Source organism: Brevundimonas sp. CEF1 (genome assembly GCF_051353055.1).
GTDB lineage: Bacteria > Pseudomonadota > Alphaproteobacteria > Caulobacterales > Caulobacteraceae > Brevundimonas.
On the sequence record NZ_CP195593.1, the window covers coordinates 836,722 to 1,059,682 of the forward strand.

The 222,961-nt window shown below is 66.6% G+C and carries 213 protein-coding genes, 10 tRNA genes and 1 other RNA gene (1 of these 224 cut by a window edge); 146 read left to right on the plus strand and 78 right to left on the minus strand.

Features of this window, described 5'->3' with window-relative positions:
• Nucleotides 1–242: 242 nt before the first annotated feature.
• The gene (locus ACR9FL_RS04340) at nucleotides 243–737 is read left to right on the plus strand and encodes a helix-turn-helix domain-containing protein (protein WP_436357339.1); all 495 of its coding nucleotides are present in this window, start codon (nucleotides 243–245) and stop codon (nucleotides 735–737) included.
• Nucleotides 738–796: 59 nt separating this feature from the next.
• Here ACR9FL_RS04340 and ACR9FL_RS04345 read toward each other — a convergent pair whose 3' ends face one another.
• Together ACR9FL_RS04345 and ACR9FL_RS04350 are read right to left on the minus strand one after the other, a co-directional pair.
• A complete protein-coding gene (locus ACR9FL_RS04345; protein WP_436357340.1) occupies nucleotides 797–1,144 on the minus strand; it encodes a hypothetical protein in 348 nt (115 codons plus the stop codon).
• A 131-nt stretch (nucleotides 1,145–1,275) separates the two neighbouring features.
• Nucleotides 1,276–2,148: a hypothetical protein gene (locus ACR9FL_RS04350; protein WP_436357341.1), complete on the minus strand. Its 873-nt coding sequence runs from the start codon at nucleotides 2,146–2,148 to the stop codon at nucleotides 1,276–1,278.
• Between the two features lie 186 nt (nucleotides 2,149–2,334).
• Here ACR9FL_RS04350 and ACR9FL_RS04355 point away from each other — a divergent pair, with 186 nt between their 5' ends.
• The 28 genes from ACR9FL_RS04355 (at nucleotide 2,335) to ACR9FL_RS04490 (ending at nucleotide 16,146) form a co-directional block, all read left to right on the plus strand.
• Nucleotides 2,335–2,646: a hypothetical protein gene (locus ACR9FL_RS04355; RefSeq protein ID WP_436357342.1), complete on the plus strand. Its 312-nt coding sequence runs from the start codon at nucleotides 2,335–2,337 to the stop codon at nucleotides 2,644–2,646.
• Nucleotides 2,646–2,837, plus strand: a complete 192-nt coding sequence (locus tag ACR9FL_RS04360; protein WP_436357344.1) for a hypothetical protein — start codon at nucleotides 2,646–2,648, stop codon at nucleotides 2,835–2,837. Before ACR9FL_RS04355 ends, ACR9FL_RS04360 begins: the two co-directional genes overlap by 1 nt.
• Nucleotides 2,834–3,109 (plus strand): TetR/AcrR family transcriptional regulator, encoded by a 276-nt coding sequence (locus ACR9FL_RS04365; protein ID WP_436357345.1) that lies wholly within the window; start codon nucleotides 2,834–2,836, stop codon nucleotides 3,107–3,109. Before ACR9FL_RS04360 ends, ACR9FL_RS04365 begins: the two co-directional genes overlap by 4 nt.
• Nucleotides 3,109–3,336: a hypothetical protein gene (locus ACR9FL_RS04370; RefSeq protein WP_436357347.1), complete on the plus strand. Its 228-nt coding sequence runs from the start codon at nucleotides 3,109–3,111 to the stop codon at nucleotides 3,334–3,336. Before ACR9FL_RS04365 ends, ACR9FL_RS04370 begins: the two co-directional genes overlap by 1 nt.
• Before the next feature lie 86 nt (nucleotides 3,337–3,422).
• On the plus strand, nucleotides 3,423–4,154 hold the full coding sequence (locus ACR9FL_RS04375) for an ERF family protein (protein ID WP_436357348.1): 732 nt from the start codon (nucleotides 3,423–3,425) through the stop codon (nucleotides 4,152–4,154).
• Nucleotides 4,154–4,363 carry a hypothetical protein gene (locus ACR9FL_RS04380; protein WP_436357349.1) on the plus strand — a complete coding sequence of 70 codons (210 nt, stop codon included), beginning with the start codon at nucleotides 4,154–4,156 and terminating at the stop codon, nucleotides 4,361–4,363. The genes ACR9FL_RS04375 and ACR9FL_RS04380 overlap by 1 nt, the downstream gene beginning before the upstream one ends.
• A 41-nt stretch (nucleotides 4,364–4,404) precedes the next feature.
• Entirely contained in the window at nucleotides 4,405–4,671 is a 267-nt protein-coding gene (locus ACR9FL_RS04385; protein WP_436357350.1) for a hypothetical protein, read from the plus strand.
• Nucleotides 4,672–4,675: 4 nt separating this feature from the next.
• Nucleotides 4,676–5,416, plus strand: coding sequence for a hypothetical protein (locus ACR9FL_RS04390; protein ID WP_436357351.1), 741 nt, complete (start codon nucleotides 4,676–4,678; stop codon nucleotides 5,414–5,416).
• On the plus strand, nucleotides 5,416–5,862 hold the full coding sequence (locus ACR9FL_RS04395; RefSeq protein ID WP_436357352.1) for a recombination protein NinB: 447 nt from the start codon (nucleotides 5,416–5,418) through the stop codon (nucleotides 5,860–5,862). The genes ACR9FL_RS04390 and ACR9FL_RS04395 overlap by 1 nt, the downstream gene beginning before the upstream one ends.
• Nucleotides 5,859–6,302 (plus strand): hypothetical protein, encoded by a 444-nt coding sequence (locus tag ACR9FL_RS04400; RefSeq protein WP_436357353.1) that lies wholly within the window; start codon nucleotides 5,859–5,861, stop codon nucleotides 6,300–6,302. The genes ACR9FL_RS04395 and ACR9FL_RS04400 overlap by 4 nt, the downstream gene beginning before the upstream one ends.
• Nucleotides 6,302–7,756, plus strand: coding sequence for a helicase-related protein (locus tag ACR9FL_RS04405; RefSeq protein ID WP_436357354.1), 1,455 nt, complete (start codon nucleotides 6,302–6,304; stop codon nucleotides 7,754–7,756). Before ACR9FL_RS04400 ends, ACR9FL_RS04405 begins: the two co-directional genes overlap by 1 nt.
• Nucleotides 7,741–8,658 (plus strand): DNA-methyltransferase, encoded by a 918-nt coding sequence (locus ACR9FL_RS04410; RefSeq protein WP_436357356.1) that lies wholly within the window; start codon nucleotides 7,741–7,743, stop codon nucleotides 8,656–8,658. The genes ACR9FL_RS04405 and ACR9FL_RS04410 overlap by 16 nt, the downstream gene beginning before the upstream one ends.
• Nucleotides 8,655–9,059, plus strand: coding sequence for a hypothetical protein (locus tag ACR9FL_RS04415; RefSeq protein ID WP_436357357.1), 405 nt, complete (start codon nucleotides 8,655–8,657; stop codon nucleotides 9,057–9,059). Before ACR9FL_RS04410 ends, ACR9FL_RS04415 begins: the two co-directional genes overlap by 4 nt.
• The gene (locus ACR9FL_RS04420) at nucleotides 9,056–9,730 is read left to right on the plus strand and encodes a hypothetical protein (protein WP_436357359.1); all 675 of its coding nucleotides are present in this window, start codon (nucleotides 9,056–9,058) and stop codon (nucleotides 9,728–9,730) included. The genes ACR9FL_RS04415 and ACR9FL_RS04420 overlap by 4 nt, the downstream gene beginning before the upstream one ends.
• Nucleotides 9,727–10,608, plus strand: a complete 882-nt coding sequence (locus tag ACR9FL_RS04425; RefSeq protein WP_436357360.1) for a hypothetical protein — start codon at nucleotides 9,727–9,729, stop codon at nucleotides 10,606–10,608. Before ACR9FL_RS04420 ends, ACR9FL_RS04425 begins: the two co-directional genes overlap by 4 nt.
• A complete protein-coding gene (locus ACR9FL_RS04430; RefSeq protein WP_436357361.1) occupies nucleotides 10,608–11,093 on the plus strand; it encodes a hypothetical protein in 486 nt (161 codons plus the stop codon). The genes ACR9FL_RS04425 and ACR9FL_RS04430 overlap by 1 nt, the downstream gene beginning before the upstream one ends.
• A complete protein-coding gene (locus ACR9FL_RS04435) occupies nucleotides 11,090–11,587 on the plus strand; it encodes a hypothetical protein (protein ID WP_436357363.1) in 498 nt (165 codons plus the stop codon). Before ACR9FL_RS04430 ends, ACR9FL_RS04435 begins: the two co-directional genes overlap by 4 nt.
• Nucleotides 11,588–11,746: 159 nt before the next feature.
• A complete protein-coding gene (locus ACR9FL_RS04440) occupies nucleotides 11,747–11,896 on the plus strand; it encodes a hypothetical protein (RefSeq protein WP_436357364.1) in 150 nt (49 codons plus the stop codon).
• Nucleotides 11,897–12,206: 310 nt separating this feature from the next.
• Complete coding sequence (locus tag ACR9FL_RS04445) at nucleotides 12,207–12,392, plus strand: hypothetical protein (protein WP_436357366.1); 186 nt, start codon at nucleotides 12,207–12,209, stop codon at nucleotides 12,390–12,392.
• The gene (locus ACR9FL_RS04450) at nucleotides 12,389–12,862 is read left to right on the plus strand and encodes a hypothetical protein (RefSeq protein WP_436357368.1); all 474 of its coding nucleotides are present in this window, start codon (nucleotides 12,389–12,391) and stop codon (nucleotides 12,860–12,862) included. The genes ACR9FL_RS04445 and ACR9FL_RS04450 overlap by 4 nt, the downstream gene beginning before the upstream one ends.
• Nucleotides 12,859–13,122: a hypothetical protein gene (locus ACR9FL_RS04455; protein WP_436357370.1), complete on the plus strand. Its 264-nt coding sequence runs from the start codon at nucleotides 12,859–12,861 to the stop codon at nucleotides 13,120–13,122. The genes ACR9FL_RS04450 and ACR9FL_RS04455 overlap by 4 nt, the downstream gene beginning before the upstream one ends.
• A gap of 8 nt (nucleotides 13,123–13,130) precedes the next feature.
• Nucleotides 13,131–13,847 (plus strand): hypothetical protein, encoded by a 717-nt coding sequence (locus tag ACR9FL_RS04460; protein WP_436357371.1) that lies wholly within the window; start codon nucleotides 13,131–13,133, stop codon nucleotides 13,845–13,847.
• Nucleotides 13,848–13,854: 7 nt separating this feature from the next.
• Nucleotides 13,855–14,034 (plus strand): hypothetical protein, encoded by a 180-nt coding sequence (locus tag ACR9FL_RS04465; RefSeq protein ID WP_436357372.1) that lies wholly within the window; start codon nucleotides 13,855–13,857, stop codon nucleotides 14,032–14,034.
• Nucleotides 14,031–14,333, plus strand: a complete 303-nt coding sequence (locus ACR9FL_RS04470; RefSeq protein ID WP_436357374.1) for a hypothetical protein — start codon at nucleotides 14,031–14,033, stop codon at nucleotides 14,331–14,333. The genes ACR9FL_RS04465 and ACR9FL_RS04470 overlap by 4 nt, the downstream gene beginning before the upstream one ends.
• The gene (locus ACR9FL_RS04475) at nucleotides 14,326–14,625 is read left to right on the plus strand and encodes a hypothetical protein (RefSeq protein WP_436357375.1); all 300 of its coding nucleotides are present in this window, start codon (nucleotides 14,326–14,328) and stop codon (nucleotides 14,623–14,625) included. The genes ACR9FL_RS04470 and ACR9FL_RS04475 overlap by 8 nt, the downstream gene beginning before the upstream one ends.
• A 41-nt stretch (nucleotides 14,626–14,666) precedes the next feature.
• Nucleotides 14,667–14,903 carry a hypothetical protein gene (locus tag ACR9FL_RS04480; RefSeq protein ID WP_436357376.1) on the plus strand — a complete coding sequence of 79 codons (237 nt, stop codon included), beginning with the start codon at nucleotides 14,667–14,669 and terminating at the stop codon, nucleotides 14,901–14,903.
• Complete coding sequence (locus ACR9FL_RS04485) at nucleotides 14,900–15,100, plus strand: hypothetical protein (RefSeq protein WP_436357378.1); 201 nt, start codon at nucleotides 14,900–14,902, stop codon at nucleotides 15,098–15,100. The genes ACR9FL_RS04480 and ACR9FL_RS04485 overlap by 4 nt, the downstream gene beginning before the upstream one ends.
• Entirely contained in the window at nucleotides 15,097–16,146 is a 1,050-nt protein-coding gene (locus tag ACR9FL_RS04490; RefSeq protein ID WP_436357379.1) for a tyrosine-type recombinase/integrase, read from the plus strand. Before ACR9FL_RS04485 ends, ACR9FL_RS04490 begins: the two co-directional genes overlap by 4 nt.
• A gap of 55 nt (nucleotides 16,147–16,201) precedes the next feature.
• Here ACR9FL_RS04490 and ACR9FL_RS04495 read toward each other — a convergent pair.
• Nucleotides 16,202–16,277, minus strand: a tRNA-Ile gene (locus ACR9FL_RS04495).
• Between the two features lie 186 nt (nucleotides 16,278–16,463).
• Between ACR9FL_RS04495 and ACR9FL_RS04500 the strand changes: the two genes are divergently transcribed.
• The 16 genes from ACR9FL_RS04500 (at nucleotide 16,464) to ACR9FL_RS04575 (ending at nucleotide 33,775) form a co-directional block, all read left to right on the plus strand.
• Complete coding sequence (locus ACR9FL_RS04500) at nucleotides 16,464–17,216, plus strand: SIMPL domain-containing protein (protein ID WP_436357381.1); 753 nt, start codon at nucleotides 16,464–16,466, stop codon at nucleotides 17,214–17,216.
• 149 nt (nucleotides 17,217–17,365) lie between these two features.
• Nucleotides 17,366–19,153: a signal peptide peptidase SppA gene (gene sppA / locus ACR9FL_RS04505; protein WP_436357383.1), complete on the plus strand. Its 1,788-nt coding sequence runs from the start codon at nucleotides 17,366–17,368 to the stop codon at nucleotides 19,151–19,153.
• A gap of 112 nt (nucleotides 19,154–19,265) precedes the next feature.
• Nucleotides 19,266–19,589, plus strand: a complete 324-nt coding sequence (locus tag ACR9FL_RS04510; RefSeq protein ID WP_296176076.1) for a hypothetical protein — start codon at nucleotides 19,266–19,268, stop codon at nucleotides 19,587–19,589.
• 9 nt (nucleotides 19,590–19,598) lie between these two features.
• The gene (locus ACR9FL_RS04515) at nucleotides 19,599–20,360 is read left to right on the plus strand and encodes a peptidoglycan recognition protein family protein (protein ID WP_436357385.1); all 762 of its coding nucleotides are present in this window, start codon (nucleotides 19,599–19,601) and stop codon (nucleotides 20,358–20,360) included.
• 32 nt (nucleotides 20,361–20,392) lie between these two features.
• An RNA gene (gene rnpB, locus ACR9FL_RS04520) (RNase P RNA component class A) lies at nucleotides 20,393–20,771 on the plus strand.
• 415 nt (nucleotides 20,772–21,186) lie between these two features.
• Nucleotides 21,187–21,663: a division/cell wall cluster transcriptional repressor MraZ gene (locus tag ACR9FL_RS04525; protein ID WP_296176072.1), complete on the plus strand. Its 477-nt coding sequence runs from the start codon at nucleotides 21,187–21,189 to the stop codon at nucleotides 21,661–21,663.
• The gene (rsmH, locus tag ACR9FL_RS04530) at nucleotides 21,660–22,622 is read left to right on the plus strand and encodes a 16S rRNA (cytosine(1402)-N(4))-methyltransferase RsmH (protein ID WP_436357387.1); all 963 of its coding nucleotides are present in this window, start codon (nucleotides 21,660–21,662) and stop codon (nucleotides 22,620–22,622) included. Before ACR9FL_RS04525 ends, rsmH begins: the two co-directional genes overlap by 4 nt.
• Complete coding sequence (gene ftsL, locus ACR9FL_RS04535; RefSeq protein WP_296176068.1) at nucleotides 22,619–23,023, plus strand: cell division protein FtsL; 405 nt, start codon at nucleotides 22,619–22,621, stop codon at nucleotides 23,021–23,023. Before rsmH ends, ftsL begins: the two co-directional genes overlap by 4 nt.
• A 20-nt stretch (nucleotides 23,024–23,043) precedes the next feature.
• Nucleotides 23,044–24,825: a peptidoglycan D,D-transpeptidase FtsI family protein gene (locus ACR9FL_RS04540; protein WP_436358118.1), complete on the plus strand. Its 1,782-nt coding sequence runs from the start codon at nucleotides 23,044–23,046 to the stop codon at nucleotides 24,823–24,825.
• Nucleotides 24,822–26,282 (plus strand): UDP-N-acetylmuramoyl-L-alanyl-D-glutamate--2,6-diaminopimelate ligase, encoded by a 1,461-nt coding sequence (locus ACR9FL_RS04545; protein ID WP_296178407.1) that lies wholly within the window; start codon nucleotides 24,822–24,824, stop codon nucleotides 26,280–26,282. Before ACR9FL_RS04540 ends, ACR9FL_RS04545 begins: the two co-directional genes overlap by 4 nt.
• Nucleotides 26,275–27,690 (plus strand): UDP-N-acetylmuramoyl-tripeptide--D-alanyl-D-alanine ligase, encoded by a 1,416-nt coding sequence (locus ACR9FL_RS04550; RefSeq protein WP_436357389.1) that lies wholly within the window; start codon nucleotides 26,275–26,277, stop codon nucleotides 27,688–27,690. The genes ACR9FL_RS04545 and ACR9FL_RS04550 overlap by 8 nt, the downstream gene beginning before the upstream one ends.
• A 60-nt stretch (nucleotides 27,691–27,750) precedes the next feature.
• Nucleotides 27,751–28,860: a phospho-N-acetylmuramoyl-pentapeptide-transferase gene (mraY, locus tag ACR9FL_RS04555; RefSeq protein ID WP_436357391.1), complete on the plus strand. Its 1,110-nt coding sequence runs from the start codon at nucleotides 27,751–27,753 to the stop codon at nucleotides 28,858–28,860.
• A 4-nt stretch (nucleotides 28,861–28,864) separates the two neighbouring features.
• Nucleotides 28,865–30,322 (plus strand): UDP-N-acetylmuramoyl-L-alanine--D-glutamate ligase, encoded by a 1,458-nt coding sequence (murD, locus tag ACR9FL_RS04560; RefSeq protein ID WP_436357392.1) that lies wholly within the window; start codon nucleotides 28,865–28,867, stop codon nucleotides 30,320–30,322.
• On the plus strand, nucleotides 30,319–31,500 hold the full coding sequence (gene ftsW / locus ACR9FL_RS04565) for a putative lipid II flippase FtsW (RefSeq protein ID WP_296178471.1): 1,182 nt from the start codon (nucleotides 30,319–30,321) through the stop codon (nucleotides 31,498–31,500). The genes murD and ftsW overlap by 4 nt, the downstream gene beginning before the upstream one ends.
• A 12-nt stretch (nucleotides 31,501–31,512) precedes the next feature.
• A complete protein-coding gene (gene murG, locus ACR9FL_RS04570; protein WP_436357395.1) occupies nucleotides 31,513–32,598 on the plus strand; it encodes an undecaprenyldiphospho-muramoylpentapeptide beta-N-acetylglucosaminyltransferase in 1,086 nt (361 codons plus the stop codon).
• Nucleotides 32,599–32,647: 49 nt separating this feature from the next.
• A complete protein-coding gene (locus tag ACR9FL_RS04575) occupies nucleotides 32,648–33,775 on the plus strand; it encodes a mechanosensitive ion channel family protein (protein ID WP_296178467.1) in 1,128 nt (375 codons plus the stop codon).
• A 94-nt stretch (nucleotides 33,776–33,869) separates the two neighbouring features.
• Here the strand turns inward: ACR9FL_RS04575 and ACR9FL_RS04580 are convergent, their stop codons facing one another.
• The gene (locus ACR9FL_RS04580) at nucleotides 33,870–34,328 is read right to left on the minus strand and encodes a hypothetical protein (protein ID WP_436357397.1); all 459 of its coding nucleotides are present in this window, start codon (nucleotides 34,326–34,328) and stop codon (nucleotides 33,870–33,872) included.
• A gap of 37 nt (nucleotides 34,329–34,365) precedes the next feature.
• Between ACR9FL_RS04580 and ACR9FL_RS04585 the strand changes: the two genes are divergently transcribed.
• Complete coding sequence (locus ACR9FL_RS04585) at nucleotides 34,366–35,259, plus strand: WecB/TagA/CpsF family glycosyltransferase (RefSeq protein WP_436357399.1); 894 nt, start codon at nucleotides 34,366–34,368, stop codon at nucleotides 35,257–35,259.
• A gap of 171 nt (nucleotides 35,260–35,430) precedes the next feature.
• Here ACR9FL_RS04585 and smc read toward each other — a convergent pair whose 3' ends face one another.
• From smc to ACR9FL_RS04605, 4 genes are all read right to left on the minus strand, one after another.
• Nucleotides 35,431–38,871, minus strand: coding sequence for a chromosome segregation protein SMC (smc, locus tag ACR9FL_RS04590; RefSeq protein WP_436357400.1), 3,441 nt, complete (start codon nucleotides 38,869–38,871; stop codon nucleotides 35,431–35,433).
• Between the two features lie 10 nt (nucleotides 38,872–38,881).
• Nucleotides 38,882–39,523 carry a DsbA family protein gene (locus ACR9FL_RS04595; protein ID WP_436357401.1) on the minus strand — a complete coding sequence of 214 codons (642 nt, stop codon included), beginning with the start codon at nucleotides 39,521–39,523 and terminating at the stop codon, nucleotides 38,882–38,884.
• Nucleotides 39,524–39,545: 22 nt separating this feature from the next.
• The gene (locus ACR9FL_RS04600) at nucleotides 39,546–40,178 is read right to left on the minus strand and encodes a DsbA family protein (protein WP_436357403.1); all 633 of its coding nucleotides are present in this window, start codon (nucleotides 40,176–40,178) and stop codon (nucleotides 39,546–39,548) included.
• Nucleotides 40,179–40,278: 100 nt separating this feature from the next.
• Nucleotides 40,279–40,842: a DUF721 domain-containing protein gene (locus tag ACR9FL_RS04605; protein ID WP_296177362.1), complete on the minus strand. Its 564-nt coding sequence runs from the start codon at nucleotides 40,840–40,842 to the stop codon at nucleotides 40,279–40,281.
• A 21-nt stretch (nucleotides 40,843–40,863) separates the two neighbouring features.
• Here ACR9FL_RS04605 and mutY point away from each other — a divergent pair, with 21 nt between their 5' ends.
• Complete coding sequence (gene mutY / locus ACR9FL_RS04610) at nucleotides 40,864–41,883, plus strand: A/G-specific adenine glycosylase (RefSeq protein WP_436357405.1); 1,020 nt, start codon at nucleotides 40,864–40,866, stop codon at nucleotides 41,881–41,883.
• Here the strand turns inward: mutY and ACR9FL_RS04615 are convergent.
• The 3 genes from ACR9FL_RS04615 to ACR9FL_RS04625 form a co-directional block, all read right to left on the minus strand.
• Nucleotides 41,880–44,027 (minus strand): amylo-alpha-1,6-glucosidase, encoded by a 2,148-nt coding sequence (locus ACR9FL_RS04615; protein WP_436357406.1) that lies wholly within the window; start codon nucleotides 44,025–44,027, stop codon nucleotides 41,880–41,882. The genes mutY and ACR9FL_RS04615 overlap by 4 nt on opposite strands.
• A gap of 68 nt (nucleotides 44,028–44,095) precedes the next feature.
• Nucleotides 44,096–45,211, minus strand: a complete 1,116-nt coding sequence (locus ACR9FL_RS04620) for a glycosyltransferase family 4 protein (RefSeq protein WP_436357408.1) — start codon at nucleotides 45,209–45,211, stop codon at nucleotides 44,096–44,098.
• A gap of 243 nt (nucleotides 45,212–45,454) precedes the next feature.
• Nucleotides 45,455–46,534 carry a site-specific DNA-methyltransferase gene (locus tag ACR9FL_RS04625; protein WP_436357409.1) on the minus strand — a complete coding sequence of 360 codons (1,080 nt, stop codon included), beginning with the start codon at nucleotides 46,532–46,534 and terminating at the stop codon, nucleotides 45,455–45,457.
• 305 nt (nucleotides 46,535–46,839) lie between these two features.
• Between ACR9FL_RS04625 and catB the strand changes: the two genes are divergently transcribed.
• Together catB and murC are read left to right on the plus strand one after the other, a co-directional pair.
• A complete protein-coding gene (catB, locus tag ACR9FL_RS04630) occupies nucleotides 46,840–47,472 on the plus strand; it encodes a type B chloramphenicol O-acetyltransferase (RefSeq protein WP_296177236.1) in 633 nt (210 codons plus the stop codon).
• Nucleotides 47,473–47,537: 65 nt separating this feature from the next.
• The gene (murC, locus tag ACR9FL_RS04635) at nucleotides 47,538–48,983 is read left to right on the plus strand and encodes a UDP-N-acetylmuramate--L-alanine ligase (protein ID WP_296177237.1); all 1,446 of its coding nucleotides are present in this window, start codon (nucleotides 47,538–47,540) and stop codon (nucleotides 48,981–48,983) included.
• Between the two features lie 3 nt (nucleotides 48,984–48,986).
• Here the strand turns inward: murC and ACR9FL_RS04640 are convergent, their stop codons facing one another.
• On the minus strand, nucleotides 48,987–49,718 hold the full coding sequence (locus ACR9FL_RS04640) for a hypothetical protein (RefSeq protein WP_436357411.1): 732 nt from the start codon (nucleotides 49,716–49,718) through the stop codon (nucleotides 48,987–48,989).
• 40 nt (nucleotides 49,719–49,758) lie between these two features.
• On the opposite strand from ACR9FL_RS04640, the gene murB reads away from it, so the two are divergent.
• Entirely contained in the window at nucleotides 49,759–50,670 is a 912-nt protein-coding gene (gene murB / locus ACR9FL_RS04645; protein ID WP_296177240.1) for a UDP-N-acetylmuramate dehydrogenase, read from the plus strand.
• A 12-nt stretch (nucleotides 50,671–50,682) separates the two neighbouring features.
• Here the strand turns inward: murB and ACR9FL_RS04650 are convergent, their stop codons facing one another.
• The 3 genes from ACR9FL_RS04650 to ACR9FL_RS04660 form a co-directional block, all read right to left on the minus strand.
• The gene (locus tag ACR9FL_RS04650) at nucleotides 50,683–51,915 is read right to left on the minus strand and encodes an MFS transporter (protein ID WP_296177242.1); all 1,233 of its coding nucleotides are present in this window, start codon (nucleotides 51,913–51,915) and stop codon (nucleotides 50,683–50,685) included.
• Between the two features lie 110 nt (nucleotides 51,916–52,025).
• Nucleotides 52,026–52,454 (minus strand): hypothetical protein, encoded by a 429-nt coding sequence (locus ACR9FL_RS04655; RefSeq protein WP_296177245.1) that lies wholly within the window; start codon nucleotides 52,452–52,454, stop codon nucleotides 52,026–52,028.
• Entirely contained in the window at nucleotides 52,451–52,918 is a 468-nt protein-coding gene (locus ACR9FL_RS04660) for a YbhB/YbcL family Raf kinase inhibitor-like protein (RefSeq protein ID WP_296177248.1), read from the minus strand. The genes ACR9FL_RS04655 and ACR9FL_RS04660 overlap by 4 nt, the downstream gene beginning before the upstream one ends.
• A gap of 116 nt (nucleotides 52,919–53,034) precedes the next feature.
• Here ACR9FL_RS04660 and ACR9FL_RS04665 point away from each other — a divergent pair, with 116 nt between their 5' ends.
• Nucleotides 53,035–54,204, plus strand: coding sequence for an SAM-dependent methyltransferase (locus ACR9FL_RS04665; protein WP_296177250.1), 1,170 nt, complete (start codon nucleotides 53,035–53,037; stop codon nucleotides 54,202–54,204).
• A 97-nt stretch (nucleotides 54,205–54,301) separates the two neighbouring features.
• Here ACR9FL_RS04665 and sciP read toward each other — a convergent pair whose 3' ends face one another.
• From sciP to ACR9FL_RS04685, 4 genes are all read right to left on the minus strand, one after another.
• Nucleotides 54,302–54,586, minus strand: coding sequence for a CtrA inhibitor SciP (gene sciP / locus ACR9FL_RS04670; protein WP_105563033.1), 285 nt, complete (start codon nucleotides 54,584–54,586; stop codon nucleotides 54,302–54,304).
• 186 nt (nucleotides 54,587–54,772) lie between these two features.
• Entirely contained in the window at nucleotides 54,773–56,506 is a 1,734-nt protein-coding gene (gene flgE / locus ACR9FL_RS04675; protein WP_296177254.1) for a flagellar hook protein FlgE, read from the minus strand.
• Between the two features lie 47 nt (nucleotides 56,507–56,553).
• Nucleotides 56,554–57,264 (minus strand): flagellar hook assembly protein FlgD, encoded by a 711-nt coding sequence (locus tag ACR9FL_RS04680; protein WP_296177256.1) that lies wholly within the window; start codon nucleotides 57,262–57,264, stop codon nucleotides 56,554–56,556.
• A 3-nt stretch (nucleotides 57,265–57,267) separates the two neighbouring features.
• The gene (locus ACR9FL_RS04685) at nucleotides 57,268–59,277 is read right to left on the minus strand and encodes a flagellar hook-length control protein FliK (protein ID WP_436357414.1); all 2,010 of its coding nucleotides are present in this window, start codon (nucleotides 59,275–59,277) and stop codon (nucleotides 57,268–57,270) included.
• 399 nt (nucleotides 59,278–59,676) lie between these two features.
• On the opposite strand from ACR9FL_RS04685, the gene flgK reads away from it, so the two are divergent.
• The 6 genes from flgK to ACR9FL_RS04715 all read left to right on the plus strand — a co-directional run bounded on the left by flgK (nucleotide 59,677) and on the right by ACR9FL_RS04715 (nucleotide 66,394).
• Nucleotides 59,677–61,791: a flagellar hook-associated protein FlgK gene (gene flgK / locus ACR9FL_RS04690; RefSeq protein ID WP_296177990.1), complete on the plus strand. Its 2,115-nt coding sequence runs from the start codon at nucleotides 59,677–59,679 to the stop codon at nucleotides 61,789–61,791.
• On the plus strand, nucleotides 61,788–62,729 hold the full coding sequence (locus ACR9FL_RS04695) for a flagellin (RefSeq protein ID WP_436357417.1): 942 nt from the start codon (nucleotides 61,788–61,790) through the stop codon (nucleotides 62,727–62,729). The genes flgK and ACR9FL_RS04695 overlap by 4 nt, the downstream gene beginning before the upstream one ends.
• A gap of 184 nt (nucleotides 62,730–62,913) precedes the next feature.
• The gene (locus ACR9FL_RS04700; protein WP_436357418.1) at nucleotides 62,914–64,035 is read left to right on the plus strand and encodes an MlaE family lipid ABC transporter permease subunit; all 1,122 of its coding nucleotides are present in this window, start codon (nucleotides 62,914–62,916) and stop codon (nucleotides 64,033–64,035) included.
• A complete protein-coding gene (locus tag ACR9FL_RS04705; protein ID WP_296177985.1) occupies nucleotides 64,032–64,823 on the plus strand; it encodes an ABC transporter ATP-binding protein in 792 nt (263 codons plus the stop codon). Before ACR9FL_RS04700 ends, ACR9FL_RS04705 begins: the two co-directional genes overlap by 4 nt.
• A 15-nt stretch (nucleotides 64,824–64,838) precedes the next feature.
• Nucleotides 64,839–65,777: an MlaD family protein gene (locus ACR9FL_RS04710; RefSeq protein WP_296177984.1), complete on the plus strand. Its 939-nt coding sequence runs from the start codon at nucleotides 64,839–64,841 to the stop codon at nucleotides 65,775–65,777.
• Nucleotides 65,774–66,394, plus strand: a complete 621-nt coding sequence (locus ACR9FL_RS04715; RefSeq protein WP_296177982.1) for an ABC-type transport auxiliary lipoprotein family protein — start codon at nucleotides 65,774–65,776, stop codon at nucleotides 66,392–66,394. The genes ACR9FL_RS04710 and ACR9FL_RS04715 overlap by 4 nt, the downstream gene beginning before the upstream one ends.
• A gap of 167 nt (nucleotides 66,395–66,561) precedes the next feature.
• Here the strand turns inward: ACR9FL_RS04715 and ACR9FL_RS04720 are convergent, their stop codons facing one another.
• Both ACR9FL_RS04720 and ACR9FL_RS04725 read right to left on the minus strand, forming a co-directional pair.
• Nucleotides 66,562–67,212, minus strand: a complete 651-nt coding sequence (locus tag ACR9FL_RS04720; protein WP_436357420.1) for a 3-oxoacid CoA-transferase subunit B — start codon at nucleotides 67,210–67,212, stop codon at nucleotides 66,562–66,564.
• Nucleotides 67,212–67,916 (minus strand): CoA transferase subunit A, encoded by a 705-nt coding sequence (locus tag ACR9FL_RS04725; protein WP_436357421.1) that lies wholly within the window; start codon nucleotides 67,914–67,916, stop codon nucleotides 67,212–67,214. The genes ACR9FL_RS04720 and ACR9FL_RS04725 overlap by 1 nt, the downstream gene beginning before the upstream one ends.
• 167 nt (nucleotides 67,917–68,083) lie before the next feature.
• Between ACR9FL_RS04725 and ACR9FL_RS04730 the strand changes: the two genes are divergently transcribed.
• A complete protein-coding gene (locus tag ACR9FL_RS04730; RefSeq protein WP_436357423.1) occupies nucleotides 68,084–70,546 on the plus strand; it encodes a prolyl oligopeptidase family serine peptidase in 2,463 nt (820 codons plus the stop codon).
• A gap of 144 nt (nucleotides 70,547–70,690) precedes the next feature.
• Here ACR9FL_RS04730 and ACR9FL_RS04735 read toward each other — a convergent pair whose 3' ends face one another.
• A complete protein-coding gene (locus ACR9FL_RS04735) occupies nucleotides 70,691–71,581 on the minus strand; it encodes a LysR family transcriptional regulator (protein ID WP_436357425.1) in 891 nt (296 codons plus the stop codon).
• Nucleotides 71,582–71,683: 102 nt separating this feature from the next.
• Between ACR9FL_RS04735 and ACR9FL_RS04740 the strand changes: the two genes are divergently transcribed.
• The 8 genes from ACR9FL_RS04740 (at nucleotide 71,684) to ACR9FL_RS04775 (ending at nucleotide 81,144) form a co-directional block, all read left to right on the plus strand.
• Nucleotides 71,684–73,837: a malate synthase G gene (locus ACR9FL_RS04740; RefSeq protein ID WP_436357427.1), complete on the plus strand. Its 2,154-nt coding sequence runs from the start codon at nucleotides 71,684–71,686 to the stop codon at nucleotides 73,835–73,837.
• Between the two features lie 271 nt (nucleotides 73,838–74,108).
• Entirely contained in the window at nucleotides 74,109–74,636 is a 528-nt protein-coding gene (locus ACR9FL_RS04745) for a hypothetical protein (RefSeq protein ID WP_436357429.1), read from the plus strand.
• Between the two features lie 207 nt (nucleotides 74,637–74,843).
• Nucleotides 74,844–75,050, plus strand: a complete 207-nt coding sequence (locus ACR9FL_RS04750) for a hypothetical protein (protein ID WP_436357431.1) — start codon at nucleotides 74,844–74,846, stop codon at nucleotides 75,048–75,050.
• 61 nt (nucleotides 75,051–75,111) lie between these two features.
• Nucleotides 75,112–76,298 (plus strand): IS3 family transposase gene (locus ACR9FL_RS04755; protein WP_138141362.1). Its coding sequence is split into 2 segments (ribosomal slippage): nucleotides 75,112–75,373 and nucleotides 75,373–76,298, totalling 1,188 coding nucleotides; the frame shifts between segments, so codons are not numbered across the junction.
• Nucleotides 76,299–76,374: 76 nt separating this feature from the next.
• A complete protein-coding gene (locus tag ACR9FL_RS04760; protein WP_436357432.1) occupies nucleotides 76,375–76,776 on the plus strand; it encodes a hypothetical protein in 402 nt (133 codons plus the stop codon).
• Nucleotides 76,777–76,878: 102 nt separating this feature from the next.
• A complete protein-coding gene (locus tag ACR9FL_RS04765) occupies nucleotides 76,879–77,721 on the plus strand; it encodes a fimbria/pilus periplasmic chaperone (RefSeq protein WP_436357434.1) in 843 nt (280 codons plus the stop codon).
• Nucleotides 77,718–80,243: a hypothetical protein gene (locus tag ACR9FL_RS04770; RefSeq protein WP_436357436.1), complete on the plus strand. Its 2,526-nt coding sequence runs from the start codon at nucleotides 77,718–77,720 to the stop codon at nucleotides 80,241–80,243. The genes ACR9FL_RS04765 and ACR9FL_RS04770 overlap by 4 nt, the downstream gene beginning before the upstream one ends.
• Nucleotides 80,236–81,144, plus strand: coding sequence for a hypothetical protein (locus ACR9FL_RS04775; protein ID WP_436357438.1), 909 nt, complete (start codon nucleotides 80,236–80,238; stop codon nucleotides 81,142–81,144). Before ACR9FL_RS04770 ends, ACR9FL_RS04775 begins: the two co-directional genes overlap by 8 nt.
• A gap of 7 nt (nucleotides 81,145–81,151) precedes the next feature.
• Here ACR9FL_RS04775 and ACR9FL_RS04780 read toward each other — a convergent pair whose 3' ends face one another.
• Both ACR9FL_RS04780 and ACR9FL_RS04785 read right to left on the minus strand, forming a co-directional pair.
• On the minus strand, nucleotides 81,152–81,586 hold the full coding sequence (locus ACR9FL_RS04780; RefSeq protein WP_436357440.1) for a hypothetical protein: 435 nt from the start codon (nucleotides 81,584–81,586) through the stop codon (nucleotides 81,152–81,154).
• A 222-nt stretch (nucleotides 81,587–81,808) separates the two neighbouring features.
• On the minus strand, nucleotides 81,809–83,152 hold the full coding sequence (locus tag ACR9FL_RS04785; protein ID WP_436357441.1) for an MFS transporter: 1,344 nt from the start codon (nucleotides 83,150–83,152) through the stop codon (nucleotides 81,809–81,811).
• Nucleotides 83,153–83,342: 190 nt separating this feature from the next.
• Between ACR9FL_RS04785 and cyoA the strand changes: the two genes are divergently transcribed.
• From cyoA to ACR9FL_RS04820, 7 genes are all read left to right on the plus strand, one after another.
• Nucleotides 83,343–84,587, plus strand: coding sequence for a ubiquinol oxidase subunit II (gene cyoA / locus ACR9FL_RS04790; protein ID WP_436357443.1), 1,245 nt, complete (start codon nucleotides 83,343–83,345; stop codon nucleotides 84,585–84,587).
• A 13-nt stretch (nucleotides 84,588–84,600) separates the two neighbouring features.
• Nucleotides 84,601–86,610: a cytochrome o ubiquinol oxidase subunit I gene (cyoB, locus tag ACR9FL_RS04795; protein ID WP_436357445.1), complete on the plus strand. Its 2,010-nt coding sequence runs from the start codon at nucleotides 84,601–84,603 to the stop codon at nucleotides 86,608–86,610.
• A 4-nt stretch (nucleotides 86,611–86,614) separates the two neighbouring features.
• Complete coding sequence (cyoC, locus tag ACR9FL_RS04800) at nucleotides 86,615–87,259, plus strand: cytochrome o ubiquinol oxidase subunit III (protein ID WP_436357447.1); 645 nt, start codon at nucleotides 86,615–86,617, stop codon at nucleotides 87,257–87,259.
• Complete coding sequence (cyoD, locus tag ACR9FL_RS04805) at nucleotides 87,256–87,645, plus strand: cytochrome o ubiquinol oxidase subunit IV (RefSeq protein WP_436357449.1); 390 nt, start codon at nucleotides 87,256–87,258, stop codon at nucleotides 87,643–87,645. Before cyoC ends, cyoD begins: the two co-directional genes overlap by 4 nt.
• A 71-nt stretch (nucleotides 87,646–87,716) precedes the next feature.
• Nucleotides 87,717–88,430, plus strand: a complete 714-nt coding sequence (locus tag ACR9FL_RS04810; RefSeq protein WP_436357451.1) for an SURF1 family protein — start codon at nucleotides 87,717–87,719, stop codon at nucleotides 88,428–88,430.
• A complete protein-coding gene (locus ACR9FL_RS04815; protein ID WP_436357452.1) occupies nucleotides 88,427–89,749 on the plus strand; it encodes an ATP-binding protein in 1,323 nt (440 codons plus the stop codon). The genes ACR9FL_RS04810 and ACR9FL_RS04815 overlap by 4 nt, the downstream gene beginning before the upstream one ends.
• Nucleotides 89,746–90,291 carry a response regulator transcription factor gene (locus tag ACR9FL_RS04820; RefSeq protein WP_436357453.1) on the plus strand — a complete coding sequence of 182 codons (546 nt, stop codon included), beginning with the start codon at nucleotides 89,746–89,748 and terminating at the stop codon, nucleotides 90,289–90,291. The genes ACR9FL_RS04815 and ACR9FL_RS04820 overlap by 4 nt, the downstream gene beginning before the upstream one ends.
• Before the next feature lie 5 nt (nucleotides 90,292–90,296).
• Here the strand turns inward: ACR9FL_RS04820 and ACR9FL_RS04825 are convergent, their stop codons facing one another.
• Nucleotides 90,297–91,238: a DUF808 domain-containing protein gene (locus tag ACR9FL_RS04825; protein ID WP_436357454.1), complete on the minus strand. Its 942-nt coding sequence runs from the start codon at nucleotides 91,236–91,238 to the stop codon at nucleotides 90,297–90,299.
• Between the two features lie 367 nt (nucleotides 91,239–91,605).
• On the opposite strand from ACR9FL_RS04825, the gene ACR9FL_RS04830 reads away from it, so the two are divergent.
• Nucleotides 91,606–92,889, plus strand: coding sequence for a tyrosine-type recombinase/integrase (locus ACR9FL_RS04830; RefSeq protein WP_436357456.1), 1,284 nt, complete (start codon nucleotides 91,606–91,608; stop codon nucleotides 92,887–92,889).
• Between the two features lie 3 nt (nucleotides 92,890–92,892).
• Here the strand turns inward: ACR9FL_RS04830 and ACR9FL_RS04835 are convergent, their stop codons facing one another.
• Nucleotides 92,893–93,420 carry a HEPN domain-containing protein gene (locus ACR9FL_RS04835; RefSeq protein ID WP_436357458.1) on the minus strand — a complete coding sequence of 176 codons (528 nt, stop codon included), beginning with the start codon at nucleotides 93,418–93,420 and terminating at the stop codon, nucleotides 92,893–92,895.
• Nucleotides 93,421–93,752: 332 nt separating this feature from the next.
• Here ACR9FL_RS04835 and ACR9FL_RS04840 point away from each other — a divergent pair, with 332 nt between their 5' ends.
• The 6 genes from ACR9FL_RS04840 to ACR9FL_RS04865 all read left to right on the plus strand — a co-directional run bounded on the left by ACR9FL_RS04840 (nucleotide 93,753) and on the right by ACR9FL_RS04865 (nucleotide 98,546).
• Nucleotides 93,753–94,013 (plus strand): helix-turn-helix transcriptional regulator, encoded by a 261-nt coding sequence (locus ACR9FL_RS04840; protein ID WP_436357459.1) that lies wholly within the window; start codon nucleotides 93,753–93,755, stop codon nucleotides 94,011–94,013.
• 197 nt (nucleotides 94,014–94,210) lie between these two features.
• Nucleotides 94,211–96,274: an AAA family ATPase gene (locus tag ACR9FL_RS04845; RefSeq protein WP_436357460.1), complete on the plus strand. Its 2,064-nt coding sequence runs from the start codon at nucleotides 94,211–94,213 to the stop codon at nucleotides 96,272–96,274.
• 453 nt (nucleotides 96,275–96,727) lie between these two features.
• The gene (locus ACR9FL_RS04850) at nucleotides 96,728–97,438 is read left to right on the plus strand and encodes a hypothetical protein (RefSeq protein WP_436357461.1); all 711 of its coding nucleotides are present in this window, start codon (nucleotides 96,728–96,730) and stop codon (nucleotides 97,436–97,438) included.
• 29 nt (nucleotides 97,439–97,467) lie between these two features.
• Complete coding sequence (locus ACR9FL_RS04855; protein WP_436357462.1) at nucleotides 97,468–97,923, plus strand: DUF5681 domain-containing protein; 456 nt, start codon at nucleotides 97,468–97,470, stop codon at nucleotides 97,921–97,923.
• Entirely contained in the window at nucleotides 97,920–98,297 is a 378-nt protein-coding gene (locus ACR9FL_RS04860; protein WP_436357464.1) for a hypothetical protein, read from the plus strand. The genes ACR9FL_RS04855 and ACR9FL_RS04860 overlap by 4 nt, the downstream gene beginning before the upstream one ends.
• Nucleotides 98,298–98,342: 45 nt before the next feature.
• Nucleotides 98,343–98,546 carry a hypothetical protein gene (locus ACR9FL_RS04865; RefSeq protein WP_436357466.1) on the plus strand — a complete coding sequence of 68 codons (204 nt, stop codon included), beginning with the start codon at nucleotides 98,343–98,345 and terminating at the stop codon, nucleotides 98,544–98,546.
• Between the two features lie 5 nt (nucleotides 98,547–98,551).
• On the opposite strand, the gene ACR9FL_RS04870 is transcribed toward ACR9FL_RS04865, so the two are convergent.
• From ACR9FL_RS04870 to ACR9FL_RS04880, 3 genes are all read right to left on the minus strand, one after another.
• The gene (locus tag ACR9FL_RS04870; protein ID WP_436357467.1) at nucleotides 98,552–99,862 is read right to left on the minus strand and encodes a PDDEXK nuclease domain-containing protein; all 1,311 of its coding nucleotides are present in this window, start codon (nucleotides 99,860–99,862) and stop codon (nucleotides 98,552–98,554) included.
• Nucleotides 99,863–99,924: 62 nt separating this feature from the next.
• Complete coding sequence (locus ACR9FL_RS04875; RefSeq protein ID WP_436357469.1) at nucleotides 99,925–100,944, minus strand: DNA-methyltransferase; 1,020 nt, start codon at nucleotides 100,942–100,944, stop codon at nucleotides 99,925–99,927.
• 218 nt (nucleotides 100,945–101,162) lie between these two features.
• Nucleotides 101,163–101,238, minus strand: a tRNA-Lys gene (locus ACR9FL_RS04880).
• Between the two features lie 195 nt (nucleotides 101,239–101,433).
• Between ACR9FL_RS04880 and ACR9FL_RS04885 the strand changes: the two genes are divergently transcribed.
• Together ACR9FL_RS04885 and ACR9FL_RS04890 are read left to right on the plus strand one after the other, a co-directional pair.
• Nucleotides 101,434–102,849, plus strand: coding sequence for an amino acid permease (locus ACR9FL_RS04885; RefSeq protein WP_436357470.1), 1,416 nt, complete (start codon nucleotides 101,434–101,436; stop codon nucleotides 102,847–102,849).
• On the plus strand, nucleotides 102,849–103,202 hold the full coding sequence (locus tag ACR9FL_RS04890; RefSeq protein WP_296178280.1) for an Hpt domain-containing protein: 354 nt from the start codon (nucleotides 102,849–102,851) through the stop codon (nucleotides 103,200–103,202). Before ACR9FL_RS04885 ends, ACR9FL_RS04890 begins: the two co-directional genes overlap by 1 nt.
• 38 nt (nucleotides 103,203–103,240) lie before the next feature.
• On the opposite strand, the gene ACR9FL_RS04895 is transcribed toward ACR9FL_RS04890, so the two are convergent.
• Together ACR9FL_RS04895 and ACR9FL_RS04900 are read right to left on the minus strand one after the other, a co-directional pair.
• The gene (locus ACR9FL_RS04895; protein ID WP_436357472.1) at nucleotides 103,241–103,573 is read right to left on the minus strand and encodes a chorismate mutase; all 333 of its coding nucleotides are present in this window, start codon (nucleotides 103,571–103,573) and stop codon (nucleotides 103,241–103,243) included.
• A 4-nt stretch (nucleotides 103,574–103,577) separates the two neighbouring features.
• Entirely contained in the window at nucleotides 103,578–104,393 is an 816-nt protein-coding gene (locus ACR9FL_RS04900) for a ferredoxin--NADP reductase (protein ID WP_436357473.1), read from the minus strand.
• Nucleotides 104,394–104,748: 355 nt separating this feature from the next.
• Between ACR9FL_RS04900 and ACR9FL_RS04905 the strand changes: the two genes are divergently transcribed.
• Nucleotides 104,749–106,998, plus strand: coding sequence for a S9 family peptidase (locus tag ACR9FL_RS04905; protein WP_436357475.1), 2,250 nt, complete (start codon nucleotides 104,749–104,751; stop codon nucleotides 106,996–106,998).
• A gap of 50 nt (nucleotides 106,999–107,048) precedes the next feature.
• Nucleotides 107,049–107,492: a low affinity iron permease family protein gene (locus ACR9FL_RS04910; protein ID WP_297933750.1), complete on the plus strand. Its 444-nt coding sequence runs from the start codon at nucleotides 107,049–107,051 to the stop codon at nucleotides 107,490–107,492.
• Between the two features lie 238 nt (nucleotides 107,493–107,730).
• Here ACR9FL_RS04910 and ACR9FL_RS04915 read toward each other — a convergent pair whose 3' ends face one another.
• Both ACR9FL_RS04915 and ACR9FL_RS04920 read right to left on the minus strand, forming a co-directional pair.
• The gene (locus ACR9FL_RS04915; RefSeq protein ID WP_436357476.1) at nucleotides 107,731–109,182 is read right to left on the minus strand and encodes an amidohydrolase; all 1,452 of its coding nucleotides are present in this window, start codon (nucleotides 109,180–109,182) and stop codon (nucleotides 107,731–107,733) included.
• An 81-nt stretch (nucleotides 109,183–109,263) separates the two neighbouring features.
• The gene (locus tag ACR9FL_RS04920; RefSeq protein ID WP_436357478.1) at nucleotides 109,264–112,284 is read right to left on the minus strand and encodes a TonB-dependent receptor domain-containing protein; all 3,021 of its coding nucleotides are present in this window, start codon (nucleotides 112,282–112,284) and stop codon (nucleotides 109,264–109,266) included.
• Between the two features lie 333 nt (nucleotides 112,285–112,617).
• Between ACR9FL_RS04920 and ggt the strand changes: the two genes are divergently transcribed.
• Together ggt and ACR9FL_RS04930 are read left to right on the plus strand one after the other, a co-directional pair.
• Complete coding sequence (gene ggt / locus ACR9FL_RS04925; protein WP_436357480.1) at nucleotides 112,618–114,357, plus strand: gamma-glutamyltransferase; 1,740 nt, start codon at nucleotides 112,618–112,620, stop codon at nucleotides 114,355–114,357.
• Nucleotides 114,358–114,392: 35 nt separating this feature from the next.
• Nucleotides 114,393–116,864 carry a zinc-dependent metalloprotease gene (locus ACR9FL_RS04930; protein WP_436357482.1) on the plus strand — a complete coding sequence of 824 codons (2,472 nt, stop codon included), beginning with the start codon at nucleotides 114,393–114,395 and terminating at the stop codon, nucleotides 116,862–116,864.
• A gap of 34 nt (nucleotides 116,865–116,898) precedes the next feature.
• Here the strand turns inward: ACR9FL_RS04930 and ACR9FL_RS04935 are convergent, their stop codons facing one another.
• The 21 genes from ACR9FL_RS04935 to ACR9FL_RS05035 form a co-directional block, all read right to left on the minus strand.
• Nucleotides 116,899–118,023, minus strand: coding sequence for a P1 family peptidase (locus ACR9FL_RS04935; RefSeq protein ID WP_436357483.1), 1,125 nt, complete (start codon nucleotides 118,021–118,023; stop codon nucleotides 116,899–116,901).
• Nucleotides 118,020–119,636: an ABC transporter ATP-binding protein gene (locus tag ACR9FL_RS04940; RefSeq protein WP_436357485.1), complete on the minus strand. Its 1,617-nt coding sequence runs from the start codon at nucleotides 119,634–119,636 to the stop codon at nucleotides 118,020–118,022. The genes ACR9FL_RS04935 and ACR9FL_RS04940 overlap by 4 nt, the downstream gene beginning before the upstream one ends.
• Nucleotides 119,637–119,638: 2 nt before the next feature.
• A complete protein-coding gene (locus ACR9FL_RS04945; protein WP_436357487.1) occupies nucleotides 119,639–120,496 on the minus strand; it encodes an ABC transporter permease in 858 nt (285 codons plus the stop codon).
• Complete coding sequence (locus ACR9FL_RS04950) at nucleotides 120,493–123,102, minus strand: ABC transporter substrate-binding protein (RefSeq protein ID WP_436357489.1); 2,610 nt, start codon at nucleotides 123,100–123,102, stop codon at nucleotides 120,493–120,495. The genes ACR9FL_RS04945 and ACR9FL_RS04950 overlap by 4 nt, the downstream gene beginning before the upstream one ends.
• Nucleotides 123,103–123,189: 87 nt before the next feature.
• Nucleotides 123,190–124,041, minus strand: coding sequence for an acid phosphatase (locus ACR9FL_RS04955; protein WP_436357490.1), 852 nt, complete (start codon nucleotides 124,039–124,041; stop codon nucleotides 123,190–123,192).
• Nucleotides 124,042–124,058: 17 nt separating this feature from the next.
• Nucleotides 124,059–125,639: an alkaline phosphatase D family protein gene (locus tag ACR9FL_RS04960; protein ID WP_436357491.1), complete on the minus strand. Its 1,581-nt coding sequence runs from the start codon at nucleotides 125,637–125,639 to the stop codon at nucleotides 124,059–124,061.
• An 83-nt stretch (nucleotides 125,640–125,722) separates the two neighbouring features.
• Entirely contained in the window at nucleotides 125,723–127,942 is a 2,220-nt protein-coding gene (locus ACR9FL_RS04965) for a TonB-dependent receptor (RefSeq protein WP_436357493.1), read from the minus strand.
• A 28-nt stretch (nucleotides 127,943–127,970) separates the two neighbouring features.
• Nucleotides 127,971–129,290, minus strand: coding sequence for an aspartate aminotransferase family protein (locus tag ACR9FL_RS04970; RefSeq protein WP_436357495.1), 1,320 nt, complete (start codon nucleotides 129,288–129,290; stop codon nucleotides 127,971–127,973).
• A 181-nt stretch (nucleotides 129,291–129,471) separates the two neighbouring features.
• The gene (locus ACR9FL_RS04975) at nucleotides 129,472–131,667 is read right to left on the minus strand and encodes a TonB-dependent receptor (protein WP_436357496.1); all 2,196 of its coding nucleotides are present in this window, start codon (nucleotides 131,665–131,667) and stop codon (nucleotides 129,472–129,474) included.
• A gap of 291 nt (nucleotides 131,668–131,958) precedes the next feature.
• A complete protein-coding gene (locus tag ACR9FL_RS04980) occupies nucleotides 131,959–132,525 on the minus strand; it encodes a cupin domain-containing protein (protein WP_436357497.1) in 567 nt (188 codons plus the stop codon).
• Between the two features lie 5 nt (nucleotides 132,526–132,530).
• Complete coding sequence (locus ACR9FL_RS04985) at nucleotides 132,531–133,817, minus strand: acetylornithine deacetylase/succinyl-diaminopimelate desuccinylase family protein (protein WP_436357499.1); 1,287 nt, start codon at nucleotides 133,815–133,817, stop codon at nucleotides 132,531–132,533.
• Nucleotides 133,818–133,827: 10 nt separating this feature from the next.
• The gene (leuB, locus tag ACR9FL_RS04990) at nucleotides 133,828–134,946 is read right to left on the minus strand and encodes a 3-isopropylmalate dehydrogenase (protein WP_436357501.1); all 1,119 of its coding nucleotides are present in this window, start codon (nucleotides 134,944–134,946) and stop codon (nucleotides 133,828–133,830) included.
• Nucleotides 134,930–135,694 (minus strand): glucose 1-dehydrogenase, encoded by a 765-nt coding sequence (locus ACR9FL_RS04995; protein ID WP_436357502.1) that lies wholly within the window; start codon nucleotides 135,692–135,694, stop codon nucleotides 134,930–134,932. The genes leuB and ACR9FL_RS04995 overlap by 17 nt, the downstream gene beginning before the upstream one ends.
• Nucleotides 135,695–135,711: 17 nt before the next feature.
• Nucleotides 135,712–137,160: an aldehyde dehydrogenase family protein gene (locus tag ACR9FL_RS05000; protein WP_436357504.1), complete on the minus strand. Its 1,449-nt coding sequence runs from the start codon at nucleotides 137,158–137,160 to the stop codon at nucleotides 135,712–135,714.
• Nucleotides 137,161–137,405: 245 nt separating this feature from the next.
• A tRNA-Ser gene (locus tag ACR9FL_RS05005) sits at nucleotides 137,406–137,495 on the minus strand.
• Between the two features lie 95 nt (nucleotides 137,496–137,590).
• Nucleotides 137,591–138,547, minus strand: coding sequence for an NUDIX hydrolase (locus ACR9FL_RS05010; protein ID WP_436357506.1), 957 nt, complete (start codon nucleotides 138,545–138,547; stop codon nucleotides 137,591–137,593).
• 7 nt (nucleotides 138,548–138,554) lie between these two features.
• Nucleotides 138,555–139,148: a YfbR-like 5'-deoxynucleotidase gene (locus ACR9FL_RS05015; RefSeq protein ID WP_114817816.1), complete on the minus strand. Its 594-nt coding sequence runs from the start codon at nucleotides 139,146–139,148 to the stop codon at nucleotides 138,555–138,557.
• A 156-nt stretch (nucleotides 139,149–139,304) separates the two neighbouring features.
• The gene (locus tag ACR9FL_RS05020) at nucleotides 139,305–140,225 is read right to left on the minus strand and encodes a methyltransferase type 11 (RefSeq protein WP_296177657.1); all 921 of its coding nucleotides are present in this window, start codon (nucleotides 140,223–140,225) and stop codon (nucleotides 139,305–139,307) included.
• Between the two features lie 91 nt (nucleotides 140,226–140,316).
• Entirely contained in the window at nucleotides 140,317–141,177 is an 861-nt protein-coding gene (locus ACR9FL_RS05025; protein ID WP_436357508.1) for an AAA family ATPase, read from the minus strand.
• A gap of 79 nt (nucleotides 141,178–141,256) precedes the next feature.
• On the minus strand, nucleotides 141,257–141,463 hold the full coding sequence (locus ACR9FL_RS05030) for a hypothetical protein (protein WP_296177660.1): 207 nt from the start codon (nucleotides 141,461–141,463) through the stop codon (nucleotides 141,257–141,259).
• Entirely contained in the window at nucleotides 141,460–141,894 is a 435-nt protein-coding gene (locus tag ACR9FL_RS05035; RefSeq protein WP_296177662.1) for a hypothetical protein, read from the minus strand. The genes ACR9FL_RS05030 and ACR9FL_RS05035 overlap by 4 nt, the downstream gene beginning before the upstream one ends.
• Nucleotides 141,895–142,070: 176 nt before the next feature.
• Here ACR9FL_RS05035 and flbT point away from each other — a divergent pair, with 176 nt between their 5' ends.
• Nucleotides 142,071–142,496: a flagellar biosynthesis repressor FlbT gene (flbT, locus tag ACR9FL_RS05040; protein WP_296177663.1), complete on the plus strand. Its 426-nt coding sequence runs from the start codon at nucleotides 142,071–142,073 to the stop codon at nucleotides 142,494–142,496.
• Complete coding sequence (gene flaF, locus ACR9FL_RS05045; protein ID WP_296177664.1) at nucleotides 142,456–142,818, plus strand: flagellar biosynthesis regulator FlaF; 363 nt, start codon at nucleotides 142,456–142,458, stop codon at nucleotides 142,816–142,818. Before flbT ends, flaF begins: the two co-directional genes overlap by 41 nt.
• Nucleotides 142,819–143,147: 329 nt before the next feature.
• Here the strand turns inward: flaF and ACR9FL_RS05050 are convergent, their stop codons facing one another.
• The 7 genes from ACR9FL_RS05050 to ACR9FL_RS05080 form a co-directional block, all read right to left on the minus strand.
• A complete protein-coding gene (locus ACR9FL_RS05050; protein ID WP_436357511.1) occupies nucleotides 143,148–143,789 on the minus strand; it encodes an exopolysaccharide biosynthesis protein in 642 nt (213 codons plus the stop codon).
• 81 nt (nucleotides 143,790–143,870) lie between these two features.
• Nucleotides 143,871–144,059 (minus strand): DUF3008 family protein, encoded by a 189-nt coding sequence (locus tag ACR9FL_RS05055; protein WP_436357513.1) that lies wholly within the window; start codon nucleotides 144,057–144,059, stop codon nucleotides 143,871–143,873.
• Nucleotides 144,060–144,111: 52 nt separating this feature from the next.
• Nucleotides 144,112–145,278, minus strand: coding sequence for an isovaleryl-CoA dehydrogenase (locus ACR9FL_RS05060; RefSeq protein WP_105564466.1), 1,167 nt, complete (start codon nucleotides 145,276–145,278; stop codon nucleotides 144,112–144,114).
• A gap of 42 nt (nucleotides 145,279–145,320) precedes the next feature.
• Nucleotides 145,321–146,175, minus strand: coding sequence for a lysozyme (locus tag ACR9FL_RS05065; protein ID WP_436357515.1), 855 nt, complete (start codon nucleotides 146,173–146,175; stop codon nucleotides 145,321–145,323).
• A gap of 28 nt (nucleotides 146,176–146,203) precedes the next feature.
• A complete protein-coding gene (gene mgtE, locus ACR9FL_RS05070) occupies nucleotides 146,204–147,619 on the minus strand; it encodes a magnesium transporter (protein ID WP_296177674.1) in 1,416 nt (471 codons plus the stop codon).
• Between the two features lie 63 nt (nucleotides 147,620–147,682).
• Nucleotides 147,683–147,767: transfer RNA gene (locus ACR9FL_RS05075), tRNA-Leu, on the minus strand.
• A gap of 277 nt (nucleotides 147,768–148,044) precedes the next feature.
• On the minus strand, nucleotides 148,045–148,350 hold the full coding sequence (locus ACR9FL_RS05080) for a FliM/FliN family flagellar motor switch protein (protein WP_105564463.1): 306 nt from the start codon (nucleotides 148,348–148,350) through the stop codon (nucleotides 148,045–148,047).
• 9 nt (nucleotides 148,351–148,359) lie between these two features.
• Between ACR9FL_RS05080 and lipB the strand changes: the two genes are divergently transcribed.
• Nucleotides 148,360–149,076, plus strand: coding sequence for a lipoyl(octanoyl) transferase LipB (gene lipB, locus ACR9FL_RS05085; RefSeq protein WP_436357517.1), 717 nt, complete (start codon nucleotides 148,360–148,362; stop codon nucleotides 149,074–149,076).
• Here the strand turns inward: lipB and ACR9FL_RS05090 are convergent.
• Nucleotides 149,052–149,456, minus strand: coding sequence for a DUF805 domain-containing protein (locus ACR9FL_RS05090; RefSeq protein ID WP_436357519.1), 405 nt, complete (start codon nucleotides 149,454–149,456; stop codon nucleotides 149,052–149,054). The genes lipB and ACR9FL_RS05090 overlap by 25 nt on opposite strands.
• 176 nt (nucleotides 149,457–149,632) lie before the next feature.
• Here ACR9FL_RS05090 and ACR9FL_RS05095 point away from each other — a divergent pair, with 176 nt between their 5' ends.
• The 4 genes from ACR9FL_RS05095 to ACR9FL_RS05110 all read left to right on the plus strand — a co-directional run bounded on the left by ACR9FL_RS05095 (nucleotide 149,633) and on the right by ACR9FL_RS05110 (nucleotide 153,179).
• Complete coding sequence (locus ACR9FL_RS05095) at nucleotides 149,633–151,111, plus strand: hypothetical protein (protein WP_436357520.1); 1,479 nt, start codon at nucleotides 149,633–149,635, stop codon at nucleotides 151,109–151,111.
• Between the two features lie 131 nt (nucleotides 151,112–151,242).
• Nucleotides 151,243–151,734 (plus strand): peptide-methionine (R)-S-oxide reductase MsrB, encoded by a 492-nt coding sequence (gene msrB, locus ACR9FL_RS05100; RefSeq protein WP_296177803.1) that lies wholly within the window; start codon nucleotides 151,243–151,245, stop codon nucleotides 151,732–151,734.
• A 62-nt stretch (nucleotides 151,735–151,796) separates the two neighbouring features.
• A complete protein-coding gene (locus tag ACR9FL_RS05105) occupies nucleotides 151,797–152,393 on the plus strand; it encodes a hypothetical protein (protein ID WP_436357522.1) in 597 nt (198 codons plus the stop codon).
• A 129-nt stretch (nucleotides 152,394–152,522) separates the two neighbouring features.
• A complete protein-coding gene (locus ACR9FL_RS05110) occupies nucleotides 152,523–153,179 on the plus strand; it encodes a DedA family protein (protein WP_296177806.1) in 657 nt (218 codons plus the stop codon).
• A gap of 207 nt (nucleotides 153,180–153,386) precedes the next feature.
• On the opposite strand, the gene ACR9FL_RS05115 is transcribed toward ACR9FL_RS05110, so the two are convergent.
• From ACR9FL_RS05115 to ACR9FL_RS05125, 3 genes are all read right to left on the minus strand, one after another.
• Complete coding sequence (locus ACR9FL_RS05115) at nucleotides 153,387–155,624, minus strand: amidohydrolase family protein (RefSeq protein ID WP_436357524.1); 2,238 nt, start codon at nucleotides 155,622–155,624, stop codon at nucleotides 153,387–153,389.
• 42 nt (nucleotides 155,625–155,666) lie between these two features.
• Entirely contained in the window at nucleotides 155,667–156,671 is a 1,005-nt protein-coding gene (locus tag ACR9FL_RS05120) for a TolB family protein (protein WP_436357526.1), read from the minus strand.
• Between the two features lie 183 nt (nucleotides 156,672–156,854).
• A tRNA-Thr gene (locus ACR9FL_RS05125) sits at nucleotides 156,855–156,929 on the minus strand.
• A 64-nt stretch (nucleotides 156,930–156,993) separates the two neighbouring features.
• Between ACR9FL_RS05125 and ACR9FL_RS05130 the strand changes: the two genes are divergently transcribed.
• The 15 genes from ACR9FL_RS05130 to ACR9FL_RS05200 all read left to right on the plus strand — a co-directional run bounded on the left by ACR9FL_RS05130 (nucleotide 156,994) and on the right by ACR9FL_RS05200 (nucleotide 166,235).
• Nucleotides 156,994–157,200, plus strand: coding sequence for a hypothetical protein (locus tag ACR9FL_RS05130; RefSeq protein ID WP_296177810.1), 207 nt, complete (start codon nucleotides 156,994–156,996; stop codon nucleotides 157,198–157,200).
• A 102-nt stretch (nucleotides 157,201–157,302) separates the two neighbouring features.
• A complete protein-coding gene (gene murA, locus ACR9FL_RS05135) occupies nucleotides 157,303–158,592 on the plus strand; it encodes a UDP-N-acetylglucosamine 1-carboxyvinyltransferase (protein WP_297933343.1) in 1,290 nt (429 codons plus the stop codon).
• Entirely contained in the window at nucleotides 158,582–159,079 is a 498-nt protein-coding gene (locus ACR9FL_RS05140; protein WP_297933340.1) for a DUF2948 family protein, read from the plus strand. The genes murA and ACR9FL_RS05140 overlap by 11 nt, the downstream gene beginning before the upstream one ends.
• Nucleotides 159,076–159,543 (plus strand): UPF0262 family protein, encoded by a 468-nt coding sequence (locus ACR9FL_RS05145; RefSeq protein ID WP_297933337.1) that lies wholly within the window; start codon nucleotides 159,076–159,078, stop codon nucleotides 159,541–159,543. The genes ACR9FL_RS05140 and ACR9FL_RS05145 overlap by 4 nt, the downstream gene beginning before the upstream one ends.
• A 101-nt stretch (nucleotides 159,544–159,644) precedes the next feature.
• Entirely contained in the window at nucleotides 159,645–159,863 is a 219-nt protein-coding gene (infA, locus tag ACR9FL_RS05150) for a translation initiation factor IF-1 (RefSeq protein ID WP_003164348.1), read from the plus strand.
• An 8-nt stretch (nucleotides 159,864–159,871) separates the two neighbouring features.
• Entirely contained in the window at nucleotides 159,872–160,471 is a 600-nt protein-coding gene (locus ACR9FL_RS05155; RefSeq protein ID WP_296178586.1) for a Maf family protein, read from the plus strand.
• Nucleotide 160,472: 1 nt separating this feature from the next.
• The gene (locus ACR9FL_RS05160) at nucleotides 160,473–161,507 is read left to right on the plus strand and encodes a ribonuclease E/G (RefSeq protein ID WP_436357530.1); all 1,035 of its coding nucleotides are present in this window, start codon (nucleotides 160,473–160,475) and stop codon (nucleotides 161,505–161,507) included.
• Nucleotides 161,507–161,665: a DNA gyrase inhibitor YacG gene (locus tag ACR9FL_RS05165; RefSeq protein ID WP_436358119.1), complete on the plus strand. Its 159-nt coding sequence runs from the start codon at nucleotides 161,507–161,509 to the stop codon at nucleotides 161,663–161,665. The genes ACR9FL_RS05160 and ACR9FL_RS05165 overlap by 1 nt, the downstream gene beginning before the upstream one ends.
• Before the next feature lie 72 nt (nucleotides 161,666–161,737).
• A tRNA-Phe gene (locus ACR9FL_RS05170) sits at nucleotides 161,738–161,813 on the plus strand.
• 440 nt (nucleotides 161,814–162,253) lie between these two features.
• A complete protein-coding gene (locus tag ACR9FL_RS05175; protein WP_296178579.1) occupies nucleotides 162,254–163,168 on the plus strand; it encodes a MotA/TolQ/ExbB proton channel family protein in 915 nt (304 codons plus the stop codon).
• A 5-nt stretch (nucleotides 163,169–163,173) separates the two neighbouring features.
• The gene (locus tag ACR9FL_RS05180) at nucleotides 163,174–163,605 is read left to right on the plus strand and encodes an ExbD/TolR family protein (RefSeq protein ID WP_296178576.1); all 432 of its coding nucleotides are present in this window, start codon (nucleotides 163,174–163,176) and stop codon (nucleotides 163,603–163,605) included.
• An 18-nt stretch (nucleotides 163,606–163,623) separates the two neighbouring features.
• Nucleotides 163,624–164,337 (plus strand): energy transducer TonB, encoded by a 714-nt coding sequence (locus ACR9FL_RS05185; protein WP_436357532.1) that lies wholly within the window; start codon nucleotides 163,624–163,626, stop codon nucleotides 164,335–164,337.
• 141 nt (nucleotides 164,338–164,478) lie between these two features.
• Nucleotides 164,479–165,231: a M48 family metallopeptidase gene (locus tag ACR9FL_RS05190; protein ID WP_297934363.1), complete on the plus strand. Its 753-nt coding sequence runs from the start codon at nucleotides 164,479–164,481 to the stop codon at nucleotides 165,229–165,231.
• Between the two features lie 93 nt (nucleotides 165,232–165,324).
• A tRNA-His gene (locus tag ACR9FL_RS05195) sits at nucleotides 165,325–165,401 on the plus strand.
• Nucleotides 165,402–165,443: 42 nt separating this feature from the next.
• Nucleotides 165,444–166,235 (plus strand): methyltransferase domain-containing protein, encoded by a 792-nt coding sequence (locus ACR9FL_RS05200; RefSeq protein ID WP_436357533.1) that lies wholly within the window; start codon nucleotides 165,444–165,446, stop codon nucleotides 166,233–166,235.
• Here ACR9FL_RS05200 and ACR9FL_RS05205 read toward each other — a convergent pair.
• Nucleotides 166,168–167,967: a patatin-like phospholipase family protein gene (locus ACR9FL_RS05205; protein ID WP_436357535.1), complete on the minus strand. Its 1,800-nt coding sequence runs from the start codon at nucleotides 167,965–167,967 to the stop codon at nucleotides 166,168–166,170. The genes ACR9FL_RS05200 and ACR9FL_RS05205 overlap by 68 nt on opposite strands.
• Nucleotides 167,968–168,047: 80 nt before the next feature.
• Between ACR9FL_RS05205 and ACR9FL_RS05210 the strand changes: the two genes are divergently transcribed.
• From ACR9FL_RS05210 to ACR9FL_RS05250, 9 genes are all read left to right on the plus strand, one after another.
• On the plus strand, nucleotides 168,048–169,640 hold the full coding sequence (locus ACR9FL_RS05210) for a carboxyl transferase domain-containing protein (protein WP_436357536.1): 1,593 nt from the start codon (nucleotides 168,048–168,050) through the stop codon (nucleotides 169,638–169,640).
• Nucleotides 169,641–169,751: 111 nt separating this feature from the next.
• On the plus strand, nucleotides 169,752–170,231 hold the full coding sequence (locus ACR9FL_RS05215; protein WP_436357538.1) for a hypothetical protein: 480 nt from the start codon (nucleotides 169,752–169,754) through the stop codon (nucleotides 170,229–170,231).
• Nucleotides 170,232–170,297: 66 nt separating this feature from the next.
• Nucleotides 170,298–171,200, plus strand: a complete 903-nt coding sequence (locus ACR9FL_RS05220; RefSeq protein ID WP_436357540.1) for an enoyl-CoA hydratase-related protein — start codon at nucleotides 170,298–170,300, stop codon at nucleotides 171,198–171,200.
• Nucleotides 171,201–171,372: 172 nt separating this feature from the next.
• Nucleotides 171,373–173,373: a biotin carboxylase N-terminal domain-containing protein gene (locus ACR9FL_RS05225; RefSeq protein WP_436357541.1), complete on the plus strand. Its 2,001-nt coding sequence runs from the start codon at nucleotides 171,373–171,375 to the stop codon at nucleotides 173,371–173,373.
• On the plus strand, nucleotides 173,370–173,702 hold the full coding sequence (locus ACR9FL_RS05230) for a hypothetical protein (RefSeq protein ID WP_296178061.1): 333 nt from the start codon (nucleotides 173,370–173,372) through the stop codon (nucleotides 173,700–173,702). Before ACR9FL_RS05225 ends, ACR9FL_RS05230 begins: the two co-directional genes overlap by 4 nt.
• A gap of 49 nt (nucleotides 173,703–173,751) precedes the next feature.
• Nucleotides 173,752–174,150 carry a DUF1489 family protein gene (locus tag ACR9FL_RS05235; protein ID WP_436357543.1) on the plus strand — a complete coding sequence of 133 codons (399 nt, stop codon included), beginning with the start codon at nucleotides 173,752–173,754 and terminating at the stop codon, nucleotides 174,148–174,150.
• Between the two features lie 65 nt (nucleotides 174,151–174,215).
• On the plus strand, nucleotides 174,216–175,562 hold the full coding sequence (locus tag ACR9FL_RS05240; protein ID WP_436357545.1) for an MATE family efflux transporter: 1,347 nt from the start codon (nucleotides 174,216–174,218) through the stop codon (nucleotides 175,560–175,562).
• A gap of 90 nt (nucleotides 175,563–175,652) precedes the next feature.
• Nucleotides 175,653–177,359 (plus strand): methionine--tRNA ligase, encoded by a 1,707-nt coding sequence (metG, locus tag ACR9FL_RS05245; protein ID WP_436357546.1) that lies wholly within the window; start codon nucleotides 175,653–175,655, stop codon nucleotides 177,357–177,359.
• The gene (locus ACR9FL_RS05250; protein WP_436357548.1) at nucleotides 177,356–178,069 is read left to right on the plus strand and encodes a 2OG-Fe(II) oxygenase; all 714 of its coding nucleotides are present in this window, start codon (nucleotides 177,356–177,358) and stop codon (nucleotides 178,067–178,069) included. The genes metG and ACR9FL_RS05250 overlap by 4 nt, the downstream gene beginning before the upstream one ends.
• A gap of 71 nt (nucleotides 178,070–178,140) precedes the next feature.
• Here the strand turns inward: ACR9FL_RS05250 and ACR9FL_RS05255 are convergent, their stop codons facing one another.
• The 3 genes from ACR9FL_RS05255 to rlmB all read right to left on the minus strand — a co-directional run bounded on the left by ACR9FL_RS05255 (nucleotide 178,141) and on the right by rlmB (nucleotide 181,086).
• Nucleotides 178,141–179,139 (minus strand): SprB repeat-containing protein, encoded by a 999-nt coding sequence (locus tag ACR9FL_RS05255; protein ID WP_436357550.1) that lies wholly within the window; start codon nucleotides 179,137–179,139, stop codon nucleotides 178,141–178,143.
• Nucleotides 179,140–179,265: 126 nt separating this feature from the next.
• The gene (locus ACR9FL_RS05260) at nucleotides 179,266–180,117 is read right to left on the minus strand and encodes a TerC family protein (protein ID WP_436357552.1); all 852 of its coding nucleotides are present in this window, start codon (nucleotides 180,115–180,117) and stop codon (nucleotides 179,266–179,268) included.
• A gap of 93 nt (nucleotides 180,118–180,210) precedes the next feature.
• The gene (gene rlmB / locus ACR9FL_RS05265; protein ID WP_436357554.1) at nucleotides 180,211–181,086 is read right to left on the minus strand and encodes a 23S rRNA (guanosine(2251)-2'-O)-methyltransferase RlmB; all 876 of its coding nucleotides are present in this window, start codon (nucleotides 181,084–181,086) and stop codon (nucleotides 180,211–180,213) included.
• 147 nt (nucleotides 181,087–181,233) lie between these two features.
• Between rlmB and ACR9FL_RS05270 the strand changes: the two genes are divergently transcribed.
• The 5 genes from ACR9FL_RS05270 to ACR9FL_RS05290 all read left to right on the plus strand — a co-directional run bounded on the left by ACR9FL_RS05270 (nucleotide 181,234) and on the right by ACR9FL_RS05290 (nucleotide 186,352).
• Nucleotides 181,234–181,317 (plus strand) — tRNA-Tyr (locus tag ACR9FL_RS05270).
• Nucleotides 181,318–181,411: 94 nt separating this feature from the next.
• Nucleotides 181,412–181,485: transfer RNA gene (locus ACR9FL_RS05275), tRNA-Gly, on the plus strand.
• Nucleotides 181,486–181,546: 61 nt separating this feature from the next.
• Nucleotides 181,547–182,737, plus strand: a complete 1,191-nt coding sequence (tuf, locus tag ACR9FL_RS05280; RefSeq protein ID WP_436357555.1) for an elongation factor Tu — start codon at nucleotides 181,547–181,549, stop codon at nucleotides 182,735–182,737.
• Nucleotides 182,738–183,144: 407 nt separating this feature from the next.
• Nucleotides 183,145–184,713, plus strand: coding sequence for an ATP-binding protein (locus ACR9FL_RS05285; RefSeq protein WP_436357556.1), 1,569 nt, complete (start codon nucleotides 183,145–183,147; stop codon nucleotides 184,711–184,713).
• 316 nt (nucleotides 184,714–185,029) lie between these two features.
• On the plus strand, nucleotides 185,030–186,352 hold the full coding sequence (locus ACR9FL_RS05290; RefSeq protein ID WP_297933582.1) for a hemolysin family protein: 1,323 nt from the start codon (nucleotides 185,030–185,032) through the stop codon (nucleotides 186,350–186,352).
• 258 nt (nucleotides 186,353–186,610) lie between these two features.
• On the opposite strand, the gene ACR9FL_RS05295 is transcribed toward ACR9FL_RS05290, so the two are convergent.
• Both ACR9FL_RS05295 and cydD read right to left on the minus strand, forming a co-directional pair.
• The gene (locus tag ACR9FL_RS05295; protein ID WP_436357558.1) at nucleotides 186,611–188,257 is read right to left on the minus strand and encodes an amino acid ABC transporter ATP-binding/permease protein; all 1,647 of its coding nucleotides are present in this window, start codon (nucleotides 188,255–188,257) and stop codon (nucleotides 186,611–186,613) included.
• A gap of 11 nt (nucleotides 188,258–188,268) precedes the next feature.
• Nucleotides 188,269–189,897: a thiol reductant ABC exporter subunit CydD gene (gene cydD, locus ACR9FL_RS05300; protein ID WP_436357560.1), complete on the minus strand. Its 1,629-nt coding sequence runs from the start codon at nucleotides 189,895–189,897 to the stop codon at nucleotides 188,269–188,271.
• Between the two features lie 217 nt (nucleotides 189,898–190,114).
• Between cydD and ACR9FL_RS05305 the strand changes: the two genes are divergently transcribed.
• The 4 genes from ACR9FL_RS05305 to ACR9FL_RS05320 all read left to right on the plus strand — a co-directional run bounded on the left by ACR9FL_RS05305 (nucleotide 190,115) and on the right by ACR9FL_RS05320 (nucleotide 193,984).
• Entirely contained in the window at nucleotides 190,115–191,680 is a 1,566-nt protein-coding gene (locus ACR9FL_RS05305; RefSeq protein WP_436358120.1) for a cytochrome ubiquinol oxidase subunit I, read from the plus strand.
• A gap of 25 nt (nucleotides 191,681–191,705) precedes the next feature.
• Complete coding sequence (gene cydB, locus ACR9FL_RS05310) at nucleotides 191,706–192,854, plus strand: cytochrome d ubiquinol oxidase subunit II (protein ID WP_436357562.1); 1,149 nt, start codon at nucleotides 191,706–191,708, stop codon at nucleotides 192,852–192,854.
• 22 nt (nucleotides 192,855–192,876) lie between these two features.
• On the plus strand, nucleotides 192,877–192,996 hold the full coding sequence (gene cydX / locus ACR9FL_RS05315) for a cytochrome bd-I oxidase subunit CydX (protein WP_105563602.1): 120 nt from the start codon (nucleotides 192,877–192,879) through the stop codon (nucleotides 192,994–192,996).
• Nucleotides 192,997–193,330: 334 nt separating this feature from the next.
• Nucleotides 193,331–193,984 carry an OmpW/AlkL family protein gene (locus ACR9FL_RS05320; RefSeq protein ID WP_436357564.1) on the plus strand — a complete coding sequence of 218 codons (654 nt, stop codon included), beginning with the start codon at nucleotides 193,331–193,333 and terminating at the stop codon, nucleotides 193,982–193,984.
• An 89-nt stretch (nucleotides 193,985–194,073) separates the two neighbouring features.
• On the opposite strand, the gene ACR9FL_RS05325 is transcribed toward ACR9FL_RS05320, so the two are convergent.
• Both ACR9FL_RS05325 and ACR9FL_RS05330 read right to left on the minus strand, forming a co-directional pair.
• Nucleotides 194,074–194,817: a Crp/Fnr family transcriptional regulator gene (locus tag ACR9FL_RS05325; RefSeq protein WP_436357566.1), complete on the minus strand. Its 744-nt coding sequence runs from the start codon at nucleotides 194,815–194,817 to the stop codon at nucleotides 194,074–194,076.
• A gap of 66 nt (nucleotides 194,818–194,883) precedes the next feature.
• Nucleotides 194,884–195,264: a hypothetical protein gene (locus ACR9FL_RS05330; protein WP_436357568.1), complete on the minus strand. Its 381-nt coding sequence runs from the start codon at nucleotides 195,262–195,264 to the stop codon at nucleotides 194,884–194,886.
• 95 nt (nucleotides 195,265–195,359) lie between these two features.
• Here ACR9FL_RS05330 and ACR9FL_RS05335 point away from each other — a divergent pair, with 95 nt between their 5' ends.
• The 7 genes from ACR9FL_RS05335 (at nucleotide 195,360) to ACR9FL_RS05365 (ending at nucleotide 199,276) form a co-directional block, all read left to right on the plus strand.
• Nucleotides 195,360–195,896 carry a pyridoxamine 5'-phosphate oxidase family protein gene (locus ACR9FL_RS05335; protein ID WP_436357569.1) on the plus strand — a complete coding sequence of 179 codons (537 nt, stop codon included), beginning with the start codon at nucleotides 195,360–195,362 and terminating at the stop codon, nucleotides 195,894–195,896.
• Nucleotides 195,897–196,032: 136 nt separating this feature from the next.
• Nucleotides 196,033–196,108, plus strand: a tRNA-Trp gene (locus tag ACR9FL_RS05340).
• A gap of 70 nt (nucleotides 196,109–196,178) precedes the next feature.
• The gene (gene secE, locus ACR9FL_RS05345) at nucleotides 196,179–196,478 is read left to right on the plus strand and encodes a preprotein translocase subunit SecE (RefSeq protein WP_296175384.1); all 300 of its coding nucleotides are present in this window, start codon (nucleotides 196,179–196,181) and stop codon (nucleotides 196,476–196,478) included.
• Nucleotides 196,479–196,491: 13 nt separating this feature from the next.
• Nucleotides 196,492–197,067: a transcription termination/antitermination protein NusG gene (nusG, locus tag ACR9FL_RS05350; RefSeq protein WP_296175386.1), complete on the plus strand. Its 576-nt coding sequence runs from the start codon at nucleotides 196,492–196,494 to the stop codon at nucleotides 197,065–197,067.
• Nucleotides 197,068–197,505: 438 nt separating this feature from the next.
• Nucleotides 197,506–197,937, plus strand: a complete 432-nt coding sequence (gene rplK, locus ACR9FL_RS05355) for a 50S ribosomal protein L11 (protein ID WP_296175388.1) — start codon at nucleotides 197,506–197,508, stop codon at nucleotides 197,935–197,937.
• Between the two features lie 3 nt (nucleotides 197,938–197,940).
• Nucleotides 197,941–198,627, plus strand: a complete 687-nt coding sequence (rplA, locus tag ACR9FL_RS05360) for a 50S ribosomal protein L1 (RefSeq protein ID WP_296175391.1) — start codon at nucleotides 197,941–197,943, stop codon at nucleotides 198,625–198,627.
• A 112-nt stretch (nucleotides 198,628–198,739) separates the two neighbouring features.
• A complete protein-coding gene (locus ACR9FL_RS05365) occupies nucleotides 198,740–199,276 on the plus strand; it encodes a DUF2059 domain-containing protein (protein ID WP_296175394.1) in 537 nt (178 codons plus the stop codon).
• A gap of 19 nt (nucleotides 199,277–199,295) precedes the next feature.
• Here ACR9FL_RS05365 and ACR9FL_RS05370 read toward each other — a convergent pair whose 3' ends face one another.
• A complete protein-coding gene (locus ACR9FL_RS05370) occupies nucleotides 199,296–199,907 on the minus strand; it encodes an NAD(P)-dependent oxidoreductase (protein ID WP_436357573.1) in 612 nt (203 codons plus the stop codon).
• A 55-nt stretch (nucleotides 199,908–199,962) separates the two neighbouring features.
• Between ACR9FL_RS05370 and ACR9FL_RS05375 the strand changes: the two genes are divergently transcribed.
• The 7 genes from ACR9FL_RS05375 to ACR9FL_RS05405 all read left to right on the plus strand — a co-directional run bounded on the left by ACR9FL_RS05375 (nucleotide 199,963) and on the right by ACR9FL_RS05405 (nucleotide 204,682).
• Entirely contained in the window at nucleotides 199,963–200,382 is a 420-nt protein-coding gene (locus tag ACR9FL_RS05375; protein WP_296175404.1) for a winged helix-turn-helix transcriptional regulator, read from the plus strand.
• Nucleotides 200,383–200,491: 109 nt separating this feature from the next.
• The gene (locus tag ACR9FL_RS05380; RefSeq protein WP_296175407.1) at nucleotides 200,492–201,148 is read left to right on the plus strand and encodes a DUF47 domain-containing protein; all 657 of its coding nucleotides are present in this window, start codon (nucleotides 200,492–200,494) and stop codon (nucleotides 201,146–201,148) included.
• A 6-nt stretch (nucleotides 201,149–201,154) separates the two neighbouring features.
• The gene (locus ACR9FL_RS05385) at nucleotides 201,155–202,156 is read left to right on the plus strand and encodes an inorganic phosphate transporter (protein WP_296175409.1); all 1,002 of its coding nucleotides are present in this window, start codon (nucleotides 201,155–201,157) and stop codon (nucleotides 202,154–202,156) included.
• Complete coding sequence (locus ACR9FL_RS05390; RefSeq protein WP_436357576.1) at nucleotides 202,156–202,587, plus strand: NUDIX hydrolase; 432 nt, start codon at nucleotides 202,156–202,158, stop codon at nucleotides 202,585–202,587. Before ACR9FL_RS05385 ends, ACR9FL_RS05390 begins: the two co-directional genes overlap by 1 nt.
• A gap of 314 nt (nucleotides 202,588–202,901) precedes the next feature.
• Nucleotides 202,902–203,417, plus strand: a complete 516-nt coding sequence (rplJ, locus tag ACR9FL_RS05395; protein ID WP_105563614.1) for a 50S ribosomal protein L10 — start codon at nucleotides 202,902–202,904, stop codon at nucleotides 203,415–203,417.
• 55 nt (nucleotides 203,418–203,472) lie between these two features.
• Entirely contained in the window at nucleotides 203,473–203,853 is a 381-nt protein-coding gene (gene rplL / locus ACR9FL_RS05400; RefSeq protein WP_105563615.1) for a 50S ribosomal protein L7/L12, read from the plus strand.
• Between the two features lie 148 nt (nucleotides 203,854–204,001).
• The gene (locus ACR9FL_RS05405; RefSeq protein WP_436357578.1) at nucleotides 204,002–204,682 is read left to right on the plus strand and encodes a type 1 glutamine amidotransferase domain-containing protein; all 681 of its coding nucleotides are present in this window, start codon (nucleotides 204,002–204,004) and stop codon (nucleotides 204,680–204,682) included.
• Nucleotides 204,683–204,742: 60 nt separating this feature from the next.
• Here the strand turns inward: ACR9FL_RS05405 and ACR9FL_RS05410 are convergent, their stop codons facing one another.
• Both ACR9FL_RS05410 and ACR9FL_RS05415 read right to left on the minus strand, forming a co-directional pair.
• Nucleotides 204,743–206,731, minus strand: a complete 1,989-nt coding sequence (locus ACR9FL_RS05410) for a M61 family metallopeptidase (RefSeq protein ID WP_436357579.1) — start codon at nucleotides 206,729–206,731, stop codon at nucleotides 204,743–204,745.
• 51 nt (nucleotides 206,732–206,782) lie between these two features.
• Nucleotides 206,783–208,732 carry a M61 family metallopeptidase gene (locus ACR9FL_RS05415; protein ID WP_436358121.1) on the minus strand — a complete coding sequence of 650 codons (1,950 nt, stop codon included), beginning with the start codon at nucleotides 208,730–208,732 and terminating at the stop codon, nucleotides 206,783–206,785.
• A gap of 185 nt (nucleotides 208,733–208,917) precedes the next feature.
• Between ACR9FL_RS05415 and ACR9FL_RS05420 the strand changes: the two genes are divergently transcribed.
• Nucleotides 208,918–209,859 (plus strand): DUF2268 domain-containing putative Zn-dependent protease, encoded by a 942-nt coding sequence (locus ACR9FL_RS05420; protein WP_296175418.1) that lies wholly within the window; start codon nucleotides 208,918–208,920, stop codon nucleotides 209,857–209,859.
• On the opposite strand, the gene ACR9FL_RS05425 is transcribed toward ACR9FL_RS05420, so the two are convergent.
• Nucleotides 209,856–210,377, minus strand: a complete 522-nt coding sequence (locus ACR9FL_RS05425; RefSeq protein WP_436357581.1) for an FKBP-type peptidyl-prolyl cis-trans isomerase — start codon at nucleotides 210,375–210,377, stop codon at nucleotides 209,856–209,858. The two genes, ACR9FL_RS05420 and ACR9FL_RS05425, sit on opposite strands and share 4 nt — an antisense overlap.
• 454 nt (nucleotides 210,378–210,831) lie before the next feature.
• Between ACR9FL_RS05425 and rpoB the strand changes: the two genes are divergently transcribed.
• Both rpoB and rpoC read left to right on the plus strand, forming a co-directional pair.
• Complete coding sequence (gene rpoB / locus ACR9FL_RS05430) at nucleotides 210,832–214,947, plus strand: DNA-directed RNA polymerase subunit beta (protein ID WP_296175422.1); 4,116 nt, start codon at nucleotides 210,832–210,834, stop codon at nucleotides 214,945–214,947.
• A 100-nt stretch (nucleotides 214,948–215,047) separates the two neighbouring features.
• Complete coding sequence (gene rpoC, locus ACR9FL_RS05435) at nucleotides 215,048–219,244, plus strand: DNA-directed RNA polymerase subunit beta' (RefSeq protein WP_297933564.1); 4,197 nt, start codon at nucleotides 215,048–215,050, stop codon at nucleotides 219,242–219,244.
• 150 nt (nucleotides 219,245–219,394) lie between these two features.
• Here rpoC and ACR9FL_RS05440 read toward each other — a convergent pair whose 3' ends face one another.
• Nucleotides 219,395–220,498, minus strand: a complete 1,104-nt coding sequence (locus ACR9FL_RS05440) for a hypothetical protein (protein WP_436357583.1) — start codon at nucleotides 220,496–220,498, stop codon at nucleotides 219,395–219,397.
• A gap of 449 nt (nucleotides 220,499–220,947) precedes the next feature.
• On the opposite strand from ACR9FL_RS05440, the gene rpsL reads away from it, so the two are divergent.
• The 3 genes from rpsL to fusA all read left to right on the plus strand — a co-directional run.
• The gene (gene rpsL / locus ACR9FL_RS05445) at nucleotides 220,948–221,322 is read left to right on the plus strand and encodes a 30S ribosomal protein S12 (RefSeq protein ID WP_008260482.1); all 375 of its coding nucleotides are present in this window, start codon (nucleotides 220,948–220,950) and stop codon (nucleotides 221,320–221,322) included.
• A 78-nt stretch (nucleotides 221,323–221,400) separates the two neighbouring features.
• Entirely contained in the window at nucleotides 221,401–221,874 is a 474-nt protein-coding gene (rpsG, locus tag ACR9FL_RS05450; protein ID WP_297933561.1) for a 30S ribosomal protein S7, read from the plus strand.
• 150 nt (nucleotides 221,875–222,024) lie between these two features.
• On the plus strand, nucleotides 222,025–222,961 hold the beginning of the coding sequence (gene fusA / locus ACR9FL_RS05455) for an elongation factor G (protein WP_436357586.1). 1,142 nt of this gene lie beyond the right edge of the window; 937 of the gene's 2,079 nt are visible here — the first part of the coding sequence; the start codon lies at nucleotides 222,025–222,027; its stop codon lies beyond the right edge, outside the window.

The following is a 222,961-nucleotide window of genomic DNA, read 5'->3' on the forward strand; positions in this document are numbered from 1 at the left end:
ACCGTCTTCTTTTCTCCGCACGCGCAGAGTCAGATGGCTCTCAGGGGCCTTACGGACCTGGAGGCCTTAAACGTCCTCCGGCTTGGCGAGATGAAGGGCCTGCCATGGCATGAGCCCGACATCGGCGGCCGTGCCTGCAAAGTGGTCTTCCGACCACGCGGAAGCAGGGTGATTGGAGTAGTAACAGTGATTTTGGATGCGTCTGGGCTTTTGGTGAAAACGGTTGAGTGGGAGGACGAGCGATGACCGATGTTGTGGAGTTTAAGCATGCGAACTCCCCGGCCGCTCCGGGGAAGCCGCTGCATTACACACAGTGCGGCTTGGACAATATTTATCTGGTGAACGGCTTCCAACAGCGTGAGGTCGCGGGTGAAGTCTACACGGCAGTGAAGGATGTTGAAGATCTGCATGCTTCCATCGCCCTGTGCCTTGCGCGCAAGAAGGTGTTGTCGGGACAAGAAATCCGCTTCTTGCGGAAGCACTTAGAATACACCCAGAAGGACTTGGGCGATCATCTCGGAGTTTCGGACCAATCGATTGCGCGCTACGAGAAGGATCGGGGCGCCATGGACGCGTCTGCTGACGGCCTTTTCCGCCTTTTGGTCATTGGGAAGGCGCTAGGATGCGTTGATGTGCATGCCGAGCTTGAGAAGCTCAGGCTTGAGGACGACGAGGCCAGCGACACCCTGTTGATGGGTCGCGACCACGACGAATGGCGTCCAGCCGCTGCGGCCTAACTAAGGACTGACCTGCTATGACCTGATGCCCCGCCCCTCACCGGGCGGGGTTTTTGCTGTCAGACCAGCGCCAATTGCTGCTTCAGCGCCGCCACAGCTTCTGCCGTCAGATGGAAAGGGAGCTGATGCGAGACGCCCTCGATCAGGAACGAAATAACGGCGCCGCCCATGTCGTCGGCCAGCAGATCAAAGCCGTCGATCTCTAGGGCGGTGACGTTCCGCTCGGCCGAGATGCCGGGCGTCTGCTTCGTCGCGTAGGCAATGGCGAGGCCTGCGAGACCAGGCAGCTTTTCGCGCGGGATGGCGAGGGCAATCCGCCCCGCCTCCTCGGTCTCGAACCTGAACAGCCCGTGGCTTTCGTCCACGGTCGGGGCAGCGGCGAGGGACTTCACGGTCAGCGCATCCATAGGGCGACGCTACCACAGGCGCCGCCGCTGTCACGCCGCCTCTTCGCCAGCCTCATCCTCCCCGGCCAGCGGATCGATCTGGGTCCAGGTGTCGCCGGCGGCGCTGCAGTCGAGCTTGGAGAGGTGTTATCCTAATCCAAGAGACTAGGTGGCTTTGAAATCCGGCGATGCTCGTTGACTTTCAGGATGGTGTAGTCGGTGGCCAACTTGCCGCCTGCATCGCGGCTCGTGGTCCGAACAGTGCAGATCAGAATGTCGCCCTTGGCGAAAGCGACCTCGCTTCGCTGGACCTGGCCGATAAAGTCTTCATCCGCGACCGTTACCGATATCGGCGCGCCCTTGCCGGTCGAAAGACGCCATTTGTTCCCGGGCTGGAACGACAGGGACACAATGGAGAAGACCATGGGCGCCGTCGTCTCCAGGATTTCATCGCCCGCGTGCACGACCGCCTTGAAGGCATCTAGATCAACCTCTGAGACGGTGATGGTCTCGCGAGGCATCTTGAAGGCCACCGTGTCGATGCCGTCTTTCTCCAGGGGCTCGACCACCTTTTCGAGCGCCGCGCGTGCCGGAGGATCTAACGCCACACGGGCTTCGGCCTCTGGAACCTCCACTTCAGCACCGTCTTCAAGCTCGATCACCGTGTAGCCAGGGCGAGAAGGCCGCAACCGCCGCACATGACGTCCCTTGATCCAGGCGATCAGCCCGATTGTGCCGCCGGCAATGCCGAGCAGGTTGGCGATGGCCGTCGAAGTGCGCCCCGCCATCAGGTCGATGACCTGAGAAACGAATGTGCCGCTGACATCCAGCACGATCTGGAAGCAACCCGTTTCCAGGGCCTTGGCGCGGACGACGACTTCAAAGTCGTCACCTTGGGTCAGACGTGCAGCCGATTTCATGAACTGCGACAGCGCGACGAGCGCCGGGGCCAGGTCGGCTACGTCCATCGTGTGGTCCGCCAGGGACGGGCCATCATACGTCAGGGTGAAAGTCGTTTCGCTCATGCGGCCGAACATAGTGTTCTGAGGATTAACCCTCTCCTACGTCAGAAACGGGGCTGACCCGGCGTTCGGTTGGGTCATGGGAGTGGTGTAGCAGATTATCGGCGTTGATCCGATAATATCGCAAAATCCGATTGACGAATATCGGAATGGCCGATACGTTCTCTCCACACCCAAGGAGAGACGCACATGGCTTCTCACGACCCCAAAACCCAGGCCCGCGAAGTCGCGCTGGCCCACGGCTCTGCCGCTCAGGCGCTGAACGTCCTCGGCCCGATCTGCGGACCTGACGAAGGCGAAATGCGCCAACAGCTCTACTCGTTGCTGTCGCTCGAGAACGGCTCGGCTGTCTCCGACTGCCAGAAGATCGTCGATGTCGCGAAGGGCGAGGCCCTGACGGCCTGGACGAAGCGCCGGGACGACACCCAGCGCGCCGCCGACCTGTGGAAGCGCGACCTTCTCATCTGCAAAGCCGCCAAGTTCATGCAGGCGGCCGCGTGATGGAACTGCGCATCACCCCCGGCTTCAACAAGCTCTACCGTCTGGCCCTGATCGGCCCCGGCGACTGCTTCCAGTCCCTGTCTGAGCACGACACCTCCACCGACGCCATCGCCGCCAAGCTGCTGGCTCAAGCCGCGATGGACGACGCCACCCTCCAACTGAACCGCCTGCTGAAGGAACGCGCGCAATGAACCGCCGCCAACTCGCCAAGGCGCAGACCCGCGCCCGCATCATCGCCGCTGCTCAGAAGCTCTGGGCCAAGCCCGGCTCCTATGAAGACGGCACGATCCGCGTGATCGCTACCGCTGCTGGTATGTCCACCGGCGCCATCTTCGCCAATTTCGAGGGCAAGGAAGACCTCTGGCGCGCGGCCATGGGCTACGAGCCGCCGATCGACAGCGCCGAGGTGCGGGCCGCCCTCAAGGCCGCTGCGCCCCGGCCTGTTCTCGCCGAGGCCGCGTGATGGGCACGGTGATCCCCTTCCGTCGCCCGGCGCAGGCTCAGTCGCTGATCAAGCACACGGCGACGCTGTCATGGCTGGATCGCCAAGGCGGGCAGCACCGCGAGCGCCACGCCGCCTGGACGTCAGTTGAGGCCGTTCAGATGGCGTGGAAGCGCGCCAGCTCCATGCGCCGCGCTGGCGAGGCCCTGACATTCCGCATCGACCATCGCTCGCAGGTGGTCCTGTGACCGACGCATCCCCTTCCTCCGCAGCCCAGAGCCCTCGCGTCGCCAATAACGGCGCGGGGGAGGGCGCGGCATCCTCTGAGGACACCATGAACGCAGTGAAAGCCACCGGACCCGCCATCTACCGCGCCATTGCCTCCGTCATGGCTGATATGGCCGTCGAGGGTATAGGCAAGGACAAGCGCAACACCCAGCAGGGCTACAACTTCCGTGGGATTGACGACGTGTACAACGCGCTCGCCCCCATCCTGGCAAGGCGCGGATTGATCATTCTGCCCCGCGTCGTCAGCCGGGAATGCGTCGAGCGCACAACATCCAAGGGCGGCGCGATCTTCTACACGACCGTCCAGGTCGAGTTCACTCTGGTCGCAGCCGAGGATGGTTCGTCGCACGTCGTCACCACCTACGGCGAGGCGATGGATAGCGCCGACAAGTCCACCAACAAGGCTATGAGCGCCGCGTTCAAGTACGCCGCCATGCAGGCCTTCTGCATCCCGACCGAAGGCGACAATGACGCCGACGCCACCACGCATGAAGTTCGCGGACGCCAAGCCGACACCGGGCCGAGCGCGGCGGCGCAGTTCGCTGCTGACCAACTCCGCAATGCCAAGACAGGCGAGGAGTTCAAGCACTTCTGGAACAGCCAGAAGGAGGGCCTGCGCCAGAGCCTGAACGACGGCGACTACGCCCACGTCGTGAAGGTCATGCAGACCGAAGCCAAGCGCTTCGCCGACAAATCCGACGCGAAGCCTGCCGAGAAGACGACCGCCAACGATTTCCCCGGCGACACGCCCTTCGACGATCAGAAGGACGCCGCCTGATGACGACCTTCTACGTCAACTCGAAGGGCCAGGACGTCGAGATCGCCTCGATGGCCTATCCGCACCTCTGCTCTGCTCACGCCAAGCTGATCCGCGATCAACGCGACGGTCTGCGCCAGGTTGAGATCGACGCCATGGCCGCTGAGATCGCCGCCCGCGACGAGGCTCACGCTGCCGCGCTAGCCGCCCAGGCGGAGGACGCGGCTTAGGCCGCTCGCTCCGTCACACCCCGCTTTTGAAGGTCAACATCATGTTCATCACGTCCATCAACATCACCCGCGACGGCTACTACGGCTACGGCAAACATGACCCGTCCAAGCCTCTTCGCGCGACCGTCGCCGTCGAGGGGCAGCACGGCAAGGTCGAGCTTAACCTGACCCCCGAAGCGTCTGACCGCATGGTTGCCCTCATCGCAGAGGAGATCGTCGCGGCAACCAAAGAGACCGCGAACCTGATGACGTCAGGGCTGATCGCGGCGACCACTTCTGCCGGCCTCCTCGCCTCGAAAGGGGCGTAGAGCAATGAGCGCTCAAGTGATCCACCTCAGCAATGAGCCGCCGACGCCTTTCGACGCTCACCGCATCAACCTGGATGACCTTCTGGTCGAGGCTCGCAACTGGGCCGACGGCGAGCCCGCCGCCACTCAGGCTCAAGTCGACGAGATCGCCCGCCTGATTGACGATCTGAACGCTGGCGCCAAGGCCATGGAAGCCGAGCGTCTCGTTGAGAAGCGTCCGCTGGACGATCAGATCCAGGCCATTCAGGACCGCTACAACGTCTATCTGGCCCCGCTGTCGAACAAGACGGTCAAGGGTAAGGTGCCGCTGGCGATCGACGCGCTGAACGCCGCCAAGCGTCCCTTCCTGATCGCCGAAGAGGCGAGGCTGGAGGCCGCCCGCAAAGCCGCCCGCGAGGAGGCGGAGGCGGCCGCTAAGGCTGCTGCTGAGGCTTCGCGTCAGGCTGACGCCGCGGACCTGGAAGCGCGCGAGGCCGTCGACGCCAAGATCAAGGCCGCGGAGGACGCGCAGCGCGCCGCCAAGATCGCCGACAACGCCAAGGCTCACGCCCATGGCGGCGGCCGGGCCCAAGGTCTGCGCACCCGCGTCCTGGCGGAAGTCACCGATCTGGACGCCGCCGTCCGCCACTACTGGTCCGAGAACCGCGGGGCTTTCGCTGAGCTGATCCAGCGCCTGGCCGATGACGACGCCCGCCAGAACCGTCGCGCCGCCAAAGGCGTGACCTTCCGCGAGGAGCGCTACTGATGGCGCGCCACCTACTCAAGCTGACGCCGGGCCAGCGCGACAACGCGCACGGCTGGGTCGAGAAGGCTCTGCACATGTGGCAGCCCGGCGCCGCCTTCGTCATGGAGATCAGGGAGCCGACCCGGTCTGACGAACAGAATCGCGCGCTCTGGTCCCTTCTGGGCCAGATCCAGAAGGCTCGCCCCGTCCACAACGGCGTCCAGATGGACACCGAGACGTGGAAGTGCCTGTTCATGCATGCGCTGGGCCGCGAGGTCCGCTTCGTGCCCACGCTGGACGGCTCTTCGATGCTGCCGCTGGGCCTTCGCTCCTCCCGCCTGACCAAGCGTGAGTTCTCCGACCTGATCGAACTGATCCTCGCTTGGTGCGCGGCGAACGAGGTCGAAATTCAGCATTTCGACGCGGCGAACGACGACCACGCCCCGGCTCGAGGGGCAGCGGCATGACGACCGCACAGGAACGCGTGATCCTCGCCAAGGCCGCGCTGATCAAGCGCCAGCAGAACCGCGAGCGCCGGCAGGCCATCAAGGCGCAGCGGAAGCCAGGCGGAAAGGCTGACCGAGGCAGGGAGCGCGACAATGGCTTCTTGGCTTACCTGCGGCGCCAGCCGTGCGAAGCGGCCGCCCTGGGCGGATGCGGCGGCCCCATCGACCCGGCGCACATTCGGTACAACGACGGCCCCGAACGGCTGAACCCAGGCGGCGCCCGGAAGAACCACGACCGGCACGCCAACCCGCTCTGCCGGACGCACCACGACGAGCAGCACTCGATGGCCGAGCGCTACTTCTGGGATCGCCTCGGCAAGGACGCCTACGACACCGCCGCCGCTCATTACGCGACCTACACCGCCAACGACTCCACCCCTAACAAGCAGCGAGAAGCGTGATGGTCGATAGGGTTCATTCCGGCCTGACGGCCTCCATACCGGGCGGCATGGTAGCTGGCGGCGCGGCTTATCACGATCTGATCGCGGCAAAGCGCATCGCCTTCGAGCCGCGCGGCCTGGCGAACGTCCCGACGCTCAACTCAGCCATGAACCCGCATCAGGCGCATGTGGTGGACTTCGCTCTGCGCGCTGGCTGCTCGGCCATGTTCCTTGACACCGGCCTCGGCAAGACGCTCTGCGCCCTAGAATGGGGCCGTGTGGTAGTCGAGTTCACCAATCGTCCGGTCCTGATGCTTACCCCTCTCGCCGTGGCCGCGCAGCACGAGCGCGAAGCCATCAAGTTCGGGATCGACGCCAAGGCCATTCGCGAGCCAGAAGAGATCACCGGCGCCCGCGTCTACATCACCAACTATGAGCGCCTCGCCAAGTTTGATCTGTCGATCTTCGCCGGCGTCGTGCTGGACGAAAGCAGCATCCTCAAGAGCTTCAACGGCAAGACGACGCGGGCGCTGATCGACGGGTTCGCCAAGACGCCCTTCCGTCTGGCCTGCACCGCGACGCCGGCACCGAACGATCACGCCGAACTAGGGCAGCACTCCGAGTTCCTCGGCGCCATGTCGCAGAGCCAAATGCTCACGCGCTGGTTCCTGCATGACAGCATGGATACCGGCAACTGGCGCATGAAAGGCCACGCTGTTCAGGACTTCTGGAACTGGGTGGCTTCGTGGGCGCGGTGCGTCTCGAAACCCTCGGATCTAGGGTTCTCGGACGACGGGTTCATCCTGCCGGGCCTGAACATGCATCGCCATCTGGTGAAAGCCGATCGCTCCACCGACACCGGAGCAGAGAAGGACGGCCAGGCGCGGTTGTTCCGCATCCCCGACACGTCCGCCACCGCCATTCATGGCGAGAAGCGCCGCACCATCGAAGCCCGCGCGGATTTGCTGGCCGAGAAGGTCGCCGCCGAGCCGGGCGAGCCGTGGGTGGTCTGGTGCGACACCGACTATGAAGCAGACGCCCTGACGGCGCGCATGCCCCATGCCGTCGAGGTTCGCGGATCGATGACGCCCGACCAGAAAGAGGAACGTCTGACGGCGTTCTCCACCGGCGCCGAGCGGGTCATCATCACCAAGCCCTCAGTCGCCGGTTTCGGCCTGAACTGGCAGCACTGCGCCCGCGTCGGGTTCGTCGGCTTGAGCTTCTCCTATGAGAGTTTCTACCAGGCCGTGCGCCGCTGCCACCGCTTCGGACAGCAACGCCCTGTCGATGTTCACATCGCCTGCGCCGACACCGAGGAGTCGATCTGGAACGTCGTGAGCCGCAAGGCCGGCGACCACGAAGCCATGAAGCGCGAAATGACCGACGCCATGGGTCGGGCCTCACGGATCGTCCACGAGCAAGCGCCTTACACGCCAACAATCCCCATGAACCTCCCACAATGGATCGCCGCATGACTACCGTTCTCGATGCCGCGCAGGGTGAGCGCTTCTATGCGGTCAACGCCGACTGCGTAGAGTTCGCTGCTGGCCTGCCCGACAACTCCATCGGCTTCTCGGTCTACTCGCCGCCGTTCGCTAACCTGTTTGTCTATTCGGACAGCGAGCGGGACATGGGCAACGTAGCGGACGAGGCCGAGTTCAAGGCGCTCTATGCTCACATGGTGCGCGAGAAGTTCAGAGCCACCAAGCCCGGCAGGCTGACGGCGGTTCACTGCTCCGACATTCCCCGCACGAAAGGCAAGCACGGGTCGGTCGGCCTCTATGATTTCCCGGCCGATATTCGCGAAGTCCACGAGGCTGCGGGCTGGACCTATCACAGCCGCATCACGGTCTGGAAAGACCCGGTTGTCGAGATGCAGCGCACGAAGGCTCTGGGCCTGCTCTACAAGCAGATCCAGACCGACAGCACCCGCAGCCGCCAGGGCATGCCGGATTACGTGCTGGTGTTCCGCAAGACGCCCGAGGACGAGGCGCAAGCCGATAAGGTCGGGCAGGACAAGGCGCTGTTCCCGGTCTCGATGTGGCAGCAATGGGCGTCACCGGTCTGGATGGATATTGACCAGACCGACGTCCTGAACGTGAAGGTCGCCCGCGAGGACAAGGACGAGCGCCACCTTTGCCCGCTGCAACTTGACCTGATCGAGCGCTGCGTTCGCCTCTGGACCAACCCGGAAGACACCGTCTTCTCGCCATTCATGGGGATCGGCTCTGAGGGATGGGCCTCGCTCAAGGCCGGACGCCGGTTTGTCGGGTCGGAGTTGAAGCCGGCCTACTTCCGCCAGGCCGTGAAGAACCTTTCCCAAATGGAGGCTGAAAGCAGCGCTCCCAACCTTCTAGCGCTCGCAGGTGTCGCATGACCTCCGTTCCTCACTCCGGCGCAAAGAGCGTGACCCCCGGCGGTTCTGTTGCTGGGGGGCATACGAAGGGGCCTTGGGTCGTTACGTCCGATGGACACTATGTATCGCCCGCAGCAGACCTAACCAAGATCGTCGCTCTGGTCTTTAGACCGGACACGGACAGCGAGACCGAGCGGCACGACAACGCCTACCTAATGGCCGCCGCGCCTGATCTGCTGGAGGCTCTGCGCGAAGCCCGCGACGCGCTCCACCAGCACTACGTCGATTGGGATGGGGAGCCGGAAGACGCGGTTCCGCTCCAACTGGCCCGCGCGAAATGTGAAGCCGCCATCGCCAAGGCTACGGCAGGCGAGACCCGCAACGCCGAACCCATCCACCGCCGGGACGGAGACGAGGGGTGAGGGTGCTGATCGGATGCGAGTTCTCCGGCGTGGTTCGCCGGGCCTTCGCCGCGCGCGGGCATGACGCATGGTCGTGCGACCTGCTGCCGGCCGCGGACGGATCGAACCGCCACTTCGTCGGGGACGTGCGCGACTACCTAAACGAGGGCTGGGACCTGCTCGCCGTCTTCCATCCGCCCTGCACGCGGCTTTGCAACTCGGGCGTTCGCTGGCTCAACGTCCCGCCGCCCGGCAAGACGCTGGAGCAGATGTGGGCCGATCTGGACGAGGGCGCCGCGCTGTTCTCGGACCTCTGGAACGCGCCGATCGATCGGGTGGCCGTCGAGAACCCGGTCATGCACAAGCACGCCCGCGAGCGGATCCGCAACTATCAGCGGCCGGCGCAGACCGTGCAGCCGTGGTGGTTCGGCGATCCGGCGTTCAAGGGGACGGGCCTCTATCTGCGCGGTCTGCCGCCGCTGAACCCCACCAATCGCCTGACGCCGCCGAAACCTGGGACCGACGAACACAAGGCGTGGTCGGCCATCCACCGCGCCCCGCCGTCCGCCGACCGCTGGGCTTTCAGGTCCAAGACCTTCGCCGGCATCGCCAACGCCATGGCTGACCAATGGGGAGACCTCGACGGTCTGACCCCGGATCAGCGTGCCCTTTTCGAGGACGCAGCCGCATGACCGACCAAACCCCATCCCCCCAGAGCGTCGTCGTGCCGGTTCGCGGCCCCGGCCATTGCGATGATGACGCCGCATGGGCCGAGTTCGTCCGCCAGTATGACGGACAGCCCCGTTCGCGGCCCGACCTGACCGACTTCGCACTGGCGAACCGCGTCTTCATGGCGGATCGGAACGACCTCGACCTGATCGTCTGGCAGACCGCTGCCAAGGAGCGCATCCGCTGGCTGTCGATCGAACTGGCGAAGGCTCAAGCCGCCCCCGCCCCGTCATCGCTGGCGGGTGGGGAGGATGATGATGATGATGCGCGGCGTGAAAAGGTGGCTCGGATTGTTGATCCGTTGGCATTCAGCGAGAAATACGTTCGCTGGACCGACCCTGCGTGGGCCGAAAAGAAGGCCAAGCGCCTTTCAGATGCGGTCAGCAAAGCCGACGCCATCCTCGCCGCCCTATCCCCGGAAGCCCCAGCGCAGGTGGGGGTGGACGCTCGCGCGGTTGCGAAGGCGCTGAACCCGGCGCTTTTTTCGCACGACAAGGTCGAGGCTCACCGTGCCGCCTCGCCTATGGCCGTAACCGTTGCGCGTACTGAGGCAGTCGAGGCCGTTCGCAAGGTTCTTGACGCAGCCGCCCTCACCCCCCGCCATGAAGCCCCAGCCTCGGAAGGGGAACGCGAGCCTCTGTGTATGGCCTACAAGACTGGCTATGCGGATGGTGTCGAGGACAGTAACGGCATGTTTGACCGGGAGTCCTGCGAAGAAGGATGGGGCCAATATGCGGAGAAGCTTTCCGCCCAGCCCGCGCTTCCGGCTCGACTGCCGCTTCCGACCGTTGACGACGGACGTGGCGGTCGCCGCCCCATCAATCCGCAGGATGACCGCTGATGACCGACGCCAAGCATGAAGCCCCAGCCGAGGGGGCGGGGGAGCGTGAGAGACTGGCCGACGCGTATATTGCTGGCGCGATGTCGGTGCACGAATACTGGACCGAGAACCCCGGCGAAGCGCCGCGCGGCGACCCTGAGTTTGATGAAGCGGCGGGCGACTACGCCTATTCCATCCTCTCGGACCTCCGCGCCCGTTCGTCTGCGCCGGAAGCCCGCGAGGGGGAGGCGGTGGCTTGGATTGAGGCGGGCGACCTAGAGCACGTTTCTGAAGGCCACCCCCTAACGACCACCCTGTTCCCCTACGCCAAGGGTGAGGCCGCTCTCGCTCTCTACACCCACCCCGCCGCCCCGAGCGCCGACAAGCTGCGGATCGCGGTCGAGGCGTTGGAATACATAGACGGACGCAAGAGCATTGCTCCTGTGTGGGTCCAGCAGCGCGTCAGGTCTGCCCTAGCCGCCCTGAAAGCGGAGGGCGCGAAGTGAGCTACGTCACGATGGATCATGCTGGGTGGGTCGAGAGCAACAACGCCGCACACAACCGCATGCACTGCAAGCGCAAAGGGTTCAAGGCGGCCCCTGAGAAGCTGAACCCGCTCCAGACGAAGGTCATGGACATCTTGGGGATCACACTCGGCGGCATCTACAATGCGCCCATCTCATGGGAGAAGGTGGACTGGGACTACGGATGGGGCGCGGTGTCCGTCATCGTTCGCGATGATCGGTTCGCCACCTTCGACTTTCACCCCCTGACCGCCTTGGTCTTCCTCTGCCATGAGGCGCGCATCCGGTGCCAGTTCGAGGCGCACACGCACGGCTATCTTCGCCTGTCGTTCTCCCAGCGGGGACATGAAGGCAGCATGAGCTGTCGTCACCCCTCACTGGACGAAGCGGTCACCGCATTCAGGGGCTACTTCCCGTCCGACCACCCTCTCAAATACCAATCCACCACCCCTGACGCCCTGAAGGGGGGTGCGTGATGGCTTGCTGTGATGGCTGGGACGACACCGAAGACGCAAACGGGTCCTGTCCCGAATGCGGCGAGCCGACAGTTGACGGGGAGGCCGCTGTCGGTTGCGCCTATTCCCCCGTCGCCTGTGAAAAGTGCGGATGGAAGCCCTGCGATGGATCGTGCTGACATGACCACCACCCGAGAGACAGCCGACCATATCGGTGAGGCCAACGAGAAGGTCGCGGATCATACCCAATGCGAGGATTGCGGCGGGACCAACTGCCAAATCCCCGAACCCTATCAGATGGACGACGAGTGCGAGGATGACGACCAATGACCGACCATAGCGCGCTCATCGAACGACTGGAGGAGCGATCTGAGGTTTTCTGCGGAGTCGGAAAGATGGCTCTTTCTCGCGACCTCGCAGAAGCCGCCGCAGCCCTCCGCGATCAACAGTCCAAAATGCAGATGATGCAGGCTCGACTAGATCGCTGGGAGCCGAAACCCTTCTGCGGCCCCTCGTTCAGCTCGTCATTTCTGACAGGTCAGGCGGAACAGCCGTCCGACGCCTCACGTATCTTTCGACCATCGGCGGGCTCTGCCGGCCCCCTCCCATCAGCCCCTAACCAAGCAAAGGAGGCTGAGTGATGGCGCTATGGATACAGAACATTACGACAGACGAGCGGCCCGATCACCTTCCGCATGACTACGCGGTTCGGATCAACAACAACCCGCCGCTCGCCATGTTTGAGCATATAAGGTCTGGTGGTGCCGCCGCCTGTCTGCGCGCAGCTGCTGATGCCATCGACCAAGCAAAGGAGGCTGGAGAGTGATGGTTCATTCCGGCCAAGAGGCCTCCATACCTGTCGCGGATATGTCCGCCCTCATCGCTCGACTGGAAGCGGGGGAGATCGGCAGCGTTCTAGACGAGGCCATCAGCGACGCCCTGTGCAAGCGCAAGTTCCGCACGTGCATCGCGGGGCTTCCCGACGAACAGGGCGGGATGTGGATGTATGAGTTCGACGGCCACGCTGCGTCGTCCGCTCTGCGCGTCACCGCCTCACTCGACGCCGCCCTTGCGCTGGCTGAGCGAGTGTTGCCGGGTTACGAGGTAAGCGTCGCCCAGCGGAAGCCGCGCCATCTAGATACGTGTGCCGAGTGGTGGCACGCGAGCCTCTTTAAGATCAGGACCGGCGTTGTCTTTGGCGCGGGGCCCGGCACCATCTCGATTAAGTCCGCGACCCCCGCCGTAGCCCTCTGCATCGCCATTCTCAAAGCCAAGGCACAGGGAGAGGGCGGATGAGCGACTTTCACGACAGGCTGTCCGCCATGCTCGCCAAGGAAGCCACCGCCGCCAGCAAAGCCCCCGACCGTCACGAGCGCATGGGCGACATGATCGAAGGTCTGGCGCGTGGGCTGGGCTTTACCGTCGCCATCGCAGCGAACGGGAACGCCGAGACCATCGACACAATGATCGCCGGCGCCGAGCGCTATGCCCTAGAGGAAGCGGCGGACAAGGCCCCGTTCGCGCAGTTCATGGCCGCTGTGAGAGAATCCCAATGACCCCTCCCATGACCCCGCGCGAGAAGGTGCGGCACGCCTTGGAGACGGCACACAGCGTTCTCGACAACATCGCCAAGCCGATGGTCAACGACGGATCGGCGGTCGTCTGGTCGGTGTCCGACGACGTGCCGGAAGACATCTACACGGCGAAGTCTTGGGTCAAGGAAGCCATCGACCAGTTCACCGCCCTCGCGTCCGGCTCTGGCGATCAGATTCCCGGCCCCGACGACGTGACCGCTCCGTCTCAAATGGGGTTTCTTAGCGCGCTAGGGGAGGCCGCGTGGGAACAGCCTCCCCACACCGGCTCCGGCGATCATGCGGAGCTGGCGAAAAGGCTGTGGGACCGGCTCGATGATGAAGATGCCTTTGCAGCAGCCTCTGCCCTAGAAGCCCTCCTCGCAGAGAACGCGGCGCTGCGGGCTGCGTGTTCCAAAAGCAATGACGAAATCAGTCAAACGCTCGGCAAGGCCCTTGGTTATCCTTGGTTCAAGGACGACCAGATCAACTTCCCCGGCGCGACCGCAGAGAATGGTGTCTGCGTTGGCGACCATGTTGCAGAAAGCCTAGCCGACGAAGCTGCACGTCGCATCACCGAAGCAGAGCGCAAGCTGGCTGAGGCGGACCAGGTGATCCGCGACATTGCCGAGACGCCATACACCGGAGCGGACTGGCCCCGCAGTCGAGCCGCTACCTACATCGCCAGCAAGGAGGCCGAACGTGGGTGAGAGGACCATGGTTCATTCCGCCGCAAGCGGCTCCATACCCCGCCAGTCTGACCTGGCTGTCATCGCTGAACTTCAGGCCTTGGCGCTGGCGATCCGCATCGTCGGCCTCGAAAATCTCGACAGCGTAATCACGCGCAAACGGGACGAAGCCGAAGGCGGAGTGAATCCAAAAGGAGCAGAAGCATGACCGCTGACCTGTCATATGAAGAGCGGTGCGCCTCTGTCGGGTTTCGCACCATCGACAGCGCCCCCCGGGACGGAACGGCCATCATCGTCACTGCAGAAGATGAACCGCTTTACGAGATGAGTTGGAACCAGTTTGGATCGAACGATCTGGTGCAAGCCGAGCGCGGCATCTGGTGGGGCAAGGACGGCGCGTTCACATGGTCTGAAAAGCACGGTCACGGCCCCACGCATTGGGCTCCGCTCAATCATCCGATGATCGCCATTCTCAAAGCCAAGGCACAGGGAGAGGGCAATGGGTGACGTGGTTCAGTTTCCGCAGGTCGTGCGCGAGGACGAGATAGTCACCGTCACGCTGGAAGACTTCTTCGCCATTGTCACGAAGCAAAAGACGCTGGAAGACATCAAGTGGGAGAAGTCTCACGAAGCCCGCATCAAAGAGCTGACGGACATGGGCGTCGAGCGCCTGCGTCACCTTTGGGATAATGTCAGCGACGAGACCTCCTTCTACGAAGGCGAGTTTGGGATGCACGACTGCGCCGACATTCACACTGCTCTGAACCGATTGGGGGATGGGTATTACTGTGCAGTCTGATCGCATGACCCCCACCACGCCCCCTGATGGAGAGGGACGACATGACTGATGCAACCATGCTTGAGCGGGCGGCTAGGGCAGCTAGGGATGATGCGGCTATCTATGGCGCTGATCTTACCGTCGACCAGGCTGCTCATGTCGCCCGCGCCGTCCTGATGGCTGTTAGGGACTTGGACGATGAAACACGGCAGCGCGGCTCTGAGATTTACTGCACAAAAGGGTCGGGGCTTTTCACCGCCATGATCGACGCCATCCTGGCTGATGGAGAGGGACGATGAGCGCCGCGAACGACAACCGCTTCACCGTCGCCGACGTCCGTCGCGCCATCAAAGCCGCCGAGGCTGTGGGTAAGTCGGTCGCTGCCGTGGACTTCCCCAAGGAGGGCGGCTTCCGCCTCTTGCTTGGAGAGCCGGTTGCGCTCGACCTGCCTGTCAGGAGCGGCGCGAACGAATGGGATGATGTTCTCGCCTCATGAACCAGATGGCGAAGGTCGATCTGCGCTACGTCAAGGTCTATAAGGACCGGCACGGACGGCTGCGCCATTACTACCGGAGGAAGGGCTTCTCCAGCGTCACGCTGCCGGGGGATCCGGGGTCTGCTGAGTTCATGGCGGCTTATGCGGACGCCGAGGGCAGGGCGCCGCGCGAGGCCCCCAGCAAGTCGCGCGCGCAGCCCCGGTCGATCTCTGCCCTCATAGTCGAGTATTATAAATCGGCCTCGTTCATCGCACTGCGCGACAGCACGAAGCGGGGCTATCGAAACATCCTCGACCGCTTCCGGGCCAAGTATGGCGACCGGGGCGCGGCGAGCATCGAGACGCACCACCTGGAGGCCATCTTCCACGGCATGGCCGAGCGGCCCGGAGCCGTGCGGAACCTGCGCAAGCGACTGCGCAAGGTGTTCGGTCTCGCCGTCCGCCTCGGCTGGCGGCAGGACAACCCCGTCACGGAGACCGAGGGCGTCAAGGTCAAGTCCGAGGGCTTCACGGCCTGGAGCGAAGACGACATCACCGCTTTCGAGAAGCACTGGCCGTCAGGCTCGCGCGAGCGGCTTGCGCTGGCGCTGCTGCTCTACACCGGCCAGAGGCGGTCGGACGTGGTCACGATGGGCGGCCAGCACGTCGCTCAGGGACGAATCAGCGTGCGCCAACTGAAGACCGACGCCCGGCTGAAGGTCAGGCTGCACCCGTCCCTGCGCAAAGAGATCGATGCCCACCCCGTCAGCATGACCTTCCTGACGACCCAATACGGGGCGCCGTTCAGCGCCGCCGGTTTCACGCAGTGGTTCAGAGAGCGGGCAGAGCTGGCGGGACTGGTTGGGCGAACGCCGCACGGCCTGCGCAAGGCGGCCGGGCGAAGGCTCGCAGAGGCGGGCTGCACGGCCAAGGAAATCGCCGCCGTTCTCGGTCACACCACCCTGTCAGAGGTCGAGCGTTACACGCGGTCGGCGGACCAGGAGAAGCTGTCCGACGCGGCCATGGATCGGCTCGAAAAGTCCGAAACGGGAACGGGTGCTGTCTAACCGGTTAGACAATCCAGCATTACTGCGTTGATCCATAACGACAAAATAGGGGAGGTGGTAGGCCCGGAGGGACTCGAACCCCCAACCAGACCGTTATGAGCGGTCGGCTCTAACCATTGAGCTACGGGCCCCCGAAGCAGGGAGGACGTGCCTAGCAGGGGATGGGCTCGCTGCAAAGACGCCGCTGACCTGTCGTGCTTTTCATGCCGATGAACGGAACCTGCACAGGGGGCTTTTGCGTTCGTTCAGCTTGAAACGGTCAAGGTAGGCCGTGGCTGGCGAACACGCCTGGCCGATGGATTTCGACGGAGACCAAGATGACCCGCACCGCACGCGCCCTGATGCTGGGCTCGGCCCTGATGACCCTGGCGGTTCCCGCCATCGCCTCCGCCCAGGCTACGGGCGCTTCTCCGATGCAGGTGCACGCCATGGCGCAACAACCCGCCCTCAACCTGTCCGCCTATGGCGAGGTCAAGGTCGCCCCCGATCAGGCGACGATCAACTTCGGCGTCGTCACCGAGGCCGCCACCGCCCAGGAGGCCATGACCCAGAACGCCCAGCAGATGACCCGCGTCGTCGCCGCCCTGCGCCGAGCCGGCATCGCCGAGCGCGATATCCAGACCTCGGGTTTGAACCTGTCGGCGCAATACGACTATCAGCAGAACGAGCCGCCCAAGCTGCGCGGCTATCAGGCCCAGAACCGCGTCACCGTGGTCATCAATGATCTGTCGAAGGTCGGCGCGACCGCCGATGCGGTGGTGACGGCCGGGGTCAATCAGATCGACGGCATCGCCTTCGGCCTGAAGGACGCCAAGGCGGCCGAGGATCAGGCCCGCCAACTGGCCGTGCGGGCCCTGCAGGACAAGGCGCGCCTCTATGCCCAGGCCTTGGGTGTTCAGTTGGGCGGGGTTCGTTCCCTGACCGAGGGCGGCGGCTTCACGCCCGAGCCGCCGCGTCCGATGTACGCCCGCGCCATGGCCATGGACGCCGGCGGCGCCTCGACCCCGGTCTCGGCGGGCGAACTGACGGTCCGCATCGACATCAGCGGGACCTACGACATCGGTCGCTGATCGGCTGGCAAGATCATGAGGGGAGGGCCTGCCGGCGACGGCGGGCCCTTTTCGCATTTCATTAACGCGCCTTCATTTGACGCTGTCCGTGCGCGCCCTATGCTCGCGGCAGGCCGCGCTTGGCCACTGACGGGACGGCCGCCTTTTTCATGAAACAGTTCTTCCTGACCATGCTCGGCGTCTTCGCCGGGCTCGTGGCCTTCTTCATCGTCCTGCCGATCGCGGCGCTTCTGTTCTTCGCCGCCGCAGCCGGCGCGTCCAAGCCGGCCACGCCCGCCAACTCGGTGCTGGAGCTGGACCTGCGCGAGGGGCTGACCGATCAGCAGCCGACCAATCCCTTCGCCGCCTTCAGCGGGTCGGGCCTGTCGGTGATCCACATCGTCGACACCCTGGCCCAGGCCGAGAAGGACGACAGCGTCAAGGTTCTGCTGGTTCGTGCGCCCGAGGGCGGCATGAACCCCGCCGCCGCCGACGAGGTGCGTCAGGCGATCCACCGCTTCCGCGCCTCGGGCAAGACCGTCATCGCTCATAGTCAGGGCTTCATGCCGATCGGGGCCGTGGTTTCCAGCTATATGGTTGCGTCCAGCGCCGACCAGCTGTGGATGCAGAACACCGCCAACTTCCAAGCCGTGGGTCTGTCCAGCGACAGCCTGTTCCTGGGTCGCGCCTTCCAGAAATACGGGGTGAAGCCCGAGTTCGAGCAGCGCTACGAGTACAAGAACGCCGTCAACGAATACACCCAGAGCGACTACACCGGTCCGCACCGCGAGGCGATGACGGCCTGGATGACTTCCATCTATGACGGCGCCCTGGCCAATGTCGCGCGCGACCGCAAGACCACGCCTGAGGCGCTGAAGGCGACCATCGAGGCCGGTCCCTATTCAGCCGAACAGGCCCTGTCGCTGAAGCTGATCGACAAGATCGGCCAGGTCGAGGAGGCCGAAGCCGCCGCCAAGACCAAGGCGGGCAAGGACGCCAAGATCATCAAGTTCGGCGACTATGCCTCCCTGCAGGGCGCGCGCAACGGCTCGGGCAAGTCGGCCATCGCCATTGTCGGCGGCGAGGGCGCGATCACCACGGGGCGCGGCCAGAGCGCCTCGCCCTTCGGCTCGGGTTCGGACATCCGTTCGGACGACACGGCCAAGGCCATCTATGACGCCATCGAGGACAAGGCCGTGAAGGCCATCGTCTTCCGCGTCTCCTCGCCGGGCGGCTCGCCTGAGGCGTCCGAGCAGATCCTGGCCGCCGTGCGCGCGGCCAAGGCGGCGGGCAAGCCGGTGGTGGTCTCCATGGGCGCCTATGCGGCTTCGGGCGGCTACTGGATCAGTTCGGAAGCTGACTGGATCGTGGCCCAGCCCTCGACCCTGACCGGCTCTATCGGCGTCTTCGGCGGCAAGTTCGTGCTGGCCGACGCCCTGGGTCGTTTCGGCCTGGACATGCGCGGCCTGTCGGTCGGCGGCGACTACGCCGACGCCTTCTCGCCGGTGCAGGGCTTCGATCAGGGCCAGCGCGCCGCCTTCGCCGCCTCGATGGACCGGGTTTATGAGGAGTTCGTCGCCCGCGTTTCGGCGGGGCGCAAGCTGCCGGTCGAGCGGGTGCGCGAGATCGCCAAGGGCCGGGTCTGGACCGGGGCCCAGGCCAAGACCCTGGGTCTGGTCGACGAACTTGGCGGCCTGAACGAGGCTGTCATCAAGGCCCGCAAGCTGGCCAATATCCCGACCAGCGAGTCTGTGCGGTTCAAGCGCTTCCCCACGCCGCAGTCGCCGTGGGAGGCCCTGGCCTCGGCCTTCGGCGCCTCGGGCCAGGCGGCGGAGGCCATGGTCTCGGTCGGCCGCGTCATGGGCGATCCGGCGGCCCAGGCCATGCTGAATCAGGTCGAGGCCGAGCGTCTGCGCAGCCGGGGCGCCGTGGTGCTGGCGGACCAGCCGGCTTTTTAAAGGCGATAATCCTGACTGATGCGTGATGTCGCAGTCCATTGACCGTTCAGGTCGATGGACCGACATTGGGTTTCAGGCGTTCCCTGCGCGGTGCGCCATGAGAGGCAGTTCCATGATCCAGTCCGACCCCTTCGCCCAGATCGGCTTCAACGCCCGGCGCCGCACCGGCGGCGGCCTGATGGCGCCCTTCGTCTGGCTCGGCGGTCTGATCGCCACGGCCTTGGCCGTGACCGTGGGCGCGGTCCTGGCCGTGCTGACCGCCGCCGCCGTGGCGGTGATCGCCCTGATCGCCGGGGTGGTGGTCTTCTTCGCCGGCTTCGCCTTCCGCGCCCGTCGTGCTCGCGCCGCCACGGCCCGTCGCGACGAGGGCGTGATCGACGCCCAGAAGGTCGGCGACACCTGGGTCGCCTACGGCTGGGAACGCGAAGGGCGCTGATCGGGCGCCATGCTGAGCTTCATCGACGCCCCATCCCCCAACTTCAACGCCCGGCGCGGCCCGCCAGACATGCTGGTGCTGCACTACACCGGGATGAAGACGGCGGACGAAGCCGTCGCCCGTCTGCGCGATCCGGCCGCCGAGGTCTCGGCCCACTATGTGGTGAATGAGAACGGCGTGATCCTGCGTCTGGCGCCGGAAGAGCGTCGCGCCTGGCACGCCGGCCGCGGCGTCTGGCAGGGCGAAACCGACGTCAACGCCGCCTCTATCGGCATCGAGATCGTCAATCCGGGGCATGAGTTCGGCTATCGTCCCTATCCCGAGGCGCAAGTTCAGGCGGTGATCGCCCTGATCGCGGACATCCGCTCGCGCTGGACCATCCCCGACGCCCGCATCATCGGCCATTCCGATGTCGCGCCCGACCGCAAGCAGGACCCCGGCGAACTCTTCCCGTGGAAGCGTCTGGCCGAGGCCGGGCATGGCCTGTGGTTCGACCCCGCGCCCGAGCGCGTCGCCGCCCTCGGCGCCGACCTGTCGCCAGGCGACGAGGGGCTGGGCGTCATCGTCCTGCGTTCGGGCCTGCACCGCCTGGGTTATGGGGTGAAGCCGGGCGGCGACTACGACGACGAGACCCGCCTGACCGTCGAGGCCTTCCAGCGCCACTGGCGGCCCGACCGCATCGACGGGATCGCCGACGGCGAGACCCGCGCCCGCCTGGTCGGCCTGCTGCAACTGGCCTCGGTCGAGAGCGTCACCGGCGTTCTGGATTGACGCGCGCCCCGTTCGCGCGCACTTAGCCCCCGCCAGACGGCCGGGCGGTCGCGGCGAGAGCTTGCTCTTGTCGAGGAAAGTCCGGGCTCCACGGTGAAGAGGCGGCGGGTAACTCCCGCCCGGGGTGACCCGAGGGATAGCGCCACAGAAAGCAAACCGCCTGGGCTCCGGCCCGGGGAAGGGTGAAAGGGTGGGGTAAGAGCCCACCGCGTCGGCGGCAACGTCGGCGGCATGGCAAGCCCCGCCTGGAGCAAGACCGAATAGGGACGTCGCGCGGGCTCGCTCGCAGGGTTCACCGCCCGAGGCGTCCGGGTAGGTCGCGAGAACCGCTCAGCAATGGGCGGTCCAGAGGAATGATCGTCGCCGCCTTTCGGGGCGGAACAGAACCCGGCTTACAGGCCGTCTGGCATTTTTGTTTGGGCCTATCGGCCTTCGGCCTACTTGAGGCCCATGTTGTTCGGTCTATCGCGCTTTGCGCTGCTTGAGGCCGTTTTCGCTCCATTATCCGCCGTCATCCTCGGGCTTGACCCGAGGATCGGGCTGTCCGGCTGCGCGATGGCGGCGCCATTAACGCCTGCGTTGAAAACATGGCGAAAATCGCCGTCCACAGGCTGTGAATACTCTTGATGTTGCTTGTATGTTCTCATTTTACACTTCATTTCACGTTCGGCGAACTGCAAATTTGGTTAAAGGGTGTCAACTAATCCCATTGAGGCCCATCTGATCCCATGCTATCCCACAACCTCATGAGTAGGGGCTGTCGCCCGACGCGTGGTGTCATCAACGGACTTTCAGGGGCGGGCCGAGGGGCTCGATTGGGCAGGGCGTGTTTCTCTCGACCTACGAGAAGCAGCTGGACGGCAAGCGCCGTCTCCTGATCCCTCAGGAATTCCGCACGGCTGAAAACGGCGCTGAGCATGGCGTCTTCTGCTTCCCTTCCATTGAAGCTGACTGCCTGGAAGCGGGTGGCGACAAGCTGTTCGCCGAATACCGCGCCGTCATCGAAAGCCTGCCCTTCGGCGATCCCTATCGCTCGGCGCTGGAAGCCTCGATCTTCGGCGAGCAGAAGCCCCTGTCCTATGACTCGGCCGGCCGTATCACCCTGCCGGAACACCTGTGCGCCGAGGTCGACCTGTCCGACACGGTCGTCATCTATGGTGTCGGTGAGCGCTTCCAGATCTGGAACAAGGACAAGTGGGCCGCGCACCGCGCCGAGCAGCGCCGCATGGCGCGCGAGGGCCTGAAGCAGTTCGGCGAGATGCGTCGCCAGGCTGCGGTCGCGAAGACTGGGGGCGCGGCATGACGTCTCCGCACGCCCCCGTCCTGCTGGCCGAAGTCCTTGAGGTCCTGAGCCCGCAACCTGGCGACGTCATCATCGACGCCACCTTCGGCGCCGGCGGCTACACCCGCGCCATTCTGGAGCGCGGCGCTCAGGTCATCGGTCTGGATCGGGACCCGACCGTTCAGCCGCACGCCGATGCGGTTGCCGCCGCCTACCCGGGTCAGTTCCAGCTGATCCGCACCCCCTTCTCGGGCCTGTCCGAAGCCTTCGCCGAGAGCGGCAAGGCCCAGCTGAACGGCGCCGTCTTCGACATCGGCGTCTCGTCGATGCAGCTGGATCAGGCCGAGCGGGGCTTCTCCTTCATGCGCGATGGGCCGCTGGACATGCGCATGGGCGATACGGGGCCGACCGCCGCCGACATCGTCAACGCCTGGGATCACGGGCCGCTGGCCCACATCTTCAAGCAGTACGGCGACGAACGTCAGTCGGGCCGCGTCGCCACCGCCATCCTGCGTCGCCGCGTCGAGCAGCCGTTCAGCCGCACCCTGGATCTGGCTGAGGTGGTCGAAAAGGCCTTGGGCGGTCGTCGCGGCGCGGCCATCCATCCCGCGACCCGCGTCTTTCAGGCCCTGCGCATCGCCGTCAACGACGAGCTGGGCCAGCTGGAGCGCGGTCTGGAAGCGGCCGAGGCGACCCTGGCGCCGGGCGGCCGTCTGGTCGTCGTCACCTTCCATTCGCTGGAAGACCGCATCGTCAAGGCCTTTCTGACCGAGCGCACCGGCAACTCGCCGGGCGGCTCGCGTCACGCTCCGGTCGCGGTGGAACTGCGCAAGCCTAGCTTCGACCTGATGTTCAAAGGCGCCAAGGAGGCCGGTGAGGCCGAGCTGGCCGCCAACCCGCGCGCCCGGTCGGCCCGCCTGCGCGCCGCGATCCGCACCGAGGCTCCGGCCTGGGGTGCTATCGGAGGGAAGCGCGCATGATCGCCGTTCCCGTTCCGGTGAAGCGCCTGTTCGACTGGAAGGTCCGTGGCGTGCGCTGCGTCGAGATCATCGGCGTGGTCTGCGTCGCCGCCCTGGTCTTCTCGGTCTATATCGCCAAGGCCGCCGCCGCCCGCGAAAGCGCCGAGATCAGCCGCATCGAGAGCGAGATCCGCGAGAACCGGCAGCGCGTCCGCCTGCTGCGCGCCGAGGCGACCCGGCTGGAGCAGCCCGCGCGGTTGGAGGCCCTGTCGCGCGAGATCGGCCTGGGTCCGGTCGATGTGAAGAAGCAGGCGGTCGAAGCCGGTCTGCCCGCCATCGCCCCGCCGCCGGCTGTCGTCGCGCCCCCGCCTGTGGCCGTCGCGTCCGTTGCTGAACCCGTCGCCGGGGAGACTCTGCATTGAGCGTGCATGATCACCACGGCATGGACTATCGTCGCCCGGCGCCGGGCCGCACGCAGCCGCGTCCGCAGGGTCCCTCGGTCGGCGGTCTGTTCGCCGCCTGGGGCCGCTGGGTCGCCAACTGCGTCTGGTGGATGGAGCATTCGTTCGAGCGCGCCCGCGCCGACGGCCGTCCCGAAGAAGACACCCGCGTCCGCATCTTCCTGATCCTGGCGGTCTTTTCCGCCGTCTTCGCCTGTCTGGCCCTGGGCGCGGCCCACGCCGCCCTGTTCGCGCCGCGCGGCGCGGCGGGCGCGGGCTTCAATCCGAACGCCCTGACGCGCGCCGATCTGGTCGACCGCAACGGCCAGCTTCTGGCCACCAACATCACCCACTACGGCCTCTATATCGACCCGCGGGAGATCTGGGACCCGGCCAGCGCCAAGGTCCAGTTGCGCCGCGCCCTGCCGCGCGTCTCGGCCAAGCGTCTGGATCGCGTGCTGAGCGGCGAGCGTCGCCTTCTGGTCCTGAACGGCCTGACCCCGTCCGAGCGCAGCGCGGTCCATGCCCTGGCTCTGGGCGGCGTCTCGTTCGAGCCCGAGGATCGCCGCGTCTATCCGCTGGGCACCTCGGCCGCGCACCTGATCGGCCGGGCCGACACGGGCGGCGAGGGCGTGTCCGGCACCGAACTGGCCTTCAATCAGGAAATCCGCGCGGCGGGCGCTGCCGGCGAGGACTTCCAGCTGTCCATCGATCTGCGGGTGCAGGGCGTGGTCGAGAACGAACTGGCCGCCGCCGCCGAGCAGGCGAAGGCCAAGGGGGCGGTCGCCGTGGTGGCCGACGCCCAGACGGGCGAGATTCTGGCGATGGCCTCGTGGCCGACCTATGACGCCAACCGCCGCAACAGCGCGCCGAGCGAGGCCCTGTTGAACCGCGTCACCTCGGCTCACTATGAAATGGGCTCGGTGTTCAAGAGCTTCACCGTCGCCGCCGGCATCGACACCGGCCGGGCCGACATGAACACCCTGTTCGACGCCTCCCAGGCCCTGCAGATCGGCCGCCGCCGCATCACCGACTTCCACGCCACCAACAAGGTCCTGACGCTGGAGGAGGTCTATCTGCACTCGTCCAACATCGGCACCTCGCGTCTGGCGGTCGAGATGGGCGGCGACGTGATGCGCGACTACTTCCGCCGCCTGGGCCTGCTGGACGCCGCCCCGATCGAGCTGAAGGAATCGGCCAGCCCGCCCAAGGTGCGCAAGTGGGACGACACCACCCTCGCTTCGCTGTCCTTCGGCTACGGCATCATGATCACGCCGATCCAGTATGTCGCCGCTTATGGCGCTCTGGTGAATGGCGGCCGCTATGTCCCGCCCACCCTGCGCAAGGGCGGCAACCCCCATGCGCAGACCCGTCAGGTCGTCTCGTCCGAGACCTCGGCCACCATGCTGGACCTGATGCGCCGCAACGTGACGCGCGGTTCGGGCCGTTTCGCCGATGCGCCGGGCCTGAGGGTCGGCGGCAAGACGGGCTCGGCCAACAAGCTGGTCAACGGCCGCTATAATCCCGCCGTCGCCGTTGGTTCCTTCGCCGGGGTCTTCCCAGCCGATGGACCGGTGACGGCCAAGCGTTATACCGTCTTCGTCCTGATGGACGAGCCGGGAACCTTCCCGCGCACCGGCGGCTATGTCGCCGCGCCCGCCGTGGGCGGCATCGCCGACCGCATCGCCCCCTTCCTGGATGTCCAGCGCAAGGCCGATCGCTGGTCCACCGCTCTGGGTGAGAAGATCCCCGAGTTCCAGGACGTCGAGGGCGACGGCCGATGAGCGCCCTTCGTCTTTCGGAAATCCTGCGCCGCGACGTGAGCTCGGACCCCGAGATCACCGCTGTCACCGCCGACAGCCGCAAGGTCGTCCCCGGCGCCCTGTTCGTGGCCCTGCCGGGCGCGTCCGCCGACGGCCGCGCCTTCATTCCGCAGGCCCTGGCGAAAGGCGCCGCCGCCATCCTGGCCCCCGCCGACACCCCGGCGGGCGCCGCGCCCCTGCTGGTCGCCTCGGGCGACGTACACCGCGCCTATGCGCTTGCCGCGCGCAGCTTCTACGGCGCCCAGCCCAAGACCTGCGTCGCCATCACCGGCACCAACGGCAAGACCTCGGTGGCCAACTTCTGCCGCCAGATCTGGGCCGGTCTGGGCCTCAAGTCGGCCAGCATGGGCACCCTGGGCGTGGTCGGCCAAAAGGGCGACAAGACCTACGCCCTGACCGGCCCCGGCCTGACCAGCCCCGACGCCGCCGACGCCGCCCGCCTGCTGGCCGAACTGGCCGCCAAGGAGGTGACCCACCTGGCGCTCGAGGCCTCGTCGCACGGCATCGAGCAGCGCCGTCTGGACGGGGTGGCCATCCGCGCCGCCGGCTTCACCAACCTGACCCAGGACCACCTCGACTATCACGGCACGATGGAAGCCTATCGCGCCGCCAAGCTGCGTCTGTTCGAGGCCCTGTTGCCGCGTGGCCGCACCGCCGTTCTGAACGCCGACTCCGACGCCTATTCGGCCTTCGCCTCGGCCTCGATCATGGCGGGTCTGGGCGTCATGGGCGTGGGAGAGCGCGGGCGCGACCTGTCGCTGCTGGCGCGTCGGGCCACGCCGGAAGGCCAGCGCCTGACCATCGACGCGCGCGGCCGCATCCACGACATCCTGCTGCCGCTGGCGGGCGCCTTTCAGGCTTCGAACGCCCTGGTCGCGGCGGGTCTGTGTATTGCGGGCGGTGAAGACCCCGACCGGGTCATCCCGGCGATGGAGTTCATCCAGGGCGCGCAAGGCCGTCTGCAACGTATCCCGGGCGAAGGTTCGCGCGGCGGCGAGGTCTATGTCGACTACGCCCACACGCCGGACGGTCTGGAGACAGTGCTCAACGCCCTGCGACCCCACGCGACCGGCAAGCTGATCGTCGTCTTCGGCGCCGGCGGCGACCGTGACCGCGCCAAGCGGCCGATGATGGGCGAGATCGCCGGACGTCTGGCCGACGTGGCCATCGTCACCGACGACAATCCGCGCTCGGAAGACCCCGCCGCCATCCGCGCCCAGGTCCGCGCCGGCTGCCCCGATGCGCTGGAAATCGGCGACCGCCGCGAAGCCATCCGTCACGCCGTATCGCTGATGCGCGAAGGAGATGTGGTGGTGATCGCCGGAAAAGGGCATGAACAGGGACAGATCGTCGCCGGGGTCGTGCATCCCTTCGACGACGCCACCGAAGCGACCGAAGCCCTGCGCGATCATGCCTGACACCCAAACGCCGCTCTGGACCGCCGATGCCATCGCCTCGGCGACCGGCGGCCAGCTCCACGGACCCGATGCTGATGTCTCGGGCCTGACCTACAACAGCCGTGAAATCCAGCCCGGCGATCTGTTCCTGGCCCTGCACGGCGCGCGCGACGGACATGAGTTCGTCGCCGCCGCCTTCGCCGCCGGGGCCACGGTGGCTCTGGTCGATCGTCCCGTCGAGGGCGGGCCCTATGTTCTGGTGCCCGACACCCTGAAGGGGCTGGAGGCCATGGGCGTCGCCGCCCGCGACCGCGCCCGTCTGCGCGGCGCCGTCACGGGCAGCGTCGGCAAGACCAGCGTGACCCAGGCGATCAAGGCCGGTCTGGACCTTGCCGGTTCCGCCCACGCCTCGATCAAGAGCTACAACAACCACATCGGCGTGCCGCTGACGCTGGCGCGGATGCCGCATGGCGCCGACCGCGCCGTGTTCGAGATCGGCATGAACCATCCGGGCGAGATCGGCCCGCTGTCGAGCTTCGTCCGCCCCCACGCCGCCTGCGTCACCACGGTCGGCCCGGTCCATATCGAAGCCTTCGCCGACGGCGAGGCGGGCGTGGCGCGCGAAAAGGCCGCCATCTTCCAGGGCCTGGTCCCCGGTGGGATCGCCGCGGTCAACGCCGCCGACGCCCATGCCGACATCGTACGTCAGGGCGCTCTGAACGCCGGGGCGACGTTGCGCACCTTCGGTCATGACGCGGGCTGCGACGCCCGTCTGCTGGGCTTCACGCCCGACAGCGAGGGCGCGACCGTCGTCGCCGAGCTGGACGGCCAGCGCATCGAGTATCGTCTGGCGCAGTCGGGCGTGCACTGGGGCCTGAACAGCCTGTGCGTCATCCTGATGCTGCGGGCGCTGGATGTCTCGCTGGAAACAGCCTTGCAGGCCCTCGCCGGCTTCCAGCCTCTGGCCGGACGCGGGCAGATGAAGACGGTCGCCATCCCCGGCGGCGCATTCACTCTGATCGACGAGAGCTACAACGCCAATCCCCTGTCGATGAAGGCGGGCTTCGTCAGCCTGAGCGCCAAGCCCGTGGGGCCGGGCGGTCGCCGCGTCGTCGTCCTGACCGACATGCTGGAGCTGGGCGAGCACAGCCGCGCCCTGCACGAGGGCCTGGCCCCGGCTATCGAAGCTGCGGGTCTGGATGTGGTTCATGCCGCCGGACCGCAGATGCGCCAGCTTTACGACATCCTTCCGCCGTCGCTGCGGGGCCAATGGCGCGAAACCGCCGCTGAACTGGCCGCCGAGGCCGCCGCCCTGGTCCAGCCGGGCGACGTGGTCATGGTCAAGGGATCGAACGGGTCGCGCGCCTCGCTGGTCGCGGCGGCCCTGGCCGGATTGCATGACGCCGCGCGCGGATCGATAGAGAAATGAGGAGAGACCCCCTCAAGCAGGACCGCGCCGCGCGCGGTCCGATAGGGGACTAAAAAGCCAATGTTTTACCTGCTCTATCTCTACTACGCTGATATCGCTCAGGAATATCCGCTGCTGCACCTGATCCAGTATCAGACGGTGCGCGTCGCCCTGGCCATGGCCACGGCCATGATCGTCGCGGTCGCCATGGGTAGCCGCTTCATCAACTGGATCCGCGCCAAGCAGGGACGCGGCCAGCCGATCCGCGAGGACGGCCCGGTGTCGCACCTGTCCAAGGTCGGGACCCCGACCATGGGCGGGCTGATGATCCTGGCGGGCATCGGCGTCGCGGTCTTCCTCTGGGGCGACCTGACCAACCCCTATATCTGGATCGTTTCCGGCGTCACGGCGGCCTTTGGCGTGCTGGGCTTCATCGACGACTACGCCAAGGTGACCAAGCAGACCTCGGCGGGCCTGACCTCGAAACAGAAGCTGGCGGCCCAGGCGGTCGTGGCCGTGATCGCGGGCGTGCTGACCGTGGTTTGGATGACCTATTCGCCGACCTCGCCGGGTCTGGAAACCTCGATCGCCTTCCCCTTCCTCAAGGCCATCCTGCTCAACATCGGCTGGTTCTATGTGGCCTTTGCGGCCTTCACCATCATCGGCTTCTCCAACGCGGTGAACCTGACCGACGGCCTGGACGGTCTGGCCATCGTGCCGGTGATGATGGCGGCGGGCGCCTTCGGCATCATCTCCTATCTGGTCGGCAACTTCCTGTTCGCCGACTATCTGCAGGTCCACCACGTGCCCGGCGCGGGTGAACTGGCCATCTTCTGCGCCGCCATGATCGGCGGGGGCATGGGCTTCCTCTGGTATAACGCCCCTCCGGCCAAGATCTTCATGGGCGACACTGGCTCGCTGGCCCTGGGCGGCGCGCTCGGCTCCATCGCCGTGGCCACCAAGCACGAACTGGTGCTGGGCATCGTCGGCGGCCTGTTCGTGGTCGAGGCCGCCTCGGTCATGATCCAGGTCGGCTACTTCAAGCTGACCGGCAAGCGCATCTTCCTGATGGCCCCCATCCACCACCATTTCGAGAAGATGGGCTGGCCGGAATCGACTGTCGTCATCCGCTTCTGGATCGTCGCCGCCATGCTGGCGCTGCTCGGTCTGGCCACGCTGAAGCTGCGCTGATCCCATGATCCCGGTTCCCGGTTTCGAGGGGCGTCGTGTCGCGGTCTTCGGCCTGGGCCGGTCCGGGATCACCGCCGCACGCGCGCTTCAGGCCGGCGGCGCCGTCCCTGTCCTTTGGGACGACGGCGTCTCGGGCCGGATGCAGGCCGAGGCGGAGGGCTTCATCGTCGAGGACCTGACCCGCGCCGACTGGTCCAGCTTCGCCGCCCTGGTCCTGTCGCCGGGCGCGCCCCTGACCCATCCCAAGCCCCACTGGACCGTCGAGCGGGCCCATGCGGCGGATGTCCCGGTCATCGGCGACGTCGAACTGTTCGCCCGCGCTCTGGACGCAATGCCGCAAGGCCAGCGCCCCCGCGTCGTCGCCATCACCGGCACCAACGGCAAGTCCACCACCACGGCCCTGATCGGCTGGGTGCTGAAGTCTGCGGGCCTGACCGTCCATATCGGCGGCAATATCGGCATCGGGGTTCTGGCCCTGCCGGCCCCGACGCCCGACGCCGTCTATGTCATCGAGGTCTCGTCCTACCAACTAGACCTGACCACCAGTTTCGCGCCCGACGTGGCCATCCTGACCAATATCAGCCCCGACCATCTGGACCGCCACGGCGGCATGGAAGGCTACGTCGCCGCCAAGGCGAGGCTGTTCTCCAATCTTCATTCTCGTTGGATCGAACCCGACCCCGAAGTTGGGCCGGAGTTTGACTCGCATGGGTCTCCGCTTGCTCTGGTCGGAATCGACGATCCCTTTGGGGCGGAGATACATCAGGAACTGATGGCAAGGGGGGAGGGACGTGTCATGGCGATAGCCCCACGTAAGCCAGGCCCGCCATTCGTCGGCTACGCGTATGACGTCGACGGTGTGTATCATGGAGCGACAGGCTCATCTGAGATGAACCTCCGTCTTGCCCGCTCGCTCCCCGGCCGCCACAACGCCCAGAACGCCGCCTTCGCCTACGCCGCCGCCCGCGCGCTCGGCGTGTCGCACGATGCGGCGGTCGAGGGCCTGCTGACCTTCCCCGGTCTGGCGCACCGCATGGAGGCCGTGGGCCGTCTCGGGGGCGTTCGTTTCATCAACGACTCCAAGGGCACCAACGCCGACGCCGCGCGTCAGGCCCTGGCTTCCTACCCGTCCGTCTTCTGGATCGCCGGCGGCAAGGCCAAGGAGGGCGGCATCGACAGTTTGCGCGACCTCTTCCCCCACGTCGCCAAGGCCTATCTGATCGGCGAGGCCGCCGACGCCTTTTCCGTCGCGCTGGCCGACACCCCCCACGTCGTGGCCCACACCATGGAGCGCGCGGTCGAACTGGCCGCCGCCGATGCCGCTGCGGCCGGCGGCGAGCAGGTTGTCCTGCTGTCGCCCGCCTGCGCCAGCTTCGACCAATTCCCTGACTTCGAGGTGCGGGGCGAAGCCTTCCGCGCCGCCGTCCTGGCGCTGGGCGCGAAAGCGGAGCCCGCCGCATGAGCCAGAGCTACAGCCATCCCTTCTCGCGCAACGACCAGAGCCTGATCGCGCGTTGGTTCTGGACCGTGGATCGCGGCCTGCTGGGCGCGGCCCTGACGCTGGTGGCGCTGGGCGTCTCGCTCAGCTTCGCCTCCAGCCCCGCCGCCATTCTGGCGGATGAATCGATCACCGATCCCTTCCACTATTCGTGGCGGATGATCGTCTGGGCCAGCATGGGCACGACCCTGATGCTGACCACTTCGCTGTTGTCGCCGCGCGGGGTGCGGCGGATCGCGGTCCTGGCCCTGTTCGGGGCCATTGTGGTCATGGCGGCGCTGCCCTTCATTGGCGATACGGTGAAGGGCGCCGCGCGCTGGGTGAACCTCGGCCCGTTCAGCCTGCAGCCCTCCGAGTTCGCCAAACCCGGCCTGATCGTCTTCGCCGCCTGGATGTTCGCCGAGGCGCAGAAGGGGCAAGGGGTTCCGGGCGTCAGCATCGCCTTTGGCCTCTGGGCCCTGACGGTGGGTCTGCTGCTGATCCAGCCTGACATCGGCCAGACCCTGCTGATCACGACCACCTTCATGGCCGTCTTCTTCATGGCCGGGGTGCCGTTGAAATGGGTGGCCGTGATCGCCGCCATGGGCGCTGGCGGGGTGGTGTCGCTCTACTTCACCTTCAGCCACATGCGCGACCGCCTCAGCCGCTTCCTGTCGCCCGAGACGACCGACACCCACCAGATCGACCGCGCCTCCGAGGCCATCCGCGCCGGCGGTCTGGTCGGGCGCGGCATCGGCGAGGGCGTGATGAAGCGCCACGTGCCGGATCTGCACACCGACTTCATCTATTCGGTCGGCGCCGAGGAGTTCGGTCTGGTTCTCAGCCTGATCCTGATCGGCCTCTACGCCTTCATCGTCATTCGCGGGATGAAGAAGGCGATGAAGCTGAACGATCCGTTCGAGCAGACGGCGGCGGCGGGCCTCTTCATGCTGATCGGGCTGCAGGCCTGCATCAATGTGGCGGTGAATCTGAACCTGATCCCGACCAAGGGCATGACGCTTCCCTTCATCAGCTATGGCGGCTCGTCGATGATGGCCATGGGCCTGACCATGGGGTTTGCCCTGGCCCTGACGCGGCGTCGTCCGGGGGCCTATGAGCCGGGCTCCAACATCTCCCCGCCACGCCGTCGCCTGCTGCCGTAAGAGAGTTTCCGCATGAACAAGGTCTGCGTCGTCGCCGCCGGGGGCACTGGCGGTCACATGTTCCCCGCCGAGGCCCTGGCCCGCGAACTGGCCTCACGCGGCTGGCGCGTGGTTCTGGCCACGGATACGCGCGGCGAGCAGTACGCCCACGCCTTTCCCGCCGAGGAACGTCTGGCGCTGGACGCCGCGACTGGCTCCGGTCCCATCGGCCTGCTGAAGGCCGGTCTGGCGATCTGGCGCGGCGTGGGGCAGGCCAAGTCGGCCTTTGACCGCACCGGCGCGGACGTGGTCGTCGGCTTCGGCGGCTACCCCTCGGCTCCGGCCCTGGTCGCCGCCATCCTGCAAAAGCGCCCGACCCTGATCCACGAACAGAACGCCGTCCTGGGCCGCACCAACCGCATGCTGGCCCCGCGCGTCGGCGGCGTGGCCTCGGCCTTCCCGACCCTGGGCCGCGCGCCCGAGGCGGTGAAGACCCGCGCCCAGGTCGTCGGCAACCCCGTGCGCCCCGACATCCGCGCCCTGTTCGACCGCGCCTATGTCGCCCCCGCAGGCGACGGCCCCATCCATGTCCTCGTCACCGGCGGCAGCCAGGGCGCCCGCATCCTGTCCGAGACCGCGCCGCGCGCCCTCGCGGCATTGCCCGAGGCCATTCGCAACCGCCTCAAGGTCCAGCAGCAGTCGCGGCCCGAGACGCTGGAGAGCGCCCGCCAGATCTATCTGGAGGCCGGCATCGCCGCCGAGGTCGCCCCCTTCTTCCGCGACATGGCCGACCGTCTGTCGAGGGCCCATCTGGTCATCGGCCGTGCCGGGGCCTCGACCTGTTCGGAACTGGCGGTGGCGGCCCTGCCGTCGGTCCTGATCCCGCTGAAGATCGCCATGGACGACCACCAGACCCTGAACGCCCGCGCCCTGTCCGAGGCCGGCGCCGCCCGCGTCATCACCGAGGACGACGTGACGGTCGACCGCCTGGCCGCCGTTCTGGCCGAGGTCCTGTCCGACCCGGCCGAGCTGGCCATCATGTCCGCCGCCGCCCGCTCGGTGGCGATCCCCGACGCAGCGCAGCGGCTGGCTGATCTGGTGGAAGCGGCGGCGCGCTGAAGCGCCGCATGGCCTTGGGTCGCGCGGCGAAGCTGGCTAGGCTGGCGCCATGCCCCAGTTTGTCGTCGATCTGACCAACAACGTCTTCGCCCTGTGGAACCAGTTCTACTGGCTGCCCGAATGGGCGGTGATCACGATCATCACCGCCGTCTTCGTCTTCATCGGCTGGGCGGCGAACCAGGTGGTCTTCGCCCTATTGAAGCTGGCGGTGCGCAATCGCGACGTCTTCTGGAAGGGGATGCTGGGCCGCGCCCGGCTCAAGGTGCGGATCGCGGTGATGATCATCGCCCTGGCCCTGGCGGTTACGGTGTCGCCGCTGGACCCCGAGCCCTCTTTGTTCATCCGGCGTACCCTGTTGTTCGGGTTCATCCTGGTGTGCGGCTGGATGATCGCCGGAGCGGTCGACATGGGGGCGGTCGTCCATCTGAAGAAGTTCAACATGGACTCGGAGGACAACCTCCTGGCCCGCAAGCACGTCACCCAGACGCGCATCCTGCAGCGTGTGGCGGCCATCCTGATCGGCCTGATCACCCTGGGGCTGGCCCTGTTGACCATTCCGGGCGTGCGCCAGTGGGGCCTGTCGCTGCTGGCCTCGGCGGGCGTGGTGGGCATTGTCGCCGGTCTGGCGCTGCAACCCTTCCTGACCAACCTGCTGGCGGGCATCCAGATCGCCACGGCCCAGCCGATCCGTCTGGACGACGCCGTCATCGTCGAGGGCGAGTGGGGGCGGGTCGAGGAGATCACCTCGACCTATGTGGTGGTCAAGCTGTGGGACTGGCGGCGGATGATCCTGCCGCTGACCTATTTCATCCAGAAGCCGTTCCAGAACTGGACCCGCGACGACAGCCGTCTGATCGGGGTCGCCTTCCTCTATGTGGACTATGAAGCCCCCATCGACCGGCTGCGGGTCAAGCTGGAGGCCATCGCCCACGCCTCGCCTCTGTGGGACGGCGACGTGGTGTCCCTGCAGGTCACGGACATCACCGCGCGGGTGGCCCAGGTCCGCTGCCTGACCAGCGCCAAGAACGCCTCGGTCGCCTTCGACCTGCGCTGCGAGGTGCGCGAGAAGATGCTGGCCTTCATGCGGGACGAGTGTCCGGAAGCCCTGCCGAGGGATCGGGTGGACCTGGATCGGAACGCGACGCCTCTCGACCCTCGACGGATCGAGGCTGGCTGAGCCTGCGCGAGATTGGAAAAGTCGAGCGCGTCATGACGCTTGATCCTCGGGTCAAGCCCGAGGATGACGGCCAGTGGGGGCGGTGGGAGAACCGTCAGTCCTTCATTCGCTCGCGCCCGATCCGCACGGCGTCGGCCGTGGTGACCGCATCGGCTGTCCGCGTCTCGGCCCCGCAGGCCACGGCCGCCAGTTCCGCCTCATCGCCGCCGGGCGCGATGGCGTAGGGCGGGGCCTTCTCCGGCGTGATCGGACCTTCGGCCCCGTCGGCACTCAGCGAGGCGAAATCGAGCCGGTCCGCCGTCTGCGCGGCGCAGTCGAACCGCCACCAGGACCAGCCGCCGGCATAGGCGACGCCGCCGATGACCATGTCCTCCTCGCTGACCTGAAGCGACCGCATTCGCACGCCTTCGCCGTCCGGCGTCAGCGAGGCGGCGTCGGCGAAGACGGCGAACCGCCCCACGCCGGTCAGCACCAGGGCATGATCCTGCGCCGCCGCGCTGGTCGCGGACAGGACGAGGCCGGCCGTCAGGACCGCAAAGGCTCGCGTCATCATGGCATCCCGTGTTTCGTTAACCGCATCCGCAAACCACGTGTTGAGACGCCGCGTCTATAGTGAAGCCATGTATCAGGAACCGCTCGGAGTCGATCTCGCCGCCGCCCCGCCCGACCGGCGGGCGCGTGAACGTCGCCCGTTCCGCCAGAAGCGCCGGCCCGATGAGCGCGTCCGCATCCTGGGCGAGACCGTCGATCTGATGCGGCCCGAGGAAGTCCTGCTGCACGTCGAACGCTGCATCGAGGCGGGTCAGCGCAGCATCATCGCCAACCACAACCTGCACAGCCTCTACCTGCTGCCGCGCACGCCGGGGATGCGGCGGCTGTACGACATGGCCGATGTGGTTGAGCTGGATTCTACGCCCCTGATCCACTTCACGCGGCTGCTGGGGCTGCACAGCCGCCCTTTCCACCGCTGCACCTATCTGGACTGGCGCGATCAGTTCTGGAGCATGGCCACTCGGATGGGTTGGCGTGTCCTCTATGTCGGCGGCGCAGACGGGGTGGCGACCACGGCGGCGGAACGTCTGGCCGCGCGTTATCCGGGGGCCGTGATCAAGGGTCTGTCCGGCTATTTCGTTGTGACGCCGGGATCGGCGGAAAACGTCGCCGTCCTGGCCGCCGTGCGCGACTTCCAGCCGAACGTCCTGTTCGTCGGCATGGGCATGCCGCGTCAGGAGCTGTGGATCGCCGAAAATATCGAGGCCATGCCCGAGGCCGTCATCCTGCCGGTCGGCGCCGCCTTCGACTATGAGGCGGGTGTGCAGAAGGCGGCGCCCCGCTGGATGGGGCGGCTCGGCGTCGAATGGCTGTTCCGCCTGTTCGCCGACCCGAAACGCCTGTTCACACGCTACTGCGTCGAGCCTTGGTTCCTGATCGGCCCGGCCCTGGGCGACGTGCGCGCGGCGATGCGGCGCAAGAAAAAGCGCTGACCGACTTTCCTCCCCATTCCATGGGGAGGGGACCGCGTAGCGGTGGAGGGGGCGACGCCACGTCTGAAATCTAGGGCGTGCCTGACGAGCCGGCCGTAGCGCCGCCCCCTCCGTCACGGCCGCTATCGCGCCCGCGCCACCTCCCCATGTAATGGGGAGGAAAGACTAGCTTCACGCCGCCACGATCTGTTCCGCCTGGTTCAGGTTGACGCTGACCAGCTGGCTCATGCCGCGTTCGGGCATGGTGACGCCGTAGAGGCGGTCCATCCGGCTCATGGTCACCGGATTGTGGGTGATGACGATGAAGCGGGTGTCGGTGCGGCTGCGCATCTCGTGCAGCATGCGGCAGAAGCGGTCGACGTTGGCGTCGTCCAGCGGCGCGTCCACCTCGTCCAGCACGCAGACGGGCGCCGGATTGGCCAGGAAGACGCCGAAGATCAGGGCCGCCGCCGTCAGGGCTTGCTCGCCGCCGCTCATCAGGCTCATGACCGACAGGCGCTTGCCGGGCGGGCAGGCGTAGATTTCCAGACCGGCTTCCAGCGGGTCGTCGCTCTCGACCAGCTTCAACTCGGCCTGACCGCCGCCGAACAGGGCCTCGAACAGGGCCTTGAAGTTGGCGTTGATGACGTCGAAGGCCGCCACCAGGCGTTCCCGGCCCTCGGCGTTCAGCTCGTCGATGCCGTCGCGCAGCTTGGCGATCGCCTGGGTCAGGTCGATGCGTTCGGACTTCATGGCGCCCAGACGCTCGCCATATTCGGCGGCCTCTTCCTCGGCGCGCAGGTTGACCGCGCCCAGGGCCTCGCGTTCGCGCTCCAGTCCCGACAACAGGCTCTCGGCGCCGGCGGTGTCGCGCGGACGGGCGATGGCGTCGTCGATCAGTTTCTGGCCCAGTTCGTCGGGCGACATCTGCGCCGTCTCGCGGACGTTGGATTCCGCTTCGGCCAGACGCTCAGAGGCGGCCTCGGCGCGGGCGGCCAGACCGGCGCGGGCCTCGCGCGCGGCCCCGGCGGCGGCCTCGGCGACGCGGCTGGCGCGATCGCTGTCGCCCGCCGTGCTTTCGGCCAGCGACAGGGCTTCGGCTGAGGCGCTCTTGCGCGTCTCGGCGGCGATCAGGGCGTCCATCAGGGCGCCGCGCTGCTCGGCGAAGCCCTGGGGCGCGACCTCGGCCCGTTTCAGCAAGGCGGCGGTCTTGTCGGCGTCCTTGCCCAGGGCGGCGACGCGGGCGGCGCTCTCCTTGGAGCGCCCGGCCCAGCCCTCGTGAGCGCGGCTCAGGCTGCCCAGACGCTGTTCGCGTCCGGCGCGGTCGCGGGCTTCCTCGTCGCGGGTCGAGCGGGCGGTTTGGGCCGCCTGCCGCGCGGCGTCCGCAGCAACGCGAGCGGCGGCCAGTTCGTCGCGCAGTCCGGCGATGGTCTCCGACGGCGCCTCGACCGACTGCGCAGCCTCCAGCGCGGCCTTGGCCTCGGCCACTTCGCCGTCCAGCCGGGCGACGGTCTCGTCCAGCGCCTGAGCGCGAGCCTCGCGCCGGGTCTGGTCGCGCATCAGGCTCTCAACCCGATCGCGGGCGACGGTCACGGCCTTGTCGGCGGCGAAGGGCTTGAGGCGGGCGGTCTTCACCGCCTCCTCGGCGGCGCGGAAGGCCTCGGTCGCCGCCTTCTGAGCCGTTTGCGCGGCGTCCAGCGCGGGCTTGCCCGCGTCGATCTCGGCTTCCAGCTCGGCCAGCCGCGTGCGCTGGGCCAGACGGACGGCGGCGGGGCGCGGGGCCTCGGCGCGGCTGACGAAGCCGTCCCAGCGATAGAGGTCGCCTTCCACCGTCACCAGGCGAGCGCCTGGAGGCAATAGTTTGGCCAGACGCGGCGCGTCGGACTGGCTGGCGACGACGCACAGGGCCAGACGGGCGGCCAGTTCGGCGGGGGCGGTCACATGGGCGGCCAGCGGGGCCACGCCTTCAGGCCAGATCGGCGAGGGGGCGTCGGCGCCTGCCCAGTGGGCGGCGGCGCGGGCGTCCAGCGCCGCGTCCAGATCGTCGCCGAGGGCGGCCGCCAGCGCCGCCTCATAGCCCTTGGCCACCGACACCTTATCCAGCGCGGGCGGGTGGTCGCGCTTGCCGGTGACCAGCAGTTGCGCCAGGCCGCGCGCCTCGGTTTGCAGACGACCCAGACGGTCCTCGGCGGCGCGGGCCGCGGTGCGGGCCTCGGCCTCGACGCGGGCCAGATCGCCGCGCGCGGCCTCGGCGGCCTCGACGGCTTCGCGGGCGGCGGTCAGTTCTGCTTGGGCCGTTTCCAATGCGGTACGAGCGGTAGCCAGTTCCGGCGTTTCGATAGGGCCCAGCGCCTCGCGCTCGCGTTTGGCCTGTTCAAACTGGCCGACGACGCGAGCCAGACGGGCCTCGGCGTCGCGCTTCCTCGCGCTTTCGGCGTTGGCGCGGGCTTCGACGGCGGCCAGGGTCCCGGCCAGACGCTCGACCTCGGCGTCGGCGGCCTTGCGCGCATCCTCGGCGACCAGCAGCGCCTTCTCCAGTTCCGGTCCGCGTTCCGGGGCGGCGGCGATCTCGGCCTTCAGCTTCGTCAGTTCGTGGTCCAGCCGGTCCAGTTCGCGCTGGGCGTCGGCGGCCATGCGTTCTTCGCGCTCGACGTCGGCGTGGATGCGGGCCGCCTCGGCCTTCAGCCGGTCAATCTCGGCGCGGGCGGCCTGTTCGGCCATGTCGAGGCGGTCGCGTTCCAGCGTGGCCCGGTGCAGCAGGGCGCCGGCCACGGCGTCTTCCTCGCGCGCCGGCTTCATGGCCTCCTGCGCCTTCAGGGCCTCGGCTTCGGCCTTGGTCGCGGCGGCGCCGGCCTCGGCCACGGCGCGGTCGGCGTCGCGCAGTTCCTGGGCCGCGACCTCAGCCGCCGCCTTGGCGTCGTTCCAGCGCACATAGAGCAGGGCGGCCTGCAGGGCGCGGATCTCGGCCGAGATCTTCTTGTACTTCTCGGCCTGACGCGCCTCGCGCTTCAGCCGGTTCAGGGCCGTCTCCAGTTCCCGCCCGATGTCGTCCAGCCGGTCAAGATTGGTCTCGGCGGCCTTGAGGCGCAGTTCGGCCTCGTGCCTGCGGGTGTGCAGACCGGCCACGCCGCCGGCCTCTTCCAGAATCCGGCGACGGTTCTGGGGCTTGGCGGCGATCAGTTCGGAGATCTGGCCCTGACGCACCAGGGCCGGGCTGTTGGCCCCGGTCGAGGCGTCGGCGAACAGCAACTGGACGTCGCGGGCGCGGACCTCCTTGCCGTTGATGCGATAGGTCGAGCCCTGACCCCGGTCGATGCGGCGCGACACCTCCAGCACCGGGCTGTCGGTAAAGGGCTGAGGCGCGCGCTTCTGGGCGTTGTCGATGGTCAGGACGACTTCGGCGTGGCTGCGCGGCGGACGGCCCGCGGCGCCGGCGAAGATGACGTCGTCCATGCCCTGGCCGCGCATGGCCTTGGCCGAGTTGGCGCCCATGACCCAGCGCAGGCTTTCCAGCACGTTGGACTTGCCGCAGCCGTTTGGCCCGACCACCCCGGTCAGGCCGGACTCGATTTGAACTTCCGCCGCGTCGACGAAGGATTTGAAGCCGACGAGCTTCAGTCTCTGGAACTGCATCGGCGGGGGCTTAGCGCCCCTTGATCAGCGGGTCTATGGCCGCCGACAGGGTTTCGAGCGAATGGTCGGCGGCGCGATGGCCGTTGACGAAGAAGGTGGGGGTGCCGTTGACGCCCGCCGCCACGGCGGCCTCGATGTCGGCCTGCAGGGTCTGGCCCGTGGCGGGGTTGCTCAGGCAGGCGTCGATCTGGGCCTCGGTGCGACCGCTGACGCCGATGGCGCTCGTGTACCAGTTGCGGGCGTCGCCGCTGGCGAAGGCGGCGGCCTGACCGGCCATGAGCGAATGGGCCACGTCGAAGAACTTGCCCGGCGCGGCGCAGCGGCCGATGGCGGCGGCCGTGGCGGCGGCCTGGACGGGCTGGGTCGGCAGGTCGCGGAAGACCAGCTTGACCTTGCCCGTGTCGATGTAGCGCGCCTTGAACGTCGGCAAGACGTCATTGGTCCAGGCGGCGCAGTGGCTGCAGGTGAAGGAAGCGTATTCGATCACCGTCACCGGCGCATCGGCGCGGCCCAGGACGCGATCGGCGGGCGTCACGGCCGGCACGGCGGCCGTCGCCGAAGCTGTCGTCAGCGGCGTATCGGCGGCGAGGGCGACGGGCGCGACGGCCAGCACGGCCGCCGTGGTAACGGCGGCCGTCAGGGTTTTGATCATGTTCGGTCGCGCCCTCATCGACCTATTTCTTGGCCAGTTCGGCGTCGATGACTTCGGACAGGCCCGACAGGCTGCTGTCCAGAACCTTGACGCCGTTGACGATGAAGGTCGGCGTCCCGGTCACGCCCGCGTCGATGCCGGCCTTCATGCGGTTGCTCATTTCTTCAATGGCGGCCTTGTCGCGGATACAGGCCTCGGTCTGCTCCTGGCTCAGGCCGGCGGCGGCGGCGGCGCGGAACAGGGTGGTGCGCGGCGGAACGCCGACCATCCATTCCTTCTGGCTGGCCATGATGTCGTGGACGACGTCAAAGTATTTGTCCTCGCCGGCGCAGCGCGCGATCAGGAAGCCGGCGACGGCGATGTCCTGCGGCGGGGTCGGGAACTCGCGGAAGACGTAGCGGACCTTCTTGGTGTCCACATACTTGGTCTTGAACTCGGGCCAGACCTCCTCGTTCCAGACGGCGCAGTGACCGCAGGTGACCGAGGCGTATTCCACGACCGTGACCTTGGCGTCCGTCCCGGCGCCCAGGGCCATGTCGCCCTTGGCTTCGCCGCCGCTCTTGGCGGTGCAGCCGGCGACGGTGGCCATGGCGGCCAGGGTGGCGGCGGTCAGGGCCGCGCGGCGGCTCATCGATGCGTAACGGAACGTAGCCATGGGTCGTCCTTGAACGAGAGTGTGACTCTGAAGGATGGCGCGATTCCCTGGGGCGCGCGCGATCCGCTTGATTGTCGAGAACAGGTGCGGCGAAGGTTTGTCAACGGCGCTCGTCATCGGCGGGCTGCGACAGCACAGCGCGACCGAGTTTTCGCAGCGCCGCCTTCAGCCCGTCGGGCGCGTCCTCGACCGAGGTGGCCAACTCGGCCTCGACCGAGGCGGGCAGGGGCGGCAGGACCATCTTGCCGCGCGCGCGCGGCTTGGCGCCGGCCACGGGCAGGGGCTTTACCGGACCCTGGGCGATGCGCAGCCGCTCGACCGAGCCGGCGCCGAGAAACAGATTCACCCGCTGGATGATGTCCTCGGACTGATGCTGCACCAGCAGGGCGGCGGGGCCGGCGACACGCAGTTCCAGGGTCCCGCCGGCGGTTCCGCGGCCCTTGGTCAGCTTCTGCGGACGGGTGACGCGGGCCAGTCGCTCGCCGACGATCTCGACCCAGCGGGGCTCCAGGGCGCCGGCGCCGCGTCCGAACTGGGCGTCCAGCTTCTTGATCAGCGGGGCCAGCGACCGCCCGGCCGGGGGCGGCGGACGCAACTGCGGGCGCGTCCGGCGTCGGGCCAGGATTTCGCGGGCTTCGCTTTCGGTGGGCAGGGGACGACGCATTCGGTCTATATAGCTCGACCCATGCCCGACGTCTCTTCCCTCCGCGCCGCCCTGCTCGACTGGTACGACGCCCATGCGCGGACGCTGCCGTGGCGCGCGCCGCCGGGAAGCGCGACACGCACCGACCCGTACCGGGTCTGGCTGTCCGAGGTCATGTTGCAGCAGACGACGGTGCCGCACGCCGCGCCCTATTTCGAGCGTTTCACCACGCGATGGCCGACGGTCAGCGATCTGGCGGCGGCCCCGGACGGCGATCTGATGGCTGCCTGGGCGGGGCTGGGCTATTACGCCCGCGCCCGCAATCTGCTGGCCTGCGCCCGCGCTGTGGCCCGCGAACACGGCGGGCTCTTTCCTGACAACGAAGCGGCGTTGCTGGCCTTGCCGGGGGTGGGCGCCTATACCGCCGCCGCCGTGGCCGCCATCGCCTTCGACCGACCCGCCAATGTCGTCGACGGCAATGTCGAGCGGGTCATGAGCCGCCTGTTCGCGCTGGAGGCGCCTCTGCCCGCGGCCCGGCCTGAACTGAAGCGTCTGGCCGCTCTCTTTGTCAGTGAAGATAGGCCCGGTGACTGGCCTCAGGCCCTGATGGACCTCGGCTCGGGCCTCTGTCGGCCCAAGTCGCCGTCGTGCGAGGTCTGCCCTCTGGCCTTCGGCTGCGAGGGGCTGAAGGCCGGCGAACCGGCCCGCTATCCGCTGAAGATCAGGAAGGCCGAGCGTCCGCATCGCCACGGCCACGCCTTCGTCCTGCGCGACGCCGAGGGCCGGATCGGTCTGGTGCGTCGTCCCGACAAGGGCCTGCTGGGCGGCATGGTCGGCCTGCCGACCTCGGACTGGAACGCGGCGCCCGCCTTTGATCCCCCTTCGACCGTGAACTGGACCGAGGCGGGGGCGGTCGAGCACGTCTTCACCCACTTCAGTCTGACCCTGACCGTTCATGTCGGCGTGGGCGATGGCGACTTTCTGTGGACCGAGGCGGGCGAGGCTCTGGCCGCCCTGCCGACCGTGTTCAGAAAAGCGCTGGAGCGCGGGCTGGCGGCCTAGCCTGTCACCCTCAGATTGACCGTGCCCCGTCGTTCGCGCGGCATGACGACGACGTGGTTGTTTAACCGCTGGAAGGTCAGGTCGATGGCGCTGTCGCCGACCTCGAGGTCCAGGATCGACATCTGGTGAAGCCCTGTCGGCATGGCGGGGTTGGACACCTCGACCAGCCCCTCAGCCGCATTGATCGACACGCCGAGCACGGCCTGCAGCATCAGGAAGACCGATCCCGCCGCCCAGGCTTGCGGCAGGCAGGCGACCGGATAGGCGATGGGCGGCTCGCCCGTTTCGCGCACGAAGCCGCAGAACAGCTCGGGCAGGCGCAGTTGGAAATGGGCCGCCGCGCCGAAGACCTCGCCCAGCAGCATGGAGACGGCCTGTCGTTCGCCGTAGCGAGCCATGCCCGCCGCCGCCATGGCCGTGTCGTGCGGCCAGACCGAGCCGTTGTGATAGCTCATGGGATTGAAGCGGGCCTGACCCTTGGCCAGGGTTCGTAAGCCCCAACCTGAACGGAACTCCGCCGTCAGCATCCGCCGCGTCACCTGTCGGGCTCGCTCAGGCGACGGCAGGCCGCTGAACAGCAGGTGCCCGGCGTTGGAGCCGACAGCCCGCATCTGCCGCCCGTCGCCGTCCAGGGCCACGGCGTAGAAGTTCTGATCCTCCATCCAGAACCGCTCCTCGACCAAGGTTCGGACGGCTTCGGCTCGCGCCCGCCATTGTTTGGCGCGGTCATCGCCCAGGCGGGCGCCGATTTCCGCGAGGGCCTTCCAGGCGGCGAAGGCGTAGCCCTGGACCTCGAGCAGGGCGACAGGGCCCTTGGGGAAGCGGCCGTCCAGGTCGAAGATGGAGTCTTCGCTATCCTTCCAGCCCTGGTTGGACAGGCCGGTTTCGGCGGCGCGAGCGTAGTCGATCAGACCGTCGCCATTGCTGTCGCCATAGTCGCTCATCCAGCCCGCCGCAGCGATCAGGTGGGGCCACAGGACGCGGATGGTCTCCATGTCGTTGGTGCGCCGGGCGTAGGCCCCGGCCAGGGCGATGAACAGGCAGGTGGTGTCGACCCCGCCGTAATAGAGGCCGAAGGGCACCTCGCCCAGGGCGCTCATCTCGCCGCCGCGCGTCTCGTGCATGATCTTGCCGGGGGCGGAATCCATGAAGGGGTCGACCTCGGTCGCCTGTCGCGAGGCCAGATAGGTCAGCACCCCCTTGGCCAGGCTGGGGTCGATCCACAGCATCTGCCAGGCGGTGATGATGCCGTCGCGCCCGAACGGGGTCGAGAACCAGGGCACCCCGGCATAGGGGTAGGGGCCGGTCGGCAGGTCAGTGGTCAGCAGGGCCACGTCCGTTCGTGACTGCCTCAGCCAGTCGTTGACGCGCGGGTTGCGCGCCGCTTGGACGCTGGCGCCCCGGCGCATCCGTCGGCGCATGGCCAGGCGGGCCTGGATGGAATTCCAGCGCCATCGCGCCTGATCGGGGGCGTCGCAGACATCCAGTCCGCACTCGACATAGAGATCCAGCTTCTTGCCCTTGGGCAGGCTGAACATGAACTCGGCCCGGTTGGCGCTCATGCGGGCGGGTGGTTCGGAAAAGGCCAGGCAACTGGTCCGTAAAACCCCGTCCAGCCCGGTGTAGCTGAAGCTGACGCGGCGGCCGTCCATGACCGGGGGGTGGACCTCGCCGCGCGTCAGGCGGGGCGTGCCGCGTACCTGGAAGATGTCGGCGAAGTCGGCTCCGAACTCGAACGACAGCGGCAACAGGATGTCTTCGATGCCGTGATTGACCATTCGCACCCGTTCGAACAGCCTCTTGTCCCAGAGGAAGCGCCGTCGTTCCAGATGCAGCACCCCCGCCGGGGCCGAGCGGCCGCCCATCGGCGGCAGGGGGCGGTTGGTCGAGTGGCAGGTGAAGAAGACATTGTCCTCGGTCACGCCGGAACTCAGCCGCGACGGTCGCGCCCGCCCCACCGTCAGGACGAAGTGCGACAGCATCCGCGTGTCCCGGTCGAACAGGCCGTCGGCGCCGCTTTTCACGTCGCCCCAGTGGTCCGCCACCAGAAAGGTGTCGGCGTCCTTCAGCGCCATCAGAGTCTCGAGGCCGTCCTGATCGCTGTTGTCGGCGGCGGTGGTCTGGACCGAATAGGCGTCGTCCATGGTCTGCCTCGCTTCTGACGAAGATCGATCAGCCGCCCCTGAGGGAAATGGCCGAACCGGCGAAGGGTTCAGCCGATGGCCGCGAAGCTGCGATCCTCGCCCGCGATGCGAACCCTGGGCCGCGCACCGTCCAGCACATGGGCGGCATAGGGCCGCCGGGCCAACAGGTCGCCGTAGACGTCGAGATAGCGTCGGGCCATGGCCGTGGCTGAAAAGCGCAGGTCGAACCGCGCCCGGATCGCCTCGCGGTCTAGTTTGTGCGCCTGCCCGGCAGCGGACACGGCCTGATCCATGGTGTCCACCAGAAAGCCGGTGGCCCCGTCCTCGATGATCTCGGGCGTCGAGCCGCAGCGGAAGGCCACGACCGGCGTGCCGCAGGCCATGGCTTCGATCATCACCAGGCCGAAGGGCTCGGGCCAGTCGATGGGGAACAGCAGGGCCTCGGCCCCGCCGAGGAAGGCTGACTTCTGATCGTCGCCGATCTCGCCGACGAACTCGATCAGCGGATTGCCGTCGATCAAGGGCTTGATGACCGTCTCCCAGTAGGCCACGTCCGCCGTATCCACCTTGGCCGCCATCTTCAGCGGCCTGCTCAGGCGCGTGGCGATCTCGATGGCCCGGTCGGGGCGCTTCTCGGGCGAGATGCGGCCGAGGAAGGCGAGGTAGCCTTCGGATCGGGGCGAGAAGCGATAGAGGTCGCCCGGCATCCCGTGATGCACCGTCGCCTTCCAGTGGGCGCCGGGCAGGGGGCGGCGCTGATCGTCGGAGATCGAGACCAGGCCGAACTCGGGCCAGCGCTCATAGACCTCCGGCAGGTCCTTCAGGTCCAGCCGTCCGTGCAGGGTGGTCACCGTCTTGTCCGCCAGGTCGCGGAAGAAGGGGAAGTGGACTATGTCGGTGTGGAAATGGATGACGTCGAAGTCGTCGGCGCGCGCCAGCACCTCGGCCAGCATGGTCATGTGCGCGGCCAGGTCGGACTTCAGCGGCTCGGGGTCCAGGCGGATGGCCTGATCGCGCACCGGGACCAGCCGCGCCCGCGTCTCGGCCTCGGCGCTGGCGAACAAGGTCACCTCGTGGCCCAGCTCGACCAGGGCGTCCGTCAGGTGGGCCACGACCCTTTCGGTGCCGCCGTAGAGACGCGGCGGCACGGCCTCATAGAGGGGCGTCACCTGGGCGATCTTCATCATCCGACTCCCGCGCCCCCGCAGGCCTATCGGAGTCGTCAACACGGGGTGACGAACGCGGTTCCAGCTTGGCTGGACATCTTTCCTCCCCATGCCATGGGGAGGGGGGCCGCGACCCGAAGGGCGGCGCGTAGCAGCCAAGCGGTGGAGGGGGCGGCGCAGACATCTGACGTGGAGTCGTCCCCTCCGTCACGTCGCTGCGCGCCGCGCCACCTCCCCATGAAATGGGGAGGAAAGCCTCGCCTACTGCATCCCGGCGCGGATTTCGGCGCGCAGGGCGTCGATGGGGCGCAGGCCCGTGTCGGTCTTAAAGCGCCAGTAGGTCCAGCCGTTGCAGGCCGGGGCGTTTTCCAGCAGGGCGCCCAGCTTGTGGATCGAGCCGCTCATGGAGCCGGACACCAGCGAACCGTCGGCGCGCACGCGGGCCTCATGATCGCCCTTGGGGCAGTAGAGCTTGTCGCCGGGGGCCAGCAGCCCCGCCTCGACCAGGGCGCCGAACGGCACCTTGGGCTCGGCCTTCTTGGAGCCGGTGACGACCAGGTCCTCGGGCGCGGCGGGAATGACCGCCTTGATGCGCTTCTCGGCCAGCTTGGCGTAGGTCTCGTCGCGCTCGATGCCGACGAAGTGGCGGCCCAGGCGCTTGGCCGCGGCGCCCGTCGTGCCGGTGCCGAAGAAGGGGTCCAGGATGACGTCGCCGACGCGGCTGGCCGACAGGATGACCCGGTGCAGCAGGGCCTCGGGCTTCTGGGTCGGATGGGCCTTGTCGCCGTTGTCGTCCTTCAGCCGCTCGTTGCCGGTGCACAGGGCGAGCGTCCAGTCCGAGCGCATCTGGGTGTCTTCGTTGAAGGCCTTCAGCGCGTCGTAGTTGAAGGTGTAGCGCTTCTGCTCGCGCGACTTGGCGGCCCAGATCAGGGTCTCGTGCGCATTGGTGAAGCGCGTGCCCTTGAAATTCGGCATCGGGTTGGACTTGCGCCAGATGATGTCGTTCAGCACCCAGAAGCCCAGGTCCTGCATCGCCGCGCCCAGGCGGAAGATGTTGTGATAGCTGCCGATGACCCAGAGCGAACCCTCGTCCTTCAGCACCCGGCGGCACTCGCCCAACCAGGCGCGGGTGAAGGCGTCATAGGCGGCGAAGCTGTCGAACTTGTCCCAGTCGTCATCGACCGCGTCGACCTTGGAGTTGTCCGGCCGCAGCAGGTCGCCGCCCAGCTGCAGATTATAGGGCGGGTCGGCGAAGACCATGTCCACCGACTTGTCCGGCAGGCCCTTCAGCACCTCGATGCAGTCGCCACGCAGGATGACGTCGGTCTTCAACTCGGACATGGAAAAGCGGCCCCGGACAGATGAGGGGCTTATGGTGAATCCTTACGGTTAAGGCGGAGTAACCAAGATTCCCGCATTTGGAATTACGATGATTGCGCGGCGTCGGCGGCGAGGCCATAGTCGGCCCATGGAAATGGCGGTTCGACACCACTGATAGCGTTCGTGCGGGCCTGACGCCCCCGAGCGACGCGCCCCTTTCGCTCCGCTAGTCGGCAGCTGAAGGCTGGGCGACCGCCACCCCTCAGATCATTCAGCGGCAGGCTCCGGCGACGACCGGACCCCGCCGCATGCACAAAGAGATTTCCATGACCCAGATGTTCGAAAGCCCCTTCAAGGGGCGACTGCTGTCCGAGCAGGTGACCAACCCCAACATCATCGTCGGGCGCTACAGCTATTATTCAGGCTATTATCACGGCCACGGTTTCGACCACTGCGCCCGCTTTCTGATGACCGAGCCGGGGGTGGACCGGCTGATCATCGGAAGCTTCTGTTCGATCGGCAGCGGCGCCGCCTTCATCATGGCGGGCAATCAGGGGCACCGGAACGACTGGACCAGTTCCTTCCCCTTCTTCTACATGCCCGAGGTTCCACACTTCCAGGGGGCGATCGACGCCTTCCAGTCTGCGGGCGACACAGTGATCGGCCATGACGTCTGGATCGGCAGCGAGGCGATCATCATGCCGGGCGTGAGGGTCGGCGATGGCGCTGTGATCGGCACGCGGGCGCTGGTGACGCGCGACGTCGAGCCCTACGCCATCGTCGGCGGCAATCCGGCCAAGCTCATCCGCAAGCGGTTCGACGATGAGCGGATCGCCATGCTGCTGGAAATGAAATGGTGGGACTGGCGCGACGATCAGCTGGGCGAGGCCATGCCCTTGCTGTGCAGCGGCGATATCGTCGCCCTGCACGCCTTCTGGCGCAGCCGGATCGCGGGCTGAGGTTTTCCTGAATGACGCGGGGCGAGGGAGGTGCATTCGTTCAGCACACTCGGTATGACGCAGAAATGATCGCACGTCTTCGCCCCGTTCCGTTCGCCCTCGGGCCTGTCCACTTCGTCGGCATCGGCGGCATCGGCATGAGCGGCATCGCCGAGATCATGCTGAAGATCGGCTATCAGGTGTCCGGTTCGGACGCCAAGGCCAGCGCCAACACCGAGCGGCTCGAGAAGCTGGGCGCCCACATCTATATCGGCCACGACGCCGCCCATGTGACCGAGGGCGTCTCGGCGGTGGTCTATTCCACGGCGGTCAAGGCGACCAACCCGGAGCTGGTCGTGGCGCGCGAGCGCCGCATTCCCCTGGTCCGCCGCGCCGAGATGCTGGCCGAGCTGATGCGCCTGCAATTCTCGGTCGGCGTCGGCGGCACCCACGGCAAGACGACGACGACCTCCATGGTCGCGGCCCTGCTGGACGCCGGCTCGCTGGACCCGACGGTGGTCAACGGCGGCATCATCAACGCCTACGGCACCAACGCCAAGGTGGGTGAGGGCGACTGGATCGTGGTCGAGGCCGACGAAAGCGACGGCTCCTTCCTGCGCCTGAAGTGCACGGTCGCGATCATCACCAATATCGACCCGGAACACCTGGACCACTACGGCGACTTCGACGCGGTCAAGAAGGCCTTCTGCGACTTCATCGAGGACATTCCCTTCTACGGCTTCGGCGTGGTCTGCCTGGACCACCCGGAGGTGCAGAAGCTGGCGGCCCAGATCGACAACCGCCGCCTTGTCACCTACGGCCTGAACCCCCAGGCCATGGTCCGCGCCGAGAACGTGCAGATGTCGCCCGACGGCTCGCGCTTCGACGTGGTCATTCAGGGCCAGGGTTTGGCCGCGCTGGACGAACCGACCCGGATCGAGGGCCTCTATCTGCCCATGGCCGGCTGGCACAATGTGTCGAACTCGCTGGCCGCCATCGCCGTGGCGCGCGAACTGGGCGTGGACGATGACTCCATTCGTCAGGGCCTGGCCGGCTTCGGCGGGGTCAAGCGTCGCTTCACCACCACGGGCGTGGTCGGCGGCGTGCGCGTCATCGACGACTATGGCCACCACCCGGTTGAGATCGCCGCCGTGCTCAAGGCCGCCCGCCAGGTGGTCCAGTCGGCCGACAACCCTGGCCGCGTCATCGCTGTGGTTCAGCCGCACCGCTACACGCGCCTGCGTGACCTGATGCAGGACTTCTCGACCTGCTTCGCCGACGCTGACAGCGTCCTGGTCGCCGACGTCTATCCGGCGGGCGAGCAGCCGATCGAGGGGGTCGACAAGCACGCCTTGGCCGAGGGCATCCGCCGCTATGGCCACCGTCAGGTCGCCGCTCTGGAAAACGCCGCCGTCCTGCCGCGCGTCATCAAGGACGAGGCGAAGCCGGGTGATCTGGTCGTCCTGCTGGGCGCCGGCGACATCACCAGCTGGGCCTACGCCCTGCCGGCGCAGCTTGAAGCCCTGGGCTAAACCTCAGCCCAGGTAGCGCGCGACCATCGCGCCAGAGAAGAAGCAGAACAGGCTGGTCATGGCGAAGGCCGTGACAAAGGCGCCCAGCCATTCGACGCGACCCTGCAGCCGCAGGGTTTCGGTCGGGTCCAGCAGGCCCGATCTGATCTTCTTCATGTCGCCTTCCTGCGCCAGCATGACCACGGCCATGCCGCCCAGCAGCGGCAGCCAGGCCGTCAGCAGGGACGCCAATGATCCCGCCGAGGCGCGGCCGGAACTGAAGCGGGCGATAAAGCCCTGAATGACTTCCTGGTGGCCCAGGGGCAGATAGACGAAGAGCAGCAGGCTGATCGCCGCCAGATAGAGCAGGGCGTAGAAGGTCCGCTGGCCCAGGCTGATCGGCACGGCGGGCGGCGGTTCGGTTGGTTCGGAAAAGGCGTCGGGCATGGATGCGCCGAGCAGGAAGTCGCCGGCGACGCGCCGCTTCTCGATGTGCCAGAACCAGCGATAGGTCCCGGCGTGGGCCAACGGCAGGAAAAAACAGGCCATCAGCACGGCCAGGACGCCGTTGAGCGACTGCTCGAAGGTCAGGTTGCGGCCCATGCCCTCGGCCGCGAACAGCAGGCCGATGCTCAGGGCGCCGATCCCGATCACGCTCGGCGGCGTGATGACGAGGATCAACAGGATGGAGCGCAAGGGCTCTTGCAGACCGGGGAGAAAGCGCTTCCCCTTGCGTGTCGATGTGGTTCGGGGCATCGCAGCCTTATCGCACACTGGACGCGCGCAAGAGATTTGAATGACGACTTGGACTGAAGCCCTTCCTGACGTGCGCGGCAAGCTGCTGATGAACGAGCCGCTGGGGCCCTACACCTGGTTCCGCGTCGGCGGGGCGGCGGACGCCCTGTTCATTCCGGCGGACGCTGACGACCTGGCCGACTTCCTCAAGGCCCTGCCGGAAGCCGTGCCCGTCACCATCATTGGTGTCGGCTCCAACCTGATCGTCCGCGACGGCGGGGTCGAGGGGGTGGTCATCCGCCTGGCCGGACGCGCCTTCGCCGCCATCACGACCGAGGGCCAGACCATCACGGCGGGCGCGGGCGCGCTGGACTCGATGGTGGCCAAGGCCTCGGCCAAGGCGGGCATCGCCGGGCTTGAGTTCTACGCCGGCATCCCCGGCACCATCGGCGGCGCCCTGACCATGAACGCGGGCTGCTATGGTTCGGAGACGAAAGACGTTCTGGTCTCGGCCTGGGGGCTGACGCGTCAGGGCGAGCGGATTGAGCTGGCCCTGGCCGACTTCGGCTACACCTACCGCCATTCCAACGCCCCGGCGGACGTCATCTGGATGGAGGCGACCTATCGCGGCGTGGCCGACGCGCCCGAAGCCGTCCTGGCCCGCATCAACGAGATCACCAGCCGCCGCGAGACGACCCAGCCGATCCGCGAAAAGACCGGCGGCTCGACCTTCAAGAACCCCGAAGGTCATTCCTCGTGGAGGCTGGTCGATGAGGCCGGCTGGCGCGGCAAGCTGCGCGCCGAGACCGGCGGCGGGGCCAAGTTCAGCGAACTGCACTCCAACTTCATGATCAATCCCGGCGAAGCCACCGCCGCCGACATCGAAGCCCTGGGCGAGGCGGTTCGCGCCGATGTCCTGGCCAAGACCGGGGTTCAGCTGGACTGGGAAATCAAGCGGATCGGCCGGAAATAGGCCTCGCGTCGATCAGGCGCGGTGGTTGCGCCCGGTCAGCCAGGCCACGAGCCAGACCGCAAAGCCGCCCAGTGACAGGGCCACACCGACCCAGCCGGTCGAGGTCCAGCCCCAGCCCGCCGCCACGGCCATGCCGCCCAGCAGGGGGCCGATGGCGTTGGCGGTGTTAAAGGCCGAATGGTTCAGGGCGGCGGCCAGGGTCTGTGCTTCGCCGGCCACATCCATCAGGCGGGTCTGCAGGATGGAGCCGAGGCCGCCGCCGCCGCCGATCAGGAAGACCACGATCAGCATGGCCCACAGGTGCGGGGCCGCGAAGGGATAGAGGGCCAGGGCCGCCGCGCTCCACAGCAGCAAGCCGCCTGCCGCCGCCATGCCGAACCGGTCGGCGGCCCAGGCCCCCAGCAGGTTGCCGCTCATCATGCCCAGGCCGAACATGGCGAAGACCCAGGGCAGGACCTCCGGCCCCACGCCGGTCACGGCCGTCAGGGTCGAGGCCAGATAGGCATAGACCGCGAACATGCCGCCAAAGCCGATGGCCCCGACGCCCAGCGTCAGCCAGACCTGACCGCGCTTCAGGGCGCCCAGCTCGCGCATGGGGCTGGCGTCGGCATGGGCCGGATCGCGCGGCGCGAACAGGGCGACCAGGGCCATGGTGATGACCGCCAGAACGCTGACGATAGCGAAGGTCCAGCGCCAGCCGAACTCGTGGCTGACGGCGGTGGCGACCGGCACGCCGATGACGGTGGCGACGGTCAGGCCCAGCAGGATGGTCGAGACGGCCCGGGTGCGCAGACGCAGCGGCACCAGCGAGGCCGCCACCAGGGCCGCCACGCCGAAATAGGCTCCGTGTGGAATGCCGCTGAGGAAGCGGAAGGCCAGCATCCACTCATAGGTCGGAGCGACGGCGCTCAGCGCATTGCCGACGGCGAACAGGGCCATGAAGCCGATCAGCAGTAGCCAGCGCGGCAGGCGGGCGCCCAGAACGGCCAGGATCGGAGCCCCGACGACGACGCCGGCGGCATAGGCGCTGATGACATGGCCGGCGGTCGGCTCGTCGACTCCCAGACCCGCCGCGAAGTCGGGCAGGACGCTCATCGCCGCGAACTCGGTGACGCCGATGGCGAACCCGCCCATGGCCAGGGCCAGCAGCACCAAGGCCACCTTGCCGGGGGCGGCGACCGTGTCCAGCGCGGGCGATGCGCAAAGGTCGTCGTCGATACAGGAAGCGGCGTCGGTGGGGGCCATGAACTATCGCAATGCAACAAACTTTACGCTGCGTCGCAAAATAGGGGCTGAGCGCCTCGCTTCAACCTTGAGCGGTCGATCTGTCGATCACGCTTTGTATGCGTCCCCACTCAGGCGTTGATGAGCCCGGCTTGAACCTCGGGGTGCGACACGGACAGGCCCAGGGTCTGGGCGGCGTACAACTCCAGCAGCATTCGGTCCCGATCGTCGGGCAGGGGCAGCCAGCGGGCCTCGATGGGCTTGCGACGACCGGGACGCGGCGCGGGCTCGCTGATGCTGACCTTGGGCGCGCCGCCGTCGCCCAGTGCCTGCACCCTGGCGGCCAGCGCCACCCGCAGGGACGGGGCCAGAAGACGCTCCTCCAGATGGGGCGGGCTGCCGACATGGATCGGCTCGTCCTCCTGATAGAAGACATAGACCGCCCCGGCCGCAGGCAGTCGCGCCCGCGTCAGGGGTTGCAGCGGCCGGGCCATCAGGCGACGGAACAGGTCGGGGACCGCCGCCAGCCTCTGGTCGTGATCCAGTGTCGCGGTCGTCACCCGCCGGTGTTCTCATAGACGGCGGTGATCGACGCTTTCGCCAGCGTATGGAAATGCAGGTTGAAGCCGAAGACGGCGCCCGAATTGTCCGGCGTCACGTCCAGCCTGTCCGCGTCCACCGCGAAGACGGTGAAGATGTAGCGATGAGGGCCGTGTCCAGCCGGCGGGGCGGCGCCGCCATAGCCGGGCTCGCCGAAGTCGGTGCGCCCCTCGACCGCGCCCGAGGGCAGGGCGGCGCCGGCGGCCAAGTCGGTCACGTCGGCGGGAATATTGGCGACCGTCCAGTGCCAGAAGCCCGAGCCGGTGGGGGCGTCGGGGTCGTAGCAGGTGATGGCGAAGCTCTTCGTGCCCTCGGGCGCGCCGGACCAGGACAACTGCGGCGCGGTATTGCCCAGGGCATGGACCTGGGCGTCGGGCAGGACGTCGCCGTCGCGGAAATCGGCGGAGGTCAGGGTGAAGGTCATCGGAGGCGCTCCCTTGCAACTGCTTCGCTGACGGAACGGTCCGGCTTCCACACCGTTGCGCTGCGACAGTCTGTTCCTAGCTAAGCTTGATCGACGTTCAAAGCGCGGAGAGCCGGATGCTGCAATCCCTTCTTGATCGGACGTTCCTGACCCGCGCCATCCGTGTGCGGCTGCCGGATGGTCGCGAATTGGCGGCGGGACCAGGGGCGCCGGAGCTGACGGTCGTGATTTCGGATGCGAAGACGGCCTTGGCCATCGCCGCCAATCCCGAGTTGGCCCTGGGCGAAGCCTTCATGGACGGACGCTTCCGAATCGAAGACGGCGACATCTACGACTTTTTGCAACTGACGACGTCGCAGTTGGCGATGCGACCACGCGCGGGGAGGCTCAACCTACTGCAACGGCTGCGGCGGGGCGCCGAGCAGGCCAATGATCGATTGCATGCGCGTGAGAACGTCCACCATCACTATGACCTGACAGTCGACTTCTACCGGCTGTTTCTGGACGAAGACCTGCAATATTCCTGCGCCTTCTTCGAGACGCCGGATACGACGCTGGATCAGGCTCAGGTCGCCAAGAAGCGGAGACTGATCGACAAGCTGGTGCTGTCGCCGGGCCAGACGGCGCTCGACATCGGCTGTGGCTGGGGCGGCCTGGGTCTGTCCATGGCCGAGCGCGGCGCGCGTGTCACCGGCGTCACCCTGTCTACTGAACAGCACCGCACGGCCAACGAACGGGCGGCGGCGCGCGGTCTGTCCGATCAGGCGGATTTTCGGCTGCAGGACTATCGCGACCTGGATCAGACCTTCGACCGGATCATCTCGGTCGGCATGTTCGAGCACGTCGGGGCGCCGAACTATCAGGAGTATTTCGACACGGTCGCCCGACTGCTGGATGACGACGGGGTGGCGGTGATCCATTCCATCGGCCGCAAGTCGCCGCCTAGCCGCACCCAGCCCTTCATCCGCAAATACATCTTTCCCGGCGGCTATATCCCGGCCCTGTCAGAGGTTCTGCCCGCCATCGAACGCTCCGGCCTGTGGGTCACGGACATGGAGGTGCTGCGCCTGCATTACGCCGAGACGCTGAAGCACTGGCGACAGCGCTTCCTGGCGCGTCGCGATGAGGCGCTGACGATGTATGACGAGCGCTTCTGCCGGATGTGGGAGTTCTATCTTGCGGCCAGTGAAGTCGCCTTCCGCGAACTGGGCCACATGGTCTTCCAGTTGCAACTGACCAAGACGCAGGCCGCCGCGCCGCTAAGCCGGGACTACCTGTGCGCGTAGGGGCTGAGCCGTCGCTCTGGAACGACAAAGGCCGCTTCCGTCGCCGGAAGCGGCCTTTGTTCCTGGGCCTATCGCGCTTCGCGCGACTTGAGGCCGATCAGTCCCGGTAGCTCTGGATGCGCGTGGTGCGCAGTCCTTGCATGCCCCATTTATCGATCGCCTGTTGCCAGGCGATGAATTCCTCGGCCGTCAGACGATACTTCGTCAGGGCGTCTTCCAGGCTGATCAGACCGCCGCGCACGGCGGCGACCACTTCGGCCTTGCGGCGGATCACCCAGCGGTTCGTTTCCGCCGGCGGGAGATCCCGCAGGGTCAGCGGCGTGCCCGTCGGGCCGACCACGTATTGTTCGCCTCTACTATTTAGGCGTCGCTCTTGCAGCATGGGCTTAAGCCTCTTTCACCACCACCATCGACGCGTACCCTAGGAGCGCCCCCGCTAAGGGGCGTTTAAGCGTCGTGGTGAAGGAATGGCTAAGACGCATCCTCCGTCCCCGGCGCATGGACGGCGCCGGAAACGAAGGATTCATCGAGTCTAACGAAGGCTTACTCACGGAGTCCGGTTAAGCGATCAGCGCTTGATGCTGAGCAGCTCGGCCAGCATCTCGTCCGCGGTCGTGATGATCTTGGACGAGGCCGAATAGGCGCGCTGGGTGGTGATCAGGCTGGTGAACTCGGCCGACAGGTCGACGGTCGAGGATTCCAGTTGCTGGGCCGCCAGCATGCCGGCGCCGCCGGTGCCGGCCGACTTCAGGTTGAAGGTGCCGCTTTCCAGGCTGACGCGGAAGGCGTTGCCGGTGACCTGGCGCAGGCTGTCCGGGCTGGGGAAGGTGGCGATGGCGACCTGGGCGATGCGGCGCATGACGCCGTTGTCGAAGATGGCGGTGACGAAGCCGCCTTCATCGATCTTGATCTCCGACAGGTTGCCGAAGGCCGTGCCGTTGGTGACCGTCGACTGCACGATCGAGGCCGTGTTCAACTGGCTGAGGCCGCCGGCAGAGGTGTTCAGGTCCAGGGTCAGGCTCTGGTCGGAAATGCCCAGGCCGTCCGCCCATTTGATCTTGTCGGCATTGCCCGGCAGCGTCAGGTCGATGTTTGAATCCGACGCGCCGAAGTCGAGCACGGCGTTGGTCGGATCGCTGAACAGCGAGTTGGGCATGGTCTGCATCGCCGTGACGTCGAGGCGGCCCGACGGGGTAAAGGCGATCATGCCGGTCTTGATCTGACCATTGGAGTAGGCGCCGCCGGTTTCCACGCTGTCGGCGGGAACGGCGACAATTTCAGCATACCACTGGTTGGCCACGTCGCTCTTCAGCAGGCGGATTTCGATGTTCCGCTGGCCGCCCTTGGAGTCCGAGACCGGGATGTTGATCTTGAAGTCCGGTTTGATGCCCGTGGGGTTGTCGTCGTCGCCATTGTACATGGCCATCGAGTTCAGGCTGGGATCGTACTTGGTCTTGGCGACCGTGGCGGTGTCCATGGCCAGGTTGGCCAGCGGCACGGTGACGCCGCCGCCCAGGTCGAGCGTGGTCGTCGTCGAGCCGGGGCCGCCGCCGGTGACGCCGGTCAGACCGGTCAGCGTGCCGGCGGCGTCATAGGTCGCGACGGCGGTGATCGTTTGATTGCCGGTCTTGATGGTGACGTCATACTGGTTCGGCGTGGCGGTGGGGGCGTAGCGGACCGAGAACTCCATCGGACCCGAGGTGGCGGGCACCACGGCGACGCTGGCGTACTTGCTGGGGCTGGCGCCGGCCTGGATGGTCTGACCCGAGAAGAGGTTGGCGTTGATCTGGGCGCGGGTGGTCTTTTCGGCCGTGCCGCCGACTGTGCCGATGTTGATCGAACGCAGGCGCGTCAGGTCGGAGGGGTCGGTGGCGATGTCGCCGTTGGAATCGACCGGCCAGCCCTGCAGGTAGAGACCGGCGCTGTTCTTCAGATAGCCCAGATCGTCGATGCGGAAGGCGCCCGCGCGGGTGAACAGGCGGCTGTCGGTGGCGCCGACGCCCTCAGCTTTCTCGGTGGTGACGAAGAAGCCCTGACCGTCGATGGCCAGGTCCGTGCTTTCGGTCGTGCGCTGCAGTTGGCCTTCCTGGCTGATGAAGTGACGCGCGGCGGCGATGACGCCGCCCGCCGCATAACCGCCGGCGCCCTTGCTCTGGCTGTTCACCAGGGTCTGGAACTCGCCCTGGGTGCGCTTGTAGCCGATGGTGTTCACGTTCGCGATGTTCTGCGAGATCGCGGCCAGGGCGGCGGAGTTGGCGGAAAGACCGGAGACCCCGGCCTGCATGGCGCTGTTGATGCTCATTGTGTCGGCTCCTTAGGCGGAAGTTGGGGAAAGGAGAGGGGCGCCGTTCAGGCGTCGGTCTCTGGATCTGTGGGCAACGGCGTCGGGGTCGGATCCGGCGTCGGTGGGTTCACGCTGGCGTTCTTCTCGTCGAGCGCGATGATGCTGGAGAGCGGCATGACCGAGCTGCCGATCGTGACGTAGGGTTCGTCGGCGTACATCTCGACGCCGGTGATGCGGCCGCGCATCAGGACCTGGGCGTCGATCTTGCCGCCCGAGGCGTCCTTGGCCGTGACCTTCAGGGTATAGACGCTGCCGTCCTGACCTTCGGTCCAGTTGAAGTCGTGAACGCCGGAACTGGCGTCCGGCGCGGGGCCCTTCCAGACGACCTGACCGGTGGCGTTAAGAACCTGAAGCTCGACGTCGGTCGCGTTGGACGCCAGTTCATAGCTCCACGACGCCTTGCCGTCGGCGGCCTTGGTCGCGTCCCAGACAGCGGTTGCGTCCTTGCCGATATAGTTCGAGGCTTGGGACAGGCCGTCGCCCTTCTGGCCGTTCAGCAGGGCGGTCAGCAGCTGGTTGGACAGCAGTTGCTGCTCCACCCCGGCCATCTGGGTCAGCTGGGCGGTGAACTGGTTGGAGTCCATCGGCGACAAGGGGTCCTGGTTCTTCAACTGCGCGGTCAGCAGCGAAAGAAAGGTCTCGAAGTTCGACGCCAGCATGCCGGAGCTGGTGTTGATCTTGTCGGTGGCGGTATTGGCGTTGACGGCGGTGACCATCGATCAAACCTTCATATCGACGCGGTCGGGCGTCATCGAGAGGGAGGCCCAGGCGCCGGGCGCGGGCAGGGCGACGTCGGCCTCGGCGGCCAGGCGGGCGGCGCCGGCGAAGGCGCGACGGTCGGGAGCGCGCTCAAAGGCGCCGTCGCCTCCGAAGCCGGAGGACGGGTTGCGCTCCGAGAACTCGAGCGAGTCCTGGGTCAGCTGGAATCCGGCGTCCTGAAGCTGACGACGCAGTTCGTCGGCGCGGGCGCGCATGTCGGTCGCCGCCGCCGGATTGTCGAAGGCCAGGCGGGCGGCCAGGCGACCATCGGAATCAATCTCGAGACTGACGTCGACGCGGCCCAGGCCTTCGGGCGTCAGGGCCATGTCGAAACGGGTCGAGCGACCTTCGAGTTTCTTGAGTATCTGCGCGGCCAGGTGCGCCGTGGTCTCGACGGTGGCGCGCGAGAGTTGGGACGGGTTCAGATCGCGCGAAGCACTCGTGGCGGCGGTCTGGGCGTCCAGAACCGGTTGCGACGGAGCGAGATCGGCCTGGGCGTCCAGCGGCGCGGCGGCGTCGGGCAGGATGGGTGCGGCGGTCTCGTTCGGGGCGGTCGCAGGGGGTGTCGAGCTTGGCGCGACGACCGTGGGAGCAACCGCGGGGCCGCCCGAGCGAGCGACGCCTTCGCTCCGGGCGTCCGTCGAGGCGTTGGTCGTCGTGTTCACCGGCGCGGCGTTGGAGCGGCGCTCATCCAGACGGGCCGATCCGTTGCGAACCGGCGCCGGCGTGGCCGGGGGCGGGGCCTCGGTCTCGGCTTCGGTTTCGGCATGGTCGGCGGTCGCGGCCGGCACAGTCTCGAGGACCTGTTCCGGCGCATCCGATGCCTCGACGGGTTGGGCCGTCTGGCCGCTGGGAGCGGGCTGTGTCGCGCCTGCCGCCGTGGGGCGGGGCGTCACGGTGATCGAAACCGTGTCGGGGATCGGGCCTTGGACGGGGGCGGCCGCTGCAGTTGCTTTGACCTCAGCGGCGACCTGGATCGGCTGGGCCTGGACCGCAGGTTGAACGGGCGTATCTGCGGCGGAGGCGGCAGGCGTGACCGCGATGGCCGCCGGCGCCGAGGGCTTCATGACGAGCGGCGCATCCGTCTTGGCGGGGGGGGCTGCGGGAGCGGCAGCCGGAGCGGCGGACGCGTGAGAGGCCGGGGCGGGCGTCGCGGCTGTGTTGGTGCGCGGCGCGACACCTGAAACGACCGGGGCGTCAACGGCCGACGCCGCAGACACGGGCGCCGCTTTGGCGGGCGCGGGAGTCGCTATCGTCGGTTCAGACACGCCTTGAACGCCGTGGGCGACGACGGAGGCGGGCTTGGCCGGAGCGGGTGCGGCGGCGGGGGCGACCGGTTGCGCGAGTGGTCCAGGCGAAGTCGGCGTCTCAACGACCGGCGTGGTCGTCGCAGGGCGAGCTGCAACCGGTTCGACCTTGGCGGGCGCCATCGCCGGGGCGGGCGCCGTATCGGGCGACGACGTCACGAGCGCCGGAGCTGCGGCGGCGGGCGCGGCCAGCGTCGCCGTGGACTGCGAAACGGCCTGGGTTGGGGCTTTCGGGTCTGCGGCGAGGGCGACAACGGGCGCGGCTTCGTCAGGGATGACCCGCGTGATCGGAGCCTGGGGGACGACCGGCATGGGCGAGGCGGCGGCGTTCGAGGCCGAATTCGTGGTTGTCGCCTCGGTCTTTGCCGTTTCTACGGGTTCAGCATCGGCGCTGGGCGCGGCCGGCGGCGCGACCGACAGCGGCGACGCGGCGATCAGGGCGACCGGCGGCCAGGCGGGGACAGCATCCGGCGCGGCTTCCAGCGAGGCCGTGTCGGCGGCGACGTCTGGACGTGTGACATCCAGCGCTCCGGCGTCGTCGCTCAGCGCCTTTGACGACGGCGTGGCAGCGGCGACCAGACCGGCGAACAGGCTGTCGTCCGCACCCGTTTCGACGGATGCGGCGGTCGTGCCGGCCGAAGTGGTCGGGACGAGCATGGACATGACGCTGAGCGCGGACATGGGCGGCGAGAGGGCTTTCGCTGGTTGGGCGGCGCCTACTGCGCTCGGGATATTCGAGAGCCGCTGCGCAAGGTCCGGGCCAAGTTGTTGGTTCCGACTAAATTGTTGAAATAAAAGAAAATTCACGAATGACGTCCTGCGGCTCAGACCGGTTTCGCCGGGAGGTTCTTGCCGCGCCGCTACGCTTTTTGCCGGGTGGACCGGGCGCCGGACGACATGGCCTGCGAATTGCGCCGCCTTGGGGGAACGCACAGGGGCTGAAAAGCCGATGTCTAATAAATTCAAGGAGTTGGCTAGAATGGCTAACCAGCAAGCCGGGCAAGATTTGCGCGCAGGCCAGCAAGGCTTGCCGGGCGCGGCCCTGTATGGAGCGCGCTTCTGATGTCCCTGAACTCGATCATGAACATCGCCACCTCGGGCATGAACACCGCGCAGCAGCAACTGCGGGTGATTTCCGACAACGTCTCGAACGTCAACACGCCGGGCTATATCCGCAAGGTGGCGGACCAGCAGTCCTTGGCCAGCCAGGGGACCGGCGCCGGGGTCGAGGTGGCGCGCATTCGCCTGGCCACCGATCGTTTCCTGCAGGCGGCCAGCTTGAGCGCGGGGGCCGACGCCGGGCGCCAGGCCGTACGCTATGAGCTGTTCGATCACATTCAGTCGCTGTTCGGCGATCCGGGCGCGGACACCGGCTTTTTCTCGCAGATCGACAAGATCTTCTCGGCCTTCTCGACCTCGGCCGAGAACGCCACCTCGGGGCCGCTGCGTCAGGATGCGATCTGGAAGACCCAGGCCATGTTCGACGAGGCCGCCCGCGTGGCCAAGGAGATCCAGGCCACGCGCGAGGAAGCGGACGGCCGCCTGGCCAGCGCCGTGGACCGCGTCAATGATCTGGTCGAACAGATCGAGAAGCTGAACGTCGACATCGCCAAGGCCAATGTCGTGGGCACGGACTCCACCGGCGCCCAGACCATTCAGGCCAGCCTGATCAACGAACTGTCCGAACTGATGGATGTGCGGATCACCACCCGGTCGGTCGGCGGGGTCGAGGTGCGGACCGGAGCGGGCATTCTGCTGGCCGGTCAGGGCGCGTCGAAGCTGGAATATAATCGGGCCGGGGCCGTTTCGTCGGAATCCGTCTTCAACCAGATCATGATCACGGAGCCGAACGGCCAGCGGCGTCCGCTGACCGAAGGTCTGGCCTCGGGCGAGATCAAGGGGCTGCTGGAGTTGCGCGACGTGGATGCGCCGGCGGCGGCGGATCGTCTGGGCGAACTGATGACGCGTCTGGCCGATGAACTGAACCGCGCGCACAACGCCTCATCAGCCGTTCCGGCGCCGTCGGTTCTGAACGGCCGCAATGTCGGCCAGACCCTGGAAACGGCTCTGGCGGGCTTTACCGGCACGACCACCATCACCACGGTCAACGACCAGGGCGTCATCCAGAACTCGGCCGAGATCGTCTTCTCGGGCGGAACGATGACGATCAACGGGGTGGCCGCGACGCCCGCGACCTTCCTGGCCACCCTCAACGGCCAATTGGGCGGGGCGAACGCCAGCTTTGTCGATGGCCGGCTGAGCATTCAGGCTCCGGCGGGGCAGGGGGTCGCCATCGCCGATGATGCGACCAATCCCAGCAACAAGGCGGGGCGCGGCTTCTCGCATTACTTCGGCCTGAACGACCTGGTCTCGACCGATCGGCCGGCGCTCTACGACACGGGGCTGACGGCGGCCTCGCAGCACGGCTTCACGCCGGGCGAGACGATCAAGTTCCGCTTCACGGACGCCTCGGGTTCGCGCATCCGCGACATATCCGTGGCCGTGCCCGCGGGGGCGGGGACGATGGCCGAGATGTTGACGGCCTTGAACGATCCCACGACGGGCGTCGGTCAGCACGGTCGGTTCAGCCTCAATGGCGCCGGCGAACTGATCTTCACGGGCCACGGCGCGCCGCCGTCCACCATGTCGGTGGTGGAGGATGGCACCCGTCAGGTCCCGTCCGGCGTGTCGATGAGCGATCTGTTCGGTCTGAGCGGCGCGCGGGCTTCGCGCAGCGGCGGCTTCTCGGTGCGCGACGACATCGCCAAGGACCCGTCCAAGCTGGCGCTGGCCCAGTTGAACCTGGGCGTGGCGGCGGGCACGCCGGCGCTCAGCAAGAACGACGGCAGCGGCGGACGTCTGTTGGCCAACGCCGACCAGAACGCGACTTCGTTCTCGGCGGCGGGCGGCGCGGGCGGGGTCAACATGTCCCTGTCGCGCTATGCGGCTGAGTTTTCGGGCGAGATCGGCGGCAAGGCCACGATGGCCAAGAACCGCTCGACCAGCGCGAGCGCCCTCTATCAGGAGGCTTCGGCGCGGCGCAGCTCGGTCGAAGGCGTCAATATGGACGAGGAACTGGTGCTGATGACCACCTATCAGCAGGCCTTTAACGCTTCGGCGCGCCTAATCCAGGCGGCGTCGGAAATGTACGACACCCTGATCGGGATGATGCGATGACCCGCGTTTCGACGTTTGGAAACTATCAGACCGCCCTGCTGCATCTGATGAACGCGCAGGCGCGCGGCGAAGAGGCGCAGAACAAGGTCAATACCAAGAAGAACGCCACCGATCTGGTCGGCTTCGGCCGACAATCGGAAACCGTCATCGCGCTGAAATCCAGCCAGACGCGGATTCAGGGCTTCATCGACACCAACAAGACCGTGGCCGATCGGCTGACCATGCAGGACCTGGGGCTGGGGCGGGTCGCCGACGCCGCGACCGCCGGGCGTCAGGCCATAGCCAACGCCATCGCCGCTGGGCGGATGGAAGGGTTGATGTCCGAGATGGAGACCATCTTCAAGATGGCCCAGGACGGCCTGAACATGAAGCATCAGGGCAAGTTCCTGTTCGCCGGCGGCGACGTGGATCAACAGGCGGTGGTCCTGCCGTCCACGCCTGTCGGCGCGACCGATCTCGAGAAGCTGGCGACCATGCCCGCCACGGCCGACGCCTTCAGGAATGACCAACTCAAGCAGACGTCCGTGCTGGACGAGACCGTGACCATGGACACGGGCTTCCTCGCCAGCGACGTGGGCCAGGCTCTGTTTGACGTCTTCCGCGATCTCCAGGTCCTGCATCAGGCCACGCCGCTGAACGGCCAGATGGACGACGCGCAGAAGACCGCCCTGACCGCGCTGATGGCGCGGTTCGAGACGGCGGCCAAGGACGTGGTCGACATCCAGGCCAAGAACGGCTCGATGCAGGCACGCGTGGATACGCTGCTGGAATCACAAGAATCGCGAAAGATATCTGTCGACACCATGCTGTCGGGCAAGACCGACGCCAACATGGCCGAGGCGGTGACCGAGCTGGAAATGGCCCAGATCGCGCTTCAGGCCTCGGCCCAGGTGATCAGCCAACTGCGTCAGGTGTCCTTGCTCGACTATCTGCGCTGACGCATTCGGCGCCGTTCAACGCTGAACGAAACCTCGCCGCCGACGTTGATAAAGCTGCGCCGTATCCAGGGAGGGCGAGCTTGCAGGGTAGGACCGAGGAAAGTCATCGGACGTTGACAGCTGCGACGCGACTCGGTCTAAGCCTTGCCATGCGCCTTCTTTCGCCAGCGTCGAAGACTGATCAATGAACCGGACGGCGCAGTATCAAATTCAGGATGGGGAAGGCCAGGCGACCACGCTACGTCTGTCCGGCGACTGGTCCACGACCGGCATCGGCCGTCAGGGCGATCGGCTGGAAGTCGAGTTGGCCGGTCGGGCCATCGGGGCGCTGGACCTAGCTGAGCTGGGGCGCTTCGACACTGCCGGGGCTCTGGCCGTGGCCCAGGCGACGTCGCAGTCGATACCCGAGGCGGCCTGGGCCGAGCGGCCCGAGGCGGGCCGCATCTACGCCATGGTCGAGAAGCTCGACCGAGAGTCCTGTGCGCCGCCGCGTCGCTCCAACGCCTTTACCCGAACCTTCGCCAAGATCGGTCTGGGCGTTTACGACTTCCTGGCCGAGGCCATGCTGTCGCTGGCCTTCCTGGGGCGGTTGATTGTGGCCGTGGGATCGGCCTTCCGGCATCCAGGCGCAATTCGCTGGCCGGCCTGGTTCAGTCAGGCGGAACGGTCGGGGCTGGACGCCATCCCCATCATCGCCGTGACCAACTTCTTCATCGGCGCGGTCATCGCCTTCCTGGGCGCGAATCTGCTGACCCAGTTCGGGGCCGGGGTCTTCACCGTGCAACTGGTCGCCGTGTCGGTGCTGCGCGAGTTCGCCGTGGTCATCACTTCCGTCCTGCTGGCGGGCCGTTCAGCCTCGTCCTTCGCCGCCGAGATCGGCTCGATGCGGATGAATCAGGAAGTCGACGCCATGCAGGTCATGGGCGTGAACCCCTTCCAGGCCCTGGTGATCCCGCGTCTGGCGGCCATGGTGCTGATGCTGCCCTTGCTGACCTTTGTCGGCATGATCGCCGGCCTGTTCGGCGGCATGCTGGTGACGTGGAGCGAGCTGGCCTATGGCCCGTCCTTCTTCATCCAGCGCATTACCGAAGACCCGATGATGGACACCCATCTGATGGTCGGCCTGGTCAAGGCGCCGGTCTTCGCGGTCGTCGTGGCCGCCATCGGCTGCCGTCAGGGCATGTCGGTGGCCGGCGACGTGGAAAGTCTGGGGCGTCGGGTCACGGCGGCGGTGGTGCAGGCCATCTTCGCCATCATCTTCCTCGACGCCGTCTTCGCCATGATCTTCCTGGAGCTGAACCTGTGACGGCCCGCAAGGACAAGCCGAAGCGCGAGAACCTCATCGAGGTGCGCGGCCTGCTGAGCCAGTTCGGCGACCGGGTGATCCATCAGGACCTCGATCTGGACGTGCGACGCGGCGAGGTTCTGGGCGTGGTCGGCGGTTCGGGCACCGGCAAGACGGTGCTGCTCAACTCCATCATCGGGCTCAAGCAGCCCGAGGGCGGTTCGATCAAACTGTTCGGCTATGAGCGCGACGAGATGACCAAGGCCGAGGCGGCCGAGGTCGAGCGGCGCACGGGCGTCCTGTTCCAGCAGGGCGCGCTGTTCTCGTCCCTGACGGTGCTGGATAATGTGGCCTCGCCCCTGGTCGAGCACACCAACCTGCCGCGCAACACCATTCGCGAACTGGCCGAGATGAAGATCGCCATGGTCGGTCTGAAGCCAGAAGCCCTCTATCTGAAGCCTGCCGAGCTGTCGGGCGGCATGAGAAAGCGCGTCGGCCTGGCCCGCGCCCTGGCCCTGGACCCGGAACTGATCTTCCTGGACGAACCGACGGCGGGGCTGGACCCCATTGGAGCGGCGGCCTTCGACCAGTTGATCCGCGACCTGTCGGACGACCTGGACTTGACGGTCTTCATGATCACCCACGACCTCGACAGCCTTTACGCCATCTGTGACGAGGTGGCGGTTCTGGCCGACAAGCATGTCGTTGAAAAAGCCACGGTTCAGGAGCTGGAGCGTTCCGAGCATCCGTGGATCAAGGAATACTTCCTGGGGCCGCGCGGACGCGCCGCTCACCAGAGCGCCGCCTGAGGAGAGCGGGACGAGATGGAAAGAGACGCCCACTACGCCGCCGTCGGCATCGCCACAGTCGCCCTTTTGCTGGCTCTGGCCGTGTTCACGATCTGGCTGGCCCGCCTGCAATTCAATAACGACTACGATGTCTATGACATCGTCTTCTACGGCCCCGTGCGTGGCCTGTCCGAAGGCGGCGAGGTCCACTTCAACGGCATTCGCGTCGGCGAGGTCACGGCCCTGAACCTGGACCCCAAGAAGGGGGATCAGGTCATCGCCCGCGTGCGCTTGAACGGCACGACCCCGGTGCGCGTCACCTCGCGCGCCCAGTTGGAGCCGCAGGGCATCACCGGCCTGAACTACATTCAGATCACGGCGGGCGAGCCCAGCAGCGCCCTGTTGAAGGACCAGTATCCCGACAACGTCGTGCCGGTGATCCAGAGCCAGCCCAGCCCCATAGCCGAACTGCTTAGCGGATCGGGCACGGTCCTGGCCCAGACGGTGGACGCCCTGAACCGGATCAACCGGGTCATGTCGGACGACAACATCCGCAGCTTCTCGTCCAGCGTGAAGAACGTTGAGGCCCTGACCGCCGAGCTGGAGGCCCGCAAGGGCATGTTCCAGCAGCTTGAGGAAACCATCACCAAGGCCAACGCCGCCGTCGGCGAATACCAGGCCCTGGGCGTCAGCGCGCGTCAGATGATCGACGGCGACGGCAAGCAGGCCATCGCCAACATCAACGCCGCGACGCGCGAGGCCCAGGCCGCCATCGCCTCGATCAACCGCTCGGCCACCGGACTGGAAGGTCCGCTGGGCGACTTCGGCACGCAGACGGTGCCGCAGTTGAACGACACCATCCGCCAGCTGGATCAGGCGACCCGCTCATTGCAGTCCCTGGTCGACAATGTGCGTGAAAGCCCACGCGACTTCATCGCCAAGGCGCCGTCCAAGGAAATCGAGGTGCAGCCGTGATCCGTTCCACTCTTCTGATCGCCAGCGCATCGGTCGCTCTGTCCGGGTGCGCCCTGCTGGCTTCGCCCGATCCGGTCCAGCTGTATCGCTTCGGCGGGGCCTCGGCCTTCGCTGGAACGGGAGCGACCTCGGCCTGCCCGGACGTGCACGTCTCAATGCGCCGCATCGACTTCCCCGAGGCGTCGAGCGGTGACCGCATCCTGGCCGTGACCGGCGCCGAGGCGGCCTACATCAAGGGCGCGCGCTGGGTGTCGCCGGCCGAGACCCTGTTCGAGGAAGCCTTGCGCAACGCCTTCCTGGATGGTGGGACCTGCACAGTGCTGAGCGGCGGCCCGCTGACGCGCGACGGCCTGCTGTTGAGCGTGGACGTGCGCCGGTTCGAGGCGGCCTATGCCGCGCCGGGCGCCGTGCCGAACGCCAACATCGTGGTGCTGCTCCGGCTGATCCGGCCGGGCGACCGCAGCATTGTGGCCGAGGACCGCATCTCGGTTAGCGAAAGCGCCGGCGAGAACCGTCAGTCGGCCATCGTCGCCGCCTTCGACCGCGCCACGGCCGAGGCCAGCCGTCAGATCGTGCTGTGGACCGACCAGCAGGGTTTCCAGGCCACGCGGGACTAGTTCTAGTCATCCCGGCCGTAGCCGCAGGCGAAGAGCCGGGACCGCCCAAGGCGTCGCGTTTTTAGCGGTCCCGGATAGCGGCTGCGCCGCTTCCGGGATGACGGATGGAGAAAACCCCGGCGGCCTCGCGGTCGTCGGGGTTCTGTATTTCAGCCGGAAAGGGCCAATCAGCCCAGGCCGGCCGCCACCGTGTAGTCGGCTTCGGTCTTGGCCGCGACCTCGTCCAGGGTCACACCGTCGGCCAGTTCGATCAGTTCCAGACCCGAACCGTCCGCCTTGACGTCAAAGACGGCCAGGTCGGTGATGATGCGGCTGACCACGCCCGTTCCCGTCAGAGGCAGGGTGCATTCTTTCAAGACCTTGGACTGGCCGTGCTTGTTGGCGTGATCCATGACCACGACCACGCGCTTGACGCCCGCGACCAGGTCCATGGCGCCGCCCATGCCCTTCACCAGCTTGCCGGGGATCATCCAGTTGGCGATGTCGCCGTTCTGGGCCACTTCCATGGCGCCCAGGATCGACAGGTTGATGTGGCCGCCGCGGATCATGGCGAAGCTGTCGGCGCTGCTGAAATAGGCCGACTCGGGGATCTCGGTGATCGTCTGCTTGCCGGCGTTGATCAGGTCGGGGTCTTCCTCGCCTTCATAGGGGAAGGGGCCCATGCCCAGCATGCCGTTTTCCGACTGCAGGGTCACGACCATGCCCTCGGGGATGTAGTTGGCCACCAGGGTCGGAATGCCGATGCCCAGGTTCACATAGAAGCCGTCCTGCAGCTCTTTCGCGGCGCGCTCGGCCAGTTGTTCGCGGGTGCGGGCCATTACGCGGATTCCTTCTGACGCACGGTGCGCTGTTCGATGCGCTTCTCGGACACGGTCTGGATCAGGCGGTCGACATAGACGCCCGGCGTGTGGATGTGGTCAGGGTCCAGCGAGCCGACAGGGACGATCTCTTCGACCTCGACGACCGTGACCTTGCCGGCGGTGGCCATCATCGGATTGAAGTTGCGGGCCGTCTTGCGGAAGATCAGATTGCCGCGCTCGTCGGCCTTCCAGGCCTTGATGATGGCCAGGTCGGCCACCAGGCCGGTCTCCATCACATAGTCGCGGCCGTCGAAGTTGCGCACTTCCTTGCCCTCGGCGACCAGGGTGCCGACGCCGGTGGCGGTGAAGAAGGCGGGGATGCCCGCGCCGCCCGCGCGGATACGTTCGGCCAGGGTGCCCTGGGGGTTGAACTCCAGCTGCAGCTCGCCGGCCAGATACTGGCGTTCGAACTCCTTGTTCTCGCCGACGTAGGACGAGATCATCTTGGCGATCTGCTTGGTCTCCAGCAACTGGCCCAGGCCGAAGCCGTCCACGCCTGCGTTGTTGGAGATGACGGTCAGTCCCTTGACGCCCGAGGCCTTCAGCCCGGCGATCAGGTTTTCGGGAATGCCGCACAGGCCGAAGCCGCCGGACATGACGGTCATCCCGTCAAAGGTCAGGCCCTCCAGCGCGGACGTGACGTCAGCGTAGATCTTGCGCATCGCTCTCCCTTTTTCACCGTCTGATGAATATTGCGGTCTTATCCGTCCATAAAGCGGGCGAGCGGACGGAGCAAGCGTCGTCGGCGACCTTGGCGGTTGACCCTGCCCATAATCTTTCGTCAAACCGGAGAAAGCCGCGTTCAAGGCGAAGTTTCGGGGAAGAAACCATGCGCAACACGATCCTGAGAGCCGCTCTGCCGGCGCTTGTCATCCTGGCCGCCGTGCCGGCTCTGGCCCAACCCGCCTCGGCCCAGACCGTCGGCGCCGCGCCGACCTATCAGCAGCCGCCGCAACCGATCGCGCAGATCCTCGATTCCAAGCCCAACCCGACGGCTAGCCTGAGCCCCGATCGTCAGACCTTGTTGCTGCAGGATCGCGCCAACATGCCGACCATCGCCGAACTGGCCGAGCCCATGCTGCGTCTGGCTGGATACCGCTTCAACCCGCAGAACAACGGCCCGGCCAACAGTCGCGCGAGCTGGCTGACCGGTCTCAGCTTCCAGGCGGTCGAGGGCGGCGTGGCGCGTCCCGTCGCCGGTCTGCCCGCCAACGCGCGCCTGACCCATGTCAGCTGGGCGCCGAACGGCAAGGCGGTGGCCTTCCTGGTGAATACGCCGAACGGGCTGGAATTGTGGACCGCCGACGTGCCCTCGGCCCAGGCGCGCCGCCTGACGGGGCCGACCGTCAACGCCGCTGCTGGGTCTGGCTATAGCTGGCTGCCGGACGCCTCGGGCCTGCTGGTTCAGGCCGTGCCCGCAGGTCGTCGCGCCGCGCCCGACGTGACGCGCCCGCCCTCGGGCCCGACCGTGGCCGAGACCGGCGGTCGCGCGGCGCCGGTGCGCACCTATCAGGACCTGCTGACCAATGCGGGCGACGAGGCCCTGTTCGACCACTACTTCACCAGCCAGCTGACCATCGTGCCGCTGAACGGTCGCGCACGCACCATCGGCCAGCCGGGCGTCTTCCTGAACGCCTCGGTGTCGCCGGACGGCCGCTACATCCTGCAGACGCGGGTCAAGAAGCCCTACAGCTACGTCGTGCCCGCCAGCCTCTTCCCGGCGGACGTGATCATCACCGACCTGAACGGGCGTGAAGCGCACCGCGTCGCCGACCTGCCGCTGCGTGACAATGTGCCGACGCCGTTCGACGCCGTGGCCCCCGGCCCGCGCTCGGCCCAGTGGCGCGCCGACGCCGACGCCACCCTGGTCTGGGTCGAAGCCCAGGACGGCGGCGATCCGCGCAACGCCGCCGAGGTGCGCGACCGCGTCTTCATGTTGCCCGCGCCGTTCAATGACCGCCCGCGGACGCTTGTGGATCTGAAGGAACGCTATGCCGGTGTCCTGTGGGGCCGCGATGACGTGGCCATCGTCAACAGCCGCTGGTTCAACACCCGCCACGAGACTCGCACCCTGGTCGATCCGTCGAACCCCGGCGCAGGCCGCGTCCTGGTCGATCGCAACTATCAGGACCGCTACAATGACCCCGGCGCGGTGGTGCTCGAGCCGAACGCGCGCGGCCGTTCGACTATTCGCTTCACCGCCGACGGGTCCAAGGTCTTTGTTGAGGGCGACGGCGCGACGCGTCAGGGCGAGTATCCCTTCCTCGACACTCTGGACCTGAAGACCGGCGAGACCGAGCGTCTGTGGCGTTCGGCCCAGGGCGAGTACGAAACCGTCGTCGGCATTCTGGATGATGCGGGCCGCAAGCTGGTCACCTATCGCGAGAGCCGCACCGATCCGGCCAACCTGCGTCTGCGCGACCTGGACGGCGGCGTGACCCAGCTGACCCAGTTCCCCGATCCGGCTCCGCAACAGGCTGACGTGAAGAGCCAGCTGATCACCTATACCCGCGACGACGGGGTCCAGCTGTCGGGCACCCTCTATCTGCCGGCCGGCTACGACAAGGATCGCGACGGCCCGCTGCCGCTGGTGATGTGGGCCTATCCGGCCGAGTTCACCGACGCCGCCGTGGCCGGTCAGGTGGTGGACACCGACAACCGCTTCGTGCGCCCGACCGGCATCAGCCATCTGTTCCTGCTGACCCAGGGCTATGCGGTCCTGGACGACCCGACCATGCCCATCATCGGCAAGGACGGGGCTGAGCCGAACGACACCTACATCGAGCAACTATCGGCCAGCGCCAAGGCGGCGGTGGATGCGGTGGTGGCCCTGGGCGTCGCCGACCGTGACCGGATCGCCGTGGGCGGTCACTCCTATGGCGCCTTCATGACGGCCAACCTCTTGGCTCACACCGACCTGTTCAAGACCGGCATCGCGCGGTCGGGCGCCTACAACCGCACCCTGACGCCCTTCGGCTTCCAGGCCGAGCAGCGCTCCTACTGGGAGGCGACCGAGACCTATACGGAGATGTCGCCCTTCACCTACGCCAACAAGGTCAACGAGCCGATCCTGCTGATCCACGGCGGCGCCGACGACAATTCCGGCACCTTCCCGGTGCAGTCCGAGCGCTTCTATGCGGCGCTGAAGGGCAATGGCGCGACGGTGCGTTACGTCGTCCTGCCGCTGGAAGCTCACGGCTATCGTGCGCGGGAATCGGTCGGCCACACCCAGTGGGAAATGGTCACCTGGCTGGACCGCTATCTGAAGCCGAAGGCGACGACGGCGGAGTAAGTCGCTTCTTTCCTCCCCACTCTGTGGGGAGGGGGACCACGAAGTGGTGGAGGGGGCGGCGCAATCGTCAGCCGTGGAGTCGCCCCCTCCGTCACGTCGGCTGCGCCGCCGCGCCACCTCCCCATGGAATGGGGAGGAAAGAGGTTATTTGTCCCATTCTGGCACATCGCCGTAGAGGCCCGCCAGAAACTCGATGAAGGCCCGTACCCGGTTTTCGGCGCGCGCACGCCCGGCGGTCAGGGCGAAGATCGCGACATCTGACGCCCCCGCATACTGCGGCAAGACCCGCAGCAGCCGCCCGTCACGCAGCTCGTCCCCCACGTCCCAGGTCGAGCGCAGGGCGATGCCGGTCCCGGCCAGCACCAGTTCGCGCGCCACCTCCGACGAATTGGTCCGCACCCGGCTGCGGGCGCGGAAGGTCACGGGGCCGTCCGGGCCTTCCAGTCGCCAGGCAGACTGGTTCTCGGCCGCCAGCTGGGCGTGGGTGCGCAGGTCGTCCAGCGTCTGCGGCGCGCCGTGTTCGGCCAGATAGGCGGGGGCGGCGCAAAGGACGCGGCGGTTCGGGGCCAGCCGGTGCATGGCGGGATCGCCAGCCTCATAGCTGCCGATGCGCACGGCCACATCCACGTCCTCGGCCATCAGGTCGACGAAGGCGTCGGTCAGGTTCAGTTCCAGCGTCAGCCGGGGGTGGGCGTCCAGGAAGGGCGTCAGCAGCGGGGCCAGCCGCCGCCGCCCGAACGAGGTCGGCGCCGAGACGCGCAGCAGGCCGCGCGCCTGGGTGGTGCGGCGCGACACCAGGGCCTCCAGATCCTCGACCCCGTCCAGCAGTTGCATGGCGCGGTCATAGACCAGCCGCCCGGCCTCGGTCGGGGCCAGTCGCCGCGAGGTGCGCTCGATCAGGCGCACCCCCAGCCGGTCCTCCAGCCGCGCCAGCCGTCGGGAGGCCACGGCGGGGGACAGGTCCAGGCGGCGGGCGGCGGCGGACAGGCTGCCTTCCTCCAGCGCCCGAACAAAGATCTCATACTCGGCCAGCATGGCGCGGTCTCATCATTGCAATATTGGCAAAGATAACCGTCGATCTTCGCCGTGGCTAGGCGGCGGGCGCCGGGCTAGGCTTCAGGCTCAAGGAGAACCGCCATGTCCACGACCTATGTCCGCCACGGAAGCCTGAGCGTCGCCGCCGAACTGGACGCCTTCGTGCGCGACGAGGCCGCGCCGGGGACGGGCGTCGCGCCCGACGCCTTCTGGGCCGGGATGGAGGGGCTGCTGGGCGACTATGCGTCGAGGAACCGCGCCCTGCTGGCGCGCCGCGACGACCTGCAGGCGCAACTGGACGACTGGCACCGCGCCCATCCGAGCCAGCCGGACCCCGAGGTCTATCAGGCCTTTCTGCGCGAGATCGGCTACATCGAGCCGGAGCGGACGGACATTCGCGCCGAGACGGCCAACGTCGATCCCGAGATCGCCAGCATGGCCGGACCGCAGTTGGTCGTGCCCCTGACCAACGCCCGCTACCTGCTGAACGCCGCCAATGCGCGCTGGGGCAGCCTGTATGACGCCCTCTACGGCACGGACGCCCTGGGCGAGGCGCCCAAGGGCGGCGGCTATGACGCCGAGCGGGGAGGCAAGGTCATCGTCCGCGCCCGCGCCCTGCTGGACCAGGCGGCGCCTCTGGTCGAGGGCGGCCATGCCGAGGCGGTCGGATACCGCGTCGAGAACGGGCGGCTGGTCGTCGCCCTGTCCGGCGGGCGGACGACGGGCCTGGCCGATCCGACGGTCTTCGTCGGCTATGCGGGCGAGGCGGCGGCCCCTTCGGGCGTCCTGCTGCGCCACAACGGCCTGCATCTGGAGATCGTCGTCGACCGCAGCCACCCGATTGGCCGCAATGATCCGGCGGGCGTGGCGGACGTGATGGTCGAGGCGGCGCTGTCGGTCATCGCCGACGCCGAGGACAGCGTCGCGGCGGTGGACGCCGATGACAAGCGACTGGTCTACGCCAACTGGCTGGGCCTGATGCGCGGCGACCTGTCGGCGGGCTTCGTCAAGGACGGCCAGACGGTGCAGCGGCGCATGAACGGCGACCGTTCCTATACCGCTCCGGACGGCTCGGCCTTGGCCCTGAAGGGGCGCAGCCTGCTGATGGTCCGCAACGTCGGCCTGCACCTGACGACCGACGCGGTGCTGGACGGGGAGGGGCGCGAGGTGCCCGAGAGCCTGATCGACATCGCCATGACCGGCCTGATCGGCCTGCACGACCTGAAGCGTCCGGCGGATCAGCGCAACAGTCCGGCCGGCTCCATCTATGTGGTGCGACCCAAGATGCACGGCTCGGAAGAGGTCGCCTTCGCCGACGCGGTCTTCGGCGCGGTTGAGGCCATGGTGGGTCTGCCGCCGCTGACGCTGAAGATGGGCATCATGGACGAGGAGCGCCGCACCAGCGTCAACCTGGCCAACTGCATCGCGGCGGCCAGGGGGCGGGTGGCCTTCATTAACACCGGCTTCCTGGATCGCACCGGCGACGAGATCCATTCGGTGATGGAGGGCGGGCCGGTGGTCCGTAAAGAAGCGGTTCGCAACACCAGCTGGATCAAGGCCTATGAAGACCGCAACGTCGACATCGGCCTGAAGGCCGGGCTGGCGGGGCGCGCCCAGATCGGCAAGGGCATGTGGGCCGCGCCGGACCGCATGGGCGAGATGCTGGCGACCAAGGCGGGCCACCCGCGGGCCGGGGCCTCGACCGCCTGGGTCCCGTCGCCCACGGCGGCGACCCTGCACGCCCTGAACTATCACGAGGTCGACGTCTGGGCCCGCCAGGCCGAGATCGCCGAGCGTCCCGCCACCGGCCTGACGCCCCTGCTGACGCCGCCATTTGCGACGGAAACGCCCTCGGCCGACGAGATCCGACAGGAGCTGGATAACAACGCCCAGGGCATCCTGGGCTATGTCGTGCGCTGGATCGATCAGGGCGTCGGCTGCTCCAAGGTGCCGGACATCCACGACGTCGGCCTGATGGAGGACCGGGCCACCTTGCGTATCTCCAGTCAGCACCTGGCCAACTGGCTGCGCCACGGTGTGGTCACGGAGGGCGAGGTGAGGGCGGCGCTGGAACGAATGGCCGTGGTGGTCGATCGCCAGAACGCGGGCGATGCGTCCTATCGCCCGCTGGCTCCGGCCTTTGACGGTGCGGCGTGGAATGCGGCCTGCGATCTGGTGTTCAAGGGGCGCGAGCAGCCCAACGGCTACACCGAACATCTGCTGACCGCCTGGCGACGTCGCGCCAAGGCGGGTTGAGGATGACGCGGCGTACCGTCGCTGTCCCAAAATGAAGCGAAAGCTTGTCAAGGCTGAACGTCGCTCCTAGAACTGCGATCGTTAACGTTTCATTAACCATTGCAGCCAGGGCTGACGCCGCATCTGCTGGGTTTGTGTGCCATTTTGGGATGGCATGCCTCTTGGAACGCTGACCAACGAACCCCTCCTGGTGGCGGGGATGCGCTTGGGGAGGCGAATCGTGGGCTGGCTCGGGAATGCTGCATATGCACGCGTCGCTCTGACCGCATGCGTGATCGCGCTGTTGGAACTCGCCCAGCCATCGGTTGCATTGGCCTATGAAGGGCTGCCTGGTGCGGCCGCCTATGCCCCCGAATTGAGCGTAACCCTGGCAGGGCGGATCGATGACCACTGCGCCATCTCCGGCGGAGGAGCCATGGCGCTCGGGGAACTGACACCCGGAGAGTCGGTGGCGGCGGATTTCTCGCTGGATTGCAACGTCCCTTTCGACATTCGCATTGCGTCGGCGAATGGCGGGCTGACGCATCTGACCAAGCCTGATGGCGAAGGTCCGTTCGCGGGGCGTCTGCCATATGATCTGCAGGTTCGCATCCCGACGCTCAACCCTGGCGCATCGTCCCTGACCGGTTCCTTCTCCAGCGCAGAGTTGAGGGGCGAGGCGATCATGAGCAGCGGTCAGGCCGTAGCTGCGGCGGGGCGCAGTCGTTTGGCGCTGACGACCAGAAACGTGCAGGGCGCAGGATTGCTGGCTGGCGACTATTCCGAAATTTTGACTATTTCAGTCGAGCCGAGAATGTAAAATTCTACATACTTCACGATGCTTTTTGAACTGATTTCTATCAGTAGTAGTATTTAAAACCATTATTTCAGCATTCGATAGCAGTTTGTGCGTTTAATATTCTCTTTTTTGGCTAATTTGTTTGCCGTGCTGAATGTAAAATTCTAACATCGTTATCGGATTGGGGTGGATGTGTCCCGATCATTGTTTTCAAGCAGGAGGCTAACAATGAAAATGGTATCGCTTTTCGCGACTGCTGCGGCTGTCGCTCTCATCGCTGGTTCGGCTTCGGCTCAGGCTGTGACTGAAACGAGCTATGTGAATCCGGCCAATGCCGGAAATTCGGGAACTGTCGCCGAAGAACTGACCGCGACCTTCTCGATCTCGGGTTCGGTTTCTCCGTCGTGCATTCTGGGCAATGGCGACGGCGATTGACGTGCCCCTGAGAATTTCCTCCACGCGGAGCTAGAGTCCGGCCCTTGAAAGGACGGACGGAATGAAACGAGCGAGATTCACGGAAGAGCAGATCATCGGGATCCTGCGGGAGAACGAGGCCGGCGCCAAAGCGGGCGAGCTGGCGCGCAAGCACGGCGTGTCGGAGGGCACGATCTACGCCTGGAAGGCCAAGTTCGGCGGGATGAGCGTGTCGGACGCCCAGCGCCTGCGCGCCCTGGAAGACGAGAACGGCCGGCTGAAACGTCTGCTGGCCGACGCCATGCTCGACAAGGCGGCGCTGAATGATCTGCTCTCAAAAAAGTGGTAAGGCCCGCGGCGATGCGCCAGGCCGTCGCCCATCTGAAGGCGGCGTTCGGCGTCAGCGAGCGGCGGGCCTGCTCCATCATCAAGGCCGATCGCAAATCGGTGCGCTATCGCTCCTGCCGTCAGCCGGACACGGCGCTGCGGGAGCGGCTACGCGCGCTGGCTGTGGAGCGGCGACGGTTCGGCTATCGGCGGCTGTTCGTGCTGCTGCGACGTGAGGGTGAGGCCTCGGGCAAGAACCGGATCTACCGGCTCTATCGCGAGGAAGGCCTGACGGTGCGCAAGCGCCGCTCACGTCGTCGCGCCATAGGCACGCGGGCGCCGATCCTGGTCGAGGCCAGGCCGAACGCCCGCTGGTCGCTGGACTTTGTGCACGACCAGTTCGCCACGGGCCGCCGCTTCCGCATTCTCAACGTGGTCGACGACGTCACCCGCGAGTGCCTGGCGGCGATCCCCGACACCTCGATCTCGGGACGCCGCGTCGCGCGAGAGCTGACAGCGCTGATCTCTCGGCGGGGCCGTCCTGCCATGATCGTCAGCGACAACGGCACGGAGTTTACGTCCACGGCCATCCTGGCCTGGGCGCAGGATCAAGGCGTCGACTGGCACTACATCGCGCCGGGCAAGCCGACCCAGAACGGGTTTGTGGAATCCTTCAACGGGCGGATGCGCGACGAACTGTTGAACGAAAGCCTGTTCTTCGGCCTCGACCACGCCCGCCAGAAGGTCGCCGCCTGGGCGCTGGACTACAACACCCGCCGGCCGCATTCATCGATCGGCTACCTCACCCCGGAGGCTTTTGCCGCCAGTCTGACCGCAACAGGCCGACCCGCTGCGCAGGATGAAAGCTGCGCGGTCCGGCCTGTTGCTCATCCCACGCTGCGAGGCGTAACTAACCCAAGGACTCTGGTCGCCGCTGGATGAAAATTCAGGGGCACGTCACGATCTGGATGACGTCAACTTCGGCACGCTGGGCATCTATGGCGATGCCGCCAACGGCGTGGACAACGCCTTTGAAATGGTCGGCGCGAACAGCAATGGCAACTCCAGCACCAATGCTGCGGGCTGCAATACCTCGAACCGCCTGACGCTGACGAAGACCAACGGCACCCAGGGTCTGCTGAACGCCGACGCCGCCGCCGCTGGTTGGGATCCGAACGTCTTCCAGGCCAACATCCCCTACAGCCTGGGCGCCGTTTACACGGCCGGCAGCCCCGGTCAGGAGGGCGTTTCGGCCAGCGGCGGCAAGTTCACCGTCAGCACCACCGAAGCCAGCGACTCGCGTGAGAACAACGCTTGGCGCAGCGGTCTGGGCATCCGCGTGGACATTCCTGCGGCCGCCAAGGCCCTGGTCGCCGGCACCTACACCGACACTGTCACGGTCCTGATTGAAGTGATCTGATCCTGTCGGGTCGAAATGAAAGCGGGGAGGTCCGCCTCCCCGTTTTCTCTTTGTTTGGCTTTGAGTTTCTACATAACGCTGTCGGTCCAGCGAGGGGCAGGGATGACGATGCGTCGATCTGTGAATTTCATGCGTGGGTTGTCGCTGGCGGCGGCCGTTGTCGCCTTTTCGCTCATGTTGATTCCGGTCGCCAAGGCGATGCGTCTGGCTCCGATGGTCGCCGAGATGTCGACGTCCGGAAGCGGCGCCACGGCGCGGATCGAGGTCGGAAACGTCGGTTCTCGCGCCATGCCGTTCGAAACCGCCATCACGCGCGTCGAAATGGATTCCGAGGGGCGGATCACCGAAACCCCTGGCGATGATGATTTTTTGGTCTTCCCGCCTCAGGGACTTGTGGCCGTCAACGGGCAGCAGGTCGTCAGGGTGCAGTGGGTCGGCCCGCCCCTGGAGCAGACGCGCGCCTATTATCTGGCGGTCAAGCAGTTGCCGGTCGAGACCGACCCGACCGCGATCCCGGACACGCAGAGCGCGATTTCCGTCAACGTCCTCTACACGATGAAGACGCTGTTGCTGGTGAGCCCGCGAGGGGTCACGCCTGATGTGAAGGTGACGTCGGTTTCGCCGACGGACGTGACCACTCCCCAGCCCGAGATCGATCCGTCGCTTTCCGTGACCGACCTGCCGGCTCCGGTTTCGACGCCGGGCGTGAAGGTCGAAGTCACGAACCAGGGCGGGCGGCACGCCATGATGAGTGGAGCGACCTGGATCATTGAAGGCACCTCCGTGTCGGGCGAGTCCTTCAGCCGTCGTTTGAGCGGAACGGAAGTCTCGCAAATGGTCGGCGTGGGCTATGTCCCTGCGGGCGGCGGCCGGCGGGTGTTTGACTTGCCGCTGGGGGTCGCGCTGGATCCGGCGAAGCCGATGACGGTGCGCTTCACGCGATGACGGCGACATGGCGAGTTCTTGCTATCGGTTTGCCGATCGGCATGGTTTGTCTGGGGCAAGGCTCGGCCAAGGCTCAGGCTGCGAGCGATGTCGAAAGCGCCCAATCGACGATTCAGGACGCGGCGAAGTCTGCGAAGCCGGATCTGAACCCCTATGATCGGGACATCAATCTCACTGCGCCGCTTCAATTCAACTCGCGGATGCTGGGCGAAATCGACGTCCTGCTGACAAAGGACGATGATCTCTACGTCGATAGCGAGAGCTTCCGGCGGCTGATTGATCCGCTATTGACGGTGGAGGCCCAGGCGCAACTTCGACAGGGCTTGGGCTCTCTGACCTCGTTCACGCCCGAGCAGATCGAGGCACTGGGCATTCGTTTGGAATATGATCCCCAGCAACTGGCCATAATGGTTTTGCGGATCGATCCCTCCAGGCGAGCGGTCGAGAATATCTTTCGCGAAAGCCGACGAGACGAACCGGGTCAGACCCCTGAGAGCTTCTCTGCCTATCTGAACACCAACGTCGCCCTGGTGAAGCGGTCGGACGAAAGCGGCTTTGACAAGCCGTCGGTGTTTCTCAACGGGGCTGTCCGAGCCGGGAACGTCGTCTTTGAGGCCGATGTTCAGGGGCGCGAGAATTTCAGCGACGACAGCTATGAGATGTATCGTCGCTACGCGCGGGTTGTTTATGATCAACCCGAACATTACCGCCGATTTTACCTGGGTGACCTCGATCCGGAAACGAGAGGCCGTCAAGGTTTTGCGCAGATCGGCGGGGTCGGGGTCGTTCGTCAGCGACAGAGGTTCGACAGCTTCCGCTCCAACGCCCTGGTGGGCAATCGTCAGCTTCTGCTTCAGGAAAATTCAACGGTCAGGGTGCTGCGTAACGGCGTGCTGCAGCGCGAATTGGTCCTGGATGCGGGCCAGTATGATGTTTCAAACCTGCCTCTCGAAGTCGGTAGCAACGAAATAGAGCTGGAAGTCGTCGGCATATCGGGACTTCAGAACAGCGTCCGCTACAGCGCCTATTTGGACGTCATCGATCTGGAGCCTGGCGACTATGAGTATGGCGCCTTCCTGGGGCTCAATAGCGATTTCGCCTTCGGCTCCCCATCCTATGACGATGGAGAGCTGGTTTTCAGCGGCTACTTCCGCAAGGCCTTCCTCGATGCGCCGGCTGTCGGTGTCGGCTTGCAGGCGACCGAGGCCGTGCAGACCGTTTCGGCCCAATCCCAGCTGGTTCTCGGATCAGGCGCCAGGCTCCGGTTCGACGGTGCGGCTAGCAATGCTGACACAGGGACCGGTTACGCCCTGGGCTTAGGCCTCGATTATATTTTCGATCAGGGTGTTCAACTCGACAGCCTTACGATCAGCGCCGACTACACTTCCGAGGATTTCTCAGTCCTCGGCAACGAGGCAGGCGTGAACCCCATATCCTGGCAGGTGTCGGGCAACTATACGCGCGTCTTCGATCAGCGTTGGACGGGCAGCGTGGTCGGCAGCTACCGCATCAGTCGGCAGGTCGATCGGGGGGACGGCTATTCGCTGAACCTGATCAGCAACTATCGCATCAATCCGCGCTGGTCCATTCAGGGGGGCGTCGAGTATGTGAAGACAGGCAGCAAAAGTCCGTTCAGCAATGACGGGTTCGGAGTCAGCTTTGCTCTGGTCTGGCAGCCGGGCGTCGATCGCAGAGCCGAGGCGCGCTATAATTCGGCGCGCAATTCTGGCAGCGTGCGATACAGTAAAACGACTGACAATCATGTCGGGGCTTACGGCTATTCTCTAGCGTCGACCTATGAGGACGGTCCAGGCTCTCTGTCAGGCCAGGTCGATTACATCGGCAACCGGTTCGCGGCCAACCTGTCGCATGGCGCCTATGGCCAGAGCTTCAGTGATATTGGCGATCGACAGATTACGACGCTGCGCCTTGGGTCATCCATAGCCGCCGTTGGCGGCTCATGGGGGATCGGTCGCAATATTTTCGACAGCTTCGCGATTGTCCGCCCCCATCCGTCGCTCGACAGCCCTGTCATCGTGGGCGACACCCTGGCGCAGGGGCGCTATGTCGCTCGGAGCGGGCCCCTCGGCGGCGCAGTGGCCAACAATCTGATTTCCTACGTCAACCAGAGCGTTCGGCACGACGCCCTGGACCCGCCCATCGGCTATGACACGGGCGTCGGGACCTCCCGCGTCTTCCCGGCCTATCGTTCGGGATATGAGATCGTGGTCGGGCGTGCGGACTTTGTCAGTGCTGTCGGTCGGTTGGTCGATCGCAGTCAGCGCCCCATCGCCCTGACGTCTGGCCGCATCCGCCCGGTCGACGAACCGAACGCCAAGCCGGAACTTTTCTTCACCAATACCGCTGGACGTTTTGCGGTCCAGAACCTGACCCCTGGCCGGCGTTATCTGGTCGAACTGCCTTCCATCGAGCGCGCGTTCGAGATTTCGGTGCCGGAAGATTCCGATGGACTGCTGGATCTCCAGCAGGTTTCTCTGTCTGTGGAGATCGCCAATGACTAGGCTTGGTTTGAGGCGCGGCGCCGCTCTCGGCGTGGTGGCGGCTGTGTGGTCTGTGGCGGCTGCCGGCGCCGCCAATGCCGATTGCCGTCTGACCATTACGGCACCCCAGGACTACTGGGTCATTCGCCATGATCCCTATGCGCAGGAGATCGCGCTGGGCGAATTCGACCTGATGCTGACCAATGAGGGTGACGCCAACTGCGTCGGCCAGATTCAGACGGAAACCCTGGGTGAAGCCTTCGGCATGGTCCGATCTGAGGATGTCAGCCGCATCCCCTATGCGTTGGTGGACGAACGAAACGGCACGGATGTCACGCCGCGAGCGGGGGCGAGCGCGCGGCGGGCTTCGGCCCGTCCCGTCTCGCTGGCGCCCGGCGACCGAGAAATGCTTCGCTTCAGTCTGGTGGTGTCGCCGGAAGCCGCATTGGGGGACGGGGACTACACTCAGAATCTGGTCTTCGCGGTGAATACGCCCGACGGCATGCCGCTGGCGGAGCGCCTTGTGACGGTCGGTATTTCCGTGCCTGCGGCGGCGCTGATGGGTTTGAAGGGCGCGGTTCAACGGACAGGCGCCGGCGCGACCATCGATCTGGGAGAACTGACCGAGGGGCGACGCGCTCTGGGGGCCTCGCTCTATGTGCTTAGCACGCGTGGTTACGCGATCGGCGTTTCGTCTGACAACCAGGGCAAGTTGCGCCTGGCCGCTACCGATTGGAGCATTCCTTACGGCCTGGCGCTGGGCAGCGAAGAGGTAAACCTAGTGCAGGGTGACGAGGTCCGAGTCGCTTCGCGTCGACCCAGGGTCGATGACTACCCCTTGTCCATTCAGATTGGAGACACGTCGAACCGGCGTGCGGGCGAATACACGGACACGCTGCGGTTTACGATTTCGCCCTTCTAGCAGGGCCTCAACGGGGGGCGATCGTAAGAGTCAGGACGACAGGCGCGTTCAGTTGAACGTCGTCAAACCGCAATACCATGTCACGTATGGTGGCCATGCTCGACTGCCCCAGCATGTGCATGCCGGAGGCGTTGAGCGCGAAAGCGTCCTCACCGTACCACAGGCTGACCCTTTCCTGACTGGCCAACTGTCGATAGTTGGCCGAGACCGTATAGCCGCCGGCGATGTTGCAGGCCTCGACCACCGAGCGACGCTCGCCTTCGATGATGTTCACGGGGCCGCCCGAGTCGATCGAGCACGACGGAGCGACCATCGCAGAAATGCGAAAGGCGCCTGTGCCTGAATTGCCCGAAGCCTGGGCGACGTGCGGTGCTGCAAGAGCGGTCAGGCCGGCGACGACCGTTAGAAAGGCTCGGCGTTTTGCCGAATTCAACTTGGTCATGACGTCCTCATCACCACGGATTTCAATGGACGATACTTGACGGGTCTTAACTTGAGGCGATCAGACAGGCTTAGCTGGTGCTTAAGCCTCATCGTAAACTCTCGCTAACCCTGTTCACCTAAGCGGGCGAGTGCGGCGATGGTTGAGGGTGAAAACGCATGAAAAAGGGGGCGCGATCCGGATCGCGCCCCCTTTAAGATGGAGTAGCCCGTTTGGGTGGCGTCAGGTCTTGGCGCCGGCCCGGCCGCGGCCCAGTTCGCGGTTCAGCCACAGGGCCAGCAAGGTGCAGACGGCGCCCGACAGCAGGTAGCCGCCGCCCGCCACCAGCCCGAACTTGCCCGACAGGGCCAGGGCGGCCAGAGGGGCGAAGCCCGCGCCGAACAGCCAGGCCAGGTCCGAGGTCAGGGCCGACGCGGTGTAGCGGTTGCCCAGGCTGAAGCTGGAGGCGATCGAACCCGAGGCCTGACCGAACGACAGACCCAGCAGGACGAAGCCCAGGATCATATAGGCCAGTTCGCCCACCGGGCCGCCGTCCAGCATCTGGGGCGCGAAGCCCGAGAAGGCGGCGATGCCGGCGGCGGTGACGGCCAGCAGGGCGCGACGGCCATAGCGGTCGGCCAGCCAGCCCGAGGCCAGGATGGCGATCAGGCCGAAGACGGCGCCGACCAGTTCGATCATCAGGAAGCGGCTGGGCGACTCCTCCGTGTAGAGGAAGACCCAGGACAGCGGGAAGACGGTCACCATGTGGAACATGGCGAAGCTGGCCAGGGGGGCGAAGGCGCCGATGACGATGCCGCCGCCTTCTTCACGCACGGCCTTGGTCACGGGGGCAGGGTGCAGCTCCAGCGTCTCGAAGGCGGCCTGGAAGGCGGGCGTCACCACGATACGCAGGCGGGCGAACAGGGCCACCACGTTGATGGCGAAGGCCACGAAGAAGGGATAGCGCCAGCCCCAGTCGAGGAAGTCGGCGGCCGACAGCTTGCTAAGGAAGTAGGCGAACAGGGCGCTGGCCACGATCAGGCCGAAGGGGGCGCCCAGTTGCGGCACCATGGCGTACCAGCCGCGACGGTTCTCAGGCGCGCTGACGGCCAGCAGCGAGGCCATGCCGTCCCAGGCGCCGCCCAGGGCCACGCCCTGACCGATGCGCAGGACGATCAGCATGACCGCCGCCCAGTGGCCGACCTGATCATAGCTGGGCAGGAAGCCGAGGCAGACCGTCGAGATGCCCATCAGGAAGAGGGCGATGGTCAGCTTGGTCCCGCGCCCGAAGCGCCGGTCGATCTCGATGAACAGGGCCGTTCCGAGGGGGCGGGCCAGGAAGGCCACGGCGAAGACGGCGAAGGACAGCAGGGTCCCGCCCAGCGGTCCCGCATAGGGGAAGACCAACTGCGGGAAGACCACGACCGAGGCGATCGCATAGACGAAGAAGTCGAAAAATTCCGACGTGCGACCGATGATCACGCCGATCGCGATTTCTCCGGCGTCGATTTTGCCGTGTCGTGCGTTGATCTGGCTGGCGTCCCGCTCGAGGGACTCTGAAGAAGGCGCGCCGCTGGTGGCGTTCATGACCGATGACGTTCCCTGGACCCGAGCGCGACACGCGCGCCGACATGGTAAGAATGACGAAAGCGGCCATTTGCTCCCGATCGTCGTCGGGGGGGATAGGACGGATTGTCCAATGTCGCCTTTCGGCAGGCGGCGCTACGGGCCGCGCACGATGACCGAGCCAGCACCCAATTTCCGGACAGGAGCCTTCGTGCGCCGCCTGCGACCCCTCTTGCTATTGCCTCTCCTGGCCATGCTGCCGGGCTGTGAAGCCGTTGTCCTGGCGCCGGCCGGCGACATCGCGGTGCAGCAGCGCGACCTGCTGATCATGTCCGTGGTGCTGATGCTGATCATCGTCATCCCGGTGATGGCGATGATCGTCTTCTTCGCCTGGAAATATCGGGAGTCGAACAAGGAAGCCCGCTACGAGCCGGACTGGGACCACTCGACCCACCTGGAGCTGGCAATCTGGGCCGCGCCTCTGCTCATCATCATCTGCCTGGGCGCCATTACCTGGTCGGGCACCCACCTGCTGGATCCCTATCGGTCGCTGGATCGGGTCAATAAGGGCCAGGCCGTCGCCGAGGGCGTCGAGCCGCTTCAGGTCAATGTGGTCGCCATGGACTGGAAGTGGCTGTTCATCTACCCGGAATACGGCATAGCCACGGTCAATGAACTGGCGGCGCCGGTTGATCGGCCGATCCGCTTCCACATCACCTCGACCGGGGTGATGAACTCCTTCTACATCCCCGCCCTGGCCGGTCAGATCTACGCCATGCCGGGCATGGAGACGAAGCTGCACGCCGTCATCAACCGTCCGGGCGAATACGTCGGCTTCTCGGCCAACTATTCCGGCGACGGCTTCTCCAACATGCGTTTCGCCTTCCACGGCCTGGATCAGGCGGGCTTTGATCAGTGGGTCGCCGGCGTGCGGGCCGACAGCAAGAGCCTGGACCGCGAGACCTATCTGGAGCTGGAAAAGCCCAGCGAGAAGGTGCCGGTGCTGCACTACGCCTCGGTCGATGAAGGCCTGTTCGACGCCGTGCTGAACATGTGCGTCGAGCCGGGCAAGATGTGCATGGGCGAGATGATGGCCATCGACAAGAAGGGCGGCCTGGGCCTGACCGCCGTCCACGCCACCTGGCCGCTGGTCCACGATAAGTACGCCCGTCGCGGCCAGGCCGTCCTGGGTTCGGGCGAATCCTACGTCATGGCCGTCTGCACCCCGTTGGAAGCCGAAAAGGCCGCCGTCGACGCCGCCCGCCGCCGTCAGGAACTGGCGGTGCAGATGACCCGCTCGGCCCCGACCGAACAGATCATGGGCATGGGCCTTGCCCGTCCGGGCCAATCTCGTTTGGGGGAGGCCGCTCGCACCGAAGTCGCCGCCGCCGGCTGGCCCTTCGCCCCCCGTATTCCTGCGCCGACCGCGGCCGACGCATCCGCGTCGCAATCCTGAGCGCCTGACCGACATGTCTATTGAGCAAATCGCATCCATGATCTTCGGTCGGCTGGACTGGAACGCCTTGCCGTTCCACGAGCCGATCCTGGTCGTCACCTTCTCCGTCGTCGTGCTCGGCGGTCTGGCGACCCTGGGCTTGATCACCCGTTACAAGCTGTGGGGCTATCTCTGGACCGAGTGGTTCACGACGGTCGACCACAAGAAGATCGGCATCATGTACATGATCCTGGGGATCGTGATGCTGCTGCGCGGCTTTGCCGACGCGGTCATGATGCGCCTGCAACAGGCCATGGCCTTCGGCGGGGCCGAGGGCTACCTCAACGCCCACCACTACGACCAGATCTTCACCGCCCACGGCGTGATCATGATCTTCTTCGTGGCCATGCCCCTGATCACCGGCCTGATGAACTATCTGGTGCCGTTGCAGATCGGGGCGCGCGACGTCTCCTTCCCCTTCCTGAACAATTTCAGCTTCTGGATGACGACGGCGGGCGCGGTGCTGGTCATGGCTTCGCTGTTCATCGGCGAGTTCGCGCGCACGGGCTGGCTGGCCTATCCGCCGCTGTCGGGCATTGGCTACAGCCCGGGCGTCGGGGTCGACTATTATATCTGGGCCCTGCAGATCGCCGGGGTGGGGACCACCCTGTCCGGCATCAACCTGATCGCGACCATCGTGAAGATGCGCGCGCCGGGCATGGGCCTGATGAAGATGCCGGTCTTCACCTGGACCTCGCTGTGCGCCAACGTCCTGATTGTGGCCTCCTTCCCAGTGCTGACCGCCGTTCTGGCCCTGCTGACGGCTGACCGCTACATCGGCACCAACTTCTTCACGAACGACTTCGGCGGCAATCCGATGATGTACGTGAACCTGATCTGGATCTGGGGTCACCCCGAGGTCTACATCCTGGTCCTGCCGCTGTTCGGCGTCTTCTCGGAAGTCACCTCGACCTTCTCGGGCAAGAAGCTCTTTGGCTATACGTCCATGGTCTATGCCACCGTGGTCATCACCATCCTGTCCTACCTGGTGTGGCTGCACCACTTCTTCACCATGGGCTCGGGCGCATCCGTGAACTCCTTCTTCGGGATCACGACGATGATCATCTCGATCCCGACCGGGGCCAAGCTGTTCAACTGGCTCTTCACCATGTATCGCGGCCGCATCCGGTTCGAGCTGCCGATGATGTGGACGGTCGCCTTCATGCTGACCTTCGTGGTCGGCGGCATGACGGGCGTCATGCTGGCGGTGCCGCCGGCGGACTTCGTCCTGCACAACTCCCTGTTCCTGATCGCCCACTTCCACAACGTCATCATCGCCGGCGTGCTGTTCGGCCTGTTCGCGGCCATCAACTTCTGGTGGCCCAAGGCCTTCGGCTTCAAGCTGGACAAGACCTGGGGTCTGGTCAGCTTCTGGTGCTGGGTGATCGGCTTCTGGGTCGCTTTCGCCCCGCTCTATGTCCTGGGCTTCATGGGCGTGACGCGACGGATGCGGGTTTTTGACGATCCGTCCTACCAGATCTGGTTCATCATCGCGGCGGTCGGCGTCGGCATCATCGCCATGGGCATCCTGGCCATGCTGATCCAGTTCGCCGTCTCGATCCTCAACCGCGACAAGCTGCGCGACGAGACGGGCGACCCCTGGCACGGCCGCACGCTGGAGTGGGCCACGTCCTCGCCCCCGCCGGACTACAACTTCGCCAAGACGCCGATCATCCACGACTCGGACGCCTGGTGGGACATGAAGACGCGCGGCTATGAGCGTCCGACCGACGGCTACAAGCCCATTCACATGCCGTCCAACACGGGCGCGGGCGTGATCCTGGCCGGCCTGTCGACGGTCGTGGGCTTCGCCTTGATCTGGTACATGTGGTGGCTGGCGGCGCTCGGCTTCTTCGCCCTGATCGCCTACGCCATCTTCCACACCTTCAACTACAAGCGCGACTACTACATCCCGGCCGAAACGGTGCAGGCGACTGAAGACGCACACACCAAGGCCCTGGCGGCCGCAGCGGCGAAGGGTTGATCTGATGAGCCACGCAGCTTCCCTGAACCCTGACTACGTCGACGAGGCCGGGCGGCCGATCTACCACCCGGTCGAGGAGCCGCATCACCCGGAAGGCCACAGCACCATGCTGGGCTTCTGGATGTATCTGATGAGCGACTGCCTCATCTTCGCGATGCTGTTCGCCGTCTATGCGGTGGTCGGCGCCAACTACGCCGCCGGCCCTGCGCCCAAGGACCTGTTCGACTTGCCGCTGGTGGCGCTGAACACCTCCATGCTGCTGCTGTCGTCGATCACCTACGGCTTCGCCATGCTGGCCATGGTCAAGAACCGTACGGCCCAGATGCAGATCTGGCTGGCGATCACCGGCGTCTTCGGCCTCTGCTTCCTGGGGATCGAGCTCTATGAGTTCGCCCACATGATCCACCTGGGCGCCACGCCCCAGCGCAGCGCCTTCCTGTCGGCCTTCTTCGTTCTGGTCGGCACCCACGGCCTGCACGTCACCTTCGGCTGCATCTGGCTGGTCACCTTGATGGTCCAGGTCTGGCGCAAGGGTCTGATCCCGGCCAACAAGCGCCGGCTGATGTGCCTCAGCCTGTTCTGGCACTTCCTGGACGTCATCTGGATCGGCGTCTTCACCTTCGTCTATCTGTTCGGGATGCTGCGATGAGCGCCGAGGCCCACAACGACCAAGCGGTGGATCATCACGACGATCACCACCACGGCGACGACCACGACCACGGCTCGTTCAAGACCTATATGATCGGGTTCCTGCTGTCGGTCGTGCTGACGGCGATCCCGTTCTGGCTGGTCATGACCGGCGCCCTGCCGGCGGCGACCACGGGTCTGATCATCACGGCCTTCGCCGTGGTGCAGATCGTGGTGCACATGATCTTCTTCCTGCACATGAACCATAAGTCCGAGGGCGGGTGGAACATGCTGGCCCTGATCTTCACCATCGTGGTGGTGGTGATCGCCGTCGCGGGTTCGGTCTGGGTGATGTATCACCTGAACGTCAACATGATGCCCACCCACGACATGCAGACCATGGGCTGAGCCTGATCGGGCGAGGCCAGGGGAGAAGCGCTATAGAGCCGTCGTCGCGACCCGCCCGGCCGCCGCGCAGCATGACCGCCCTGATCCTGGGCGCGGTCATGTTCGCCCTTCTGTTCGCGGGCTTTTCCGCCCTGGGCGTCTGGCAAGTGCAGAGGCTGGCCTGGAAGCAGGAGCTGATCCGTCAGGTCGAGGCCCGTATCCACGCCGCGCCCGCCGCCGCGCCGCCGCCGGGCCAGACCATCACGCGCCAGGCCGATCAGTATCGTCGGGTCGTCGTCAGCGGCCGCTTTGATCATGCGCGCGAGGCCCTGGTGAAGGCGGTGACGGACCTTGGGCCTGGCTACTGGGTGGTGACGCCGCTGACGACTGATCAAGGCTTCACCGTCCTGATCAATCGGGGCTTCGTCCCGTCCGAACGCCAGAAGTCGGCGGATCGCGCGGCGGGCCAGGTCGAGGGCCAGACCCGCGTCGTCGGCCTGCTGCGCCTGACCGAGCCTGACGGCGGCTTCCTGCGCGCCAACGACCCGTCGGGCGATCGCTGGTTCTCGCGCGACGTGGCGGGCATCGCCAGGGCGAAGGGTGTGCCGGGGCCGGTGGCTCCCTACTTCATCGACGCCGACGCCACGCCCAACCCGGGCGGCTGGCCGCGCGGCGGGCTGACCGTGGTGCGTTTCGCCAACAGCCACCTGATCTACGCCCTGACCTGGTTCGGACTGGCCCTGATGTCGGCGGCGGGCTTTGCCCTGTTCTGGCGTGAGGAAAAGCGCCGGAGAGCGTCGCGATGAGCGCGATGCGGTTCGCGCGCAGCCTGCTGGGTCTGGACGACCGGGCCGAAGCGCCGGTCTCGCCGGGCGCGGCGGGGCGGCGCAACATGCTGCTGCTGATCCAGCTGCGATGGCTGGCCGTGATCGGGCAGGTGGTGACCATCGCCGTGGTCCACTGGGGACTCAAGATACCTCTGCCGCTGGGCATGCTGCTGCTGGCCCCGACCGGGCTGGCGGTGATGAACCTGGCCAGCGCCCCGGTCACCCTGCGCCGTCACAGCGTGACCGACCCGGAGCTGATCCTGGCCCTGTTCGTCGATGTGGCGGCCCTGACCTGGCTGCTGTTCTTCAGCGGCGGGACCAGCAACCCCTTCGCGGCCCTCTATCTGATGCAGATCGTGCTGGCGGCGGTGCTGCTGCGGCCGCCCTATGCCTGGGGTTTCGTCCTGGTCACCAGCGCCTGTCTCGCCTGGCTGGCGGTTTGGCATCAGCCGCTGCTGTTGCCGCCCGACACCGACGCCCACATGGGGCTGATCCAGGCCGGGGCCCTGGTCAACTTCATCCTGATCGCGGTGCTGCTGGTGGCCTTCGTGACGCGCACGACTCAGAACGTGCGGGCGCGCGACGCCTATCTGGCCGACGCGCGGCAACAGGCGGCGGAACAGGACCATATCGTTCGCATGGGTCTGCTGGCGTCCGGCGCCGCCCATGAGCTGGGCACGCCCCTGGCCTCGCTGTCGGTGATTCTCAGCGACTGGAAACGGATGCCGGCGCTGACGGCGGACGCCGACCTGACCTCCGACATCGCCGAGATGCAGGCCGAGGTGGAGCGCTGCAAGACTATCGTCACCGGCATCCTGATGTCGGCGGGCGAGGCGCGAGGTGTGGCCCCGACCATCACCACCCTGGGCGGCTTCCTGTCCGAGATCGTGGCGGAGTGGTGCGAGAAGTCGAACGACGCCATGGCCGTGGTGCTGAAGGCGCCGACGCCGCGCGATCCGCGCATCATCGCCGACCCGGCTCTGAAACAGGTCTTCAGCGCCCTGTTGGACAACGCCCATGAGGCCGGGGCCGAGCGCATGGTGGTTTCGGCGACCCTGGACGACGATCTGCTGGCCGTAGAGTTCAACGACGACGGCCCCGGTTTCACGCCCGACATTCTGGAGCGCCTGGGCCAGCCCTATCAATCGACCAAGGGCCGGGCAGGGGCGGGGTTGGGCCTCTTCCTGCTGGTCAATGTGATGCGCAAACTGGGCGGCGGCGTCGCGGCCCGCAACCGACGGGACGGCGGCGCCTGTGTCCGTTTGACCCTGCCTCTGGAGGCCTTGGCTCCCAAATGACCGACCCGACCGACGCCCCCCGCCAGTTGCTGATCGTCGAGGACGACGAGGCTTTCGCCAAGACCCTGCGCAAGTCGTTCGAGCGTCGCGGCTATGAGGTGGTCTCGGCGCGCAGCCACGAGCAACTGCTCGAACTGCTGCAGGTGCATCACCCGCGCTATGCGGTCGTGGACCTGAAGCTGGGCGCGGCCTCGGGCCTGACCTGCGTCCAGACCCTGCATGCCTTTGACCCTGAGTTGGACATTGTGGTCCTGACCGGTTTCGCCAGCATCGCGACGGCCGTCGAGGCCATCAAGCTGGGCGCGCGGCATTACCTGGCCAAGCCCGCGGGCACGGACGAGATCGAGGCCGCCTTCGCTCGGCAGGAGGGCGATCCCGACGCCGTCCTCAGCGCCCGCCCGACCTCGATCAAGACCCTGGAGTGGGAACGCATCCACGAGGTCCTGGCCGAGACCAATTTCAACATCTCCGAGACCGCGCGCCGCCTGGGCATGCACCGCCGCACCCTGGCCCGGAAGCTGGAGAAACGTCAGGTTACCTGATGGGCTTAGTGCGCGCCGCGCCCGAACAGACGCAACACCTGATGCAGCACGACGGCGAGCACGCCGCCGACGATCAGACCCAGCAGGCCTGACAACAGGGCTGTGGTGATCCAGCCGGCCGCGCCACCCAGCGGCCCGGCCAGACCGGCGACCGCATGGGCCAGATGTTCGACCGGCTCGGCGGGCCAGGCCAGGCCGAGCGTGTGCGTGCCGTGCAGCAGGATGCCGCCGCCGACCCACAGCATGGCTACCGTGCCGATGACGGATAGGGCGGAAAAGACGCCCGGCATGCCTTTCACCAGGCCGCGTCCGACAGCGCGGCTGGTCCTGGATGCGCGTTCGGCCATGTGCAGGCCGATGTCGTCCAGTTTCACCAGCAGGCCCACGGCGCCGTAGACGGCCACGGTCATGGCCAGACCGACCACGATCAGCACCCCGGCCTGGGTCGCCAACGGCGCGTCAGAAACGTCGGCCAGGGCGATGGTCATGATCTCGGCCGACAGGATCAGGTCCGTTCTGACGGCGCCGGAAACCGTGGCCTTCTCCAGATGGGCGGGATCGTTGCTGACCGGCTTTTCCTCGGCCTCATGCTCGTCGAACATTTCCAGCACCTTCTCCGCCCCCTCGAAACAGAGGTAGGCGCCGCCGACCATCAGCAGGGGCGTGATGGCCCAGGGCGCGAAGGCGGTCAGCAGCAGAGCGATCGGAAGGATCAGCAGCAGTTTGTTGCGGATGGAGCCCACGGCGATCTTGCCGATGATCGGCAACTCGCGGCTGGGCGACAGGCCGGTGACGTATTTCGGCGTCACGGCGGCGTCGTCGATCACCACGCCGGCCGCCTTGCTGGCGGCCTTGCTGGAGGCGGCGCCGACGTCATCGATGGAGGCCGCGGCCAGCTTGGCGATGCCCGCGACATCGTCGATCAGGGCCATAAGTCCAGAGGGCATGGGGCGCACCAGAAGGGGAGGGAGAAATGCAGAGCTTTCTTCCTGCCTGCGACAAAGCGTCTTGGAAAGAGGCCGCGTCGGCCTTCGCGCAGAACACAATGAACCGCAGCCCAGGGTTCCCTGGGAAGGGATGCTGTTTTTCTGGAGATATCAGAAGAGACGATGGTGGGTGATCACAGGTTCGAACTGTGGACCCGCTGATTAAGAGTTTGGCAAATAGCCACCCCTCCTAGCTTGTCTCAGTTTGCTCTACCTTAAGAAGTCATTTAATTTCAGATAGTTGAGCCGTTGTAAATTTGACGTTCCTTGTCCATGCTGGGCCCAGGTTGCTTGTATGACGTTATGTTCTAGGCCTGGAGGAACTGTAATGGTGAAGCTGACCAAGACGTTCGTTGATCAAGTCCGGCCACCCGAAGCGGGCTACGCAATTCACTGGGACGACAAACTTTCGGGCTATGGCTTGCGGGTCACTGCCGGGGGCGTGCGGAGCTTCATCGCCCAGGGGCGCGTGCGCGGTAAATCAGTCATCGTGACGATCGGCCGATACGGGCTCTACCCCGAGGACAAAGCCCGGAAACGGGCCCAGAGCATCCTGCAGGGGATGCGAGAAGGCATCGACCCTCGGGACGCCAAAAAGGCCGACGAGGCGATACGCGTGACGCTCGGGGAGGTATGCGAGGCCTATGTCTCCCGACCGGGCAGGCTAAAGGCGAGCACGAGGACCGAGTACAAGCGGCACGTGGACAAGGTGTTTGCGGCCTGGAAGGACAAGCCCATCGTCCAGATCACTGAGGACGACGTGCGCAAGCGTCACCGGGCGCTTGTGGAGGGTGGGCTGGATGGGAAAAAGGGGGCTCCGGCCAGCGCCAACGCCGCGATGGTCACGTTGCGCATTCTGCTCAACTTCGCAGGTCGCCAGTACCGGCGCGGCGACGGGACGCCGCTGATCCAGCGGAACCCGGTCGAGGTGCTCAAGGATCATTGGGCACCCCTCGGATCGCGCACCGACCGCTACATCGACCGGCGGAGGATCGGGGAGGTCTGGAACGCCTTGAATGGTGCTCGGGCTGACGCCAAAGACCACCACGCCTTGGCCAGCATTGACTTGACCCTGTTCCTGCTGCTGACGGGGGCGCGTCGGGACGAAGGAGCGACCCTCACGTGGGATCGCGTCAATATCGACGATGAAGACCCCTCAAACTGCTGGTGGCATCTGGACGAGCGCAAGCGGGGCGAGCCCCTGTGGCTTCCGCTGTCGTCGCAGGCCGTCGCGGTGCTGAAGGGACGACCACGGCTGAACGACAACCCTTACGTCTTCCCTTCCTGGAGTAAGACGGGCCATGTGACCGAGGCGCGTGCGCCGATGGAACTGGTCAGCGCGGTGGCTGGGAAACATCTGAGCCTACATGACCTCCGCCGCACCTTCACCAACATCGCCATGCGCGAGTGCCTGATCGAGAAGTTCAGGACGGACCTCCTCACCGGCCATAAGCCCGCGCAGGAGGACGTCACGGCCCGCAACTATCTCGACTTGGCCCGACTCGAATGGCTCCAGCCCGAGGTGCAGAAAATCGGGGACTGGATCGAGGCGCAGGCTAACGTTGCTACCGCCAAGGCGGCGGGAGTCAACGTGGTTCCGATCCGCGCTTGAAGCTTAATCCTCATATTGATCCAGAATGAGCGGTCGGAAACGGCTGACAAACTGCCCTGCGAATGCCCGCCAGGAGTGCACGACCGGACTCGTTAACCGGAACTCCTGATTATTCACCGTCAGCGGTTGCCCGTGGGCAATCCGATTACGCACTTGGTTAATTGTGTCGAGCTTAGTGATTACGGTTGCGTTACTACATTTCTTCCAGCTGAGGCCATCAAGCGCGTCGGCAAACCCCAACCGGAAGAATAGTCGACGGACGTTGTGCGGATTGGGGTTGCCCCAGCCCTTGCAGTCGGACCAATAACGTTCGAGTTCATCCTGGTTGAAATGGTCGAATGTAAGCGGCAGGGCGGCCTTGAACGTGTCTTCGATCTCGGCTTGAAGAGCTGCCGAAATCAGGGTGGTTGATGCCCTTAGCAGGGAGCTTCCAACCCTCGCTCCATTCTGTATTCGTGGAGCACCGCGCGTCCCACCAGTTACTAGAGCGTGGGCGCGGAGCAATTCATCAACATCGGTGAGTGCAGTCATGAAGACAATGTACCGCGAAACGGTGAAGCTTCAATCGCTCCCTAAGTTGGCGGTTTCGAGCGGTGGCTATAGTGGGGCCGCAGGCGGTGCAGTTGCCTTAGCAGCAGGGGATCGCTGTTGTGGCCAGGGGGTATGCGGCGCGGGTGTGAAAGCGGCTGTACGTGCCCCGTAGAGGCCCTGTGCCGCATTTCTATCCATGTCCATTAGAGGCCTTTGCCCATGGGCAATCTATGCTAAGCTAGCGCCAACCAAGCCCTCCGCCTCGTGGGGGGATGAAAGCCCCGCCACCGCTTGGGTTCTCCGCGGCTAACGCTCGCACTCAGGAGAATACGGTGAGCGTCACCAACATGACCCTTGAACAGCTTTCGGAGCTGTTCGGCTATACCCCCAAGGGGCGTCCCCTCGACACGAAAGAGGTCGCCGAAATCCTCGGCGTCCATCCCAATACCATCGACCAGTATCGGTTCAGGGGTGATGGCCCGCGCCATTTCAGCCCGCCAGGCACCCGGCGCGTCTGGTACGCCGAACGCGATGTGCTGGCGTGGCTCGCCTCAGGCGCCCGCCGCAGCACCAGCGACACCGTCGCGGCCTGACCCGCAAACCCTGAATACCTGTGTCGATCATGGGGAAGTGGAATGCGTCCAGTCGGTTCGCGGCCGCCTGTGACGGGTCTTCTAGCCCGTCGCTAGCCCCATTTAAGAAGCGCGGCCGGGCGGTGATGCGCCCAGCCGCTGAATTCCACTCGATCCACGCAGGGAGCCATTAGCCAACCCATTGAGATTGAAAACCAATGACCACGCAAATTATGGAGCAGACCGCTGAAGGTCCGCAACCTGCGAATCTACTCGCCATGATGAAGGCCGCTCCTATCTGGCTGCTCTGGAAGGCAGTTCCGAGGCCCGGCAAGCCGAAACCTGACAAGGTTCCGTTCTATGTCACCGGGACGCCTCGGCAGGGACCGCTCGATGCCCCGCAAGACCGCGCCCAGCTTGTTGCCTATGAGGAAGCGAAGGCGGCCTTTGAGAAGGCGCGAGGCGCATATGAGGGGCTCGCCATCGCCCTTGGACCGGATGGCCATGGAGGGCACTGGCAGGGCATCGACCTCGATGACATTGAGACCCAGGGCCTTTCTGACCTCGCGAATGCATGGGTGCGCGGTGAGCGGGCCGGCATGGCCTATATCGAGGCCAGCCCCAGCAGGACAGGCGTGCACATCATTGGGTATGGCCGCCACTTTGATCCCCTCGGGTCAAACCACAGTGGCATTGAAGCGTATTCGGGCGGGCGATTCTTCACCTTCACAGCTCTTGCGGCGCTGAATGATAGCCCCTGTCGCCCGGCCTGCCTGGCGGATCACGTCGAACAAGTTCTGGCCCTGCGGCACGGAAAGGGTCGTTCAGCGTCGCCGGGTGTGAGCGGCCTGGAAAAGGTGCCCGTCGACGCCAAAACGGTAACGGAACTCCGGGCCGCCCTCGCGCACATGCGCGCTGACGACCGAGATCTCTGGGTCAGGATGGGTATGGCCCTGAAAGAGCTGGGCCAGACAGGGCGCGGTCTGTGGCTTGATTGGTCCCAGACCTCCGAAAAATATGATGCCAAGGATGCGGCGAGAAAGTGGGACGGTTTTGCGCCCCGCGATACCGGCTATCAGGTTGTCTTCGCGGAGGCGCAGCGTCAGGGCTGGATCAACCCCGCCAGCAACGCCGCTCAATCTGCCCCCAAGGCCGTCCCATCCGCTCCTGCGCCACGAAAATTGGTGGGCAGGTCGCTGGACGGCGTTCAAATGCGCTCCATCGACTGGCTTTGGGTCGGCTGGGTGCCGAAGGGGTATATCACCATCTTCGCAGGCGAGACGGGCGCAGGGAAATCGACCGTCCTCGCGGACATTACCGCAAGGGTTACGACAGGCGCGCCTTGGCCTGGTGAAGTTGCGGCGGCTTCTCGCCAGCCCGGCCGCGTGCTGTGGCTGGGAAGTGAAGACAGCATCGAAGAGATGACGGTTCCCCGTCTGACCGCCTGCGGCGCTAATCTGGAAAACGTTGTTGAGATCCAGGGCGTAACCCAACAGGGCAAGCGCAGTTCCTTTTCGATGCAGGATGATCTGGAGGCTGTTAGCGAGTGGCTGGCCTTCGCCGAGGCGGATGGGCGACCTTTCGCGATGCTGGTGATCGACCCGGTCACGAGCTATCTGCCTGGCCAGAAACTCCGAAAGGTGGACCTTAACGACGCCGGGCAATTGCGCTCCATCCTGGAGCCCTGGTTGGCACTTGCCCAGAAACACAATCTTGCGATCGTTTGCGTCACGCACTTTGCGAAGGATACGGCCCGTTCGATGCTTCATAGGGTGCTGGGATCTGCGGCGTTCGCGCAGACCTGCCGTAGCCTATGCGCGGTTATTGAGCGCCCCGCGCCGAAGGACACCGAGCCTGATCCTCACGCTAAGGCCCTCGTGCAGGTGAAGGTCAACTTGCCCGAGCACCCTGGTGGGTCTTGGAAGTTTCGGACAGAGAAGGTCGAGCTTGGTGTCGACCCCCGCAATAATAGGACCATCACCGCCACCCGGCCAAACTGGGAAGAGCTCGACAGCGGCCTGACGCCTCAAAGTATGGTCGGGGGCAGCAGGGGGCCGGTCAGCAAGTTTGAGGCGACGTTTGGGATGTGGGTGCAGGCATACTTCGTGACCCAGCCGCCCGGCCAATGGATTCCAGTCGAGACCATCAAGGCCCTCGCGATCGCGGAAAAAGCGACCACGGATCGCTGGTGGTCCGAACACAGCGGCGACTACCTAGAAAAAACGAACGAGGGCGGAATCTGGTTTTGTCGTCCGAGGCGCAGTCTGCACAAAACTACGTAATGTGGGGGTAGCCCCTCAAGTGGGGGCATGGTGGTGAAACTCCGTAGAGTGAGATTGCTCAACGCTTTGCCCCACCATGCCCACCGCCCCCACCATACACCGCCCTACGGGGTTTCGTGCCGCGACAGCGCCATGTCTTCCGCTCCTGGAGCCAGAGCGCGGCGGCTAGGACGGGGTTTACTCGCACCGCTGATATGGGCGTGCACCGCCCAGCGCCATCTCTTTAGCGGCTTGCAGTAGCCCGCCTGTCCCGCGTGCCCGTCGGCCTATCGACCGTCCGACCCTCACCGCCAGCCCACCGACCCGCAAATGTCGAGTATGGCGCTCTTGCTGGAAGCGGAACAGATGTATCCCCCTGTTCGATAATAACTTTGTCCCGCTTTTGCTTGCTGAACTTCAGCGTGATCGCGTACCGTAACAGCAAGTAGCAAGCCAAGAAGAGGGTTTTCTAAGATGTCAGAAGGCATTGATACCCGAGTTACTCCGTCTCTTCATCCTGACAACGTGAAGGAGGTCGACGGGTACGACGAGCAGACTGCGCCCTATGTCAGTCTCGCGGAGACGGCTTTCAGCGAGGCCTATATCGGGATCGGGCAGGTCCACTCCGCCCGCGAGAAGGCGCGCACGAACCCGACGTGGACCGAAGCCCAGCAGATCATCCAGACCCAGGATTTCGCTGACAAGGTTTTCAGCCGGATCGCGCGCCAGATGGACGGGGCGATGGCAAGCCTCGGCAAGGGCATCGCCGCGCTGGAGGCGCAGTTGAGCGCCCCGGTCACGTCCGTGGCGGCCCAAGGCGTTGCCGTAGAAATCCGCGCGCACGTGAAGGCGCTGCCAAACAACAAGCGGCTGGGCTTCATCCAGAGCGCATTGGCGGCAGGGGACGCGGTGACCGTCTCGTCCGTCCTGGGGGCTCCTTCCTACCTTTCCGGCCTAGACGCCGGGATGCAGGGGGCGCTGCTGCGCCAGTGGCATGAGCGCAATAGCCCCGAGGTCGCCAAGCGCGTCAGGGCAATGAAGGGCGCACGCGATCTCATCACCAACCGGGGCGGGTTGGTGCACGCGGAGTTGGAGAAGGCCGTCGGCGCCCCGCCCGACAAAGCGAAGGCGCTTCGCGAGGCGAAGACGGCCGCCGAAAAGGCGTTCGTGTTCCGCGACGCTTGATTGGGCGCTGTTGAGATCAGGATGCCAGCATGACCGACCAGCACGACCAGAAAGGGCCTGAGGCGCAGAAACCGGCTCGTGTGTGGGAAAGGGGCGGTCCCAGCCCTAACCCGAAAGGCAGACCGCCGGGCATCGTGGACAAGCGTACCAGGGTCTCGCAGGCCCTTATGGACGACGCCCCGGCTGTGGCCCGTGTGGTCGTTGACGCGGCCCTTGAGGGCGACATGCAAGCGGCTTCGCTGGTCCTTTCCCGTATCGCACCCGTCCTGCGTGGCCAGATGGAAAAGGTCTCCTTCGAATTCGACGCCACCGCGCCGGTAGCCCGGCAGGTGGAGCAGGTGCTGGCAGCCGTGGCGCGCGGTCAGGTAGCCCCGGACGTGGCCAAGCAGGTGATCGACGCGGTGCAGGCGCTCAGCACCATCCGCGCCACCGAGGAGTTGGAGGCGCGGCTGGCCGCGCTGGAGCAAAAGGAACTCGACAAATGAACAGTTGGATCAATCCGAACCGCATCGTCACCGCCGAGCCCCTGCCAAAGGACCTGGCTTTGCTCACCTTCGTCGACGGGAAATTCGTCGCCGTACACGCGCCCGCCCAGCATGAACGGGTGACGGCCTACGCGAGACAGATCGCAGAAAAATCCGGGCTGCCGGTAAAGGTGCTGCCAGCCACCTTACCCGAAGCGCTGGGCTTCATGGGCAGCAGTCTTGAGGAGTTTGTCGCCATCGCCTTTGGGGACGAGCAGGAACTGCGGGCGTGGGTCGTCCAAAGCCTAAAGGCGGTGGTGCGCGACGAAAACGACGGGACCGTGCGGCAGGAGGCCTACGACATGCTGGTGGGCATGGGCGAGATCGAGCCGTGACCCTGCGGCCGCCTATACGGGCCGCGTTGGGCTGGGACTGACCACATGGCAGCCATCACGTCCATGCTGGCGAGAGTGGCCAAGCTCGAAGTGGAGCGGGTACCGCCTGTCCTCGCCAAATTTGGCGGCGAAGAAGGCTGGGCGACTTTTGAGGCGGAGGCTCAGGCGGGGGTAGACGAGGGGCGCTACGACGGCCGCGATATGCCCGTGGTCCTACGTAGCATCAAGCGATGGTTGCAGGCTTGTTGAACTAGTCAAACCACACTGATGCTCATCCTGCTTTCGAACTCTACCAAATGGACCTTGGTATCGTGAGCATCGCGGGCGGCGTACAGCTTATCGTCGATTTTGGAGCCGACGATGACACCGATTACATCAGATCCTCCAGCGAGATTTTTTCTCACCCAACCCATGTAACGCGACAATTGGCCGAAAACTTTATCTGCCGATCGGCCACGCTTTAGCTCTATAACGACATACTGGCCTGATTTTTTGTCGTAACCGAGCAAATCAATCGGGCCAACGGTCGTCGGATACTGGCGGCCCTCAAGTTGTAGATTGAGACCAATGCGCTTGCCCAACTCATCGATGTTTTTCTCGATATTGTCCTCAAGTGTTTTTTCATTGATCATCATTTTCTTGAAGCTGCGTAACTCAGCTGTAGACGCACCTAAGCTTTTCTTTACTGCCGCAGCTGCTTCAAGATCGTTACGGCTCACGTAAACGTCGAGCGCCGTTTGTTGATTGGGCAGAGCTTCGGGGTCGCCCATCCAAGCCAGAAATTCTTTTTCATCTGCGAAGGCTATGTGCGTGCCGTTCACGGCGTAATCATCAATAAAAGTTCGAGCCTCGCCCCTTATTCGATTGAGTTTTAAGGAATGATCGCTCACCTCAATCAGGCCGGATAGCGTCCACATCTTATACGCGTACGACTGATTCAATCTGATAGTCTTGTAGATTGAGCCCCGGCGGGTGCCGGCAATATTGTAGGCATCGCACTGACGAATGAGTTCTGCCTGCTGATCGGCCGTTAGTTCACGAAAGGCGTCGATCTGGTCAGCGACCTCATCGACTTCTGAAATCGCGCGCGCTTTAGCAACAAAAAGCCGATACTCTCCCGCGGACAGAGTGCCTTCCACCGCTTGCAGCAAACGAACCAGGAAAGGCACCGGATGCAGCCTTATGGCTCGGTGGTCTTTTGACGAAACTGCAGGGTTTGAGAACTGGTAGCGAAGCGCTTGGCGAGCGAGTACGGCCGCCTTGTCTTCGGAGGCTAAAAATAGGTTGCCCGCGTCAGTGACCTCGACCTGATCGTCCAGATCAACCCAGGCTAAGCCTAAGACGGCCATGACCTGTTTGAGCATGCGGGCAAGCGGGGCTCCTCCGCCTTCCCACTTGTCTTCAGCGGCGGATACGGAATCTTCTTGCAAGCGCCGAATGTAGTCGCCCTGAAGATCGCGCCAAGCGCCCTTACCTTCGAACTCTTTCAAAATGCGAAGTCGGGCTTCCACGCTTTCGACGGTGATCGCCAACCCCTTGGGCTGGTACCAATAGGCGAGATTCATCCCGTACTCGCGAACAAATCGCTTCCACTGAGCGGGAAGCGCGGGCCGCGGTGCCTTTGCCATTAGACTAGCTTGGGCTGGTCGTCGTCAGATGGCGCAGACGCGCCTCGGCCGTATGTCTTGCGCTTATGTTTGCTCACAGCTTCAGCCCCCGCCGTTCCAGCCTCCTCGAACATAAGTTTGAGGAGATCATCCCTCGTAGGGTACTTCGCTCGGCCGACAAGTAGCAAGGGTTCATCGCGCCGGGCATCGGCGATCCTGCGTTCAGCGAAGCGCAGATATCCAGGATTCACGTCAATCCCAATCCACCTACGTTTCATCTTTTGAGCGACCACGCAGGTAGTTCCTGTCCCGACAAACGGATCAACTATGATCTCGCCTGGGAACTCCTCGCTAGCCCCGTAGCTGTAAAGCCTCATGAGGCGCGCCGGCAGCTTTTCGGGGAAGGGCGCAGGGTGGCCTTCCTCTCGCTTCACATCCTCTGGGTACATGAACCAAACTTGTTGTGCGAGATCCATCCACTCCAGACGAGATAGCTTATTTGCGGCCTTCGCATCATCCGAGAATTTCGGAGGTTTCCCTGGCTTCACATAGACATTTATGAACTCGATGGTGTTGTTTTCAAGAATGTTGCCCGGATACGGATAACTGCCGAACATCATTTTTGATGTCTGCTTCTGCCAGACGAACAGACCGTATCTCTCTAGGTCAGTGCTAGCGATGATCCTCGACTCGTTGTCAGCTGCGATGTTCTTGATATGACGCGTATGCTGCTCGATCACGTCCTTCGGTATCGGCATGATTGGAGCGTTGATGCAGAGCTTCCCATTCGGGCGTAGAACGCGCGCGCACTGCGACCACACCTTCATCATGTCGTCTAGATAGTCGTCATATGTAGGCCAGTGAGCAGTCTGACCCTCGTACTCGACAGCTGTCCAGTACGGCGGAGACGTAATCACCATGTCAACGGACGAGTCTGGCCAACTCGCCATTACTTCGGCCGCATCACCAGCGATGAGCTGGCCGACGAATTTTTCGATGCCAAGAGTCTCGTCTACTTGAGCGGCCAGCTGGGCAGGCATGGGATCTCCGAAATCATACCGGGGAAGGTATAGGGCGCAAATCGACTGATGCCCACGCAGCCGCGCGACAATCGAAAAGAAACGTGTGGACGGTCGGACGTCGGTTGCCGCTGTGGCGCTGCCGCTTCGGCTAGCACGGCGCTATGATAGACCCGCGGGGCGCCGCTCAGCGCCACAAGCCAATTGAAGTAAGCTTATGTTTTTGCTAAAAAAAACGATGGTGGGTGATGTAGGGTTCGAACCTACGACCCGCTGATTAAGAGTCAGCTGCTCTACCAACTGAGCTAATCACCCGTACCGTCGTCTGCGCCCTTGGTGTGGCGCCGGTTCTTCGTGGCGACCCGCTGGGTTGCCCGAAGGGCCGTCCTATTACTCAGGAAGCGGGACGGGCGCAAGGGCTGATTGCGGGATTTTCTAAAGTTTGTTCCGCGCGCTAAGGTCGCGGCCGGAATCAGCCGCCGACAGACGCGGCACGAGGAAAATACACATATGGCGTTCTGGAACCGTCGGCGGTCGATCGATGCGATGTTGGCCCCGCACGAGGGGCCGGCGCTGAAGAAAACCCTCAGCTGGCCGCACCTGATGGCTCTGGGCGTGGGCGCCATCGTCGGCACCGGCATCCTGACCCTGATCGGGGTCGGCGCCGGTCTTGCGGGTCCGGCGGTGCTGATCAGCTTCGCCCTGGCCGGTCTGGTCTGCGCCTGTGCGGCCCTCGCCTATGCCGAGCTATCGACCATCATGCCCGCCTCGGGCAGCGCCTACACCTATTCCTATGCCTCGTTGGGCGAGATCTTCGCTTGGGTTGTGGGGTGGAGCCTGATCCTGGAATATTCGTTGGTCGTGTCGGCGGTGGCTGTGGGCTGGTCTGGTTACGCCATTCCCTTCCTGGCCGGGCTGGGCATTGACCTGCCGCTGGCCCTGACGGTCGGCCCGCACGTCGAAGGCGGCCTGATCAACCTGCCCGCCGTCTTCATCATCGCCGTGGTGACGGGCCTGCTGCTGATGGGCACCAAGGAGAGCGCCACGCTGAACGCCGTCCTGGTGCTGGTGAAGATCGCCGCCCTGGTGGCCTTCGTCGCCATCGCCCTGCCGCACTTTGACGCCGCCAACTTCACCCCCTTCATGCCGCACGGTTTCGGCGCCCCCTTCGTCCAGACGGGCGTCATGGCGGCGGCGGCTATCATCTTCTTCGCCTTCTACGGTTTTGACGCCATCGCCACGGCGGCCGAAGAGACCAAGAAGCCCGAACGCGACCTGGCCATCGGCATCATCGGCTCGATGGTGGTCTGCACTATCCTCTATATCGTCGTCGCGGCCGCCGCGATCGGCGCCGCTCCGGTCGCCAGCTTCGCCGACAGCCCGGAGCCGCTATCGCTGATCATGCGCGGCCTGGGGCAGGGCGTCGCGGCCCAATGGATCGCCGCCGCCGCCGTCATCGCCCTGCCGACCGTTCTGCTGGCCTTCCTGTTCGGCCAGAGCCGCATCTTCCTCGGCATGGCCCGTGACGGCCTGCTGCCCAACCGCCTGGCCAAGATTTCCAAGCGCGGCGTCCCGGTCGTCGTGACCGTCTTCACCGCCATCGTCGTGGCCTTCCTGGCCGGGATCATGCGCCTGGACGAGCTGGCCTCGCTGGCCAACGCCGGCACCCTGATGGCCTTCATGGCCGTGGGCGTCAGCTTGATCGTGCTGCGGGTGCGCGAGCCGAACCGCGAGCGCAAGTTCAGGACCCCGCTGTGGTGGCTGGTCGGCGGCGTGGCCATCATCGGCTGCATCGTCTTCTTCTTCAGCCTGAAGGCTTCGACCCAGCTCTATTTCCTGCTGTGGAACCTGTTCGGCCTGGCCATCTACCTGATCTGGTCGTCGCGTAACTCGCGGCTGGCCAAGGGCGAAGAGGTTGAAGGCTGATGGCCAGGCGCGACCTGTCGGGGGCGGTGGATTTCACCGTCCTCGAAGCCATGACCGGCGGCATGGATGATGTGACGGACGAAGTGCTGGGTCTGTTCGTCGAGCAGGCCCGCATGTGGTCGGCCATGCTGGACGCCTCCAGCGAGGGCTGGCGCGACGCCGTTCACACCATCCGCGGCGCCGGAGCGGGCATCGGGGCCAAGGCCCTGGCCCAGGTCTGCGAAGAGGTGGAATTCGGCGAGCAATCCGCCGCGCCCGCCGGGCTGGAGCGGGTGAAGACGGCGCTGGACGCGGCTCTGGCCGATGTGGCGGCCTATCGCCACGAACTGGCGCTCAAGAGCCTGAAGGGCTGAGGCCCTACTCCCACAAGGGGACAAAGGGACAAGGGGACTCAGTCCCGCGTCTTGTCCCAGGTTCCGAACTCGTGGGCGATGCAGCGGTCGATCAGCAGGCGCCAGACCGGCTCGGCGATGTCCGCAGACAGGCCGGCGGGTTCGGCTGCCTTCAGGACCTTTTCCACCACGTCGTCGATGCGGGCCTGGTCGAAGACGGCGTCGCGGTTCGGCTTGATGCGAGCGGCGGCGTCCATGTAGCGCTGGCGCTCGGCCAGCAGGGTCACGAGGGCGCGGTCCAGCGCATCCACACCCTGACGCACGTCCAGCATGGTCGCGCAGTCTTCCGGGGCCTTGCGGTTGTCGATGGCGACGGTGAGGGGGGCGGTCATCAGGTCAGCCGACAAAGGCGCGCTCCAGAACATAGTCGCCGGGTTCGGCGTTCGAGCCTTCCTTGAGGCCGTAGGATTCCAGCAGTTCGCCGGTCTCCTTGATCATGGCCATCGAGCCGCACAGCATGACGCGGTCGCTGTTGGGCGAGAAGCCGATGGGCAGTTGCAGGTCGGCGAAGACGTCGCCGGACTTGATGCGGTCGGTGATGCGGCCCGGCGTCTCGAAGCGCTCGCGGGTCACGGTCGGATAATAGGTCAGCTGGGCCTTGGCCTCGTCGCCGATCAGCGGGTCGTCGTGGATCTCGTGGCTGAAGAAGTCGCGGTAGGCCAGGTCGGCGACATTGCGCACCGTGTGGCAGACGATGACCTGTTTGAAGCGCGAGTAGGTCTCGGGATCGCGCGCGACCGATAGCCAGGGCGCCAGGCCTGTGCCGGTGCCGATCAGCCACAGACGCTCGCCGCCGGTCAGGGCGTCCAGCACCAGGGTGCCGGTCGGCTTCTTGCCCATCAGTACGTTGTCGCCCGGCTGGATCTTCTGCAGACGCGAGGTCAGGGGGCCGTCCTCGACCTTGATCGAGAAGAACTCCAGTTCCTCGGCCCAGAAGGGGCTGGCGATGGAATAGGCGCGCAGGACGGGCTTGCCGCCATCCTCGCCCGGCAGGCCGATCATGACGAACTCGCCCGAACGGAAACGGAAATCCTCGGGCCGTTTGACGCCGAAGCTGAACAGTTGGTCGTTCCAGTGGCGGACCCACAGGACTTCCAGATTGTGGAACGGGCTGGCCTTGACGGGCGGCGCGGCGGTGGAGGCGTCGGACATGGCGACTACCTAGGCCGTCGCGGGCGGTTGCGAAAGTCTCGCGAGGGTCGAAGCGGCGCATGGAACTCAATTTTGGGCGGACACGTCTGCGATCCCTTACCCTTCTCCCGATGGGAGAAGGTGGCCCGATAGAGCCGGATGAGGGTTCCCGGCATCCGTCGGCGTAAGCCGCCGCGATACGGCTAGACGCCGACTGACAGGTCGAACCCTCACCCTTTCGCCTGTTCCAATCGCTCCGCTCTTGGAGGCTCAAGCCCTCTCCCATCGGGAGAGGGATGAAAGAGGGATGACGGCGGAAGAATCCGCCTCTAGCTTCGCCGCCATGCGCACATTCCTTCTTGCTTCGACGATCCTGATGGCTGCCACCTCGGCCTTTGCTCAGACCAATCCTCAGCCGGTGACGCCCCCAGCGGCGACCGCGCCCGCGTCCTCGATCCTGACGGTCGAGCGGGTCTTCGCCAATCCGTCGCTGGCCGGGCCGGTGGCCAAGGGCGTCAGCCTGTCGCCCGACGGCGAACTGGTCGCCTTCCTACGCTCGCGCGAGGACGACGTTGACGTGCTGGACCTGTGGGCCGCGCCGGTGAAGGGCGGCGAGCCGTTCAAGCTGATCGACGCCCGGGCCCTGGTCCCTGACGCCGGCGAACTGTCCGAGGCCGAGAAGGCGCGGCGCGAGCGGATGCGCATCAGCCAACGCGGCGTGGTGGAGTATTCCTGGGACGAGCAGGGCCGCTACATTCTGGCCCCGCTGGAAGGCGATGTCTTCCTGGCCAATCGCGCTGACGGCAGCGTGCGTCGCCTGACCGAGACGGCGGCGGACGAGATCGACGCCAAGGTCTCGCCCGAAGGGGCCTTCGTCAGCTTCGTGCGCGATCAGAACCTGTTCGTGATCAATCTGGAGACGGGCGCCGAGCAGGCGATCACCACCGACGGCAAGGACCTGATCACCTGGGCGACGGCCGAGTTCATCGCCCAGGAGGAACTGGACCGCGACACCGGCTACTGGTGGAGCCCTGACGAGCGTTTCATCGCCCTGCAGCGCACCGACGAGACCCAGGTCGACGTCATTCCGCGCCTGGACATCACCGGCGGCGGCGCCTCGGTCATCTCGCAGCGCTATCCGCGCGCCGGACGGCCCAACGCCGTGGTCGAGCTCTATGTTCAGGACGTGCAGAGCGGCCAGCGGGTCAAGGTCGACCTGGGCGCCGACAACGACATCTATCTGGGCCGGGTTAACTGGGCGGCGGACGGTTCGGTCGCCTATGTCCAGCGCCTGTCGCGCGACCAGAAGCGGCTGGACCTGCTCAGCGTCGATCCGGCCACGGGCGCCAGCCGGGTGATCGCCAGCCAGACCTCGAACGCCTGGGTCAACGTCACCCATGACTTCAACGCGCTGAAGGACGACAACTTCATCTGGTCCAGCGAAGAGAGCGGGTGGCGGCACCTGTATCTCTACAACAAGGACGGCCGGCGCCTGCGCGCGATCACGCGCGGCGACTATCCGGTCAAGTCGCTGGCGGGCGTCAATCAGGAGACGGGCGAGGTCTTCTTCACCGCCTCCATGCGCGACGGCAAGGAGTATCCGATCGAGCAACAGCTGTTCCGCGCCAGCCTGAAGCGGACGACGACGCCCGCCGAGGTCACGCCGCGCGGCGGCTGGTGGAGCGCCTCGGTCAACCGCACCGGCACGGCCTATGTCGGCAACTATAACGACGTGAACACGCCCGCGCAGTCGGCCCTCTATTCCATCGACGGCACGCGCGTGCGCTGGATCGAGGAGAACAAACTCCAGCCCGGCCACCCCTTCTGGCCCTATGCCGAGCGGCAGCAGAAGCCGACCTTCGGCACGCTGCAAAGCCACGGCGAGACCCTGGTGTGGCAGATGACCACGCCGCCGGGCTTTGATCCGACGAAGACCTATCCAGTCGTCATGCAGGTCTATGGCGGCCCGTCTGGTGGCGGGGTCAAGAACGCCTGGCAGGGCGCGACCAACCAGCTTCTGACCGAGGCCGGCTACATCGTCTTCCGCCTGGACAACCGGGGCGAGGGCGACCGTTCGGCGGCCTTCAAACAGGCCCTCTATCTGAAGATGGGCCAGCCGGAGATCGAGGATCAGGTCATCGCCGCCGACTATCTGCGGTCGCTGCCCTATGTCGACGACAGCCGCATCGCCATGATGGGCTGGTCCTATGGCGGCTTCATGAGCCTGATGGCCCTGACCGAGCCCAAGATGGGCCTGGCCTCGGCCCTGGCCGGCGCCCCGCCGACCGAGTGGAGCCTCTACGACACGGCCTATACCGAGCGTTACATGTCGACGCCGCAGGCCAATGTGGAGGGCTATGCCGCCTCCGACGTGCTGGGCCGTTTGGATCACCTGACCGGGCGTCTGCTGCTGCTGCACGGCATGGCCGACGACAACGTCATCTTCGAGAACACCACGCGGGTGCTGAACGCCCTGCAGGAAAAGAGCATCCCCTTCGAGACCATGCTCTATCCGGGGCAGCGCCACGGCGTTCGCGGCAATGATCGCCAGCTTCACCTGTGGCGCACCTACCTCGACTTCCTGGACCGCACGATTGGAACGCGAGCGCCCGAAGCGGCCCAGTGACCTGATCCTGTCCCGGCGGAACAAGCGGCAAGCGCCGCCGTTCCGCCGGAATGGAAAAGCTGTTCAACCATTTCGCCAATACGACAGCCAAGGTCGCCGGTCGGCCGTGGACCTTCATCCTGTGCCTGCTGCTGGTCCTGGTGTGGGCGGCGACAGGGCCGGTCTTCAAGTTCAGCGAGACCTGGCAGCTGGTGATCAACACCGGCACGACCATCATCACCTTCCTGATGGTCTTCCTGATCCAGAACACCCAGAACCGCGACGCGGCGGCCATGCACGCCAAGATGGACGAGCTGATCTATGCGGTGAAGAAGGCCGACGCGGGCTTCATCGGCATCGAGCACCTGACCGACAAGGAATTGGCCGTCATTCTGGCGGAGGTCGAACGGCGCGGGCGCGACATTCACGCCGGGCGCCCGGCGCGGGCGGTCAGGAGCCGTCCGGCCTCTCGTGTTGAAGAGGACGGCGTGGTCGAAGGCGGCACGAAAAAATAGAGTCTAATTCGTCTGAATCGTCTGAAATCCCCCTGTGGCGCTGACGGACCGCTGATCATGACAGAAGCATGGAGGACGGCGGCTAAACGGGCCCGAGAGTCGCGCAATCGCCGTGATTTTCCGGGATTGGGTCGGCGAGTTAGGTGGGCTCGGGACATTTTCCAACGTCGCGCCGACACCCCTCATCCGGCCCTGACGGGCCGCCTTCTCCCACAGGGGGAGAAGGGGCTCGGCGGACTTAGTCGCGGTAGTTGAGGGCCGGGGCGCGGTCGCCGATTAGGGCCTCGTATTTGAAGTCGGGGCCGCGGCGACGCTCGAACTCGGTCTTTGCGGCTGCGATGGTGTCGGGGCTCTGGAACAGTTCGGCGGTGGTCAGGGCCAGGGTCTTGGCGGCCAGATGGGCGCCCTTCAGGCCGATGGTGGAACCGGCGGCCACCACGTTCTGCCAGCTATGGCCCGCCGAGCCGGGGACGAAGGTGGCGGTGGACAGGCCCACGGTCGGGGCGACCCAGGACACGTCCGAGACGTCGGTCGAGCCGCCGAAGTCGCCGCCGATCACGGCGGGTTCGATCTGACCGACGGAGGCGAGGTCGGGGCGGGTCGGCAGGGTCTTCTGGATCTCGGTCGCCAGGGCGATTTCCTCGGGCGTCCAGGTTATGCCGCCGACATGGCGCAGGTTGCGGTCCATGACGTTCATCAGGGCCTCGTTCGGCAACATGGAATAGACGCCGCCGATGGCCTCGAACTCGACGCGGGTGCCGGTGCCGAGCGCCGCGCCGTCAGCCGCCTTCTTCACCCGCTCCAGCACATCGCGGACGATCTGCGGGTCGTTGTGGCGGACGTAGTAGTAGCTCTCGGCGAAGGCCGGGACGACGTTGGGCGCCTTGGCCCCGTCGGTGATGGCGTAGTGGATGCGGGTGCGGTCGGGAATGTGCTCGCGCATCAGGTTGACCATGGCGTTCATGGCCTCGACCCCGTCCAGGGCCGAGCGGCCGCGATCGGGCGCGGCGGCGGCGTGGGCGGCCGTGCCGTAGAAGCGGAACTTGCCCGAGACATTGGACATGGTGTCGCCCTGGCGGGCGCTGTTGACGTTGCCGGGGTGCCAGTGGACGGCCACGTCCACGTCGTCGAACAGGCCGTCGCGGACCATATAGACCTTGCCCGATCCGCCTTCCTCGGCGGGCGTGCCATAGACGCGCAGTTCGCCCTTGATGTTGTTGGCGACCATCCAGTCCTTGACCGCGATGGCGGCATGGACGGACGCGGCGCCGAACAGGTTGTGGCCGCAGCCGTGACCGGCGTGGCCGCCGGCGGTTTCCTGCACCGGGTTCAGGGTCTGTGACAGGCCGGGCAGGGCGTCGTATTCGGCCAGCACCGCGATGACCGGGCCGTCGCCGGTCTTGAAGCTGGCCAGGAAGGCGGTGGGTTCGTTGGCGATGCCGGGGGTGACGGTGAAACCGGCTTCGGTCAGTTGGCCCTGCAGCAGGGTCGAGCTTTGGGTTTCCTGATAGCCCAGCTCCGCGAACTTCCAGATTTCCAAGGCGGCGTGATCCAGGGCCGGCTGGTTGCGCTCGACCGTGCCGGTGATCTGGGCGCGGGCCTGGGGCGACAGTTCGGCGGCGAGCGCCGGGACGCTGAGGCTGGTCAGGGCGGCGGCGAGCGCCAGGGCGCGCATCGAGACGGGTTTCATCGGGAACTCCACAGACAGACGGCGAATAGACGAAGGGCGGGAGACGACGTCGCCTCCCGCCCGAAAGACCTCAAGACCGGATCAGAAGGTCTTGCGGAAGCTGGCGTACCAGTAGCGGCCATAGGGCTGATAGACGGTGCCGACGAAGCCGGCCGCCGAGAGGGGCGGTTCCTCGTCGGTCAGGTTGCGCACGCCGACGCGCACGGCGGTCCCGGCCAGGCGGCCTTCGTCGAACTGATACTCGCCATAGAGGTTGGCGGTGATGGTGGCGTCCACCGTCCAGTAGTCGCCCGACGAGTTGGTGAGGCTGTCGTCATAGAGGGACGAGATGTACTGGGTGAAGGCGCCGACGGTCCAGGCGTCCTTGCGCCAGGTGCCGGACAGGGACCATTTCCATTCCGGGCGGCCCAGGTCGCGGATCATGTCGCCCATGCTGCCGCCCAGGGAGATGGAGGAGGCGATGTCGCCCGCCGCCTTGGCGTCGACCAGGGCCTGAGCCCCCGGCGCCAACTCCAGATAGTATTTCAGCAGGTGCGAGACGTTCAGGTTCAGGCTGAAGTCGCCGTACGCCGTGTCGCGCAGGCTCCACATGGCGCCCAGGTCCAGGCCTTCGACGGTCTGGGGCTGCTGATTGGTGTAGGCGTCGGTGATGTATTGCACCTCGCCCACGGCCGTCAGGCCGGTGCCGGCGAAGATGGCCTGGTCGGCGGCCGTCGCGTCGGCGCGGATGACGTTGGGGTTCGAACTGCCCTGCTTGCGCAGCAGGTAGTCGAGGATCAGGGCGTTCTGACCGCGGAACAGGCCGACCATGCCGGTCTGCTCGACCCGCCACCAGTCGGCGGTGAAGGTGAAGTCGCCGAACTGTTCGGGAACGAAGCGCGGCTGGACGACCAGGCCGAAGGACAGGGTCTCGGATTCTTCGGGCTGCAGGTCGGGGTTGCCGGAGCGGCGCTCGGCCGTGAGCTTGCGGACGTGGGTCTGGCTGGCGTTGGCCTTGTCCGCGAAGCTGTTGGGAATGCCGGAGACGGTGCTGGCGCCGCACTGGCTCATGTCGGTGATGGCGCCCCGACGCAGCAGAGCCTCGCAGTAGATGTAGTCGTTCGAGCTGTTGGAGCGGGTGATCACCGTGGCGTTGATCTGCTCCAGGTTGGGGGCGCGGAAGCCCTGGGCCCAGGAACCGCGAACGCGGAAGCCGTCGACGATGTCCCAGGCGGCGGCGACCTTGGGTTTGGCCACGTCGCCGAAGTCCGAATAGTTCTCGAAGCGGCCGGCCAGCTGGACCTCCAGGTTATGCACCAGGGGGATGTTCATTTCCGGCGACACCAGGGGAGCGGCGAACTCCAGATAGGCGGAGAAGACGTCGCGCTCGCCGTAGGTGTCGGGGTTTTCGGACGAGTTGATCAGGTCGCTGTAGGTGGCGCCCGACTTGTCCGTGTAGCGGATCGTGCCGTCGATGCGGCTGTCGCGATCGTCCAACTGGGTTTCGGTGCGCGCCTCGATGCCGGCGGCCATGCCGACGGGGCCGCCGGGCAGGGTGAAGAGGTCAGGACGCGAAATCTTGAAGTCCCACAGGCCCAGTTCGGTCTTGGTCTTGCGGACCATGTCGACGCGGATGGCGTCCAGCGCCGCCTGGTTGGACGGGGTGGCGTCGCCAAAGCGTGGATTGGCCGGGTCGCCGCCGTTGAAGAAGTTATAGGCGTCGGGCGTCGACTTGGCCGCCCATTCGGCCAGCCTGGTCGTGGAGATGTTGTCGGACACGTCCTTGGCTGTGGCCTCGGACCAGAGCAGGGCGGACTCCCAGTTCCAGCCGCGCCATTCGCCGCGCAGGCCGCCGAGGGCGCGATACTGCTGGTTCGTCACCTCGACATTGATCGGGCCCATGTCGTTGAAACGATAGCCGGTCAGGCGGACGTCCTGTCCGAACGGATTGTAGTAGTTGGTTCCGGCGATGGTCATGGCGACCGACGACAGGGTGTTGATCGGCGCCTGACGCGCATTGGATTGCGCATAATAGGCCCCCAGTTCGCCGAAGGCCTCGACCGCGTCATTGATCTGATAGCGACCCGTCAGGAAGAGGTTGAAACGATCGACCTCGGGCACGACGGTCAGGTCTTCCTTGGCCGTGTCCGCCAGCAGGGAGGCGTCGACATTGGTCGTCTTCTTCAGGCACAGGCCGTCAGCCAGGGCGGCGGCGCATCCGGCCAGGGTGTCCGGCTGGATGGTGAAGGTGGTGAAGCTCTGTCCGCCATAGGTGGCGGCGCTGGGCAGGGTGAACTGGCCCCAGGGCGTCAGTGACGACAGGCCGTTCAGGGCCGATCCGGTGAAGCCGGTGCCCTCGAACAGCGGCCGTTTGTCGTCGGAGGCGGTGAAGGACTGATCCAGCGTCGAAAGCTCGTCGCGGTGATCATAGTTGAAGAAGGCCGAGATGTTGCCGCGGCCGTCCTGGATGTCCTTGCCGCCATAGGCGGAGAAGTTGGTCTCCCACATATCGGTGCCCTCGGCGAAGCCGTACTGGGCCGAGATGGTCAGGTCGGTCATGTCGTCGCGCAGGACGGTGTTGATCACCCCGGCCACGGCGTCGGCGCCATAGATGGCCGCGGCGCCGTCACGCAGGACTTCCAGGCGCTTCAAACCCGAAACCGGGATGGCGTTGGTGTTGTAGGTCAGGACCGGCACCAGGTGCTCATTGGCCTGGGACGTGGGGTGGCCGACGACGCGGCGGCCGTTCAGCAGGACCAGGGTGTTGCCGATGCCGAGGCTGCGCAGGTTGACCGAGCCGGTGTCGCCGCGCGCCGAGTTGGAACTGGCGGGCAGGTAGGAGGAATTGAAGGTCACGTCGCCCATCTGGGGGATGGTGCGCAGCAGTTCGTCGCCCGACGTGGCGGCGGCGGCCAGGATCTGCTCCTCGCCGACCACGGTCACGGGCAGGGCGGCGGTGACCTTGGCGCCGCGAATCTGCGAGCCGACGACGATGATCTCATCGACCTGGGTCGCCTCCGGTTCGGGGGCGTCCTGGGCGACGGCGGCGCTCGCCGCGCCGAACAGGGCGGTGGTGGCCAGCATGGCCGTCTTGAGGTTTCGGCGGGTGAAGGCTGCAGGCATGACTCGGTATCCCCTCTGAAATCTTCTCGAGCCCGGTATCCCCCCGGGCCCGTCCGGCGGCGGCCGGGTCGGTCGATCAAGGCGGCCTCTTCGTCTCGGTTCGTCGCCCCGGAAAGATGCGACGTCGGAGGGTTCGCCTTGCATGAGACTAGAAACCGCCACATTCGGCCCGTCAACCATTTCGGGTTAAATATTGCTGTTATTCAATATAATGAGCAAACTAATCACTAAAATTGACCGTTGAGTTCCGTCTTTGAGCAATGCTATCGCTGTCAAAGGGCGTTCTGGTGTGGGCGCGCGTGATAGTTCAAAGCCAAATGTGACGGGGTGGCCATGCGTTCTCATCTGAAGATTTTGGCGGTCGCGGCGGCGGCCCTGCTGGCGGCGGCGCCGGCGATGGCGCAACAGGCGTCGGTCCAGACCCGGCCTGCCGTCGGCAGCGGCGGCGACATCGTCAACTACGGCCAGATCCACAGCCCGACGATCGGGCGCGGGGGGATGGTGGTGAGCCAGAGCGCTCTGGCGACCCAGGTCGGCGTCGACATTCTCAAGCAGGGCGGCAACGCCGTGGACGCCGCCGTGGCGGTCGCTTTCGCAGAAGCCGTGACCCTGCCGCGCGCCGGCAATATCGGCGGCGGCGGCTACATGATCGTCCACATGGCGGCGACGGCGGATCGCCCGGCGGCCGACATCGCCATCAACTATTACGGCACGGCGCCGCGCGCTGTGACGCCGGACTTCCTGCTGGACGACAGCGGCAAGTTCGACCGCCGCGCGCCCTCCAGCTTCCGCAACGTCTCGGTGCCCGGCACGGTCGCGGGCATGTGGGAGGCGCACAGGCGCTTCGGCGCCCTGACCTGGGCTCAGGTCGTGGCGCCGTCGGTCAAGCTGGCTGAGGACGGCGTCATCCTGTCGGACGGCGAGGCGGACGCCACGGCGGGCCGAGCCATGGTCCTGGCCACCGATCCCGGCGCGCGCGAGGCCTATCTGAAGGTGGACGGCACGCCCTATCGCGCGGGCGAACTGTTCAAGCAGCCGCAACTGGCGTGGAGCCTGCGTCAGGTGCAGCAGGGCGGGGCCGACGCCTTCTATCGCGGCGAACTGGCGAAGAAGATCGTCGAGGGCGTTCAGGCGCGCGGCGGCATCATGGACGCCCAGGACCTGGCCGATTACCGCGCCGACGTGAGCGCGCCGATTTGGTCGACCTATCGCGATCACCGCATCGCCTACATGCCGCCGACCGCGTCTGGCGTCAGCGTGGCCGAGGGGCTGAACCTGCTCGAACACTTCCCCATGCGCGACTTGCGTTGGGGCAGCGTCGACAGCCTGCATCTGATTTCGGAGGCGATGAAGATCGTCTCCTCGGACCGTCGTCTGATCGGCGGCGCGCCTCAGTGGACGACGCCGGCGCAGGGGCTGGCCAGCAAGGAATTCGCCGCCGAGCGGGTCAAGCTGATCTCCATGGATCGCTCGCTGGCCGCCGCCGACATCCCGGAGGGCAATCCCTATCCCTATGAAAGCCAGGACACGACCCACTATTCGGTGGCCGACGCCCACGGCAATGCGGTGTCGAACACCTATACCCTGTCCAACTCCTATGGCGCCCACGTCGCCCCGGTGGGGACGGGCATCTTGCTGAACAACTCGCTGGACAACTTCTCTTGGGGGACGCGAGGCGAGCCGAACTCGCCGGCGCCGGGCAAGCGTCTGGGCTCGACCATCACGCCGATGATCGTCTTTGAAGACGACAAGCCCTGGCTGGTCACGGGGACGCCGGGCGGGGGCTACATCATCGCCACCATGGTCCAGCTGATCTCGAACGTCATCGACCACCAGTTGAACATCGCCGAGGCGGCCATGCGTCCGCGCCTGAACCAGGGCGGCGGCGACAGCCCGCTGGAACTGGAAGGCGGCTTCTCGCCCGACGTGGAGCGCCTGCTGCGCGAGCGCGGCCACACGGTTCGCCCGTCCATGACAATGGGCAGCACCCAGTCCATCATGATCGAGGGCGATCGATTCCTGGGCGCGGCTGACACGCGGAGGCCCGACGCCCTGGCGCTTGGCGTCCAGTAAGCACTTCAGTTTTCAGTCAACCGCGGGGGCGGCTCATGTTGCGCAAGGTTCTGCTGGCGAGCGTCGCCGGTCTGGTCGTGGTTGCCGGGGCGGCGCCGGTTCTGGCTCAGGCGGGGGCGCCGGCGGCAGCGGCATCGACGGCCTCCACCTGGCAGGACGGCCTGTTCGGGGTGAAACTGGATCGGCAGAAGGGCAAGGCGACGGTGCGTCTGCCCGCGCCCGGCGCGGACGGCGTGCTGGGTCGCTATCTCTATCAGCCCGGCTTATCGGCGGGGCTGGGCATGGACGGCGCCGGGCTGGACCGATCCGGTCTGGGCCAGGCCCAGGTTCTGGCCTTCCGCAAGGTCGGCAATCGCGTCTTCGCCGAGTTCGAGAATACCCGGTTCCGCGCCGTCAACGCCGACGCCGATCAGGTGAGCGCGGTCGCGGCCTCCTTCTCGCCCTCGGTGGTTTGGTCCGGCGAGGTGGTCGAGACGGGCGCCGACGGATCGGTCAGCGTGGACCTGTCGGGCTTCCTCGAACGCGACGCGATCAACGCCGTCGGGCGGCTGAAGCGGGCGCGGCTGGGCACGTTTAAGGCGGCGCCGACCCTGGGCTATCTTGACGCCGACCAGACCCTGGTCTTCCCGGACAATGTCGAGTTCCAGACGGTCCAGACCTTCACCAGCGACGAGCCGGGAGCGGAGTTGTCGCGGGTCGCGGCCGAGGCCCGTTCGGTCACCCTGACAGTGCGTCACTCCTTCATTCGTTTGCCGGACGAGGGCTTCCAGCCGGTGCTGCACGACCCGCGCTCGGGCACCTCGGCCCAGGTCATGGTGACGGACTTCGCCGCCGATCTGGACCAGCCGGTGGTCAGTCGCCTGGCCCGTCGTTTCCGGCTGGAGAAGACCGATCCGACCGCCGCCCGCTCGACGGTGAAGAAGCCGATCGTCTTCTACGTGGACCGCGCCGCTCCGCCGGCGATCCGTGCGGCCCTCATCGACGGCGGCAATTGGTGGGCGCAAGCCTTTGACAAGGCGGGCTATATCGACGCCTTCCGCGTCGAGCTTCTGCCCGAAGGGGCGCATCCGATGGACGCGCGCTACAACATTGTCTCCTGGGTCCACCGCGAGACGCGCGGCTGGTCCACCGGCACCAGCGTCAATGATCCGCGCACCGGCGAGATCGTGCGCGGGGTGGTGCAACTGGGTTCGCTTCGCGACCGTCAGGACAAGATGATCTTCGAGGGTCTGGTCGGCGCCGCGCGCAGCGGCACGGGCGGCGAGGATGATCCCGACCGTCTGGCCTATCAGCGCCTGCGCCACCTGTCGGCGCACGAGATCGGCCACGCCCTGGGCATCGCCCACAACTTCGCCGCCTCGACCTTCGAGGACCGGGCCTCGGTCATGGACTATCCGGCGCCGTGGGTGATCGCGGACGGCGAGCGACTGGATTTCAGCCGCGCCTATACGACCGGCGTCGGGGCCTGGGACCGCTATGTGGTGGACTGGCTCTATTGCGATGCGCCAGGGCAGGACCCGGTTGCACGTCGCGCCGCCCTGGCGGCGGAAGCTCAAGCAAAGGGCTATCGCTTCGTCAACGACACGGACACCCGGCCGCTGGGCAGTCTGCAGCCCTACGCCGCCATGTGGGACAACGGGACCGATCCGGTCGCCGAGTTCGCCAATGTCATGGCGGTGCGGCGCATCGCCCTGTCGCGCTTCGGCCTGGCCAACCTGCCGGCGGGGGCGCCGGCGGCGGACCTGCGGCGGGTCATCGTGCCCATCTACCTCTATCACCGCTATCAGACGACGGCGGTCGGGCGGCAGATCGGCGGGGTGGACTATGCCTACGCCATCAGCGGCGACGGCCATGAGCGGGCCGAGGTCATGCCGGCGGACAGGCAGCGCGCGGCGCTGGAGGCCCTGATGCAGGCCCTGTCGCCGGCCGAGCTGGACCTGCGCGACGACTTGATCGACCTGCTGTCCTCGGCACAGTCGGGCAACGCCGACCGGCAGATGCAGATCGAGCTGTTCGAGGGCAAGACCGATGCGGTCTTTGACCCGTCATCGGCGGCGGCGGCGGCGTCCGAGGTGGTGTTCGAGACCCTGCTGGCGCCCGAGCGGTTGAACCGTCTGGTCGAGCAGCAGCGCCTGGAAGCGGGTCAACTGGGGCTGGTCGAGGTGCTGGATCGCGTGGCGACGGCGGTGGGGCCGGGGGCGGCGCTCAGCCCGCGTCAGGCCGAACTGCGCCGCGTGGTGCGCGCCCGCTACGCGGCCCATCTGGCGGCGCTGATGCAAGGCAAGGACCTGTCATCCACTGCCCAGGGCGCGGTGCGCGACGGTGCGCGTCGGTTCGGCGAGCAGTTGAAGCGCTGCCGCGGCGACCGGCTGGAAACGGCGCAATGCGCCTGGCTGGCCGAGGCCCTGACAGGGCCGGCCGAGGGGTTGAAGGCGCTCAGCGAGACCCTGCCGGTCGCCCAGGCCGTGCCGCCCGGCGCCCCCATCGGCGGCGGCGAGTGGCATTGACCTGAACGCTTAACCCTCTCCCGGCGGGAGAGGGTTACTTCATCTCCCGCCAGGTCTTGCCCGTGACGCCCTCATAGTTGGTCGCGTGATAGACGCCGCGCGCCACGGCGCGGGCCAGGACGTCGGCGGCGACGTTGCCCAGTTGGGCCACCGCGACCTGACGCATGGCCGGGTTGTCGATGACCTTCTTGCCGGTGGACAGACAGAACAGGGTGTCGCCGTCGAACGGCGCGTGGGCGGGGCGGATGGCGCGCGCCATGCCGTCCTGGGCCATGATGGCCATGCGCTGAAGCTCCACGCGGGTCAGGGCGACGTCGGTGGCGATGCAGGCGATGGTGGTGTTCTCGCGCGGGCGGGCGCCGAACTTGGACAGGCCCCAGTCCTCGGCCGAGGCGGCGAGGCCGGATGAGCCGAGGCCGCCGAACTCGTCCCCGATTTCATAGGGAGAGGCCCAGAAGGTCTTGCCGCCGGGCGCCACGACCGAGCCCACGCTGTTGACGGCCACGATAGCGCCGACCGTCCAGCCCGAGGCCATGACCGCTGAGGCCGAGCCGATCCCGCCTTTCAGCGCGCCCGCCTCGGCGCCATAGCCCGCGCCAGCGGTGCCGAGGTCGAAGCGGTCGCCCGCGGCCTCCAGCGCCTGAACCGACAGGCGACGATAGGGGGGCTCCATCTCCCACTGCTTGTTCCCGCCGTTGGCCAGGTCATAGAGGCAGGCGGTCGGGATGATGGGCGAGGGGGGCACGCCCGGCGCGCCGCCCATGCCGTAGCCGCGCCCGCGCATCCCCATCCAGGCGGCGACGCTGTCGGCGGAACCGAGGCCATAGACCGAGCCGCCCGACAGGATGATGGCGTCCACCTCCTGCACCAGGTTTTCGGCGCGCAGGACGTCCGTTTCTCGCCCGGCGGGGCCGCCGCCGCGCACGTCGACGGCGGCTGTGGCGGGCTTTTCGGCCAGGATGACGGTGACGCCGGTGCGGACGCCCGCGTCGTGGGCCTGGCCGACCTTGATGCCCTCGACGTCGGTGATCAGGTTCAGCGGCCCGGTGCGGCTGGAGGCGCGGGCGGCGCTTTGAGCGGCGGGTTTGGCGCTGGCGGCGCCGGCGGCGGAGGCGGCGGCGGCGATCAGGGCCGAGCCGAGGACGGTTCTGCGGTTCATCCGACGGTTTCCTTTTCCAGAGCGTGATTGCGGACCAGATCCGGCGTCGCCGCCAGAAGTTTCTGCGTATAGGGGTGCGAAGGGGCGGCGAAGACGGCGGCGGTGTCGCCCTGTTCGACGATCTTTCCGGCCTGCATGACCAAGAGGCGATCCGTCACCGTGCGGACCACGCTGAGGTCATGAGTGACGAAGAGGTAGGACAGACCCAGCCGATCCGACAGGTCGGCGAGCAGGTCCAGCACCTGCGCCCGCACCGAGACGTCCAGCGCCGACACCGCCTCGTCCAGACAGATGACCGAGGGCTCGGTGATCAGGGCGCGGGCGATGGCGATGCGCTGGCGCTGGCCGCCCGAGAACTCGTGCGGATAGCGGTCGGCGGCGGCGCTGTTCAGGCCCACGCGCTCCAGCATTTCATCGACGCGGCGGCGGGCTTCGACGGGGCTGGGGCGGGCATCCAGCAGGTGGAAGTTTTCGGCGACCAGATCGCTGACCTTCCAGCGGGGGTCGAAGCTGCCATAGGGGTCCTGGAACACCACATGGATGTCGCGGCGGATGGATTTCAGCGCGGCGCCGCGCGCGGCGGTGATGTCGCGACCCTTGACCCGAACGCGGCCCGTTTGCGGCGTCTCCAGCGCCAGGATGGCGCGCAGCAGGGTGGACTTGCCGCAGCCGCTTTCGCCCACCAGGCCGACGCTCTCGCCCGGCTGGATCGACAGGCTGACATGATCCACGGCGCGGAAGGCTTTGGCCTTGCCGAACAGGGCGGGGGCGCTGCCGTATTCGCGCACCAGACCCTCGACCTGAAGCACGGGGGCGGCGTCGGCTTGCGGGGCGCTGCGTCGCACAGGGGCGTGGGTGGCGTTGGCCAGCAGGCGTTGGGAATAGGGATGGGCCATGCCGGTTCGGATGCGCGCGACAGGGGCTTCCTCGACCAGTTCGCCGTCCTTCATCACCGCCAGCCGGTCGGCGGTTTCGGCCATGACGGCGAGATCGTGGGTGATGAGGATAAGCCCCATGCCGTCCTCGCGCACAAGCCGTTTCAGCAGGTCGAGAACCTGAGCCTGAGTCGTCACATCCAGCGCCGTCGTCGCCTCGTCCGCGATCAGCAGTTTGGGCGTCAGGGCGATGGCGATGGCGATGGCGACGCGCTGCCTCTGGCCGCCCGACAGCTCGTGCGGATAGCGGGTCAGGGGGAAGCGCTCGGCGGGCAGGCCGACGCGGTCCAACACGGAACGGGCGACCGCGAGGGCTTCCTTGCGCGAGGTATTTTTGTGCAGGCGCACTGTCTCGGCCACCTGATCGCCGATGGTCATGACGGGGTTCAGGGCCGTCATCGGCTCCTGGAAGATGATGCCCACGTCGCGGCCGCGCACCTTTTGCAAGACGGTGTCGGAGACATTCGAGATGACCTGACCGTTCAGGCGGATCTCGCCGGTCAGGGTCGTGCGCGGCGGCGTCAGGCCCAGCACGGCCAGCGCGGTCATGGACTTGCCCGAGCCGCTCTCGCCCACGAGGCCCAGGATTTCGCCGGGGGCGACGGACAGACTGACGGTCTTGAGGATCGGCGTTGAACCGATCGACAGGCTGAGGTCGCGGATGTCGAGGACGGTCATGGTCAACGCTCCCGCCGCACGCGCGGGTCGAACAGGTCGCGCAGGCCGTCGCCGGTCAGGCTGAGTCCCAGCACGGTCACGAAGATGGCCAGGCCGGGCATGATGGCCAGCCAGGGCGCGAAGCCGATCATGGTCTGGGCCTCGGCCAGCATCCGGCCCCAGCTGGGCGCAGGGGGCTGGGCGCCGAGGCCGACATAGGAGAGCCCGGCCTCGGCCACGATGCCGACGGCGAACTGGATGGCCGCCTGCACGACCAGCAGGCTCATCAGATTGGGCAGGATGTGCTGGAGCGAGATCAGGGCCTTCGACTTGCCCGCCGTGCGCGCCGCCAGGACGTATTCGCGGGTCCACAGGCCCTGGGCCGCGCCGCGCGCGACACGGGTGAAGACGGGAATGTTGAAGACGCCGATGGCGATGATCGCATTGATCGCGCCCGGCCCCATGACGGCGGTGATCATCACGGCCAGCAGCAGGGCGGGGAAGGCGAAGATCAGGTCGTTGCCGCGCATGACCAGCTCGTCAATCCAACCGCCGCGCGCCGCCGCGGTCAGGCCCAGGGGCGTGCCGACGCCGACGCCGATGCCGACGGCGACGAAGGCCACGATCAGGGAGTTCTGCGCCCCCGCCATGATCATCGACAGGACGTCACGACCGAAATGGTCGGTGCCCATCCAGTGGGCGGCGGACGGGGCGGTCAGCTTGGCGGCGATGTCCACCGCCTCGACGTCATAGGGCGTCCAGATCAGGGCCAGCAGAGCGGTCGCCAGCACCACGGCGGTCAGGCCTGCGCCGACGATCAGGGACAGGGGGCAGCGCACGCGGGGCTTGGCGGGGGCGGTGACGGCAGGGGCGTCGGTCATGCGCGGCGTCCCCTCAGGCGCGGATCGGCGAACAGATAGGCCAGGTCGATCAGGAAGCTGACCAGAACCACGGCGAAGACCAGCACCACCACCACGCTCTGCACCACGATCAGGTCGCGCTGAGTGATGGCCTGGAAGACGAGGCGTCCCAGACCCGGCAGGGAGAAGACGTTCTCGATGATGATGCCGCCCGCCAAGAGGAAGGGGAACTGAAGGCCCAGAATGGTCAGGACCGGGATCCAGGCGTTCCTCAGGGCGTGTCGCCACAGGGCCTGGTTGACGCTCAACCCCTTGGCGCGGGCGGTGCGGACATAGTCCTCGTTCATGGTGTCGAGCAGGGCGGTCCGCAGCACGCGGGCCAGGATGGCGGCCTGGGGCGCAGCCAGGGCCACGGCGGGCAGAATCAGGGCCTTGAAGGCGGGCCAGAAACCGGCGCTCCAGCCGGGGAAGCCGCCCGCCGAGAACCAGCCGAGGTTCACCGAGAACAGCAGGATCAGCAGCATGGCGATCCAGAAGTTGGGCAGGGCGACGCCGACCTGGGTGACGCCGATCAGGCCGGTGTCGACGGCGGTGCCCCGGCGGCTGGCGGCGGTGACGCCGATGGGCAGGGCAACCAGCAGCGACAGGACGGTGGCCATCAGGGCCAGCGGCGCCGACACCGCCAGACGTTCCGCGATCAGCCCGCCGACCGGCACCTGATAGGTGTAGCTGGTCCCGAACTGGCCGGTCAGCAGGTCGCCGAGCCAGGCGAAGTAGCGCTCAAGGCCCGAGCCTTCGAGACCCATCTGCTGGCGCAGGGCGGCGATGGATTCCGGGCTGGCGTTCAGCCCCATCATATAGCTGGCCGGATCGCCCGGCACGACCTGCAGCAGCAGGAAGATGACGACGGTGGCCGCCAGCAGGGTCAGGGCGTGTCCGCCCAGCTTCTTCAGCAGCCAGGCCGCGCCGAAGCGCCAGGCGACGAAGGCCAGCAGGGCGACGCCCGCGATCAGGCTGATCCAGCCCCAGGGCAGGCCGCCGCCTGCGCGCTCGGCGGTCGTGGCGGACGCCGCGCCCGCGCCGGTCCAGTAGGCGCCGGTGACGTCGTTGGCGGCGATGGGGCCGTTGATCCACAGGCCGTTCACGTCCGCCTTCCACACGCCGATGCGCGAGGACTGGAACAGGAAGCCGTTGACGGCGTCCTCGGCGATGCGGCGCTGCAGGTCGCCCAGCAGGCGATTGCGCGTCGGCTCGTCGGGGGCGGCGTTGACCTGCTCCAACAGGGCGTCGAAGGCGGGGCTGTCGTAGCCGAAATAATAGTCCTTGCGGCCATAGATGTCGTAGTCCATCGGCTCGACGTGCTCGACGATGGTCAGGTCGAACTGGCGGCGCTTGAACACCTGGTCCAGCCACTGGGCCCACTCCAGATTTTCGATCTTCGCGCGGATGCCTGCTTCGGCCAATTGCGAGATCAGCACCTCGCCGCTGCGCCGGGCGTAGGGGCGGGGCGGCAGGCGAAGCGTCACGTCGATGCCGTTGGGATAACCCGCCTCGGCCAGCAACTGACGCGCCTTGGCCGGGTCGTGCGGAGACAGGCCGGTCAGGTCGACATAGCCCGGCGCTTGACGCGAATAGTGGCTGCCGATCGGCTGGCCGAAGCCGAACATGGCCCCCTGGATCAGGGCGTCGCGGTCGATAGCGTAGGACAGGGCGCGGCGCACCCGCACGTCGTTGAACGGCGCCTTGGTGTTGTTGATCCCCAGGATGACCTTGCCTTCGGAGGCGCCGACGACGACGCGGAAGCGCGGATCGCGCTGGAACTGGGCCACGTTCTCGGGCGCGGGATAGTTGGGGAAGGCGTCCACGTCGCCGGCGCTGACGGCGGCGAAGGCGGCGGTCGGGTCGCTGATGAAGCGGAAGACGACGGTGTTCAGGCGCGGCGCTGCGCCCCAGTAGCCGTCGCGGCGGATCAGGGTCAGCTGGCTGCCGCGCTGCCAGCTCTGCAGCTTGAACGGGCCGGTGCCGACGGGGGTGACGGCGTTGGTCGCGGCGCTGTTCGGCGACACCATCACCGCGTCGCCCCAGGCCAGAACGTAGGGTAGCGTCGCCATCGGCCGCGACAGATGGATGCGGAGGGTCGCCGGATCGACGACCTCGACGTGGCGGATCGGCTCGAACAGGGCCTTCTGGGCGTTGGTCGAACTTTCGGCGGTGATGCGGTCGAGAGAGAATTTGGCGACGGCGGCGTCGAACGGCGCGCTATCTGAGAAGGTGACGCCGCGCCGCAGGTGGAAGGTCCAGGTCAGGCCGTCGGGCGCGGCCTCCCAGGTCTCGGCCAGCGACGGGGCGACGGCGCCGTTCTGGGTCAGCTTGGTTAGACCCTCGAAGATGTTGGCGTAGACCACCTCGTCCACCGCCGCCGCCGCGCCCGAGGTCGGGTCGAGGTTGGGCGGCTCCAGCGGCAGGCCCAGGATTAGCCGGTCGTGAGCGGGCTGGGCTTGGGCCTGCGCCGCAGGGAGGCTCCAGGCGACGCACAGGGCCAGCGACAGCGTGAGCGCGATCAGGCGGAGCCCAAACCCGCTGTCCCGGCCGCGCCGTCGTGATGCTGTCGCCCCTGTTTTCGTCACCTTGCCTTGATCTCCCCCTCGGCGACGCGGCCGATCTTCGTCAGCCTACGTCATGGATTTCCAATCACACCATCGAATAAGCGCGGCTCACCAGGGCTGGCGGGCCAGCGACGCCGGACAGGCGGCTGTCGCCTCGGTCGCAGCGGCGCGGGCGGCCTCGAACTCGATCTTGGCCCTGGCGAAGTCGGCCTGGAAGGCGGGATCGGCCTTCAGCCGCGTGACGATGGTCGCGCCGACGATGCGGCCGGCCTCGACGTCGCTGGGATAGTGGACGCCGCAGACCGCGCGGCTCTCACCGTAAGCCAGGCCGCGACGCAGGATCTGATCGGCGCGGTCGGGGGCCAGTTCCGCCAGCACCAGGGACCAGGCCCAACCCAGGGCCGAGTGCCCGGACGGATAGGAGCCGCTGGCCCCCAGCCAGCTTTCCGGCGCGATGCAGGTCGGCAGGGACTCGACCACGAAGGGGCGCTTGCGGAAATAACCCTTCTTGGCCGGGGTCTGGATCATCTCCAGATCGCCCAGCATCTTGCCCATCAGCAGGGTCAGGGTCGGCATCTTCTCGGGCTCGAACTTGAAGCCGAGGGCGCAGTCGAAGGCGCGCGGGGCGCCCGGCGTCTCGATCTCGTTGTCGGCGCGGGCGATGGCCCAGCGCTCGGTCCCTTCCAGAGCGCGCATGTCGCGATAGGCGGCGATGTCGGCCTGTTCGCGCAGCGAGCCCTCGGCAGGCGGCGGCGGCAGGAAGTTGGCGGCGTTCGGGGTGTTCTCGGCCGTCAGATAGCCGTGCGGATGGTCGCGGAAGCCGGTCCAGAAGGTGACGGGCCCCGAGGCCGGGACCGCCGCGACGGCCTGCGGCGCCTCGACCTGACCGGCGCAGCCGCCGAGGACGAAGGCGGCGGCGATCGCGGCGGCGCTGATGCGGGCGAGGGGCATGGGCGACATGAGGGGGCTCCTGAAAATCATGCTTGGACCGCGCCGGGCTTGCCGGCCTCGACCACCCAGGACCTGAGCGTCGAGATCGAGGCGGTTGGATCGCGCACGTCCGAGATGGCGCGGTAGCGCGTGCTCATACGGTCACGCTCGACGTCTATGGCCATATAGCCGCGCACGCGACTGTCGAAGAATTTGACCTGGGGGTTGTTCGGCATGGTGGCCATCAGGCCGTCATAGGTCGGGCCGGTCGAGGTGATGGAGGTGCCGACGAACTCGGTGGCCAGGGTCGGCGAGCCGGGATCGCGGCTGTCGGCCTTCACGTCATTGGTCCAGAAGGAATGGTAGTCGCCGCTGAGGACGACCGGGTTCTGCGGCTTGATGGTGGCCAGGGCGCCGGTCAGGCGGTCGCGGGCGGCGGGGAAGCCGTCCCAGGTGTCGGTCCAGTAGCGCGGCTCGGACCCGTCTGCGCCGCCGAGACGCAGGCCCGCCATGACCAGGTTCTGGCCCAGGATGTTCCAGCGTGCCTTGGATTGCGCCAGGTTGTCGTAGAGCCAGCGTTCCTGCTCGAAGCCTAGGAAGGTGCGCGAGGGATCGAGGCGGTCGGTGCAGGTAGCGTCGGCCACGATCTGGCCCTTGCCGCCGTTGGAGCCGTCGCTGCACGGCTGTTTGGAGCGGTATTGGCGCCCGTCCAGCATGAAGAACTCGGCCAGCTGGCCGTAGCGGACGCGGCGATAGATGGGCATCTGCATCGCCGCGGATAGCTGCGTGCGACGGATCGGCATGGCCTCGAAGAAGGCCTGATAGGCGGCGGCGCGACGTTGCAGGAAGTCTCGCGGGGAGACGCCGGATACCTTGGACCAGACGCCGGAATAGTCGTCCTGAACCTCGTGATCGTCCCAGACGGCGAGGCAGGGGGCGGCGGCGTGCAGCCGTTGCAGGTTGGCGTCGGTGCGGTGCAGGGCGTAGCGGTTGCGATAGCCCGCCAGCGTCGTCGCCTCTTCCAGATTATAGGGACGCACCACCTGATCGGCGCGGTCCGGCCCCAGGCTGTATTCATAGATGTAGTCGCCCAGGAACAGGGTCAGGTCCGGGGCCTCGTCGGCCATGTGGCCATAGGCGCTGAAATAGCCGCGCTCCCAGTGCGAACAGGAGGCGACGGCCAGGCGCAGCTTGTCGACATGGGCGCCGGCGGCGGGCGTGGTGCGGGCGCGACCGGCGGGGCTCTGCTGGCCTTGCGCCGTGAAGCGATACCAGTAGGGGCGGTCGGGGCGCAGGCCCGCGACCTCGACGTGGACGCTGTGGGCGGCGTCGGCGCTGGCGATGAACTGGCCCGAGGCGGCGATGCGGCGGAACTGGTCGTCGGCGGCGACCTCCCAATGAACGGGGACGGGCGCGGACAGGCCGCCCATGCCGTCGGGAGCCAGGGGATCGGCGGCCAGACGCGTCCAGATAACGAAGCCGTCGGGGGCCGGGTCGCCGCTGGCGACGCCGAGCGGGAACAGATAGGCGCCGCCCGCCTGCGCCCGGCCGAAGCTGAGCACGGCCGGCGCGACGACCAGACCCGTCAGCAGGGCGCGGCGATCAAGGCGGGAGGACGGGAAACTCATGGAAACAGACGGGTCCGTGGGCAACGGGAAAAGACGGGGGCGAGCCGACCGAAGTCGACCCGCCCCTTCGGGGGAGAGGGAGGCTAGAAGTCCATCGACAGGCGCACGCCATAGGTGCGGCCCTGGCTGGGCGAGGTGGTCGGACGGGCCGAGCCGTTGAAGCCGTTGCGGGTCTCTTCGTAATAGGTGTTGAAGAGATTGCGGCCCCACAGGCCCACGCGCCAGTTGGCGCCGGTCGGGGCGACGCTGAAGTTGGCGTTCCACAACCAGTAGGCGTCGATGATCGAAGAGGAGCTGACGGAGTAGAGCTCGTCACGATAGTTGTAGTTGGTCTCGGCGCGCAGGTCCCAGCCGGCCATGCCCCAGTCATAGGCGATCGAGCCGCCGTAGTTCATCTTGGGGAAGGACAGGCGTTCGCCGGAGCGGTCGTTGGTGATGATGATGTCCCAGGGGCCGTCCGCCGGATTGGCGGCGTCGGTCTTGGCGCCGTCGATGGCGTTGTATTCATCATACTCGCCGGTCTTGTAGCCGATGTTCTGGCTGATGGTCAGGCCGTCCAGGGGAACCCAGGTCAGCTCGATCTCGCCGCCGTAGATGTGCGACTTGGGCACATTGGTGATCTTGCCCAGGCGGCCGGTGATCCGGTCGTATTCCAGGCCCTGAACCTGCTGGTCCTTGTAGTCGTAATAGAAGAGGGCGCCGTTCAGGCGCAGGCGGCGGTCGAACAGGTCCGACTTGATCCCGGCCTCATAGGCGATGACGATTTCCGGCTTGAACGGGGTGGCCGAGGTGGCGTTGTAGGTGGTGAACCCGCCCGACTTCACCCCGCGCGCCACACTGGCGTAGAACAGGGCGTCGTCCGTCAGCTTGTATTCCAAACCCAGGCGGCCCGAGACCTCGTTCAGGTCGGTGTCGTAGCTGGTCGTCGGCGGGGGCGGGTTGGGGGCGACGAAGGTGCCGCCGCTGTCCAGGGTCCGCTCTTCGGTTTCCCAGCGCAGGCCGGCGATCAGGTTCAGGCGATCATTCACCTGATAGGAGTTATGCGTGAAGATGCCGAAGGCCGACACGGACTGGCCATAGCCCGTATTGATCAGGTTCGCGTTGCCCCGGAAGTTTGTATAGAAGCCGCCGTCAATGCTTTCATCGGCATAGTGGGCGCCGATCATCCAGCTGAGCGGGCCGTCGTTGTTGGAACTGAGGCGCAGTTCCTGAGCAAAGACGTCGATGTCGTTGTAGAAGAAGACGTTCGACTCGTTGAAACGGGTGCTGTCCCAGTCGTTGAACTCGCTGCGCGAGAAGGTCTGATAGGCGGTGATCGACGTCAGGTCGGCCCAGCCCAGATTGGCCTTGATACGGGCGCTGACGTCGAAGCCGTCGTTGTCGCGGAACGGCTTGGCGTTCAGGCCGACCCCGGCCACGGCGGCCATGGCGGGTGAGATACCCCAGCCGGTGATGCGCCAGGCGGTGTCCTTGGGATAGGTCACGGCGCCGCCCGAGACCGTGTACGGACCGAGCAGGCGGAAGCCGCGTCCGTCCGACTTGTCGACCGAATAGGTGGCGGCCAGGTCGACGGTGAGGTCTTCGCTGGCGTCCCAGGTCAGGCGGCCGCGCACGGCGGTCTTGTTCAGATCGCCCAGCTTTTCGCCGGTGTCGCGATGGTATTGCCAGGCGCCGCCCTGTTCGGTGACGGCGGCCAGGCGGCCCAGCAGGTTGGGCGCGATCTGACCCGAGACATAACCCTCGACCTTGTAGCGGTCGAACGTGCCGTACTCGGCGTTGAAGCCGGCGCGGAAGTCGGCGGTCGGGGCGTTGGTGATGATGTTGACGGCGCCGCCGGTGGTGTTGCGGCCATAGAGGGTGCCCTGCGGCCCACGCAGGACTTCCATGCGGGCGATGTCGAACAGGGCCCCTTGGGTGGTCACCGTATAGGGGTGGGCGACTTCATCGACATAGATGCCGACGGTCGAGGCGTTGTTCGAGGAGTATTCGCGCGCGCCGATGCCGCGGATGCGAAACTGAGGCTGGCCGCCGCCGAACTGGCTGTCGACCTCCATGTTGGGGACGGCGTTCTCCAGGTCGTTGACGACCGAGATGCCTTTTTCGTCCAGTTGTTCGCCGCCGATGACGCTCAGCGAGACGCCGACATCCTGGCTGGCCTGCTCACGACGTTGAGCGGTGACGATGATTTCGCCAATCGTCGTCGCTTGCTGATTGTTGTTATTTGAAGTGGATTGAGCGTTTGCGACAGAAGATGTGGCAATCGTCAGAACGCTGATGGAAGCACTGAGCAGTAAATTTTTCATTGGTTCCCCCTCGTCGGTACGTCTTGTTTTAAGGCGTGCGGCGAATGATCTGTGACAGATGATCGATCAACTCATCGATCTGCGCGCGGCTGATAATCAAAGGAGGCGACAGCGCGATGACATCTCCGGTTACTCGAACCAAAATCCCTTCGTCGAAGGCGGTGTGAAAGACCTCGGTCGCCCGTGCGCCGGGCGCACCGGGGCGCGGGCCTAGCTCGACGGCGGCCACCATGCCCAGGTTGCGGATGTCGATGACATTGGGCAGGCCCTGCAGGCTGTGCACCGCCTCTTCCCAATAGGGGGCCATGTCCGTGGCGCGCTGGAACAGGCCCTCGCTCTCATAGACGTCGAGCGTCGCCAGACCGGCGGCGGCGGCCAGGGGGTGGCCGGAATAGGTGTAGCCGTGGAAGAATTCGATGCCGGGGGCGGCGGCCTGATTGACCACGGCGTCGTAGACTTCGCCGCGCACCCCGACCGCGCCCATGGGCACGGCGCCATTGGTCAGACCCTTGGCGCAGACCAGAAGGTCAGGGATGACCTTCAACGTCTCGGACGCCGTGGCGCCGCCGACGCGGCCGAAGCCGGTGATGACTTCGTCGAAGATCAGCAGGATGTCGTGGCGGCTCGTGATCTCGCGTAGCCGTTCCAGATAGCCGACGGGCGGCACGATGACGCCCGCCGAGCCGGACATGGGCTCGACGATGACGGCCGCGATGGTCTCGGCGCCATGCGCGGCGATCAGGGCTTCCAGTTCGTCGGCCAGATGCGCGCCCCAGGCCGGCTGCCCGCGCGAGAAGGCGGCCTCCTCCAGGTTCAGGGTGTGAGGCAGGTGATCGACGCCCGGCAGGGTCAGGAAGCCGCGTCTGTTGTTCTCCAGCCCGCCGACTGAGATGCCGCCGAAGCCGACGCCGTGATAGCCCTTCTGCCGCCCGATCAGGCGGGTGCGGTTCTCGAAGCCGCGTGCCCGCTGATAGGCCAGGGCGATCTTCAGGGCGCTATCGACGCCCTCGGACCCCGATCCGGCGAAGAAGACGTGGTCGATATCGGCGGGGAAGAGCATGCCCAGCCGCGCCGCCAGTTCGAACACCAGGGGGTGGCCCAACTGGAAGGTCGGGGCGTAGTCGAGCACCTCGGCCTGGCGCTGGATGGCCTCGACGATGGGCTTGCGGGCGTGGCCGGCGTTGACGCACCACAGACCGGCGGTGCCGTCCAGGATCGGGCGACCGTCCGGCGTGAAGTAGTGCATGTCCTTGGCCGAGCCCAACAGGCGCGGTTGGGCCTTGAAGCTGCGGTTCGCGGTGAACGGCATCCAGAAGGGATCAAGGTCGTTGGCGGCCCGTGCGGTCATGCAGACATCCTTTCAGAACGCCCAGTAGTCGATGAATGTCGGGGGAAAGGAAGTCTGTTATTAGCGCGCCTCAAGTCTTTGATTCTTGGCGCTTTGAGCGTTGCGCGATCAGGAAAGTGGGCACCCCGATCAGGGGGCGGGCTGGAAGGCGTACGGACACCTTCCAGCCCGGCGGCGATCCTCAATACTGCAGGCTGAGGCGTGCGCCGATCGTGCGCGGCCGACCCGGCTGGGCGATGTCGGCGCTGGTGAAGAAGTTGCGCGTCAGGTCGTATTCCTGATCGAACAGGTTGCGCGCCCAGAAGGTGACGGACCAGTTGGCGGCTTCGGGGCCGACCGTCACGCTGGCGTTGGCCAGCCAGTAGTCCGGCACGTCGTATTTGACGCCCAGCCACGAGGGGTATTCGTCGCGGAAGGAGTAGTTGGTCTCAGCCGTGACGGCGAAGCCGCTGACCGTCCAGTCGTAGCTGATCGAACCGGCGTAGCTCCAGGCGGGGAAGAGGATGGGATCGCCCGCCTTGTCGTCATAGATGGCCATGTTGGCGGCGCGCGACGCGGGGACGTCGAGGGCTTCGTATTCGTCGTACTCACCCTTCTTGTAGCTGAGCGACTGACTGATGCGCAGGCCCTGGATCGGTTTCAGCACCGCCTCCAGTTCGGCGCCCCAGATGTGGGACGAGGGCACATTGGTGAAGCGCCCGACCGGGCCGTTGGCCCCCCAGACCGCCGACAGCACCTGCTGGTCGGTGTAGTCGTAGTAATAGGCCGCGCCGTTGACCTGGAAGGCGCGCGAAGGATCGGCCTTGAAGCCCACTTCATAGGCCCAGAGGATTTCCGGGTTGAAGGGTTCGATGCCGCTGCGGTTGCCGGTGTTGTAAGTGGTGAAGCCGCCCGACTTGGCGCCCCGGCTGGCCGAACCGTAGATCAGCAGGTTGTCGGCCGGCTTGAACTCCAGCGCCGCCTTGCCGGTCAGGGGGGTCATCTTGGTGTCGACCGTGGTCGGGGGCAGGGCGGTGGCGCCGCCGAAGGCCGAACCAAAGCCTTCAAGCTCGCGCGTTTCCTCCTCGTAGCGCAGGCCCAGGATGGCTTTCCAGCGCTCGGCGAAGGCGTATTCCGCCTGGCCGAACAGGCTCCAGGATTCGACCGCCTGGTCGTAGGTGACCTGGGCGTAGGTGCCATAGATGTCGATGAAGTCCGAGAAGTAGCGCTCGTTCAGGTCCTGCTTGGAATAGTAGAAGCCCGCGACCCAGGTCAGGTCGCTGTCGTTGTCCGAGGCCAGACGCAGTTCTTGCGAGAGCACGTCTACGTCGCTGCCGAAGAAGGTGTCGGCCTCGACCGAGGCGCTGGAGTCCCAGTCGCCGTACTCGCTGCGGTCCAGGGTCTCATAACTGGTGATGCTGGTCAGGTTCATGCCCTTGAGCGCCAGGTTGGCGTTCAGCGACGTGCCCCAGGACGAGTTGTCCCGACCCGGCTTGTCCGTGACGTCGCGGCCGATCGAGGCGGCGAAGCGAGGGGACAGGCCCCAGCCGGTCTTGGAGTGGTCCTTGTCGGCGGGGATGAGCGGGCCGGTTCCGCCGCGCGTGCGCAGGTCGCTGAGCAGGTAGAGGCCCTGGTTCTCGGACTTGTCGATCCCGCCATGGACATCGAGCAGCAGGGACAGGCTTTCGGTCGGATCCCAGGCCAGTAAGGCGCGGGCGCCGGTGCGGTCGGCGTCGCCGAGGCTCTCGCCCGTCGTGCGGTTGCGCTGCCAGGCGCCGCCCTGTTCGGTCGAGACGGCCAGACGGCCGCGCAGGCCGCCCGCCAGGGGACCGGAGACATGGCCCTCGGCGCGGAACAGGTCGTGACTGCCCCATTCGGTCATCAGGCCGGCCGACAGTTCCTCGGTCGGGCGCTTGGTGACGAAGCTGATGGCGCCGCCGGTGGTGTTGCGGCCGTAGAGGGTCCCTTGCGGCCCGCGCAGGACTTCGACCCGGTCGATGTCGAAGATCAAGCCTTGGGTCATCACCGGGACCGGATAGGCGACCTCGTTCACATAGACGCCGACGGTCGGCGAGTTGTTCGAGGCGTAGTCCTGGAAGCCGACGCCGCGCATGCGGAACTGGGCCGCGCCGCCGCCGAAGGCCGGTTCGACCTCCAGGTTGGGCGTGGCGTTCTGAAGCTGGTTGACGTTGGTGACGCCCTGCTGGACCAGGCTTTCGCCGCTCAGGACACTGAGGGCGATGCCGACGTCCTGGGCCGCTTGTTCGCGGCGCTGGGCGGTGACGATGACTTCGTCGATCGTCGTGGCCCGGTCAGGCGGCGCCTGCTGGGCCAATGCGGCGGTGGAACACAGGGTCGCGAGCGCCCCGGCGGATACGCTGACCAAAAGACGATTCATCGCCTCATCCCTCCCATGACGCCGCACGGACCGTTCTCAGCGGTCTTGTTGCGGCTGAGGCGGAACGACGGTTCCGCCACCCGCTAACTATCCTCGGCCTCGGGGCGTTGTGCAATGCAGCAAGCCTTGCGTTTCCCTCGGCCGCCTCCCGGTGTCACGCTACTGTCGTGCACGAAGTAGCTGGCGAAATGGAAAGATCGACAAGTCTGTTTCTTCAGGAGGTCAATTGACTGAGAAGGCGGGTAATTTTATTTTTCTCGCTCAGTATTCTGAGCAAGTGCAACGCGGGCGTCAGAAGGTGGGCGGTGTGCAGGCGCTAATGACGACACAGGGGGTGTCGCCGACGTTGCGGAAGCGGTGAGGCAGGGTGCTGGGAAACAGGTAGCCGTCTCCGGCCTTGAGCACGCGCGACTGGCCGTCAACGGTGACTTCCAGGCGGCCGGAAATGATCAGCCCGCCTTCCTCGCCTTCGTGGGACAGCATGACCCGGCCGCTGTCGGAGCCGGGCTGATAGGTCTCATGCAGGATCTGCAGGCTGCTGTCATGACCCGAGCCGAGCTGACGATAGGAGACCTCGCCGCGCGAGATGTCGGTCAGTTCGTCGTGGCGATAGAAGTGCTTGGTCGGGGTCTCGAACTCGGAGCTGAAGAACTCGCCGAGCGACACGCCGGCGGCGTCCAGCAGGCGTTTCAGCGAGCCGACCGAGGGACTGGTGCGACCGCTTTCGACCAAGCTGACGGTGCTGGACGGCACCCCGGCCTTGCGGGCCAGGGCGCGTTGCGACAGGCCCAGGCGATCGCGAAGGGCGCGCAGACGTGGGCCGATGATGTTGTCGTCTTCCATGTCGCCGCGCGCCATCTCGCTCATCCTCGCTTGCGGGTCAGCAGGTCGTAGGCCGCACGGGCCATGACCTTGGCCGAGTTGGTCATGTCGTCGATGCCGACCCATTCGTCGGGCTGGTGCGCCAGGTCCAGCACGCCGGGGCCGTAGGCGATGCAGTCCTTCAGCTTGCCGATCCGGTCGATGTGCTTCTGGTCATAGGTGCCGGGCGAGCAGACGAATTGGGCCTTCTTGCCCAGCACCGTCTCGATGGCGGCGGCGGTGGTGCTGGCGACGGGACCGTCGCGGTCGGCCATGCTGGGCGCCACCTGGAACAGGTCGCGCATCTCGTAGCGGAAGCCGTGGCGTTGGGCCGCCAGGCCGTCGAGGATGGCCTTCACCTCGCCCTTCACGTCGTCCAGCGTCTCTTCGATCAGGAAGCGGCGGTCGATGATCATACGGCTGGAATCGGCGACGCAGGGGGCGGGCAGGCCGTCGAAGCCCTCGGCCTGTCCGCCGTGGATGGAGTTGATGTTCATCGTCGACTGGCGCGCGCCCTCAGGCACCACGGGCATGTCGGAATGGCGGGCGGCCATGGCGGGATAGAGCTTGTCCTCGAACGCCTCCATCACCGCGCCCATGTGGCGGATGGCCGAGTCGCCCAGGAAGGGCATGGAGCCGTGGGCTATGCGGCCCTTGGTCTCGATCTCGGCCCACCAGACGCCGCGGTGGCCGATGCAGACCCGGTCCACGTTCAGCGGCTCGGGGATGATGACGTGGTTGACGCGAGGCTCCGAGAACCAGCCGCGCTCGGCCAGATAGGCGACGCCGCCGTAGCCGCCGGATTCCTCGTCCACCGTGCCTGAAATCTCCAGCGCGCCGGGCAGGGGCAGGCCGGAATCGATCAGGGCCTCGACCGCGATGATGGAGGCGGCCAGGCCCCCCTTCATGTCGCAGGCACCCCGGCCATAGACGCGGCCGTCCTTCACCTCGCCGCCGAAGGGATCGACGGTCCAGCCGGCGCCGACCTCGACCACATCGATATGGCTGTTGAAGTGGACGCAGGGGCCGGGTTCGGAGCCGGTCCAGCGGGCGATGACGTTGGTGCGGGGGTATTGATCGCTGTCGCCCGGCGAGCCCTCGCCGCGCACATATTCGACGGTGAAGCCGCGCTTCTTCAGCCGCTCGCCGATGTATTCGGCGCAGGGGCGATAGGCCTCGCCCGGCGGGTTGATGGTGGGAAAGCGGATCAGGTCCTGGGTCAGGGCGACCAGTTCATCGGTGCGGCCGTCGATCAGGTCCATGACCGTCTGCATTGTGGGGGCGCTCATCGGTCGGACCTCACTGAGACTCTGCGTCCAACGCGGCCAGAACCGCGTCGGTCATCTGGATGGTGGAGACGGGGGCGACGCCCACTTCTGCGATGTCGGGGGTGCGGGCACCCTGGGCCACGACGCGGCGCACGGCGCGCTCCAGCCGGTCGGCCAGATCAGTCCTGTCGAAGGAGTGGCGCAGGCACAGGGCGAAGGACAGGATGGTCCCGATGGGATTGGCTATGCCTTGTCCCGCGATGTCGGGGGCCGAGCCGTGGATCGGCTCGTAAAGCGCGCGGCTGCGTCCGCCCTGGTCCAGCCCCGACAGCGAGGCCGAGGGCAGCAGGCCCAGCGACCCGGTCAGGGCCGCCGCCGCGTCCGACAGGATGTCGCCGAACAGGTTGTCGGTGACGATGACGTCGAACTGGGCCGGGCGTCGCACCAATTGCATGGCGCAGTTGTCGGCGTACATGTGGGTCAGCTCTACATCAGGATAGTCGGCGGCGACCTCGGAGGCCACCGCCCGCCACAGGGCGCCTGTCTCCATGACATTGGCCTTGTCCACCGAGCAGACGCGGCGTTTGCGGGTCCGGGCCAGTTCAAAGGCCGTGCGGCAGACGCGGGCGATCTCGGCCTCGGTGTAGGCCTGGGTGTCATAGGCGCGGCGCTGGCCGTCGGGGCCGACTTCATTGGCGCGGGGCAGGCTGAAATAGACCCCCGCCGTGGCCTCGCGCACGATCAGGATGTCGAGGCCCCGGATCAGTTCGGGCTTCAGCGCCGAGGCGTCCAGCAGTTCGTCGAAACAGACGGCGGGCCGCAGGTTGGCGTAGAGGTCAAGCGCCTGACGCAGGCGCAGTATGCCCATCTCGGGCCGCTGGGCGCGGGGCAGGTGGTCCCACTTCGGCCCGCCGACAGCGCCGAACAGAACGGCGTCGGAGGCCAGAGCCTGCTCGACCACATCCTCGGCGATGGGCGCGCCGACAATGTCGATGCTGGCGCCGCCCGCCAGGGCCTCGCTCAGTTCAATGCGCAGCCCGGCGTTCCGGGCCCAGTCGACGATGCGCAGGGTCTCGCGGATGATCTCCGGCCCGATGCCGTCGCCGGGCAGGACCAAAAGCTTGAAGACGCGGTCAGATGCAGCGGCCACCGTCGACCTCCAGCGCCACGCCGGTGATCATCGAGGCGTCGTCCGAACAGAGGAAGGCGGCGGCGGCGCCCATGTCCTCGGGCGTCGAGAAGCGGCCGATGGGGATGGAGGCCAGGAACTTGGCCCGCACCTCGGGCGTGTCTGCGCCCATGAAGGTCTTCAACAGAGGCGTGTCGCCCGCCACCGGGTTCAGGGCGTTCACCCGCACCTGGAAGGGCGCCAGTTCGACCGCCATTGCGCGGGTGGCCGTGATGACCCAGCCCTTGGAGGCGTTGTACCAGGTCAGGCTGGGCCGAGGGCTGACCCCGCCTGTCGAGGCGATGTTCAGGATGGCGCCCGACCCCTGCGCCTTCATCGCCGGGACGAAGGCCTTCGACATCAGATAGATGGCGCGCATATTGACGGCGGCGATGCGGTCGAAGGCTTCGTCCGACAGTTCGTCCAGCGGCTGGGGCGTGTGGCCGACCCCGGCGTTGTTGACCAGGATGTCGACCCCGCCCAGCAGGCGGTTGGCCGTCTCGGCCAGGGCGGCCACGTCGGCGGTGCTGGACACATCGACCTGAACGCCCAGATCGGCGTCGCCCAGTTCAGCGGCCAGGGCGCGGGCGGCGTCGCCGTTCAAGTCGGCGACGATGACGCGGGCGCCTTCCTCGGCGAAACGGCGGGCGATTCCGGCGCCGAAGCCGGAGGCTCCGCCCGTGACGATCGCTCGCTTGCCCTCCAGCCGCTTCGATCTGTTTTCCCCCAAGACGCTACTCCCTTGCGCTATCCGTGATGGGCCGCGACGGTCTTCAGGGTGGTGAAGGCGTAGAGCGCCTCGAACCCCTTTTCGCGACCGTGGCCTGATTTTCCGACGCCGCCGAAGGGCAGTTCGACCCCGCCCGCCGCGCCGTAGTTGTTGATGAAGACCTGCCCGGCCCGCAGCCGCTTCGCCAGCCGCATCTGCCGCCCGCCGTCTGCGGTCCAGACCCCGGCGACCAGGCCGTAATCGGTGCCGTTGGCGATGGCGACCGCCTCCTCCTCGGTGTCAAAGGGGATGACGACCACGGCGGGGCCGAAGATTTCTTCCTGGGCCAGGGCGTGATCCGGGGCGACGCCCGAGAACAGGGTGGGGCGCACATAGTGGCCGCCCGCCGGGGCGTCGGCGGCGATCTCGCCCTGGGCCGCGATCAGGCCGGCTTGCGCGCCGAGGTCCAGATAGCGGTCCACCATGGCCTTCTGCTTGGCCGAGATCAGCGGGCCCACGTCGCGGTCGTCGATGGCGGCGCCGACCTTGAGCGCGCGATAGCGTTCGCTCATCCGCTTGACGACCTCGTCATAGACGCCGCGCTGGACCAGGACGCGCGAGCCCGCCGAACAGGTCTGGCCCGCGTTCTGGACGCCCGCGTTGACCAGGAAGGGCAGGGCCTTGTCCAGATCAGCGTCGCCGAAGACCAACTGGGGCGACTTGCCGCCCAGCTCCAGCGTCACCGGCACGGCGTTGAGCGCCGCCGCCTGCTGGATGGCCACGCCCACCCCGGTCGAGCCGGTGAAGGACAGGTGGTTGATCCCCGGATGGGCGGCCAATGCAGCGCCAGCGTCGGCGCCCGTGCCGGTTACGACGTTCAGCGCGCCGGCGGGCAGGCCGCAGTCGGCGGCGATGTGGGCGAAGGCCAGGGCCGTCAGCGAGGCCTGTTCGGCGGGCTTCAGCACCGCCGCATTGCCGACCGCCAGCGCCGCCACCACGGACCGGCCGATGATCTGCATCGGATAGTTCCAGGGGATGATGTGGCCCGTCACCCCGTGCGGCTCGCGCAGGGTGTAGACCGTATAGCCGTCGAGGAAGGGGATGGTCTCGCCGTGCAGCTTGTCCGCCGCCCCGGCGTAGAACTCCAGATAGCGCGCCAGGGCGACCACGTCGGCCCGCGCCTGCTTTAGCGGCTTTCCGACGTCCAGGGCCTCAAGCTCGGCCAGCATGTCGATGCGGGCCTCGACCTCGCGGCCCATGCGCGCCAGCACCCGCCCGCGCTCGGCCGCCGTCATCCGGCTCCAGGGGCCGTCCAGCGCGGCGCGGGCCGCACGCACCGCCGCGTCGATGTCCTCGGCGCCGCCCGCAGCCAGAGCGCCCATCGGCTCCCCGGTCGAGGGGTTCTCAATGGACAGGACGTCGCCGCCGGCCGGCGCACGCCACTGGCCGCCGATGAAGACCTGATCGGTAGGAAAGGGCGCGATCATCAAACCATGCTCACCATCATCGCTCGCCGTCGCGAACGCTCGAAGGTCGAGTGGGCATGATTATCGATTACGCAACAAGCCCTTTATGGCGGAGGGCTAAGTCACTGTTCTTCTGTTCCGGGCGATCAGAATTCCGAGCGAAATGCCCGATCATGATCATGATCGACAGGCGAGGCGCGCTGAACCGCTGGGCCCGAAGGCCTGATTATCGGTTCTGATTGTCTGGGATGGCCCCAAGGGGCCGGTGGCGGAGAGGGTGGGATTCGAACCCACGGTAGGCTTCCACCTACGCCGCATTTCGAGTGCGGTACATTCGACCACTCTGCCACCTCTCCGCGGGGCCGATATTCGCTTGGTCGAGCGAGGGGCTTCTCTAGTCAAAGGCGGCGCGGGCCGCAAGCGATTCTGGACAAGAAATTCGATAAAAGTTTCAGCGCTGTCCGGGCAGGGTCAGGCCGGGTGCGGGACCGCCCAGGGGATCGGCGCCGACGAAGCGGAAAAGCTCTGCCGGACGACCGCCGGTATCGCTGGAAAACACGCCTGTGGCCTGGACCAGACCGGCGCGTTCGACGCCACGCCGGAAGTTCTGCTTGTGCAGGGACAGGCCTGCAACGGCCTCGGCGGCGGCCTGTAGGGCGGACAGGGTGAAGGTGTCGGGTGTCAGGTCGAACAGGACCGGGCGGTATTTAAGCTTGGAGCGCAGGCGGCCCAGGGCCGTGGCGACGATGCGGCGGTGGTCCGAGGCCATGGGCAGGTCGGGCAGGACAGGTGAAGCCGGGCGATCGTGGTCGCGGGCGGACTCGGCGACCAGTCCGGCCTCGTAAAGCAGTTCATAGCGTTCCAGCACCCGCTCCTCGTTCCAGCGCCGTTCGGGCGTCAGGGCGAACAGGGTCTCTGCGCGGCCCAGGCGGCGGGGGTCGCCGTCGGCCCATGCGCGCAGGGCGGGCTCCAGCACGGCCATTACGGCGGGCGGACCGTCGCGCCAATCCTCCCAGGGGAAGATGTCGAAGACGGGGGTCCAGGCGGCGTCCAGGCCGGGGGCCTCGGGCGCGTCGGCGGTCAGGGCCAGATAGCCGACCGAGACCTCACGCGCGCGCTCAGGCCCCGGCGTGGCGCGCGGCGAGGCGCGGCCCGCGTCGCCGAAGGTGTAGAGCTGTTCGACGAAGCCGAGCGGGAAGCCGGTCTGCTCGGTGACGAAGGCGCGCAGGGCCAGCTCGAAGGTGCGGTCGCGCGCCGGGTCGAAGGGGCCGAAGGGCAGGGCCGGGGCCCCGTCGGCGGCGTGGGTGGTCAGGACCACGGCCTGGCCGGCGCGCAGGGCGATGACCACGGCCGATAGGCCGATGCGCACGCCCTGTTCGTTTCCCTGGACCGGCCCCCCGTCGCTCATGCCGTCCCTATTCCGTGTGCCAAGCGTCGGCGCCGGGCAGGATGCCGACAGCTTCGGCCAGAACGCGGTAGCGGTCCAGATAGCGTTGCTGGGCCACCGAGGCGGGCAGGGGGTCGATGATCAGGTCGTAGCCGGCGGGCGGGGCGCCGAAGATCTGCAGCGACTCGCGGCGGTTGAAGCCCGCCAGTTGCGTGGCCTCATAGAAGGCGCAGGCGCGGTCGGCCTTCTTGATCAAGGTCTTGATCGTCTGCGGCGTCTTGGGCGGCAGTTGGAAGCGCACATGGATGGCGGCCTCCAGCCGGGCCTCGAAGTCCTTGTAGCCGGCCCCGAGCGCGGACTTGAAGGGCGAGATCATGTCGCCGATCACATATTCCGAGGCGTCGTGCAGCAGGGCGGCCAGGCGCCATTTCGGTTCCAGGCCGGGCCGGATGTGGGCGGCGATTTCCTCGACCACCAGCGAGTGCTGGGCGACCGAGAAGGCGTGCTCGCCGATGGTCTGGCCGTTCCAGCGAGCGACGCGGGCCAGGCCGTGGGCGATGTCCTCGATCTCGATGTCGAAGGGCGACGGATCGAGCAGGTCCAGGCGACGCCCCGACAGCATCCGCTGCCAGGCGCGCGGGGGCTTGGGCGTTCTGGGTTTCGGCTTGGGCGCCAGGTCTTCGTGTTCTTCAGCCAAGTTCGGGGTCCTGCGCATGGGGCAGGTGAGGTGACCCATCCCGAACGCCCGATCAAGGGCAAGCGTTGCGATTCGTGGGGGTTAATCCCCGACGTTGAGGGTCACGAGGGCCTTGGCGGCCTCGAACACCCGGTTTTCATTGCGATCCTTGCCCCGCACGGTGGCGACGACGATGGGGCCGCCCGCAGGACCGCGCGCCTCGTAACCGACAACGCGCCAGCCGGTGCTCGACGACTGATCGGCGGTCATCATGAAGGTGGCGCGGACCGCTTCGCCCGGCGAACTGGTGCGAATGCGGGCGCCGCCGTCGCTGGCGTCGATCGTCACGGCGTCGGCGTCTGAACTCGAACCGGAGTCGGTGCGGACGTTGACCTGGCTGTTCTTGTCGTCGGCGCGGATGGTGATGCCGCCGATCCGAATGTTGGCGCGGTCGCCGTCGGCGTCGATATGCATGCCGGGCAGGCGGACGCTGGCCTTGTCGCCCTGGGCGTCGATGCGGACGCCGGGGGCGCTGACGTGGGCGGTGTCCGCTGCGGCGTCGGCGGCGGCCTCCGCCTTGGCGGCGGCGCGCTCGGCCTCGGCGCCGGCCCGTTCGGCGTCCGCCTCGGCCCTGGCGGCGTCAGCTTCGGCGCGCGCGGCCTCGGCGTGGGCGCGATCCTCGCTGGCGCGGGCCTCGGCCAGGGCTTCGGGCAGGTCGGCGCTCAGGCGGTTCTCGAAGCCCTTGAGGGCGTCATGCACCGAGCCGCCGTTCAGGGACACCAGGTGCAGGGTGACTTCGGACCCGCGCGGGCCGCTATAGACGCAGGTGGCGCCGTCGGCGCGGGCCGAGCCCTTGCGGGTCAGCACCCCCTGGGTCTGCGGGCATTGCAGGGCGTCGACCACCTTGAGGACGCCGGCCACGTCCTTGCCGGACGAGGTCGTGGTGATGCGGACCGTGCCGCCGTTGTCGCAGGCGGCGGTCATCAGCGCGAGGGCGCAGGCGGGCCAGAGGAGATGATGCATGGTCGGCTCCTTATCGGCTCCGATTGTGCGCGCAAGGCGCAGCTATTCCAGTGAAATCGCGGTAATCGAAGGCGGCGGGATGACGGCCGTCTCAGGAGCCGGGGCGGGCGCCTTCGCGACGGTTCAGGAAGGCCAGGCGCTCGAACAGGTGCACGTCCTGTTCGTTCTTCAGCAGGGCGCCGTGCAGGGGCGGGATCAGCTTGCCAGGCGTCTTTTCACGCAGGGTCTCGGGCGAGACGTCGTCGACCAGCAGCAGCTTCAGCCAGTCCAGCAGTTCCGATGTGGAGGGCTTCTTCTTCAGGCCCGGCGTGTCGCGGATCTCGTAGAAGGTGCGCAGGGCCTCGGCGACCAGACGCGGCTTGACGCCGGGGAAGTGGACCTCGACGATGTCCTGCATGGTCTGCGCGTCGGGAAAGCGGATGTAGTGGAAGAAGCAGCGGCGCAGGAAGGCGTCCGGCAGTTCCTTCTCATTGTTCGAGGTGATGACCACGACGGGACGGATTTCGGCGCGGATGGTCTCGTCGATCTCCTGGACGTAGAATTCCATGCGGTCGAGTTCCTGCAACAGGTCGTTGGGGAACTCGATGTCGGCCTTGTCGATCTCGTCGATCAGCAGGACGGGGCGGACCGGGGCGGTGAAGGCCTCCCACAGCTTGCCCTTCTTCAGATAGTTGCGGACGTCATGGACCCGCTCGTCGCCCAGCTGGCTGTCGCGCAGGCGGCTGACGGCGTCGTATTCATAGAGGCCGTTGTGCGCCTTGGTCGTCGACTTGACGTGCCAGGTGATCAGGGGCGCGTTCAGCGCCCGTGCCAGCTCATAGGCCAGGACCGTCTTGCCGGTGCCCGGCTCGCCCTTGATCAGCAGGGGGCGCTCCAGCGCCACCGCGGCATTGACGGCGACCTTCAGGTCGTCGGTGGCGATATAGTTGGACGTGCCTTCGAACCGGCTCATGAGCAACCTGCTCCTATCGGGGGGAGTAGAGCAGGTAGCTTATCAAGACGCGCCTGAACAGACCGCCTGGCCGCGCCCGTCAGGTGATGCGCTTGGCCGAGACCGGGTCGCTGGCGGGGAAGGTTTCCTCGACGCCTTCGTCGATCAGGGCCTCCTGGCGGTTTTCGGCGTCCTTTTCCTTGTCCTTCAACTGATCTGGCTTGCCTTCCTCACGCGCCGCGCGCTTGGACGGCGCGGTGTTGGGGTCGGCGTCTTCCTGGACCCTGGTGGGGTGATGCTCGCTCATGCTCGCTCCTCGTTGTCGGGGCCGTAACCCAGGTCCGCGATGTCGTCGTCGGACAGGCGTTTGGCTTCCCAGTGGGCGGCGCTGGCCTGGGCGCCGCGCTGATTGCGCATCAGGCCGGCGTAGACCAGCTCGATCTCGTCCGGGCTGGAGGCGACCTCGCCGGCGCTGTCGGCCTCGCTCAGGCGGACCGAATCCACGCCCAGCAGGGCGTCGGCCTCGGCCTCGACGCCGTCCAGCGCCAGGTCGCCGTCCAGGTCGAGATCGTCCTCGTCGAACGCCTCGTCGTCGGCGTCGCCGTCGGCCTGGGTCACGTCCAGAACATCGTCGGCTTCGTCCAGCGAAAGCTCGCCTTCGCCCTCGTCGTCGATGTGGGTCTCGTCATAGACCTCGGCTTGATCCTGAGCGTCGAAATCGGTCTCCGGCCTGCTCATCTGCGCCTCCTAGCTGAAGAGGTAACGGCGCAGGCTGGCTCGCCGTTCCGTCCTTTCGCCGGTCTCGGCGCACGCGGGTTTTCCCGCAGCGGCGAGTGAAGAGATGGTTAACCACGTTGCTTTACAGTTCATCAGCCGCCGACCGTTCAGGTTGGGGTGCGCCACGGAGATCCCCTTTGCCGCTGAAACTATCGCTCAAGCCCGGCGAGAAATTCGTTCTGAACGGCGCCGTCGTCCAGAACGGCGACCGGCGCGGCGTGCTGGTCCTGCAGAACAAGGCCAGCGTCCTGCGCGAAAAGGACATCATGCAGCCTGAGGAGGCGGTCACGCCCGCGCGCCGCATCTATTTCCCCGTCATGATGATGTATCTGGACGAGGCCGAGGCGCCGAAATTCTATGATGAGTTCGCGCTGCGCCTGACGGAGTTCATGGGGGCGATCCGCAACCCTGACATCCTGGCGGAATGCGTGTCCTGCTCCAAGCATGTGCTGGCGCGGCAATACTACAAGGCCCTGATGGGCGCCCGTAAGATCGTCGATTACGAAGACCAAAGGCTCGGCAATGTCGCTTCAAGCGTACAAGACGGCGGCGACGCGGGCTGAATCACCGCGCGAAATGGAGTACCGGCTGTTCGGCCAGGTGACGCGGGCCCTGATGCACGCCTCCACCGTCGACAAGTCCGACATCTCCACCCGGATCGATGCGATCGACTGGAACCGTCGGCTGTGGTCGACCCTGTCCAGTTCGTGCAGCGAACCGTCCAACGCCATGCCCCAGTCGCTGCGGGCGCAGATCATTTCGCTGGACCTGTTCATCGGCCGACACAGCTCGGCGGTGATGCGCGGCGACGGGGATTTCGAGACCCTGATCGACATCAATCGCATGGTCATGCAGGGGCTGGCGCCGCCGGCTCAGGCGGCTTGACGGCCGTCTGATCACGAAGGCGGGAGCGCCTCTTTACGACAGGCCGCGACCGGTCCTAGCCTGACCTTCCTGTTCAGCAGTCGAAAGGAGGTGGCCAGTGTCTCATTGTCATCAATCGCGAGCGAAGGCCGCGATCTGGACCTCTCGGGAGGCCCGGGCCTGATCCTTCGGGAAGGCAGCGGTCAGGCCGTTCGCGGTCCGACAATGAAGCGCCGCTGGGGAGACCCGGCGGCGCTTTTTTGTGGAGGCTTTTGAGTGCGCTACCGCCCTTCGGGCTGCTTGAGCGCCATTTTGCGAGCGCTACCGCCCTTAGGCCTGCTTGAGCGCGGTCAGAACAGCGTGCCGACCCAGTGGGCGATGCCGTGGACGATGGTCACGACCGCGGTCCAGACCAGGGCCAGATAGACGCCGCAGATGGCCGTTCCGATCAGGCCGGCGATGATGAAGACGCCGTCCCTCTGGATGATGGCCAGGCCGAAGATCGCCAGTGTCAGGCCGGGCAGGGCGTCGCCGAACGGCACCGGCAGGGCCATCATCAGGGCCAGAAGGATGCAGATGATTCCGACGACGACATCGGCGAGCTCGCCGGTCAGGACCGGGATACGCGGACGCGTCAGGCGCTCCACCTGACGCAGGCGCGGCAGGATCTTCTGGCTGGCGCTCTGATAGGTGGCGCGGCTGACCGAGGCCTTCATCAGCCAGCGGGGCAGCCAGACCTTGTCGCGCTGCAACGCCAGTTCGGCGGCGATCAGGATGATGGGGACGGAGAAGACCGCCTTGCCGCCTGGCGGCCAGGGGATCAGGGCCATCAGCGACAGCATCAGGATGACGGCGCCGAAGCCCCGTTCGCCGAAGGCCTCGACCATTTCCTTGAGCGTCAGCTTGGGATCGTCGCCATGGCCGAGAGATTCCAGAACGTCGGAAAACGTCCGGTCCTCATCCGGCGGCAGGGGCGTGGGAACAAGCGTCATCAGGCGAGACTCGGGGAGCGAAGGTTCGCCAAGTTAGGGGCGGCGCGAACCCCGCGCCATCCCTGACGCGCGGGGTGCGGCTTAATGTTTCGTCACGTGCTGGGGTTTGCCCTTGCGGGACGTATGAGCGAGGTCCTCGAGCTGAGCCTCGGTCATCGAGTCCAGCATGGATTTCGACGCCCCCTTCAGCTTCGACTTGGGCGTATCGCCGCGCTTGGCCGACAGGGCGGCCCCGGCGGCCTTTTGTTGAGCGGCGGATTTGGCGGGCATGGCGGCTCTCCTGCTTGAGAAGAAAAAACCGCCCGCCCGCCGTGGCGTTCCGTCAGCCCAGCAGTTCGCGCCCGATCAGGAAGCGGCGGATTTCATTGGTGCCGGCGCCGATGTCATAAAGCTTGGCGTCGCGGACCAGGCGCTCGACCGGCCATTCCTTGGTGTAGCCGGCGCCGCCCAGGGCCTGGACAGCCTCCAAGGACACCTTCACCGCGTTTTCCGAGGCCAGCAGGATGGCGCCCGCCGCGTCGTAGCGGGTGGTCTTGCCCTGATCGCAGGCGCGGGCCACGGCATAGACGTAGGCGCGGGCGCTGTTCAGGGCGACATACATGTCGGCCACCTTGGCCTGCATCAGCTGGAAGTTGCCGATGGCCTTGCCGAACTGCTTGCGCTCGCGGACGTAGGGCAGGACCACGTCCAGCGCCGCCTGCATGATGCCCAGAGGACCGGCCGACAGGACGGCGCGCTCATAGTCCAGGCCGCTCATCAGCACGCCGGCGCCGCCGCCGACGGGACCCATGACGTTCTCTTCCGGGATTTCGCAGTCCTCGAACACCAGCTCAGCGGTGTCCGAGCCGCGCATGCCCATCTTGTCCAGCTTCTTCGAGACCGAAAAACCCTTCATGCCGCGCTCGACCAGGAAGGCGGTGCAGCCCTTGGAGCCGGCCTCGGGATCGGTCTTGGCGTAGACCACCAGGGTGTCGGCCGAGGGGGCGTTGGTGATCCAGAACTTGGTGCCGTTCAGGACATAGCGGTCGCCCTTCTTGTCGGCGCGGGTGCGCATCGACATGACGTCGGAGCCCGAACCGGCCTCCGACATGGCCAGGGAGCCGACGTGTTCGCCGGAGATCAGCTTGGGCAGATACTTGTGCTTCTGCTCGGGCGTGCCCCAGCGGCGGATCTGGTTGACGCAGAGGTTGGAGTGGGCGCCGTAGCTGAGGCCGATCGAGGCCGAGGCGCGCGACACTTCTTCCATCGCTACGACGTGTTCGAGGTAGCCGAGGCCGAGGCCGCCGAACTCTTCCTCGACCGTGATGCCGTGCAGGCCCAGCTCGCCCATCTCGGGCCAGAGTTCGCGTTTGAACTCGTTCTTCTCGTCGATTTCGGCGGCGAGGGGGGCCAGCCGGTCGGCGGCCCAGCGGGCGGTGGTTTCACGAATGGCGTCGGCGTTCTCGCCGAGGCCGAATTCCATGGATTGGGGCGCGAAGGGAATGCTCATGCCGCAAGGCGTAGCATCGCGCACGTGCTTCGCAAAGCGGCCTTATGCGACGCCTTTATCGTTCCGCTTGCGGGTCAGGTTCCAGCCCGCCACGCCGATGAAGATCAGGCCGATGACCGCCAGAACGCCGCCGATCAGGATCGTGCCGTCCGTGGCCTGATGGCCGGCGAGCACGCGACGGAAGGCGGCGATTCCCGCGGCGAAGGCCAGAAGGCCGATGCCGCCGATGAAGACCACGGCCCCGGTGTCGTTCAGCACCGGCGCGGGGCTGCGTTTCTCGTGGCGCAGGACCTGAACCGTGGCGGGCGGCGCATCTTCGGCCGGGGGTTCCGTCCGGGCGCCGGGACAGTGAACCGGGGCGGTCAGCAGCAGGTCCAGCGGGGCGGGCCGGTCCGGGGCGGCATCGAACAGGGCGCGTTCGGCCGAGCGGCGGCGGTAGGGGGCGTCAACCGGCGGCTGGACCCGGTCGGGCCATCCGCTGAGCGCCTCGGCGGCACGAGCGGGCGCCCCGGCGTTCAGTTGTTCCAGCACGTCGGAGCCTTCAAAGCGCTGAACGCCGACCGAGAAGATGAAGCTGGCCAGGGCGTCGAACTGATGCTGGTTCAGCGGGATCGCGACGCGGCTGTTGATGACTTCGACGATGGGCAGCAGGTCGTATTGCAGCAGCAGTTCGGCCTCGGCCTCGGTGATGGTCGCGCCGGGGCGAGCCGATTTCGTGTGGCCATAGCCGATGACCGGCGTCCCGTCGCGACGACGCACGGTCCGAGGGCGAAAACCCTCGAAGCTCTTGATCAGAAGCAGACCCTCACGGGACACCTTCAGACGCTGGGACGTGGCTGCGGACACGGAATGACCCATTTCGAAACGGGCGCGCTCGCCCGCAAGGCGAAGCAGCAAGCCGCGTTCCGAAGGGCGTCGTCTCGCTTCAGAGCAGGACGATGGTCGCCAGGCCCAGGAAGATCAGGAAGCCGAAGAAGTCCGTCGTCGCCGTCACGAACACCGCCGAGGAGACGGCGGGGTCGAACTTCAGCTTGGACAGGGTCAGGGGCGTCAGCACCCCGACGGTGGCCGCCACCAGCAGGTTCAGGATCATGGCCGTGGCGATGACCGCCCCGATGCGCCAGTCGTGGAACCAGAAGCCCGCCGCCAGACCGACCAGGGGCGACAGCACCAGGCCGTTGGCCAGGCCCACGGTCAGCTCGCGCCAGAAGGTGCGCACGGCGTTGGACGAGGTCAGCTCGCGTGTCGCCAGGGCGCGCACGGTGACGGTCAGGGCCTGGGTGCCGGCGTTGCCGCCGATGGCCGAGACGATGGGCATCAGGACCGCCAGAGCGACGATCTGCTGGATCGTGCCCTCGAAGAAGGCGATGACCCCGGCGCCGAGGATGGCGGTGAACAGGTTGATGCCCAGCCAGGGCACGCGACCGCGCACGATCTCCAGCACGCCCGAGGACCGGTCTTCATCCGAGACGCCGGCCAGGCGCAGGATGTCCTCGCGGTTCTCTTCCTGGATGATGTGAACGATGTCATCGACGGTCAGCTGGCCGACCAGGCGTCCTCCGGTGTCGACGACCGGGGCCGAGATCAGGTTGTACTTCTCGAAGATGTAGGCGACCTCTTCCTGGTCGACGTCGACGTCGATGGCGTTGATCGGCTCCATCAGCTCGGTCAGCGGCGTCTCGCGCGGGGCCCGCAGCAGGCGGCTGATGGCCACGCCGCCGACGGGGCGGTTCACCGGATCGACGACATAGATGTCGAAGAAGAGCTCGGGCAGGTCCTCGCCCTGGCGGCGGACGTGGTCGATGGTGTCGCCGACGTTCCAGAACTGCGGCGCGGCCATGACCTCGCGCTGCATCAGGCGGCCGGCGGAATCCTCGGGATAGCCCAGCGAGCTTTCGATCGCGGCGCGATCGACCTCGGGCATGGCGGCCAGCACCTTCTCGCGCTGGTCGTCCTCCAGGTCCTCGACCACGGCGGCGGCGTCGTCGGAGTCCAGCTCCTGCAGGGCCTCGGCCAGGGTCAGGTGAGGCACCCGCTCCAGCACTTCCTCGCGGATGCCGTCGTCCAGCTCGGGCAGGGTGTCGGCCAGCAGGTCCGGCGGCAGCCACTGGACCACCACGGCGCGGTGCTCGGCCGTCAGGAAGCCCATCAGATCGGCCACGTCGGCGGGGTGCAGGTCTTCCAGCAGGCCGCGCAGGCGCATGCCGTCGCCGTCGTCGGCGGCGTCCACGACCTTTTCGACGAAGGACGCCGTCAGGGCGTAGTCTTCGCCCAGGGCGACGTGATCTTCGGTTTCGATTTCGGATGCAGGGGCCGGGGAAGCGGAATCCGTGTGGGTCACGTGTCTGCCTCCCCGAATGTTTTCGGCCTTGGTAGAAAGCCGAAGATCGCCCTGTCAGATCGATGGTGCGGTCGAGAAGACTCGAACTTCCACGGGTTGCCCCACAGCGACCTCAACGCTGCGCGTCTACCAATTCCGCCACGACCGCTCGCATCGGAGGGCGGGCAATAGCGGAGAGGCGACGGAAAGAAAAGGGGGTTTTGCGGAAATAGGCGAAGGTGCTGCTTTTCCTCCCCATTTCATGGGGAGGGGGACCACGAAGTGGTGGAGGGGGCTGCGCTGACATCAGCCGTCGAGTCACCCCCTCCGTCACTGCGCTATCGCGCCGCGCCACCTCCCCATTCGCTCCGCGAACAGGTAGGAAAGTAAGGAAACAAGCCGCGTCGGGTCGAGAAGAGCGGAGCCTTCTGACCGCGGCTCCGACATCAAGCCGCGCCGGCCATGAAGTCGTAGATGTCGGCGGGGCGGGTCACGGTGATGGCGATGCGGTCGTCGCGAATCTCGATCTCGCCGCGCGCCACCGGGTGATTGTTGGCCAGAATCCAGACCTCGTCCCGTTCAGAGGCGTCGAGCGGAATCACAGCGCCGCGGCCCATGCGCAGCAGTTGTTGCATCGGCAGGACCGAACGGCCCAGCACGACCGAAATCTCGACATCGACGGCTTCGATCTGGCTCAAGACGATACTCACAATCAACGGGAGGCCCTTGCGCCGCCGCGTTCGGACACACATTGAAGCCTCATGCTTGCCGACCCGTTAAGCCTGACCCAACCTTTGCTGATCCGCGCCGACGGCCGCCCTGTCCAATGGGCGGTCTCGACCGGCTATGTCGACTATGAACCGGCCGTCGCGGCCATGGAGGCCCGCGTCGCCGCCATCGCGGCGGGCGAGGCCGAGGAGGTGGTCTGGCTGCTGGAGCATCCGCCGCTTTATACGGCGGGCGTCTCGGCCAAGGACGACGATCTTCTGGCGCCCGACCGCTTTCCGGTCCACCAGACGGGGCGGGGCGGGCAGTTCACCTATCACGGGCCGGGCCAGCGCGTAGCCTATGTCATGCTGGACCTGAACCGGCGCGGCAAGGACGTGCGCGCCTTCGTGCATGGGCTGGAGGACTGGATCATCGGCGCCCTGGACCAGTTCGGCGTCGAGGCCGGCATGCGAGAGGGCCGCGTCGGCGTCTGGGTCGAGCGCAAGGGTGCGGGCTGGAGCCGCGAGGACAAGATCGCCGCCATCGGCGTCAAGGTCCGCAAATGGGTCAGCTTCCACGGCATCAGCCTGAACGTGGAGCCGGACCTGGATCATTTCGGCGGCATCGTCCCCTGCGGCATCACCGAGCACGGCGTCACCAGCCTGGTCGATCTGGGCGTTCTGGCGACGATGGATGAGGCGGACGGGGCCTTGAAGGCCTCGTTCCAGCGAGTGTTCGGTCCGGTTCAGGACGGTAAAGCGCCGCTCTGATCCTTCGGCGACGCGCCATGGCGGTTGAACGCCTTTTGTCCCGGCAGCAGGGCCAGATCGACGGCTACGAGGACCAGGACGACGGCGGCCACCCAGTCCAGCGGCGCCTGCGGGAGCGGCCAGGCCATGGCCACGGCCAGCAGGATCGGACCGCTCCACCATCCCGAACGTCCCCGGTCGTGCAGCCGCTGCGACAGGACGCAGGCACCGCTATAGAGCAGGGCCGCAGCGACCAGCCAGCCGATGAAATCGCGCGCCTTCAGCGGCGCCAGCAGGTCGAACCCCGCCCACAGCGCCAGCAAGAGGCCGCCGCCCAGGACGAAGGCGATCCGGCTGATGCGTCCGCTGGACGTCAGGAACAGGTCTGAGAAGCGGTCCATTCGGCCTTGGGTCCAGAACAGGTGAAGGTTTCGCTTAGGGCGCTGACCGACATGAGTAAACCGGCGCAGATCGCGACAAGCGCGGCGGTCAATTCGTCGCGGGGGTGGAACGGGGGCCTTTCTTGGGTTTAAACACGGCCAAACTCCGTTTCGACGGCCTTCTGGGAGTATCCTCCATGCAACGTCTGCTCACCGCCTCGGCGGCTGTTCTCGCCCTGGCCTTCGCGGCCGGCGGCGCAGCGGCCCAGGATTTCAGCGCTCTGGCCCGCCAGGACCTTCAAGCCATGCACGACGCGCTGAAGGCGAACCACCCCGCCGCCGTCACGCCGGGCGCCGCCAGCGAAGGGTTCCGCAGCTGGATCGACGCCGGTCTGCAGGACGCCCAGGGCAAGGCCGGTCAGGTCAACAGCGGTGAAAGCCATGCCTACCTGCTGAGCTACTACGCCAACGGCTTCCGCGACTCGAACATCGCCGCCGTCCCGACGTTTGAACGGGCCAGCCCCTTCTTCGCCACCAGCTGGCCGGGCGTGGCCACGGCCTGGCGCAACGGCGAGTATGTCGTCTCCTATGTCCAGCCGGGCGTGCGCGGCGCCCCGCCGGTCGGCGCCGTGGTCAAGAGCTGCAACCTGCAGCCCATCGACGAGGTCGCCAAGACCAAGCTGGATCGCTTTGAAGGCGACCTGACGACCGAGGCGGATCGCGTCCGCACCGCCCCCTACCTGCTGTGGAACCGCAATAACCCCATGGCGGGCGGCGTGCCCTCGGTCTGCGAGTTCCAGGTCGGCCGTCGCGCTCGCGAGTTCAAGCTGAGCCCGCAACCGGCGACGCCGGCGAACCTGGAGGCCGCCTACCGCGCCTCGGTCTTCACGCCGGGCGCCACAAAGCTGTCGGTTGAACAGGTTGACGGCCGTCCGTGGGTGCATGTGAACTCGCTGGACGACAATGCCGGCTGGGACGCCTTCTTCGCCCAGGTCGAGGCGCAAGCCGCCACGCTGCGCGGCGCTCAGGGCCTGGTCATCGACCTGCGCGGCGCCGACGGCGACTCGATCAACGCCACCTCGCGCGGCTATGGCCTGGCCAACCGTATCTGGTCGCCGGAGTTCACCGTCAGCCGCCAGCCGGAAGCCGGTCAGATCACCTATCGCGCCACCCCGGCCAACCGCCAGTGGTTCGCCGACACCCTGAATCGGATGCAGGCCGACCCGCGCTTCGTGCAGGAATCGGGTCCGGTCATCGAGCAGACCCAGGCCATCGTCGCCGCCTTTGACTCGGCCTTGGCCGCCGGTCAGCAAACCTTCGTCATGCCGGGGCGCCCCGCCGTGGCCGACACCGGCGCCGCCAACCCCGTTCAGGGCCAGGTCGTGGTTCTGGTCGACGGCGGCTGCACCAACGGCTGCCTCGACACCCTGGACCTGCTGACCCGCCTGCCGAACGTGCGTCTGGTCGGCGCGCCGACCGCCGTGGACTCGATCTTCATCGAGCCGACCGTGCAGCGTCTGCCGTCCAACTATTCGGACCTCAGCTATGGTCACAAGGCCTGGACGACACGCCAGCGCGGCAACAACCAGGGCTATATCCCGGCTCAGGGCCTGGCCTTCACCGGCAACCCCGCTGATGAAGCCGCCGTGCGCGCCTGGGTCGGCGGTCTCTTCTAAGAAGAGGGCCTATCGCGCTTCGGGCTCATTTCATGAGTGGGCCTACCGCGCTTCGCGCTACTTGAGGCCCGTAGGGGCTGGATTGGGGCCGGACGGTGGAAACATCGTCCGGCCCTTCCTATTTTGGGTTTATGACCCAGACCGAATCTTCCACGCCGCTGCGTTCGCCCTCGGGCTTTGATCTGACGCCGCCGAGCGAGAGCCAGCGCGTCGCGCTGGAGGCTGACCTGTCCCCCGAGGAAAAGCGCGTCCTGCTGGCCCACGGCACCGAGGCGCCCTTCTGCGGCGCCCTGCTGGGCGAGAAGCGCGCTGGCGTCTTCTGCTGCCGGGAATGCGGCCTGCCGCTGTTCCGTTCGGCGACCAAGTTTGAAAGCGGCACCGGCTGGCCCAGCTTCAGCGTCCCGGTGGACGAGGCGCACGTTCGCGCTGTGCGCGATGACAGCTACGGCATGGTGCGCGTCGAGACCCGCTGCGCTCGCTGCGACAGCCATCAGGGCCACGTCTTCCCCGACGGTCCGCCGCCGTCTGGTCTGCGCTACTGCATCAACTCGGTGGCTCTCAGCTTCGTGCCGGAAGGCGAGGCCTTGCCTGACCCCCTGGGGCGCGGCGATGGGGCCGCCTGAGCGAATAGTCGTTTTGGGGCCGCATTTGCGGTTAGGGTAGGGGTGAACGGGAGTACGGGCGCATGATGATCGAGCTGACCGCCGCCGCGATGTTGCTGGCGAACATAGACCCCGAGGGCGTCGTCTCGACCGCCCCGCGCGGCAATGACGCCGTGCTGACGGCGTCGGCGGCCACCTTGGCCGGCTCGACCAGCGACGCCTCGCCCAGCACCACGGTCCAGAGCGCCGCGCCGCATGGCCTGTCCACCGACGAGCAGATCGCCCGCTGGATCGGCGAACGCACCGCCGAGACGTCCAGCCGCGCGCCCGCCGATCCTTGGGCCGAATCCGAACCGCGCAAGATGCATGGCGAGTTCAGCGTCGGCATGGGCACCGGCGGCTATCAGGACTATTCGGCGGCGGTGTCCCTGCCGCTGGGCGAGACCGGCACGCTGAACCTCATGGTCAGCCAGACCAAGAACAGCCCCTGGGGCTATGGCTATGGTTATGGTTCGCCTTGGGGCTATGGCGGTTATGGCCGCCCCTTCGGCGTGGTGGAGGCGCCGGGCTTCGAGGGGACCTATTTCCGGGGGCGGCCCTATGCGCCGCTGCGCGCTCGCCCTGGTTCTACGCAGGAAACGAGCACCTCGGTCGGGTTCTCGCTGCGCAGCGGCGACTGAAATCCACAGTCCGATCCCCTGAACTGAGGCCTTCGCGCCACGGCGCGGTCGGTTTCGACCGGGGCGTCCCATCGCCGCATTCCCTTTGGGGCGCGATCTCCCATATGCGTTGGGAGATAGAGGACCAGTATGGATAGTTTGCTTAGTTCGGCCGCCGATTTCATCGCCAGACACCATGTCTGGGCCGGGGTCGTTCTGGGGTTGGTCACCTTCTTCGAGTCTCTGGTGGTCATCGGCGCCTTCGTGCCGGCCACCGGCCTGCTGGTCGCTGCGGGGGGGCTGGTGGCGGCGGGGGTTCTCGATCCCGTCTCGGTCATCGCCGGCTGCGTCATCGGCGCGGTCATGGGCGACGCCATCTCCTACTGGATCGGTCGCCGTCTGGGCACGGGCGTGCTGCGCCAGCCCATGCTGTTGCCGCATCGTCGCAAGATCGCCTGGACGCGGCTCTACTGCCGTCGCTACGGCGTGGCTTCCATCTTCATTGGTCGCTTCTTTGGCCCTCTGCGCGCCTTTGTACCGGTCATGGTCGGGGTGTTGCGGATGCGCCAGCGGGTGTTCCAGCTGGCCAATGTCACCTCGGCCTTCGTCTGGGTCCTGGCCATGCTGGCGCCCGGTTATCTGGCGGCCAAAGGTCTGGCGCAACTGGAGTTCATGAGCGAGGCGCACGGTCCGACCCTGATGCTGATCGCCTTCGCCGTGGTGGTGGTCGGGGCGGTGATCGCCATGCGCTGGCTGAAGGGCAGGGCGGCGAAGCGCTCGGCCCTGCTGGCCGCGACCGTCGAGTAGGCCTTCACACGCAGTATCTCAATCGCCGTCATCCTCGGGCTTGACCCGAGGATCGAGCGTCGGGGCGGACTCAACCCGTCCAGCATCGCGCGGACGGATAACCCGATCCTCGGGTCAAGCCCGAGGATGACGGTGCGAGGGGCCTCAACCCATGAAAAAAGGCCCGACCGGATGGTCGGGCCTTCTTCGTATCCAGACTGACGCGCGTCAGTCGTGGCCGTGGCTGTGGCCGTGCGCATCGGTCTCGGCGGAGGCGGCGCCGGCGCTCCAGGCCTGACCTTCGGCGCTCTGATGCCAGAAGGCCTGACGGGGGGGCTGGCCGACCTCGTTCATCTGGTTGTCGAAGATCCGGCCGTTGATCATGGTGTAGCCGATCTTGACCGTGTTCCGCAGGTTCTCCAGCGGGTTGGCGTCCAGCACGACCAGGTCGGCCAGCTTGCCGGTTTCGAGCGAGCCGATGTCCTTGTCCATGCCCAGCGCCGTAGCGCCGTTCAGGGTGCCGACGCGCAGGGCTTCGTGCGGGGTCATGCCGCCCTGTTCGAACATCCACAGCTCCCAGTGGGCGCCCAGGCCCTCACGCTGGCCGTGGGCGCCGATCTGCACCGACACGCCTTCGTCCGACAGGCGCTTGGCCTCGCGGGCGATGTCGATGTGGTTCAGCTCGTTTTCCGGCACATGGACCGGACGACGGGCGCGGCTGTCCAGAATGCGGCGCGGCACGTACTTCGTCAGGATCGGGTCGTTCCACACGTCGGTGGCCTGATACCAGTAGTTCTCGCCCCAGTTGCCACCATAGGCCACGACCAGGGTGGGGGTGTAGGCCACCTTGGTCTGACGCCACAGCTGGTGCACGTCGGCATACAGATGAGCCAGCGGGATCGAGTGCTCGACCGTGGTGTGGCCGTCCACCACCATGCTCATGTTGTGCTGATAGAGGGAGCCGCCCTCGGGCACGACCATCATGCCCAACTGGCGCGCGGCCTCCAGGATCTGCTGACGCTGGTCGCGGCGCGGCTGGTTGTAGCTCTTGACGCTCCAGGCCCCGATGGCCTGCATCCGGCGCAGGTTGGACAGGGCGTCGTCCAGATCATTGACCTGGGCCGTAAACGGCGTCGCCGCGCCGTACAGGATGGTGCCGGTCGAGAAGATGCGCGGGCCGACCACCTTGCCGGCCTTGGCCAGTTCGCTGTGGGCGAAGATCTCGCTCGAATCATTGGACGGGTCGTGGATCGTGGTCACGCCGAAGGCGAGCGCGGCGTAGTTGACCCAGGACTGCTGCGGGATGATCTCGTCCGAGCCCATCGAACCGTGCCAGTGGGCGTCGACCAGACCCGGGATGATGGTCTTGCCGGCCATGTCCATGACATGGGCGTCGGCGGGGACCGTGACCGAACCGCGCGGACCGATGGCCTCGATGCGGTTGCCGTTGATGACGACCACGCCGTCCTCGATGACCTCGTCGCCCTTCATGGTGATCAGGCGGGCGCCGCTCAGGACCACGCGGCCCGTGGGCTTGGCGTAGTCGGCGCTGAAGCCGATCTTGATCCCATGCTCGGCGGGCTTGGGCAGGTCGGCGGGCGCGCCCTCGGCGAAGGCGAAGCTTTCGCTCAGCGGACGCGAGAACAGCTCCGGTCCCATCGACCATTGCAGGCGGCTGGAATCGCCCGACCAGTGCAACCACTCGCCGGCGTCGCGGGTGACGCGGGTCTGGGGCAGGGCCTTGGTCTCGGCGCCGACCGTGACGGCGCGGCCCGTGGCGACGAAGGGCGTCACATAGGCGTTGAAGCGCTCGGTCCAGGCCACCCAGTGCTCGTCCGGCGAGACCGAGAACTCGGCCGCCCATTCGCTGCTCAGGTGGGTGCGGGCGTCGTCGCCCGACAGGTTGACCGATTTCAGCACGCGCTTGTCGCCGTCGCGCGCCGTCAGGAAGACGCGGTCGTTGCGGGCGCCGAACTGCGGGTTGGAGCCTTCTTCGGTGATCTTGACCGGCTCGCCGCCGCGCACCGAGGTGCGATAGACGCCCGGCTCGCGGCTCCACAGGGCCGTGCGCAGATAGCCGTCGCTGGAGGTGCGATAGACGATGGTCTGACCGTCCGGCGAGAACTGCGGCTCCAGATAGTGGCCCGGATGGGTGCTGATGACGCGGCCTTCGCCGCCGGCGGCGGGAATCACCCGCAGCGTGCCGAGGTCCTGATCATTCCAGGTCGTGTAGACGATCGAGCGGCCGTCGCGCGACCAGGACGGATAGAGCTCGAAGTGGTCGCTCTGGCGCGTCAGGCGGCGAGGGGCGCCGGCCACGCCGTTTCGCAGGTCGCGGAGCCACAGGTTGCCCAAGGCCTCGAACACCACCTTGGAGCCGTCGGGCGAGGTCTGGGCCCAGCGGACCATCTTCACGTCGAACTGCTCAGGGGCCACCTCGACGGGGAAGCGTACGGCCTCCTGCACGCGACGGGTGTCGGCGACATGGAAGGGGATTTCGCTGACGGCCTAGGTGGCCACGTCGATGCGATGGATCTTGCCGCCCGACCAGAAGACGATGCCGGTGTTGTCCGGCGTCCAACTCATCGTCGGATAGACGCCGTGGATGGCCCAGGTTTCTTGCAGGTCGCGGTCCAGGCCGTCGTAGATCGGGGTCTCGCGGCCCGATTCGAGGTCCATGACGTAGAGGACGGACTTGTACCGATCGCGCCGGATGAAGGCCAAGGACTTGCCGTCGGGCGAGGGGGTGGGGCGAATCGAGCCGCCCGGTCCGGTGACGAAGGGCGTGACCTCGCCCGTCTCACGATCGAGGCGCCGGATTACATAGATCTGGGTGTTCGGGTCCTTGGAATAGTCGAACACGCCGCCCGACGTGGAATCATCGCTGAAGTAGATGTAGCGGCCGTCGGTCGAGAAGGCGGGCTCGCCCGTGTCCTTCTGCTGGGTGCGGCGCTCGGTCAGTTGCACGCCGCCGCCGCCGCCGCGGTGATAGAGCCACATCTCGCCCGCGCCCAGCGAGCGTGAAGAAGTGAAGTGCTTGCGGCCGACGACGAACTGGCCGTCCGGCGACCAGTCGGGCTGGGTCAGCAGACGGAAGGTCTCGTTCGATACCTGTTTGGCGTTGGACCCGTCGCGGTCCATGACCCACAGATTGTCGCCGCCGCCCCGGTCCGAGGTGAAGGCGATGGAGCGGCCGTCCGGCGAATACTTGGGCTGCATGTCCCAGGCCACGCCCGAGGCGATGGCGCGGGCCTCGCCGCCGCCGATCGGCATGACATAGATGTCGCCCAGCAGGTCGAAGACGATCTCGCGGCCGTCCGGGCTGACGTCCAGCGACATCCAGGTGCCTTCGGTGACGTCGATGCTTGCGTCGTGCGACGCGCCCGGCGGGTTCTGGACGTCCCATTTCGGCTTGGCGGGCGTGGCCGCGGCGGTCGCCGTCGAATCGCTGGTCGGCGCGTTTTGCGCGAACGCCGGGAAGGCCACGGCCAAGGCCGCGACGGTGGTCAACAAACTGCGCTTCATGAAAGCCCCCAACCCCTTACAACTGAGGTCGCAAGGTCTAGCGGGCAGGGGGCTGTCTTGACCAGATGTCAGGTCTCGACCGGACGCATTTCATCCGCGTCAGGACAGCGCATCGTATTGTCGGGAAGATTGGACCGGACCCTTGCAAATCATGATCTGCAAGGGTCCGGATGGTGCCGCCGGGGGGAATCGAACCCACGACCTCAGCCTTACCAAGGATGCGCTCTACCACTGAGCTACGGCGGCCCTCAACGAGGAGAGCGGCCGTATAGCCAACGACTTCGGGGCGGCACAAGCGGAAAATGCATGCTTGATCAAAAACTTTGCTCGCGCTCTGCTGCACAACATGGATACCCCGCCCAAAGACCCCGTTCCCACCGCTCCGGTCGTCGAGCCGACCCGCGAACAGAAGGCCAAGGCCGAACGGGCTATTCGCCTGGCCGCCGCCCTGCGGACGAATCTGAAACGCCGCAAGGCGCCGACCGCCGCGCCGCGCCCCGCTACCGAGCGCAACTGAAAGTCATCGTCCTTGCGCGCACACGGCTCTTTCGCGAGGGCGTAAGGGCTTGCTAGATAAGCGGTTCGCCGGGGCGCAGGGTTTCCGGCCGCGAAAGATTCCATGGACAGCATCGTCATCCACGGCGGCAACCGCCTGAACGGCCAGATCGAGGTCAGCGGCGCCAAGAATTCGGCCATCAAGCTGATGGCGGCTTCGATCCTGACGGATCAGCCCCTGCTGCTGACCAATATGCCGCGTCTGGCGGACACCCGGTTCCTGGGTCAACTGCTCCAGCAGTTCGGCGTCCAGGTGACGGAGCGCCACGGCGCTGACGGGCAGGAGACCCTGTTCCACGCGCCCGAACTGACCTCGACCTTCGCCCCCTATGATCTGGTTCGCCAGATGCGGGCCTCGTTCAACGTCCTGGGGCCGCTGCTGGCCCGCTCGGGCGAGGCCAAGGTCTCGCTGCCTGGCGGCTGCACCATCGGCGCGCGTCCGGTTGACCTGCACCTGATGGCCCTGACTGCCATGGGCGCACAGATTGAACTGGAAGAGGGCTATGTCTCCGCCCATGCGCCCAAGGGGCTGCAGGGCGCCGAGATCGAGTTTCCCTTCGTTTCGGTCGGCGCGACCGAGCACGCCCTGCTGGCCGCCGTCCTGGCCAATGGAACCACGGTGCTGAAGCGCGCCGCGCGTGAACCCGAGATCGGCGACCTGGCTCGCTGCCTGATCGCCATGGGAGCCAAGATCGAAGGGCTGGACACCGATGTCCTGACCATCACCGGCGTCTCGTCGCTGAACGGCACGACCTGGTCGGTGATTCCCGATCGTATCGAGATGGGCAGCTATGCTCTGGCCGCGGCGATGGCCGGGGGCGAGGTGCGCCTGACCAAGGGCCGCGCCGACCTGATCACCGCCCTGACCGACAAGATGATCGAGGCGGGCGTCGAGGTCGAATCCACCGCCGACGGCGTCATCGTGCGCCGCGACCCGGCGCAGCGGCTGAAGGCCGTCAACGTCACCACGGAAATCTATCCGGGCTTCGCCACCGACCTGCAGGCCCAGTTCATGGCCCTGATGACGACGGCCGAAGGCACGAGCGTCATCCACGAGAACATCTTCGAGAACCGGTTCATGCACGCGCCCGAGCTGGCGCGTCTGGGCGCCGACATCTCGGTCCACGCGGGCGAAGCCCATGTGCGCGGCGTCGAGACGCTGCACGGCGCCCCTGTCATGGCCACCGATCTGCGGGCCTCGATCAGCCTGGTCATGGCCGGTCTGGTCGCGGATGGCGAAACCACGGTCGGTCGTGTGTATCATCTGGATCGCGGCTTCGAGCGGATGGAAGAAAAGCTGGGAGCCTGCGGCGCCGACGTGCGGCGCGTGAAAGGCGGAGCGGATGAGCACTGAGGTCGAGGCGATCTCCGACAACGACGCGGCGGCCGAGGCCCTGGCTCCGATGGAGCCCTTGCGCCTGCTGGCCGAGGACGCCGTCGATCTGCAGATCATCTCGGCCGCGCTTCAGGACGCCATCATGCGGCCTGTCGACATCCGCTGGGAAAAGGACGCCCGGCGTCTGACCATCGTCCTGTCGCGCTTCTGCTGGGAATGCGGCGGGACCCGCGTCATGGCGGCGATGCAGTTCGGAGACGTCGAGGCGGTCAAGAGCCGTCGTCTGCCGCGCCTGCCCGAATCGGCGCTGGAGCTTCTGGCGCTTGATTTCGAGCCGACCGAGGCGCCCGGCGGCCGGGTCATCCTGATGTTCGCCGGCGGCGGCGATCTTCGGATCGACGTGGAGTGCCTGGACGCCGTCCTGACCGACCTGTCCGATCGCTGGCCCGCTCGCGTGGCCCCCACCCATCTGGACCAGACCCCTTCTGACGAGGCCAAGGCATGAGCGGACCGCACAAGCTGTCGGCCATCGAGGTCGACGCCGCCACCCTTCCGGCCGCCACCGCCGAGATTGAGCATCAGCGCCGCGTCGCCATCTTCGACCTGGTCGAACAGAACAGCTTCACGCCCGAGGGGGCCGAGGGCGGGCCCTATACGCTGCGTCTTTCGTCGCAGGATAACCGCCTGGCCTTCGACATCTCCGGCCCGGATTTCACCCGCACCCACGTCCTGTCCCTGTCGCCGATGAAGACGGTCATCCGCGACTACGCCCTGATCTGCGAAAGCTATTACGAGGCCCTGCGCGGCTCCTCGCCCAGCCAGATCGAGTCCGTCGACATGGGCCGGCGCGGCCTGCACAACGAGGGCGCCGAACTGCTCCGGGGACGTCTCGAAGGCAAGGTCGAGATCGACAAGGAAACCGCCCGCCGCCTGTTCACATTGGTTTGCGCCGTCTATCGACGCGGCTGAACTCGACTATTTCGGCGTTTTGGTGCATTAGGCGCCTCCTTCACGGCTCGCGTTCACGCCCGACGCGAGCCTTAAGCCGTTTTTCGGGCGAGAGAGACCGCATGGCCAAGGAAGAGCTTCTCGAGTTCCCCGGCGTCGTCAGCGAACTGCTGCCGAACGCCACTTTCCGCGTGACGCTGGAAAACGACCACGAGATCATCGCCCACACCGCCGGCAAGATGCGCAAGAACCGCATCCGCGTTCTGGCGGGCGACAAGGTGCTGGTCGAAATGACGCCCTATGATCTGACCAAGGGTCGCATCACCTATCGCTTCAAGTAAGGACGCGCGTGTCGCGTCCTGACCTTTCGGCTCCGAGGCTGGTTCTGGCCTCGTCGAGCCCGCGCCGCATTGAGCTGCTGGCGCAGATCGGGGTGGTTCCCGATCATGTTGATCCCGCCGACATCGACGAGACGCCGCTGAAAGGCGAGACGCCGACGCGTCTGGCCGAGCGCCTGGCGCGCGGCAAGGCCGAGGTGGTGGCGGCGCGGTCGCCCGACGCCATCGTCCTGGCCGCCGACACCGTCGTCGCCCTGGGCCGCCGCCTGCTGGAAAAGCCGGCGGACGAGGCCGAGGCCCAGCGTTTCCTCGAGCTGTTGTCCGGCCGCAATCACCGCGTCTTCACCGGCGTCGTCGTGATCGCTGACGGCCAGACGACCTGTCGGGTCGTGGACACCCGAGTTTCCTTCAAGACCCTGTCGCCGGAAGAGATCGCGACCTATGTCGCCTCGGGCGAGTGGCGCGGCAAGGCGGGCGGATACGGCATCCAGGGGGCGGCCGCCGCCTTCGTGCGCCGCATCGTCGGCAGCCACCCGGCCGTCATGGGTCTGCCCCTCTATGAGGCGGCCAATCTGCTTCGGGGCGCCGGCTGGCGGCCCCGGGACGCCTGACATGGCCGATATCGAGGTCTTCCTCGATGAGACGCCGGGCGAGACCCGCGGCGTCATCGCCCGCGACGGTCTCTATACCCATCTGATCCTGCAGCGTGACAGCGACCGGCCGAGTGATCGGCTGGGCGCGCGTTGCGTGGGCCGTATCGCGCGGGTCGAACCCGGCCTGCGCGGCGCCTTCGTCGATCTGGGCGCGGGCGAGCCGTTCGGCTTCCTGCCCCTGGGCAAGGACGACAAGGCGGGGGAGGGGGCCAAGATCGAGGTCGAGGTCGTCGCCGAACCGCGCGAACGCAAGGGGCCGGTCCTGCGCCGCCTGGGCGATGCGGCCGGCGAACCCCGCCTTCTGGCGGCAGGGGCGGACGTGACCGCGATTCTTTCTCGCCTGGCGCCCGGCGTCGCGCCCCAGACCGGCGTCGCCGCGATCCGCGCCGCTTTGGAGGCCGAGGAGGACGCGTTGTCCGCGTCTGTCGTTGATCCCGCTAGCGGTCTGGATCTGATGATTCAGCGCACCCGCGCCCTGATCGCGGTGGATATCGATCATGCCCCCGCGCCCGGCCGCGATTCCCGCAAGAGCCGCGAGACGGCGAACCGCGTCGGACTGTCGCACGCAGCGCGCTTGCTGACGCTCAAAGGGTGGGGCGGACTGGTCGTGATCGACCTGATCGGCGTCGGCCTGCACGGCGACACTATAATGAAGATGGTGCGCGCGGCCTTCGCCGCCGAGACCCAGGCCGCTTTCGGCCCGCTGAGCCGGTTCGGCCTGATGCAGGTGTCCCTGCCGTGGCGGCGGACGCCGCTGGACGAGCGGCTGCTGGACGCCGCCGGACGCCCGAGCCTGGAAGCGCGCGCCATCGCCGTCGTGCGCCAACTGCGTCTGGCCCTGCTGTCCGATTCCGCATCGCCGCGCCTGGTCGCGCGTTGCTGTCCCGATGAGGCGGCCGCGGCCGAACCCCTGATTCAGGCCCTGGGGCCGCGCGCCGGCCTGGTCGCCGATGCGTCGATGGCGACCGGCGCCGTCAGAATAGAAGAGGTCTGATCATGTCGCTCTGCCCCATCTGCCGCCGTCAGGAGGCCGTTCAGGCCTACAAGCCCTTCTGCTCCAAGCGCTGCGCCGACGTGGATCTGCAACGCTGGTTCACCGGCGGCTACGCCATTCCGGCGGAAGAAGCGGTCGAAGATGAAAAAGATCGCTGAATTGAGTGAATTGGCGTCTGGACAGCCCCGTCAGCCTCGCCTATAGACCCGCCTCTCGCGACGACGTCGTGCGCCTGGATAGCTCAGCTGGTAGAGCAGCGGATTGAAAATCCGCGTGTCGGTGGTTCGAACCCGCCTCCAGGCACCACTCCCCCTTGCAAGTGAATGTCTCTCCCTACGGGGAAAGCTGTGCCGTAAAATGGCCTAAATTTCGCCTTGGGAATTGCATTCCCGTAACATGGCGTGATGCGACGTTTTCGTGTCGTCGCCATTACGAAAATCGCAAATATTTTGCCCAACTTCCCGATTGCTGCAGGTGCGAAGGGGAAAAGAAACTTTGCGCACTTGACGCTAAGATAGGCGTTCGCCAAAGGGACTTAACCGCATTCCTGCTTGCAGGTCGGGGTGACCGGGATATTGTGTCCCGGACCTTGGCGGCGACGCTCGTTTTCGAACGGGGGTTGCAGGGGGGCGGCTCCACTCGTCGGCTCGATCCGACGGTGGCGCAATTTCATTATAGGGACGGCCGACTGACGCGGTCCGTGTCTTGGGTTCCACGTGTCAGACCAAAGCAGGAACTGGCGAACAATGCTCGATAGCAAGAAGACGAATATCCTCCTCGCAATGGCCGGCGCCGCCGTCCTGATGGCGAGCTCGCCGGTTCTGGCGCAAGACGCCGCAACCCCGGCCGCTGCTCCGGCAGCCGCTGCCTCGACCGCCGCTCCGGCCGCCGACGCTGCTGCTCCGGCCGCCGACGCCGCTCCCGCTGCCGACCCCTCGACGGTTGCTGACTCGGTCAGCGGCGGTCATGGCAGCGGCGGCATCACCCCGGTCTCCATGTTCATGGAAGCCACCGCAGTCGTTAAGGTCGTCATGATCGGCCTGCTGCTGGCCTCGATCTTCTCGTGGACCCTGCTGCTCATCAAGCTGCTCGAGTTCGGCGCCCTGAACAAAGCCACCGACCGCTTCCTGGAAGCCTTCCGCGGCGCTCGCACGATCGCCGACATGCGCCGCGTGTCGACCTCGGAAGAGTTTGACGGCAACCCGCTGGCCGACATGGCCGCCGCCGCCACCGAAGAAATCGAACTGTCGCGTCAAGCTGGCCTGCAAGTGACCGGCGATCACCGCGACTCGGCGCTGCTGCGCGCCCAGACCGCCGTCGCTGCTGTTCAGTCGGGTCTGCCCAAGCGTCTCTCGGGCGGCCAACAGTTCCTGGCTTCGGTCGGTTCGACCGGTCCGTTCGTCGGTCTGTTCGGCACCGTTTACGGCATCATGAACTCCTTCATCGGCATCGCCGAATCCAACACGACCAACCTGGCCGTCGTTGCTCCGGGTATTGCTGAGGCCCTGCTGGCCACCGGTATCGGCCTGTTCGCCGCTATCCCGGCCGTTATCTTCTACAACTACTTCAACACGCGCATCTCGAACTACGGCACGCGTTCGGACGGCTTCAACGCTGAACTGATCAACGCCATCTCGCGTCAGCTCGACAAGGGAGCGTAAGACGGATGGCCGCCAAACTTTCCGGTTCCGGCGGCGGCAAGTACACCGTCGAGGCTAATGCCGAGATCAATGTCACACCCTTCGTGGACATCATGCTCGTGCTCCTCATCATCTTCATGGTGGCGGCTCCGCTCGCCACCGTGTCGGTGCCGGTGAAACTGCCTCGCGCCGTTGCGCCTCCGGGTAAGAATCCGCCGACGCCGGTCTTCATCTCCATCCAGAACGATGGCGATGTTTGGATCGGCGACCTCAAGTCCTCGCCTGCGGCTTTGGGTGACGACCTGCGGGTTCAGATCGGACGCAGGAACCCTTCGGAAGAGCGTATTTTCATTCGTGCAGACCAACAGACCCGGTACGGCGACTTCATGCAGGTCATGAACGCCCTCCAGGACAATGGTTTCTACAGCGTCGCCCTGGTTGGCGAAGACAACTCGTAAGGGGGCGGGGCGCATAGCATGACAGCTGAACCTCACGTCCACCGCGATCCGATCCTGGATCCGCCGAAGAAGAAGAAGAAGCTTTCGACCGGAGCCGTCGTGGGCATCGCCATGTCGGTGATCGTCCACGGTCTGGCGGGCCTGTACTTGTATAACAACAAGTTCGTGCTGAAGGAGATGACCTACGAGGACGAGGCCGTCGACGTCGAGCTGATGGAGGTTCCGCCTCCGCCGCCGCCGCCGCCGCCGCCGCCGCCGCCTCCGCCGGACACCCCTCCGCCGCCGAAGCTTCAGATTCGTGAGCCGCAGATCAACACCCAGGCCCCTCCGCCGCCGGTGACTCTGCCGATCGAACCGACGAAGAAGGAAGACCGCGTCGAATACTCGGGCCCGCCCGTGATCGTCCCCGGACCTCCGCCTCCGCCGGCGCCGCCCGCGCCGCCGAAGCCTTCGGTCATCACCAACCCGAGCTGGTCTCGCCAGGTCGCCCCTGAGTTCCCGGAACGCGCCCAATCGCGCGGCATCGAGACGGGTTCGGCCAAGGTGAACTGCGCGGTCGCCCCGAACGGCAGCCTTTCGGACTGCCGCGTGGTTGACGAAGATCCTGCCGGCGCCGGTTTCGGCCAAGCGGTTCTTCGGGCGGCTCGCTCGGGCCGTCTGGCTCCCCGGACTGTCGACGGCGCCGCCGTCGGCGCCCGCGTCGAGTTCACGACCCGGTTCCGACTGGACTAAGGATCTCATTCGAGATCAGGTTGAACGCCTCGGTGGAAACACCGGGGCGTTTTTCTTTGCCCGCAGCGGCGGCGTGGCATCAGGGCATGGAGCCTGAGGGCGAGCTGTGCATTATGACCCTCGAACTTTTCCGGAGGTCCCGTGTCGCCCAAGTCCTTCCTGACCGCTCTGCTGCTCGGCGCAGGCGTCCTAAGCCTGGGCGCCTGCGCCTACAACGAAACCCTGGGCCGCAATCAGTTCCTGATCGTGGACGACAGCTCGCTGATCCAGCAGTCGCAAGCCGCCTGGGCCGAGACGCTGCGCACGCAAAAGGTGTCGACCAACGCCGCCCAGAACGCACGGGTGCGGCGGGTGGGCGATCGCATCGTTCAGGCGGCGCGACTGAGCGATCGTCACTGGGACTATGCGGTGTTCGAGGACGCGACGCCCAACGCCTTTGTCCTGCCCTCCGGCCATATCGGGGTGACGACCGGTCTGCTGAACATGGCCCGGAACGACGACCAACTGGCGACCGTCATCGGCCATGAGGTCGGCCACGTCGTGGCGCGGCACGCCGCTGAGCGCTCCTCGACCAACGCCGCGACCGGACTGGTGCTGGGGGCGGTGCAGAGCCAGGCGGGGGACTACGGACAGGCGGTTCAGGCCTTTGGCGGCCTGGGCGCGCAGCTGGGCGTCCTGCTGCCTTTCTCGCGCAGCCATGAGTTGGAAGCCGACCGCCTCGGCGTCGATTACCTGGTCGCCGCCGGCTACAAGCCGTCCGAGGCCGTGGCGCTGTGGCGAACCATGGCCCAGCAGCGCCAGTCTTCGACGCCGCAGTTCGCCTCGACCCACCCCTCGGATCAGACGCGGATCGCGGCTCTGGAACAATACATCGCCAGCCGGGGATGGAACTGACGGGGATAAAAGCGATTTCTCTGCCTCGAGGGTGAAAAGGGCGCTTGCCCGGTCGGGCGAGGCCCGCTAGAGAACCGGCCTCGCGTTGATCGCGCCGCCTTAGCTCAGTTGGTTAGAGCGCCGGTTTGTGGAACCGGAGGTCCTCAGTTCAAGCCTGAGAGGCGGTACCATCACTCCCACGAATCGTTTCGGCGACATGGAGTGATGCAGAGATGAGCGAAGCTTCCCCCCTCTGGGACCCCAAGCAATACAATCGCTTTGAAGCCCAGCGCGACCGCGCCGCGCTCGATCTTCTGGTGCGTCTGCCCGAGGATTTCTCGCCGACCGAGATCTGGGACCTGGGTTGCGGGACGGGGCAGCACGCGGCCCTGCTGAAACGTCGCCATCCCGACGCCAGGGTCCACGGGATGGATTCCAGCCCCGCCATGCTGGACCAGGCCCGCGCCCTGTCCGCCGAGGTGGACTGGTCTGTCGGCGACATCGCGACCTGGACCCCCGAACGGCCCGCCGATCTGATTCTGGCCAACGCCTCACTGCAATGGCTGCCTGATCACGCGGCCCTGTTCGCGCACCTAGCCGGGGCCTTGGCTCCGGGCGGGCTGCTGGCAGTGCAGATGCCCATGGCCTGGGAGACGCGCCACCACAGCCTGATGCGCGAAACGGCGACCGAGGGGCCGTGGGCGGGCGCTCTGGTCGGGGTGGACACCATCGCCCCCCTGCTGCCCGCGGAGGCCTATTACGAGGCCCTGGCGCCCCTGTGCGACGACATCGACATCTGGGCGACGACCTATCTGCACGTTCTGGCTGGCGAGAACGCCGTGCTGGAGTGGATGAAGGGGACGGCCCTGCGGCCCTATCTGACCGCCCTGGCGGGCGATCCGCCGCTGCAGTCGGCCTTCCTGTCCGCCCTGGCAGAGCGGCTGGCCTCGGCCTTCCCTAGACGGTCGGACGGGCTGACTCTTCTACCATTTCCTCGTCTGTTTCTGCTGGCGCAAAGGCGCTGACACGCTGGCGATGCAGATGCTCGACGGGGCATTTCAGGCTCGTCAGAGCGGCCTGGGCGGCGGCGTAGCCTGAGGACACGGCCGGGTCGTAGGCTTTCCAGTCACGAATATCGACGCCCTCGGGCTTTGGCAGGATCAGCAGGTCGGTGTCGGCCCGCGCCTGCATCAACTCGGCCTCGGTCGACAGGGTGGCCGAGCGCATCAGCACCGAGACGATAGGCGGCCCCTTCTTCCAGGCCCCCGACAGGATCCAGCGCCACCACGACGGCGGGTCCTCCAGGGCCTTGGGATCGACGCCGCGCGTCTGGGACACGTCCACGCCGACGACCGGGCCGCTGTTCAGGCGACGCATGACCTCGCTGGGGAAGTTCCTCAGCACCGCCCCGTCCACCAGGACCTGACCGTTCATCACGACCGGCGGCATGACGCCGGGCAGGGAGATGGAGGCCCGCAGGGCGTGGCGTAGCATGCCCTCGCGATGTACCTCGACCTTGCCCGACGTCAGATTGGTCGAGACCGCGAAGAAGGGCAGGGGCATGTCCTCGATGTTCACGTCGCCATAGGCGTCCTGCATCAGGCGCGCGACCTTGCGGGCATGGGTCATGGCGATGATGGGGAAGGCGATGTCCGACAGGGGGTCGGACAGGACGAAGGCCTTGCGGATGCGTTCGTCCAGTTCCTCGTCCGACCAGCCGAGACCGGGCCCGGCGGCGATGACGGCCCCCATCGACGATCCGCCGATGAAGTCGATCGGCATGCCCGCTTCGCGCAGGGCCTTCAGCGCGCCGATGTGGGCGTAGGCCCGCGCCCCGCCGCCCGACAGCACCACCCCGACTGCTGACCCGGTGACGACGCGGGCGATCCGCGCCGTGTCGTCGAACAGACCCTCGACCACATGGAACCAGCGGCCGGGCTTGAAGGCCTCCAGCCAGTCGCGGGTCCGGGTCGGCCGCCCCATGTGGGCGGGGCGCAGCAGAATCAGGTCGGTCAGAGGATGGGCCTCGTCCTCGATCTCTGACGGCAGGATGGGCGCTTGTGGTCTGCGATCGGCGTCGCCCACCATGAAGACCCGGTCCACCTGTCGGGCGCAAAGCGCCGCCCAGCCGGTTTCATCAGCTTCGGCGATATAGAGGACGTAGTCGTGGGCGTCCTCGACGCCCGAGAACCATTCGGCTGCGGACGACAGGGCTGTGTGGTCGATGATGCGGCAGGTGAAGCCCTGGGCCTCGACCGCGCGCGCCACACGCTCGACAAAGCTGCGGATCGGTTGCTTGCGGGCCGAGATGAAGCCGAAGACCGTCGGGTCGGATCCGGTGGAGTTGCGGTCGCGCGCGCGGGTGAGCATGACCTGGCCCAGTTCGGCCATCAGGGCCGGCTCGGCGCGGGCGGCTTCGAAGAAGGCGTCGCGGGGCAGGGCGATCACGTCGCTGTCGCGCAGGGCCACCACATTGGCCATGTGGGTCGTGCCCGCCAACATGGCCATTTCGCCGACCGGATCGCCGGGCTTGATGACGCCGACGAACTGAGGCCCGCGTCCGTTGTCGTCGCGAAACACGCCCAGCCGCCCGGCGCGCAGCAGATAGAGGGTGTCGGCGGGATCGCCGGCTGAGAACAGCCGCTCGCCCCGCGTCAGGGCGAACCAGCTGGCGCGGGTGTTCTTCGTGCCCTCGAAGACGCGCGCGAGGGCGGCTTCCAGCGAGTCGGACGACGTGTCGGGACGTTCAGCAGCCATGTGGGAGGTTTAGGCCGGAATCTGCGCGACAGGAAAGCGGACGCTTCCCACCGGCGCGGAAGCCTCCTACACCTTGGGGCATGCCCAAGCTGATTTCCGCCGTCGATCGCAACAGTCCTGCTTTCAAATCGCTGGATGCGCACAATCGCGCCCTGCGGGATGAGCTTTACGAGAAGGTGGCCAAGGCCGCGCGCGGCGGCTCTGACGCCAGCCGTGACCGCCATGTGGCGCGAGGCAAGCTGTTGCCACGGGACCGGGTCGAGCGCCTGCTGGACCCCGGCTCGCCCTTCCTCGAGGTCGGGCAGTTGGCCGCCAACGGCATGTATCGCGACGAAGCGCCGGGCGCGGGCATGATCTGCGGCGTGGGCCGCGTCTCGGGCCGCGAAGTTATGATCGTCGCCAACGACCCGACGGTGAAGGGCGGCGCCTATTTTCCCATGACGGTGAAGAAGCATCTGCGGGCGCAGGAGATCGCCGAGCAGAACAACCTGCCTTGCGTCTATCTGGTCGATTCGGGCGGGGCCAACCTGCCGCACCAGGCCGAGGTCTTCCCTGACCGCGACCACTTCGGCCGCATCTTCTTCAACCAGGCGCGGATGTCGGCCCGGTCGATCCCGCAGATCGCCTGTGTCATGGGGTCCTGCACCGCCGGCGGCGCCTATGTGCCTGCGATGTCGGACGAGACGGTGATCGTGCGCAATCAGGGCACCATCTTCCTGGCCGGACCGCCGCTGGTGAAGGCCGCCACCGGCGAGGTCATCTCGGCCGAGGAACTGGGCGGCGCCGAGACCCACGGCCGCAAGTCCGGGGTGGTCGACCATGTGGCCGAGAATGACGAACACGCGCTGGAGATCGTCCGCTCCATCGTCGCCAATCTGAACACCATCAAGCCCCAGCCGCTGGACGTGCGCGAGCCGCGCGCCCCGGCCTATGACCCGGCTGAACTCTACGGCATCATCCCCGACGACGTCCGCGCCCCCTATGACGTGCGCGAAGTCATCGCCCGCATCGTCGACGGCTCGGAGCTGGATGAGTTCAAGGCCCTGTACGGCACGTCGCTGGTCTGCGGCTTCGCCCGCATCTGGGGCCAGCCGGTCGCCATCCTGGCCAACAACGGCGTCCTGTTCTCGGAAAGCGCCCAGAAGGGCGCGCACTTCATCGAACTGGCCTGCAAGCGCAAGATTCCGCTGCTCTTCCTGCAGAACATCTCGGGCTTCATGGTCGGCGGCAAATATGAGGCCGAAGGCATCGCCAAGCATGGCGCCAAGCTGGTCACGGCGGTCGCCAGCGCCGAGGTGCCCAAGTTCACCGTCCTGATCGGCGGCAGCTTCGGCGCCGGCAACTACGGCATGTGCGGCCGGGCCTATTCCCCGCGCTTCCTCTTCACCTGGCCCAACAGCCGGATTTCGGTGATGGGCGGCGAGCAGGCCGCGTCGGTTCTGGCCACCGTTCACCGCGACGCGGACACCTGGACGCCCGAGGAGGCCGAGACCTTCAAGGCCCCGATCCGCCAGAAGTACGAGGACGAGGGCAACCCCTATTACGCCACGGCCCGCCTGTGGGACGACGGCGTCATCGACCCCGCCCAGACCCGCGACGTCCTGGGTCTGGCCATCAGCGCCAGCCTGAACGCCCCGATCCCGGAGACGACCTTCGGCGTGTTCCGGATGTAGGACGTCAAATTACACAGTGTTCAAAAAATAACTTGAAGGCGGCCGGCGCGGCTGAGATTGTCGCCTCGGCGATCTCTTTGAGGTCGAAACCCGGACGACAAGGACAGAGACATGAAGAAGACTGCAGCTCTTATCGCCCTAACCACGCTGCTCGCGGCCTGCGGATCTCAGGCTGATTCCAAGGCGCCCGAGGCGGCGGAAACCCCGGCGGCGGCCACGCCGCAGACCGAGCCGGTCTCGGCCGCCGAGGAAGAAGCCGCCCGCGCGGGTCAGCCGTCCGAGGCGGTCTTCCCCATCGGCTATCGCGGGAACTGGGACTACAGCGACGACGGCTGCGCCAAGGACGAGAGCGGGACCCGCTTCGTCATCACGGCCAATGAAATCAAGGGCTATGAGGACACCTCCAAGCTGGTGGCCCTGGAAGTCCTCGAAGGCGAGGGCGACGCGATCCGCGTGGTGCTGGAAAACCAGTCCTCCGAAGGCGACCATACCCTCGTCCAGACCCTGCGCCTGTCGCCCGTCGCCGGCATCTCGCTGCGCGTCGAGCAGGACGGAAAGACGGTTCGCGCCAATCGCTGCGACCCTGTGTAGTTCTCTTCTTCTCCCGCGAGGGAGAGGGACGACGTTTGAAGCGTTCTATCGGCCAAGGAGCCAACCATGACTGACCAAAAGCCGACTGAAGAAGATCTGAACGCCCTGGACGTCACCGACGCCGAGGCCGCCGAGATCAACGCCATCGCCCATCCCTTCGTCGCCGATCCGGCGCCGGACGCGGACAACGAACTGGTCAAGATCGACGCCCTGCCGTCGGGCGTGGTCTTCGTGACCATCAACCGTCCCGAGAAGAAGAACGCCTTCGACGCCGCCACCATCGCCGCCCTCTATGAGGCCTTCGAGACCCTGCAGGGCGCGGACCGCGTGCGCGTGGTCTTCATCCGCGGGGCGGGCGGGACGTTCAGCGCCGGCGCGGACCTGAACTGGATGCGCGACGCCGCCGGCTGGTCCGAGGCCGACAACCGCGACGACGCCATGGGTCTGGCTAGGATGCTCAAGGCCCTGCACGACGTGCCGGCCCTGACGGTGGCCCTGGTCGAGGGCGCGGCCATGGGCGGCGGGGCGGGCATCGTCGCCGCCTGCGACATGGCCGTCGCGGTCGAGGGCGCGCGTTTCGCCTTCTCCGAGGTCAAGCTGGGCCTCATCCCCGCGACCATCGCCCCCTATGTCATCGAGGCCGTCGGCGCGCGTCGCGCCCGCCAGCTGTTCCTGACGGCCAATATCTTCGACGCCGACTACGCCGCCCACGCGGGTCTGATCGACCTGGTCCTGCCCGAAGGCTCAGTGGACGAGTTCATCTCCATGCTGACCGACAGCCTGACCACCTGCGCCCCCGGCGCCATGGGCGACGCCAAGCGTCTGGTGAACGACGTGGCCGGCGAAGCCATCGACCATCGCTTGCTGGAAGAGACCGCCAAGCGCATCGCCCGCGCCCGCGTCTCGGAAGAAGGCCAGGAAGGCGTCCGCGCCTTCCTCGACAAGCGCGCCCCGAGTTGGGCGCAATAAGACTTCTCAACTGACCCTTCTCCCCTTGCGGGAGAAGGGTCAGCCGAAGGCTGACGGATGAGGGGTTGCACCGCCCCAGCCGCTTCGTCTTCGATCCCATTGTTTGCGAGACCCCTCATCCGACCCGCTTCGCGGGCCACCTTCTCCCGGGAGAAGGGTAAGGAACAGCCTGATGTTCAAGTCCGTCCTGGTCGCCAATCGCGGCGAGATCGCCTGCCGCGTCTTCCGCACCGCCCGCCGCATGGGCCTGCGCACCATCGCCGTCTATTCCGAGGCTGACGCCGCCGCTCTGCACGTGCGCGAGGCGGACGAGGCGGTGCTGATCGGTCCGGCGGCGGCGCGCGAATCCTATCTGGATGCGGCCAAGGTGCTGGCGGCGGCCAAGGCGACGGGGGCGGAGGCCATCCACCCCGGCTACGGCTTCCTGTCCGAGAACGCCGACTTCGCCGAGGCGGTGATGGCGGCGGGCATTGTCTGGATCGGCCCGCAGCCGTCCTCGATCCGCGCCATGGGCCTGAAGGACGCGGCCAAGAAGCTGATGATCGAGGCGGGCGTGCCCGTCACTCCCGGCTATCAGGGCGAGGACCAGTCGGTCGAAACCCTGACGGCCGAGGCGAACCGCATCGGCTTCCCGGTCCTGATCAAGGCGGTCGCCGGCGGCGGCGGCAAGGGCATGAAGAAGGTCGACCGGGCCGAGGGTTTCGCCGACGGTCTGGCCTCGGCCCAGCGCGAGGGGCAGTCGTCCTTCGGCGACCCGCGCGTCCTGATCGAGAGCTACATCACCCGTCCGCGCCACATCGAGGTGCAGGTCTTCGGCGACAGCCACGGCAACGTCGTCCACCTGCATGAGCGCGACTGCTCGCTGCAACGCCGCCACCAGAAGGTGATCGAAGAGGCCCCGGCGCCCGGCATGGACGGCCCGACGCGGGCAGCGGTGACCGAGGCTGCAGTACGGGCGGCGAAAGCCGTCAACTATCAGGGCGCAGGGACCATCGAGTTCATCGCCGACGCCTCTGACGGGCTGAAGGCCGACCGCATCTGGTTCATGGAGATGAACACCCGGCTGCAGGTCGAGCATCCGGTGACCGAAAGCATCACCGGCGTCGATCTGGTTGAATGGCAACTGCGCGTCGCGGCGGGCGAACCGATCCCGCTGGCGCAAGCCGACATCCCGATGAAGGGCTGGGCCATGGAGGCGCGCCTCTATGCAGAAGACCCGGCCCACGGCTTCCTGCCGTCGATCGGCAAGCTGGATCACTTCGTCCTGCCCGACGATATCCGAGTGGATACGGGCGTGGAGCAGGGCGGCGAGGTCAGCCAGTTCTACGACCCCATGATCGCCAAGCTGATCGTCCACGCCGACAGCCGCGAAGCCGCCGCCGCTCGCCTGGCGAACGCCTGCCGCGAGGTCGAGGTCTGGCCCGTCCGCACCAACGCCGGCTTCCTGGCCCGCTGCCTGGACCACGCGCGCTTCGTCGAGGGCGACGTGGACACCGGCTTCATCGGGGCGGAGGAGGGCGAGTTGTTGAGGTCGGAAGGCAGTCCGCGCGCGGTTGCCGCCGCCGCCGGTCTGATCGGGCTGGAGGCCGACGCCGCCGCCTTTGACGTCGAGGACAAGTCGCTGGCTCCGTGGCGGGCGGGTCTGTTCGGCTTCCGCATGAACGGCGCGGCGCAGTCGCGCACGGCCCTGCATAATGGCGACCAGCATCACGACGTGACCCTAGCCGGGGAGCCCGGCTGGCACGGACGTCAGTCGAGCTTCGACGTCGGCGTTGAGGGCGAAACCGCCCGCGTCTACGGCGAGACCGATCTGGTTGTGGTCGACGGCGATGTCGTCACTGCATTTGCGCCTGACGCCGAGCGGATCGTGGTCTTCGACGACGGCGACGTCATCGAATTCCGCCGCCGCAAGGCCGCTGCGGGCGCAGGCGGCTCCGCCTCCGACGGCGGCCTGCGTGCGCCCATGCCGGGCAAGATCGTCGCCGCGCCCGCCAAGGCTGGCGACACCGTGACCAAGGGTCAGCCCATCGTGGTGCTGGAGGCCATGAAGATGGAGCACGCCCTGACCGCACCCTTCGACGGCGTGGTGGCCGAGTTCAACGTCGCCGTCGGCGATCAGGTCGTGGACGGCGCGGTTCTGGCCGTTGTGAAGGCCGAGGGAGAGGCGAAATGATCCTTGCGGCGATGATGGCGACGGCGCTTGCGGGCGCTGACCTGACGGACATGCCGGCGGAGTCGGCGGCGGACCTGCAGTGCATGGGCCTGCTGGCGGTGGCGATCGACGATCCCGCGCTCTCGGAAACGCTGAAGCAGCAATATTCGGGCGGCATGATGTATTATCTGGGCCGTCTGGAAGGCCGCGATCCCCGTACGAACTGGGTGCGACGGATGCTGGACTATACGGACAGCACGCCGGTCCAGCAGGTGCGTTCGCACAGCCAGCGATGCGGCCATGAACTGATCGCCAAGGGGCAGGAAATCTTCACCCTGCTCGATCGATAGGGGCGAGCCGGGTCTGGTCACGGCGGCGCCGGGCGACTAGGTGGGCCTCATGCCCCTTCACATGATCAAACTCTGCGTCGGCGTGTCCGAGGTCGAGACGCTGGAAGCGAACGCCGCGCGTTCCGACTGGCGCATCGTCCACACCCGCATGACGCCCAAGCGCGCCGCCGAGATCGAGGACGGCGGCTCGCTCTACTGGGTGATGAAGGGCTCTGTGACCTGCCGTCAGCGCATCCTCGACATCACCACCATCGGCGAGGGCAAGGAAAGCCGCTGCGAGATCAAGCTGGACAGTGAGGTCATTCGCACCGCGCCCTTGGCCCGACGACCGTTTCAGGGCTGGCGCTATTTCGAGCCCAAGGACGCGCCGCCGGACCTGACGACCGCAGAGGCGACGGACCTGCCTGACGACCTGGTGCGAGAGCTGCGCGAACTGGGCGCTTGGTGACCCTTTCGTGGCATTAGAGTCGAGGTGTTGACCTTTGGGCGCGCCCGTGGCCTGTCCCGGCTCCCATGACCAACGCTCTGCTCAGCTTCAAAACCCGCGAGACCCTGTCCGAGCTGCTGAAGCTGGCCTGGCCGGTCGTGCTGGCGCGTCTGGGCATCATGACCATGGGCCTGACCGACGCCATCGTCGTCGGCCACTACGCCAGCCGCGAACTGGCCTATCACTCTCTGGCCTGGGCTCCGTCTTCGGTCGTGCTGACCACGGCGGTCGGCCTGATGATGGGGGTGCAGGTCATGACGGCCCGCCTGCTGGGCGAGGGCCGCAAGGACGAGGTCGGCGCGGTCCTGCGTCGCGGCACCGTCTATGCGCTTCAGATCGGTTTCGTCTCCATGATCGCCCTGATGCTCCTGGGGCCGTTCGGGCTGACGCACATGGGGCTGGAGGACGGGCTGGGCGAAGGCGCCTCGCCGGTCCTGATGATCTTCGCCCTGTCGATGCCCGCCTACTTGATTTCGGTCGCGGCGCAGTTCTTCCTTGAGGGCCTGCATCGACCCAAGGCTGGCATGGTGGCCATGTGGGTGGCCAATGCGGTCAATCTGGGTCTGAACCTGCTGCTGGTGCCCGACATTCTGGGCCTTGGCCTGCACGGCGCCCAGGCCTCGGCCTGGGCCACCTTCGGCGCCCGCATGGCGCTGGCGATCTTCCTGGTCATCTTCATCCTGCGTCTGCCTGAAGCCCGCGCCTGGGGCCTGTTCAACAAGCCCAAGCGCGACAAGGCGGTCGAGCGCGAGCAGGTCAAGGTCGGATTGGGCGCCGGGTCGTCCAACTTCATCGAGGTCGGGGCCTTCGCCGCCATGACCGTCTTCGCGGGCCAGTTGGGCGCCGCCGAGACCGCCAGCTGGGCGGTCGTCATCAACGTCTCCGCTATCGTCTTCATGGTGCCCATGGGCCTGTCGTCGGCGACGGCGGTTCTGGTGGGCCGCAGCTATGGCGCGGGCGACAAGGCCGGGGTCATGCGCGGGGGTCTGGCCGGCATCGGCGTGGTGACGGTCCTGGCCTTCATCATCGCCATCGGCCTGTGGCTGACCGCGCCCCTGGTGGTCAGCGCCTATACGACCGACCCGGCGATCCTGGCCATCGCGGCCCCGGCCCTGGTGCTGGCGACCCTCTTCTTTGTCGCGGACGCCCAGCAGGTGGTCGCCGCCCAGGCCAACCGCGCGGCCGGGGACGTGGTCTGGCCCACGCTGATGCACCTGCTGTCCTATGGCGTCATCATGATCCCGCTGGGCTGGTGGCTGGCGCACCGGATCGGCGTGGACGGTCTGGTCTGGTCGGTCATCGTGGCCAGCCTGATCTCGGGCGCGCTGCTGACGGGACGCTTCGTGCGGATCGCGCGGCGGCTTCCGGCCTGAGGCGTGGCCCCACGCGCGGCATGACGGCGGGGTGACGCGGGCGTAACGGGCCTCTATATCCGTCTGCTTCCTCCCGCAGACTGGACGATCATGGCCCGCATCCTCATCACCTCGGCGCTGCCCTACATCAACGGCATCAAGCACCTTGGGAATCTGGCCGGGTCCATGTTGCCCGCCGACGTCTGGGCGCGGTTCAAACGCGGCCAGGGGCATGACGTCCTCTATGTCTGCGCCACCGACGAGCACGGCACCCCGGCTGAGCTGGCCGCCGCCGCCGCCGGACAGGACGTCCGCACCTATTGCGACGAGCAGCACCTGGTTCAGAAGAGGGCCGGCGAGGCCTTCAGCCTGTCGTTCGACGTTTTCGGTCGCAGCTCCAACGAGCCAAACAAGCGTCTGACCCAGCACTTCGCCAAGGTGCTGGAGGAACGCGGCCTGATCGAGGAGCGCGTCGACCGGATGATCTATTCGATCGACGACGCCCGCTTCCTGCCCGACCGCTATGTCGAGGGGACCTGCCCCCACTGCGGTTACGAGAAGGCGCGCGGCGACCAGTGCGACAACTGCGGCCGCCTGCTGGACCCGACCGACCTGATCAACCCCTATTCGGCGGTCTCGGGCAGCCGCAACCTGGAGGTCCGCGACACGCGCCACCTCTATCTGCTGCAAACCAAGGTGGCCGACGAGGTGCGCGGTTGGGTCGACGCCCGTTCGGAAGGCTGGCAGCCGCTGGCCCGCTCCATCGCCTACAAGCATCTGGACGAAGGCCTGATCGATCGCGGCATCACCCGCGATCTGAAGTGGGGCGTGCCGGTCGTCGGTCCCGACGGCGGCCCCCGTCCGGGCATGGAGGGCAAGGTCTTCTACGTCTGGTTCGACGCCCCCATCGAATACATCGGCGCGACCGAGGAATGGGCCGACGCCAACGGCGGCGACTGGCGCTCGTGGTGGCGTCTGGACGAGGGCGCCGAAGACGTCCGCTACGTCCAGTTCATGGGCAAGGACAACGTGGCCTTCCACACCGTTAGCTTCCCCGCCACCATCCTGGGCTCGGGCGAGCCGTGGAAAACGGTGGATCAGCTCAAGGCCTTCAACTGGCTGAACTGGTACGGCGGCAAGTTCTCGACCAGCATGGGCCGGGGCGTCTTCATGGATCAGGCGCTGGAGCTGCTGCCCGCCGACTACTGGCGCTGGCACCTGACGGCCTATGGCCCCGAGCATTCCGACGCGGCCTTCACCTGGGAGCAGTTCCAGGCGACGACGAACAAGGACTTGGCCGACGTCCTGGGCAACTTCGTCAACCGCATCGTCAAGTTCACGGAATCCAAGTTCGACGGGGTCGTGCCCGAGGGCGGCGAGGCCGGACCTCTGGAAGCCAAGCTGGCGGCCGACCTCAAGGCCGGTCTGGAAGCCCTGACCGCCGAGTTCGAGGCCATGGAGTTCCGCAAGGCGGCCCAGGCCGCGCGCGCCCTGTGGGTGCTGGGCAATGAGTATCTGCAGGAAGCCGCCCCGTGGACGGCGCTGAAGACGGACCGCGACCGCGCCGCCGTGGTGGTCCGCACCGGCTTGTCGCTGGTGGCCCTGTTCGCCCGCATCACCGTCCCCTTCATGCCCGGTAGCGCCGAGCGCATCGGCGCCACGGTCGGCGCGATGGACCTGTCCTGGCCGAGCGCCGAGGCCGACCTGCTGACCCTGGTGCCGGCTGGTCAGACGGTCGCCGCCGCCGCCGTCCTGTTCGCCAAGATCGAGGACGCCCAGGTCGCCGAATGGACCGAACGCTTCGGCGGCGCCGAGTGAGGCCGGAACTCGCCGTCCAGTCGAACACGCAGCGCCAGTCGATCCGGGATCGGCTGGCGGCGACCGGGCGGGCCCAGGTCGTCGACCTGCTGAGCGGCGCCTATGCGGACCACCTAGCCGCCAGCGCCGCCGACGCCGCGTTCAACACGGTGACGCGCCGGGGCGACGGTCACGTCGATCTGCCCGCCGCCTGGCTGGCCAGTCTCGAGCCGGCGCAGAAGCAGGCCCTGGGCGAACGGGTCCAGGCTTCGGCCACGGACGGCTTTCAGTATCTCTACGACAACCACCCCATCTATGATCTGGATGAGGCGGGGCAGGCGGAGAAGGTCTGGTCCGAGTTGGTGGCCTTCCTCAACGGCGAGGCGTTTCTGGACCTGATGCGCGACCTGACGGGCGAGCCCCGGATCGCCATGGCGGACGCCCAGCTTACGCGCTTCCGCCCGGCCCATTTCCTGAACCAGCACGATGACAGCGCCGACGGCAAGCAGCGCTACTTCGCCTATGTCCTGGGCTTGACGCCGGGATGGCGGATCGACTGGGGCGGCCTGCTGGCCTTTCACGGCGCGGACGGCAATGTGGCCGAGGCCTTCACGCCGCGCTTCAATGCGCTGAGCCTGCTGAAGGTGCCGGCGCCCCATTCCGTGACCCAGGTGGCCCTGTCGGCGGGCACGCACCGCCTGTCTGTCACCGGCTGGCTGCGCGGTCGCTGAAGCGGCGGAATACAAGAAAGGCCCGGATCGCTCCGGGCCTTTTTGCTGTTCTGAAATCAGTCTGACCGGCGTCAGTCTTTCCGTGCGGCGGGCAGCAGGCCCAGGCGCGAGGCGCCGAACAGACCCAGCAGGCCGGCCAGGCAGATCATGGCCCATTCCGTCAGGGTCGGAACTGGGGCCGGCGGCGGCGTCGCCACCAGCACGCCGTTCGTGGCGCCGACGCTATTGAGCGTCAGATTGACGTCCGTTGAGCCATTACGGATGGTCCCGCCGTTCAGGCCGAGAGCGCCGACAGTGATCCCGTCGCTGTCAACGTCGCCCGGCTGGATCGTGTACTGGAAGGTCAGGCTCGAAGTGCCGGAGCCGGAGTGGTACGTGGCGTACTGGGTGGTTGTTCCGATGGTCAGGGCGATGTGGGGCGTTCCCACGACTGTAACCGTTTCGCTGAAGTTCACGGTGAAGGTCAGTGTCTGAGCGGGCGTATAGGCGCCGTTTGCAGGGACGCCGACGCTGGCGACCGTCGCCGCCGCTCCTGCCGCAGGCTGGGTAATGGTGAAGCTTTGCTGCGTCATACAGGTGTTGGCGTCCATCACCGTGACGGTATAGGTCCCGGCGGTCAGGCCGACGGCCGTCGATGCTGTGCCGCCGCTCGGCGCCCAGGAATAGGTATAGCCGGGCGTGCCGCCCGAGACGCTGACCGTGGCGGCGCCGTTCGCGCCGCCATTGGTGGAGACGTTCGACTGCGAAAATTGGCTCGCCACCAGAAGAGGCGGCTGTGTGACAGTATAGCCTCGCGTCTCGGTCGCTCCGGTGTTGTCGGTCACTGTGACGGTGAATTGTCCGGCGGCCAGGCCGGTCGCCGTGGAGTTCGTTCCGCCGTAAGGCGCCCAGCTGTAGGTGTAGGGCCCGACGCCGCCCGAGGGGCTGGCGGTGGCCGTGCCGTTTGCGCCGCCATTGCACGATACACTGGTGTTGCCGCCGCCGATGACGATCTGGGCCTGGGCTGCACTGGCGGCGGACAGGCATAGGGTTGCCGCTGCAAGCGACCAGGAAAGAGCACGAATCGACATCTGCGGCCTTGGACTATCAGTGATATGGCTACGCTTAGTTGAAAACCTATGTTTTTGTAAAGTGAGCAGGGGAGACCGGGCCGGCGAGGAAAAGAAAAAAGGCCCGGATCGCTCCGGGCCTTTTCTTCAGTTCGCAGAGGGCGTTGCTTCCGCCGCGGGCGGCGGTGTGCGTTGTTCCCGCGCGCCGGGCAGGGCGGCGGGGGTGGAGTGTTTGCTGCCGGCGCCGGCGTGTTGCATGTGCTTGGCCTGTTCCTCCGCGCCGATGTCGAGGAAGGCGGGGGCCGAGGCGTTGAACTGGTCGGCGTGGCCGGTACGGACGATGACCGAACGCCCGCCGTCCCAGATCATGTGCAGGGCGACGTAAAGCACGATGACCAGACCGATGTAGGCGATCCAGCGATAGCGGTTCAGCAGCTTGGCGATGAAGCTGGCGGCCAGGCCCATCAGGGCGATCGACAGGATCAGGCCGAAGACCATGATCCAGGGGTGGTCGTGGCTGGCGCCGGCGACGGCCAGGACATTGTCCAGGCTCATGGTCAGGTCGGCGATCATGATCTGGATCAGGGCGGCGCCGAAGGTCTTGCGCTTCAGGCCCAGTTCTTCCGGCGACGGCCCGCCGCCGTGTTCGATGGCCATGGCCCGTTCGATTTCGGCCTCGGCCTCGGCCTGGTCGTGGGTGGCCTGCTCGCGCAGTTCGCGCCACATCTTCCAGCAGACCCACAGAAGCAGGAAGCCGCCCGCCAGCAGCAGGCCGACGATGGCCAGAAGCTGAACGGTGATCAGGGCCAGGCCGATGCGCATGACGACGGCGGCGGCCAGACCAATCAGGATGGCCTTGCGGCGTTGTTCCTGGGGCAGGGCGGCGGCGGCCAGGCCCACGGCCACGGCGTTGTCGCCGGCCAGGACGAGGTCGATCATCAGGACCTTGCCGAGGGCGGAGGCCTGACTGAGCAGATGGGGGTCTGAAAGGAATTCCATCCGGGTTTCTTAAGCCCCGGGCCGGGCTGCGCCAAGACGCCGCAGCGGCAAAGTCACGCTCCCGCCAACCGATAGTCGGCGGGAGCGAACCGGTCAGCCGGCGCGTTGCGCGCGCGCGGCTTCATACAGGGCGATGGCCGCCGCATTGGAGACGTTCAGGCTCTCGAAGCCGCCCGGCATGGGGATCTTGGCCAGGACGTCACAGTGTTCGGCCACCAGACGGCGCACGCCGTCGCCTTCGGACCCCATGACCAGGACGGTCGGGCGCGAATCGAGGGCTTCTTCCAGCGTCTGCTCGGCGGCCCCGTCCAGGGCCACGGCGCGCCAGCCCATGTCGGCCAGCTTCTCCAGGGCGCGGCTCAGATTCGTCACCCGGGCGCAGGGCAGGCGCTCGGTCGCGCCGACCGCCGCCTTGGCCAGGGCGCCGGCCAGGGCGGGCGAGTGCCGGTCCTGCACCACGATTCCCTTGGCCCCGAAGGCCAGGGCCGAGCGGAAGATGGCGCCGACGTTCTGGGTGTCGGTCAACTGGTCCAGCATGACGATGACGCCCTGGGCGTCCTCCGCGATCTCCTCCAGAGAGACGCCTTCCAGCGGTTGAACCTTGAAGACCATGCCCTGGTGAACGGCGCCGGCGGGCAGCATGCGGGCCAGGGTGGTCGAATCGACCACCTCGATTCGGTGGCCGTTCGCCAGATTTTCCCGTTCGAGTTCAGCGGCTCGGTCCTCTGTGACCATCAAGCGGCCCATGCCGCGACGCGCCGGATTGGCCAGGGCGGCTAAAACAGGATGGCGGCCCCAGAGAAAATTATCCGCATCGGCCTTGCCGCGCGGGGCCTTGGGGGCTGAATCGCCCCCGGAACGCCCTGTTGGCGCAGGGGACCAACCTTTCTCGGGCCGACTTTCCACGCGCTTGTGGAAAGACTGCTTTTTACCGGGTTTCCGGTCGTTGCGTTCTGAAAATGACGACACTATAAGACGGCCTCCGATTTGGGCCCTAGGGCTTCGGGTCAGGCGCTTCCTCTACTGCAGGCGTCGCCGGACACGAAGGCTTTCGCAGCGAAAATGATCGAAAGATCACTCCGTTGCGTATCCAGACCGGTTTTGAAAACGCGCGCTGGGGGAATGTCCCGAGTGGCAAAGGGGGCGGACTGTAAATCCGCTGCGTAAGCTTCGAAGGTTCGAGTCCTTCTTCCCCCACCACGCGCGTTTCGAGGCCGAGAGGACGGAAACCCAGAAAAGGAATCGGGTGCGGAAACGCCAACCTCTCACGAGGTTGGGGCAACGCATTCTTCGCGCGGGTATAGCACAATGGTAGTGCAGCAGCCTTCCAAGCTGAGGATGTCGGTTCGATCCCGTCTACCCGCTCCAGGTTTTTTGAACTGAGCAGAAGCGCCCCTCCGCTTTGGACCCGGGCCACAGGAGTTTGGCCATGGCCAAGGAAAAGTTCGAACGCACTAAGCCGCACTGCAACATCGGCACGATTGGTCACGTTGACCACGGCAAGACGACGCTGACGGCGGCGATCACGATGACGCTGGCCAAGGCCGGCGGCGCCAAGGCGATGAACTACGCCGACATCGACGCCGCGCCGGAAGAAAAGGCCCGCGGCATCACGATCAACACGGCGCACGTCGAGTATGAGACGGAAAACCGTCACTACGCGCACGTCGACTGCCCCGGCCACGCCGACTACGTGAAGAACATGATCACGGGCGCGGCGCAGATGGACGGCGCGATCCTGGTGGTTTCGGCCGCTGACGGCCCGATGCCGCAGACGCGCGAGCACATCCTGCTGGCCCGTCAGGTCGGCGTGCCGGCCCTGGTGGTCTTCATGAACAAGGTCGACCTGGTCGACGACGCCGAGCTGCTCGAGCTGGTGGAAATGGAAGTGCGCGAGCTGCTCTCGTCCTACCAGTTCCCGGGCGACGACATCCCGGTGACCATGGGTTCGGCCAAGGCCGCGACCGACGGCGTGAACCCGGAAATCGGCGAGCAGCAAGTGCTGAAGCTGATGGAAACCGTCGACGCCTACATCCCGCAGCCGGAACGTCCGGTCGACCTGCCGTTCCTGATGCCGGTGGAAGACGTCTTCTCGATCTCGGGCCGCGGCACCGTGGTCACGGGTCGCGTCGAGAAGGGCATCATCAAGGTCGGTGAAGAAGTCGAGATCGTCGGCATCCGTCCGGTTCAAAAGACGACCTGCACGGGCGTCGAAATGTTCCGCAAGCTGCTGGACCAAGGTCAAGCCGGCGACAACGTGGGCGTGCTGCTGCGCGGCACCAAGCGTGAAGACGTCGAGCGCGGCCAGGTGCTGTGCAAGCCGGGTTCGATCACCCCGCACACCAAGTTCCAGGCCGAAGCCTACATCCTGACCAAGGAAGAAGGCGGCCGTCACACGCCGTTCTTCACGAACTATCGCCCGCAGTTCTACTTCCGCACGACGGACGTGACCGGCATCGTTCACCTGAAGGAAGGCGTCGAGATGATCATGCCCGGCGACAACGCCGAGCTGAGCGTCGAGCTGATCACCCCGATCGCCATGGATCAGGGCCTGCGCTTCGCCATCCGTGAAGGCGGCCGCACCGTCGGCGCCGGCGTGGTCGCCAAGATCGTCGAGTAATCGATAGATCCGGGTCTTCTGACCCGAACAGTAGCGTACCGGCCTCATGCAGCGCGCAAGCGCGATAGGCCAAGCGTAAAGCGTACCGGCCTCTTTTCGGAGAGGCCGCAGTATCGAGTAACAGAGCGGCCTCCCGGAGCAATCCGGGGGGCCGTTTTGCTTTGACCTCAAGCAGCCCGAAGGGCGGTAGGTCCGCTCATAATGCTGCGGCCTCCCGGAGCAATCCGGGGGGCCGTTTTGCCGTCGGGGCCTCTACGGAGCAGGGCCACGGCTCGTCGGGGGATAGGGGCGAGAATTGATCTGGAACAAAACGCGCGGCAATTGGCTGATAGAGCGTTGATAATCATCGATATTAACGAAAGCGAGGTGATGTCGGGTCATGCCTCCCCCTGTGAAAAGGGAACCTCATGACTGACATCGACTGGCCGCGCCGCGCGGGCCTGTCCGGGGCGCTGGACGAAGCGGCGATCGTGGCCATCACGGATCGCGCGGGCCAGATTCTCTACTGCAACCAAAAGTTCGCCGATGTCAGCGGCTATAGCTGCAATGAGTTGGTGGGCCAGAACCACAGGCTGGTGAACTCGGGCCACCACCCCCGTGAGTTTTTCAAGGACCTCTACCGAACCATCTCGGGCGGGGCCGTGTGGCGCGGCACCATCCAGAACCGCAACAAGAACGGCGAGCTCTACTGGGTCGACACGACCATCGTGCCCAATCCCGGCGCGGACGGCCGGCCCGAGACCTATACCGCGATCCGCTTCGAGGTTTCCGACCATGTCCGCGCCTTGAAGGCCCTGGAGATCGCCCAGGACGAGGCGAGGCGCGCGGCCCAGGTGCGCGATCGATTCTTCGCCAACATCAGTCATGAGGTCCGCACGCCGCTGAACGCCGTGTTGGGCCTGGCCTCGGCCCTGGCGCACACGACGCTCACCGAGCGTCAGGCGCAGATGCTGTCGCTCATCACCGGCGCTGGGGACGCCTTGCGCCGCGTGCTGGACGACATGCTGGACCTGTCCAAGATGCAGGCCGGTCAGTTTCGCTTGGCCCCTGCGCCCTTTGATCTGCGCGCCGACATCGCGGCCGTGGTCGAGATGCGGACGGCGACCGCCGAGCAGGCCGACGTGGCGCTGTCGATCACCTTCTCCGACGCGGCGAACGGCCGGCTCATGGGGGACGGCGTCCGCATCACGCAGATCGTCTCCAACCTGGTTTCGAACGCGGTCAAGTTCACGCCGGCGGGGACGGTGGACGTGCGCGTGGACCTGACGTCGGACGCGGACGGCGATCGACTGCGCATCGAGGTCGAGGATACCGGCATCGGTTTTGATCCCGAAGCCGCCACCCGCCTGTTCAAACCCTTTGTCCAGGCGGACGACACGATCTCACGCGAGTTCGGAGGCACCGGCCTGGGCTTGTCGATCTGCCGCTCTCTGGCCGAATTGATGGGGGGTGAGATTTCGGCCCGCTCGACGCCGGGCGTGGGCAGCCTGTTCACGGTCGTCCTACCCATCGAGAATCTGGATGAGGCGCCGGAGGCCATCAGCGCCGACCCGGGCGAGGGGATCGGGACCCAGCGAATCCTGCTGGTCGAGGACAATGCGGCCAATCAGATGGTCGTTCGCTGTCTTCTGGAGCCGCTAGGCTTCGAGGTGGTTGCGGCGGACAATGGGCGCGAAGGCGTGGATCGGTTCCTGGGCGGGCGCTTCGACATGATCCTGATGGACATGCAGATGCCGGTTATGGACGGGCTGACCGCCATCGGTCTGATCCGCGCCCATGAGGCGACGCGCCGTCTGGATCGGACGCCTATCGTCATGCTGACAGCCAATACGACAGAGGCCCATCACCGGCGGGCCATGCTGGCCGGAGCCGACGCCCTGGTGGCCAAGCCCGTGACGCTGGAGATCCTGCTTGAGGGTCTCAACCGTGGTCTGATCGCTGCCGAGGACTGGCGGCTGGACGACTGCGCCGCCTGAACCATTCTTACATGGGAACCTGCGCCGTCCCAATGACGTTGGCTTTCGACGTTAATCCTTGGGTAACCATAAATGCGGCGCGCCATCAGACTGGGCCTGTTCATCGGCACCCTCATCGGGATGACCGCCTGTGCGAGCGTTCAAAGCCACGACGGCCGACCATCGTCGGGCGTCTATGGGTCGGTCGGCGTCGGTCGAACCGGGTGAAGCCGTGTCCCGATGCATGAATGAATGACTGGCGCGGCGTGGCGATCAGCCTTACTATTGCCACGCGGACGCCGGTTGTCGCGCCGCGCCGCGGGTTTCTCCCCTTTCGATGTTGACCATCGCTATCGTCGTCGTGCTGCTGCTTGTGGTGCTGAACGGCCTTTTCGCCATGACCGAGCTTGCGGTCGTTTCATCGCGTAAATCCAAGCTTCAAAGCCGTGCCGAGCGGGGGGATCGCGGGGCTCGCGCGGCCCTGAAGCTGTCGGAGGAGCCGACCCAGTTCCTGTCGGCGGTTCAGGTCGGCATCACCCTGATCGGCATTCTGGCGGGCGCCTATGGTCAGGCGACCATCGCGGGCGAGCTGGATCGCATCCTGGAAACCAGCTTCCCGGCCTTCGCACCCTATTCCGAGATCGCCTCGACGGCCCTGGTGGTCGTGCTGATCACCTATGTCTCGCTGATCGTCGGCGAACTGGTGCCCAAGCGCCTGGCCCTGATCTTCCCCGAGACCATCGCCTCCAAGATGGCGGCGCCCATCTCGACCATGGCTTTGCTGATGAAGCCCTTCGTCCTGCTGCTGACGGCCTCGACCTCGGGCATCCTCAAGGTCATGGGCGTCAAGGACCGCGACGGCTCCGACGTCACCCAGGAAGAGGTGCAGAGCATCCTGGCCGAGGGCACGTCCGCCGGCCTGATCGAGCCGGAAGAGCAGGAGATGATCGAGGAGATCCTGCGCCTGGGCGACCGCGCCGTGCGCGTGGCCATGACGCCGCGCCACGAGGTCTTCTGGATCGCCCTGGACGATCCCGAGGAAGTCCTGCGCGAGGAAATCCGCACCTGCCCCTATTCGCGGATCGTCGTCGCGCGCGAGAGCGACGTCGATAATCCCCTGGGCGTGGTCCACAAGAAGGACCTGCTGGACGCCCTGCTGACCGATGGCTCCTACGACATCGAGAAGCTGGTGGCCGAGCCGGCCTTCATCCCGCAGTCGACTTCGGTGCTGAAGGCGCTGGAAATCCTCAAGGGCTCCAAGGTCCACATGGCCTTCGTCGTCGACGAATACGGCGCCTTCGAAGGCGTGGTCACGGCGACGGACCTGCTGGAGATGATCGCCGGCGATTTCAATGAGAGCCACGACGAGCAGGATCGGTCGATCCGCAAGCGCGAGGACGGCTCATGGGCCGTGGACGGTCAGGCCGACCTGGACGAACTGGGCGACGAACTGGGCGAGGACTTTGGCGAGCACGAGAGCTTCCACACCGTCGCCGGCCTGGTGCTGCACCACCTGTCGCGTCTGCCGCACGAGGGCGAGATCCTGCAACTGGGTCGCTTCGAGGTCGAGGTGATCGACATGGACGATCGGCGGATCGACAAGCTGCTGTTCCGGGCGATCATTCCGGGGCAGGGAAGCGCTCCGACCGACACCGACTAAGCGGCCCTTCAGGCGTCTCTTGAGCAAGCGCGCACCCGCCCGGCGGATGCGCGCTTTTTCGTGGTCAGCCCTTGGGCTTGTCGCCCATGTTGCTCCACACCGAGGCGAAGCCGAGGGCGGCCATGAAGACCAGGAAGGCCGAGACAATGGCGGCGATGGCGGGAACGACGTCTGCGGGCATGGGGTATCTCCTTTGATCCCAGCAAACCCCTTCGCGGCCGGGCTCGCCTTGATGGAGATCAAAGAAATGTCGTCGGATCAGGCCGCCGCCCGCGCCCCCTGCAACCCCATCTGAACCGCACCGGACGACGACAGCCCCGTGACCGCCAGCCCCCGGTCGCACAGGGCCAGGGGCGCCGGGCGGTGGCTGACCAGGATCAGGCCCTGGCCGGTGCGTTCCAGACGCGCGGCCAGCCGTTCCAGCACGCGCGCCTCGGTGGCGGCGTCCAGACCCTCGGTCGGCTCGTCCAGCACCAGCCAGGGCGCGGGGCGCAGATAGGCGCGGGCCAGACCCAGGCGACGACGCTCGCCGCCCGACAGCCGGGCGCCGTTCTCACCCAGAGGCGCGTTCAGACCCGCGGGGGCGGCGCGAACGCGGTCGGCCAGATCGGCGTCCTCCAGCGCGGCCCACAGGGCGTCGTCATCGGCGCCGGGCAGGGCCAGTTTCAGATTTTCGCGCACGCTTCCGGCCAGCAGCACGGCCTGTTGCGGGGCATAGGCGAACAGGGCGCGCGCGGCGTCGGGCGAGACGTCGGCGGCGTCCACGCCGCCCAGGCTGGCCTCGCCGGGCAGGGGCGCGCGCAGGTGCATCCAGCGTTCGATCAGGGTGGTCTTGCCGGCGCCCGAGGGGCCGGTGACGGCTAGGCGCTGGGGCGGGGTCAGGCTTAGATCAGCCGACGGCAAGCCAAGGCTGGGCGTCGTGACAGGAGCGGAAGGGGCGGGGGCGGCTTCCAGCAGTTCCCCCAGACGCTCGATCGCCGTCTCGACCGCGCCGTTGTGGCGGATGGCGGTCAGCAGGGCGCCGGCGCTTTCGACCGTGGTGACAGCGGCGAGGATCGCCAACGCGATCAGGGGCGGCGAGGCGGCCCCGGCTGTCGCCATCACCCCGACGACGGCCAGGGCCATGGCGGCCGACTGGGTCAGCATGATCCAGCCGCCGGCCGAGGCCAGGCGCTCGGTTGCGCGCTCCAGATCCGCGCCGCGCTCGGCCAGACGGTCCACGGCCCAGGCTCTGACGCCGTAGGCTTGCAGTTCCGGCGCGGCGGCGGCGAAGGCGGCGAACTGGTTCTTCAGCGCGCCCGAAGCGGCCTGCACCGCGCGTCCGGCGGGTTCGGCCAGCCAGCGGCCGACCAGGGCGGCGGCCAGGACGCCGAGCGCGCTGGCGGCGGCGATGGCCAGGGCGGTCGCCCAGCCGGTCAGCAGGGCCAGACCGAGACCGGCGATCAGACCGGCGGCGGCGCCCCAGGGGGCGGACAGGCGCACGAAGCGGTTCTGGATGGCGTCCACGTCCTGCACCATCCGCGACGAGGCCTCGCCGCCCGCCAGGGTCAGGGCTTTGACGACGGGACCGCGCGCGATCCCTTCGAACAACTGCGGGCGGAGAGCGGCCAGGGCCTGCAGTGCGGCGTCGTGGCCGGTGATCCGTTCGGCGTAACGCGAGCCGGTGCGGACGATGGCGAAGAAACGGATCATGGCGCTCGGCACCATGAAGTTGAAGCTGTAGGCCGCCGCCGATCCCGCCAGCCCGGCCAGGGCCGAGGCGGTGATGAACCAGCCCGACACCCCCAGCAGAAGCACGGCGGCGGCCGAGACCAGGGCGGCGGTGACCGCGGCGGTCAGCAGACGCGCGCCCTGCCGGCGCTCCTGGGCCCGGATCAGGGCCTTGAGGCGGGCGACGCCGGTCATGTCGGGCACGCTCACAGGCGCACCACGACGTCGGCCAGTTCGGCGACGGCCTCGGAATGGGTGGCGATCAGGGTGGTGCGGCCTTCAGCCGCCGCGCGAATGACGGGCAGCAGGGCGGCCTCGGACGTGGCGTCCAGATTGGCGGTCGGCTCGTCCAGCAGCAGGATGGGCGCGGGCTTGAGGAAGGCGCGGGCCAGGCCCAGGCGCCGTCGTTCGCCCCCCGACAGTCCGCCGCCGCGTTCGTCGATGATGCGGTTCAGGTCGCCGGTGAAGCCGGCGCGCGCGGCGGCCTCCATGACGCGCCCTGACGGCGCGCCGCGCCAGGCCAGGGCGATGTTCTCGGTCAGGGTTCCGGGCACCACGACGGGCGCCTGACCAGCCCAGGCGATCCAGGCGGTCAGGTCGGGATGGTCGGACAGGCGCACCTCGCCGACCTCGACCTCGCCGCCGCTTAGGGGAGACAGGCCGAGGAACAGATGCAGCAGACTGCTCTTGCCCGAGCCGCTGGCGCCGAGCAGGGCCACTGTGGCGCCGGGGGCGATCTCCAGATTGAACCCGGTCAGGACCGGCGCGCCCGCCTCATAGGCGACGGCGACGTCGCGGAAGGCGACGGCCGGGGCGCTGGCGGGAACGGGCGGGCGCACGGCGGCGGGCGCGGCCCCTTCGGTCAGCGTCCTCAGGCTGGGCACGGCGGCCTCGGCGGCCTGTCGGTCGTGATAGGCGGCGGCCAGGCGGCGCATGGGGGCATAGACCTCGGGCGCCAGGGCCAGCAGGAAGAAGGCGCGGGTCAGGCTGAGTTGCTCGGGCGCCGGGAAGGGCAGCAGCTTCAGCAGATTGAAGCCGCAATAGACGGCGACCAGGGCCACGGCGAGGGCCGAGAAGAACTCCAGAATCGCCGAGGACAGGAAGGCGATCTTCAGCACCTTGCCGGTGCGGCGCGCCAGATCGCTGGAGGCGCGCGCGATCACCGCCGTTTGCTGCGTCTCGGCCTGGAAGGCGAGAATGGCGGGCAGGGCGCGGATGCGGTCGAGAAACAGGCCGGACAGCCGGCCCAGAGCCTGGAACTGACGGCGGCTCTCGGCCCCCGCCGCCATGCCGGTCAGGGCCATGCCGATGACGAAGGGGGCCAGGGTGAACAGGAAGATGCCGGCGGTGAAGGGGCTGACCGCGGCGGCGACGGCGATCAGCAGCAGGGGCGTCACGGCGGCCGCCATGCGGGCGGGTCCGAAGCGTGAGACATGGCCGTCCAGCGCCTCGACCCCCTCGACGGTCGCGGTCATGGTCTCGGCGTCGGACAGGCGGCCGGAAAAGGCCCCGTTCAGGGCCTGACGCCGCAGGTCGCCCTTGACGGCGCGCGCGGCGCGGGCGGCCGTCAGGCTTGCGACCTGGGTCAGGACGCCGCGCGCCAGCAAGGAGGCGACGGCTAGAGCCGCGCCGGGCAGGGCGTGGCCGATCCCTTGCGGCAGGGCGCCGACCGCCAGGCCCAGGCCGGCTGCGAAGCCGACCGCCGGAACCGCGTCGGCGATCACCAGTCCGCTGGCCAGGGCCATGATCCGCTTGCGCGGCGACAGGGCCGTCTTCAGCCACTGGGCCGGGGTGGGGGCGGGTGCGGCGTCTGTATCGATCGGCTGGGCCGTCATCGTCTCTCCTGCTCCATTCGCGCGACCAGACATGAACCAGCGCGAAGGCGCATTGGGCGAATCGTCCTTGTGACGAAACAGCCTTGGGCGAAACGCCGTCTAGAGCGAGTCCGCCCGGCGGGCTTTGATCAGGATCAAGGCGCGCCTTCGAGCGTTGCCTTAGGTTATAGTAGAACGCCGGTCGATGGGGGCTGGCGGTCAGGAGCCTGAGCCCATGATCGACCTGGCGGTCGTAGACCTTTCACGCCTTCAGTTCGCACTGACGGCGCTATACCACTTTCTGTTCGTGCCCCTCACCCTGGGCCTCTCCTTCATGCTGGTCATCATGGAGAGCATCTATGTGATGACGCGTCGGCCGATCTGGCGGACCATCACCCGCTTCTGGGGCGCGATCTTCGGCATCAACTTCGTGCTGGGCGTGGCCACGGGCCTGACCATGGAATTCCAGTTCGGCATGAACTGGTCCTACTACTCCCACTATGTCGGGGACATCTTCGGGGCCCCGCTGGCCATCGAAGGGCTGATGGCCTTCTTCATGGAGGCGACCTTCGTCGGGCTGATGTTCTTCGGCTGGGACAAGCTGAAGCCGCACGCCCACCTGTTCGTCACCTTCATGGTCGCCCTGGGCACCAACCTGTCGGCCCTGTGGATCCTGGCCGCCAACGGCTGGATGCAGAACCCGGTCGGCGCCGCCTTCAACCCCGACACCATGCGGATGGAAGTCACCGATTTCATGGCGGTGATCTTCAACCCGGTCGCGCAAGCCAAGTTCGTTCACACGGTTTCGGCGGGCTATGTCTGCGCCGCCGTGGTCGTGCTGGGCATCTCGGCCTTCTATCTGTTGAAGGGCAAGCACAAGGGCTTCGCCAAGCGGTCGATGACGGTGGCCGCGGCGTTTGGCCTGCTGTCGTCGCTGTCGGTCGTCGTCCTGGGCGATGAGTCGGGTTACGCCCTGACCGACAACCAGAAGATGAAGCTGGCCGCCCTGGAGGCCATGTGGCGCACCGAACCGGCCCCCGCCGGCCTGACCGCCTTCGGCCTGCCCAGCCTGGAAGACCGCCACACCCATTTCGAGGTCAAGATCCCCTATGTCCTGGGCCTGATCTCGACGCGCAGCATCGACAAGCCCGTCATCGGCATTCTGGAACTGGTCGCGGTGGCTGAGGACCGCATCGAACGCGGCGTCGTCGCCTATGACGCCCTTGAGAAGGTCAAGGCCGACCACACCGACATGGCCGCCCGCGCCCAGTTCGAAAGCGTGCGCGGCGACCTGGGCTACGGCCTGCTGCTGAAACGCTACGTCGCCGATCCGCGTCTGGCCACGCCCGAGCAGATCAAGCAGGCGGCCTGGGACACGGTGCCCAATGTGCCGCTGATGTTCTGGGTCTTCCGCATTATGGCCGGCATCGGCTTCCTGATGATCGGCCTGTTCGCCACGGCCTTCGTCCTGTGCACCCTGCGCAAGCACGAGACCAGGTGGTTCCTGCGTCTGGCCGTCCTGGCCATTCCCCTGCCGTGGATCGCCATCGAATCCGGCTGGTTGCTGGCCGAGGTGGGTCGTCAGCCCTGGGCCGTGGAGGGCGTCCTGCCGACCTTCCTCGGCGCCTCGAGCCTCAGCGTGCCGCAACTGCTGACCACCATCGTCTGCTTCACCCTGCTCTATGGGACCCTGGCGGTGGTCGAGGTCGGACTGATCCTGCGCACCGTCAAGAAGGGCCCGTTCGCCGAACAGGAAGCCCGTGAAGCCGACGCCAGCACGGAAGGCGAACCGGCGGTCGCCTGACCCCGGTCGTTGAAGGAAAAGAGAGATGGAACTTCCCCTCGACTACACCACGCTCCGCCTGATCTGGTGGGGACTGCTGGGCGTGCTGCTGATCGGCTTCGCCCTGACGGACGGCTTCGACATGGGCGTCGGCGCCCTGCTGCCCTTCGTCGCCAAGACGGACGACGAACGTCGCATGGTCATCAACACCGTCAGCGCGACCTGGGAGGGCAACCAGGTCTGGTTCATCGTCGGCGGCGCGGCCATCTTCGCCGCCTGGCCCCAGGTTTACGCCGTCAGCTTCTCGGGCTTCTACCTGGCCATGTTCCTGGTCCTGTCCGCCATGATCCTGCGGCCCGTGTCGTTCAAGTATCGCTCCAAGCGGCCCGAGGCGCGCTGGCGCTCCATGTGGGACTGGGGCCTCTTCATCGGCAGCTTCGTCCCGGCCCTGGTGTTCGGCGTCGCGGTCGGCAACGTCCTGACGGGCGCGCCCTTCCGTCTGGATAGCGACCTGCGCAGCTTCTACGAAGGCAGCCTGCTGGGCCTGTTCACCCCCTTCACCCTGGTCTGCGGTCTGCTGTCGGTGTCCATGCTGGTGCTGCACGGCGCGGCCTGGCTGGCGGTCAAGGGCGAGGAGGGCGTGGTGCTGAAGCGCGCTCGCGCCATCGGCACTATCGCCGGTCTGGCCAGCCTGGTCCTGTTCGCCGTCGGCGGCGCCATGGTGGCCTTTGGCGACATGGGCTTCCGCATCACCGGCGCGGTCGATACGGGCGGCGTGTCCAACCCCCTGCGCACCGCGGTCGAGGCCGCGCCCGGCGCCTGGCTGGACAACTACGGTCGCTATCCGTGGATGATCATCGCCCCGGTCCTGGGCTTCGCCGGCGCCGCCATCGGTCTGCTGGGCATGTGGCGCAAGTCGGCGGTCCTGGCCTTCGGCGGCTCCTCGGCCTCGGCGGTGGGGATCATCTCGACGGTCGGCCTGTCGATGTTCCCCTTCATCCTGCCCAGCTCGATCGACGCCCAGTCCAGCCTGACAGCCTGGAACGCCTCGTCCAGCCACACGACCCTGTTCATCATGCTGATCGTGGTGGCGGTCTTCCTGCCCTTCGTCCTGTTCTACACCTCCTGGGTCTACAAGGTGCTGTGGGGCCGTTCGACCGAGGCTGAGCTGAAGACCAACCCCGACCTCTACTGATCCCGCGAAAGGAGATCATTCCATGTGGTATTTCGCTTGGATCCTGGGCCTCGGCCTGGCGGTGGCCTTCGGCGTCCTGAACGGCCTCTGGCACGAGTTCCATCTGTATGACGAAGGGGATGAGGGACGCTCCGAGCCGTGACGTCGTCCGCGATCCCATGACTGAAAGTCCCCTTCGGCGCCCGCCGGAGGGGACTTTTCTTTGGCGTGCCTTACCCCGTTCATCCCGGCGGACGCCGGGATCCAGTTCTTTGGCTTCAAGGCGCTACGCGGAATGGACAGGTCTCTGACGCGCATTCTCACTGGATCCCGGCGTCCGCCGGGATGAGCGGGGAGGGGCGAGAATATCTGATGATCATCAGAAATATCCGTGACTTGCTCTGGATCAACGTCGCGTGATGGGGACGAGCGCATGGTCGTGAAGACATCGAAGCCGGACCCTCCCTCAATCCGGCGATTGTCGGGGATTGATACCGATGAAGACCGCCGCCGCACTCCTGGCCGCCGCCAGCGTCCTGACCCTGGCGGGCGCCGCATTCGCTCAGAACGCCGCCCCCGAACCCGTCGGCAAGGGGACGCTGATCGTCACCGCCCGCATGACCGGCGTCCTGCCTCAGGCCGACGACGCCATCCTTACCGCCGCCGGCGCCGACAGCGGCCTGAAGGTCGATGTCGGCGACGACTGGATGCCGACCCTGGGCTTCACCTGGTTCGTCGCCGACCACTGGGCGGTCGAGGCCATCCTGGGCGCCACCCAGCATGAGGTCCGCGCCAAGGGCGGGGCGACCGATGTGGCCGTGCGCGAGACTTGGGTCCTGCCGCCCATCGTGACGCTGCAATACCGTCCGACGCCGAATTCCACGATCAGCCCTTATGTCGGCGCCGGCGTCAGCTACATGGCCTTCTTCGACGGCAAGGATAAGAACGGCTTCGACGTCGATCTGGACAACGGCTTCGGCGTGGCGCTGCAGGCCGGGGCGGACTGGAATCTGTCGGGGCCGTGGACCCTGAACCTGGACGCCAAGAAGGTGTGGTTCGACACGGACGCCACGATCAACAGCGGCGCGCTGAAGAGCAGCGTCAGCCTGGATCCGTGGGTCGTGTCGGTGGGCGTCGGCCGGAAGTTCTAGAACTTCCGCGTCGATGCGGGGCGGGGGTGCGGGTCGTCAGCCCGCACCCCCATCGCCCCCAGGCCGCGCCTTCGATCACTCTTTCCGGCTCAGGCCGCGCCTTCCCCCAGAGCCTTCAAGGCCTCGGGATCGGGCAGGGCCACCTCATTGTTCGGCAGCAGCTGGATCAGACCCGAAGTCTTGAACTGGGTGAAGACCCGGCTCACCGTCTCGATCGTCAGGCCCAGATAGTCGGCGATGTCCAGGCGGGTCATGGGCAGGTGGACGCGGCCCTCGGCGCCGCCCAGTTGCACCTGGCGCGCCGACAGACGGGTCAGGAAGCTGGCGATGCGTTCGCGCGCCGTCTTGCGGCCCAGCAGCACGATCTGCTCCTGCGCCGCCATCAACTCGTCGCCCGCCATGGCCACCAGGCGATGCTCCAGCGCGGGCAGGGCGTTCAGCAGTTGATCGAAGTCGCCGCGGCGGAAGCGGCAGGCGCTCAGCGGCGTCAGGGCCTCGGCCGTAAAGCTGGACGGCCCGCGACCGCCCAGGCCCAGAAAGTCGCCCTGGAACAGGAAGCCGGTGATCTGGCGCCGTCCATCGGGCAGCAGGCGATACAGCTTCACCGCCCCGTCCACGACGTTGAAGACGAAGGGGTTGGGGTCGCCCTCGTGGAACAGGGCCTGTCCCGGCTGGGCCGTCACCGTCTCGCTGGCGCAGGCCATGTTCTGCAACTCATGGCCCTTCAGGTCGGCGCAGACGCCCAGCGGCCGCGCCCCGCAGGTCGCGCAGGGGTGGACGTCTTCCAGACGGACGTCCGAGGCTTCGGCCCGGGCGGCGTTGCAGGCGGTCATGGTCGGCTCCAGCATTCCGCCGCAGCCTAGCTGAACGGGGATCGCATTCGAAGTGGGCAGGCTGTCCTAGTCTTCTGAATAGCGCAGCCTAGCGCTCAGCCGGTGGGACAGGGCCGTCAGTTCCACCGCCAGGCTCTGCCGCACCAGGGGCCGCACGCCCATCTCGCGCACCACGAAGGGACCGGCCCACAGGGTCTCGCCGAACTCCAGGTCGGGTTGCCGCCACCAACTGACGAAGCCCAGCACCCCGCCGCGCTGGCTTCGGGCGCTGAGAATGCCGCGGCTGTCGGGGGCGGCGCGCCAGTCGCGCAGGAAGGTCCGCCACTGATCGGCGCCCAGATCGGGTCGCCACAGCCGCGCCAAGGCGAACTCGGCGGGCGCCTCGGCCTCGGTCAGGGGAACGACGTTCAGACGGGGAGCATCCTGCAGGAGGCGAGACTGGGTCATGCGGCCATTTCGCGCGCCCGAGGCCCAGCCGCCTTGATCTGTGTCAAGGTGAACCCGGCGAGGCCGCCGCAGTTTACCGCAAAGGAGTTCAGGTCATGAGCGCAGAGCCAGCATTCGGCGTCATCCCCATCCACGGCGCGGCGGTGGCCGCGATCCTGAAGCTGCTGGACGGCCAGAGGTTGATGACCCTGGCGACCAATCGCGCCGATGGTTGGCCTCAGGCCAGCACCCTCGGCTATCTGAACGACGGGCTGAACCTCTATTTCGTCACCGCCCGCGACAGCGAGAAGCTGCGCAACATCACCGCCGACCCGCGCGTGGGCGTGGCCGTGCGCGGCGTGGCCGGGGAAGGGGAGGCGGTCGGCCTGTCTATCGACGGCCGAGCCGAGGAAGTGACCGACGGCGACGAGGTCCAGCGCCTGAATGATCTGATCCATAAGCGCTCGCCGGAAATCAGCCCCTGGGCCCCCGGCGGCGACTCGGTGGCGGTGGTGAAGGTGATTCCTGAACGGGTCGAGGCGGTGGCCGTGATCGACGGCCGCAGCCGCGCCCAGACCTTCTCGATCGGCGATCCCGACCGCGTCGTGCACGGCGTCAGCTATGAACCCAGCGCCGTGGCGCGGCTGTTCTGAACAAAGCTGCGCATCTATCGACGGTTATCGTGAAACGCCCCTTGAAATGCGTTCGGCCGTCAGGCATATGCGCCCCTCTGGCGAGGTTAGCGCCGTCGAGCTTGCTCACGGCGCATTGATCTTTGTCCGGGACACTAGGAGTGTAGCTCAGCTGGTAGAGCATCGGTCTCCAAAACCGAGGGTCGTGGGTTCGAGTCCCTCCGCTCCTGCCATTCCCCCTGTCGCAGTCGCTTGGGAGTTCCCATGTGAGGCGACAGGTTCCAGAGGTTGAAGAGACGTCATATGGCCAAGGCGAAGACCCCCGGCGGTCGCCGCACCGTGGGAAACCAGACCGCAGCCGCCGCATCCGGCGCCGCCACGGTCGCCGTTGACGCGCCCGCACCCAAGAAGAAGACGTCGATCCCTCAGTTCTTCAGCCAAGTTCGCGCTGAAGCTCGCAAGATCGTCTGGCCCAGCCGCAAGGAGACCTGGATCACCTCGGTGATGGTCTTCATCATGGTGTTGATCGCTTCGGCCTTCTTCTGGATCGTCGATACGGGGCTGGGCTTCGCGTCCCGCTTCATTCTCGGCCTCGGCCAATAAAGGAGACGCGCACATGAGCGATGCAGCGCCCAAGCCGGCGGCCAATCCCCGCCACAAATGGTATATCGTCAACGCCTACTCGAACTTCGAAAAGAAGGTCGCGGAACAACTGCGCGAGCAGGCGAAGCAGCAAGGCCTTGAAGACGCCTTCTCCGAAATCCTGGTTCCGACCGAGGAAGTCGTCGAGATCCGTCGCGGCCGCAAGGTGAACTCGGAACGCAAGTTCTTCCCCGGCTACGTGCTGGTGAAGATGGAGATGACCGACAACGCCTATCACCTGGTCAAGAACACGCCGAAGGTCACGGGCTTCCTGGGCGCCGCAGGCGGCACCAAGCCCCTGCCGGTCTCGGAACGTGAAGTTCAGAACATCATCGGCGCCGTGGAAGAGGGCGTCGAGCGTCCGAAGCCCACCATCCGCTTCGACATCGGCGAGACCGTCAAGGTCATCGACGGTCCGTTCGCCAGCTTCGACGGTCAGGTCGAGAGCGTCGACGAAGACAACGCCCGTCTGCGCGTGGCCGTTTCCATCTTCGGCCGCCCGACCCCGGTGGATCTGGAATACAATCAGGTCGAAAAGACCGGCGGCTGATCGCGTAGATCATCGCCTGAACGACGTGCAGCGGCGGCCCTCGGGCCGCCGTTTTGCGTTTGGAGTCTGATCTGCGTGCAGGTGCGACCGCGCCGATGCCCATGATTTACAGCGATTGGCGGCAATAACAGTCGTTTCGCCGGCCCTGGTCACGGTACGTGCTAGGCTGGGCGACGGCCGGTCGCCTGATCCGTCGCTGACGCGAGCCAGGCGGGATCTCAGACGAATTAGACTCTTTAGACACTATTTTTTCGAACGAGGGTGTGAGGCTCCGTATTGGGCGGCCTCCATTTGCCTTCGTGGTGACGTCCTGCTACATGCGCGCCTCCGCCAGAGGGCTTTCGAGTCGTCAGGCGGCAAATCCGTGGGAGGCAGCCATGCCAGACCACGGCTCACCGGCCCCTCAGTCTCTGTCGGGGTCATCCATAGGAGAGACCAATGGCCAAGAAGATTCTCGGCTATATCAAACTGCAAGTTGCGGCCGGTTCGGCCACGCCTTCGCCCCCGATCGGCCCGGCGCTGGGTCAGCGCGGCGTCAACATCATGGGCTTCTGCAAGGAGTTCAACGCGCGCACCGAGAAGGTCGCCAAGGGCACCCCGCTGCCGACCGTCATCACGGTCTATCAGGACAAGTCCTTCACCTTCATCACCAAGACCCCGCCGGCCACCTTCTACCTGAAGCAGGCCGCCGGCATTAAGTCGGGCGCCAAGCTCGTCGGTCGCGAAATCGCCGGCAAGGTCACGCAGGCGCAAGTCCGCGAGATCGCTGAAGCGAAGATGAAAGACCTGAACGCCAACGACATCGACGCTGCCATGCGCATCATCGAAGGCTCGGCCCGCGCGATCGGCATCGAAGTGGTGGAGGGCTAATCCATGGCTAAGCAAACCAAGGCTCATAAAGCTCGCACCGGCGTCACGCAGGACCTCCTGCCGTTCGCCGACGCCATCAAGCTGGTCAAGGACAACGCCAAGGCCAAGTTCGACGAGTCGATGGAAATCGCCGTCAACCTGGGCGTTGACCCGCGTCACGCCGACCAACAGGTCCGTGGCGTTGTGAACCTGCCGTCGGGCACCGGCCGCGACGTCCGCGTCGCCGTCTTCGCCAAGGACGCCAAGGCTGACGAAGCCCGCGCCGCCGGCGCTGAATACGTCGGCGCCGAAGATCTGTACGAGCAGATCAACGGTGGTCTGATGGACTTCGACCGCGTCATCGCCTCGCCCGACATGATGGCCCTGGTCGGCCGTCTGGGTAAGGTCCTGGGTCCGCGCGGCCTGATGCCGAACCCCAAGGTCGGCACCGTGACCCCGAACGTCGCCCAGGCCGTCAAGGACGCCAAGGGCGGCGCCGTGGAATTCCGCGTCGAGAAGGCCGGTATCGCTCACGGCGGCATCGGCAAGGTCTCCTTCACGCAGGAAGCCCTGGAAGCCAACGTCAAGGCTTACGTGGACGCTCTGAACCGCGCCAAGCCGTCGGGCGCCAAGGGCACCTATGTGAAGCGCATCACCCTGTCGTCGACGATGGGCCCGGGCTTCAAGGTCGATCCGGCTTCGCTGGGCTGATCTCGGACTTCAGTCTGAACTACGAAAGCGGCGGAGAGCAATCTCCGCCGCTTTTTCGTTGACCGATGATTGGCGAGTGGGCATGGCGGAACTTTCGAGGGGAAGCAGGCTCATGTTGCGATTCTTCACCGGTCTTTGCGCCGCTCTGGTCATGATGGCCGCACCTCTGTCGGCGAGCGCGCGCGACGACGCGTCGGAACGGCTTGATCTGGCCTACCGCTTTGTCGCCCTGATGCAGGTCGAGGACATGGCCAAGGCGATGGAGGAGTCGTTCGCGGGTCTGTTTCCGGCCACGGCGGGTATGGACCCCGGCGACGCACGCGCGGTCGAGGAAACCATGTCCGAGATGATGCAGGAGTATATGCCTGCCCTCTTCAAGGCCATGGCGCCGGTCTATGCCGACATCTTCACGCTGGAAGAGCTGCGTGCGCTCGTCGCCTTCTATGAGAGCGACGTGGGGCGCTCGATGGTGCGCAAGAGCTACGAGGCGGCGCCGCGTATCGGCGTCGTGGCGCAAACGGTTCTGCCGCCCGTGTTGGAGCGCGCCATGGACCGTCTTTGCGACCGTCTGGAATGCTCGGCTCAGGAACGGCAGGAGATGAAGTCCGCGCTGAAGGGGCAGGTCGGACAGGCGGCCCCCGCCAAATAGACGCCGCCTGTCGCTCGGCCTAGTAGCCGACGGTGAAGCGCTGGCGGCTGTGCTTCGGCGTTTCGATCTCGTCGGCCATGGCGATGGCGTAGTCGGGGAAGGAGATGGCGCTGTGGCCCGCGGCGCTGACCAGCAGGGCGTCGCCGCCCAGGCGGAACTGGCCGGTGCGGTCGCTGCCGTCGAACACGGCGGACGGCGACAGGAAGGTCCAGTCCAACTCATCCTCCTGACGCAGGCGGTCCAGGAAGCGCCCGCCCGCCGAGGCCTCGGCCTTGTAGATCTCGGGGAAGTCCGGGGTGTCGATGACCTTCAGGCCCGGCGCAGCCTCCAGGCTGCCGGCGCCGCCGACCACCAGATAGCGCGGAACTCCAGCCGCCTTGACCGCTGCGATCAGGGCGTCAGGCTTGGTGTCGACGAACATGATGGCGCTGACCACGGCGTCCGCCCCCTTCAGGAGGGCGGGGAGGGCGGCGGCGTCGTTCACGTCGCCGGCGACGGCCGTGACGCCTTCGCCGGTCGGGATGCGATCGGGATTGCGGGCCACGCCCGTCACCTGATGGCCGCGACGGGCCAGTTCCTTGACGATCTCCGATCCAGCGCGGCCGCTGGCGCCGAGGACTGTGACTTTCATGGCGATCTCTCCTGTTGGTTACCAATGGGAACCAGGTGTGCTATAGGAAGCAACCATGCAAGAAGGCACCGAAACCTCATCTGGTCACCCGGCGGAAACCGCCCCGGCGCTCTGGCGCGGCGACGTCTATGCCGCCAACTGTCCGACGCGGCTCCTGCTCGACCGCATCGCCGACAAGTGGACCGTTCTGCTTCTGACCACGCTGGCGGGCGGCCCGATGCGCTTCAACGCCCTGAAGCGCCGCATCGAGGGGGTGTCGCAGAAGATGCTCAGCCAGACCCTGCGCCAGATGGAGCGAGACGGTCTGGCGACGCGCTCGGTCGAGGCCACGGTGCCGGTCTCTGTCACCTATGCGATCACCCCGCTGGGGCAGACCCTGGTTCAGGCCCTGCAGCCGGTGATCGACTGGGCCGAGACGCGGATGCCTGAGGTGGCGTTGGCTCAGGCGGATTACGACGCCGTCCAAATAGGCTGAGCACTAATCGTTGCACGGAGCGATTTCCGTATGCGGACGACTTGACGGCGGGGGGGTAATTCCGGTCTTGGGGCGCTGTCGCCCTGCGCGGCCCTTTCGGAGACGACTGATGCTGAGCTGGTTCCAGGCGCTGCTGCCCAAGGAAGACAACTTCTTCCGCCTGTTTGACGCCCACGCCGCCACCTTGGTGAAGGGCGCCGAGGCCCTGCGCGGCATGCTGGACGGCGGCGAGGCCACGCCCGACTGGTGCCAGAAGATCGTCGATCATGAGCACGAGGCCGACGAGGTCGCCCGCGAGGTCCTGTTCGCCGTGCGCCGCAGCTTCATCACCCCGTTCGACCGTTCGGACATTCGCGGCCTGACCAACTCCCTGGACGACACCATCGACCAGATGCAGAAGACGGCCAAGGTCGTCACCCTGTACGAAATGCGCGAATTCGCCCCCAAGATGCGCGAGCTGGCGGACATCGCCGTCCAATGCGGCGCCCTGACGGCCGAGGCGGTGTCCCTGCTGCCGGCCATGCGCAAGAACCACGACCGCCTGAACGAGCTGACCGAACAGATCGCCCGCCTCGAAAGCCAGAGCGACACCCTCTACGACGAGGGCATGAAGGCCCTCTATGAGTTGCACCGCCACGACATGACCGGCGGCAATACGCTGTGGTTCATCATCGGCGGGGAGGTCTATGACCATCTCGAGAAGATCATCGACCGTTTCGAGGATGTGGCGAACCGCATCAACGGCGTCCTGGTCGAGCACCTGTAGGGTCCGATGGATCACGCCCTCCTGATCCTGGTCTTCCTGATCGGCGTCGCCCTGCTGTTCGACTTCCTGAATGGCCTGCACGACGCGGCCAACTCCATCGCCACCATCGTCGCGACGCGCGTCCTGCCGCCGATCTATGCGGTCGGCTGGGCGGCCTTCTTCAACTTCATCGCCTTCCTCTTCTTCGGCCTGCATGTGGCCGACACGATCGGGCGGGGGATCATCTCGCCCGACGTGATCTCGGATCAGGTCATCTTCGGCGCTCTGATGGGGGCGATCAGCTGGAACGTCATCACCTGGATCGCGGGCATCCCGTCGTCCAGTTCGCATGCCCTGGTCGGGGGCCTGCTGGGCGCGGGCATCGCCAAGGCCGGGACCAGCGCCGTTGTGATCGCCGGGGTGCTGAAGACGGTGGGCGCCATCTTCATGTCGCCGGCCATTGGCTTCTTGCTGGCCCTTCTGCTGGTGCTGATCGTGTCCTGGCTGTTCGCAAAGGCCAATCCTGCTTTTGCCGATCGCATCTTCCGGGGGCTGCAGTTCGTCTCGGCCTCGGCCTATTCGCTGGGCCACGGCGGCAATGACGCGCAGAAGACCATGGGGATCATCGCCATCCTGCTGTATTCGCGCGGCATGCTGGGCGGCGAGTTCCACGTGCCCTTCTGGGTGGTCATCACCTGTCAGGCGGCCATAGCCCTGGGCACCCTGTTCGGCGGCTGGAAGATCGTCCACACCATGGGGTCGCGGATCACGCGGCTCAGCCCGCAGCAGGGCTTCTGCGCCGAGACGGGCGGGGCCATCACCCTGTTTGCGGCCACCAGCATGGGCATTCCGGTGTCGACCACCCACACCATCACCGGCGCCATCGTCGGCGTGGGCGCGGCCAAGCGGGTTTCGGCCGTGCGCTGGAGCGTGGCGCGCAGCATCGTCACCGCCTGGTTCATCACCATGCCCGCCGCCGCCGCCATCGGTGCGATCTTCTACTTTGTCGGCGGCCTGTTCCTGACCTGATGACCGCTCCGGCCCGAACAGAGACCTCCGAGAATCGTCAGGTCGCGGCCCTGCCGTGGCGGCCGGGCGAGAATGGTCTGGAGGTGATGATGATCACCTCGCGCGAGACGCGCCGCTGGGTCATTCCCAAGGGCGGCCGCATGGTCGGCAAGACCGACCCCCAGGCGGCGGCTCAGGAAGCCTATGAGGAGGCGGGCGTCCAGGGCGAGACCCTAGGCGCGCCCATCGGCCATTTCCGCTATGGCAAGCGGATGAAGACGGGGGCTATTCAGGCCTGCGTCGTGGCCGTCTATCCGCTCGAAGTCCTGATCCAACTGGGCGCCTGGCCCGAGGACCAGCAGCGCCAGCGCCGCTGGATGCCCCAGGCCGAGGCGGCCGAGGCGGTGGACGAGGCCGATCTGGCCCAGCTGATCCGGGATTTTCGCGCTTAGTACCGGCGGCGCCGTTGATTTCGGCCTCAGGCCGTGTATAGAGCGCGGCTTCTCGTCATGGTTTCGGCCGTGGCGGAGCCTGTCCGAGAACTTCGGGACGTGGGGGCCACCCGCGTCATAATCGTCCAGAGAGCCCTCTGGCGCCGTGGGGAGATGGGGATGCAAAGACCTTTTGCCCTGCCGTTTGCGGCGGGCGGGCCTGCTTCCTTCGGACAATAAGACCGGTCTGAACGCTGTGCAGCGATGCATGGCGCTTATGCCAAATCCGTCGTCGGGAATTAGCCCGGCGGCGAATACCAAAACTGGAGACCGCAATGGACCGCGCACAAAAAGCCGAGTCGATCGAATCGCTGAAGAGCGTGTTCGCCGACGCGGGCGCCGTGGTCGTGACCCACAACCTGGGTCTGACCGTTGCGGAGATGGAAGACCTGCGTGGTCGCCTTCGTAAAGAAGGCGGCGCGTTCAAGGTGGTGAAAAACCGTCTGGCGCTCAAGGCGCTGGGCGTCGAGGAAGGCAGCGAGTACCACGACCTGTTCAAGGGTCCCGTGGGCATCGCATATGCAGCCGACCCCGTCACCGCTGCGAAGGTCGCGGCTGAATTCGCCAAGGGCAACGACAAGTTCAAGCTCATCGGCGGCTTCATGGGCGACAAGGTGCTGGACGCTGCTGGCGTCGACGCCCTGTCCAAGCTGCCGTCGCTGGACCAACTGCGTGGCAAGCTGATCGGCCTGCTGCAAGCCCCGGCGACCAAGGTCGCTGGCGTTCTGCAAGCACCCGCCGGCCAACTGGCTCGCGTCTTCAACGCGTACGCGACCAAAGACGCCGCCTAAGCCTCGTCATCTCTGCATATCTCTCTGAACCTCATCCTACCGAAGGAAGACTAAAATGGCTGATCTCGCCAAGATCGTTGAAGAACTGTCGGCTCTGACCGTCCTGGAAGCCGCTGAACTGTCGAAGCTGCTGGAAGACAAGTGGGGCGTTTCGGCTGCCGCACCGGTCGCCGTTGCTGCTGTTGGCGGCGCTGCTGCTCCGGCTGAAGCTGCTGAAGAGCAAACCGAGTTCACCGTTGTCCTGGTGGACGGCGGCGACAAGAAGATCAACGTGATCAAGGAAGTCCGCGGCGTCCGCACCGACCTGGGTCTGAAGGAAGCCAAGGACCTGGTCGAAGGCGCTCCGCAGAACGTCGTCGAGAACGTCTCGAAGCAAGTCGCTGAAGAGCTGAAGAAGAAGCTCGAAGAAGCCGGCGCCAAGATCCAGATCAAGTAAGATCGGATTTTGCGCTTCGGCCTTCGGGCCGAGGCTCAGACTTCAAAGAACGGGTCGGAGGGAAACCTCCGGCCCGTTTTCTTTTGGGCGCGACTGGCGAGGCGGGGCGGGGGAGACCATCTGTGCAGCCTCACACAAGGAGCGCCCCATGAAGATCCTGATGGTCCTGACCTCGCACGACCAGCTTGGCGACACCGGCCACAAGACCGGCTTCTGGCTGGAAGAGTTCGCCGCTCCCTATTACGCGCTGAAGGATGCGGGGGCCGAGCTCGTCATCGCCTCGCCCAAGGGCGGGCAGCCGCCGCTGGACCCCAAGAGCGACGCCGAGGACGCTCAGAGCGGGGACACCCGTCGCTTCAAGGCGGATGCGGAGGCGCAGGCCGCGCTGGCGACCACGCAAAGGCTGGCCGATGTGAAGGCCGGGGATTTCGACGCCGTCTTCTATCCCGGCGGGCATGGGCCGCTGTGGGACCTGGCCAATGACCCCGTCTCCATCAGCCTGATTGAGGCCTTCGCCGCCGCCGGCAAGCCGACGGGCTTCGTCTGCCACGCGCCGGGCGTGCTGAAGGATGTGAAGGGCGCGGACGGGCAGCCCCTGGTCAAGGGGCGGGCCGTCACCGGCTTCACCAACAGCGAGGAAGAGGCCGTGGGCCTGACCCAGGTCGTGCCCTTCCTGGTCGAGGACATGCTGGCCGCGAACGGCGGGCGCTATAGCAAGGGGGCGGACTGGGGCTCCTATGTCCTGACCGACGGGACGCTGGTGACGGGGCAGAACCCGGCCTCGTCACGGGAAGCCGCCGACGCGCTTCTGAAGCTGCTGAAAGCCTGACCGATATGAAGAAGGCCCGGGATCGCTCCCGGGCCTTTTCACTTCCTGGCGCCGCTCCGTTTAGCGACGGCGCGGGCTGAGGATGTCGCCGAGGCGGTCCGGCGTGCCGGGGATGCGTTCCAGGCGCGGGTAGCGCAGGCCGTCGTGGTAGTCGAAGGCCACGGTGCGGTAGCGGTCGCCGTTCTTGAGCAGCAGGGAAATGGGGGCGCTCGTTCCCTTGGCGGCGGTGACGGCGTCACGCAGGACCTCGGCCGAGGCGGCGCGGTCGTTGACGGCAACCAGTTCCCAGCCGGGGCCGATGTCGGCCTCGAAGGCGCGGCCGCCCCAGCGGATGCCGGTCAGCTTGTTCGACGAGGACAGGGTGAAGCCCAGAGAATACTGGAAGTCGGTGGCCCAGCCGGACTGGATGCGTTTCTCGCCGGCGGTCAGGCTGTCAGTATAGGTCAGGCGGTAGCCGCCGCGCGCCAGGCCGTCCAGCGGAGCCTTGGCGTCCGGGCCGGTCGCATCCAGGCGGGTGCGCAGGAAGCTGGCCCAGTCGTGCGGATGGACGGCGTTCAGGGCCGCGACCACGTCGTCGAAGGTATAGCCGCGCGGGGCCCAGGAGCCGTCGTCGCCGCCGAAGAAGCCCTTGGCGAAGTCGTCCAGCGACTTCTTGCCGCCCGTCGCCTCGCGGATCAGGGTGTCGGCGTCCAGCCAGATCAGCAGGCTTTCGCGGTAGTAGTCGCCGGTGCCGCGCATCCACGACGAATAGGGATTGCTGGTCCGGTAGCCGAGCAGGTTGTGGTTGTTGACGTCCTGCAGCGGCCGCCATTCGCGGCCCGGCTGGTTGTCATAGAAGGCGGCGTTTTCGGCCACGGTGACCAGAATGTCTTCTTTCGAGGCCAGGCCCGAGCGGGCGGTCAGGACGTCGCCCCAGTATTCCGTCTGGCCCTCATAGACCCACAGCAGGGTGTTCTGGGTCGGGATGTTGTGGTTGGCGGTCAGTTCGTCGGCCGGGCGCTGGCGCTTGCCGTTCCAGGCGTGGACGAACTCGTGCGGCAAGAGGCCGACGGCGCCCATGTTCTTGCCCCAGTTGGTGAAGAAGTCGGTCGGGACTGAGTTCTCGGACGAGCGGTGATGCTCCAGGCCGATGCCGCCCATCTTCGAGGTGGCGGCGACCAGGAAGTCGTAGCGGTCATAGGGGCGGGCGCCGAAGAGACGGTCGGCCTGGGTGACCAGGTTTTCGAACCAGGCGATCTGCTCCGGCGTCGGGGCGATGTTCTTGGCTTCGTCGGCGACGATGTTCAGGTGAACCGCCTCGCCACGGGGGTCGATCTCGATGCGCTGATAGTGGGCGCCGCCGAACAGGGGGCTGTCGATCAGGGTGTAGAGGTCGGTGGGGCGGAAGGTCGCCACGCCGTTCTCATAGCGCTCGGTGTCCAGGGCCACGCCGTATTTCCAGCCCTCGGGCAGGCGGATCGAGGGGGCGAAGGTGATGCCGGTGGAGCGGTAGCCGGCGGGATAGAGGAGGGCCTTTTCCCACTGAAGATTGACCATCTCGGGGGTCATGACGACGCGCCAGGTGGCGTTGTCGGGCTGGGTCAGCCACTGGAACTCGACCACGATCTCACTGACGCCCTGCGGCACGTCGATATGGAAGGCGTTGGGGTCGATGGTGTCGCGCAGCCAGTCGATCCGCTTTGCGCCGCCGGTCACGGTCACGCCCGAGATCAGCTGAATCGGGCCGGTGGCGGCGTGGTTGCCGGGCAGGAACTTGGGATAGAGCAGGACCAGAGGCCCGGCCGTGACCGGGATGGTCTGGCGGACGCGGACAATCTTGCGTTCGACGTCGGTGGCGTCGACCTCATACTTGATCACGCCGGGATAGGTTTCGGCGGTCGGGGCCGGGATAGGCGGCAGGGCGCGAGGCAGGCCCAGGGGCGTGTTCTGGGGCGTCGGCGCGGCCGGCGCCTGCGGGCCAGTCCAGGCCTGCGGAGCATGAGCCAGAGCGGTCGAGGCGACTGAGGTCAGCAACAGGGCGAGGGCGGCGGCGGGCAGGCGTCGGGTCATCGGGAATCCAGAACTCAGAATGCAGACAGGCGTAAGGCTTGGCAGGCGGCGTCAGCGACGGCGAGGCGACAGGATGTCGCCCAGCCGGTCCGGCGTCCCTTCGATCCGCTCCAGATGCGGGTAGCGCAGGCCGTCGTGGTAGTCGAAGCGGACGGTCTTGAAGCGGTCGCCGTTCTTGAGGATCAGCTCGATCGGATCGGTCGATCCCTTGGCGGCGGTGACGGCTTCCTTGAGGGCGTCGGCCGACGCGGCGCGACCGGCGACGGCGACGACTTCCCAGCCCGAGGTCAGGCCCTGCTCGAAGGCCGGGCCGCCCCAGAGGACCGAGGTGATCTTGTTCGACCCGTTCATCATGAAGCCGAGGGAATAGGTGAAGTCGTTGCGGCCCAGCTCCTTGTGCAGGGCGCCCATGTAGGCGGAGGGCTCTTCCTTGAAGACCAGGCGGTAGCCGCCGCGCTCGATGCCGTCCAGCGGGCCGCGCGAGGCGGGGCCGACGGCGTCCAGGCGTTCGCGCAGGAAGGCGGACCAGTTGGCGGCCTGGACCCCGTTCAGGGTCGAGGTCACGGTGTCGAAGGTGTAGGGGGCCGGGTTCCAGTCGCCGTCCTCGACGCCGAAGAAGGCTTTGGCGAAGTCGTCCAGCGACTTCTTGCCGCCGGTCTGCTCGCGGATCAGGGTGTCGGCGTCCAGCCAGATCAGCGAGCCCTCGCGGTAATAGTCCTCGCTGCGCTGGTAGGAGCCCCAGGGCTGCGGGCGGCGCTGGCTGATGATCGGGTCGTTGGTGGTGTCCTGCATGGCGCGCCACTGGCGGCCGGGGATGTTCTGGAAGCTGGCGGCGGTCATGGCCAGGACGTCGAGCGCCTGCTGCTTGCTCATCAGGCCCGCGCGGGCGGTCAGGACCAGGCCCCAGTACTGCGTCTGGCCCTCATAGACCCAGAGCAGGGAGTTCTGCAGGGGCTCGTTGAGGTTAGGCGTCATCTGGTCGGCGGGGCGGCGCCACTTGCCGTTCCAGCTGTGGGTATATTCGTGGCCGAGGAGGTCGCGGTCGGCCAGGGTCCCTTCGCGGTCGGTGAAGTATTTGGGATCGACGCTGTTCTCGGACGAGCGTTGGTGCTCCAGGCCGATGCCGCCCAGCTTGTCTGTCACGGCCAGCAGGAAGTCGTAGTGGTCATAGTGGCGGGCGCCAAAGAGGCGGTCGGCCTGGGCCACAAGGTTGCGGTGCAGCTGGATGTGCTCGTCGCTGGCTTCCAGCATCTTGGCCGTGTCGGCTACCACGTTGAGGCGGACGGGCGAGCGGCCGCCGGGATCGAGGTCGATCTGGCGATAGTGCTGGCCAGCGAAGACGGGGCTGTCGGCCAGGTGGTCGAGGGTGATGGGCGCGAAGGTCGCCAGGCCGTTCTCGAAGCTGACGGTGTCGAGGCCGGCGCCGTAGTTCCAGCCGGTCGGCAGCTTCAGGGTCGGCTTGAAGGTGATCTGACGCGAGTAGTAGCCGGCGGGATAGAGCAGGGCCTTCTCCCACTGGATGTTCAGCATCTCGGGCGTGACGACGACGCGGCCCTGATTGCCTTCGATGGGGGTCAGCCACTGGAAGGCGACCTCCACCTGGCTGACGCCGGCGGGGACCTCGATCTGATAGGCCCAGGGCTGGACCGTGTTGCGCACCCATTCCAGGCGCTGGCCGTTGGCGGTGAAGGTCAGGCCGCCGACGTTGGCGACGGGCCCGGCGGGGCTGTGGTTGCCGGGCAGCCACTGGGGATAGAGCAGGACCATGGGGCCAGCCTGGGCGACGGGGATGGTCTGACGCACCTGGACCAGGCGGCGGTCGATGTCGGTGGCGTCCACGTCGATGCTGATGACGCCCGGATAGGCCACGTCTCGCGGGGCGGGGATAGGAGCAAGCGCCACAGGCAGGGCGGGCGTGCCGACCTGAGCCAGGGCGGCGTCGCCGCAGAACAGCAGGGCGGAGGCGCAGGCGGTGACCAGCAGGCGGGCGGCGGGACGCATCATCAGGGGGACTTTCCGGCAAGGCGGCGAGGGCGCCGCAGATCACTGCGCGTCGAGACTATGGTCAAGCCCGGCGTGGGCGGATGAATTCGCCGTCATGTTTGGGCCGCCAGCGCGGAGGCGGATTTCATCGGCCAAGGTTGCGTACTAGCCTGACGGCGGCATCACAAGGCGAGGGGGATCACATGACCGGGAAGTGGATTCTGGCGAGCGTCGCCGCGGTACTGGCGGTAGCCGCGTCGTCCCCAACCGGTGCAGCCCAGGCGACGGCGCCTGGTGACGCTCTCCATGAACCTGTGATTGAGACTGGCGACATTGACCGCTTCTATGCGCTTTACGACAGCACCGCCGGGCGGCCGACCGCCGAGCAGCTTCAGGCCTATCTTGATGAGGGCTCCACCGGTCTGACGCACCTGGCGAAGGTGCGTCGGGTGACGGGCGCGAGGATGGCGGAAGCCATGACCGCCCGGCCCGAAATCTATGTCGAGGCGCGGGCCTGCGCCGACCATCTGCCGCGCGTCCGTGCGCGGGTTGCAGAGGGGCTGGCTCGCTTCATTAGTCAGTACCCCGAGGCCCAGTTTCCGCCCGCGACCTTTGTCATCGGCCGTGGCCGCCCCGTCGCGGTCGGCAGCCCCATTGACGGAATCCAGGTGGGGCTGGAAGCCCTGTGCGCCACGGATTTCATCAACCCGGATATCGAGGACCGTTTCGTGGGGGTGCTGATCCACGAGTATGTTCACACCCAGCAGGCGCCGGAACTCACCGAAAAAGAGCAGTTCACGGTGCTGGAGGTGTCGCTGGCCGAGGGCGTCGCGGAGTTCGTCACAGAACTGATGATCGGTGCGCCAGCCTATGCCTATCTCGCGCCGCAGACCCAAGGGCGTGAATTTGAAATCGAGACCGCCTTCGTCGCCGATCAGGACAAGACCGACCTGTCGGCCTGGGTCTATAATTCGACGCCCGAGAAGCCTGGCGATCTCGGCTACTGGGTCGGCTACCGGATCGCCAAGGCCTACTACCGCAACGCCCCGGACAAGGGCGAGGCATTGCGGCAGATATTACAGCTCACGGACGTCAAGGCCTTCGTGGCCGCGAGCGGCTGGCGACCCGGGATGGACCTGAGTTAGCCCGCCGGGTTCACTTCCAGCAGTTCGACGGTGAAGCGCAGCACGGAGTTGGCGGGGATTTCCGTGCCCATCCAGCGGGGGCCGTAGGCCAGGTCGGCGGGGATGACGAACTCATAGGTCTCGCCGGTGCGCATCAGGGCGACGCCCTCGGTCCAGCCCTTGATGACGCGGTTCAGCGGGAAGCTGGCCGGTTCGTTGCGCGAATAGGAGCTGTCGAACTCGCGCCCGTCGATGAAGGTGCCGCGATAGTGGACCTTGACCGTGTCGGTCGCGGTCGGCTGGACGCCGTTGGGCTTGACCTTGCCGACGCGGCGGTACTGCAGGCCCGAGGCGGTGGTGGTCCAGCCGCGTTGCTGGCCGTTCCACATCAGATAGGCGGCCTGGCCGACCTCCCAGTTCTCCTGGGTGGCCGGGCCTTGCGGCACGACCTGGGCGGTGGTGGCGGGCGCGCTGGCGCAGGCCGAAAGGGTCAAGGCGAGGGCGGTCGCGGCGAGCGCGGGCAGAATGATACGGTTCATAAGGCAAGGCTTATCACAGCGCGCGGCGGTGTCGATGCGGGGCGCGACGGGCCGTCATTCCGGCCGCAGCGAAGCGGAGGGCCGGGAGCCAGGCGTGAGTTTCGGGCAGGGCGGTTCTGGGGAGCCGCCGCCTGGGTCCCGGGCTCGGCTGCGCCGCCCCAGGATGACGGCTGTTTTACCCAGTTGAGGCCTTTATTTCGCCGTCGATCGGCGTATATATGCGCGCTCCGCAGATTCCATGAATCCCGCGCGAAAGCGCCGAGGCCCGGTTTGTCGCCCTCCGACCGGTGCGCAGGCGTCGCTCCTTTCCCAAGGAGCGGGCATATCAGGCGCCCTGATCCCCAGCGGGTCGAGGGTGGGCGCCGCGAGAATTAACGGTCACGGATCGCCGAATGGCGGGCCGTGGCTGCTGCATTGACGTCGGGCCTTTATGGTTCGCGATTGGGAAAACAGAATGGCAAACTCCACTGACGGTCTCGCCCTGGGTAAGATCGCCTCCGCCACCTCGTTCACCGGAAAGAAGCGCATTCGTCACTCGTTCGGGCGTATCCCCGAAGCGGTGAAGATGCCGAACCTGATCGAGGTTCAGCGCGCTTCCTACGAGCAGTTCCTGCAGCGCGAAGTGCGCAGCGGTCTGCGCAAGGACCAGGGCATCGAGGCGGTCTTCAAGTCGGTCTTTCCGATCAAGGACTTCAACGAGCGCGCCGTCCTGGAGTACGTGTCCTACGAGTTCGAGGACCCCAAGTACGACGTCGAGGAATGCATCCAGCGCGACATGACCTATGCCGCGCCGCTGAAGGTCAAGCTGCGCCTGATCGTCTTTGAGACCGAGGAAGAAACGGGCGCCCGTTCGGTCAAGGACATCAAGGAGCAGGACGTCTACATGGGCGACATCCCGCTCATGACGGACAAGGGCACCTTCATCGTCAACGGCACCGAGCGCGTGATCGTCTCGCAGATGCACCGCTCGCCGGGCGTCTTCTTCGACCACGACAAGGGCAAGACCCACAGCTCGGGCAAGCTGCTGTTCGCCGCCCGCGTGATCCCGTATCGCGGCTCGTGGCTGGACTTCGAGTTCGACGCCAAGGACGTGGTCTACGTCCGTATCGACCGTCGTCGTAAACTGCCGGCCACCAGCTTCCTGCTGGCCCTGGGCATGGACGGCGAGGAAATCCTCAAGACCTTCTACGAGACCGTGCCCTACGAGAAGCGCGGCGAAGGCTGGGTCACCCCTTACAAGCCGGAACGCTGGCGCGGCGTGAAGCCGGAGTTCGACCTGGTCGACGCCGACACCGGCGAAGTGGTCGCCCAAGCCGGTCAGAAAATCAGCGCCCGCGCCGCCAAGAAGCTGGCCGACGGCGGCCTGACCTCGCTGTCGCTGGCGGCTGACGCCCTGCTGACCAAGTATCTGGCCGCCGACGCGGTCAACTACGAAACCGGCGAGATCTACGCCGAGGCCGGCGACGAGCTGGACGCCGAGGCGATCGCCCTGCTGGAAGAGCACGGCTTCACCACCATCGACGTGCTGGACATCGACCACGTCACGGTCGGCGCCTACATGCGCAACACCCTGCGCGTGGACAAGAACACGGGTCGTGAAGACGCCCTGTTCGACATCTATCGCGTCATGCGTCCGGGCGAGCCGCCGACCCCGGAAGCCGCCGAGGCCATGTTCAACTCGCTGTTCTTCGACGCCGAGCGCTACGACCTGTCGGCCGTGGGCCGCGTGAAGATGAACATGCGTCTGGAAACCCCCGAGGTTTCGGACGAAATCCGCGTCCTGCAAAAGGACGACGTGCTGAAGGTGCTGCAGATCCTGGTCGGCCTGAAGGACGGCCGCGGCGAGATCGACGACATCGACAACCTGGGCAACCGTCGCGTGCGTTCGGTCGGCGAGCTGCTGGAAAACCAGTACCGCGTCGGCCTGCTGCGCATGGAGCGCGCCATCAAGGAGCGCATGAGCTCGGTCGATATCGACACGGTCATGCCGCACGACCTGATCAACGCCAAGCCGGCTGCGGCCGCTGTGCGTGAATTCTTCGGCTCGTCGCAGCTGTCGCAGTTCATGGACCAGACGAACCCGCTGTCGGAGATCACCCACAAGCGTCGCCTTTCGGCGCTTGGCCCGGGCGGTCTGACCCGTGAGCGCGCCGGCTTTGAAGTCCGCGACGTTCACCCGACGCACTATGGCCGCATCTGCCCGATCGAAACGCCGGAAGGCCCGAACATCGGTCTGATCAACTCGCTGGCCACCCACGCCCGCGTCAACAAGTACGGCTTCATTGAATCGCCCTACCGTCGCGTGAAGGACGGCAAGGCCACGGACGAGGTGGTCTACATCTCGGCCATGGAAGAGGCGAAGCACGTTATCGCCCAGTCCAACATTGAGCTGAAGGCGGGCGAGATCGTCGAGGACCTGGTCCCCGGCCGGATCAACGGTGAATCCCAGCTGCTGACCAAGGCCGACGTCGACATGATGGACGTGTCGCCCAAGCAGGTCGTTTCGGTCGCCGCGGCCCTGATCCCCTTCCTGGAAAACGACGACGCCAACCGCGCACTGATGGGCGCCAACATGCAACGTCAGGCCGTGCCTCTGGTGCAGTCGGACGCGCCGCTGGTCGGCACGGGCATGGAAGCGGTCGTGGCCGTGGACTCCGGCGCTGTCGTGATCGCCCGTCGTGACGGCGTGGTCGAGCAGATCGACGGCACGCGTATCGTTCTGCGCGCCACCGGCGACGTGGACGCCGGTCGCTCGGGCGTCGACATCTACCGCCTGTCGAAGTTCCAGCGCTCCAACCAGTCGACCTGCATCAACCAGCGCCCGATCGTGCGCGTGGGCGATGAGGTGAAGGCCGGCGACGTCATCGCCGACGGCCCGTCGACGGACCTGGGCGAACTGGCCCTGGGCCGTAACGTCCTGGTCGCCTACATGCCCTGGAACGGCTACAACTTCGAAGACTCCATCCTGATCTCCGAGCGCATCGTGCGCGACGACATCTTCACCTCCATCCACCTCGAGGAATTCGAAGTGATGGCGCGTGATACGAAGCTTGGGCCGGAAGAAATCACCCGCGACATCCCCAACGTCGGCGAGGAAGCCCTGCGCAACCTCGACGAAGCGGGCATCGTGGCGATCGGGGCCGAAGTCCAGCCGGGCGACATCCTGTGCGGCAAGGTCACGCCGAAGGGCGAAAGCCCGATGACGCCGGAAGAGAAGCTGCTGCGCGCCATCTTCGGCGAGAAGGCTTCGGACGTCCGCGACACCTCGCTGCGTCTGCCGCCCGGCGTCGCCGGCACGGTCGTTGACGTGCGCGTCTTCAACCGTCACGGCGTCGACAAGGATGAACGCGCTGTCGCCATCGAACGCGCCGAAATCGAACGCCTCGGCAAGGACCGCGACGATGAGCTCAAGATCCTTGAGCGCAACGTCTATGGCCGCCTGAAGCCGCTGCTGCTCGGCAAGGACGCCGTCTCGGGCCCGAAGGGCATGGGGCGCGGCGAAGTGACCGAAGAGAAGCTGGCCGAAGTGTCCAAGGGCCTGTGGTGGCAGGTCGCCCTCGACGACGAGAAGTCGATGGGCGAGCTGGAAGCCATGAAGAAGCAGTTCGAGGACGCCCGTAAGGCCCTCGACCGTCGCTTCGAAGACAAGGTCGAGAAGCTGCAGCGCGGCGACGAGCTCCCGCCGGGCGTCATGAAGATGGTCAAGGTCTTCGTGGCCGTGAAGCGCAAGCTTCAGCCGGGCGACAAGATGGCCGGCCGTCACGGCAACAAGGGCGTCATCTCCAAGATCCTGCCGATCGAGGACATGCCGCACCTGGACGACGGCACGCACGTCGACATCGTTCTGAACCCGCTGGGCGTGCCTTCGCGCATGAACATCGGTCAGATCTTCGAAACCCACCTGGGTTGGGCCGCCGCCGGTCTCGGCAAGCAGATCAAGGGTCTGCTCGATAACTGGATGGACGGCGGTCTGCGCGAGGCCCTGGTCACGCGTCTGACCGAGATTTACGGCGCCGACACGCCTCTGCCGGAATCGGACGAGGACCTGATCGAGCTGGCTCAGAACCTGGCCAAGGGCGTGCCCTTCGCGACCCCGGTCTTCGACGGCGCGCACATCTCGGACATCGAGGACCTGCTGGAGACGGCCGGCCTGGATCGTTCGGGCCAGTCGATCCTGTTCGACGGTCAGACGGGCGAGCAGTTCAAGCGTCCGGTCACGGTCGGCTACGTCTACATGCTGAAGCTGCACCACCTGGTCGACGACAAGATCCACGCCCGCTCCATCGGCCCGTACTCGCTCGTCACCCAGCAGCCGCTGGGCGGTAAGGCGCAGTTCGGCGGTCAGCGCTTCGGGGAAATGGAGGTCTGGGCTCTGGAAGCCTACGGCGCCGCCTACACCCTGCAGGAAATGCTGACGGTGAAGTCCGACGACGTGGCCGGCCGCACCAAGGTCTACGAGGCGATCGTCCGCGGCGACGACAGCTTCGAAGCCGGCATTCCCGAGAGCTTCAACGTTCTCATCAAGGAAATGCGCTCGCTGGGCCTGAACGTGGAGCTGGAGAACAGCTGATCGGAAACAAAGCCCTCTCCCGCCTGGCGGGGGAGGGCGGTCCGACCGCCTCTCCTCTCTGAATGAATTTTCGCGGGGCATTCCCGCAGAAGGAAAAAAGATGAACCAGGAAGTCCTGAACATCTTCAACCCGGTCCCGGTCACGCCGACCTTCGACCAGATCAAGATCGCCCTGGCCTCGCCGGAGAAGATCCGTTCGTGGTCGTTCGGCGAGATCAAGAAGCCGGAAACCATCAACTACCGCACGTTCAAGCCCGAGCGTGACGGCCTGTTCTGCGCCCGTATCTTTGGCCCGACCAAGGACTACGAATGCCTGTGCGGCAAGTACAAGCGCATGAAGTACAAGGGCATCATCTGCGAGAAGTGCGGCGTTGAAGTCACGCTGGCTCGCGTTCGCCGCGAGCGCATGGGTCACATCGACCTGGCCGCCCCGGTCGCCCACATCTGGTTCCTGAAGTCGCTGCCGTCGCGCATCTCGCTGATGCTGGACATGGCGCTGAAGGACGTCGAGCGCGTCCTGTATTTCGAGAACTACATCGTCACCGAGCCGGGCCTGACCCCGCTGAAGCAGAACCAACTGCTGACGGAAGACGAGTTCTATCGCTACCAGGAAGAATACGGCGACGACGGCTTCACTGCTGAAATCGGCGCCGAGGCCGTCCGCAACCTGCTGATGGGCATCGACCTGAACGCCGAGGCCGAGCGCCACCGCGGCGAGCTGGCCGACAACCCGTCGGAAATGAAGGCCAAGAAGGCGTCCAAGCGCCTGAAGCTGATCGAGGCCTTCCTGGAGTCGGGCAACAAGCCCGAGTGGATGATCCTGACGATCGTCCCGGTCATCCCGCCGGAACTCCGTCCGCTGGTGCCGCTGGACGGCGGCCGCTTTGCGACGTCCGACCTGAACGACCTCTATCGCCGGGTCATCAACCGTAACAACCGCCTGAAGCGCCTGATCGAACTGCGCGCGCCCGACATCATCATCCGCAACGAAAAGCGGATGCTGCAGGAGTCGGTCGACGCCCTGTTCGACAACGGCCGTCGCGGTCGCGTGATCACGGGCGCCAACAAGCGTCCGCTGAAGTCGCTGGCCGACATGCTGAAGGGCAAGCAGGGTCGCTTCCGTCAGAACCTGCTGGGCAAGCGCGTCGACTACTCGGGTCGTTCGGTCATCACCGTGGGCCCCGAGCTGAAGCTGCACGAGTGCGGCCTGCCGAAGAAGATGGCGCTCGAGCTGTTCAAGCCCTTCATCTATGCGCGTCTGGACGCCAAGGGCCTGTCGGGCACCGTCAAGCAGTCCAAGCGCATGGTCGAGCGCGAGCAGCCGCAGGTCTGGGACATCCTGGAAGAAGTGATCCGGGAACACCCGGTCATGCTGAACCGCGCGCCGACGCTGCACCGTCTGGGCATCCAGGCGTTCGAGCCGAAGCTGATCGAGGGCAAGGCCATCCGCCTGCACCCGCTGGTCTGCACCGCCTTCAACGCCGACTTCGACGGCGACCAGATGGCCGTTCACGTCCCGCTGAGCCTTGAGGCCCAGCTGGAAGCGCGCGTCCTGATGATGTCGACGAACAACATCCTGTCGCCCGCCAACGGCAAGCCGATCATCGTGCCGTCGCAGGACATCGTCCTGGGTCTGTACTACCTGTCGCTGGTCAAGGACGGTCAGCCGGGCGAAGGCAAGCTCTTCGCCAACATGGGTGAAATCGACGCCGCCCTGGACGCCCAGGTCGTCAAGCTGCACACCAAGATCAAGGCCCGCTGGACCGAGATGAACGCCGCCGGCGAAGAGATCACCAAGGTGATCGACACGACGCCGGGCCGGATGAAGCTGGGCGCCCTGCTGCCGCTGAACCCGAACATCGGCTACCGCCTGCTCGAGAAGAACCTGACCAAGAAGGAAATCGGTAACCTGATCGATCAGGTCTATCGTCACTGTGGTCAGAAGGCGACGGTCATCTTCGCCGACCAGATGATGCAACTGGGCTTCCGTGAAGCCGCCAAGGCCGGCATTTCCGTTGGTAAGGACGACATCGTCATCCCCGCCAAGAAGGAGCAGATGGTCGCTGAAACCCGCACTCAGGTTGAAGAGTACGAGCAACAGTACGCCGACGGTCTGATCACCAAGGGTGAGAAGTACAACAAGGTCGTCGACGCCTGGGCCAAGGCCACGGACAAGATCGCCGATGAGATGATGGGCGAGATCGCCCAGCCTCGCGTCCTGATCGCGGGCCAGGAGCCGGACATCAACTCCGTCTTCATGATGGCCAACTCCGGCGCCCGTGGTTCGCAGGCGCAGATGAAGCAGCTGGGCGGCATGCGCGGCCTGATGGCCAAGCCGTCGGGCGAGATCATCGAGACGCCGATCATCTCGAACTTCAAGGAAGGCCTGACCGTCCTTGAATACTTCAACTCCACCCACGGCGCCCGTAAGGGTCTGGCCGACACCGCGCTGAAGACCGCCAACTCGGGTTACCTGACCCGTCGTCTGGTGGACGTGGCGCAGGACTCGATCGTCACCGAGGAAGACTGCGGCTCGACGCGCGGCATCACCCTGCGTGCTGTGGTCGAAGGCGGCGACGTCCTGGTCTCGCTGGGCCAACGCGTCCTGGGTCGCTATGCGGCCGAGGACATCAAGGAGCCGGGCGGCGACACCGTCCTCTTCCCTGCGGACACCTACCTGCAGGAAGAAGAGATCGAGGTCATCGACGCGGCCGGCGTCCAGTCGATCAAGGTCCGTTCGGCCCTGACCTGTGAAGCCGAAGCCGGCATCTGCGGCATGTGCTACGGTCGCGACCTGGCGCGCGGCACCAACGTCAACATCGGCGAAGCGGTCGGCGTCATCGCCGCCCAGTCGATCGGCGAGCCGGGCACCCAGCTGACGATGCGTACCTTCCACATCGGCGGTACGGCCCAGGTGGCGGAAACCTCCTTCTATGAGGCGACCAACGCCGGTAAGGCCAAGATCGTCGGCCCGACCGTTACCGCGGCGCACGGCGACCTGGTGGCCCTGAGCCGCAACGTCGTTGTCATCGTGGTCGTGGACGGCAAGGACCGCGAGACCCACAAGGTCCCGTACGGCGCCCGCATCCGCGTCAAGGAAGGCGCCGACATCGCCAAGGGCCAACGTCTGGCGGAGTGGGACCCCTACACCACCCCGATCCTGACCGAAGTCGGCGGCGTGATCCGCTTCGAAGACCTGGTCGACGGCCTGTCCGTCCGCGAAGAAACCGACGAAGCGACGGGCATCGCCCAGCGCGTGGTTTCCGACTGGCGCGCCAGCCCCCGCGGTTCGGACCTGCGTCCGGCCATGGGCGTCACGACCGGCGACACTTACGCCAAGCTGGCTTCGGGCTCTGACGCCCGCTACCTGCTGCCCGTGGGCGCCGTTCTGTCCGTGTCGAACGGCGACGAGGTCAAACCGGGCGAGATCATCGCCCGTGTTCCGACCGAAGGCGCCAAGACCCGCGACATCACCGGCGGTCTGCCGCGCGTCGCCGAACTGTTCGAAGCCCGCCGTCCGAAGGACTGCGCTGTCATCGCCGAAATGGATGGCCGCGTTGAGTTCGGTCGCGACTACAAGAACAAGCGTCGCATCAAGATCACCCCGGAACTGGACGCCGACGGCAACCAGGGCGAGGCGGTCGAGTTCCTGATCCCGAAGGGCAAGCACATCTCCGTCCACGACGGCGATCTGATCCAGAAGGGCGACTACATCATCGACGGCAACCCGGATCCGCACGACCTGCTGCGCATCCAGGGCGTCGAGGCGCTGGCCGAGTATCTGGTGAACGAAGTGCAGGAGGTCTATCGACTGCAGGGCGTGCCGATCAACGACAAGCACATCGAAGTCATCGTCCGTCAGATGCTGCAGAAGGTGGAAGTCCTGGATTCGGGTGAAACCACCCTCATCCGCGGCGACACCGTCGAAGTGGCCGAAGCCGCGTTCGAGAACGCCAAGGTCGAGAAGCGCGGCGGTCGTCTGGCCACCACGCAGCCCGTCCTGCTGGGCATCACCAAGGCCAGCTTGCAGACCCGCAGCTTCATCTCGGCGGCGTCCTTCCAGGAGACCACCCGCGTCCTCACCGACGCCTCGGTCCACGGCAAGAAGGACATGCTGGAAGGCCTGAAGGAAAACGTCATCGTCGGCCGCCTGATCCCGGCGGGTACGGGCGCCTATCTGCGCTCGCTGCAGAAGCTGGCGAACGAGCGCGACGCTCAGCTGACGCAGGCTCGCGAAGACGCCATCGAGCCCCTGCCGGCCGATCTGGCCCTGGAACTGGAAAAGTCGGACGACTGATCCGTTTTCGGAACTGAAGACTGAAGAGGGCGGCGCTGGAGACAGCGCCGCCCTTTATCATTTGGGCCTACCGCCCCTCGGGCTACTTTAGGCCAGATGCTGGGCCTACCGCCGTCTGTGCTGTTTGAGGCCGGTTGAGCGCCCCATGCTCTATTGGGGCCGCATGAGATCGCGCGGTCCGGCGGAGCCGGGGGTCATGGGACGGCCGGACGCCGGGGCGCCGTCGCGACGCGTCTGGACGTTGCGGGTGGAGTCCATCTGCATGGATGAATCCAGATGGGCCCCCGCGCAGCCCGTCCCGAAGTTGGAGCCGGGGCAGTCGGCCGGGCCGACGACGCCCGTTCCGCCTGAAAGCGGCCGACGCTGCGCCTCGTAACGCTGCATCTCGCGGGCGCCTTCGCGAGCGAAGCGGGCGTCGCGCTCGGCGTTGCCGGTGCCGGTGATGGGGCGGGTGGCGCCTTCGGCGGCGCGGGCGTTGAAGCGTTCGTCGCAGATGGCCCTCTCGCCCTGGCTGAGGATGGCGGTCGAGCGACAGCCGGCAGGCGAGGTGCGCAGGGCGCGAGCGTTGCGTTCGGCCTGGCTCTCCCCGCCGACTCGCCAGGCGTCGGATACGCCGGGGACGCCCGAGGCGGCCGCGGAAGGCGCGCCGGGCGCGGGCGCGGCGATGCGGGGGGCGGGCGGCGAGGGCAGGCCGTCGCGGGCGGCGTCTTCGTCCTTCTTGCGGGCGCGTATCGGGGCCACCGGAGTAGGGGCGCTGACAGCCCGCTCGGCCGCGGCGGGGGGCGTCGGCGCCGGGACAGGAACCGGGACGGGCGCAGGCGCTGGAACGGGGGCAGGGACCGGCGTCGGCGCCGGCTTGGGGGCAGGCACAGGCGCGGGAATAGGGGCGGCTTGAGGCAGGGGTTGCGGCGCAGGCTTGGCGGCGGGCGGCTGTGGGACTGGAAGCGGCGGGGCGATCGGCGGCGCCTGGACGGACGGTGTCGGGGCGGGCAGGGGCTCGGGCGTCGGGACCGTGGTCGGCGGAACCGGGCGCAGGCGTGGCTCCGGCGGGGTCGGGCGCGGCTCGATCTGCAACTGGATGACGGGCGGAGGCGGCGGCTCTGGAAGCGGCTGCTCCTCGCTGGTCGCCAGCAGGATCATGGGACCGAGGACAGCGACGTGCAGCAGGACCGAAGCGCCCGCCATCAAGGCGCGACGCAGCCCCGGACGACGACGGCGCGAGGCTGGCCCCCGGGCCAGAACGGCAGCAGTCATAGCGGCTCCCCCAATCCACGTCGCGAAAGATGCCAAGTCAAGCATGGCATTATAGGGGCAAGTCCTAGTGATCTCGTAACAGCGATCTCAGTCCGGGATAGGGGCCGTCTTTCCGGGTATAGTCGCGTCATGTCGGGTTGGCGGCGGCGCGCGCGCGAAGGCGCGCTCGGCCCTGGCGGGGTGAATCACTTGACGCCTTCACCCATCGAGCGTAAACGGCGCGCACTTTCGAGACGTGGGCGGTTCGCCGTCCGTTGAGATCGTGACAATTGAACGGACGGGCTGTGCCCGCCGGAACGCCCAAAGCGCGCGTTCCGGCTTTTTCGTTTGGCTGTTCCGGCTCTCTCGAGAACAACACCCGGGCGTCGCTTCGGCGGGGTCCAAAAGAAGGCTCATGAGGCGCCCCGGCCGACAGGCACACGCCTCCACATCGAAAAGAGACAAATCGTATGCCTACGATCAACCAACTGATCCGCAAGCCGCGCAAGCCCAAGCCCACCCGTAACAAGGTCCCGGCTCTGGAAGGTTCGCCCCAGCGTCGCGGCGTTTGCACCCGCGTCTACACCACGACCCCGAAGAAGCCGAACTCGGCTCTGCGTAAGGTCGCCAAGGTCCGTCTGGCCAAGAACGGCTACGAAGCCGTTTGCTACATCCCCGGCGAAGGCCACAACCTGCAGGAGCACTCGGTTGTTCTGATCCGCGGCGGCCGCGTGAAGGACTTGCCCGGCGTGCGTTACCACATCCTGCGCGGCGTGCTCGATACGCAAGGCGTCAAGGACCGCAAGCAGCGTCGTTCGCACTACGGCGCCAAGCGTCCGAAGTAAGCGAACCGCTTTCAGACCTGCTGGTCTGGACCCTCAGAGATTTTCCCGGCGTCAGTCGGGCACTGCAAGGAATAACCTATGTCGCGTCGTCACCGCGCCCAGAAGCGTGAAGTTCTGCCGGATCCCAAGTTCGGGGACCTGGTGGTCACCAAGTTCATGAACTACGTCATGTACGAAGGTAAGAAGGCCGTCGCCGAGAACATCGTCTATGGCGCCTTCGACATCCTGGCCGAGAAGAAGAAAGACCACACCGCGGTCGAGACCTTCCACACGGCTCTGGACAACGTCGCTCCGTCGGTCGAAGTCCGTTCGCGTCGCGTCGGCGGCGCCACCTACCAGGTGCCGGTCGAAGTCCGCCCGGACCGTCGTCGCGCCCTGGCCATCCGTTGGCTGGTGAACGCCGCGCGCAAGCGTGGTGAAAACACCATGACGGAAAAGCTGGCCGCCGAGCTGCTGGACGCCTCGAACAACCGCGGCACCGCGGTCAAGAAGCGTGAAGACACCCACAAGATGGCCGAGGCGAACCGCGCCTTCAGCCACTACCGCTGGTAAGCGTCTTAAAACCGTCCCCGTTTGTATTTATGGGGACGGCGGCTTTCTAAGACGATCCGGCGCGGGCGTTCAGATTGAACCGCCCGCGCCGTCATATCCGACACCAATGGGCGCTCGTCGCGTCCGCGAAGCAGCCCGAAGGCAACTCCAATGCCCCGCACACATAAAATCGAAGACTACCGCAACTTCGGCATCATGGCCCACATCGACGCGGGCAAGACGACGACGACCGAGCGGATCCTGTTCTACACCGGCCGTAACCACAAAATGGGCGAGACGCACGATGGCGCGTCCACCATGGACTGGATGGACCAGGAGCAAGAACGCGGCATCACCATCACGTCGGCCGCGACGACCGCCTTCTGGAAAGGCAAGCGCCTCAACATCATCGACACCCCCGGCCACGTGGACTTCACCATTGAAGTCGAGCGTTCGCTGCGCGTCCTCGACGGTGCCGTGACGGTGCTGGACGGCAACGCCGGCGTTGAGCCGCAGACGGAAACCGTCTGGCGCCAGGCCGACAAGTATCGCGTGCCGCGCATCGTCTTCGTCAACAAGATGGACAAGATCGGCGCCGACTTCGCCGCTTCGGTGCAGTCGATCCGCGACCGCCTGGGCGCCAAGGCCGTGCCGATCCAACTGCCGATCGGCGCTGAAAACCTGCTGAAGGGCGTCGTCGACCTGGTCGAGATGAAGGCCTACGTCTGGGAAACCGACACCGTCGGCGCCGACGCCGACATCCGCGACATCCCGGCCGACATGGCTGACGAAGCCGCCGCCGCTCGCCAGTACCTGATCGACAACGCCGTCGAACTCGATGACGACGCCATGGAAGCCTACCTGGGCGGCGAAGAGCCCTCGGTCGAAGTGCTGAAGAAATGCATCCGCAAGGCTGTTCTGACCGGCGCCTTCTACCCGATCCTCGGCGGCTCGGCCTTCAAGAACAAGGGCGTTCAGCCCCTGCTCGACGCCGTCATCGACTACCTGCCGTCGCCGACCGACATTCCGGCCACGCCGGGCATCGACTACCGCACCGAAGAGCCGGTCACCCGCAAGGCCTCGGACGAAGAGCCCCTGTCGGTTCTGG

Coding starts and splice junctions, on each gene's coding strand:
- ACR9FL_RS04340 (WP_436357339.1), top strand. CDS start 243: ATGACCGATGTTGTGGAGTTTAAGCATGCGAACTCCCCGGCCGCTCCG.
- ACR9FL_RS04345 (WP_436357340.1), bottom strand. CDS start 1,144: ATGGATGCGCTGACCGTGAAGTCCCTCGCCGCTGCCCCGACCGTGGAC.
- ACR9FL_RS04350 (WP_436357341.1), bottom strand. CDS start 2,148: ATGAGCGAAACGACTTTCACCCTGACGTATGATGGCCCGTCCCTGGCG.
- ACR9FL_RS04355 (WP_436357342.1), top strand. CDS start 2,335: ATGGCTTCTCACGACCCCAAAACCCAGGCCCGCGAAGTCGCGCTGGCC.
- ACR9FL_RS04360 (WP_436357344.1), top strand. CDS start 2,646: ATGGAACTGCGCATCACCCCCGGCTTCAACAAGCTCTACCGTCTGGCC.
- ACR9FL_RS04365 (WP_436357345.1), top strand. CDS start 2,834: ATGAACCGCCGCCAACTCGCCAAGGCGCAGACCCGCGCCCGCATCATC.
- ACR9FL_RS04370 (WP_436357347.1), top strand. CDS start 3,109: ATGGGCACGGTGATCCCCTTCCGTCGCCCGGCGCAGGCTCAGTCGCTG.
- ACR9FL_RS04375 (WP_436357348.1), top strand. CDS start 3,423: ATGAACGCAGTGAAAGCCACCGGACCCGCCATCTACCGCGCCATTGCC.
- ACR9FL_RS04380 (WP_436357349.1), top strand. CDS start 4,154: ATGACGACCTTCTACGTCAACTCGAAGGGCCAGGACGTCGAGATCGCC.
- ACR9FL_RS04385 (WP_436357350.1), top strand. CDS start 4,405: ATGTTCATCACGTCCATCAACATCACCCGCGACGGCTACTACGGCTAC.
- ACR9FL_RS04390 (WP_436357351.1), top strand. CDS start 4,676: ATGAGCGCTCAAGTGATCCACCTCAGCAATGAGCCGCCGACGCCTTTC.
- ACR9FL_RS04395 (WP_436357352.1), top strand. CDS start 5,416: ATGGCGCGCCACCTACTCAAGCTGACGCCGGGCCAGCGCGACAACGCG.
- ACR9FL_RS04400 (WP_436357353.1), top strand. CDS start 5,859: ATGACGACCGCACAGGAACGCGTGATCCTCGCCAAGGCCGCGCTGATC.
- ACR9FL_RS04405 (WP_436357354.1), top strand. CDS start 6,302: ATGGTCGATAGGGTTCATTCCGGCCTGACGGCCTCCATACCGGGCGGC.
- ACR9FL_RS04410 (WP_436357356.1), top strand. CDS start 7,741: ATGGATCGCCGCATGACTACCGTTCTCGATGCCGCGCAGGGTGAGCGC.
- ACR9FL_RS04415 (WP_436357357.1), top strand. CDS start 8,655: ATGACCTCCGTTCCTCACTCCGGCGCAAAGAGCGTGACCCCCGGCGGT.
- ACR9FL_RS04425 (WP_436357360.1), top strand. CDS start 9,727: ATGACCGACCAAACCCCATCCCCCCAGAGCGTCGTCGTGCCGGTTCGC.
- ACR9FL_RS04430 (WP_436357361.1), top strand. CDS start 10,608: ATGACCGACGCCAAGCATGAAGCCCCAGCCGAGGGGGCGGGGGAGCGT.
- ACR9FL_RS04440 (WP_436357364.1), top strand. CDS start 11,747: ATGACCACCACCCGAGAGACAGCCGACCATATCGGTGAGGCCAACGAG.
- ACR9FL_RS04445 (WP_436357366.1), top strand. CDS start 12,207: ATGGCGCTATGGATACAGAACATTACGACAGACGAGCGGCCCGATCAC.
- ACR9FL_RS04455 (WP_436357370.1), top strand. CDS start 12,859: ATGAGCGACTTTCACGACAGGCTGTCCGCCATGCTCGCCAAGGAAGCC.
- ACR9FL_RS04460 (WP_436357371.1), top strand. CDS start 13,131: ATGACCCCGCGCGAGAAGGTGCGGCACGCCTTGGAGACGGCACACAGC.
- ACR9FL_RS04465 (WP_436357372.1), top strand. CDS start 13,855: ATGGTTCATTCCGCCGCAAGCGGCTCCATACCCCGCCAGTCTGACCTG.
- ACR9FL_RS04470 (WP_436357374.1), top strand. CDS start 14,031: ATGACCGCTGACCTGTCATATGAAGAGCGGTGCGCCTCTGTCGGGTTT.
- ACR9FL_RS04475 (WP_436357375.1), top strand. CDS start 14,326: ATGGGTGACGTGGTTCAGTTTCCGCAGGTCGTGCGCGAGGACGAGATA.
- ACR9FL_RS04480 (WP_436357376.1), top strand. CDS start 14,667: ATGACTGATGCAACCATGCTTGAGCGGGCGGCTAGGGCAGCTAGGGAT.
- ACR9FL_RS04485 (WP_436357378.1), top strand. CDS start 14,900: ATGAGCGCCGCGAACGACAACCGCTTCACCGTCGCCGACGTCCGTCGC.
- ACR9FL_RS04490 (WP_436357379.1), top strand. CDS start 15,097: ATGAACCAGATGGCGAAGGTCGATCTGCGCTACGTCAAGGTCTATAAG.
- ACR9FL_RS04500 (WP_436357381.1), top strand. CDS start 16,464: ATGACCCGCACCGCACGCGCCCTGATGCTGGGCTCGGCCCTGATGACC.
- sppA (WP_436357383.1), top strand. CDS start 17,366: ATGAAACAGTTCTTCCTGACCATGCTCGGCGTCTTCGCCGGGCTCGTG.
- ACR9FL_RS04510 (WP_296176076.1), top strand. CDS start 19,266: ATGATCCAGTCCGACCCCTTCGCCCAGATCGGCTTCAACGCCCGGCGC.
- ACR9FL_RS04515 (WP_436357385.1), top strand. CDS start 19,599: ATGCTGAGCTTCATCGACGCCCCATCCCCCAACTTCAACGCCCGGCGC.
- rsmH (WP_436357387.1), top strand. CDS start 21,660: ATGACGTCTCCGCACGCCCCCGTCCTGCTGGCCGAAGTCCTTGAGGTC.
- ftsL (WP_296176068.1), top strand. CDS start 22,619: ATGATCGCCGTTCCCGTTCCGGTGAAGCGCCTGTTCGACTGGAAGGTC.
- ACR9FL_RS04540 (WP_436358118.1), top strand. CDS start 23,044: ATGGACTATCGTCGCCCGGCGCCGGGCCGCACGCAGCCGCGTCCGCAG.
- ACR9FL_RS04545 (WP_296178407.1), top strand. CDS start 24,822: ATGAGCGCCCTTCGTCTTTCGGAAATCCTGCGCCGCGACGTGAGCTCG.
- ACR9FL_RS04550 (WP_436357389.1), top strand. CDS start 26,275: ATGCCTGACACCCAAACGCCGCTCTGGACCGCCGATGCCATCGCCTCG.
- mraY (WP_436357391.1), top strand. CDS start 27,751: ATGTTTTACCTGCTCTATCTCTACTACGCTGATATCGCTCAGGAATAT.
- murD (WP_436357392.1), top strand. CDS start 28,865: ATGATCCCGGTTCCCGGTTTCGAGGGGCGTCGTGTCGCGGTCTTCGGC.
- ftsW (WP_296178471.1), top strand. CDS start 30,319: ATGAGCCAGAGCTACAGCCATCCCTTCTCGCGCAACGACCAGAGCCTG.
- murG (WP_436357395.1), top strand. CDS start 31,513: ATGAACAAGGTCTGCGTCGTCGCCGCCGGGGGCACTGGCGGTCACATG.
- ACR9FL_RS04575 (WP_296178467.1), top strand. CDS start 32,648: ATGCCCCAGTTTGTCGTCGATCTGACCAACAACGTCTTCGCCCTGTGG.
- ACR9FL_RS04580 (WP_436357397.1), bottom strand. CDS start 34,328: ATGATGACGCGAGCCTTTGCGGTCCTGACGGCCGGCCTCGTCCTGTCC.
- smc (WP_436357400.1), bottom strand. CDS start 38,871: ATGCAGTTCCAGAGACTGAAGCTCGTCGGCTTCAAATCCTTCGTCGAC.
- ACR9FL_RS04595 (WP_436357401.1), bottom strand. CDS start 39,523: ATGATCAAAACCCTGACGGCCGCCGTTACCACGGCGGCCGTGCTGGCC.
- ACR9FL_RS04600 (WP_436357403.1), bottom strand. CDS start 40,178: ATGGCTACGTTCCGTTACGCATCGATGAGCCGCCGCGCGGCCCTGACC.
- ACR9FL_RS04605 (WP_296177362.1), bottom strand. CDS start 40,842: ATGCGTCGTCCCCTGCCCACCGAAAGCGAAGCCCGCGAAATCCTGGCC.
- mutY (WP_436357405.1), top strand. CDS start 40,864: ATGCCCGACGTCTCTTCCCTCCGCGCCGCCCTGCTCGACTGGTACGAC.
- ACR9FL_RS04615 (WP_436357406.1), bottom strand. CDS start 44,027: ATGGACGACGCCTATTCGGTCCAGACCACCGCCGCCGACAACAGCGAT.
- ACR9FL_RS04620 (WP_436357408.1), bottom strand. CDS start 45,211: ATGAAGATCGCCCAGGTGACGCCCCTCTATGAGGCCGTGCCGCCGCGT.
- ACR9FL_RS04625 (WP_436357409.1), bottom strand. CDS start 46,534: ATGTCCGAGTTGAAGACCGACGTCATCCTGCGTGGCGACTGCATCGAG.
- catB (WP_296177236.1), top strand. CDS start 46,840: ATGACCCAGATGTTCGAAAGCCCCTTCAAGGGGCGACTGCTGTCCGAG.
- murC (WP_296177237.1), top strand. CDS start 47,538: ATGATCGCACGTCTTCGCCCCGTTCCGTTCGCCCTCGGGCCTGTCCAC.
- ACR9FL_RS04640 (WP_436357411.1), bottom strand. CDS start 49,718: ATGCCCCGAACCACATCGACACGCAAGGGGAAGCGCTTTCTCCCCGGT.
- murB (WP_296177240.1), top strand. CDS start 49,759: ATGACGACTTGGACTGAAGCCCTTCCTGACGTGCGCGGCAAGCTGCTG.
- ACR9FL_RS04650 (WP_296177242.1), bottom strand. CDS start 51,915: ATGGCCCCCACCGACGCCGCTTCCTGTATCGACGACGACCTTTGCGCA.
- ACR9FL_RS04660 (WP_296177248.1), bottom strand. CDS start 52,918: ATGACCTTCACCCTGACCTCCGCCGATTTCCGCGACGGCGACGTCCTG.
- ACR9FL_RS04665 (WP_296177250.1), top strand. CDS start 53,035: ATGCTGCAATCCCTTCTTGATCGGACGTTCCTGACCCGCGCCATCCGT.
- sciP (WP_105563033.1), bottom strand. CDS start 54,586: ATGCTGCAAGAGCGACGCCTAAATAGTAGAGGCGAACAATACGTGGTC.
- flgE (WP_296177254.1), bottom strand. CDS start 56,506: ATGAGCATCAACAGCGCCATGCAGGCCGGGGTCTCCGGTCTTTCCGCC.
- ACR9FL_RS04680 (WP_296177256.1), bottom strand. CDS start 57,264: ATGGTCACCGCCGTCAACGCCAATACCGCCACCGACAAGATCAACACC.
- ACR9FL_RS04685 (WP_436357414.1), bottom strand. CDS start 59,277: ATGTCCATGCTCGTCCCGACCACTTCGGCCGGCACGACCGCCGCATCC.
- flgK (WP_296177990.1), top strand. CDS start 59,677: ATGTCCCTGAACTCGATCATGAACATCGCCACCTCGGGCATGAACACC.
- ACR9FL_RS04695 (WP_436357417.1), top strand. CDS start 61,788: ATGACCCGCGTTTCGACGTTTGGAAACTATCAGACCGCCCTGCTGCAT.
- ACR9FL_RS04700 (WP_436357418.1), top strand. CDS start 62,914: ATGAACCGGACGGCGCAGTATCAAATTCAGGATGGGGAAGGCCAGGCG.
- ACR9FL_RS04710 (WP_296177984.1), top strand. CDS start 64,839: ATGGAAAGAGACGCCCACTACGCCGCCGTCGGCATCGCCACAGTCGCC.
- ACR9FL_RS04720 (WP_436357420.1), bottom strand. CDS start 67,212: ATGGCCCGCACCCGCGAACAACTGGCCGAGCGCGCCGCGAAAGAGCTG.
- ACR9FL_RS04725 (WP_436357421.1), bottom strand. CDS start 67,916: ATGCGCAAGATCTACGCTGACGTCACGTCCGCGCTGGAGGGCCTGACC.
- ACR9FL_RS04730 (WP_436357423.1), top strand. CDS start 68,084: ATGCGCAACACGATCCTGAGAGCCGCTCTGCCGGCGCTTGTCATCCTG.
- ACR9FL_RS04735 (WP_436357425.1), bottom strand. CDS start 71,581: ATGCTGGCCGAGTATGAGATCTTTGTTCGGGCGCTGGAGGAAGGCAGC.
- ACR9FL_RS04740 (WP_436357427.1), top strand. CDS start 71,684: ATGTCCACGACCTATGTCCGCCACGGAAGCCTGAGCGTCGCCGCCGAA.
- ACR9FL_RS04750 (WP_436357431.1), top strand. CDS start 74,844: ATGAAAATGGTATCGCTTTTCGCGACTGCTGCGGCTGTCGCTCTCATC.
- ACR9FL_RS04765 (WP_436357434.1), top strand. CDS start 76,879: ATGACGATGCGTCGATCTGTGAATTTCATGCGTGGGTTGTCGCTGGCG.
- ACR9FL_RS04770 (WP_436357436.1), top strand. CDS start 77,718: ATGACGGCGACATGGCGAGTTCTTGCTATCGGTTTGCCGATCGGCATG.
- ACR9FL_RS04775 (WP_436357438.1), top strand. CDS start 80,236: ATGACTAGGCTTGGTTTGAGGCGCGGCGCCGCTCTCGGCGTGGTGGCG.
- ACR9FL_RS04780 (WP_436357440.1), bottom strand. CDS start 81,586: ATGACCAAGTTGAATTCGGCAAAACGCCGAGCCTTTCTAACGGTCGTC.
- ACR9FL_RS04785 (WP_436357441.1), bottom strand. CDS start 83,152: ATGAACGCCACCAGCGGCGCGCCTTCTTCAGAGTCCCTCGAGCGGGAC.
- cyoB (WP_436357445.1), top strand. CDS start 84,601: ATGTCTATTGAGCAAATCGCATCCATGATCTTCGGTCGGCTGGACTGG.
- cyoC (WP_436357447.1), top strand. CDS start 86,615: ATGAGCCACGCAGCTTCCCTGAACCCTGACTACGTCGACGAGGCCGGG.
- cyoD (WP_436357449.1), top strand. CDS start 87,256: ATGAGCGCCGAGGCCCACAACGACCAAGCGGTGGATCATCACGACGAT.
- ACR9FL_RS04810 (WP_436357451.1), top strand. CDS start 87,717: ATGACCGCCCTGATCCTGGGCGCGGTCATGTTCGCCCTTCTGTTCGCG.
- ACR9FL_RS04815 (WP_436357452.1), top strand. CDS start 88,427: ATGAGCGCGATGCGGTTCGCGCGCAGCCTGCTGGGTCTGGACGACCGG.
- ACR9FL_RS04820 (WP_436357453.1), top strand. CDS start 89,746: ATGACCGACCCGACCGACGCCCCCCGCCAGTTGCTGATCGTCGAGGAC.
- ACR9FL_RS04825 (WP_436357454.1), bottom strand. CDS start 91,238: ATGCCCTCTGGACTTATGGCCCTGATCGACGATGTCGCGGGCATCGCC.
- ACR9FL_RS04830 (WP_436357456.1), top strand. CDS start 91,606: ATGGTGAAGCTGACCAAGACGTTCGTTGATCAAGTCCGGCCACCCGAA.
- ACR9FL_RS04835 (WP_436357458.1), bottom strand. CDS start 93,420: ATGACTGCACTCACCGATGTTGATGAATTGCTCCGCGCCCACGCTCTA.
- ACR9FL_RS04845 (WP_436357460.1), top strand. CDS start 94,211: ATGACCACGCAAATTATGGAGCAGACCGCTGAAGGTCCGCAACCTGCG.
- ACR9FL_RS04850 (WP_436357461.1), top strand. CDS start 96,728: ATGTCAGAAGGCATTGATACCCGAGTTACTCCGTCTCTTCATCCTGAC.
- ACR9FL_RS04855 (WP_436357462.1), top strand. CDS start 97,468: ATGACCGACCAGCACGACCAGAAAGGGCCTGAGGCGCAGAAACCGGCT.
- ACR9FL_RS04860 (WP_436357464.1), top strand. CDS start 97,920: ATGAACAGTTGGATCAATCCGAACCGCATCGTCACCGCCGAGCCCCTG.
- ACR9FL_RS04865 (WP_436357466.1), top strand. CDS start 98,343: ATGGCAGCCATCACGTCCATGCTGGCGAGAGTGGCCAAGCTCGAAGTG.
- ACR9FL_RS04870 (WP_436357467.1), bottom strand. CDS start 99,862: ATGAATCTCGCCTATTGGTACCAGCCCAAGGGGTTGGCGATCACCGTC.
- ACR9FL_RS04875 (WP_436357469.1), bottom strand. CDS start 100,944: ATGCCTGCCCAGCTGGCCGCTCAAGTAGACGAGACTCTTGGCATCGAA.
- ACR9FL_RS04885 (WP_436357470.1), top strand. CDS start 101,434: ATGGCGTTCTGGAACCGTCGGCGGTCGATCGATGCGATGTTGGCCCCG.
- ACR9FL_RS04890 (WP_296178280.1), top strand. CDS start 102,849: ATGGCCAGGCGCGACCTGTCGGGGGCGGTGGATTTCACCGTCCTCGAA.
- ACR9FL_RS04895 (WP_436357472.1), bottom strand. CDS start 103,573: ATGACCGCCCCCCTCACCGTCGCCATCGACAACCGCAAGGCCCCGGAA.
- ACR9FL_RS04900 (WP_436357473.1), bottom strand. CDS start 104,393: ATGTCCGACGCCTCCACCGCCGCGCCGCCCGTCAAGGCCAGCCCGTTC.
- ACR9FL_RS04905 (WP_436357475.1), top strand. CDS start 104,749: ATGGCTGCCACCTCGGCCTTTGCTCAGACCAATCCTCAGCCGGTGACG.
- ACR9FL_RS04910 (WP_297933750.1), top strand. CDS start 107,049: ATGGAAAAGCTGTTCAACCATTTCGCCAATACGACAGCCAAGGTCGCC.
- ACR9FL_RS04915 (WP_436357476.1), bottom strand. CDS start 109,182: ATGAAACCCGTCTCGATGCGCGCCCTGGCGCTCGCCGCCGCCCTGACC.
- ACR9FL_RS04920 (WP_436357478.1), bottom strand. CDS start 112,284: ATGCCTGCAGCCTTCACCCGCCGAAACCTCAAGACGGCCATGCTGGCC.
- ggt (WP_436357480.1), top strand. CDS start 112,618: ATGCGTTCTCATCTGAAGATTTTGGCGGTCGCGGCGGCGGCCCTGCTG.
- ACR9FL_RS04930 (WP_436357482.1), top strand. CDS start 114,393: ATGTTGCGCAAGGTTCTGCTGGCGAGCGTCGCCGGTCTGGTCGTGGTT.
- ACR9FL_RS04935 (WP_436357483.1), bottom strand. CDS start 118,023: ATGAACCGCAGAACCGTCCTCGGCTCGGCCCTGATCGCCGCCGCCGCC.
- ACR9FL_RS04940 (WP_436357485.1), bottom strand. CDS start 119,636: ATGACCGTCCTCGACATCCGCGACCTCAGCCTGTCGATCGGTTCAACG.
- ACR9FL_RS04945 (WP_436357487.1), bottom strand. CDS start 120,496: ATGACCGACGCCCCTGCCGTCACCGCCCCCGCCAAGCCCCGCGTGCGC.
- ACR9FL_RS04955 (WP_436357490.1), bottom strand. CDS start 124,041: ATGTCGCCCATGCCCCTCGCCCGCATCAGCGCCGCCGCGATCGCCGCC.
- ACR9FL_RS04960 (WP_436357491.1), bottom strand. CDS start 125,639: ATGAGTTTCCCGTCCTCCCGCCTTGATCGCCGCGCCCTGCTGACGGGT.
- ACR9FL_RS04965 (WP_436357493.1), bottom strand. CDS start 127,942: ATGAAAAATTTACTGCTCAGTGCTTCCATCAGCGTTCTGACGATTGCC.
- ACR9FL_RS04970 (WP_436357495.1), bottom strand. CDS start 129,290: ATGACCGCACGGGCCGCCAACGACCTTGATCCCTTCTGGATGCCGTTC.
- ACR9FL_RS04975 (WP_436357496.1), bottom strand. CDS start 131,667: ATGAATCGTCTTTTGGTCAGCGTATCCGCCGGGGCGCTCGCGACCCTG.
- ACR9FL_RS04980 (WP_436357497.1), bottom strand. CDS start 132,525: ATGGCGCGCGGCGACATGGAAGACGACAACATCATCGGCCCACGTCTG.
- ACR9FL_RS04985 (WP_436357499.1), bottom strand. CDS start 133,817: ATGAGCGCCCCCACAATGCAGACGGTCATGGACCTGATCGACGGCCGC.
- ACR9FL_RS05000 (WP_436357504.1), bottom strand. CDS start 137,160: ATGATCGCGCCCTTTCCTACCGATCAGGTCTTCATCGGCGGCCAGTGG.
- ACR9FL_RS05010 (WP_436357506.1), bottom strand. CDS start 138,547: ATGAGCGACGGGGGGCCGGTCCAGGGAAACGAACAGGGCGTGCGCATC.
- ACR9FL_RS05015 (WP_114817816.1), bottom strand. CDS start 139,148: ATGCTGTCGGGGCGTCGCCTGGACCTGCTCGATCCGTCGCCCTTCGAC.
- ACR9FL_RS05020 (WP_296177657.1), bottom strand. CDS start 140,225: ATGCATCATCTCCTCTGGCCCGCCTGCGCCCTCGCGCTGATGACCGCC.
- ACR9FL_RS05025 (WP_436357508.1), bottom strand. CDS start 141,177: ATGAGCCGGTTCGAAGGCACGTCCAACTATATCGCCACCGACGACCTG.
- ACR9FL_RS05030 (WP_296177660.1), bottom strand. CDS start 141,463: ATGAGCGAGCATCACCCCACCAGGGTCCAGGAAGACGCCGACCCCAAC.
- ACR9FL_RS05035 (WP_296177662.1), bottom strand. CDS start 141,894: ATGAGCAGGCCGGAGACCGATTTCGACGCTCAGGATCAAGCCGAGGTC.
- flaF (WP_296177664.1), top strand. CDS start 142,456: ATGTCGCTTCAAGCGTACAAGACGGCGGCGACGCGGGCTGAATCACCG.
- ACR9FL_RS05050 (WP_436357511.1), bottom strand. CDS start 143,789: ATGACGCTTGTTCCCACGCCCCTGCCGCCGGATGAGGACCGGACGTTT.
- ACR9FL_RS05055 (WP_436357513.1), bottom strand. CDS start 144,059: ATGCCCGCCAAATCCGCCGCTCAACAAAAGGCCGCCGGGGCCGCCCTG.
- ACR9FL_RS05060 (WP_105564466.1), bottom strand. CDS start 145,278: ATGAGCATTCCCTTCGCGCCCCAATCCATGGAATTCGGCCTCGGCGAG.
- ACR9FL_RS05080 (WP_105564463.1), bottom strand. CDS start 148,350: ATGTGTGTCCGAACGCGGCGGCGCAAGGGCCTCCCGTTGATTGTGAGT.
- lipB (WP_436357517.1), top strand. CDS start 148,360: ATGCTTGCCGACCCGTTAAGCCTGACCCAACCTTTGCTGATCCGCGCC.
- ACR9FL_RS05090 (WP_436357519.1), bottom strand. CDS start 149,456: ATGGACCGCTTCTCAGACCTGTTCCTGACGTCCAGCGGACGCATCAGC.
- ACR9FL_RS05095 (WP_436357520.1), top strand. CDS start 149,633: ATGCAACGTCTGCTCACCGCCTCGGCGGCTGTTCTCGCCCTGGCCTTC.
- msrB (WP_296177803.1), top strand. CDS start 151,243: ATGACCCAGACCGAATCTTCCACGCCGCTGCGTTCGCCCTCGGGCTTT.
- ACR9FL_RS05105 (WP_436357522.1), top strand. CDS start 151,797: ATGATGATCGAGCTGACCGCCGCCGCGATGTTGCTGGCGAACATAGAC.
- ACR9FL_RS05110 (WP_296177806.1), top strand. CDS start 152,523: ATGGATAGTTTGCTTAGTTCGGCCGCCGATTTCATCGCCAGACACCAT.
- murA (WP_297933343.1), top strand. CDS start 157,303: ATGGACAGCATCGTCATCCACGGCGGCAACCGCCTGAACGGCCAGATC.
- ACR9FL_RS05140 (WP_297933340.1), top strand. CDS start 158,582: ATGAGCACTGAGGTCGAGGCGATCTCCGACAACGACGCGGCGGCCGAG.
- ACR9FL_RS05145 (WP_297933337.1), top strand. CDS start 159,076: ATGAGCGGACCGCACAAGCTGTCGGCCATCGAGGTCGACGCCGCCACC.
- infA (WP_003164348.1), top strand. CDS start 159,645: ATGGCCAAGGAAGAGCTTCTCGAGTTCCCCGGCGTCGTCAGCGAACTG.
- ACR9FL_RS05160 (WP_436357530.1), top strand. CDS start 160,473: ATGGCCGATATCGAGGTCTTCCTCGATGAGACGCCGGGCGAGACCCGC.
- ACR9FL_RS05175 (WP_296178579.1), top strand. CDS start 162,254: ATGCTCGATAGCAAGAAGACGAATATCCTCCTCGCAATGGCCGGCGCC.
- ACR9FL_RS05180 (WP_296178576.1), top strand. CDS start 163,174: ATGGCCGCCAAACTTTCCGGTTCCGGCGGCGGCAAGTACACCGTCGAG.
- ACR9FL_RS05185 (WP_436357532.1), top strand. CDS start 163,624: ATGACAGCTGAACCTCACGTCCACCGCGATCCGATCCTGGATCCGCCG.
- ACR9FL_RS05200 (WP_436357533.1), top strand. CDS start 165,444: ATGAGCGAAGCTTCCCCCCTCTGGGACCCCAAGCAATACAATCGCTTT.
- ACR9FL_RS05205 (WP_436357535.1), bottom strand. CDS start 167,967: ATGGCTGCTGAACGTCCCGACACGTCGTCCGACTCGCTGGAAGCCGCC.
- ACR9FL_RS05210 (WP_436357536.1), top strand. CDS start 168,048: ATGCCCAAGCTGATTTCCGCCGTCGATCGCAACAGTCCTGCTTTCAAA.
- ACR9FL_RS05215 (WP_436357538.1), top strand. CDS start 169,752: ATGAAGAAGACTGCAGCTCTTATCGCCCTAACCACGCTGCTCGCGGCC.
- ACR9FL_RS05220 (WP_436357540.1), top strand. CDS start 170,298: ATGACTGACCAAAAGCCGACTGAAGAAGATCTGAACGCCCTGGACGTC.
- ACR9FL_RS05225 (WP_436357541.1), top strand. CDS start 171,373: ATGTTCAAGTCCGTCCTGGTCGCCAATCGCGGCGAGATCGCCTGCCGC.
- ACR9FL_RS05230 (WP_296178061.1), top strand. CDS start 173,370: ATGATCCTTGCGGCGATGATGGCGACGGCGCTTGCGGGCGCTGACCTG.
- ACR9FL_RS05235 (WP_436357543.1), top strand. CDS start 173,752: ATGCCCCTTCACATGATCAAACTCTGCGTCGGCGTGTCCGAGGTCGAG.
- ACR9FL_RS05240 (WP_436357545.1), top strand. CDS start 174,216: ATGACCAACGCTCTGCTCAGCTTCAAAACCCGCGAGACCCTGTCCGAG.
- metG (WP_436357546.1), top strand. CDS start 175,653: ATGGCCCGCATCCTCATCACCTCGGCGCTGCCCTACATCAACGGCATC.
- ACR9FL_RS05255 (WP_436357550.1), bottom strand. CDS start 179,139: ATGTCGATTCGTGCTCTTTCCTGGTCGCTTGCAGCGGCAACCCTATGC.
- ACR9FL_RS05260 (WP_436357552.1), bottom strand. CDS start 180,117: ATGGAATTCCTTTCAGACCCCCATCTGCTCAGTCAGGCCTCCGCCCTC.
- tuf (WP_436357555.1), top strand. CDS start 181,547: ATGGCCAAGGAAAAGTTCGAACGCACTAAGCCGCACTGCAACATCGGC.
- ACR9FL_RS05285 (WP_436357556.1), top strand. CDS start 183,145: ATGACTGACATCGACTGGCCGCGCCGCGCGGGCCTGTCCGGGGCGCTG.
- ACR9FL_RS05290 (WP_297933582.1), top strand. CDS start 185,030: ATGTTGACCATCGCTATCGTCGTCGTGCTGCTGCTTGTGGTGCTGAAC.
- ACR9FL_RS05295 (WP_436357558.1), bottom strand. CDS start 188,257: ATGACCGGCGTCGCCCGCCTCAAGGCCCTGATCCGGGCCCAGGAGCGC.
- cydD (WP_436357560.1), bottom strand. CDS start 189,897: ATGACGGCCCAGCCGATCGATACAGACGCCGCACCCGCCCCCACCCCG.
- cydB (WP_436357562.1), top strand. CDS start 191,706: ATGGAACTTCCCCTCGACTACACCACGCTCCGCCTGATCTGGTGGGGA.
- cydX (WP_105563602.1), top strand. CDS start 192,877: ATGTGGTATTTCGCTTGGATCCTGGGCCTCGGCCTGGCGGTGGCCTTC.
- ACR9FL_RS05320 (WP_436357564.1), top strand. CDS start 193,331: ATGAAGACCGCCGCCGCACTCCTGGCCGCCGCCAGCGTCCTGACCCTG.
- ACR9FL_RS05325 (WP_436357566.1), bottom strand. CDS start 194,817: ATGACCGCCTGCAACGCCGCCCGGGCCGAAGCCTCGGACGTCCGTCTG.
- ACR9FL_RS05330 (WP_436357568.1), bottom strand. CDS start 195,264: ATGACCCAGTCTCGCCTCCTGCAGGATGCTCCCCGTCTGAACGTCGTT.
- ACR9FL_RS05335 (WP_436357569.1), top strand. CDS start 195,360: ATGAGCGCAGAGCCAGCATTCGGCGTCATCCCCATCCACGGCGCGGCG.
- secE (WP_296175384.1), top strand. CDS start 196,179: ATGGCCAAGGCGAAGACCCCCGGCGGTCGCCGCACCGTGGGAAACCAG.
- nusG (WP_296175386.1), top strand. CDS start 196,492: ATGAGCGATGCAGCGCCCAAGCCGGCGGCCAATCCCCGCCACAAATGG.
- rplK (WP_296175388.1), top strand. CDS start 197,506: ATGGCCAAGAAGATTCTCGGCTATATCAAACTGCAAGTTGCGGCCGGT.
- rplA (WP_296175391.1), top strand. CDS start 197,941: ATGGCTAAGCAAACCAAGGCTCATAAAGCTCGCACCGGCGTCACGCAG.
- ACR9FL_RS05365 (WP_296175394.1), top strand. CDS start 198,740: ATGTTGCGATTCTTCACCGGTCTTTGCGCCGCTCTGGTCATGATGGCC.
- ACR9FL_RS05370 (WP_436357573.1), bottom strand. CDS start 199,907: ATGAAAGTCACAGTCCTCGGCGCCAGCGGCCGCGCTGGATCGGAGATC.
- ACR9FL_RS05375 (WP_296175404.1), top strand. CDS start 199,963: ATGCAAGAAGGCACCGAAACCTCATCTGGTCACCCGGCGGAAACCGCC.
- ACR9FL_RS05380 (WP_296175407.1), top strand. CDS start 200,492: ATGCTGAGCTGGTTCCAGGCGCTGCTGCCCAAGGAAGACAACTTCTTC.
- ACR9FL_RS05385 (WP_296175409.1), top strand. CDS start 201,155: ATGGATCACGCCCTCCTGATCCTGGTCTTCCTGATCGGCGTCGCCCTG.
- ACR9FL_RS05390 (WP_436357576.1), top strand. CDS start 202,156: ATGACCGCTCCGGCCCGAACAGAGACCTCCGAGAATCGTCAGGTCGCG.
- rplJ (WP_105563614.1), top strand. CDS start 202,902: ATGGACCGCGCACAAAAAGCCGAGTCGATCGAATCGCTGAAGAGCGTG.
- rplL (WP_105563615.1), top strand. CDS start 203,473: ATGGCTGATCTCGCCAAGATCGTTGAAGAACTGTCGGCTCTGACCGTC.
- ACR9FL_RS05405 (WP_436357578.1), top strand. CDS start 204,002: ATGAAGATCCTGATGGTCCTGACCTCGCACGACCAGCTTGGCGACACC.
- ACR9FL_RS05410 (WP_436357579.1), bottom strand. CDS start 206,731: ATGACCCGACGCCTGCCCGCCGCCGCCCTCGCCCTGTTGCTGACCTCA.
- ACR9FL_RS05415 (WP_436358121.1), bottom strand. CDS start 208,732: ATGCGTCCCGCCGCCCGCCTGCTGGTCACCGCCTGCGCCTCCGCCCTG.
- ACR9FL_RS05420 (WP_296175418.1), top strand. CDS start 208,918: ATGACCGGGAAGTGGATTCTGGCGAGCGTCGCCGCGGTACTGGCGGTA.
- ACR9FL_RS05425 (WP_436357581.1), bottom strand. CDS start 210,377: ATGAACCGTATCATTCTGCCCGCGCTCGCCGCGACCGCCCTCGCCTTG.
- rpoB (WP_296175422.1), top strand. CDS start 210,832: ATGGCAAACTCCACTGACGGTCTCGCCCTGGGTAAGATCGCCTCCGCC.
- rpoC (WP_297933564.1), top strand. CDS start 215,048: ATGAACCAGGAAGTCCTGAACATCTTCAACCCGGTCCCGGTCACGCCG.
- ACR9FL_RS05440 (WP_436357583.1), bottom strand. CDS start 220,498: ATGACTGCTGCCGTTCTGGCCCGGGGGCCAGCCTCGCGCCGTCGTCGT.
- rpsL (WP_008260482.1), top strand. CDS start 220,948: ATGCCTACGATCAACCAACTGATCCGCAAGCCGCGCAAGCCCAAGCCC.
- rpsG (WP_297933561.1), top strand. CDS start 221,401: ATGTCGCGTCGTCACCGCGCCCAGAAGCGTGAAGTTCTGCCGGATCCC.